The sequence below is a fragment of the Corynebacterium sp. CCUG 51687 genome, from assembly GCF_024453995.1.
Classification (GTDB): domain Bacteria; phylum Actinomycetota; class Actinomycetes; order Mycobacteriales; family Mycobacteriaceae; genus Corynebacterium; species Corynebacterium pseudogenitalium.
This window is the reverse complement of sequence record NZ_JAGPYT010000002.1, coordinates 57,092-282,829: the sequence shown is the minus strand read 5'-3', so window position 1 is coordinate 282,829 and position 225,738 is coordinate 57,092. Positions and strand designations below refer to the sequence as shown.

General features: G+C 62.7%; 231 protein-coding genes, 4 tRNA genes, 2 pseudogenes and 1 riboswitch (2 of these 238 only partly in view). Of the genes and pseudogenes, 81 read left to right on the top strand and 156 right to left on the bottom strand.

Annotated features, from left to right (window positions below; translation table 11 throughout):
* The 3 genes in view from mtrA to KBX13_RS03505 are tightly spaced (at most 30 nt apart) and all read right to left on the bottom strand, a layout consistent with a single transcriptional unit that may run on beyond the window.
* Positions 1-594, bottom strand: partial view of an MtrAB system response regulator MtrA gene (gene mtrA / locus KBX13_RS03515; protein WP_070477811.1) — the 5' portion only. The gene continues 78 nt to the left of window position 1, outside the view; the window shows 594 of its 672 coding nt (coding positions 1-594); its start codon is at positions 592-594; the stop codon falls past the left edge of the window.
* An 18-nt stretch (positions 595-612) separates the two neighbouring features.
* Positions 613-1,218: a dTMP kinase gene (locus KBX13_RS03510; RefSeq protein ID WP_256020725.1), complete on the bottom strand. Its 606-nt coding sequence runs from the start codon at positions 1,216-1,218 to the stop codon at positions 613-615.
* A 30-nt stretch (positions 1,219-1,248) separates the two neighbouring features.
* Positions 1,249-1,608 (bottom strand): DUF4259 domain-containing protein, encoded by a 360-nt coding sequence (locus KBX13_RS03505; RefSeq protein ID WP_070362950.1) that lies wholly within the window; start codon positions 1,606-1,608, stop codon positions 1,249-1,251.
* Positions 1,609-1,807: 199 nt separating this feature from the next.
* Between KBX13_RS03505 and KBX13_RS03500 the strand changes: the two genes are divergently transcribed.
* The gene (locus tag KBX13_RS03500; protein WP_256020724.1) at positions 1,808-2,599 is read left to right on the top strand and encodes a hypothetical protein; all 792 of its coding nucleotides are present in this window, start codon (positions 1,808-1,810) and stop codon (positions 2,597-2,599) included.
* Here the strand turns inward: KBX13_RS03500 and manA are convergent.
* The 3 genes from manA to KBX13_RS03485 all read right to left on the bottom strand — a co-directional run bounded on the left by manA (position 2,596) and on the right by KBX13_RS03485 (position 5,808).
* Positions 2,596-3,780, bottom strand: coding sequence for a mannose-6-phosphate isomerase, class I (gene manA, locus KBX13_RS03495; RefSeq protein WP_256000585.1), 1,185 nt, complete (start codon positions 3,778-3,780; stop codon positions 2,596-2,598). The two genes, KBX13_RS03500 and manA, sit on opposite strands and share 4 nt — an antisense overlap.
* Before the next feature lie 125 nt (positions 3,781-3,905).
* A complete protein-coding gene (locus KBX13_RS03490) occupies positions 3,906-5,291 on the bottom strand; it encodes a phosphomannomutase/phosphoglucomutase (RefSeq protein WP_256020722.1) in 1,386 nt (461 codons plus the stop codon).
* A 10-nt stretch (positions 5,292-5,301) separates the two neighbouring features.
* On the bottom strand, positions 5,302-5,808 hold the full coding sequence (locus KBX13_RS03485; RefSeq protein WP_240492737.1) for a DUF3499 domain-containing protein: 507 nt from the start codon (positions 5,806-5,808) through the stop codon (positions 5,302-5,304).
* Positions 5,809-5,902: 94 nt separating this feature from the next.
* On the opposite strand from KBX13_RS03485, the gene KBX13_RS03480 reads away from it, so the two are divergent.
* Complete coding sequence (locus KBX13_RS03480; protein ID WP_070362954.1) at positions 5,903-6,373, top strand: metallopeptidase family protein; 471 nt, start codon at positions 5,903-5,905, stop codon at positions 6,371-6,373.
* Between the two features lie 9 nt (positions 6,374-6,382).
* Here KBX13_RS03480 and KBX13_RS03475 read toward each other — a convergent pair whose 3' ends face one another.
* The 3 genes from KBX13_RS03475 to KBX13_RS03465 all read right to left on the bottom strand — a co-directional run bounded on the left by KBX13_RS03475 (position 6,383) and on the right by KBX13_RS03465 (position 8,970).
* Positions 6,383-6,673 (bottom strand): WhiB family transcriptional regulator, encoded by a 291-nt coding sequence (locus KBX13_RS03475; protein ID WP_305083192.1) that lies wholly within the window; start codon positions 6,671-6,673, stop codon positions 6,383-6,385.
* 304 nt (positions 6,674-6,977) lie between these two features.
* Entirely contained in the window at positions 6,978-8,072 is a 1,095-nt protein-coding gene (locus KBX13_RS03470) for a sugar phosphate nucleotidyltransferase (RefSeq protein ID WP_246814900.1), read from the bottom strand.
* Positions 8,073-8,097: 25 nt separating this feature from the next.
* Positions 8,098-8,970 carry a glycosyltransferase family 2 protein gene (locus tag KBX13_RS03465; RefSeq protein ID WP_256020720.1) on the bottom strand — a complete coding sequence of 291 codons (873 nt, stop codon included), beginning with the start codon at positions 8,968-8,970 and terminating at the stop codon, positions 8,098-8,100.
* 147 nt (positions 8,971-9,117) lie between these two features.
* Here KBX13_RS03465 and KBX13_RS03460 point away from each other — a divergent pair, with 147 nt between their 5' ends.
* The 13 genes from KBX13_RS03460 (at position 9,118) to KBX13_RS03400 (ending at position 20,995) form a co-directional block, all read left to right on the top strand.
* Positions 9,118-10,680 (top strand): LCP family protein, encoded by a 1,563-nt coding sequence (locus tag KBX13_RS03460; RefSeq protein WP_256020719.1) that lies wholly within the window; start codon positions 9,118-9,120, stop codon positions 10,678-10,680.
* 24 nt (positions 10,681-10,704) lie between these two features.
* On the top strand, positions 10,705-11,397 hold the full coding sequence (locus KBX13_RS03455) for a TIGR03089 family protein (RefSeq protein ID WP_256020716.1): 693 nt from the start codon (positions 10,705-10,707) through the stop codon (positions 11,395-11,397).
* Between the two features lie 123 nt (positions 11,398-11,520).
* A complete protein-coding gene (locus KBX13_RS03450) occupies positions 11,521-12,777 on the top strand; it encodes an ABC transporter substrate-binding protein (protein WP_070477704.1) in 1,257 nt (418 codons plus the stop codon).
* A gap of 101 nt (positions 12,778-12,878) precedes the next feature.
* A complete protein-coding gene (locus KBX13_RS03445; RefSeq protein ID WP_070477703.1) occupies positions 12,879-13,883 on the top strand; it encodes a carbohydrate ABC transporter permease in 1,005 nt (334 codons plus the stop codon).
* Positions 13,880-14,701, top strand: coding sequence for a carbohydrate ABC transporter permease (locus KBX13_RS03440; RefSeq protein WP_070477701.1), 822 nt, complete (start codon positions 13,880-13,882; stop codon positions 14,699-14,701). Before KBX13_RS03445 ends, KBX13_RS03440 begins: the two co-directional genes overlap by 4 nt.
* A gap of 70 nt (positions 14,702-14,771) precedes the next feature.
* Positions 14,772-15,086, top strand: coding sequence for a hypothetical protein (locus tag KBX13_RS03435; RefSeq protein WP_070362961.1), 315 nt, complete (start codon positions 14,772-14,774; stop codon positions 15,084-15,086).
* Positions 15,087-15,089: 3 nt separating this feature from the next.
* Positions 15,090-15,299, top strand: a complete 210-nt coding sequence (locus KBX13_RS03430; protein ID WP_070477699.1) for a PEP-CTERM sorting domain-containing protein — start codon at positions 15,090-15,092, stop codon at positions 15,297-15,299.
* Between the two features lie 276 nt (positions 15,300-15,575).
* Positions 15,576-15,672: riboswitch (TPP riboswitch) on the top strand.
* Positions 15,655-17,172, top strand: coding sequence for a bifunctional hydroxymethylpyrimidine kinase/phosphomethylpyrimidine kinase (locus KBX13_RS03425; protein ID WP_256020714.1), 1,518 nt, complete (start codon positions 15,655-15,657; stop codon positions 17,170-17,172). It overlaps the preceding riboswitch by 18 nt.
* Positions 17,165-17,815, top strand: coding sequence for a thiamine phosphate synthase (locus KBX13_RS03420; RefSeq protein WP_070362964.1), 651 nt, complete (start codon positions 17,165-17,167; stop codon positions 17,813-17,815). The genes KBX13_RS03425 and KBX13_RS03420 overlap by 8 nt, the downstream gene beginning before the upstream one ends.
* Positions 17,812-18,909 carry a glycine oxidase ThiO gene (gene thiO, locus KBX13_RS03415; protein WP_070362965.1) on the top strand — a complete coding sequence of 366 codons (1,098 nt, stop codon included), beginning with the start codon at positions 17,812-17,814 and terminating at the stop codon, positions 18,907-18,909. The genes KBX13_RS03420 and thiO overlap by 4 nt, the downstream gene beginning before the upstream one ends.
* A 9-nt stretch (positions 18,910-18,918) precedes the next feature.
* Positions 18,919-19,116, top strand: coding sequence for a sulfur carrier protein ThiS (gene thiS, locus KBX13_RS03410; RefSeq protein ID WP_070362966.1), 198 nt, complete (start codon positions 18,919-18,921; stop codon positions 19,114-19,116).
* 2 nt (positions 19,117-19,118) lie between these two features.
* Entirely contained in the window at positions 19,119-19,910 is a 792-nt protein-coding gene (locus tag KBX13_RS03405) for a thiazole synthase (RefSeq protein ID WP_256020713.1), read from the top strand.
* On the top strand, positions 19,907-20,995 hold the full coding sequence (locus KBX13_RS03400) for a ThiF family adenylyltransferase (RefSeq protein WP_070477696.1): 1,089 nt from the start codon (positions 19,907-19,909) through the stop codon (positions 20,993-20,995). The genes KBX13_RS03405 and KBX13_RS03400 overlap by 4 nt, the downstream gene beginning before the upstream one ends.
* A 6-nt stretch (positions 20,996-21,001) precedes the next feature.
* Here KBX13_RS03400 and KBX13_RS03395 read toward each other — a convergent pair whose 3' ends face one another.
* The 5 genes from KBX13_RS03395 to KBX13_RS03375 all read right to left on the bottom strand — a co-directional run bounded on the left by KBX13_RS03395 (position 21,002) and on the right by KBX13_RS03375 (position 24,287).
* Positions 21,002-21,187 carry a DUF4282 domain-containing protein gene (locus tag KBX13_RS03395; RefSeq protein WP_240492828.1) on the bottom strand — a complete coding sequence of 62 codons (186 nt, stop codon included), beginning with the start codon at positions 21,185-21,187 and terminating at the stop codon, positions 21,002-21,004.
* 250 nt (positions 21,188-21,437) lie between these two features.
* A complete protein-coding gene (locus KBX13_RS03390) occupies positions 21,438-22,073 on the bottom strand; it encodes a DUF305 domain-containing protein (RefSeq protein WP_256020711.1) in 636 nt (211 codons plus the stop codon).
* A gap of 60 nt (positions 22,074-22,133) precedes the next feature.
* Positions 22,134-22,613: a YdcF family protein gene (locus KBX13_RS03385; RefSeq protein ID WP_256020709.1), complete on the bottom strand. Its 480-nt coding sequence runs from the start codon at positions 22,611-22,613 to the stop codon at positions 22,134-22,136.
* Positions 22,606-23,106, bottom strand: a complete 501-nt coding sequence (gene purE, locus KBX13_RS03380) for a 5-(carboxyamino)imidazole ribonucleotide mutase (RefSeq protein WP_256000575.1) — start codon at positions 23,104-23,106, stop codon at positions 22,606-22,608. Before purE ends, KBX13_RS03385 begins: the two co-directional genes overlap by 8 nt.
* A 17-nt stretch (positions 23,107-23,123) precedes the next feature.
* Positions 23,124-24,287 carry a 5-(carboxyamino)imidazole ribonucleotide synthase gene (locus KBX13_RS03375; RefSeq protein ID WP_256020734.1) on the bottom strand — a complete coding sequence of 388 codons (1,164 nt, stop codon included), beginning with the start codon at positions 24,285-24,287 and terminating at the stop codon, positions 23,124-23,126.
* A gap of 57 nt (positions 24,288-24,344) precedes the next feature.
* On the opposite strand from KBX13_RS03375, the gene budA reads away from it, so the two are divergent.
* Complete coding sequence (gene budA, locus KBX13_RS03370) at positions 24,345-25,082, top strand: acetolactate decarboxylase (protein ID WP_070477688.1); 738 nt, start codon at positions 24,345-24,347, stop codon at positions 25,080-25,082.
* Here the strand turns inward: budA and KBX13_RS03365 are convergent, their stop codons facing one another.
* Positions 25,083-25,544 carry a hypothetical protein gene (locus tag KBX13_RS03365; RefSeq protein WP_246814899.1) on the bottom strand — a complete coding sequence of 154 codons (462 nt, stop codon included), beginning with the start codon at positions 25,542-25,544 and terminating at the stop codon, positions 25,083-25,085.
* 10 nt (positions 25,545-25,554) lie between these two features.
* Positions 25,555-26,277 (bottom strand): biotin--[acetyl-CoA-carboxylase] ligase, encoded by a 723-nt coding sequence (locus tag KBX13_RS03360; RefSeq protein ID WP_256020707.1) that lies wholly within the window; start codon positions 26,275-26,277, stop codon positions 25,555-25,557.
* A gap of 31 nt (positions 26,278-26,308) precedes the next feature.
* Here KBX13_RS03360 and KBX13_RS03355 point away from each other — a divergent pair, with 31 nt between their 5' ends.
* The 5 genes from KBX13_RS03355 to KBX13_RS03335 all read left to right on the top strand — a co-directional run bounded on the left by KBX13_RS03355 (position 26,309) and on the right by KBX13_RS03335 (position 29,580).
* Positions 26,309-26,731: a hypothetical protein gene (locus KBX13_RS03355; RefSeq protein ID WP_256020706.1), complete on the top strand. Its 423-nt coding sequence runs from the start codon at positions 26,309-26,311 to the stop codon at positions 26,729-26,731.
* Positions 26,732-26,836: 105 nt separating this feature from the next.
* Complete coding sequence (locus KBX13_RS03350) at positions 26,837-28,363, top strand: acyl-CoA carboxylase subunit beta (protein ID WP_256020704.1); 1,527 nt, start codon at positions 26,837-26,839, stop codon at positions 28,361-28,363.
* Positions 28,364-28,378: 15 nt separating this feature from the next.
* Positions 28,379-28,582: an acyl-CoA carboxylase subunit epsilon gene (locus KBX13_RS03345; RefSeq protein WP_070362979.1), complete on the top strand. Its 204-nt coding sequence runs from the start codon at positions 28,379-28,381 to the stop codon at positions 28,580-28,582.
* A gap of 3 nt (positions 28,583-28,585) precedes the next feature.
* Positions 28,586-29,179, top strand: a complete 594-nt coding sequence (locus KBX13_RS03340; protein WP_256000567.1) for a nucleoside triphosphate pyrophosphatase — start codon at positions 28,586-28,588, stop codon at positions 29,177-29,179.
* Between the two features lie 5 nt (positions 29,180-29,184).
* Complete coding sequence (locus tag KBX13_RS03335; protein WP_256020703.1) at positions 29,185-29,580, top strand: DUF3151 domain-containing protein; 396 nt, start codon at positions 29,185-29,187, stop codon at positions 29,578-29,580.
* A 38-nt stretch (positions 29,581-29,618) separates the two neighbouring features.
* On the opposite strand, the gene KBX13_RS03330 is transcribed toward KBX13_RS03335, so the two are convergent.
* Positions 29,619-30,677: a Cj0069 family protein gene (locus tag KBX13_RS03330; protein WP_070362982.1), complete on the bottom strand. Its 1,059-nt coding sequence runs from the start codon at positions 30,675-30,677 to the stop codon at positions 29,619-29,621.
* Positions 30,678-30,972: 295 nt separating this feature from the next.
* Here KBX13_RS03330 and KBX13_RS03325 point away from each other — a divergent pair, with 295 nt between their 5' ends.
* From KBX13_RS03325 to KBX13_RS03305, 5 genes are all read left to right on the top strand, one after another.
* Positions 30,973-31,839, top strand: a complete 867-nt coding sequence (locus KBX13_RS03325) for a sulfurtransferase (RefSeq protein ID WP_070362983.1) — start codon at positions 30,973-30,975, stop codon at positions 31,837-31,839.
* A gap of 346 nt (positions 31,840-32,185) precedes the next feature.
* On the top strand, positions 32,186-32,356 hold the full coding sequence (locus tag KBX13_RS03320; RefSeq protein WP_168156198.1) for a hypothetical protein: 171 nt from the start codon (positions 32,186-32,188) through the stop codon (positions 32,354-32,356).
* 545 nt (positions 32,357-32,901) lie between these two features.
* Positions 32,902-33,585, top strand: coding sequence for a hypothetical protein (locus KBX13_RS03315; protein WP_256020701.1), 684 nt, complete (start codon positions 32,902-32,904; stop codon positions 33,583-33,585).
* Between the two features lie 136 nt (positions 33,586-33,721).
* Positions 33,722-35,494 carry a biotin carboxylase N-terminal domain-containing protein gene (locus KBX13_RS03310; protein WP_070477672.1) on the top strand — a complete coding sequence of 591 codons (1,773 nt, stop codon included), beginning with the start codon at positions 33,722-33,724 and terminating at the stop codon, positions 35,492-35,494.
* 3 nt (positions 35,495-35,497) lie between these two features.
* Complete coding sequence (locus KBX13_RS03305; protein ID WP_070362986.1) at positions 35,498-35,983, top strand: GNAT family N-acetyltransferase; 486 nt, start codon at positions 35,498-35,500, stop codon at positions 35,981-35,983.
* On the opposite strand, the gene KBX13_RS03300 is transcribed toward KBX13_RS03305, so the two are convergent.
* On the bottom strand, positions 35,970-36,872 hold the full coding sequence (locus tag KBX13_RS03300; protein ID WP_256020699.1) for a S1 family peptidase: 903 nt from the start codon (positions 36,870-36,872) through the stop codon (positions 35,970-35,972). The two genes, KBX13_RS03305 and KBX13_RS03300, sit on opposite strands and share 14 nt — an antisense overlap.
* A 64-nt stretch (positions 36,873-36,936) precedes the next feature.
* Between KBX13_RS03300 and KBX13_RS03295 the strand changes: the two genes are divergently transcribed.
* Entirely contained in the window at positions 36,937-37,434 is a 498-nt protein-coding gene (locus tag KBX13_RS03295; RefSeq protein WP_070975880.1) for a GNAT family N-acetyltransferase, read from the top strand.
* Between the two features lie 17 nt (positions 37,435-37,451).
* Here KBX13_RS03295 and KBX13_RS03290 read toward each other — a convergent pair whose 3' ends face one another.
* The 4 genes from KBX13_RS03290 to prpD form a co-directional block, all read right to left on the bottom strand.
* A complete protein-coding gene (locus KBX13_RS03290) occupies positions 37,452-40,901 on the bottom strand; it encodes a pyruvate carboxylase (protein ID WP_256020697.1) in 3,450 nt (1,149 codons plus the stop codon).
* 195 nt (positions 40,902-41,096) lie between these two features.
* Positions 41,097-42,257: a bifunctional 2-methylcitrate synthase/citrate synthase gene (locus KBX13_RS03285; RefSeq protein WP_070362990.1), complete on the bottom strand. Its 1,161-nt coding sequence runs from the start codon at positions 42,255-42,257 to the stop codon at positions 41,097-41,099.
* A 51-nt stretch (positions 42,258-42,308) separates the two neighbouring features.
* A complete protein-coding gene (gene prpB, locus KBX13_RS03280) occupies positions 42,309-43,229 on the bottom strand; it encodes a methylisocitrate lyase (RefSeq protein WP_070362991.1) in 921 nt (306 codons plus the stop codon).
* Between the two features lies 1 nt (position 43,230).
* Positions 43,231-44,742, bottom strand: a complete 1,512-nt coding sequence (prpD, locus tag KBX13_RS03275) for a 2-methylcitrate dehydratase PrpD (RefSeq protein ID WP_256020696.1) — start codon at positions 44,740-44,742, stop codon at positions 43,231-43,233.
* A gap of 187 nt (positions 44,743-44,929) precedes the next feature.
* Between prpD and KBX13_RS03270 the strand changes: the two genes are divergently transcribed.
* Positions 44,930-46,240 (top strand): short-chain fatty acyl-CoA regulator family protein, encoded by a 1,311-nt coding sequence (locus KBX13_RS03270; RefSeq protein ID WP_252930949.1) that lies wholly within the window; start codon positions 44,930-44,932, stop codon positions 46,238-46,240.
* On the opposite strand, the gene KBX13_RS03265 is transcribed toward KBX13_RS03270, so the two are convergent.
* The 4 genes from KBX13_RS03265 to upp all read right to left on the bottom strand — a co-directional run bounded on the left by KBX13_RS03265 (position 46,221) and on the right by upp (position 50,003).
* Positions 46,221-47,627 carry an NAD(P)H-quinone dehydrogenase gene (locus tag KBX13_RS03265; RefSeq protein WP_070362994.1) on the bottom strand — a complete coding sequence of 469 codons (1,407 nt, stop codon included), beginning with the start codon at positions 47,625-47,627 and terminating at the stop codon, positions 46,221-46,223. The genes KBX13_RS03270 and KBX13_RS03265 overlap by 20 nt on opposite strands.
* A 91-nt stretch (positions 47,628-47,718) precedes the next feature.
* A complete protein-coding gene (locus tag KBX13_RS03260) occupies positions 47,719-48,897 on the bottom strand; it encodes an amidohydrolase (RefSeq protein WP_070477658.1) in 1,179 nt (392 codons plus the stop codon).
* Between the two features lie 52 nt (positions 48,898-48,949).
* A complete protein-coding gene (locus tag KBX13_RS03255; RefSeq protein WP_256007745.1) occupies positions 48,950-49,267 on the bottom strand; it encodes a helix-turn-helix transcriptional regulator in 318 nt (105 codons plus the stop codon).
* 100 nt (positions 49,268-49,367) lie between these two features.
* Positions 49,368-50,003, bottom strand: coding sequence for a uracil phosphoribosyltransferase (gene upp / locus KBX13_RS03250; RefSeq protein WP_070477655.1), 636 nt, complete (start codon positions 50,001-50,003; stop codon positions 49,368-49,370).
* A 62-nt stretch (positions 50,004-50,065) separates the two neighbouring features.
* Here upp and KBX13_RS03245 point away from each other — a divergent pair, with 62 nt between their 5' ends.
* The 4 genes from KBX13_RS03245 to KBX13_RS03230 all read left to right on the top strand — a co-directional run bounded on the left by KBX13_RS03245 (position 50,066) and on the right by KBX13_RS03230 (position 53,710).
* Positions 50,066-50,347, top strand: coding sequence for a hypothetical protein (locus tag KBX13_RS03245; protein ID WP_070362998.1), 282 nt, complete (start codon positions 50,066-50,068; stop codon positions 50,345-50,347).
* Positions 50,347-51,309: a C40 family peptidase gene (locus KBX13_RS03240; RefSeq protein ID WP_256020694.1), complete on the top strand. Its 963-nt coding sequence runs from the start codon at positions 50,347-50,349 to the stop codon at positions 51,307-51,309. Before KBX13_RS03245 ends, KBX13_RS03240 begins: the two co-directional genes overlap by 1 nt.
* A 12-nt stretch (positions 51,310-51,321) precedes the next feature.
* Complete coding sequence (locus tag KBX13_RS03235; RefSeq protein WP_070477653.1) at positions 51,322-52,560, top strand: hypothetical protein; 1,239 nt, start codon at positions 51,322-51,324, stop codon at positions 52,558-52,560.
* A gap of 64 nt (positions 52,561-52,624) precedes the next feature.
* Positions 52,625-53,710, top strand: a complete 1,086-nt coding sequence (locus tag KBX13_RS03230) for a trimeric intracellular cation channel family protein (protein ID WP_256007742.1) — start codon at positions 52,625-52,627, stop codon at positions 53,708-53,710.
* On the opposite strand, the gene KBX13_RS03225 is transcribed toward KBX13_RS03230, so the two are convergent.
* Positions 53,707-54,396, bottom strand: a complete 690-nt coding sequence (locus KBX13_RS03225) for a VIT family protein (protein WP_256020693.1) — start codon at positions 54,394-54,396, stop codon at positions 53,707-53,709. The two genes, KBX13_RS03230 and KBX13_RS03225, sit on opposite strands and share 4 nt — an antisense overlap.
* Positions 54,397-54,484: 88 nt before the next feature.
* Here KBX13_RS03225 and KBX13_RS03220 point away from each other — a divergent pair, with 88 nt between their 5' ends.
* Positions 54,485-55,756: a D-alanyl-D-alanine carboxypeptidase family protein gene (locus tag KBX13_RS03220; RefSeq protein ID WP_256020691.1), complete on the top strand. Its 1,272-nt coding sequence runs from the start codon at positions 54,485-54,487 to the stop codon at positions 55,754-55,756.
* On the opposite strand, the gene KBX13_RS03215 is transcribed toward KBX13_RS03220, so the two are convergent.
* From KBX13_RS03215 to KBX13_RS03200, 4 genes are all read right to left on the bottom strand, one after another.
* Positions 55,716-56,813, bottom strand: coding sequence for a YhjD/YihY/BrkB family envelope integrity protein (locus tag KBX13_RS03215; RefSeq protein ID WP_256020690.1), 1,098 nt, complete (start codon positions 56,811-56,813; stop codon positions 55,716-55,718). The genes KBX13_RS03220 and KBX13_RS03215 overlap by 41 nt on opposite strands.
* Positions 56,814-56,894: 81 nt before the next feature.
* Positions 56,895-57,902 carry a tryptophan--tRNA ligase gene (gene trpS, locus KBX13_RS03210; protein ID WP_070363004.1) on the bottom strand — a complete coding sequence of 336 codons (1,008 nt, stop codon included), beginning with the start codon at positions 57,900-57,902 and terminating at the stop codon, positions 56,895-56,897.
* 43 nt (positions 57,903-57,945) lie between these two features.
* Positions 57,946-58,734, bottom strand: coding sequence for a trimeric intracellular cation channel family protein (locus KBX13_RS03205; protein ID WP_070363005.1), 789 nt, complete (start codon positions 58,732-58,734; stop codon positions 57,946-57,948).
* 1 nt (position 58,735) lies between these two features.
* A complete protein-coding gene (locus KBX13_RS03200) occupies positions 58,736-59,653 on the bottom strand; it encodes an exodeoxyribonuclease III (protein WP_256020688.1) in 918 nt (305 codons plus the stop codon).
* A 103-nt stretch (positions 59,654-59,756) separates the two neighbouring features.
* Here KBX13_RS03200 and KBX13_RS03195 point away from each other — a divergent pair, with 103 nt between their 5' ends.
* On the top strand, positions 59,757-61,970 hold the full coding sequence (locus tag KBX13_RS03195) for an NADP-dependent isocitrate dehydrogenase (protein ID WP_256020687.1): 2,214 nt from the start codon (positions 59,757-59,759) through the stop codon (positions 61,968-61,970).
* Positions 61,971-62,187: 217 nt separating this feature from the next.
* Here KBX13_RS03195 and KBX13_RS03190 read toward each other — a convergent pair whose 3' ends face one another.
* Positions 62,188-63,048: a hypothetical protein gene (locus tag KBX13_RS03190; RefSeq protein WP_256020685.1), complete on the bottom strand. Its 861-nt coding sequence runs from the start codon at positions 63,046-63,048 to the stop codon at positions 62,188-62,190.
* A 54-nt stretch (positions 63,049-63,102) separates the two neighbouring features.
* On the opposite strand from KBX13_RS03190, the gene KBX13_RS03185 reads away from it, so the two are divergent.
* The 3 genes from KBX13_RS03185 to KBX13_RS03175 all read left to right on the top strand — a co-directional run bounded on the left by KBX13_RS03185 (position 63,103) and on the right by KBX13_RS03175 (position 65,811).
* Positions 63,103-63,276, top strand: coding sequence for a hypothetical protein (locus KBX13_RS03185; RefSeq protein ID WP_256020684.1), 174 nt, complete (start codon positions 63,103-63,105; stop codon positions 63,274-63,276).
* 116 nt (positions 63,277-63,392) lie between these two features.
* Positions 63,393-64,715 carry an O-acetylhomoserine/O-acetylserine sulfhydrylase gene (locus tag KBX13_RS03180; protein WP_256020683.1) on the top strand — a complete coding sequence of 441 codons (1,323 nt, stop codon included), beginning with the start codon at positions 63,393-63,395 and terminating at the stop codon, positions 64,713-64,715.
* A 1-nt stretch (position 64,716) separates the two neighbouring features.
* On the top strand, positions 64,717-65,811 hold the full coding sequence (locus KBX13_RS03175) for a homoserine O-acetyltransferase (RefSeq protein WP_256020680.1): 1,095 nt from the start codon (positions 64,717-64,719) through the stop codon (positions 65,809-65,811).
* A gap of 6 nt (positions 65,812-65,817) precedes the next feature.
* Here the strand turns inward: KBX13_RS03175 and KBX13_RS03170 are convergent, their stop codons facing one another.
* Positions 65,818-66,153, bottom strand: a complete 336-nt coding sequence (locus KBX13_RS03170; RefSeq protein ID WP_256000549.1) for a DUF3017 domain-containing protein — start codon at positions 66,151-66,153, stop codon at positions 65,818-65,820.
* Entirely contained in the window at positions 66,146-66,994 is an 849-nt protein-coding gene (locus KBX13_RS03165; RefSeq protein WP_205634833.1) for a bifunctional methylenetetrahydrofolate dehydrogenase/methenyltetrahydrofolate cyclohydrolase, read from the bottom strand. Before KBX13_RS03165 ends, KBX13_RS03170 begins: the two co-directional genes overlap by 8 nt.
* Positions 66,995-67,017: 23 nt before the next feature.
* On the opposite strand from KBX13_RS03165, the gene KBX13_RS03160 reads away from it, so the two are divergent.
* Together KBX13_RS03160 and KBX13_RS03155 are read left to right on the top strand one after the other, a co-directional pair.
* Complete coding sequence (locus KBX13_RS03160; RefSeq protein WP_070363012.1) at positions 67,018-67,488, top strand: tRNA (cytidine(34)-2'-O)-methyltransferase; 471 nt, start codon at positions 67,018-67,020, stop codon at positions 67,486-67,488.
* Positions 67,489-67,557: 69 nt separating this feature from the next.
* Complete coding sequence (locus tag KBX13_RS03155; RefSeq protein WP_070363013.1) at positions 67,558-68,526, top strand: S1 family peptidase; 969 nt, start codon at positions 67,558-67,560, stop codon at positions 68,524-68,526.
* Here the strand turns inward: KBX13_RS03155 and KBX13_RS03150 are convergent.
* From KBX13_RS03150 to KBX13_RS03140, 3 genes are read right to left on the bottom strand one after another with little or no spacing between them, the layout of a single operon-like run.
* Positions 68,523-69,896, bottom strand: a complete 1,374-nt coding sequence (locus KBX13_RS03150; protein WP_256020678.1) for a PH domain-containing protein — start codon at positions 69,894-69,896, stop codon at positions 68,523-68,525. The two genes, KBX13_RS03155 and KBX13_RS03150, sit on opposite strands and share 4 nt — an antisense overlap.
* The gene (locus KBX13_RS03145) at positions 69,893-70,399 is read right to left on the bottom strand and encodes a PH domain-containing protein (RefSeq protein WP_256000546.1); all 507 of its coding nucleotides are present in this window, start codon (positions 70,397-70,399) and stop codon (positions 69,893-69,895) included. The genes KBX13_RS03150 and KBX13_RS03145 overlap by 4 nt, the downstream gene beginning before the upstream one ends.
* Before the next feature lie 19 nt (positions 70,400-70,418).
* Entirely contained in the window at positions 70,419-73,556 is a 3,138-nt protein-coding gene (locus KBX13_RS03140) for an error-prone DNA polymerase (RefSeq protein WP_370687310.1), read from the bottom strand.
* 144 nt (positions 73,557-73,700) lie between these two features.
* On the opposite strand from KBX13_RS03140, the gene KBX13_RS03135 reads away from it, so the two are divergent.
* Genes KBX13_RS03135 through KBX13_RS03120 form a run of 4 tightly spaced genes read left to right on the top strand, consistent with a single transcriptional unit; the run spans position 73,701 to position 77,133 of the window.
* Entirely contained in the window at positions 73,701-74,591 is an 891-nt protein-coding gene (locus KBX13_RS03135) for a MetQ/NlpA family ABC transporter substrate-binding protein (RefSeq protein WP_070363016.1), read from the top strand.
* Between the two features lie 3 nt (positions 74,592-74,594).
* Positions 74,595-75,626, top strand: coding sequence for a methionine ABC transporter ATP-binding protein (locus KBX13_RS03130; RefSeq protein WP_070363017.1), 1,032 nt, complete (start codon positions 74,595-74,597; stop codon positions 75,624-75,626).
* The gene (locus KBX13_RS03125) at positions 75,623-76,315 is read left to right on the top strand and encodes a methionine ABC transporter permease (protein ID WP_070477634.1); all 693 of its coding nucleotides are present in this window, start codon (positions 75,623-75,625) and stop codon (positions 76,313-76,315) included. Before KBX13_RS03130 ends, KBX13_RS03125 begins: the two co-directional genes overlap by 4 nt.
* Positions 76,316-76,344: 29 nt before the next feature.
* Complete coding sequence (locus KBX13_RS03120; protein WP_256020675.1) at positions 76,345-77,133, top strand: HAD family hydrolase; 789 nt, start codon at positions 76,345-76,347, stop codon at positions 77,131-77,133.
* Here KBX13_RS03120 and KBX13_RS03115 read toward each other — a convergent pair.
* Positions 77,130-78,035, bottom strand: a complete 906-nt coding sequence (locus tag KBX13_RS03115; protein WP_256020673.1) for a sucrase ferredoxin — start codon at positions 78,033-78,035, stop codon at positions 77,130-77,132. The genes KBX13_RS03120 and KBX13_RS03115 overlap by 4 nt on opposite strands.
* A gap of 143 nt (positions 78,036-78,178) precedes the next feature.
* Here KBX13_RS03115 and KBX13_RS03110 point away from each other — a divergent pair, with 143 nt between their 5' ends.
* Positions 78,179-78,772 carry a hypothetical protein gene (locus tag KBX13_RS03110; RefSeq protein ID WP_256020672.1) on the top strand — a complete coding sequence of 198 codons (594 nt, stop codon included), beginning with the start codon at positions 78,179-78,181 and terminating at the stop codon, positions 78,770-78,772.
* 3 nt (positions 78,773-78,775) lie between these two features.
* On the opposite strand, the gene KBX13_RS03105 is transcribed toward KBX13_RS03110, so the two are convergent.
* Both KBX13_RS03105 and KBX13_RS03100 read right to left on the bottom strand, forming a co-directional pair.
* The gene (locus tag KBX13_RS03105) at positions 78,776-80,320 is read right to left on the bottom strand and encodes a DNA polymerase Y family protein (RefSeq protein WP_256020671.1); all 1,545 of its coding nucleotides are present in this window, start codon (positions 80,318-80,320) and stop codon (positions 78,776-78,778) included.
* Positions 80,317-81,030, bottom strand: coding sequence for a hypothetical protein (locus KBX13_RS03100; RefSeq protein WP_256020669.1), 714 nt, complete (start codon positions 81,028-81,030; stop codon positions 80,317-80,319). Before KBX13_RS03100 ends, KBX13_RS03105 begins: the two co-directional genes overlap by 4 nt.
* 105 nt (positions 81,031-81,135) lie before the next feature.
* On the opposite strand from KBX13_RS03100, the gene KBX13_RS03095 reads away from it, so the two are divergent.
* The gene (locus KBX13_RS03095; RefSeq protein ID WP_256020668.1) at positions 81,136-81,570 is read left to right on the top strand and encodes a hypothetical protein; all 435 of its coding nucleotides are present in this window, start codon (positions 81,136-81,138) and stop codon (positions 81,568-81,570) included.
* Here KBX13_RS03095 and KBX13_RS03090 read toward each other — a convergent pair.
* The 5 genes from KBX13_RS03090 to KBX13_RS03070 are packed head-to-tail and all read right to left on the bottom strand — an operon-like array spanning position 81,567 to position 87,856.
* On the bottom strand, positions 81,567-82,790 hold the full coding sequence (locus KBX13_RS03090; protein ID WP_256020666.1) for an alkylhydroperoxidase domain protein: 1,224 nt from the start codon (positions 82,788-82,790) through the stop codon (positions 81,567-81,569). The two genes, KBX13_RS03095 and KBX13_RS03090, sit on opposite strands and share 4 nt — an antisense overlap.
* A complete protein-coding gene (locus tag KBX13_RS03085) occupies positions 82,783-84,393 on the bottom strand; it encodes an ABC transporter ATP-binding protein (protein WP_256020664.1) in 1,611 nt (536 codons plus the stop codon). Before KBX13_RS03085 ends, KBX13_RS03090 begins: the two co-directional genes overlap by 8 nt.
* Before the next feature lie 3 nt (positions 84,394-84,396).
* Positions 84,397-85,197, bottom strand: a complete 801-nt coding sequence (locus KBX13_RS03080; RefSeq protein ID WP_256020661.1) for an ABC transporter permease — start codon at positions 85,195-85,197, stop codon at positions 84,397-84,399.
* Positions 85,198-85,202: 5 nt separating this feature from the next.
* The gene (locus tag KBX13_RS03075; protein ID WP_256020659.1) at positions 85,203-86,216 is read right to left on the bottom strand and encodes an ABC transporter permease; all 1,014 of its coding nucleotides are present in this window, start codon (positions 86,214-86,216) and stop codon (positions 85,203-85,205) included.
* Complete coding sequence (locus tag KBX13_RS03070; protein WP_256020658.1) at positions 86,201-87,856, bottom strand: TIGR04028 family ABC transporter substrate-binding protein; 1,656 nt, start codon at positions 87,854-87,856, stop codon at positions 86,201-86,203. The genes KBX13_RS03075 and KBX13_RS03070 overlap by 16 nt, the downstream gene beginning before the upstream one ends.
* Positions 87,857-87,965: 109 nt before the next feature.
* Here KBX13_RS03070 and KBX13_RS03065 point away from each other — a divergent pair, with 109 nt between their 5' ends.
* Positions 87,966-89,861 (top strand): FAD/NAD(P)-binding protein, encoded by a 1,896-nt coding sequence (locus tag KBX13_RS03065; RefSeq protein ID WP_256020656.1) that lies wholly within the window; start codon positions 87,966-87,968, stop codon positions 89,859-89,861.
* Here KBX13_RS03065 and KBX13_RS03060 read toward each other — a convergent pair.
* Both KBX13_RS03060 and KBX13_RS03055 read right to left on the bottom strand, forming a co-directional pair.
* On the bottom strand, positions 89,858-90,481 hold the full coding sequence (locus KBX13_RS03060; RefSeq protein WP_256020654.1) for a response regulator transcription factor: 624 nt from the start codon (positions 90,479-90,481) through the stop codon (positions 89,858-89,860). The two genes, KBX13_RS03065 and KBX13_RS03060, sit on opposite strands and share 4 nt — an antisense overlap.
* Entirely contained in the window at positions 90,478-91,605 is a 1,128-nt protein-coding gene (locus tag KBX13_RS03055) for an ATP-binding protein (RefSeq protein WP_256020652.1), read from the bottom strand. The genes KBX13_RS03060 and KBX13_RS03055 overlap by 4 nt, the downstream gene beginning before the upstream one ends.
* A 113-nt stretch (positions 91,606-91,718) precedes the next feature.
* Between KBX13_RS03055 and KBX13_RS03050 the strand changes: the two genes are divergently transcribed.
* A complete protein-coding gene (locus KBX13_RS03050) occupies positions 91,719-92,783 on the top strand; it encodes a PspC domain-containing protein (RefSeq protein WP_256020651.1) in 1,065 nt (354 codons plus the stop codon).
* Between the two features lies 1 nt (position 92,784).
* On the opposite strand, the gene guaA is transcribed toward KBX13_RS03050, so the two are convergent.
* From guaA to guaB, 4 genes are all read right to left on the bottom strand, one after another.
* Positions 92,785-94,338, bottom strand: coding sequence for a glutamine-hydrolyzing GMP synthase (gene guaA / locus KBX13_RS03045; protein WP_256000530.1), 1,554 nt, complete (start codon positions 94,336-94,338; stop codon positions 92,785-92,787).
* Between the two features lie 212 nt (positions 94,339-94,550).
* Entirely contained in the window at positions 94,551-95,843 is a 1,293-nt protein-coding gene (locus KBX13_RS03040; protein WP_070477610.1) for a PAS domain-containing protein, read from the bottom strand.
* 24 nt (positions 95,844-95,867) lie between these two features.
* Positions 95,868-97,022 (bottom strand): GuaB3 family IMP dehydrogenase-related protein, encoded by a 1,155-nt coding sequence (locus KBX13_RS03035; protein WP_070363034.1) that lies wholly within the window; start codon positions 97,020-97,022, stop codon positions 95,868-95,870.
* A gap of 36 nt (positions 97,023-97,058) precedes the next feature.
* Positions 97,059-98,582, bottom strand: a complete 1,524-nt coding sequence (guaB, locus tag KBX13_RS03030; RefSeq protein ID WP_070363035.1) for an IMP dehydrogenase — start codon at positions 98,580-98,582, stop codon at positions 97,059-97,061.
* 104 nt (positions 98,583-98,686) lie between these two features.
* On the opposite strand from guaB, the gene KBX13_RS03025 reads away from it, so the two are divergent.
* Positions 98,687-99,109, top strand: coding sequence for a DUF5319 domain-containing protein (locus KBX13_RS03025; RefSeq protein WP_070363036.1), 423 nt, complete (start codon positions 98,687-98,689; stop codon positions 99,107-99,109).
* On the opposite strand, the gene KBX13_RS03020 is transcribed toward KBX13_RS03025, so the two are convergent.
* The 10 genes from KBX13_RS03020 to KBX13_RS02975 form a co-directional block, all read right to left on the bottom strand.
* Entirely contained in the window at positions 99,106-99,864 is a 759-nt protein-coding gene (locus tag KBX13_RS03020) for a hypothetical protein (protein WP_256020650.1), read from the bottom strand. The two genes, KBX13_RS03025 and KBX13_RS03020, sit on opposite strands and share 4 nt — an antisense overlap.
* Complete coding sequence (locus KBX13_RS03015; protein WP_070363038.1) at positions 99,861-100,445, bottom strand: sigma-70 family RNA polymerase sigma factor; 585 nt, start codon at positions 100,443-100,445, stop codon at positions 99,861-99,863. The genes KBX13_RS03020 and KBX13_RS03015 overlap by 4 nt, the downstream gene beginning before the upstream one ends.
* Positions 100,446-100,581: 136 nt before the next feature.
* Positions 100,582-102,192, bottom strand: coding sequence for a chaperonin GroEL (gene groL / locus KBX13_RS03010; RefSeq protein WP_070363039.1), 1,611 nt, complete (start codon positions 102,190-102,192; stop codon positions 100,582-100,584).
* Between the two features lie 21 nt (positions 102,193-102,213).
* On the bottom strand, positions 102,214-102,513 hold the full coding sequence (gene groES, locus KBX13_RS03005; protein ID WP_070363040.1) for a co-chaperone GroES: 300 nt from the start codon (positions 102,511-102,513) through the stop codon (positions 102,214-102,216).
* A gap of 166 nt (positions 102,514-102,679) precedes the next feature.
* Entirely contained in the window at positions 102,680-103,732 is a 1,053-nt protein-coding gene (gene tsaD / locus KBX13_RS03000; protein ID WP_256020648.1) for a tRNA (adenosine(37)-N6)-threonylcarbamoyltransferase complex transferase subunit TsaD, read from the bottom strand.
* On the bottom strand, positions 103,729-104,202 hold the full coding sequence (gene rimI / locus KBX13_RS02995; RefSeq protein ID WP_256020646.1) for a ribosomal protein S18-alanine N-acetyltransferase: 474 nt from the start codon (positions 104,200-104,202) through the stop codon (positions 103,729-103,731). The genes tsaD and rimI overlap by 4 nt, the downstream gene beginning before the upstream one ends.
* On the bottom strand, positions 104,199-104,867 hold the full coding sequence (gene tsaB, locus KBX13_RS02990; protein ID WP_256020644.1) for a tRNA (adenosine(37)-N6)-threonylcarbamoyltransferase complex dimerization subunit type 1 TsaB: 669 nt from the start codon (positions 104,865-104,867) through the stop codon (positions 104,199-104,201). Before tsaB ends, rimI begins: the two co-directional genes overlap by 4 nt.
* On the bottom strand, positions 104,867-105,367 hold the full coding sequence (locus KBX13_RS02985) for a hypothetical protein (protein WP_070363044.1): 501 nt from the start codon (positions 105,365-105,367) through the stop codon (positions 104,867-104,869). Before KBX13_RS02985 ends, tsaB begins: the two co-directional genes overlap by 1 nt.
* Before the next feature lie 20 nt (positions 105,368-105,387).
* Positions 105,388-106,935, bottom strand: a complete 1,548-nt coding sequence (gene alr / locus KBX13_RS02980; protein WP_083290813.1) for an alanine racemase — start codon at positions 106,933-106,935, stop codon at positions 105,388-105,390.
* 20 nt (positions 106,936-106,955) lie between these two features.
* Positions 106,956-107,615, bottom strand: a complete 660-nt coding sequence (locus KBX13_RS02975; protein ID WP_256020642.1) for a GAP family protein — start codon at positions 107,613-107,615, stop codon at positions 106,956-106,958.
* Positions 107,616-107,743: 128 nt separating this feature from the next.
* On the opposite strand from KBX13_RS02975, the gene KBX13_RS02970 reads away from it, so the two are divergent.
* Positions 107,744-108,598, top strand: coding sequence for a dienelactone hydrolase family protein (locus KBX13_RS02970; RefSeq protein WP_070363047.1), 855 nt, complete (start codon positions 107,744-107,746; stop codon positions 108,596-108,598).
* Here KBX13_RS02970 and KBX13_RS02965 read toward each other — a convergent pair.
* The 10 genes from KBX13_RS02965 to eccCa form a co-directional block, all read right to left on the bottom strand.
* Entirely contained in the window at positions 108,587-108,892 is a 306-nt protein-coding gene (locus KBX13_RS02965; RefSeq protein WP_256020640.1) for a hypothetical protein, read from the bottom strand. The genes KBX13_RS02970 and KBX13_RS02965 overlap by 12 nt on opposite strands.
* Positions 108,893-110,251: a hypothetical protein gene (locus KBX13_RS02960; RefSeq protein WP_256020638.1), complete on the bottom strand. Its 1,359-nt coding sequence runs from the start codon at positions 110,249-110,251 to the stop codon at positions 108,893-108,895.
* Positions 110,245-110,580, bottom strand: a complete 336-nt coding sequence (locus KBX13_RS02955; RefSeq protein WP_070477591.1) for a hypothetical protein — start codon at positions 110,578-110,580, stop codon at positions 110,245-110,247. Before KBX13_RS02955 ends, KBX13_RS02960 begins: the two co-directional genes overlap by 7 nt.
* Positions 110,581-110,702: 122 nt before the next feature.
* Positions 110,703-112,046: a phosphoglucosamine mutase gene (gene glmM, locus KBX13_RS02950; RefSeq protein ID WP_070363051.1), complete on the bottom strand. Its 1,344-nt coding sequence runs from the start codon at positions 112,044-112,046 to the stop codon at positions 110,703-110,705.
* Positions 112,047-112,141: 95 nt separating this feature from the next.
* The gene (gene rpsI / locus KBX13_RS02945; RefSeq protein ID WP_256020637.1) at positions 112,142-112,672 is read right to left on the bottom strand and encodes a 30S ribosomal protein S9; all 531 of its coding nucleotides are present in this window, start codon (positions 112,670-112,672) and stop codon (positions 112,142-112,144) included.
* Positions 112,672-113,115: a 50S ribosomal protein L13 gene (rplM, locus tag KBX13_RS02940; RefSeq protein WP_070363053.1), complete on the bottom strand. Its 444-nt coding sequence runs from the start codon at positions 113,113-113,115 to the stop codon at positions 112,672-112,674. Before rplM ends, rpsI begins: the two co-directional genes overlap by 1 nt.
* A gap of 195 nt (positions 113,116-113,310) precedes the next feature.
* Positions 113,311-113,595 (bottom strand): WXG100 family type VII secretion target, encoded by a 285-nt coding sequence (locus tag KBX13_RS02935; protein WP_070477587.1) that lies wholly within the window; start codon positions 113,593-113,595, stop codon positions 113,311-113,313.
* Between the two features lie 65 nt (positions 113,596-113,660).
* Complete coding sequence (locus KBX13_RS02930) at positions 113,661-113,978, bottom strand: WXG100 family type VII secretion target (protein ID WP_071567367.1); 318 nt, start codon at positions 113,976-113,978, stop codon at positions 113,661-113,663.
* Between the two features lie 154 nt (positions 113,979-114,132).
* Positions 114,133-115,050: a type VII secretion-associated protein gene (locus KBX13_RS02925; RefSeq protein ID WP_256020635.1), complete on the bottom strand. Its 918-nt coding sequence runs from the start codon at positions 115,048-115,050 to the stop codon at positions 114,133-114,135.
* Positions 115,047-118,703: a type VII secretion protein EccCa gene (eccCa, locus tag KBX13_RS02920; RefSeq protein ID WP_256020633.1), complete on the bottom strand. Its 3,657-nt coding sequence runs from the start codon at positions 118,701-118,703 to the stop codon at positions 115,047-115,049. Before eccCa ends, KBX13_RS02925 begins: the two co-directional genes overlap by 4 nt.
* Before the next feature lie 137 nt (positions 118,704-118,840).
* Here eccCa and eccD point away from each other — a divergent pair, with 137 nt between their 5' ends.
* Together eccD and KBX13_RS02910 are read left to right on the top strand one after the other, a co-directional pair.
* Positions 118,841-120,166, top strand: a complete 1,326-nt coding sequence (gene eccD, locus KBX13_RS02915) for a type VII secretion integral membrane protein EccD (RefSeq protein WP_256020631.1) — start codon at positions 118,841-118,843, stop codon at positions 120,164-120,166.
* Between the two features lie 4 nt (positions 120,167-120,170).
* Entirely contained in the window at positions 120,171-121,364 is a 1,194-nt protein-coding gene (locus KBX13_RS02910) for a S8 family serine peptidase (protein WP_256020629.1), read from the top strand.
* Here the strand turns inward: KBX13_RS02910 and eccB are convergent.
* From eccB to secY, 13 genes and pseudogenes are all read right to left on the bottom strand, one after another.
* The gene (eccB, locus tag KBX13_RS02905; RefSeq protein WP_256020628.1) at positions 121,361-122,614 is read right to left on the bottom strand and encodes a type VII secretion protein EccB; all 1,254 of its coding nucleotides are present in this window, start codon (positions 122,612-122,614) and stop codon (positions 121,361-121,363) included. The two genes, KBX13_RS02910 and eccB, sit on opposite strands and share 4 nt — an antisense overlap.
* Positions 122,615-122,663: 49 nt before the next feature.
* The gene (locus tag KBX13_RS02900; protein ID WP_256020626.1) at positions 122,664-124,802 is read right to left on the bottom strand and encodes a DUF6541 family protein; all 2,139 of its coding nucleotides are present in this window, start codon (positions 124,800-124,802) and stop codon (positions 122,664-122,666) included.
* A gap of 58 nt (positions 124,803-124,860) precedes the next feature.
* Positions 124,861-125,700: a tRNA pseudouridine(38-40) synthase TruA gene (gene truA, locus KBX13_RS02895; protein WP_070363061.1), complete on the bottom strand. Its 840-nt coding sequence runs from the start codon at positions 125,698-125,700 to the stop codon at positions 124,861-124,863.
* 122 nt (positions 125,701-125,822) lie between these two features.
* A pseudogene (gene rplQ, locus KBX13_RS02890) lies at positions 125,823-126,203 on the bottom strand (50S ribosomal protein L17); the annotation flags it as partial.
* 42 nt (positions 126,204-126,245) lie between these two features.
* A complete protein-coding gene (locus KBX13_RS02885; RefSeq protein ID WP_070363062.1) occupies positions 126,246-127,259 on the bottom strand; it encodes a DNA-directed RNA polymerase subunit alpha in 1,014 nt (337 codons plus the stop codon).
* Positions 127,260-127,376: 117 nt separating this feature from the next.
* Entirely contained in the window at positions 127,377-127,982 is a 606-nt protein-coding gene (rpsD, locus tag KBX13_RS02880; RefSeq protein ID WP_070363063.1) for a 30S ribosomal protein S4, read from the bottom strand.
* A 27-nt stretch (positions 127,983-128,009) separates the two neighbouring features.
* Positions 128,010-128,414, bottom strand: coding sequence for a 30S ribosomal protein S11 (gene rpsK, locus KBX13_RS02875; RefSeq protein WP_070363064.1), 405 nt, complete (start codon positions 128,412-128,414; stop codon positions 128,010-128,012).
* Positions 128,415-128,417: 3 nt separating this feature from the next.
* Complete coding sequence (rpsM, locus tag KBX13_RS02870) at positions 128,418-128,786, bottom strand: 30S ribosomal protein S13 (protein WP_070477572.1); 369 nt, start codon at positions 128,784-128,786, stop codon at positions 128,418-128,420.
* Positions 128,787-128,965: 179 nt separating this feature from the next.
* On the bottom strand, positions 128,966-129,184 hold the full coding sequence (gene infA, locus KBX13_RS02865; protein ID WP_018017508.1) for a translation initiation factor IF-1: 219 nt from the start codon (positions 129,182-129,184) through the stop codon (positions 128,966-128,968).
* Positions 129,185-129,380: 196 nt separating this feature from the next.
* Positions 129,381-130,154, bottom strand: a complete 774-nt coding sequence (locus KBX13_RS02860; protein WP_256020624.1) for a L,D-transpeptidase — start codon at positions 130,152-130,154, stop codon at positions 129,381-129,383.
* Between the two features lie 14 nt (positions 130,155-130,168).
* On the bottom strand, positions 130,169-130,966 hold the full coding sequence (map, locus tag KBX13_RS02855; protein ID WP_070477786.1) for a type I methionyl aminopeptidase: 798 nt from the start codon (positions 130,964-130,966) through the stop codon (positions 130,169-130,171).
* 92 nt (positions 130,967-131,058) lie between these two features.
* Positions 131,059-131,604 (bottom strand): adenylate kinase, encoded by a 546-nt coding sequence (locus tag KBX13_RS02850; protein WP_070363068.1) that lies wholly within the window; start codon positions 131,602-131,604, stop codon positions 131,059-131,061.
* Complete coding sequence (secY, locus tag KBX13_RS02845; protein ID WP_070477568.1) at positions 131,604-132,932, bottom strand: preprotein translocase subunit SecY; 1,329 nt, start codon at positions 132,930-132,932, stop codon at positions 131,604-131,606. The genes KBX13_RS02850 and secY overlap by 1 nt, the downstream gene beginning before the upstream one ends.
* A 277-nt stretch (positions 132,933-133,209) precedes the next feature.
* Between secY and KBX13_RS02840 the strand changes: the two genes are divergently transcribed.
* From KBX13_RS02840 to KBX13_RS02825, 4 genes are read left to right on the top strand one after another with little or no spacing between them, the layout of a single operon-like run.
* Positions 133,210-135,681 carry a DMSO/selenate family reductase complex A subunit gene (locus KBX13_RS02840; protein WP_256020623.1) on the top strand — a complete coding sequence of 824 codons (2,472 nt, stop codon included), beginning with the start codon at positions 133,210-133,212 and terminating at the stop codon, positions 135,679-135,681.
* A 25-nt stretch (positions 135,682-135,706) separates the two neighbouring features.
* Positions 135,707-136,351, top strand: coding sequence for a DMSO/selenate family reductase complex B subunit (locus tag KBX13_RS02835; protein WP_070363070.1), 645 nt, complete (start codon positions 135,707-135,709; stop codon positions 136,349-136,351).
* Between the two features lie 3 nt (positions 136,352-136,354).
* Positions 136,355-137,296 (top strand): DmsC/YnfH family molybdoenzyme membrane anchor subunit, encoded by a 942-nt coding sequence (locus KBX13_RS02830; protein ID WP_256020621.1) that lies wholly within the window; start codon positions 136,355-136,357, stop codon positions 137,294-137,296.
* Entirely contained in the window at positions 137,296-137,898 is a 603-nt protein-coding gene (locus KBX13_RS02825) for a molecular chaperone (RefSeq protein ID WP_256020619.1), read from the top strand. Before KBX13_RS02830 ends, KBX13_RS02825 begins: the two co-directional genes overlap by 1 nt.
* A 71-nt stretch (positions 137,899-137,969) precedes the next feature.
* Here the strand turns inward: KBX13_RS02825 and rplO are convergent, their stop codons facing one another.
* From rplO to rpsH, 6 genes are read right to left on the bottom strand one after another with little or no spacing between them, the layout of a single operon-like run.
* Entirely contained in the window at positions 137,970-138,419 is a 450-nt protein-coding gene (gene rplO, locus KBX13_RS02820) for a 50S ribosomal protein L15 (RefSeq protein WP_070363073.1), read from the bottom strand.
* A 6-nt stretch (positions 138,420-138,425) separates the two neighbouring features.
* On the bottom strand, positions 138,426-138,611 hold the full coding sequence (gene rpmD / locus KBX13_RS02815) for a 50S ribosomal protein L30 (RefSeq protein WP_070363074.1): 186 nt from the start codon (positions 138,609-138,611) through the stop codon (positions 138,426-138,428).
* A 5-nt stretch (positions 138,612-138,616) separates the two neighbouring features.
* Positions 138,617-139,252 (bottom strand): 30S ribosomal protein S5, encoded by a 636-nt coding sequence (gene rpsE / locus KBX13_RS02810; RefSeq protein ID WP_070363075.1) that lies wholly within the window; start codon positions 139,250-139,252, stop codon positions 138,617-138,619.
* 40 nt (positions 139,253-139,292) lie between these two features.
* Positions 139,293-139,697: a 50S ribosomal protein L18 gene (gene rplR, locus KBX13_RS02805; RefSeq protein ID WP_070363076.1), complete on the bottom strand. Its 405-nt coding sequence runs from the start codon at positions 139,695-139,697 to the stop codon at positions 139,293-139,295.
* 2 nt (positions 139,698-139,699) lie between these two features.
* Positions 139,700-140,236, bottom strand: a complete 537-nt coding sequence (rplF, locus tag KBX13_RS02800) for a 50S ribosomal protein L6 (protein ID WP_070477559.1) — start codon at positions 140,234-140,236, stop codon at positions 139,700-139,702.
* Positions 140,237-140,254: 18 nt separating this feature from the next.
* Positions 140,255-140,653: a 30S ribosomal protein S8 gene (rpsH, locus tag KBX13_RS02795; RefSeq protein WP_070363078.1), complete on the bottom strand. Its 399-nt coding sequence runs from the start codon at positions 140,651-140,653 to the stop codon at positions 140,255-140,257.
* Positions 140,654-140,976: 323 nt separating this feature from the next.
* On the opposite strand from rpsH, the gene KBX13_RS02790 reads away from it, so the two are divergent.
* The 3 genes from KBX13_RS02790 to fdhD are packed head-to-tail and all read left to right on the top strand — an operon-like array spanning position 140,977 to position 143,321.
* On the top strand, positions 140,977-142,209 hold the full coding sequence (locus KBX13_RS02790; protein ID WP_256020618.1) for an amidohydrolase: 1,233 nt from the start codon (positions 140,977-140,979) through the stop codon (positions 142,207-142,209).
* 10 nt (positions 142,210-142,219) lie between these two features.
* Positions 142,220-142,507 (top strand): DUF6457 domain-containing protein, encoded by a 288-nt coding sequence (locus tag KBX13_RS02785; protein WP_070976034.1) that lies wholly within the window; start codon positions 142,220-142,222, stop codon positions 142,505-142,507.
* On the top strand, positions 142,494-143,321 hold the full coding sequence (fdhD, locus tag KBX13_RS02780; protein ID WP_070975799.1) for a formate dehydrogenase accessory sulfurtransferase FdhD: 828 nt from the start codon (positions 142,494-142,496) through the stop codon (positions 143,319-143,321). The genes KBX13_RS02785 and fdhD overlap by 14 nt, the downstream gene beginning before the upstream one ends.
* On the opposite strand, the gene KBX13_RS02775 is transcribed toward fdhD, so the two are convergent.
* The 4 genes from KBX13_RS02775 to rplN all read right to left on the bottom strand — a co-directional run bounded on the left by KBX13_RS02775 (position 143,318) and on the right by rplN (position 145,543).
* Positions 143,318-144,100, bottom strand: a complete 783-nt coding sequence (locus KBX13_RS02775; RefSeq protein WP_070363080.1) for a formate/nitrite transporter family protein — start codon at positions 144,098-144,100, stop codon at positions 143,318-143,320. The two genes, fdhD and KBX13_RS02775, sit on opposite strands and share 4 nt — an antisense overlap.
* Before the next feature lie 176 nt (positions 144,101-144,276).
* The gene (gene rplE, locus KBX13_RS02770) at positions 144,277-144,855 is read right to left on the bottom strand and encodes a 50S ribosomal protein L5 (protein WP_070363081.1); all 579 of its coding nucleotides are present in this window, start codon (positions 144,853-144,855) and stop codon (positions 144,277-144,279) included.
* Between the two features lie 2 nt (positions 144,856-144,857).
* Positions 144,858-145,172, bottom strand: coding sequence for a 50S ribosomal protein L24 (gene rplX / locus KBX13_RS02765; protein WP_070363082.1), 315 nt, complete (start codon positions 145,170-145,172; stop codon positions 144,858-144,860).
* Between the two features lie 2 nt (positions 145,173-145,174).
* Positions 145,175-145,543, bottom strand: coding sequence for a 50S ribosomal protein L14 (rplN, locus tag KBX13_RS02760; protein ID WP_070363083.1), 369 nt, complete (start codon positions 145,541-145,543; stop codon positions 145,175-145,177).
* Positions 145,544-145,799: 256 nt separating this feature from the next.
* Between rplN and KBX13_RS02755 the strand changes: the two genes are divergently transcribed.
* Positions 145,800-146,606, top strand: a complete 807-nt coding sequence (locus KBX13_RS02755) for a formate/nitrite transporter family protein (protein ID WP_256020616.1) — start codon at positions 145,800-145,802, stop codon at positions 146,604-146,606.
* A 70-nt stretch (positions 146,607-146,676) separates the two neighbouring features.
* Here KBX13_RS02755 and KBX13_RS02750 read toward each other — a convergent pair whose 3' ends face one another.
* The 4 genes from KBX13_RS02750 to KBX13_RS02735 form a co-directional block, all read right to left on the bottom strand.
* A complete protein-coding gene (locus KBX13_RS02750) occupies positions 146,677-146,940 on the bottom strand; it encodes a hypothetical protein (protein ID WP_070363084.1) in 264 nt (87 codons plus the stop codon).
* A gap of 42 nt (positions 146,941-146,982) precedes the next feature.
* On the bottom strand, positions 146,983-147,207 hold the full coding sequence (locus tag KBX13_RS02745) for a hypothetical protein (protein WP_070363085.1): 225 nt from the start codon (positions 147,205-147,207) through the stop codon (positions 146,983-146,985).
* Between the two features lie 109 nt (positions 147,208-147,316).
* Entirely contained in the window at positions 147,317-149,299 is a 1,983-nt protein-coding gene (locus KBX13_RS02740; protein ID WP_070477552.1) for a sucrose-specific PTS transporter subunit IIBC, read from the bottom strand.
* Between the two features lie 69 nt (positions 149,300-149,368).
* Complete coding sequence (locus tag KBX13_RS02735) at positions 149,369-150,673, bottom strand: glycoside hydrolase family 32 protein (protein WP_256020614.1); 1,305 nt, start codon at positions 150,671-150,673, stop codon at positions 149,369-149,371.
* Positions 150,674-150,696: 23 nt separating this feature from the next.
* On the opposite strand from KBX13_RS02735, the gene KBX13_RS02730 reads away from it, so the two are divergent.
* Positions 150,697-151,563, top strand: coding sequence for a carbohydrate kinase (locus KBX13_RS02730; RefSeq protein WP_256020612.1), 867 nt, complete (start codon positions 150,697-150,699; stop codon positions 151,561-151,563).
* Here the strand turns inward: KBX13_RS02730 and KBX13_RS02725 are convergent.
* The 19 genes from KBX13_RS02725 to rpsJ form a co-directional block, all read right to left on the bottom strand.
* A complete protein-coding gene (locus KBX13_RS02725; RefSeq protein ID WP_256020610.1) occupies positions 151,560-152,603 on the bottom strand; it encodes an LLM class flavin-dependent oxidoreductase in 1,044 nt (347 codons plus the stop codon). The genes KBX13_RS02730 and KBX13_RS02725 overlap by 4 nt on opposite strands.
* Positions 152,604-152,620: 17 nt before the next feature.
* Positions 152,621-154,489 (bottom strand): glutamine--fructose-6-phosphate transaminase (isomerizing), encoded by a 1,869-nt coding sequence (gene glmS, locus KBX13_RS02720; protein WP_256000504.1) that lies wholly within the window; start codon positions 154,487-154,489, stop codon positions 152,621-152,623.
* 52 nt (positions 154,490-154,541) lie between these two features.
* Positions 154,542-156,044: a SulP family inorganic anion transporter gene (locus KBX13_RS02715; protein ID WP_256020733.1), complete on the bottom strand. Its 1,503-nt coding sequence runs from the start codon at positions 156,042-156,044 to the stop codon at positions 154,542-154,544.
* A 23-nt stretch (positions 156,045-156,067) separates the two neighbouring features.
* The gene (locus tag KBX13_RS02710) at positions 156,068-157,330 is read right to left on the bottom strand and encodes an ABC transporter permease (RefSeq protein WP_256020609.1); all 1,263 of its coding nucleotides are present in this window, start codon (positions 157,328-157,330) and stop codon (positions 156,068-156,070) included.
* Complete coding sequence (locus KBX13_RS11500) at positions 157,327-158,928, bottom strand: HlyD family efflux transporter periplasmic adaptor subunit (RefSeq protein ID WP_256020607.1); 1,602 nt, start codon at positions 158,926-158,928, stop codon at positions 157,327-157,329. Before KBX13_RS11500 ends, KBX13_RS02710 begins: the two co-directional genes overlap by 4 nt.
* Before the next feature lie 27 nt (positions 158,929-158,955).
* A complete protein-coding gene (locus KBX13_RS02700) occupies positions 158,956-159,180 on the bottom strand; it encodes a hypothetical protein (protein ID WP_256020605.1) in 225 nt (74 codons plus the stop codon).
* Positions 159,173-160,765 carry a sulfurtransferase TusA family protein gene (locus KBX13_RS02695; protein WP_256020603.1) on the bottom strand — a complete coding sequence of 531 codons (1,593 nt, stop codon included), beginning with the start codon at positions 160,763-160,765 and terminating at the stop codon, positions 159,173-159,175. The genes KBX13_RS02700 and KBX13_RS02695 overlap by 8 nt, the downstream gene beginning before the upstream one ends.
* 7 nt (positions 160,766-160,772) lie before the next feature.
* Positions 160,773-161,138: a DsrE family protein gene (locus tag KBX13_RS02690; RefSeq protein ID WP_070477537.1), complete on the bottom strand. Its 366-nt coding sequence runs from the start codon at positions 161,136-161,138 to the stop codon at positions 160,773-160,775.
* Between the two features lie 132 nt (positions 161,139-161,270).
* A complete protein-coding gene (rpsQ, locus tag KBX13_RS02685) occupies positions 161,271-161,555 on the bottom strand; it encodes a 30S ribosomal protein S17 (protein ID WP_070363097.1) in 285 nt (94 codons plus the stop codon).
* A gap of 2 nt (positions 161,556-161,557) precedes the next feature.
* On the bottom strand, positions 161,558-161,788 hold the full coding sequence (rpmC, locus tag KBX13_RS02680) for a 50S ribosomal protein L29 (RefSeq protein ID WP_070363098.1): 231 nt from the start codon (positions 161,786-161,788) through the stop codon (positions 161,558-161,560).
* Positions 161,788-162,204 (bottom strand): 50S ribosomal protein L16, encoded by a 417-nt coding sequence (gene rplP, locus KBX13_RS02675; RefSeq protein WP_070363099.1) that lies wholly within the window; start codon positions 162,202-162,204, stop codon positions 161,788-161,790. The genes rpmC and rplP overlap by 1 nt, the downstream gene beginning before the upstream one ends.
* A gap of 3 nt (positions 162,205-162,207) precedes the next feature.
* The gene (rpsC, locus tag KBX13_RS02670) at positions 162,208-162,951 is read right to left on the bottom strand and encodes a 30S ribosomal protein S3 (RefSeq protein ID WP_070363100.1); all 744 of its coding nucleotides are present in this window, start codon (positions 162,949-162,951) and stop codon (positions 162,208-162,210) included.
* The gene (gene rplV, locus KBX13_RS02665; protein WP_070363101.1) at positions 162,951-163,310 is read right to left on the bottom strand and encodes a 50S ribosomal protein L22; all 360 of its coding nucleotides are present in this window, start codon (positions 163,308-163,310) and stop codon (positions 162,951-162,953) included. Before rplV ends, rpsC begins: the two co-directional genes overlap by 1 nt.
* A gap of 3 nt (positions 163,311-163,313) precedes the next feature.
* Positions 163,314-163,589 (bottom strand): 30S ribosomal protein S19, encoded by a 276-nt coding sequence (gene rpsS / locus KBX13_RS02660; RefSeq protein ID WP_070363102.1) that lies wholly within the window; start codon positions 163,587-163,589, stop codon positions 163,314-163,316.
* A 16-nt stretch (positions 163,590-163,605) separates the two neighbouring features.
* Complete coding sequence (gene rplB, locus KBX13_RS02655) at positions 163,606-164,445, bottom strand: 50S ribosomal protein L2 (protein ID WP_070363103.1); 840 nt, start codon at positions 164,443-164,445, stop codon at positions 163,606-163,608.
* Positions 164,446-164,470: 25 nt separating this feature from the next.
* On the bottom strand, positions 164,471-164,776 hold the full coding sequence (gene rplW / locus KBX13_RS02650; RefSeq protein ID WP_070363104.1) for a 50S ribosomal protein L23: 306 nt from the start codon (positions 164,774-164,776) through the stop codon (positions 164,471-164,473).
* Positions 164,777-165,433: a 50S ribosomal protein L4 gene (gene rplD / locus KBX13_RS02645; protein WP_070363105.1), complete on the bottom strand. Its 657-nt coding sequence runs from the start codon at positions 165,431-165,433 to the stop codon at positions 164,777-164,779.
* A complete protein-coding gene (rplC, locus tag KBX13_RS02640) occupies positions 165,430-166,086 on the bottom strand; it encodes a 50S ribosomal protein L3 (RefSeq protein WP_070363106.1) in 657 nt (218 codons plus the stop codon). Before rplC ends, rplD begins: the two co-directional genes overlap by 4 nt.
* A 43-nt stretch (positions 166,087-166,129) precedes the next feature.
* A complete protein-coding gene (gene rpsJ / locus KBX13_RS02635; RefSeq protein ID WP_003848085.1) occupies positions 166,130-166,435 on the bottom strand; it encodes a 30S ribosomal protein S10 in 306 nt (101 codons plus the stop codon).
* Positions 166,436-167,000: 565 nt separating this feature from the next.
* Between rpsJ and KBX13_RS02630 the strand changes: the two genes are divergently transcribed.
* Genes KBX13_RS02630 through KBX13_RS02605 form a run of 6 tightly spaced genes read left to right on the top strand, consistent with a single transcriptional unit; the run spans position 167,001 to position 169,993 of the window.
* On the top strand, positions 167,001-167,495 hold the full coding sequence (locus tag KBX13_RS02630) for an Asp23/Gls24 family envelope stress response protein (protein WP_070363107.1): 495 nt from the start codon (positions 167,001-167,003) through the stop codon (positions 167,493-167,495).
* Positions 167,496-167,497: 2 nt separating this feature from the next.
* Complete coding sequence (locus KBX13_RS02625) at positions 167,498-167,809, top strand: hypothetical protein (protein WP_070363108.1); 312 nt, start codon at positions 167,498-167,500, stop codon at positions 167,807-167,809.
* Positions 167,810-167,866: 57 nt separating this feature from the next.
* Complete coding sequence (locus KBX13_RS02620; RefSeq protein ID WP_070363109.1) at positions 167,867-168,067, top strand: hypothetical protein; 201 nt, start codon at positions 167,867-167,869, stop codon at positions 168,065-168,067.
* Positions 168,067-168,852 carry an Asp23/Gls24 family envelope stress response protein gene (locus tag KBX13_RS02615; protein WP_256020602.1) on the top strand — a complete coding sequence of 262 codons (786 nt, stop codon included), beginning with the start codon at positions 168,067-168,069 and terminating at the stop codon, positions 168,850-168,852. The genes KBX13_RS02620 and KBX13_RS02615 overlap by 1 nt, the downstream gene beginning before the upstream one ends.
* Positions 168,839-169,432 carry a hypothetical protein gene (locus KBX13_RS02610; RefSeq protein ID WP_070975789.1) on the top strand — a complete coding sequence of 198 codons (594 nt, stop codon included), beginning with the start codon at positions 168,839-168,841 and terminating at the stop codon, positions 169,430-169,432. The genes KBX13_RS02615 and KBX13_RS02610 overlap by 14 nt, the downstream gene beginning before the upstream one ends.
* The gene (locus KBX13_RS02605; RefSeq protein ID WP_256020600.1) at positions 169,433-169,993 is read left to right on the top strand and encodes an alkaline shock response membrane anchor protein AmaP; all 561 of its coding nucleotides are present in this window, start codon (positions 169,433-169,435) and stop codon (positions 169,991-169,993) included.
* Between the two features lie 680 nt (positions 169,994-170,673).
* Here the strand turns inward: KBX13_RS02605 and tuf are convergent.
* The 4 genes from tuf to rpsL all read right to left on the bottom strand — a co-directional run bounded on the left by tuf (position 170,674) and on the right by rpsL (position 175,384).
* A complete protein-coding gene (gene tuf, locus KBX13_RS02600) occupies positions 170,674-171,864 on the bottom strand; it encodes an elongation factor Tu (protein ID WP_070363113.1) in 1,191 nt (396 codons plus the stop codon).
* Positions 171,865-172,177: 313 nt separating this feature from the next.
* Positions 172,178-174,298: an elongation factor G gene (fusA, locus tag KBX13_RS02595; protein ID WP_256020598.1), complete on the bottom strand. Its 2,121-nt coding sequence runs from the start codon at positions 174,296-174,298 to the stop codon at positions 172,178-172,180.
* A 240-nt stretch (positions 174,299-174,538) separates the two neighbouring features.
* Positions 174,539-175,006, bottom strand: a complete 468-nt coding sequence (rpsG, locus tag KBX13_RS02590; RefSeq protein WP_070363115.1) for a 30S ribosomal protein S7 — start codon at positions 175,004-175,006, stop codon at positions 174,539-174,541.
* Positions 175,007-175,012: 6 nt separating this feature from the next.
* Positions 175,013-175,384 (bottom strand): 30S ribosomal protein S12, encoded by a 372-nt coding sequence (gene rpsL, locus KBX13_RS02585; RefSeq protein WP_070363116.1) that lies wholly within the window; start codon positions 175,382-175,384, stop codon positions 175,013-175,015.
* A gap of 406 nt (positions 175,385-175,790) precedes the next feature.
* Here rpsL and KBX13_RS02580 point away from each other — a divergent pair, with 406 nt between their 5' ends.
* Both KBX13_RS02580 and KBX13_RS02575 read left to right on the top strand, forming a co-directional pair.
* On the top strand, positions 175,791-177,575 hold the full coding sequence (locus tag KBX13_RS02580) for a ribonucleoside triphosphate reductase (protein WP_256020596.1): 1,785 nt from the start codon (positions 175,791-175,793) through the stop codon (positions 177,573-177,575).
* On the top strand, positions 177,541-178,203 hold the full coding sequence (locus KBX13_RS02575; protein ID WP_305085986.1) for an anaerobic ribonucleoside-triphosphate reductase activating protein: 663 nt from the start codon (positions 177,541-177,543) through the stop codon (positions 178,201-178,203). The genes KBX13_RS02580 and KBX13_RS02575 overlap by 35 nt, the downstream gene beginning before the upstream one ends.
* Before the next feature lie 80 nt (positions 178,204-178,283).
* Here the strand turns inward: KBX13_RS02575 and KBX13_RS02570 are convergent, their stop codons facing one another.
* From KBX13_RS02570 to KBX13_RS02520, 11 genes are all read right to left on the bottom strand, one after another.
* On the bottom strand, positions 178,284-182,282 hold the full coding sequence (locus KBX13_RS02570; protein ID WP_070477529.1) for a DNA-directed RNA polymerase subunit beta': 3,999 nt from the start codon (positions 182,280-182,282) through the stop codon (positions 178,284-178,286).
* A gap of 71 nt (positions 182,283-182,353) precedes the next feature.
* Entirely contained in the window at positions 182,354-185,851 is a 3,498-nt protein-coding gene (locus KBX13_RS02565) for a DNA-directed RNA polymerase subunit beta (protein ID WP_256020593.1), read from the bottom strand.
* A 294-nt stretch (positions 185,852-186,145) separates the two neighbouring features.
* The gene (locus KBX13_RS02560; protein WP_256020590.1) at positions 186,146-187,072 is read right to left on the bottom strand and encodes a DUF3068 domain-containing protein; all 927 of its coding nucleotides are present in this window, start codon (positions 187,070-187,072) and stop codon (positions 186,146-186,148) included.
* A 92-nt stretch (positions 187,073-187,164) separates the two neighbouring features.
* Positions 187,165-187,554, bottom strand: a complete 390-nt coding sequence (gene rplL, locus KBX13_RS02555; protein ID WP_070363121.1) for a 50S ribosomal protein L7/L12 — start codon at positions 187,552-187,554, stop codon at positions 187,165-187,167.
* Between the two features lie 49 nt (positions 187,555-187,603).
* On the bottom strand, positions 187,604-188,125 hold the full coding sequence (gene rplJ / locus KBX13_RS02550; RefSeq protein WP_070363122.1) for a 50S ribosomal protein L10: 522 nt from the start codon (positions 188,123-188,125) through the stop codon (positions 187,604-187,606).
* 218 nt (positions 188,126-188,343) lie between these two features.
* A complete protein-coding gene (locus KBX13_RS02545; RefSeq protein WP_256020589.1) occupies positions 188,344-190,359 on the bottom strand; it encodes a choice-of-anchor M domain-containing protein in 2,016 nt (671 codons plus the stop codon).
* Positions 190,356-191,198, bottom strand: a complete 843-nt coding sequence (locus KBX13_RS02540) for an anchored repeat-type ABC transporter permease subunit (RefSeq protein WP_256020587.1) — start codon at positions 191,196-191,198, stop codon at positions 190,356-190,358. Before KBX13_RS02540 ends, KBX13_RS02545 begins: the two co-directional genes overlap by 4 nt.
* Positions 191,191-191,964, bottom strand: coding sequence for an anchored repeat-type ABC transporter ATP-binding subunit (locus KBX13_RS02535; protein WP_256020585.1), 774 nt, complete (start codon positions 191,962-191,964; stop codon positions 191,191-191,193). The genes KBX13_RS02540 and KBX13_RS02535 overlap by 8 nt, the downstream gene beginning before the upstream one ends.
* On the bottom strand, positions 191,961-192,854 hold the full coding sequence (locus KBX13_RS02530; RefSeq protein ID WP_256020584.1) for a choice-of-anchor M domain-containing protein: 894 nt from the start codon (positions 192,852-192,854) through the stop codon (positions 191,961-191,963). The genes KBX13_RS02535 and KBX13_RS02530 overlap by 4 nt, the downstream gene beginning before the upstream one ends.
* 7 nt (positions 192,855-192,861) lie before the next feature.
* Complete coding sequence (locus KBX13_RS02525) at positions 192,862-194,403, bottom strand: anchored repeat ABC transporter, substrate-binding protein (protein WP_256020582.1); 1,542 nt, start codon at positions 194,401-194,403, stop codon at positions 192,862-192,864.
* Entirely contained in the window at positions 194,400-195,317 is a 918-nt protein-coding gene (locus tag KBX13_RS02520) for a TIGR03773 family transporter-associated surface protein (protein WP_256000487.1), read from the bottom strand. Before KBX13_RS02520 ends, KBX13_RS02525 begins: the two co-directional genes overlap by 4 nt.
* Before the next feature lie 146 nt (positions 195,318-195,463).
* Between KBX13_RS02520 and KBX13_RS02515 the strand changes: the two genes are divergently transcribed.
* Positions 195,464-196,540 (top strand): HNH endonuclease signature motif containing protein, encoded by a 1,077-nt coding sequence (locus KBX13_RS02515; protein ID WP_256020580.1) that lies wholly within the window; start codon positions 195,464-195,466, stop codon positions 196,538-196,540.
* A gap of 49 nt (positions 196,541-196,589) precedes the next feature.
* Here KBX13_RS02515 and KBX13_RS02510 read toward each other — a convergent pair whose 3' ends face one another.
* On the bottom strand, positions 196,590-197,444 hold the full coding sequence (locus KBX13_RS02510; RefSeq protein WP_256020579.1) for an alpha/beta fold hydrolase: 855 nt from the start codon (positions 197,442-197,444) through the stop codon (positions 196,590-196,592).
* Between the two features lie 87 nt (positions 197,445-197,531).
* On the opposite strand from KBX13_RS02510, the gene KBX13_RS02505 reads away from it, so the two are divergent.
* Positions 197,532-198,296, top strand: coding sequence for an IclR family transcriptional regulator (locus KBX13_RS02505; RefSeq protein WP_256020577.1), 765 nt, complete (start codon positions 197,532-197,534; stop codon positions 198,294-198,296).
* Between the two features lie 23 nt (positions 198,297-198,319).
* On the opposite strand, the gene dmpG is transcribed toward KBX13_RS02505, so the two are convergent.
* The 4 genes from dmpG to KBX13_RS02485 are packed head-to-tail and all read right to left on the bottom strand — an operon-like array spanning position 198,320 to position 202,044.
* The gene (gene dmpG / locus KBX13_RS02500; RefSeq protein WP_070477510.1) at positions 198,320-199,369 is read right to left on the bottom strand and encodes a 4-hydroxy-2-oxovalerate aldolase; all 1,050 of its coding nucleotides are present in this window, start codon (positions 199,367-199,369) and stop codon (positions 198,320-198,322) included.
* A gap of 1 nt (position 199,370) precedes the next feature.
* Positions 199,371-200,300, bottom strand: a complete 930-nt coding sequence (locus KBX13_RS02495) for an acetaldehyde dehydrogenase (acetylating) (protein WP_070363131.1) — start codon at positions 200,298-200,300, stop codon at positions 199,371-199,373.
* 15 nt (positions 200,301-200,315) lie between these two features.
* On the bottom strand, positions 200,316-201,101 hold the full coding sequence (locus tag KBX13_RS02490) for a 2-keto-4-pentenoate hydratase (RefSeq protein WP_070975776.1): 786 nt from the start codon (positions 201,099-201,101) through the stop codon (positions 200,316-200,318).
* Positions 201,102-201,114: 13 nt separating this feature from the next.
* Entirely contained in the window at positions 201,115-202,044 is a 930-nt protein-coding gene (locus KBX13_RS02485; protein WP_070363133.1) for a 3-carboxyethylcatechol 2,3-dioxygenase, read from the bottom strand.
* A gap of 285 nt (positions 202,045-202,329) precedes the next feature.
* On the opposite strand from KBX13_RS02485, the gene KBX13_RS02480 reads away from it, so the two are divergent.
* From KBX13_RS02480 to KBX13_RS02445, 8 genes are read left to right on the top strand one after another with little or no spacing between them, the layout of a single operon-like run.
* Positions 202,330-203,643 carry an aromatic ring-hydroxylating dioxygenase subunit alpha gene (locus tag KBX13_RS02480; protein ID WP_070477508.1) on the top strand — a complete coding sequence of 438 codons (1,314 nt, stop codon included), beginning with the start codon at positions 202,330-202,332 and terminating at the stop codon, positions 203,641-203,643.
* A gap of 33 nt (positions 203,644-203,676) precedes the next feature.
* Positions 203,677-204,027 carry a non-heme iron oxygenase ferredoxin subunit gene (locus KBX13_RS02475; RefSeq protein ID WP_070363135.1) on the top strand — a complete coding sequence of 117 codons (351 nt, stop codon included), beginning with the start codon at positions 203,677-203,679 and terminating at the stop codon, positions 204,025-204,027.
* Positions 204,024-205,232, top strand: coding sequence for an NAD(P)/FAD-dependent oxidoreductase (locus KBX13_RS02470; protein WP_256020575.1), 1,209 nt, complete (start codon positions 204,024-204,026; stop codon positions 205,230-205,232). The genes KBX13_RS02475 and KBX13_RS02470 overlap by 4 nt, the downstream gene beginning before the upstream one ends.
* A 21-nt stretch (positions 205,233-205,253) precedes the next feature.
* Positions 205,254-205,838 (top strand): 3-phenylpropionate/cinnamic acid dioxygenase subunit beta, encoded by a 585-nt coding sequence (locus tag KBX13_RS02465; protein WP_070363137.1) that lies wholly within the window; start codon positions 205,254-205,256, stop codon positions 205,836-205,838.
* An 8-nt stretch (positions 205,839-205,846) separates the two neighbouring features.
* A complete protein-coding gene (locus tag KBX13_RS02460) occupies positions 205,847-206,668 on the top strand; it encodes an SDR family NAD(P)-dependent oxidoreductase (RefSeq protein ID WP_070477503.1) in 822 nt (273 codons plus the stop codon).
* Positions 206,662-208,320: a long-chain fatty acid--CoA ligase gene (locus KBX13_RS02455; RefSeq protein ID WP_070363139.1), complete on the top strand. Its 1,659-nt coding sequence runs from the start codon at positions 206,662-206,664 to the stop codon at positions 208,318-208,320. The genes KBX13_RS02460 and KBX13_RS02455 overlap by 7 nt, the downstream gene beginning before the upstream one ends.
* A 13-nt stretch (positions 208,321-208,333) precedes the next feature.
* Entirely contained in the window at positions 208,334-208,657 is a 324-nt protein-coding gene (locus KBX13_RS02450) for a hypothetical protein (RefSeq protein ID WP_070363140.1), read from the top strand.
* Positions 208,658-209,095, top strand: a complete 438-nt coding sequence (locus KBX13_RS02445) for a PaaI family thioesterase (protein WP_256020574.1) — start codon at positions 208,658-208,660, stop codon at positions 209,093-209,095.
* 73 nt (positions 209,096-209,168) lie between these two features.
* On the opposite strand, the gene rplA is transcribed toward KBX13_RS02445, so the two are convergent.
* The 9 genes from rplA to KBX13_RS02400 all read right to left on the bottom strand — a co-directional run bounded on the left by rplA (position 209,169) and on the right by KBX13_RS02400 (position 213,617).
* Positions 209,169-209,879, bottom strand: a complete 711-nt coding sequence (gene rplA / locus KBX13_RS02440; protein WP_070477499.1) for a 50S ribosomal protein L1 — start codon at positions 209,877-209,879, stop codon at positions 209,169-209,171.
* A 77-nt stretch (positions 209,880-209,956) separates the two neighbouring features.
* On the bottom strand, positions 209,957-210,385 hold the full coding sequence (gene rplK, locus KBX13_RS02435) for a 50S ribosomal protein L11 (RefSeq protein ID WP_070363143.1): 429 nt from the start codon (positions 210,383-210,385) through the stop codon (positions 209,957-209,959).
* A gap of 167 nt (positions 210,386-210,552) precedes the next feature.
* Positions 210,553-211,488 (bottom strand): transcription termination/antitermination protein NusG, encoded by a 936-nt coding sequence (nusG, locus tag KBX13_RS02430; protein ID WP_256020572.1) that lies wholly within the window; start codon positions 211,486-211,488, stop codon positions 210,553-210,555.
* An 81-nt stretch (positions 211,489-211,569) separates the two neighbouring features.
* Complete coding sequence (secE, locus tag KBX13_RS02425) at positions 211,570-211,893, bottom strand: preprotein translocase subunit SecE (RefSeq protein WP_070477497.1); 324 nt, start codon at positions 211,891-211,893, stop codon at positions 211,570-211,572.
* A 24-nt stretch (positions 211,894-211,917) separates the two neighbouring features.
* Positions 211,918-211,993, bottom strand: a tRNA-Trp gene (locus KBX13_RS02420).
* 63 nt (positions 211,994-212,056) lie between these two features.
* A tRNA-Met gene (locus tag KBX13_RS02415) sits at positions 212,057-212,128 on the bottom strand.
* A 36-nt stretch (positions 212,129-212,164) separates the two neighbouring features.
* Positions 212,165-212,237 (bottom strand) — tRNA-Thr (locus tag KBX13_RS02410).
* A 198-nt stretch (positions 212,238-212,435) separates the two neighbouring features.
* Positions 212,436-212,518 (bottom strand) — tRNA-Tyr (locus tag KBX13_RS02405).
* A gap of 82 nt (positions 212,519-212,600) precedes the next feature.
* Positions 212,601-213,617 (bottom strand): polyprenyl synthetase family protein, encoded by a 1,017-nt coding sequence (locus KBX13_RS02400; protein ID WP_070363146.1) that lies wholly within the window; start codon positions 213,615-213,617, stop codon positions 212,601-212,603.
* 145 nt (positions 213,618-213,762) lie between these two features.
* Between KBX13_RS02400 and KBX13_RS02395 the strand changes: the two genes are divergently transcribed.
* Positions 213,763-214,989: a geranylgeranyl reductase family protein gene (locus KBX13_RS02395; protein WP_256020571.1), complete on the top strand. Its 1,227-nt coding sequence runs from the start codon at positions 213,763-213,765 to the stop codon at positions 214,987-214,989.
* Here KBX13_RS02395 and KBX13_RS02390 read toward each other — a convergent pair.
* The 10 genes and pseudogenes from KBX13_RS02390 to KBX13_RS02345 all read right to left on the bottom strand — a co-directional run bounded on the left by KBX13_RS02390 (position 214,979) and on the right by KBX13_RS02345 (position 224,407).
* Positions 214,979-215,671, bottom strand: coding sequence for a demethylmenaquinone methyltransferase (locus KBX13_RS02390; protein WP_071569437.1), 693 nt, complete (start codon positions 215,669-215,671; stop codon positions 214,979-214,981). The genes KBX13_RS02395 and KBX13_RS02390 overlap by 11 nt on opposite strands.
* A 6-nt stretch (positions 215,672-215,677) precedes the next feature.
* Positions 215,678-216,799, bottom strand: a complete 1,122-nt coding sequence (locus KBX13_RS02385) for a glycosyltransferase family 1 protein (RefSeq protein ID WP_256020568.1) — start codon at positions 216,797-216,799, stop codon at positions 215,678-215,680.
* 3 nt (positions 216,800-216,802) lie between these two features.
* On the bottom strand, positions 216,803-217,228 hold the full coding sequence (locus KBX13_RS02380; RefSeq protein WP_370687311.1) for a DUF3592 domain-containing protein: 426 nt from the start codon (positions 217,226-217,228) through the stop codon (positions 216,803-216,805).
* Entirely contained in the window at positions 217,228-218,844 is a 1,617-nt protein-coding gene (menD, locus tag KBX13_RS02375) for a 2-succinyl-5-enolpyruvyl-6-hydroxy-3-cyclohexene-1-carboxylic-acid synthase (protein WP_256020567.1), read from the bottom strand. Before menD ends, KBX13_RS02380 begins: the two co-directional genes overlap by 1 nt.
* Positions 218,845-218,855: 11 nt before the next feature.
* Positions 218,856-219,293 (bottom strand): hypothetical protein, encoded by a 438-nt coding sequence (locus tag KBX13_RS02370; RefSeq protein ID WP_070477489.1) that lies wholly within the window; start codon positions 219,291-219,293, stop codon positions 218,856-218,858.
* 15 nt (positions 219,294-219,308) lie between these two features.
* Positions 219,309-220,888: pseudogene (locus KBX13_RS02365) on the bottom strand (DASS family sodium-coupled anion symporter).
* A 146-nt stretch (positions 220,889-221,034) separates the two neighbouring features.
* Positions 221,035-221,994 (bottom strand): o-succinylbenzoate synthase, encoded by a 960-nt coding sequence (locus tag KBX13_RS02360; protein ID WP_256020565.1) that lies wholly within the window; start codon positions 221,992-221,994, stop codon positions 221,035-221,037.
* Positions 221,995-222,003: 9 nt separating this feature from the next.
* Entirely contained in the window at positions 222,004-222,336 is a 333-nt protein-coding gene (locus KBX13_RS02355) for a FeoC-like transcriptional regulator (protein WP_256020563.1), read from the bottom strand.
* Positions 222,249-224,156, bottom strand: a complete 1,908-nt coding sequence (feoB, locus tag KBX13_RS02350; RefSeq protein WP_256020562.1) for a ferrous iron transport protein B — start codon at positions 224,154-224,156, stop codon at positions 222,249-222,251. Before feoB ends, KBX13_RS02355 begins: the two co-directional genes overlap by 88 nt.
* Positions 224,157-224,158: 2 nt before the next feature.
* The gene (locus KBX13_RS02345) at positions 224,159-224,407 is read right to left on the bottom strand and encodes a FeoA family protein (RefSeq protein ID WP_256020560.1); all 249 of its coding nucleotides are present in this window, start codon (positions 224,405-224,407) and stop codon (positions 224,159-224,161) included.
* Between the two features lie 106 nt (positions 224,408-224,513).
* Between KBX13_RS02345 and KBX13_RS02340 the strand changes: the two genes are divergently transcribed.
* Positions 224,514-225,446 (top strand): 1,4-dihydroxy-2-naphthoyl-CoA synthase, encoded by a 933-nt coding sequence (locus tag KBX13_RS02340; RefSeq protein WP_070976026.1) that lies wholly within the window; start codon positions 224,514-224,516, stop codon positions 225,444-225,446.
* Positions 225,447-225,655: 209 nt separating this feature from the next.
* A protein-coding gene (locus KBX13_RS02335) for a hypothetical protein (protein WP_256020558.1) crosses the window boundary here: on the top strand, positions 225,656-225,738 show its 5' portion. The gene runs 796 nt beyond the window's last position; 83 of the gene's 879 nt are visible here — the first part of the coding sequence; the start codon lies at positions 225,656-225,658; the stop codon falls past the right edge of the window.

Sequence of the window (225,738 nt, the reverse complement as noted above, 5' to 3'; positions counted from 1 at the left end):
GCGCAGGCGCTGCACATGCACGTTGACCAGGCGGGTATCGGAGTTGTTGCGGTAGCCCCACACCGATTCCAGTAGCTCGTCGCGGGAGTGCACTTGGTTTGGTTTCTTCGCCATCTCCAACAGGAGATCGAACTCGAGCGGGGTCAGCGCGATCTCTTCCCCGTTGCGGGTCACCATGTGCTGGGGGACGTCGATTACTAAATCGGCGATCTCGATGACGTCACCCGGCTCCTCATCCGTCCGGCGCAGACGCGCCCGAATGCGGGCGACGAGCTCCTTCGGTTTGAAGGGCTTCGTGATGTAGTCGTCCGCGCCGGACTCGAGGCCGAGCACCACGTCGACGGTGTCCGTCTTCGCGGTGAGCATGACGATCGGTACGGAGGATTCGCGGCGAATCGCCTTACAAATGTCGATGCCGTTCATTCCCGGAAGCATAAGATCCAGCAGGATCAGGTCGGGCTCGTACTCATGGAAGGCCTGGACGGCTTCGGCGCCATCGGTGACGGGGCGGGAGTCAAAGCCTTCGGCCTCCAGCACGATGGTGAGCATCTCGTTGATAGCTGGGTCGTCGTCAACGACCAGGATTTTCGACATGGACATTGGCAGCTCCTCTTAACGCGCGCTTTGTATTGCTTGGATAATAGCCGTGGCATCCGACGTGGAAATCCACCGACTCGCCCAGTCAGTCTCCGCGAGGCGGTTGTACTGGGCAAACGTCGCGTCCTGCAGCCCGCCGTCGCGCTCGTAGTGGTCGCGGGTGCGCGTCGCGTCCTGAGCTTCTCTGCGCTGCGCGCGCTCCCGCGCAACGCTCGGGGAGGTAGCGACGAGCACCTGCAGGTCGGGCTTCGGCAGCCCAAGCTTTCCGAACTCGAGCTCAGCAACCCACTCCGCCGCGGCATCATCCCCGGTGCGCGCCGCAGTGTAGGCGGCGTTGGAGGCAACGTAGCGGTCAAGCAACAAGATCCGATCTTGTGTGTCCTGGTACTGCTCAAGCTGCGCCTTGGCACCAAAACGGTCGAGCGCGAACATCGTCGCCATCCCGTAAGCGGAATCCACCAGGTCACCCATCTTGCCGTACAAGGCGTCCTGTGCCAGCTGCGCGTGCAGCGAGTCCTCGTAGCGTGGGAAGGACAGCGTGTCCGCGCCGTATTCCTCCACAATGCGCTTCACGATGGTGTTCTTCCCCGCCCCATCAATGCCTTCGATGGCGATGATCATGCCACAGACCTCCTAACGGCTACTGGCCTCCTACGCGAGCGCTTCCAAGAACTGTTCGACGTCCTCGTCCTCTTCATCGCCAACAGCCTCAAGAAGCTCGGCCGCGCTCTCGATGAGCTGCTCGTCAAGCTCACCGCTGTTCCCGCGGATGAAGGGGAAACGCTCCGCGATCTCACCGGCGGAAAACGGCGCGCCGGCCCAGATCGCGGTGATGGTCGCCGCAGCGAGCCCGTTGGTGCGTTCTTCATCTGAGGCGCTGTCCTGGTCAGCGGCCAACAAGACGGCGTCACGGACAGCTTCCAGAATGTCTTCTTCGTCCAAATCCGCGATCTCGTCGAGAAAATCAATGTTGTCGTCGTTGGAGAAAATCTTCTGGTCCCAGCTGCTCATCAGTGTTTCCTTTCAGGTGGGGGCTGTATATACCCTGCAATCTACACGGCACGGCACGCATTGCGAACTCCCCTGCTTCCCACCTGAAAACTGCGTGGGCACACTCTTTTCAATGTCCGACTTCCGTGCTATAAACATTTCAAGCAACGAAATTGTTATCGTTTTGTAATTCTGGAAATTCTGCGGCGAAGGGCAACGTATGAATCAGACGCAAAGGAGAGTCGCCACGTTCATGGCGCTCGGCATCTGCGTTGCCATCGCAGTGGGAGTCGTGGTCTGGAACGCGTCCTCGCCGGGGCGCTCGAACGCCACCACACAAGCAGGCTTCATCGAGACAACCTCCACCACGACAACTTCTTCCTTATCGACGACCCCTCCGAGCTCTGCACGCTCTTCTCGGGGCGACTCCGCAGCGCCTCACACCGCCGATGCGTACATTGCCACGACTGCGCCGTCTGCCTACAACCTATCCGCGGACCCGCTGGCCCCTGCGCACGCGTTTTCCGGTGCGCCAGCCGTAACGGAGCCGACGAAGCAGTACCGCCCGTCGAACGTGGCCCCGGCCGCGCCTGCGTCGCGCCCAGCTGGTCCCGCCCCAACAGCAGAGCCGCAGCGCCCGAAGCAGCGCTCCCCTCGCCCCGACACGCCGGACGCACCGAACGTTCCAAGCACCACGTCGCGCACCTCGCGGCCACGGGCGACGGAGCAGGCGCCAACCACCATTTCGACGCCAACCACCATTGGCTCGACGCAGCCGTCATCCCCGACGGTGCTGCCATCTGAGCCGACGCAGGAGCTTCCCACCTCCACGACGTCAGCGCTACACCCCGGCGCCGCAGCTACGACATCACTGCCAGTCAACACGCCAACACCAACGAGCGAAGAGTCGGCTCAAGCCTCACAGGAAGACGCATCAACTACTTCCGAAGAGACAGCCTCCCAAGAAGGCGCAGTACCCCCAGCCGCAACTGACGGGCAGGGGCCTGCCTAGACCCGCGCGTAGAAGCACTGCGCGGAGGTACCCTCCGCAACCTCGAAGGTCACAGCCGGGTCGGCGGCTGGGATCCACGCCGCCTGACCAGGCTTCATTACAAAGTCACCCGCGCGCACCGTTCCCTCGGTACACAGGACGATGGCGGGGCCGTCGGTGTCCACGAGCAGCGGATGCTCGGCGTCGATACGGTGGGCACTCATAATGAAGTCATCCACCGGCAGATGGAAACTCACTTCGTTGTCGCGCTCGGTGGTGTTCGCGAACGGGTCCTCCAACGTGGAGAAGTCCAGCACCTTGACCAGCTCAGGCACGTCCACGTGCTTCGACGTCAGTCCACCTCGAAGCACGTTGTCCGAGTTCGCCATGATCTCCACGCCGAGCCCGGACAGGTACGCGTGCAACTGCCCGGCTTGCAGGAAGAGCGCCTCCCCCGGACGCATCTGTACATAGTTCAGCAGGAGTGCTGCGAGGACACCGACGTCGTTCGGGTACTTATCGTGGACCCGCAGGAACATCGCAGCCAGCGAACCCGCCGTGCCAGCTCCGGCGTCATCCGCGACGCGCTCGGCGGCCGGAACGATAGCGTCAATCAGAGCCTTACGCACGTCCTCGGGCAGGGAGATGAACGTCGTGAATACCGCACGGAGTCCGGCTTCCTCCGAAGTGGCGTCGAGAAGCGAGGCGTAGTGGTCAAGCTCCTCGCAGTTGAGCGCGGCGAAGAACTCACGAGTCTGCGCAAGCGGGCGGAAACCGGCGAGGGCCTCGAACGGGGTGAGCGCCACGATGAGCTCGGGCTTCGGGTTCGGGTCCTTGTAGTTACGCGTCGGATCGTCCAGGCGGATGCCTTCTTCTTCCTCGCGCGCGAACCCCGCCTTCGCCTGCGAGCGCGACGGGTGCGCCTGGATACTCAGCGGCTCATCGGCGGCGAGTAGCTTCAGCAGGAACGGCAAATGCGAGCCATAACGGTCCGCGACGCGCTTGCCCAGCGTGCCTTCGGGGTCCGCGGCAATCACGGCGTCGAGGCCCCGGCCCGCGACTTGGGAAGGTGCGGCACTATGGGCGCCGAACCAGAGCTCAGCCTCCGGCGCCTCGCTGGGCACCTGGGTGCCACGCAGCTGTGCAAGCAACGTGTGTGACCCCCACGGGTAGTTCCGCAGAGCCCCCTGTAGGTGCTCCATAAGTGTCTCCTTCGCAAGTTCCGTCAGTTCCGTCAGTTCCGTCGGCATTGAAACGGTTGAAACAACAGCGTTCCAGGATACCAGCGAGGCGCCGTTTCACGGAACAGCGACGAAGACCACCTGCACTATTGGCGAATCACAGCCAAAACTTCCCGCACAATCTCGTCGACCTTCGCCTTCGTTGGGGCCTCGACGTTGAGTCGCAGCAGTGGCTCCGTGTTCGACGCACGCAGGTTCAGCCAGACCGGCCCGGGGGCACTGTCTTCGTCGCGAAGTGTGACCGTAACCCCGTCAAGACGGTCGATGTCCGCGACGCGGTCACCAAGTGCCTCAAGAACACGCTCGGTGGCAGCCTCTTGGTCATCGACGGTGGAGTTGATTTCCCCGGACGCCTCGTAGCGTTCGTACTGGGCCATCATCTCACTCAACGGCTTGTCCTGCTCCGCCAATGCCGCGAGCACATGCAGCGCAGCGACCAGGCCAGAGTCCGCGTTGAAGAATTCCGTGAAGTAGTAGTGCGCGGAGTGCTCCCCACCGAACATGGCACCTGTCCGCGCCATCTCAGCCTTGATGTACGAATGCCCCACTCGGGTGCGCACGGGGTTTCCGCCCTGCTCACAGATAATTTCCGGCACTGCACGCGAGGTGATCAGGTTGTGGATAATGGTCGCGCCCGGGTGCGTCGCGAGCGTACGAGTAGCCACCAGTGCCGTAATCGCCGATGGAGATACCGCCTCCCCGCGCTCGTCCACGACGAAGCAGCGGTCCGCGTCACCGTCGAATGCCAGGCCAATGTCCGCCTTCTCTTCGACAACGAATCGCTGTAGATCCACAAGGTTCTTCGGGTCGAGCGGGTTAGCCTCGTGGTTCGGGAACGTGCCATCGAGCTCGAAGTAGAGCGGCCGAATATCCAGGTCTCCGAGCACCGCCGGGACAGTCAGCCCGGCCATGCCGTTCGCAGCATCGACCGCGACCTTTAACGCCCTGCCCTGCGGCAGCGGCACAAGCTGCCGGAGGAAACGCGCATAGGAGTCGAGCACATCCCGCTTCTCGACGCTCCCAGCTTCGCCCTCAAACGCCGGAACCCCCTCGATGAGCATGCGGCTGATCTCGGACAGGCCCGTATCAGTACTGACCGGCGTAGCGCCCGCACGGCACAGCTTGATCCCGTTGTACTGGGCAGGGTTATGGGAGGCGGTAAACATCGCGCCGGCACACTCGAAGGTGCCTGCTGCGTAGTAGAGCTCGTCGGTCGAGGTCAGTCCGAGGTCAAGAACGTGCAGCCCCTGCGAGGTCGCACCCTCTGCGAACGCAGCGGAAAGCTCCGGCGAGGATGGCCGCATGTCGTGTCCGACGGCGATAGTTCGCTCGCCCTCGCTGTAAATAATGTGGGCGAATGCTGCGCCTACTGTGCGGACTGTATCTGCATCAATGGTGGAGCCAACAACGCCGCGAATGTCATACGCCTTAATAAGGCCCTTCAAGGACTCATAGGTGTGCTCAATAGCCATACAGGCAATCTTAGTTGCTGTGCTCCTCGCCGGTATCTTCGGCGTCTTCAGTGGCTTCGGCTGGGTCAGGGACCACGTGGAGGTGGGAACGCCGCGCATCTTTCTCCGCGGCGAGGTGCTCCTCGATCCGCTTCGTGCGGTGCACCGGGTGGTTCGAAGTCGACGGGTCGTTAAAGTCCTTGGTGGCCTCGTACTCGATTGGATCTCCGCCGTTGTCCACCAGCCCGGTGGTCACCCGCCCCGCCTCCCGGACGGCCTGCGCCAGCGCCGTGAGCTCCTCGTCCTCGAGGGCGTGGGCTTCGTCGTCAAAGATGTCGACGGCCTCTACTCGCACGAGCTCCCAGCCAACGGGGGCCGTGATGTGCGCCGAGTGGCGCTCACAAAGGTCCCACGCGTGGGGCTCGGGGTTCGGCGAGAGCGGGCTGATTACTGCTGTCGATTCCGAGTAGGCATAAATCAGCGTGGCCACAGCAGGCCTGCCACAACCAGGACGACAACACCGACGGAAAGTACTCACGCCGTCTAAGCCTAAACCCCAACTTGAGATTTTGGTAGTACGGCCCCGGCGCGCCATGCCCGGTGCAGCGGCAACATCTCTAGAATCTGGGTGCATGAACGCGCCAACTCACCACCTTCGGACCGCGCGGGACCGCCACGGTCGTGGGGCCCGCGGCCCGCTGCTGCCCGTTGGTGTTCCGCGTTATCGAACCCGCTCCGCACAGTTCGATCAGCTAGTACTGGACACGTACGCACCGCTGCACAACGCGTACTTTGAGCAGCTGGCAACGGTGGACTTGGCCGTCGATACGATCCCCCGGATGCGCCTAAGCCCCGACGTCGCGCGCTTCAGCGATGAGATTGTTGCCGACGGTCCCGTCCCACTCGGCCGAATCTTGCAGGCGGGCGTGGACCGTTACGGGGTGCCCACCCGGGCGCGCTTTGTACTGTTTCGCCGCCCGATTGAGCAGCGCACTGAGACAGCAGAAGAGCGGTCAGCCCTCATTCATTGGGTACTGACCGCCCTTGTTGCTTCGTATATCAACCTGGACCCGCGGGATATCGATTCAGATTTTCCCTGGTAGTGCAGGCGTTTAGCCGATCTGCTTCTTCAAGCGGCGGCGCTCACGGTCCGAGAGGCCACCCCAGATGCCAAAGCGCTCGTCGTGCTCGAGCGCAAACTCGAGGCACTCATCGCGCACGGCGCACGCTTTGCAAATTCGCTTTGCCTCGCGAGTCGAGCCACCCTTTTCCGGAAAGAACGCCTCGGGATCGGTTTGAGCACACAGCGCTTGATCTTGCCATTCCTGCTCGACGGCACCGAACAGCTCATCGAAGCTCATGCCGACCGCGGCTACGCCACGGATGTCAGCACCATTCGCCATGTCTTCCACGCCGTCCCCTTTCTCCGTCGTTCTTCGTTTCGGCCAGCTGCGTCGTCTACCCGCTTGAGGGGTGCGACGAGTGACCCTTGCACTCATGCGATTACACACCGAACCACTAAATAGGTGCAAGCTATCGGGGTGAAACCTTGACCTTTTCCGCAAGAATTGCACGCCATCAGTCACACGAGTCACAACAGTCACAGGGGGCTAGAAACGGGGGTACAGCACGGGGGTACTACATGTGGTAGGCGAATTGGCTACCCCTTACTAACCAGCCAGAAATTCCACCCATACGGCGTGTCGCTTACGCATCTGGGGAAAAGCGCACTCCCGAATCCGGAATCGTCACACCAGGCCACACTCGCATGCCGCCCTGCAGCTCGCAGCGCGCCCCAATCTGTGCGCCCTCTCCGATCACGCAGCCGTCGATGCGCGAGTTCGCGCCAATCGTGGCGCCCGAGGCGATGATGGAATCGCGGATCACGGCACCGGGCTCAATAGTGACCCCATCGAAGATGACGCTGTCATCCACGCGGCACCCGGCGCCGATCTCCGTGCCGCGGCCAACCGCGGTGCCACCCATCAAAATGACACCACCCGCGACGCCAGCGGATTCGTCGATAAGCGCCTCACCGGTCTGACCCTCCAGCAGCGGCGAGTACGCAATACCGCGCACCACGTCGGAGGAGCCCTGCACGAAATCCGACGGCCTACCCATGTCCCTCCAGTACGAGGTATCCACATAGCCGACCATCTTCGCGCCCGACTCAAGCAAACCAGGGAACGTCTCGCGCTCGACAGAGACCACGCGACCAGCCGGGATCTGCTCGATGACTTCGCGGCGGAACACGTAGCACCCAGCGTTAATCTGATCTGTCGGCGGATCCTCCGTCTTCTCCAAGAACGCAAGCACATTGCCGTCCTCGTCGGTTGGGACGGAGCCGAACGCGCGAGGATCGGGCACGCGGACCAGGTGCAAGGTCGCGTCGGCGTCCTTCTCCGCGTGGTAATCCAAAATCTTGCTCAGGTCAGCACCGGACAGCACGTCCCCATTGAACACCATCGCGTTATCGAAGCGCAGCTTGTCGGCAACGTTTCGGATCGCGCCCCCGGTACCCAGCGCCTCCTCTTCGACAACGTACTCAATCTCAAGACCGAAGTCGGACCCGTCGCCGAAGTACTCCTCGAACACCTCAGCGCGGTACGACGTCCCCAGCACCACGTGGCGCATCCCCGCCTGGCGGATCCGCGCAAGCAGGTGCGAGAGGAACGGGTGCCCTGCGGTCGGCAACATCGGCTTCGGGGTACTCACCGTCAACGGACGCAGGCGCGTGCCGCGACCACCAACCAAAATGACCGCGTCGGTATTCTCCGGGGTCACGGTGCGGGATGCATTCACGTGGAATCCTTTCAAAGCGTTCTTCTTATTTACTGCGCGAAACAAACAGTGCCGCCCGCACTTTCAAACCGACCCACAGCAGCGCGCGCAGCGGGGCCTGCCACCAGTGCGGGTGACGGTCAGACTGGAAACGATATGCGGAAGTGTGGTGCGCCGGCACCGTGACTCGCTGGAACTTGCTAGCAACATGGCCCTGGTCATGCACGATGACCGAGGAAGGGCAGTACACGTTCTCCCATCCGGCGCGGCGCAAGCGGTCTCCGAAGTCAACGTCCTCGAGGTACATGAAGTAGCGCTCGTCGAACCCGCCAATGACGTCGAAGGCGTCCCACCGCACGAGCAGGCACGCCCCGGAGAGCCAGCCCGCACTGCGCTGGTGATCCATGTGTTGCTCCGCCTTGTACGAGGCAGAAAATGGGTTGGACGGCCACACCTCATATAACAAGGCGTGCCCCACGCCGGTAATGATGCCCGGCACCTCTCGCGCACTCGGGTACAGGTTGCCCTCGCAGTCCTCAATGCGCGGCCCTACGGCGCCCGCCTCCGGCAGCGCGTCCATGCAGGCGCGCAGCGTGTCCACGCTCCCCGGCTGGAACACCACGTCCGGGTTGGAGATCAAGAAGTAGTCACCGTTGATCTCTCCCCGCTCGCGACGTGGCCGCAACTCCCGGACCGCGGCGTTGATCGCAGCGCCGTACCCGATGTTGCCGCGGGTGCGCAGCAGTTCGACGTTGTCGTGTTCACGCGCGGCAGCCTCCGGGGCACCGTCGGTAGAGCCGTTATCTGCACAGATAAGCAGTGTTTGACCCTCGGTGGCATCGTCAAGCGAAGCGATGAGCTGCGCCAAGTGCTTGCCTGGCGAGTACGTCACCGCCACCACGGCGAGTGGAGCTGTCATAGCTGCCTGCCCCTCCTATCGGTCCTCTCGGCCAGCCTTCATGTACACAATGCGAATCAGCTTACCCATCCAAAAGTGTGAGAAGCATCTTGAACTCGCCCACGCACGTGTCTTTTGTTGTTTTCGCACCCTGTATAATTGCGCCCTGTGACTGACTCCTTGAGGCCTGCGCGCGACATCCAGCCCGCCCCATCGCAGATGCGTGACATCTCGCAGTTGGGGCACCCGGTTGTGAAGACAACCCTTGCGGTGCTGTCTGCCGTTGCGTTGACAGTGTCGGCCGTCGGCTACTTCACTGTCGGCCGGGTCAGCAATCAGCTCAGCGCCTCTGAGCTGCGGATCAACGCGGGACGTGGGCAGAGCGACAAGGACCAGCTCGACGGAGCGATGGACATCCTGCTGGTCGGCTCGGACTCCCGCACTGACGCCCAAGGCAACCCCTTGAGCGAGTCTGAGTTGGCGCACCTCAACGCAGGTATCGCCGATGGTGAGATCAACACGGACACCATCATGATTATCCGTGTGCCCGACGACGGTTCGCGGGCCACGGCAGTCTCCATCCCGCGCGATACGTACGTACACACCGACGACTACGGAAACATGAAGATCAATGGTGTCTACGGTGCGCACGCCGCCGCCAAACGCGAGGAGCTCATCGCCGCGGGCAAGCCAGAGGGCCCGGCACTCGAGCAAGAGGTTGCACGCGCAGGCCAGCTCGGGCTTATCGACGCCATCAATGACCTCACCGGCGTGGAAGTAGACCACTACGCGCAGGTTGGCCTGCTCGGCTTCGTCCTGCTTACGGACGCGGTTGGCGGGGTGGACGTCTGCCTCAACGCCGCGGTCGACGAGCCACTCTCCGGAGCACACTTCCCTGCCGGGCAACAAACGCTCGACGGCGCTCAGGCGCTGTCCTTCGTGCGGCAGCGCCACGACCTGCCGCGCGGCGACCTCGACCGCATCGTGCGCCAGCAGGCATACATGGCGTCGTTGGTACAGAAGGTGCTCTCCGCAGGCACGCTGACAAGCCCAGCGAAACTGCGCGACTTGGCAACCGCGGCGGAGCGCTCGGTCACTCTTGACCAGAGCCTCGACGTGATGCGTTTTGCCCAGCAGATGTCCGGCCTGGCGGGCGGCAACGTCACCTTCACCACCATCCCTGTGACCTCGGTCAACGGCGTCGGCGACTTCGGCGAATCCATCGTGACCGTGGACATCAACGAGGTCCACAGCTTCATGGAGTCCGCAGCCAAGGAACAGGTCCCCGAGGACAGCCAACCGGAGCAAGCTCCCCAGCAGGCCGAAGACTTTGCAGGTGCGCAGGTCTCCGTCCTCAACGCGGGCTCCGTTCCAGGCCAAGCCCGCGCCACCGGCGAGTGGTTGGCCGACGCAGGCATTACGGTCTCCGATGTATCCAACGCAATGGACGGAATCTACTGGGAATCCCAGGTGGTCGCCGCCGACCCCGAAGACCCACGAGCACGCAAGCTCGCCGAGATGCTTGGCGGCGTACCAGTCACGGCGAACAATGCTCTCGAACCGGGCAGCATCATCGCGGTTGTCGCGGAAGACTACAACGGGCCTGCGAAGGTCGATCCGGAAGATGCCCAACAGCATGTGCCCGTCGGCACACCTGGCGACGATATCAGCGGCATGAGTCTGGGCCCGGAGATCGACGCTGGCGGCCAAGGGCCTCGCTGCGTGAACTAGCTTGGCCACCTATGCTTGGCTGCCATGAGTATGCTGGCACGCTTATTGCAGGAAGACCCCGCCACACCACGCCTGACCGTCTACGACGAGTCACAGGGCAGCCGCATGGAATTTTCTGCGCTGACTCTGGACAACTGGCTGAGCAAAGTGGGCAACTTGCTGGACGAGGAGTTCGACCTCGAGGGCTCTGACCCCATTGTGATCGACCTTCCGGTGTCCTGGCAGGCTGCGGTGATCGCGCTTGGCGCCTACAACATTGGGCGTCGCCCGATCTTCGCGAGCACAGGCGACGATGTCCCGCTCGTGTTTACCGTGGCGGAGCGCGTCGACACCTGGGCTGATGCGGACGAGTGCGTCGTTGTCTCAAGTGACCCCTTCGGACGCGGCGTCGTCGAATCAGGCGGCACGCTGCCGCTTGGAACCGTGGACTTCAGTCCGACGGTGCGCAGCTACGGCGACCAGTACTTTGGACAGACTGCAGACATCGCGCAGTGGACTCAAGCGACTTCTCAGGGGGCTGAGCAGCCCGCCTCCCCCGAACGGGTGCTGATTGCCGGTTGGGACAGCGCCGACGAATTCGAACAGCGCGTGCTTGCCCCGCTGGCTGGGGGCGGTTCGGTCGTCGTGGTGACAGGCGGAACGGAAACACCTGGTAGAGACAGGATCGCCGCCATCGCCCAGGCGGAACACGTAAACCACATACAACCGGGCATTTAGCCCCGTTTTCTCCCCCGTTCGTAGGTAATTCGGTAGATTTCTGCGCGCCCGGGTCCAGTTTTTCACTAGATTGAAGACACCGAATTCACACGAGTCACACATGACCCAACGAAAGGCGGATGAATGAAACTCCGTACGACTGGTGCAACCCTCTGTGCAATTGCGCTCGCTGGCGCAGCCCTGACCGGTTGCTCTTCTGACAACGAGGCAGCGGACACCAACAAGGACTCCGGCACCTCCGCTTCCGAGGGCGGCGCAGAGCGCGGCCCGATCACGTTCGCCATGGGCCGCAATGACACGGACAAGCTCAAGCCGATCATCGAGAAGTGGAACGAGGCCCACCCAGATGAGCAGGTCACCCTCTCTGAGCTCGCCGGCGAGGCCGACGACCAGCGCGATACGCTCGTGCAGTCCCTCCAGGCGGGTAACGCCGACTACGACGTGATGGCCCTCGACGTTGTGTGGACGGCCGACTTCGCAGCGAACCAGTGGCTCGAGCCACTCGAGGGCGATTACGCCATCGACACCTCCGGCTTGCTGCAGTCCACCGTCGACTCCGCAACGTACGGCGGCAAGCTCTACGCCCTGCCGCAGAACACGAACGGCCAGCTGCTGTTCCGAAACGTCGACAAGGTCCCAAGCGCGCCTGACACCTTCGATGACGTCATTGCCGCCTGCAAGGAGGTCGAGGGAGACTGCCTGACCACCCAGCTCAAGCAGTACGAGGGCCTGACCGTCAACACGCTCGGCTTCATCAACGGCTGGGGCGGCAGCGTCCTTGACGACGCCGGCGAGCCAACCGTCGAGTCCGACGCCGCAAAGGCCGGACTGCAGGCACTCGTTGACGCGTACAACGACGGCGTCATCGCCAAGAGCTCTACGGCAGCAACCGAGGAGGAAACCAACCTCGCGTTCACCGAGGGCAACACCGCCCTGGCGATCAACTGGCCGTACATGTACACCAACGCCCAGGAAGCTGGCGTGAACTTTGAGGTCCAGCCGCTGGTTGGCAAGGACGGCGTGGGTGTTTCCACCCTCGGTGGCTACAACAACGGCATCAACGTCAACTCCAAGCACAAGCAGACCGCGAAGGACTTCATCGAGTTCATCATCAACGAAGACAACCAGCTCTCGTTCGCTGAAGCATCCTTCCCACCAGTGCTCGCATCGATCTACGACGACGCCGAGCTGGTTGCAAAGCACCCATACCTGCCAGCACTGAAGGTTTCGCTGGAGAACGCGCAGCCTCGCCCGGTTTCCCCGTTCTACCCTGCGATCTCGAAGGCTATCCAGGACAACGCCTACGCAGCACTGACCGCCGGTAAGAGCGTCGATGACGCCACCGCCGACATGGCAGCTGCTATCAAGCAGGCTTCCTAATACGATACGTCGTATGAGCAGAACGCCCGCCCGGACTGTGTTCGGGCGGGCGTTATAGTTCGTATATCTCCATCTTCCCGTCTACTTTGCAAAGGCCCGCGATGAGCACATCTCCATCCAAGCCTCGCGATACCACGAAGGCAGCAGCGCTCGTCGCGCCCGCCTTGCTGGTGTTGGCGGTGGTGATCGGCTACCCGATCGTCCGCGCAATATGGCTTTCATTCCAGTCCAACCGGCACCTCGACGCCTCTACCGGAGTGTTCGTCGATGGTGGCTTTGCTGGCGTCGATAATTACTTGTACTGGCTGTCGAACCGCTGTATGACGCCGTCGGGCGTGGTGGGTGCCTGCCCTCCTGGCGTGCTTGCGACCGACTTCTGGCCAGCAGTGTCGGTGACACTCTTCTTCACCGTGGTCACCGTCGCCTTGGAGACAGTGCTCGGTATCGGGATGGCCATCATCATGAACCGGCCGTCGCGCGCCCGCGGTCTGATCCGCGCGGCCGTACTCATCCCTTGGGCGATCCCAACCGCGGTGACCGCGAAGTTGTGGCAGTTCATGTTCGCACCGAGCGGTATCGTGAACTCGCTGCTGGGCGCGAGCGTGGCGTGGACAACTGACCCGTGGGCGGCACGCTTCGCGGTGATCATCGCCGACGTGTGGAAGACCACGCCGTTTATGGCGCTGCTCATCCTCGCAGGCCTGCAGATGATTCCGAAGGATGTCTACGAGGCCGCGCGCGTCGACGGCGCCTCCGCATGGCAGACTTTCACCAGCATCACCCTGCCGTTGGTGCGGCCAGCGCTCATGGTGGCGGTGCTCTTCCGTACGCTCGACGCGCTGCGCATGTACGACCTGCCGGTCATCATGATTTCGGGCTCCTCGAACTCCCCTACCGCGACAATTTCGCAGCTGGTGGTTGAGGATATGCGTCAGGGCAACTTCAACTCGGCCTCGGCGCTGTCGACTCTCATCTTCCTGCTGATCTTCGCGGTTGCGTTCGTCATGGTGCGGTTCCTCGGAGCGAACGTTGGTGGCGCGAACGAACAGCGTGAAGCCCGGCGCGCGAAGCGCAAGCAGGAGAAGAAGGAGGCGGCAGCGCGATGAAACGACTCGGCCACTACGCAGGCATCATCTTCATCATGTTCTGGGGGCTCGCCCCGTTTTATTGGATGGTGATCACGGCGCTGCGGGACAAGCGGTTCACGTTCGATACCACGCCGTGGCCCACGCACGTCACCCTCGAGAACTACCGGGACGCGCTGGCCACGGACGCCGGCAATGACTTCCTCGGGGCGATTTTCAACTCGCTGATTATCTCGTTGGCGACGACGGCGTTGGCGGTCGCCGTGGGCGTGTTCACCGCCTACGCGCTTGCTCGCCTGGACTTCCGCGGCAAGGGATTCATCACGGGCATCATTTTGGCGGCCTCGATGTTCCCTGGCATTGCGCTTGTCACTCCCCTGTTCCAGCTGTTCGGTGACCTCGGGTGGATCGGCACATACCGTGCCATGATCATCCCGAACATCTCATTCGCCCTCCCCCTGACTATCTACACGCTGGTGTCGTTCTTCCAGCAACTTCCTTGGGAGCTCGAGGAAGCAGCGCGTGTCGACGGCGCCTCCCGCGGCCAGGCATTTCGCCTCATCTTGCTGCCGTTGGCAGCACCGGCCATCTTCACGACGGCCATCCTGGCGTTTATCACCACCTGGAATGAATTTATGTTGGCGCGCCAGCTGTCGTCCACGGCGACTGAACCTGTCACCGTCGCAATTGCACGATTCTCGGGGCCGAGCGCCTTCGAGTACCCGTACGCTGCGATTATGGCGGCGGGCTCGCTGGTGACGATTCCGCTGATCATCATGGTGCTGGTATTCCAGCGCCGTATTGTGTCTGGTCTCACAGCCGGCGGCGTGAAGGGCTGACTTAACTTTTTCTTATGTCTAGATTAAGCTGTATTCACTTTATTACTTCCCGCCCCTAGAAAGAGCAGCTATGCACCACACCACACTCCGAATCGCGACGGCAACCGCACTCGCATCCTCCCTGGTACTGAGCGGCATGACTGGCACGGCACACGCCGAAACCACCGCAACGGTGCACACCAACGCCGATAACAACGGCACGACAGTGACCACCAACGTCACCACCAACACCACCGCAAACGGTGGTGTGACCAAGGAAGAAGCAAACGCGCTTGAGGTCGCCGGAGTTGTGGTTGGGCTCTTGGCAGTACTCGGGGCCCTGATGGCCGGGTGGCTATACTTCGCTGCCCCGCACATGGGCCTGAACTTCGGCCCCCGCCTCTAACGAGTGCAACGGCCCTCACAGCGCCAGGATCTGCTCTGGCAAACAATCATTGGGTTCGTAGGGTTCTTCACCCTGCTCGCCTTCGTACAGGCCGCCATCAACATCACAAAGCCCGAGCCATCAATCTGGCCGGGCCTCGTTCTTGCCGCCTTCGTCGCAGCACTGTGGTGGCTGATTCGCCGGTGGCGCCAGTGGCGCGCAGGCGAAGACTAAATCACTCCTCGCCGAGCAGACGCTCACGCAGCGCGGCGTCCTTACGCTCAACTTCAGCCGCCATGTCGGACTGGTACTTCGCCGGCGATTAATGCGTCTACGAGTATCATGCCACCCACAATAAACACCCACACGCTGCACAAACAAGCGATTGTGAGAAGCATTCCACTTTCAGCTCAAAAGAGAACCGGCAGCCCAATCCATACGCCTAATATAGGTCTGGTTTTTGCCGCTGCGATCGTGCGCAGGGCAGGATTCGCGCTGTGCTAGTGTCACCAATGTGACACGGGGTGCACCCCGAAGTGGTGCTGAGATCAGACCCGTCGAACCTGCTCTAGCTCAACCTAGCGAAGGGATGTCCCACATGAATGCACCTGCCCTGCCCCGCATCCTCACGATTGCCGGCACCGACCCGACCGGAGGCGCAGGCGTCCAAGCCGATATCAAATCCATCCAGGCCGCCGGCGGCTTTTCCTACAGCGTAGTGACCTCGCTGGTCGCCCAGAACACCACCGGTGTGCAGGAGATTTTCACCCCGCCGATCGACTTTCTGCGCACACAGCTGCGCTCCGTCACCGATGATGTGGCGGTCGACGCGATCAAGATCGGCATGCTCGGCACCACCGAAATCATCGAGGTCGTGCGCGAATTCCTCACCACACACGCACGAGAGGCCGCGGTGGTGTTGGATCCGGTGATGGTGGCGTCGTCAAGCGATAGGCTCCTGACGCCCGAGGCGGAAGTCGCGCTGCGCGAGCTCGCCTCGCTTGCCGACATCATCACGCCCAACCTCCCCGAACTCGCCGTCCTCACCGGCGAAGACCCGGCCACCGACTTCGACACCGCGATCGCGCAGGCGCAGGGGCTGGCGAAAAAGCTGGACACAACCGTGATTGTCAAGGGCGGGCACCTCACCGGCCCGCGCGCAGACAACGCCGTGGTGACCGCCGAGCGCGTGCACCACGTGTCGGTGAGCCGCGTGAACACGAAGAACACGCACGGCACGGGCTGCTCTTTTTCCTCGGCGCTGGCGACGCGCCTGGGCGCCGGCTTCGATACGCCGGCGGCGACCGAGTGGGCGTCGCGCTGGCTGTACGAGGCGATTGCGCACGCCGACGCGCTCGCCGTTGGACACGGCCGCGGCCCCGTCGACCACGGGCACGTCGGCCGCCGCATGCAGCGCGCCGCCGACTGCAACCCCGAGCGCTTCCTGCGCATCGACGCCCCACCAACCGCGCCACTCGCCACGCCTGCTGGCCCGTACACCCAGGCGCTGTGGGACGCCTCGGCGCCGTACCTCACCGCGATTATGGAGCTGCCGTTCATCCGCACGCTTGCCGACGGCACCCTCGACCACGCCGACTTCATGTTCTACCTCGAGCAGGACGCCTACTACCTGACCAAGTACGCGCGCTCGCTGCACGCGCTTGGCGGCGCGTGGGCAAAGGATGCGGACGCCGCGATCACCGACGAGCAAGAGATGCAACGCACCTGGCTCGCCGATCTTGGCCGCGAGACGCTGCCGTCGCCGGTCACACGCGCCTACACCGATTTCCTGCTCGCCTCCGCCCTCGGCGAGTCGGCGGCGATCGGGCAGGCGGCGGTGCTGCCCTGCTACTGGCTCTACTACGAGGTCGGCGCGCGCCTCGCGGAGCACAACCACGCCTCGCATCCCTACCACGACTGGCTGGCCACCTACTCGGGCAACGGTTTCTACGAGGCGGTGCGCGGCGCGATCGACCGCTGCGAGGCCACCCTTGAGGCGAACCCCGACGCCCTGGACGCGGCGGTGCGCGCGTGTGCGGTCGCCTCGCGCTACGAGCGCGATTTCTTCGACCAGGCCGACCGCGCGTGGGTGGTGCGCGATGCCTAAGTCGCTCGACCTACGCTGCTATTTCGTCACGGGCCAGCCTACCGCCGATGTCGCGCGCGTCGCCGCCGAAGCCGCGGCCGGCGGGGCGGGCGTGATCCAGGTGCGCAGCAAGCCGATCGCCAAAGCCGACCTCGAGCGTCTCGCGTGCGAGGTCGCCGATGCGGTCGCCGCGGCGAACCCGCGCACGCGCGTGCTTATCGACGACAACGTTCCCCTCGCCGCCCGCCTCATGCGCACCCACCACATCCACGGCGCGCACATCGGCCAGGACGACATGGACCCGCGCGCCGCGCGCGAACTGCTCGGGCCGGACGCGATCCTCGGACTGACCACCGGCACGCTCGCACTGGTGGAGGCGGCGAACGCGTACGCCGACGTGATCGATTACGTCGGCGCGGGCCCCTTCCGCCCGACCCCGACGAAGGACTCCGGCCGCGCCCCACTTGGCCTCGACGGCTACCCGGCGCTGGTCGAGGCCTCGCAGGTACCGGTCGTGGCGATCGGCGACGTACACGCCACGGATGCCGCCGCGCTTGCCGCCACGGGCGTGGCCGGCGTGGCGATCGTCCGCGGTTTCATGCACGCTGAGGACCCGCGCGCGATGGCGGCGGGTATCGTCAAGGATTTCGAGGAAGCGTCGTGAGTAGTTTCGAGCACGTCATCGTCGGCGCCGGCATCATCGGCCTGACCACCGCGTTCGAGCTCACACGCCGCGGGGTGGATCCCCGCAGGATCGCGCTGGTGGACCCGGCCCCGGCAAGCGGCGCGACCAACGTGGCCGGCGGCATGCTCGCCCCGGCCGCGGAAGTGCAGTACCGCCAGGAGCCGCTCTATCCGCTGATGTTGGAGTCGGCGGCGCTCTATCCTTCGCTGATCGCAGACCTGCCGGGCATCGAGGTTGGGTACCGCACCGAGTCGACCTTCGTGGTCGCCGCCGACCGCGCCGACGCTACCCACCTGCGCGAGCTCACCGAGCACCAGCACGCCCACGGCATGGACGTCGACCGCCTCACGCTGCGCCAGGCGCGGGCGCAGGAGCCGGGCCTAAGCCCCCAGCTGGCCAGCGTGGTGGAGATCCCCGGCGACCACCAGGTCAACCCGCGCATGTTCGCCGCCGCTCTGCTGCGCGAGCTTGCATCGCGCGGCGTGACGCTGGTTCGCGAGCAGGCCACAGCACTGCGCTGGGAGGGCGAAACCTGCGTGGGCGTCGAAACCAGCACCGGCAGCCTGCGCGGCGACACCATCTACGCGTGCAACGGTCTCGGTGCCAGCGCGCTCGGTCTGCCGCTGAACCTGCGACCGGTGCGCGGCGACATGCTGCGTCTTACCGGCCGCATGCCGGTCGGCCGGGTCGTGCGCGCCTTCGTCGAGGACCGCCCCGTCTACATCATCCCGCGCACCGACGGCACCATCGCCGTGGGCGCAACCAGCCGCGAAGACGCGCGCGTGCGGCCCGCCGTCGATGGCGTGTATACGCTGCTTCGCGACGCCATCCGCGTCGTCCCCGCCATCGAGGACTGCGAGCTGGTTGAGGCGCTCGTCGGCAATCGCCCAGGCACGCCCGACGACCTGCCCTACCTGGGGCTGCGCGGCGAGAACCTGGTGGTCTCCACCGGTTATTTCCGCCACGGCATCCTGCTGGCAGCGCTCGGCGCGCGCGTCGGCGCCGACCTCGGGCTGGACCGCGAAACCACCGTCGATATTTCCGACTGCGACCCCGGCCGCCACGAACTGTAAAGGAGCATCATGCGCATCATCATCAACGAGAAGCCCCATACCTTCGACACCGCGCCGACTGTGCGGTCGCTGGTCGAGGAGGTCGTCGGCCACGCAGAAGGCGTCGCCGTCGCTGTCAATGGCAAGGTTGTGCCCGCAAGTCGCTGGGACAGCTCGCTTGCCGACGCCGACACCGTCGACATCCTCACCGCCGTCCAAGGAGGCTAGACGTGCTGAACATCGCCGACAAGAAATTCGACTCCCACCTGATCATGGGCACCGGCGGGGCGACCAGCCAGCAGTTGCTCGAGGACGCGCTGGTGGCCAGCGCCACGCAGCTGACCACCGTGGCGATGCGTCGGCATGCCGCCCGCACCAATGGCGGCGAGAGCGTCTTCGAGATGCTCACCCGGCTCGGCATCGATCCCCTGCCGAATACTGCGGGCTGCCGCACCGCCCGCGACGCGGTGCTCACCGCGCAACTGGCGCGCGAGGCGCTCGGCACGAACTGGGTCAAGGTGGAGGTCATCGCGGACGAGCACACGCTGCTGCCGGACGTCGTCGAGCTTGTCGACGCCTGCGAGCTCCTCGTCACCGAAGGCTTCGTCGTGCTTGCCTACACCTCCGACGACCCGGTCGTCGCCGCCCGCCTGGAGCAGGTTGGGGTGCATGCGGTGATGCCGCTCGGCTCTCCGATCGGCACCGGCCTTGGCATTTTGAACCCGCACAACATCGAGCTGATCTGCGCGCGTGCGCAGGTGCCCGTGCTTCTCGACGCCGGCGTCGGCACCGCTTCCGACGCCACCTTGGCCATGGAACTCGGCTGCGACGGCGTGCTGCTCGCCAGCGCGGTCAACCGTTGCCAGGACCCGGTCGCGATGGCGCGTGCGATGCGACACGCGGTCGAGGCTGGCCGGCTCGCGCGGGATGCGGGTCGGATTCCGCGGCGGACGCATGCGGAAGGGGCGTTGGCGTCGTCAAGCTTTGATGGCCTAGCGAGCTGGGCGGATGAGGTCCTATGAGCCTGCCTCACGCTGAGCTGCGGCGCACCGCGCGCCAAACGCTGCTGCCCGGCTTCGGGCTAGCGGGCCAAGAGGCGCTGAACCGCGCGCGGGTGCTTGTCATCGGCGCGGGCGGGCTCGGCTGCCCGGTGATGCAGGCGCTGGCGGCCACAGGTGTCGGCACGATCACGGTGATTGATGATGACGTGGTGGATGACACCAACATCCACCGCCAGATTCTGTTTAGCGCCTCCGACGTGGGCCGGCCCAAGGTGGAGGTGGCAGCCGAGCAGCTGCGCCGACACCGCGCAGACGCCACGATCGTGCCGCTGCGCAAGCGCCTCGACACCTCCAACGCACCTGGGCTGTTCCGCGAGCACGACCTGGTCATCGACGGCTCCGATACCTTCACCACGAAATTCCTCGCCGGCGACGCCGCAGAACTCACCGGCACGCCCCTGGTGTGGGGCTCGGTGCTGCGCTTCCACGGCGAGCTCGCGCTGTGGTACTCCGGACCGGATGCACGCGGGGTCGGGCTACGCGACCTCTACCCCACCCACCCGGCACCCGAGGACACTCCGGACTGCGCCACCGCCGGCGTGCTCGGGGTGACGACCTCGGTCGTCGGCGGGCTGATGGCCACGGAGGCCGTGAAATACCTCGCGGGCATGGACGCCGAGGTCGGTGTGCTCCATGTCTACGAGGCGCTCGCCGGGACGCTCCGGCGCTTCGAGGTCGCTGCCGACCCGCAGCGCGAGCTGGTCACCGAACTCGTCGCCGAAGCTGCCCCGTGTATGCTGCCGCCAGACGGCGAGAAAACGCGCCTACTCGCGCAGGTCGCGGATGGTCACGCCACAGCGCTGGACGTGCGCGAACTCGGTGAAAAAGCGATCAAGGACCTGCCGCACGCGTCCTTCCACCTGCCGGCCTCGGTGTGGCGCGAAGACCCGGACGCCGCGCTTACGCTCCTCGACGAGCTGCGTGGCGCGGGCGAGGTCGTGGTCTACTGCGCCTCCGGCAAGCGCTCGGCCGATTTCGTTGCGCGCTTCGGCGAGGCTGCCGCCGCGCGCGGCCTCACTCTGCACAGTTTGCCGGGCGGGGTCTAGCGACCCCTAACGACGCTGCGCCGCTGCGATCTCGGAAGTGTTCTGCGCCGTCTTGATCGCCGAGACCATGAATTCGAGGGTGACGCGCGCGCTGATCAATGAGAACAGCGCGAAAAGCGTACCGAAGAGAAGGAAGCCGATCAGCATGAGCAGGCCGGTGCCAAAACCAACACTGAACGTAGCCAGCGACACCAAAAGGCCGAAGACCCCAGCACAGTCCGATGAAGACTGCGGAGATCAGGTAGATCACGCGGGCGAACTTCAGGGTGATGTACTGGGAGAAGGAGAAGTCGAAAAGCGCGGAGAAGAAGCCGTCGGCGGTCTGCTTGCTTTGCGCGGCGTTGAAGTTGGCGGTCATGGGTGTTCCCTTTCAGTCGTATTACAGGTGCACTACGAACTTATACCCGGGTTAACGCGCTCCCGCTTCGTTTATCCAGGTTGGTTACTCAGTCAGCAGGCTTTCGCCTCTGGCTTCCAGGAGTTGTTCCATCTCGTGCATCTCAGTGGTTTGCACGTCGACCATTTGTTGAGCCAGTTCCACGAGAGGCTGGTAGCCGCCGTTGTCGATTTGGTCTTGGGTCATGGCAACGGCACCCGCGTGATGGAAATGCATGAGCTGGAGGAACCGGGTGTCTGCTTCCTCGCCCGAAAGTGATTTCAGCTGGTCCATCTGTTCTGGAGTGATCATGCCATTGGCAATGTGTGGGGCGTGATGTGCCATCAAGTCACCCTGGTCCCATTGTTCAGCCCAGTCGACCATGGTGTCGATTTCTTCTTGTTGCCCGATTTTAATCCGTTCGGCCAAGTCCGCGGTGGCTTCGCTGATGCCATCGGCGGCCAGGATGATCTCGCTCATGTCCACGGCTTGCTGGTGATGCGGTGTCATCATCGCGAGAAAATGCAAATCGACCCCATTGACTTCTGCGGGTTGGTTGGCCCCGGCAGTCACTGCGGCACCGTCCTTGTCGGTCTGGGGCGCGTCTGTGGCGTCTTGGCCATCTCCGGCGCATGAAGCCACGCTGGCCCCCAGTACTGCAACGGTGATCAAGCCGGTGATGCGGCGATGTAAGTGTGTCATGAATGGAGCCTTCCTAGGACTGAAGCACATGGCACCAAAAGTAGCACCATCGGATGTACTCTAGCGCATTTTGTTCATAAGGCGTCGCCACACAACCCGCGCCGCGGAGTGCGGCAACGCAACGAGCTCGCGCGCGTAGTTCTTCGGCCGGGAGCGGCGCGGGGTGCGCGCAGGCACCATCTCCACTGGAATCCCCAGGTGCCAGGCCCACACGCGCGTGCGGCGCACGTGGAAGTTGCTGGTCACCACGATCAGCCGCGGCGCGTGCGGGAACAACGCGCGGGTACGCTCGAGGTTTTCGTTCGTCGACGACGCATGGGGCTCCTGAATGATCAGTTCACGGGGCACGCCGCGCTCGACAAGCCAGCGAGCCATCACGGCCGCCTCCCCGCGGCCGGTGACCACGATGGCGCGCCGCACGCCAGCGTGCGCGTCCGTCCGCCAGCGGAGCAGTGCGCTGCAGAGCCGGGCGTGCAGCATGCGCGACGGGTGGCCGTCGACAATTCGCGCACCCAGCACCACGATGGGACTGCTACTCACCCAGCAACCGGCTGCGCAGCGCGGCGTCCTTGCGCTCAACCTCCGCGGCCATGTCTGCTTGGTACTTCGCCATCTTCTCCACCAACTCCGGGTCACCGACGCCGAGCATCCGCACAGCAAGCAGGCCCGCGTTCTTCGCACCGCCGATGGAAACCGTGGCAACAGGAACACCGCCCGGCATCTGCACGATAGACAGCAGAGAATCCAACCCATCCAGGTCCTTCAGCGCGCGCGGGATACCGATGACGGGCAGCGGCGTTGCAGCCGCGACCATCCCCGGCAAGTGCGCTGCACCACCAGCGCACGCAATGATGACCTGGATGCCGCGCTCGTGCGCCTGCTTTGCGTAGGCAAGCATCTTCTCAGGGGTGCGGTGCGCGGAGACCACCCCAACTTCAAACGGCACCCCGAACTCAGCAAGCACCTCTGCGGCAGGCGCAACCGTGTCCCAGTCCGAATCCGAGCCCATGATGAGCCCAACGCGTGCGTTCATAGGAAAATCTCCTCCTGTTAGTACCAGTTCGCGTGAACGATGAAGTGCGCGGCGTGCTGCGCAATCGCCAAGGTGGACATGGCGTCGTAGCCGGTGACGTTGACGTGCCCCATTTTGCGGCCCGGGCGCCAACTCTTGCCGTAGAGATGTACCTTGGCTTCTGGGTAGCGGCGCATTACCTCGATGACGCGCTGCTCCATCGGCATCTGCGGATCTTCCTCCGCGCCGAGAGTGTTCACCATCACCGTGACCGGCTCGAGCGTGTCCACGGATCCGAGCGGCCAGTTCAGGACCGCGCGCAGGTGCTGCTCAAACTGGGAGGTCACGCAGCCGTCCTGTGTCCAGTGCCCCGTGTTGTGCGGGCGCATCGCAAGCTCGTTGACCAGAATTTTCGACGCCCCGTCCTCCCCGATGCACTCGAAGAGCTCAACGGCAAGCACGCCCGTAACGTCAAGCTTGGTCGCAATATTGGTGGCAAGATCACGGCACTGCTTCGCCACATCAGCCGGCAGTTCTGGCGCTGGAGCAATCGCGATATGGCACACACCGTCCGCCTGCCGTGACTCGACGACGGGCCACGCCTTGACCTCGCCGTCCCGGTTGCGCGCCACCATCGCGGAAAGTTCGCGGGCGAAGTTCACCTTTTCTTCCGCGTACAGCACAACGCCCTTCTCAAGCAGATCGGTGACCAGCTGCTCGCACTCTTGCAGGGTCTCTGGGAACCAGACGCCGTGCCCGTCGTAGCCTCCGCGCGTCGCCTTGACGCACACGCGGCCGTCGACAAGCTTCCAGAACTCGCGGGCGTCCTCCACGGAGTCAAACTTCGCAAACGGCGGCACCGGTGCCCCCAGCTCCTTGAGCTTTGTGCGCTGCTCAAGCTTGTCCTGGGCATAAATCAGCGCCTGGGGACGCGGCTCCACGTTGTAGCCTTCGTCCAGCAGGCGCTGCAGGAATTCGTTCGGGACGTGTTCGTGGTCGAACGTGATCGCCGAGGCACCCTGGATCGTTGCGTGCAGGTCGTCGAAGTTGGTGTAGTCGCCGAGCTGGACGTCGCCAAACACCTGGGCAGCGGAGGCGTCCGGCGCTCCCGCAAGCACCCGGGGCTGCAGTCCGAGCTCGATGGCTTCCGTGTGCATCATTCTGGCAAGCTGACCGTCGCCGATGACGGCGACTCTGGGCATTCCTTGAGCGTCTCTCACAACGAACTACCTTAGCCTTAAGGGCGCTACGATGTGGACATGACTGAAACGAATCCCGCGATTGTTCGCCATACCATCTTCCAGAACTCACTGATGACCGCGCTTCTCGACGGCATCTACGAAGGCGAACTGACCATCGGAGACATCCTCGGCAAAGGAAACTTCGGCCTTGGCACCTTCGACGGGCTCGACGGAGAGATGATTATTCTCGACGGCGTGTGCTACCAGCTCACCAGCGACGGCAAGGCGCGCGTCGCAAGCCTTGACCAGCGCACACCGTTTACCGTGGTCACCAACTTTGTGCCGCGCATCCGCGTCGACGCGCCGAAAGGGATGCGGCGTGCGGAACTTGCCGAGTTCATCGACGCGCTCGAGCCGAGCCACAACTTCTTCTACGCCGTCAGAATCACCGGCACCTTCGACGAGGTGGTCACCCGCACCGTGACCAAGCAGGAGAAACCGTACCGCCCCATGACGGAGGCCATCGGCGACGACGCCGAGCACCACTTCACCGACGTACACGGCATCATCGGCGGCTTCCGCACGCCCGCCTATGCCAAAGGCATCGGGGTGCCCGGCTGCCACGTCCACTTCATTGACGACGCCCGCACAGCCGGCGGCCACGTGCTCGACTACACCATTAACGACGCCATCATCGAGCTGTGCCCCGCCACCGACATGGATCTGCACCTGCCGATCACGGCAGACTTCCAGGCAGGCAGTCTCAGCCCGAGCGACCTGGATAGCCAGCTGCACACAACGGAAATTAAGGAGTAGTTAGCGGCGGCGCAGGCTCTCGTCCAGCGCACGCTCCACCGCACGCGCCTTGCCTACCTGCGGGAAAAATACCGGTTGGTCGAATCCCCACAGGGCGATGGACAGCCCGCCGCGCTGGCGTCGAAAAGAATGAATCTGGCGCAGCGGGATGGAGTCGACCGCACCGCGCGCCGAGCGGGCGAGGATGCGGCGGTCGGTGAGCAGGAAACGCTGGCGGCGGTGGCGAACCACCGGCAACACGAAGCGCCACACCGACAGCAGCGCCCACACCGCAACCACGATGTTGTGCGCCTGGGGGTTCACAAACGGGGTGACGTCCATCCAGCCGATGGCAATCCAGGCGATCCCGGTAATCACGATGAGCTCGAGCAACGGGAAAATGAGGCTCGTTAACGGCGGGTTCGTGTCGGCGAGGACGGTCTCGCCCTCTGCCAGCTGAAACTTCACCCGCGACTGTTGCACGGCACAGATCCTACTGTTTCGGCCGGAGGTGGTGCACATCTCCGACGCTGTACGCCGTGCCGTCGATGATCACTTCGCCCTCGTCGTTGACGCCATCGACGGTGCCAATCACCTCGCCGTCATGCAGCTCAATGCGCACGTGCTGCCCAATCGTGCTGCACACCTTACGGTAGTCGGCGAGCAGCTGCGGGTCGCGCTGCTGCCACTGCGCGAAACGCTCACCCATCGCGCACAGTACCTGCGTGGTGAAGTCCACGAAGTCGACGTCGATCCCCTCAAGGTTCAGCGCAGTCGCGGTGGGGATGGGCAGCTGCTCGCGCTCGAAGTTCACGTTGATGCCGATGCCGACGACCACGCGGCCGTCCGCCAGTCCGGAGAGAATCCCGGCGAGCTTCTTCCCGCCGATCTGCACGTCGTTCGGCCATTTGAGCTGGGCCTGTGGCACGACGTCGGTCACCGCGACGCCTGGCGCGATTGACAGCAGCCCGAACGGTGGCGGGTTGTCGTCGATGCGCAGCACCATGCTCATCGCCAGCTGCGCACCCTTCGGACTGACCCACTTGCGGCCGAGTCGCCCGCGCGACGCCGTCTGCTCCCCCGCGATGAGCACGGTGCCCGGCTCGCCTTTGTTGAGGAGATCGTCGTTCGTCGACCCGGTGGTTTCCACCCAGCGCACCACCGGCCAGTACTTTTCGACGCCCCGCTGGAGCCTGCTCAGTTCTTCAGCATTCATGTTGACCTAATCTAGCGCTACTGTTGGACCCATGACGATTCAACGTTTCCTCCGCAAGGCACTCATCCCGACGTTCGGGGTGGCCGGCATCCTGCACTTCATCAAACCAGAACCTTTCGACTCCATCGTTCCCGAGGCCCTCCCAGGTGAGGCCCGGACGTACACCTACGCGTCCGGCGTCGCGGAGTTGGCAGCTGCTGTGCTGCTGGCCGCGCCCAAGCTTGGCCCGGCGTCACATGCGGGACACCAGAAACGTGCGCCGAAGCTGCGCAAACTCGGTGGTGGCTTCGCAGCAGCGCTCTTGCTGGCCGTGTGGCCTGCGAACTTCGAGATGGCCCGCCAGTGGCGCAACAAGCCGTGGCAAAAGCAGGTGATCAGCATCGGTCGACTTCCGCTGCAGCTGCCGCTGATCTCAGCTGCGTGGAGCATTTTCAAGGACCCGAGCATGCGCTAAGCGCGTTGCCCGTGCCGTGTTAGCGTCCTGGCACCTGAAACATAAGGGCCCCGCCGCGCGATTTATAATGTGGTTTTCTTTCCGTGCTAGTTAGACTGAGGCGATATGGGCGATAAATCTTCTTCCAAACCTGATATGTCGACGACTGCAGGCCGCATCCAAGATCTGCGCAACCGGCTCGATGAGGCCCAGGCGCCGCTTGGCCAGGACGCGATCGACGCGGTCCACGATGCGGGGGACCTGACCGCGCGTGAGCGTGTCGAGCGTTTGCTGGACGCGGGCTCCTTCGTGGAGGTCGACGCGCTGGCACGCCACCGCGTCGAGGCGTACAAGATGGACCGCACCAAGCCGTCGACGGATGGTGTCGTGGCCGGCTATGGCCTCATCGACGGCCGCCGCGTCTGCGTGTTCTCCCAGGATGCCACCATTTTCGACGGCGGTATCGGCGAGGTGTACGCCGAGAAGATCCTCAAAGTCTACGAGCTGGCCGCAAAGACTGGCGTGCCGGTGATCGGGTTCTACGACTCGCTCGGCCCGCGCTGGCAGGAGGGCGTCGTCACGGCGCATATGCAGGCGAAGATCCTGCGTGCCGCGACGCAGGCTTCTGGCCTGGTGCCGCAGATCGCCGTGGTTGCCGGTGAGGTGGCCACGCTTGCTGCCACCACCGTCCCACTGGCCGATATGCGCATCATGGTCGACGGCGCGAGCCTGCACCTAGCTGCGACCGATGTGGCTTCCAAGGTCGCTGGCAGCGAGGTGACCGCGGAGCAGCTCGGCGGCGCCGACGTCCACGCCGCGACCACTGGTGTGGCCAACATCCGCGTCAGCACCGATGAGCAGGCTGTCGACGAGGTGCGCAAGCTCGTGAGCTACCTGCCGCTGAACAACCGCGCGGCTGCTCCCGTGGCTGACGCCGCAGAGGGCGCTGACGCCAGCGTGCTTGACTCCCTGGTTCCCGACGAGGACGCCCAGCCATACGACATCACCACCGTCATCGAGACGATCACCGACGGCGACTTCTACGAGCTCGGCGGCGCCCACGCCGGCAACGTCGTCACCGGGTTTGCGCACATCGATGGTCGGGCGCTCGGCATCGTAGCCACGCAGCCAAGTGTGCTCGCTGGCTGCCTGAGCGCCGACGCTGCCCGAAAGGCCGCGCGCTTCATCCGCACCTGCGACGCGTTCAACCTGCCGCTGCTGCACATCGTGGACTGCCCAGGCTTCGTCCCGACCGTCGAGGAGGAGCAGGCAGGCGCCCTGTCCGCTGCGTCCACGCTGGCGTACGCCTTCGCTGAGGCCCAGGTGGGCACCATTACTGTGATCACGCGCAAGGCGCTCGGCACAGCCTACTCGGTGCTCGGCTCGAAGGGGCTGGGCGCTGACTTGGTCTTCGCGTGGCCGACCGCGCAGATCGCGCTGGCTGACGCACCGACGGCTGCTGAGGCGTTGGGCGTCGATACGCAGGCGTACGAGGAAGAAAACCTCAACCCCTACGTCGCTACCGAGCGCGGCCTTGTCGACGCCGTCATCGCACCTAGCGACACCCGCGCCCAGGTCGTGGAGGGCCTGCGCCTGCTGGAGCGCAAGGTTGTCTATCCGCCGCAGAAGAAGCACGGCAACCTGCCGCTGTAACCACGAAAGGAACGTATGTCTTCCCTCCCCTTCGACGTTGTGAAAGGCAACCCCTCCCCCGAGGAGGTCGAGGCGCTGCGCCTCGTGCTGGAGCAACTGCAGCAGCAGGCGCAGGCGGCGAAGCGCGGGCAGCGCAACCTGTGGGGCGTAGCGCCCTCGCCGGTGCATGCGCCGACGCTGTTTAACCCGCTCGCGTTCTCCCCTTCGACGTACTCCTAAGCCATGCGGATTGTTCTCGCCTCACAGTCGCCGTCGCGCCGAATGCTGCTCGAGCAGGGTGGCGTCGAGCCGGTGCTTCGGCCCGCCAACATCGACGAGGATGCGGTGATCGCCTCGCTTGTCGACGCCCCACCAGCGCACACCGTCGCCGCCCTCGCCCGCGCTAAGGCTGAGACCGTCGCCGGCGAGTTCCCTAACGACGTCGTGGTCGGCTGCGATTCCATGCTGCTTCTGGACGGCCAGCTGCTGGGCAAGCCGCACACCGTTGAGGCCACGATCGAGCGCTGGCGTGCGCAACGCGGCAAGGCCGCAGAGCTGCTCACCGGCCACGCCGTCGCCTACAACGGCGAGTGGGTCACGGACACTGTGCGCACCACCATCCGCTTCGGTGAGGCAAGCGACGCCGACATCGTCGCCTACGCCAATTCCGGCCAGCCGCTGCAGTGCGCGGGCGCGTTTACGCTCGAGGCGCTCGGCTCCTGGTTTATTGACTCCATTGACGGCGACCCAACCAGCGTCATCGGCTTGTCCATGCCGCTGTTGCGGCGCTGCCTCTATCACTTCGGACTGGACGCATCGGAGTTCTGGGTATCCTAGTCGGCATGAAGTTCAACGACATGCTTGCCCCTGACCCGATCCACCTCCCAGAAGACCCAGCCACCGGCTGCGACCTGCTCGCCGACGCCACCGCCGTCGCACACCCTGACTCCCCCGCCGTGTGGGCCGCCCGCGCCGAGCGCGAGCTGGCAGACGGCGACACGATCGTCGCCTACGCGTACGCCCGCACCGGATACCACCGCTCACTCGACCGGTTGCGCGCCAACGGCTGGAAGGGCTGGGGCCCGGTTCCGGCCTCACACGAGGCGAACGTGCCGGTGCTCAAGGCTATCGCGATGCTCGCCCTGGCCTCCAAGGCCATTGGCGACGACGCCGAGTACGACCGCTGCCGCCAAATGCTTTCCGACGCCGACCCGGACAGCGTCGCTACGCTCCTCTAAACCCCGGTCGGCGCCATGGCGCCTATGGCTAAACGCGACTAGGCGAACTTCGCCTCAACGCGCTTGATTGCCTCCTGCGCAACGAGCTCCTGGATGCCCATGTCGAGCTCGGAGGTAAAGCCAACGCAGGAGCAGTTGATCTCGCCGAGCACGTAGGTGTCCTCGCCGTTCTCGCCGTCGGCCAGCATGAAGTCCGCGGTCCAGATGAGCGGGATGTTGTCGCCGCCGAGGTTCTCGGCGATGACCGGGCGGGCCTCAGCGAACATGTCGATGAGCTCCTGCCATGCCTCTGGCTTGTCGTAGGTGTACGTTGCGCCGGAGAACAGGGTTGCAGAGAAGTTGTCGCCGCCCTCTGCCGGCTTCTTGTGCACAACGAACACCGGGTGCGGGCCGACGAGCAGAATGCGGATCTCGCCCTCGACGATGCGTGGCATGAAGCGCATGTCCACCAGCATGCCGTTGTCGCCAACGATGTACTGGTTGCAGAAGGTCATGAACTCGCCGAGCTCGCGCGTCTCGGTGTGGTTGTCGACGGCCTCGGTGCAGCGGATCTTGGTGTCCAGTGGCAGCGCGGTGCCCGGCTCGACGGAGGCCGCGAGGTCCTCGTCAGCGATGCGGACGCGCCAGATGCCCTCGCCGGTTGAGCCACGGTTCTGCTTCAGCACGCGCTCGCCGTAGGACAGGGACGTCGGGAAGGTCTCATGGAAGGTATCGACGTCGTAGTAGGCGGCGGTGTCGGACGGGACGAGGTCGGTGTCCTTCAGCTTCACCAGGGCGTCCTTCGCGCCGTAGGCCATCATCTCGCCCGGCGTGGACATGCCGACCAGGCCCGCAACCGAAAGGCTGGTGAGCAGGTCGAAGTAGCCCTTCTCACCGCCAGGGATGTTGCCTGGGTTTACGCGGGAAATGTAGCCGTCAAAGTTCTCGGAGACGTAGGTGTAGATCGCGTCTTTCCACTCGGGGCGGTAGAAGACAACTTCGGCGTGCCATCCCATAGCCTTGATCGCGTTGACGATCGGCATGGTGTCTTTCCGGTGTCCGTCGAAATACTTATCCGAGCCGCCCTCGACCTCGAATACGACGATAGCTTTATGCATGGGGCACCTTTCTAGTCATTGTCCCACCTTGTGGGTGGAAACGGGTGTCTATATGTTCCAATTAGTAACTTTATTTGGCAGGATGAATTTTTCCGCACTCGCCTGGGAAAACGTGCCCAAATTCACACCGCGTATAACCCCCGTGAATACACCCTGCGCACGCGAGTGACACCGAGCACACTGGACCCGTTTTTGCGGAATTTTGCGTCACCTATTTTCCTTGACATGTAGGGTGAGGGGCAGTAAATAACTTCGCTCTGTGTTATTGGCCATTGCTATTGGAGGTTAACTCACCGTGGGCATCGAACTCGACGATCACTCGCAGTTTGCGAACTACGCACATCCGGAACGATTCGTGTCAGCCGCGTGGCTTTCTGCACGCTTGGGCATGCCGGGTCTGCGGGTGGTCGAAAGCGACGAGGACGCCTTCCTCTACGACATTGGGCACATCCCAGGCGCCGTCCGGATCGATTGGCACAACGACCTCAATGATCCTGTGCAGCGCGACTTTATCGACGGCGAGGCCTTCGCAGAACTCATGAGCGCGCGCGGCATCTCCCGCGACGATACCGTGGTGATCTACGGCGACCGCTCCAACTGGTGGGCCGCCTACACGGCGTGGGTCTTCGAGCTGTTCGGTCACCCGGATGTGCGCATCCTCGACGGCGGCCGCGACGCCTGGATGGGTGAAGAGCGCGATACCTCCTTCGCGGTGCCGGAGTACCCACGCACTGAGTACCCGGTAGTCGAGCGCCAGGATGCCCCGCTTCGCACCTTCGCATCTGAGCTGCTGCAGGAAACCCCCGCCCAGCTTATCGACGCCCGCTCGCCCGAGCATTACGCAGGAGCAGAGGCGGCCGCAAAGGATGGTGGCGTCGATACTCTGCGCCACGGGCACATCCCCGGCGCAGTGAACGTGCCGTGGGGCAACTCCGTGTTCCCGAACGCGCGCCTCAAGGGCAGGGACGACATTGCGCACGTCTATAAAGACTTCGACCCTGCTACACCGACTGTGGTCTATTGCCAGCTCGGCGAAAGCGCGGCCCACACCTGGTTCGTGCTGAAGCACGTGCTCGGCTTCGAGCAGGTTTCGCTCTACGACGGCTCGTGGGCGGAGTGGGGAAACATGGTGCGCGTGCCAGTGGAGCGCGGCGAACGCTAAGCCAGAACAGGTTGGCGGCCAGTCGCACCGGACTTCTAAGCACATATCAGGCAGGTGGCGGTGGCGTAGTCGCCGTCGTGGCTGAGCGAGAGTGATACGACCGGTCACGTCAAGCTTTGCGAGGACAGGGCGGACCACTTCCCAGCCCATCCCGTTTGTGGGGCTCAAATTTGCGTTGGGCGACGGACCTTTGCGTATCAAAAGAGCCAGAAGTCGTCGCCATCGGTGTCGCTGCCATCGATGCGCTTGATGACGCGCCCTTCCTAGGAAATAATGAGAATGACCTCGTCGATTCATTAATCAAGCAAATAACCAGGAGTTGGGACTCCGAGAGCAGGTGACATAAATGGAAAAGCGCCGTACCCCTAATCAAGAGTTTTACGTCCCAAAGACCAACGTTCCTCCGAACGCGGGCCAGATCGCCGCGGCCAAGCTCATCATGAAGCGCCACCGCGAGGGCAAAGGCCGTGTGGAGATCACACCGAAGATCCGTTACCTCGCGAACTACGGAGACTAATTCTGAGTCTCTCCTGCTCTCCAACCCATTGCCAGGTTGGCTGCCAGGAATCACTTTCCCCGTGTCTGCACCCCGCGGCTACGCATAGGATCGCGGCGTTGAGTGCGCACACAAGCTCGGCGGTCACCGGCTGCCGGTCGTGTTTCGCACGCAGCGCAATTCGTGCAGCGTCCTGCAGGTCTTGGAGCAGCTGCAAGTCAGCCCGCGAGGCGATTCCGGCAGTGCTGCCATTTGCCAAGAACTCCTCAGTCGCAAGCCGTCTGGTATGGAGGTTGTCGAAAACCTTGCCCGCCGAATAGATCACTGAGGCAAAGTCGTCCATCCGTAGCATGCCTCGTAGTGTAACGCTGGGGTGCCACGTGGCGTCGGCAAGCAGGCACTTGGACGAGTGCCCTGTGTGTTCCGGCGCCAAGCACGAACCCCCTGGCACGCAGTAAGCGCTGGCTCGTCGACAAGCACAAACTGATAGTCTGTCGCCAAATGCTTTCCGACGCCGACCCAGGCAGCGTCACCACACCCCTCTCATCTAACCCCAGGACGAAACCATGACACGCATGCTTTTCAACCGCGCATCAGCTGCCACTCTCGCGGTATTGGCACCACTGACCTTCACCGCGTGCAGCTCCGAAACAGACACACCACCCGTCATCACCATTACACAGACCACCGTGGTGGAAGAGCCCTCGTCCTCAGACACCCCTGACACCGCCTCATCGCCTGCCAAGCAGCCAGCGCAGCAGAATAATGCGGATGCGTGTGTCCAGCTACCCAATGATCCACGCGAGGCATACCCCTCCAACTCGACGCCCGGGCGCATGCCCGCTGATGATGGCAGCGACTTCAACTACTGGATCGAGGACATCGACAATCACTACGACCCGTGTCAGCGTCTGAGCTGGATCATCTTCCGCGGCTCACTCGGGGACAAGGAGCGCCCAGCTGGCACCGGCGCCTCCATTACCGACGGAGTAGCGTTCTACGTCGACGGCAAACCGATCAAAGAGATGAAGGCTTTCGGTCGCATCGACAACATCGAGCCGCTCGGGGATGGCGCTGCTGTCTTCGAGTGGTCGGAGCGCGGCAGGTCTACCGCAGAAGGCTTCGTCAACCACTACTCTGCAGAACTCCGCGTCACCGGCGGAGAGGTCACAGCGGTCTCGGGAGACACAGAGAAGTTTCACGAACACTGGGACTACCCCGTCAGCTGCCTGCTGGGCACGTATGATTAAGCGCGCCCCCGCGACGCGTTTCATGCACTCCTCGCTATGAGAATCGCTGGGACCTACCGGCAAGTTGTAACATAGGGTGGCAAAATCCGATATATTTCGGCAAAGCTCAGACTCTTTGAGAAAGACGGGATTTTTTGTGCCTATTCACAATCAGCAAGTGACCAAGGTGTTGGTTGCAAACCGCGGCGAGATCGCGGTGCGCATCATTCGTGCTGCCCAGGATGAAGGCATCGCGTCCGTTGCGGTGTACGCAGACAGCGACGCGGCCGCACCATATGTTTCCCTTGCCGATGAAGCGTTCGCCCTCGGTGGGGAAACCGCCGCAGAGACCTATCTGGACATGGCGAAGCTGCTCAAAGTGGCGGCGGATTCGGGCGCGGACGCCGTTCACCCCGGCTACGGTTTCCTCGCCGAAAACGCTGAATTCGCACAGAAAGTTATCGACGCCGGTTTGACCTGGATCGGACCTTCCCCCGAGGCTATCGCCACGCTGGGTGACAAGGTGGCGGCCCGTGCGATCGCCGAAGCTGTCGACGCCCCGATGGCCCCCGGCACGAAACATCCGGTCGCAGACGAACAGGAAGTCCTTGCGTTCGCAGATGAGCACGGCCTCCCGATCGCGATTAAGGCCGCCTACGGCGGTGGCGGACGCGGTATGAAGGTCGCACATACGCGGGAAGAAATCCCGGAGCTGTTCGAGTCCGCGACCCGTGAGGCCGTTGCCGCTTTCGGCCGCGGCGAGTGCTTCGTGGAGCGCTACCTGGATAAGGCTCGCCACGTTGAGGCGCAGGTGCTCGCGGACCAGCACGGCAATGTCGTGGTCGTGGGTACCCGCGACTGCTCGCTGCAGCGCCGCTTCCAGAAGCTTATCGAGGAAGCCCCTGCACCGTTCCTCACCGATGAGCAGCGCGAGCGCATTGAGCGCTCCGCCGAGGCGATCTGTAAGGAAGCCGGCTACTCGGGCGCAGGCACCGTAGAGTACCTGGTTGGCGCTGACGGCCTGGTGTCTTTCTTGGAAGTCAACACGCGCCTCCAGGTAGAGCACCCGGTCACTGAGCTGACCACCGACCTGGACTTGGTACGCGAGCAGTTCCGTATCGCCCGTGGCGAGCAGCTCAGCATCACGGAGACCCCAACGCCGCGCGGGCACGCATTTGAGTTCCGCATCAACGGCGAGGACCCAACCATCAACTTCATGCCTTCTCCTGGCCCGATCAACGTCTATCGCGAGCCAGCCGGGCCCGGCGTGCGCGTGGACTCCGGCGTGCGCGAAGGTTCGGCGATTAACGGTCAGTTTGACTCGATGCTGGCCAAGCTGATCGTGTACGGCGCAACGCGCGAGGAAGCGCTGAATCGTGCCCGCCGCGCGCTTGCGGAATACGTCGTCGAGGGCATCCCGACCGTGATCCCCTTCCACCGCGCAATGGTCGAGCACGACGCCTTTATCGGCGACGGCACCTCGTTCGACGTCTACACTCGCTGGATCGAAGAGGCCTGGGACGGCGAGATGCCAGCCGTCACCGCAGCTGATGATCAAGGTGTGGAGGGCGAAGCAGGCGTCGATAAGCAGGTGTTTGCCGTGGAGGTTGACGGCCGCCGCATCGAGGTAGCCCTGCCTTCCGCACTCGTACCCGGCGCGGGCCCTGCCCGTAAGCCGAAGAAGCGCCGCGCATCGGCCGCGAAGACCGCCGCATCCGGCGACGCCGTGACGGCGCCGATGCAGGGAACTTTAATCAAGGTCAACGTGGCAGAGGGCGACACCGTCGCTGAGGGCGACGTCCTCGTCGTGCTCGAGGCGATGAAGATGGAAAACCCGGTCAAGGCGCACAAGGATGGCGTCGTGACGGGCCTGGCAGCCGAGCAGGGCGCTCAAGCGGCCAAGGGCGCAACGCTCATGGAGTTGAAGTAGCCCATGGACTTTAGTTTCCGTCGGGCCACCGAGTCCGACCGCACGTACCTCGAGCGTATTTACTTCCTCGCCGAGGCGCACGGTGATGAATCGAGCGAACTGTTCAGTGACTACCCCACCTACGCCGCAGGCTACATCGGCGACTGGGATCCGGAGCGCGACGGCGGCGTCATCGTCTACGACGCCCTCGGCGTACCGGCCGGGGCGATCTGGCTGCGGTTCTGGGAGGATACCTCCGCCGTGGGGTGGGCAAACCTTGGGCCGGATATCCCCGAGTTCGCCATCGCGATTGAGGCCCGCGCGCAGGGCAAGGGCCTGTCACGCACGCTGATTGAGCAGGCTTGCGAGCTCGCGCGCGACAAGGGTGCGCGACAGCTCGCTTTATCTGTCGACGCCGACAACCCCAAAGCGCGACACGTCTACGAGAAATTCGGCTTCCGGGATGTTGCCGATGCCCCACACCCGGGCACGATGGTTATTGACCTCTAGCCGCTGCGATTGAGCGCCACGATTCGACGATAGAGACGATGTCGGGTGCCGCGGCGACGAGTACGCCCAACACGATTGCCAGCACGACTGGCAACACACCGCGCACTGCGGAGTCATCCTCGGAGGACAGCGAGTCCAGGCGCTTGCCCAACTGCGCCCCTGCGTTCGCAGCCGTTTCTACTGGGCGCTTGGCGGTGTGCACCACGGGGCCGTCGATATGGAACCAGCGCTTGAGCACCTCGATTTCGTCATCGCTGCCGTAGTCGCGGCCGTCTTCCGGGTGAACCGCGCGGGAAAGCCCGCGCACGCCCGACGATGAGGAGATGTTGCTCACGCCCGAGTACGGCCCGATCATTCCTTTGCCTTCGACCCACACGGGTGCACCGGAGTCGCCTGCCTGGCCATCTGGGAGCGTGCTGAACACCGTGTTGCCGAGGCGCGCAGCGAACGAGCCGCAGCGCTTCGCCTTCGTCACCCCGCCGTATGTACACACCCGATCCTTCGAGGTCAGCGTCGCGTCCGGGGAAATAAGGGTGTCTCCGCTGAGCCAGTTCGGGCCGAGGGCCACGCCGTTGTCCCAGACCACCATGGCCCAGTCGTTCGCGGTGTAATCCTCCTCATCGCGGTACAACGGCGAGGGGATAAACGTTCCGGTGAGGCCTTCGGCCCCCTTGACGGTGACACGATCCCCGTTGCTCCCACAGTGGGCGCTGGTGTAGCTCACGCCCTGGTTTTTGTCATTCATCGCGACGGTGCATTTCACGTTGCTACCAACAACAATCAGACCCCCCTGCTGCACTACCGGCGCAGCGACCGCAGCCCCGTGTGAGATGCCAAGGGACAACGCCACAGTGACGGCCCCGATGCCGCGTGCAGTTCCTCCTCGCATAGGCCACAGGGTACCGCACGGCCCTGGCTGCGCCTATCCGTAGTAGTCGCGTTACAGTGGCACCATGACACAAAACAAGTCGTTTACTCTACGCCAAGCCACCGAATCAGACCGCATGTACCTGCAGCGCCTGAATTTTCTTGCGGACGTATTCGGCGATGAAACCGCGCCCGTCGGGCACGAGGAGCGCCTCGGGGTGACCGACTACGTGGACCATTGGGACCCGGAGCGCGACGGCGGCATTATCGCCTGCGATGAGTTCCGTACCCCCGCCGGTGGCGTGTGGCTGCGCTACTGGGATGACCCGGATGCAGGCCACGCAAACCTCGGCCCCGACGTGCCGGAGCTCGCCATCGCGGTGGAACGCCGCTTCGCAGGCCACCGGCTCGGCTCGAAACTGCTACGCGCAGTCATTGAGCTTGCAGCGCAACAAGGCGCGCCCCGCGTCGCTCTCTGGGTTGACCCAGACAACGAGCGTGCGCGCCACCGTTACGAGCAGTTCGGCTTCACCACGGTTGCCGACGATGCCAATGTCATGGTGTTTGACTGCAACGTCGGCTAACTGCGGCGAGAAACCCTTTAGGAGATCACGACGACCAGGTCGCCGCCCTCCACCTTGGTTGCCTGCGTGAAGGCGACTCGCTCAATTGTGCCGTCCTTCGTCGCCGAGATCGCGGCCTCCATCTTCATCGCTTCGATAGAAGCAACCTGGTCGCCGGCCTTGACTTCGTCGCCAGGCTTGACGGTCACGTTCACCACACCAGCGAACGGTGCTGCAACGTGGCCTTCCTGTGCCGGATCAGCCTTCTCCACCTCGGCGACTGTGGACTCGGCGTTCTCGTCCCTGACCTGCATCGGACGGATCTGGCCGTTGACCGTCAGGATGACCTGGCGCATGCCCTTCTCATCGGGCTCGCCCACGGCGTCAAGGTTCACCACGAGCGGCGGCAGGTGATCCTCGAGCTCACCGTACCAGATCATCGTCTCCTCGCCCTCAACGAGGCCGTAGAAGAAGGTGCGGTCCGACAGGTGGTCCGTGATGCCGTAGGTGCGGCGGTGTTCCAGGAACTCCTTGTACTGCTTCGGGAACAGCAGCTGGTCCAGCGCAGCACGGCGCGTCACGTGGTCCTCGGAGTCAAGGTCACCAGCGAGTTCCTCCGGCACGTCCACCGTGTGGTCGACTTCCTGGCGGTCCTCGAGCGCCTTGTCGCGCAGCAGCGGCCAGCCACCTGGAGGCGTACCCAGCTCTCCCTGCAGGAAGCCGATGACGGACTCAGGGATGTCGTACTTGCGCGGGTTCTCCGCAAAGTCCTTCGGGTCAACTCCGGCTCCCACCAGGTGCAGCGCAAGGTCACCGACAACCTTCGACGACGGCGTGACCTTCGTCGGGCGGCCGAGGATCTCGTTCACCGCGGCATAGTAGTCCTCGATGAGCTCGAAGCGGTTGCCCAGGCCCAGCGCCTTCGCCTGCGTACGCAGGTTGGAAAGCTGACCGCCCGGGATTTCGTGCTTGTACACGCGACCGGTCGGGCCAGGGATACCAGATTCGAACGGAGCGTAGACCTGGCGTACGGCCTCCCAGTACGGCTCGAGGTCGCTGACAGCCTGCAGGTCAATGCCGGTGTCACGCTCGGTGTTGGCGAAGGCAGCAACGAGTGCGGACAGCGACGGCTGCGAGGTGGTACCCGCCAGCGGTGCCGACGCCACATCCACAATGTCCGCGCCCGCATTTGCGGCCGCTAGGTAGGTCGCCAGCTGGCCGCCAGCCGTGTCGTGGGTGTGCACGTGAACAGGCAGGTCGAAGCGCTCGCGCAGCGCCTTGACCAGTTTCGCGGCAGCGCCCGGACGCATCAGGCCGGCCATATCCTTGATCGCCAGGACGTGCGCGCCGGCGTCGACAATCTCTTCGGCCAGACGCAGGTAGTAGTCCAGCGTGTAGATGTCCTCGGCGGGGTCGAGCAGGTTGCCCGAGTACGCCATCGCAACCTCGGCGACGGTGGTGTTGGTCTCCAGAACAGCCTCGATAGCGGGGCGCATCTGGGAAACGTCGTTGAGGGCGTCGAAGATGCGGAAGATATCAATGCCTGACGACGCCGCCTCGTTCACGAACGCCTTAGTCACCGAATCCGGGTATGGGGTGTAGCCCACGGTGTTGCGGCCGCGCAGCAGCATCTGGATATTCACGTTCGGGATGGCTTCACGCAGGGCGTCGAGACGCATCCACGGAGACTCGTGCAGGAAGCGCATGCCCACGTCGTAGGTGGCGCCGCCCCACGCCTCTACAGAGGCGAGCTGTGGCGTCATGTGGCCGACGTGCTTCGCCGCAGCGACCAGCGTGTTCGTACGGATGCGGGTTGCCAGCAGCGACTGGTGCGCATCGCGGAACGTCGTCTCGGTCACCCCGAGAACCGTCTGGTTGCGGATCTTTTCCGCCCACTTCGTCGGGCCGAGCTCCAGCAGGTCGTCGCGGGAGCCACGTGGCAGGTCGCCGTAATCGAACTCCGGCAGTTTCTTCGAAGGACGAATCGAGGTCGGGCGTGGGCCGTTTGGCTTATTGACGGTCACGTTCGCCAGGTAGTCGAGGATCTTGCCGGCATCGTCAGCCGCGGCAGGAGCCTCAAGCAAGAACGGGTGATCGTTGATAAAGCCGGTGTTGATGCGCTTGAAGCGGAAGTCCTCGTCGGACAGCAGCGCGCGCAGGAAGCCAATATTGGTGGAGACACCGGTGACGGTGAACTCGTTAAGCGCGCGCAGTGCGCGGTCGACGGCAACCTGGAAGTTACGGCCACGGCACGTCATCTTCACAAGCAGGGAGTCGAAGTTCGGGGTGATCTCGGTACCGACGTTTGCGGAGCCGTCGAGACGCACACCCGCGCCACCCGGGGAGCTGTAGCCGGTGATCACGCCGGAGTCCGGACGGAACCCGTTGTTCGGGTCCTCCGTGGTGATGCGGCACTGCAGCGCCGCACCGTTCATCTCGATGAGGTCCTGGGTCAGGTGCACGTCCTCGAGCTTCGCGCCCGCAGCGATGTACATCTGGTTCTTCACGATGTCCACGCCGGTGATTTCCTCGGTGACGGTATGCTCCACCTGGACACGCGGGTTCATCTCAATGAAGACGTGGTTGCCCTGCTCGTCAACGAGGAACTCGACGGTACCGGCGCCCTCGTAGTTGATCTCCTTACAGAAGTTCACCGCGTCCTGGCAGATGCGCTCACGCTGTTCCTGCGTGATGTGCTGTGCCGGAGCGATTTCGACGACCTTCTGGTGACGGCGCTGCAGCGAGCAGTCGCGCTCAAACAGGTGCACCACGTTGCCGTAGGAGTCCGCCATGATCTGCACCTCAATGTGCTGCGGGCGGATGACCGCTCGCTCGAGGTACACGTGGCCGTCGCCAAACGCTGCCTCCGCCTCGCGGGATGCCTCTGCCGCGAGGCGCTCGACATCTTCGATCTTCTCGATGAAGCGCATACCGCGCCCACCACCACCGGCGACTGCCTTGACGAAGACCGGGAAGGTGAATTCCTTCGCAATCTCGGCGAGCTCCGCCGGGTCAGTTGACGGCTCGGAGTCCTTCAACGTCGGCAGCCCGGCGCGCTCAGCAGCGTGCACAGCGGCCGCCTTGTCACCAGTCAGCTCAAGCGCCTCTGGGCTTGGGCCGATGAACTTAATGCCGTTGTCGCGGCAAGCGCGCGCAAGGTCTGCGCGCTCCGAGAGGAACCCATAGCCCGGGTAAATTGCATCGGCGCCGGTCTCTTTCGCCGCACGGATAATTTCGTCGATGTCCAGGTACGCCTTGACTGGCTGGCCCTCAACACCAATTCGTACGGCTTCGTCGGCGAACGGTCGGTGGTAGGACTTTCGATCCTCGCGCGGGTACACCGCGACAGTTTTTGCGCCAGTCTCAAATGCTGCGCGGAAGGCACGAACCGCGATTTCGCCACGGTTTGCTACCAAGATCTTTTTGAATGCCGGGAGGTCATTCAGGGGGAGCTGCTCCATCGATGCAATCCTTCCATACTGTGACATACGTGACAGTTTGAATGTTATTTGGTTGGCCTGACAATCCTAACGCAGGTTGGCGCCACACCACGGGAAAATGCACAATTGCATCTGTTCCCATAGCGATTACCCCCCAAGTTGGGGTCAGCGGTCAACGCCTCTCATATAAAAACAAACAAAACGGATGGTCCGCCCCAAAGGCAGACCACCCGTCGTTCTGGCTTACTGCGGCTGGTAGGTGCCGTCCAGGTGACGCTCCTCCGGGCCGTTGTACGCGGACAGTGGGCGGATCAGCGAGTTGTTCTCGTACTGCTCAATGATGTGCGCGGTCCAGCCGGTGATGCGGCTCATCACGAACAGCGGCGTGAAGAACTCGATGTCAAAGCCCAGGATGTAGTAGGACGGGCCGGACGGGAAGTCCAGGTTCGGGCGGATGTTGATGGACGTGTTCTCGTACATCGTCTTCGCCATGATGTCGTAGATTTCCACCCACTTCTCGGCGCCCTGGTCCTTGTGCTCCGCGGCGAGCTTCTTGAACGCGGCTTCCATGGTCGGCACGCGCGAGTCGCCCTTCTTGTACACGCGGTGGCCGAAGCCCATGACGAGCTCCTTGTTCTTCAGCTTGTTCAGGCACCACTGCTCCGCGTTTGCTGGGTCGTCGATTTCCTTCATGTGGTGCATGACGAACTCGTTCGCGCCACCGTGCAGCGGGCCCTTCAGTGCGCCGATCGCCGCGGTGATCGCAGACCAGGCGTCGGACTGCGTCGAGGTCACCGTGCGGGCGGTGAAGGTGGACGCGTTGAAGGAGTGCTCCGCGTAGAGAATCATGGTCTTCTCGAATGCCTCGATATCCGACGGGATGGTTGCCGGGGACCCTTCTTCGTCACCGAAGACCATCCAGAGGAAGTTCTCCGAGAAGCCCTTGTCCTTGCTCGGGGCGATGTAGCCCTTGCCCTGGCGGCGGCGAATGTCGGTGGCCACGATGGTCGGCAGCTTCGCCAGCAGCTCGGTACCGATCTTGCGGATGTGGTCAGCATCCGGGGTGAACTTGTACTCGTCGCGGGTGCCCAGGAAGGACACTGCGGTGCGCAGCACGTCCATCGGGTGGCAGTCCTTCGGCAGGTAGTTAATGACCTGGATGAGTTCCTCATCGATGTCGCGGTTGTTCATGCATCCGAGGCGGAACTCCTCTGCGCCCGACTTGTCTGGCAGCTCGCCGTGCCAAAGCAGGTACGCAACCTCTTCGAAGGTGCAGTGCTCTGCCAGCTCGTGGACCGGGTAACCGTAGTACAGCAGGGAGTTGGTCTCAGGGTTGACCTTGGAGATTGCGGTGTAGTCCGCAACGACGCCAGCGAGGCCCTTCTTGATTTCTTGAGTGGTCATGGGATGAAGTCCTTTCAGGATAGGGATTGGGTTAGGGATGCGGGATAGGGATTACTCGAATGTGGACGAGTAGGTGTCCTTGGAATATGTGAAGACGGACTGGTCGAACTGGTTGAAGTCTTCGTACTTGACCAGCTCGTATAGGCGGGACCTGTGCTGCATGCGGTCCAACCACGGCTCCTGCGTGCCGGTTTCCGCGATGTCGCGGAGCATGGCCTCGGTCTGCCCCATTGCGAGGCGGAACGTGGTCACCGGCCAGATCACCGCGTTATAGCCGAGGTCCTGCAAGGTTCCGGCGGAGAGCAGCTTGGTCTTACCGAACTCCGTCATGTTCGCCAGCAGCAGGATATCGACGGCCTTGCGGAAGGTCTCGAAGTCCTTCTCGGTATAGAGTGCCTCCGTAAAGATAAGGTCCGCGCCGGCATCTGCGTAAGCCTTGGCCCGCTCGATTGCGGAGTCGATGCCCTCGATGCCAGCCGCGTCGGTACGCGCACAGATGACGAATGCATCGTCGTGGCGCTCCTTTACTGCGGCGCTGATGCGTCGCACCATCAGGTCACGCGGCACTACTTCCTTGCCGTCGAGGTGCCCGCAGCGCTTCGGGTTCACCTGGTCCTCCAGGTGCAGCGAGGCAAGCCCCGCGGCCTCGAACTCAGCCACGGTGCGTGCTGCGGACATCGGTTCGCCGAAGCCGGTGTCGGCGTCGATAAGCACTGGAAGGTTCGTAGCGCGAGCGATGTGCCCGCCGCGCTGCGCGACCTCCGTCAGTGTGGTCAGCCCAATATCCGGCAGGCCTAGGTCGTTGGCGAGTACCGCGCCGGAGACGTAGACACCTTCGAAGCCACCGATGTCCTCGATGAGTCGAGCCGTCAGCGGATTGAACGCGCCGGGCAGTTTTGTAATTTCGGTGGACTCGAGTGAGGCCCGCAGCGCCAGTCGGCGCTCATTTGGCGTTGTATCAGGAACAAACATCTTAGAAAATCCCTCCTGGGATCTGAGGAGCATTGGCTTGCGCGTCCGCGTTCACCTTGATGTTGAGCTTGCTCAAGTCGGTGAGCTGCTCGAGGTTCTGCACGTCTTCAAGGAAACGGTCCTGCTCTTCCTTATCGACGATCCCTTCCGCCAGCGTGCGGAACTTCTGGATGTACTGCTCACGGGCAAACGGGCGTGCCCCCAGTGGGTGAGCGTCCGCCACGGCCATCTCATCCTCGATGACGGTGCCGTCGTTGAAGGTGATGACGGCCTTTGCGCCGAACGCCTTCTCGGCCGGGTCCTGCGAGTGGTAGCGGCGCGTCCACTCCGGGTCCTCGACGGTGGAGATCTTGTGCCACAGCGTGACCGTCTCTGGGCGGTTCGCGCGTTCCGGGGCGTAGGAGTCGACGTGGTGCCACGTGCCGTCCTCGAGTGCTACGGCGAAGATGTACATAATCGAGTGGTCGAGGGTCTCGCGGGATGCCTTCGGGTCCATCTTCTGAGGGTCGTTGGCGCCGGTGCCGATGACGTAGTGCGTGTGGTGCGAGGTGTGCAGCACGATGGACTCGATATCGGCGGTGGACTTACCGGCATCCGCGATGGTCTGCTTCATGCGGCGCGCCAGGTCGATTGGGGCCTGCGACTGGTACTCAGCCGAATGCTCCTTGGTGTAGGTATCCAGGATTGCGCGCTTTGCCTCACCGTCTGCAGGCAGTGGCACCACGTAGGTGCATTCTGGGGAATGCAGCATCCAGGCGATGAAGCCGTCCTCGCCCTCCCAAATCGGAGCGGGTGCACCCTCGCCGCGCATCGCGCGGTCGACGGCCTCGATGCCCATCTTGCCGGCGAATGCCGGGGCGGACGCCTTCCAAGAAGAGATGAGGCCCTTGCGGGACTGGCGCGTCGCCGTCGTAGTGTGCAGCGCCTGGCCAACCGCCTGGTAGATGGTGTCAATGTCCAGGTTCAGCATGGTGCCCAGACCCGCCGCAACAGATGGGCCGAGGTGCGCCACGTGGTCAATCTTCCACTCGTGCAGGCAAATACCCTTGACCAGGTTGACCTGGATCTCGTAGCCGGTCGCGATACCACGGATCAGCGCCTTACCGTCGAGGCCCTTGTGCTGTGCTACTGCAAGGATCGGCGGAATGTTGTCGCCCGGGTGGGAGTACTCCGCCGCGAGGAAGGTGTCGTGGAAGTCCAGCTCGCGGACCGCTGTACCGTTGGCGAATGCGGCCCACTCTGCGGAGTAGGAGCCGTCGACACCAAAAATCTGCGCACCGCCTTCGGATACTGGATGTGCCTCCGCCATCACGCGAGCGGTCGCGACTGGGCGGCGACCGTAGGAAGCGACGGCGACCGACGCATTGTCGATAATGCGGTTGATGATCATCTCAGTCGTATCAGCTGGAACCTCTACCGGGTCTGCTGCAACCTTGGCGATCTTGTATGCGAGGTGCTCTTCAATCGGGAAATCTTCTGCCGAACGGTGCGTGCGCACGTTGTGTTCGATCATCTTGGCTCCTTCGTCTTCGTTGTAGTTCCGCTACCGCGAAACCTCGTTGATGTTGCAGCTCATACTAGGGAGCCAAATGTGATGCGGGCCATGATTTTCGCATGTAAACTTCTGCGTACAAATTCTGCTACTTGTGCAAATTCTGTTAACTACGCAGTACACGCATACAAAATGGGAGAAAGGTACGATGGCAAAGCTGTACGCGGGGGCAAAGATACAGACGCTCCGCCATGAACTCGAACTCACACAAGGCGAAATGGCCCGCCGCATAGACATCTCAACGAGCTACCTCAACCAGCTCGAAAACGACCAGCGTCCACTCACCGTCAGCGTGCTCCTCCAACTCACCCACGCGTTTCAGCTCTCCACCACTTTCTTCTCCCCCGATGAAGACCAACGCGTGGTCAACGAGCTTTCCGAGCTACTCCCCGACGTCCCACAGCCGAAACTGCACGAGTTCGCACAGCGCTTCCCCGACATCGCCAACTCTCTCAGGGTGCTGCCTTCACCCGAGGCCACCGACTCCGAACACCCCCACGCACTCGTGCGTGAATTCTTCCAGAACCACAAGAACTACTTCCACGAGCTCGACGTTGCTGCCGAGCAGCTCGCAGCGCACGCCGCGAACCGGCAACTGCGACTGACACGCCTCGCGGCAACCTTCGACAGGGAATACGGCATCCAAGTGCGCTTCAACCAATACGCCCACGGCCCCCGCTCGACCCTGCAGCACGACCAGCGCGAGATCCGCCTACGCACCGGACTCACCGAGTCCCAGCAGTGCTTTGAACTCGCCTACCACTACGGCCGCACCGCCTTCGCAGAGCTCATCGACGAGTACGTCCGCGACACTTTCGACGAATCGACACAGCCCGAGCCCGTCCAGCTCGCGCGCCACGGGCTGGCGCAGTACTTCGCCGCCGCTGTCACCATGCCCTACGCGGAGCTCCTCCAAGCTGCCGAAGAAACCCGCTACGACATCGACGTCATCTCCGCGCGCTTCGGCACTGGTTTCGAGTCAACCTGCCAGCGCCTCGCGACGTTGCAGCGCCCCGGCGCAGAGGCGATTCCGTTCGTCTTCGTGCGCACCGACCGGGCAGGCAACATATCGAAGCGGCAGTCATCGACAGCCTTCCACTTCTCGCGCCACGGTGGGGGCTGCCCGTTGTGGGTCGTGCACCGCGCGTTTGAAACTTCGAATAGAGTGACGCGTCAGGTCGCCGTCATGCCGGACGGCCGGACCTACCTATGGATTGCGCGGATGGTGCAGGGCCCCGTCGTAGGATTCGACTCCCCGCGCCGGGAGCACGCGGTGGTGCTGGGCTGCGATATCGCGTTCGCCCAACGCATGATCTACGCCGACGGACTGAACATCTCCCCCGAATCGGCAACAAAAATCGGCCCCGGCTGCGCTACCTGCCCACGAACATCCTGTCCGCAGCGAGCGTTTCCGGGGCCGCCTAGTTCTAGCCCGAGCGCTAGTCCAGATCGGACTTAGCAATCAGCCTGCGTGCCGCCTCTGTAATCGAACCGGACAGGGACGGGTACACCGCCATCGAGTTCGCCAGCTGACGCACAGTCAGGTCGTTGGCTACCGCGATGGTCAGCGACAGAATCAGTTCGGAGGCAGTCGGTGCGACGATCACGCCGCCGAGTACCTGGCCGGAGCCCTTGCGGGCGAAGATCTTCACAAAACCGTGCTGGAGGGAACGCATCTTTGCGCGAGGGTTCGTGGACAGGTCCAGTTTGTAGATGTCCGCGTCAACCTCGCCGTCGGTGATCTGCTGCTGCGTCACACCAACCGCGGCGATCTCCGGGCGGGTAAAGACCGCGTTGCCCACCGTCTTCAGGCGTACCGGTGACACGCCCTCGCCCAGCGCGTGGTCGACCGCAATGCGTCCCTGCTGCGCCGCGACCGATGCCAGCGGCATCAGGTCGCTGCAGTCACCCGCAGCGTAAATACCTGCAACGTTGGTACGCGACACGCGGTCAACAATGATGTGGCCCGACGGGGCGACTTCCACACCGGCCGCCTCCAGGTTGAGGTCCGCCGTGTTCGGAATCGAACCAATGGACATCATCACGTGCGAACCGGCGATCTCGCGCCCGTCCGTCGTGCGCACAACCACGCCGTCGCCGGTGTTCGTCACCGACTCCACGCGAGCGTGTTTCTCCAAGTGGACGCCACGGCCCGCGAGCACCTCCTCGAGCACGTCAGCGGCATCGGCGTCATCGTGCGGCAGGATGCGGTCACGCGAAGCAACCATGGTCACCTCGACGCCCAACTCAGCGAACGCAGAAACAAACTCAGCACCGGTCACACCGGAACCGACCACGATCAGGTGCGTCGGCATCTCCTGCAGGCTGTACATCTGACGCCAGTTCAGGATGCGCTCGCCGTCCGGCTCAGCGCCCGGCAGCACGCGCGGGTTCGCGCCGGTGCACACCAGCACCATGTCGCAATCAATAATCTCGGTGTCTTTACCCTCGCAGTGCACCTCCACGCGGTGCGTGGTGTGACCGTGCTGTTGGTCCGTAAAACGAGCGCGCCCCTGGATAAGGCGCACGCCGCGCTGCTCCAACTGCTTAGCGATGTCACTGGACTGCTTATCAGCCAGCGCGATCACGCGTGCGTTCAGGGCGGTCAGCGAAAGCTGGGCTTCCCCAAGCCCGTGGTTGAGCCCCATGTCGTCTGCACGGCGAAGGTCCGTCTTAATGTTGGCGCCGGCGATAAAGCTCTTCGAAGGAACAACGTCCTTGCGGATAGCGGAGCCGCCCAAACCATTGTCTTCCACAATGGTGATATCGGCCCCGTACTTTGATGCAACCAGCGCAGCCTCGTAACCAGCTGGCCCTCCGCCAATGATGACGATCTTCTTCGACACCTACATACTCCTCAACGGTCTTCGTCGTTCGCACAAATACCTGGCTAGTCTACACGGCCGCCCACGGCTTCGTTACCAACCAAAAGTTGCACTAGCTGAGGTTTTCGGCGTACTTTTCGACGACCCCTCCGAACAAACGCACCCCAACTTCAAGTGCTCGCTCATCAATATCAAGGTTGCCTTGGTGCAGGTCCTGCATCTCTCCCTCACCGCTCCAGGCACCGAGCCGGAACATCGACCCGGGGACGTGCTCCAGGTACCAAGAGAAGTCCTCCCCGCCCGAGGACTGCGGCGCGGTCACCACCGCGTGTGGGTCGATCCTGCGCCCTGCCTGTACCCCGATCGCCGTCGCGGCGTCGTCGTTGAGCACCGGTGGCACGCCCCGCATGTAGTCGAGGTGGTACGTGCACCCGGTCGGTGCGACGACGAGGTCAATCAGGTCAGTGACCAGATCTTCGAGGATGCGCCACGTCCCGATATCCGCTGTCCGCAGCGTGCCCAGTAGCTCGCCTGTCTTCGGGATCGCGTTCGCCGCGTCGCCCGACTCGACGTGCCCGAACACCAACACCGTGCCCGTACGTGGGTCGACCCGGCGCGACAGCAGCGCCGGCAACTGCGTAATCAGCGCCCCGAGCGCGTAGACCACGTCCGCCGAAAGCTGCGGACGAGAGGTGTGGCCGCCAGGCCCGTTAACCGTAATGCGCAGCACGTCCGACGCCGAGGTAATAGCGCCCGTGCGCACACCGATCTGGCCTACGCGCAGTTTCGGTTCAGCATGGAGGGCGTAAATGCTCGCGACATCCTGCAGCGCGCCCCACTCGATCACGTCGAGCGCACCGCCGTTCATCACTTCTTCCGCCGGCTGGAAGATGATGCGTACGCCGAGCGGCAGCTGGACCGTCGATAAGGCGCACGCCAGCGCGAGCACCACCGTCGTATGCACGTCGTGGCCGCACGAGTGGGAAACGCCCGGGTGCTGGGATGCGAACGGCAGGCCGGTTTGCTCAGGCACTTTCAAGGCGTCGATGTCGCCGCGGAACGCGAGCCGCTTGCCGTCCTTTGGGCCCAGGTCGACGTAGAGTCCCGTGCCGGGAAAGAGGACGGGCTCAAGGCCGTGCTCACGCAGCACCTTCGCGATGAACTCGGTGGTGGCGAACTCTTGGTTGGAAAGCTCCGGGTAGGAGTGGAAGTGACGGCGCCACTCCACCATTGTCGAGTGATGTTCCTTCACCCATTGGTCTACCGCGCGCGCAATTCCTCCGGCCGTCATCGTGTATGTTCACCCTTCACCCAGCATTTGTGCGCGTGGCTCCCACTGCGCCTTATTGTGGCACTGATTCTACGCTCATCTCCGCCGAATCTTGTGACTGGTCGTGTTCGTCCACCTGCTCCTCGTCCGCTGGAAGCAGCTGCAGCGGCGAAACATCGAGCGCGGCAGCGATCCGGTAGATCGTCGAAAGCGTGGGGTCAGCAGCCCTATTCCTGTTGTAGCTATTGCGCTCCAAGTTAGAGAGCAGCGAACGAGAGATCCCCGCCCGCTCCGCCAGGTACGCCTGCGATAGCCCCTGCATTGTTCGCAAGGCGCGGATCTTCTCTCCTAACGCGAACGCATAGCTGGCCCAGTACTGGTCCGAATCCACATCCGAAAAACGTGCGCCAAGACTCCCCTGAAAGAACACGTATACCCCCTCGTGTACGTAACAAACTTCCGGTGATTATATCCGACGCACGTTACTTTGACTAGAGGTCAATATTGCGTGGCCCGTACAACCTATCTCCGGCGTCGCCGAGGCCCGGCACGATGTACGCGTCCTCGTTGAGTCCTGGGTCAATGACGGCGGTGATCAGTCGCACCGATCCGCCGTGCTGCTTCAGCTTGTCGACGCCCGGCTGCGCACTGACCATGCACACACAAGTAATGTCGTCTGCCCCACGGCCTTCCAACAGTTCAATCGCGTGGATGAGGGAACCGCCCGTGGCCAGCATCGGATCAACCAAGAACACCGGCTGTCCCGACAGGTCGTCGGGAAGCGCCTCGAGGTATGGAACCGGCTCGTGCGTCTTCTCGTCGCGCGCCATGCCGATGAAGCCGACCTGCGCGTCCGGGATCATGGACAACGCCGGGTCAATCATTCCGAGGCCGGCACGGATGATCGGAACAATAATTGGGGGCTTTTCCAAGCGAACGCCGGTGGCTGTTGCAACCGGCGTTTTGGTTTCAAAGGTTTCGGTTTTCAGGTCACGCGACGCCTCATAAATCAGCATCGCGCCCAGGTCAGCGAGTGCGGCACGAAACGCGGTGTTGTCGCTTCGCTCATCGCGCATCAGTGTCAGACGGGAGGCTGCTAGGGGGTGGTCAACAACGGTAATTTCCATGATTCACATGGTAATTGAAATTCGGAGGGAACCGTTTACTGACTCCGTGCGTCCAACCTCTTATGACTACTTTCGCTTTTGACCAATCAACGATCCATTCGCACGCTGACTCGCTACGCGACGACGCCGCTGCGCTCCAACCACTGCCAAACGTTCCGGTTCCCAATGTGTGGCCGCTCGCGGAGTTCAGCCAGGCGCTCTCGCAGGCCGTGGAGCAGGAAAACGCGAGAAGCGAGGCTTTGAGTGAGGAAGCAAGCCGCGTCGCTTTCGCGATGCTCCTGGCTGTAAAAGCGGCCATCAGCGTTGATGAGCGATTCAGCAACCTTCTTCAGGCGGTGTTGTGATGGCTGCACTGGCTGCGGGCATTGACCCGATCGCGGCAGCGCAGCTCATTCTGCGACACGTCCCTGCCCCACTTCCCCAACTCCCATTCCTGTCCACTCCAGATTTTTCCGCCATCGAGCCCCTCGCCGCGTTCGTAGGAGCGCACCCTGCGGGCCAGACGCTGCGCAATGCTGCGAACCTGCTGGGGAAAGATCGCGACACCATTGTGAAGATGTTCGGCCAGGCAAGCAGCCTCGTGTTCTTTGCTGCCAAAGACCTGAGCAATATCGTGGTTGACCTCATCCGAGACACCCAGCCGCTCATCCCACTGTTGCTCAACCCTGCAACTGCGATCGGAGCGGGGATCAAGATCGCCGCCCAGGTCGCGTGGGCGGTCACCCAGGCTGGGCTCACTCTCAACGGGCTGGCGAACGACCTCGCACCACTGGCCAAGCAGCTCTCAGAGATCGTGGCATACGCAGCGAGCCAACCCGCTATTGACGCATCCTCGCAAGCAAAAGCCGCCATGTACGAGCTCGAGCGCCTCATCACAGCCCGCGAACTCCCTCACGCTAAGAACGAGGTCACCCAGCTCGCCGCCGTTCAGCAGGCGGGACCTCCTCCCTCCCGGGGTGGCTCGGCAACTGGTGCGGCTGCGGTCGCGGCGGCGAAACAACAGCTCGGCACACGGTACGCGTGGGGTGGATCTGCACCCGGCGGGTTCGACTGCTCCGGGCTGACAAGCTGGGCGTATCGGCAAGCCGGTGTGGAGCTGCCACGCCTAGCCCAAGAGCAAAATATCGGGCAACAGGTCCGCTACGAAGACCTGCAACCGGGCGACCTCGCGGTGTGGGATGGACACGTTGCCATGTACGCCGGTGACGGGATGCTCATCGAAGCTGGCGACCCAGTTCAGATGAACCCGGTGCGAACAGAAAACATGGGAATGGCCTTCAAAGGTTTCTGGCGTCCAACAGCGTGATAGATTTGCTGCATGATTACCCGTGCTATTTTGCCCGTCAAGCTTTCACTGACCGACGGCGATTTCTACACCCTGTGGGCGCCAACCTGGAAGGAGCACGGCTCCGAGTGGCAGGCCTTTTTCGGCGATGAAAACTCGGTGCTCGTCTTCGAATCCCCCGAGGCGCTGCTCGCATATATCAACAACACGCCGAAGCATGACCTGGCGGACCACCCCAAGTGGGAGCAGTTTTCCAACCAGGGCGACGACCGTGTGGTGCCGAATGACAAGCAGTACTTCGACATCATTGGTGCACCGGAGTTGCTGGCTGGCCGCCCAAGCCACGAGAACGTCTCGCACCTGTCCCGCGTGTTGCAGATTTCGCGCTCCCTCGCGGAGGTAGCGGCGGCAGAGCCAGCACTGATCTTCTTCGCCTCTCACTCGATTTTGGGCAACGTCAACCGCGGCTCTGATCACTACCAGGGTGAGAACGGCCTGGACGAGTGGTCTGGTGTCGGCCGCGTCGTGCTGGCGAACTGGGAAGAGGTAGTCAAATCCCTCGATGAGTCGGTCCGCGTGGTGCAGACGGACTCCATCGACGCGGCAGCGGTCAGCGCCGCTGCCGCAGCTATCGAGGCCGCACAAAAGGCCCGCGAAGAGGCGAAGCAGCAAGCCAGCGAGGCCGAGCGTGCTGAGCAGGAGGCACAAGACCCATACGACAACTCCGCGTGGGCACGTGCCGGAATCGACCCAGTGAAGGTTTCCATCCAGGGCAAGAGCGTCTACACGCTGCGCACCTACTTGGGCTCCAACCCGGTATTCCTGGGCAAGTACGGTGAAATCTTCACGTTCCCGTCCACCAAGCACCTTGGACGCTGGATTATCGAGAACGATGACCATGACCTCGCCGCAGTAGCAACCTGGCCTGACCTGGTTACCCTGGCCAACGCTGGTGAGCTCGAGGTCACCGTCCACCCGGACAACTCCTACTCCTTCAACGGCATCGCGCAGGACATCAAGCAGGGCGTCGATAGCGTCGATACCAAGCAGATGGCGAAGGCCTACGAGCTGCTTGCCGACGCCGCCGACTGGGCCAAGGACGACTCGCTCAATTCATTCCTCCTGGCAAACCCACGCATGCAGGACTACCTGGCGTACATGCTGGGCTCCACCGAAGCCGCAGGCTACGTCCCATCCGCGCCGTTTACGGATAAGGCTGAGGCGTGGAACGAGATGGAGCTGCAGCTCATCAAGCGCTTCTCCAAGTTCTAGTCGCAGCCTAAATTCCTGAGGCCGTCGAAGACGCCGGATTCTGGCACACGTAAAATGTGCCACCATGGACCAGGTCGATCCGTTAATCTCCGCTATTTATCGTTGGTTCGATGTATCCGGTGTCTTACTGATGGGCATCATCGGTGGCACAATCGCACGCCACCGTGGCTACGACATCATCGGGTTTTTCTTCATCGCGATGCTCTCCGCACTCGGCGGAGGCATGCTTCGCGACGTCCTCATCAACGAAGGCACCGTGGCGGCAATGAGCCAGCCGGAGTACCTCATCCTGGCTTTTACCGGCGCGGTGATCGCGCGCTTTACATACTTCAAAGGGCGCGCGTGGAGCGTGCTTGAAAGCCACGGCGACGCCTTCGTCTCAGCGCTGTGGGCGGCCACCGGGGCGTCGAAAGCCCTGACGTACGGGCTGCCGGTCCTGCCTGCGATCATGATGGGCGTGTTCACCGCGACGGGCGGCGGCATGATCCGCGACGTCGTCACCGGCCGCGAACCGAGTGTCTTCGGCAACAACCAACCAACGGTCATTCCAGCCGTGGCATGCTCTGTCATCGTCCTGATCGGGCACGCCACGGGCCACATGGCGATCGGGATGGTGATTGGCCCGATGGTGAGCTTCGGACTCTTCCTGCTCGGCTACTACGGAAACTGGCGGATCTCCACGAACTCCGAGTTCGCGCCGGTAAACCAGACCGCGGCACACCTCGCGGAACTGGCTCGGAAAGCGGAGCGTCGCTCACGCAACATCGCACGTGAACTCGAGCCGACCCGCGTGCGCTCCTGGCGCCACCGCCAAATGGAAAAGGCGCTCCAGCGCAGGATCGAATCGGAGGTCAAGCGCGGCAAAGGGCGTAAAGAGGCCGTGCACGAGGCAGACGCGTTCCTGCAGGAATTCACCTCCCAGTTCGAGGCGATTGATGCTGAGGACAAGCAGGATGTGACGGAGGAGGCGTCGACCGGCGAGTCGCTGCTCGACGGCATCGGGGTGGATCTCTCCGGCGATTCCTACGACGAAGACCGCAACCTTGATCAGACCGCCAGCAAGATGCTGGACATGATTCTGCAGGACGACAAACTCACCGACGAACTCATCGAGCGGCTGGTCAAGCAGTACGAAGCGCGAAACTCTTAGAGCGCCGCGGTGCCGAAGGCCCAGCCGGCGCCGAAGGTGATGGCAAGCCCAAGCCCGCCGCCGATGACCAGGCGCAACACGGCGCGCGTCACGCTCGCGCCACCGATGCGGGCAGAGATCGCGCCAGTTGCCGCCAGCGCCACGAGAGTCACAATGAACGTCGACGCCACACGCCACGAGTCTGGCGGAAGTAGCACCGCAGCAAGCGGCAGCAACGCACCGAGGAAGAAGGAAATGAACGACGCAATGGCCGCGGACCATGGGTTCGCAAGGTCGTCCTCGTCGATGCCGTAGTGCATTTCCAAGTGGGCCTTGATGGGGTCCTCGGCGGTGCGCTCCTTCGCCACCTTCAGCGCCGTCTTCGAGCTCAAACCAGACGCGACGTAGCCTGCGACCAGGTGCTCGAACTCCTCGTGCGGGTCCTCCTTGTGCAGCTCGAGCTCGCGCTCAATGAAGGCGTTTTCCATATCCCGCTGGGAGGACACGGACACGTATTCGCCGAGCGCCATCGACACCGCGCCACCGATCAGCGCGGCGATGCCGGCCGTAGCGATCGCGGGAACGTTCGGGGTAGCACCCGCGACGCCGACGACCACCGCGGCCGTCGAAACGATGCCATCATTCGCGCCGAGCACTGCCGCGCGCAGCTTGTTCAGCCGCTCATTCATGCCTTCAACCGCAACCATGCGCTACATCGTGGCTGAAACTACACACCCGCGCAACAAAGCGCAGCCTCACCAATATCGTGGGTGACCTGGCGTACGATAGCCTGCGATGAACACTGCAATACGCATCGCAAGCGCCGTGTGCGCGCCCCTGTGCCTGACTCTCGCCCCTGCCCCGCTTGCGCAGGCGGAGGATACGACGGTCACGACCACGGTCACACCCCGCCCCGGGTTTTACGACGACTACGGCAACTGGGTCCCCCCTGTCCGCCTCCATGCGCCGGACACGAACAATTGCGAGCGCTCCCTGTGGCCACCCGAGCCAGTATCGACGTCCGAGGCCCGCGAAACCGAGACGCTCCAACCACTCCCCGTAACCTACGAGGGCTCCTGCGGCATCGAGGCGCCCGAGGGATTCCATGTCGATGAGGGGGTGCTCGCGTCCGCGTGGCTGGTCGCCAACCTCGATACCGGCGACGTGATTGCGATGAAGGATCCGCACGGCAGGTACAGGCCGGCCTCGATTATTAAGGTGCTGCTCGCACTCGTGGCGATTGACGAGCTGCCCCGCGAGCAGCGCGTTGTGGTCAGCGAGGAATCCGCTGGCCAGGAGGGCTCCGCCGTCGGCATCGGGGCCGGCGGCGAGTACACCGTCAACGACCTGCTACACGGCCTGCTGATGGCCTCGGGCAACGACGCCGCCCATGCGCTCGCGCAGGCGCTCGGCGGTGACGACGCCACCCTGACGAAGATCAACGCGAAAGCCCGCGAGCTCGGCATGCTCGACACCCGCGCAACCTCCTACTCCGGGCTGGATCGGGCTGGGATGTCCACTTCGGCATGGGATATGGCGCTCGCCTACCGGGCCGCGTTTTCCAACCCGACGTTCGCCGAAATCGCAGACACCGCCTCCTACCCCTTCCCCGGCTACGGCGACATCCCGGGCTACGAGCTGTGGAATGACAACAAGCTCTACCTCAACGACCCAGACGGCATCGGCGGCAAGACCGGCTACACGGATGACGCGAACCACACGTTTGTAGGCGCAGTCGACCACGACGGCGTGCGTCTGGTGGCGGTAGTGCTGGACACCACGGTGGATAAAATGCGCGCGTGGCAGCAGGCGCAGGCGCTGCTCCACGAGTCCTACGCCTACGCCTCCGAGCGCTCGACCCACGTGGCGTCGCTGAACCCTGTCGAGGAAACGCCAACGACGACGCAGCAGCCGACTGATACCGATGCTCATAAGCCTGGAACAACAAAAAGCCAGGGAGGCATTCCCTGGCTCTCGATCGCGCTCGTCGGCGGAGTGCTGGTTGTGGCCGCACTCGCCGTCGCGCTTAGTCTCGCGTCAGCAAAGAAACGATCCCGACGCCAATAGCGCCAATCGCCGCACCCACGCCCAGCGCCTTGCCTGACGCCGAGGCGCTGTTCGCCGGATCCTGGTACGCACCCGCGCGCACGTTAATGATCGCGGACTCCGGCACCTCAACCGGCTCGAGCTCCAACGACTCCTCTGTAGTTGCGGTCCAGGCAGAAACGTAGAGCACAACGCGCCAGATGAGATAGAGCACCACCATCAGCACAATCACTGGGCCGAAGATCGCGCCGGCTGGGTTGCCCGTCGCCGAGCTGACGATCACGGTTGCGAACTGCTTCACCAGCTCGAACGCGACCGCGCCGAGCAGCGCGCCCTTCAGGCCGGACTTCATCGGCACCTTCGTGCGCGGCATGTACGTGACCATCCACCACATAACCAGGAAGTTCGCCAGCACACCGACCAACAGGCCGACGGCCCACACCACGAGGCAGGCCCCCGGGAAGTCACCGAGACCGAAGTGCTCCATCGCCTGCGAGGTCCAGGAGGATGCACCTACAGCGGTCACACCGAACGCCACGATGAAGAGCAGAATCAAACCGATCAAGCCCAACAGGTCCGTCAGCTTCTTCACGACGAAGTTTCCACCATCATTCGCGTCAAGGTTCCACATCGCCGAAACGCCGACTCGCAGGTTGTTCATCCATCCCAAGCCGGACCAGAGGGTTGTGAGCAAACCGACACCTGCGACGGCTCCACGCTGGTCGATCGCTGCCTGTAGCAACTCGTTGACGGTCTCGCCGAGTCCCCCTTCGAGGTTCTCAGTGATTTGGTCCTGCACCTGCTGCATGATGTCCGGGCGCCCGTTCAAAAACATACCGAGGGCAGCGAACAGCAACATCGCCAGCGGGAAGAGTGACAGTACCGAGAAGTACGTAATACCTGCTGAAAGCTGGTTTCCGCCCTGCGCGGAGAAACGCTCGTTCATCCGCATCAGGTGCCCGACCGCCGGAGCCTTCTTCGCAATCTCGTCCGCAGCGCCCTCTGTTTGCTGCTTCGTGGCGCGCTCAATGCCCTGCCGATCGGTGTACTCCGTCTGTGGCGACGTCGAAGTGGCCATCACAGTCCCTTCCCTACTTCTGGTTTGTTACGTTAAGCACACCATCGTAGAGGAAAGGTCCACCATCTAGCCACCGAATTGCTAGGCTCCCGCGAGAAAACCAACCTTCTCATACACGTCTTTTACCAACGGCGCCGCGATCTCGCGTGCGCGCTGCGCTCCGTCCGCAAGGATGCGTTCCAGCTGTCCACGGTCGTTCATGAGTTCGTCGTAGCGGGCGCGAAGTGGCGTCGTAAAGGCCTCAAGTGCATCGGCCGTGTCAACCTTCAGTGCGCCGTAGCCCTTGCCCTCGTAGCTGGCCACCAGCGAGTCGATCGGGGTGCCGGTCAGCGCAGACTGGATCACTAAGAGGTTGGAAACACCTGGCTTGTTTTCCTTGTCATAGGCGACGACGCCATCATCATCCGTCACCGCGGAACGGATCCGCTTCGCGGACACCTTCGGATCATCCAGCAGGTTAATCAGACCCTTGGGGTTCTGCCCAGACTTGCTCATCTTCGACGTCGGGTCCTGCAAGTCGTAAATCTTTGCCGAGCCTTCCGGAATCAGCCCCTCCGGCACAACGAACGTGGAGCCGTAGCGGGAGTTGAAACGCTCGGCGAGCGTGCGGGTCAGCTCAAGGTGCTGACGCTGATCTTCACCAACGGGCACAACCTGTGGCGAGTACAGCAAAATATCGGCGGCCATCAACACCGGGTAGGTGAACAGACCGACCGAGGTGCGATCCTGGCCCTGCTTCTGGCTCTTGTCCTTAAACTGCGTCATGCGGCTTGCCTCGCCGAAGCCGGTGAGGCACTGCAGCACCCAGGTCAGCTCCGTGTGCTCAGGCACATGCGACTGCACGAACAGAGTGGACTTCTCTGGGTCGATGCCGAGCGCGATCAGCTGCGCGCAGCCCGCGATGGTGCGCTCGCGCAGCTCCTTCGGATCCTGGTCGACCGTGATGGCGTGCAGGTCCGGGATGAAATAAAACGCGTCGTACCCGTCTTGCAGGTCAATCCACTGCTTCAATGCCCCAAGGTAGTTGCCGAGGTGGTAGGAATCTGCCGTGGGTTGAATGCCGGAAAGTACGCGCTGTTTTTTAGTCATGCCTACCTACTGTAGACCGGAACGTGCGCGTGCGGTACCTGCCCTATTCTTTTTCCTCTTTGTCGGTCTTATTGTTTGGCCGCGGGTCGGTTCGGCGCATGCGCTTGATGCCGCGGTAGACCTGGCGCGCCCCCGGCACCATCCGCGCTCGCCGGTAGAAGTAAGAGGTCAGCGCGTACTTCGGGTCGATCTCGGCGACGCGCTCGTCGTCGTACACATAGACCGGCAGTGACCAGCCACGCTTCAGGGAAACCAGGCGGATACCCAGCACGAGCAGCACGGTAACAATGACGTTGACCCACTCCGGGACCCTCGCCATCATCATGAGCCACCACGCCACGGTGCCAATCACCGCCGCCGACGCATACAGCTCTTTCCGGAACACCAGCGGCACACGATCGGAGAGGACGTCGCGAATGATACCGCCGGACACACCGGTGGTGATGGCGGCCACGCAGGCAATGATGAACCCGTGGCCGTTCTCAATCGCGATTCGAATACCAACAACAACGAACGCGGCGAGCCCGATGGCGTCGGCAACTAAGAAGCCGCGACGCAGCTGGTGCATCAGCCAACTAATGCGGACAGTCAGTACGGAAGCAACTACGACGAGCAGCAGATACTCGGGTTTTTCCACCCACACCATCGGGTAAATCCCCAGCAGCAGGTTGCGCACCGTGCCGCCGCCGAGCGCGGTCAACGCGCCGAGGGTGATGACCCCGAAGAGGTCCATGCGCATGCGGCCCGCGGACACGGCGGCGGTCATGGCCTCTGCGACGATGCCGATGATGAAGAGCGCCGTGATGAGCTGATCGGTGCTGACTGCGTCCATATTAAATGTCGTATTCCACGATGAGTGGGGAGTGATCCGACCAGCGCTGCTCAACCGTAGGCGCCTTTTCCACCCAGCTGCGCTGCGCGCGCTCGAGCATGGACTTCGTTGCGGCCTGGTAGTCGATGCGCCAGCCGGCGTCGTTGTTAAACGCCTGGCCACGGTAGGTCCACCATGTGTACGGCGCGTCCTCGGGCTGCAGGCGGCGCGCGACGTCGAACCACTGCGGGCTCTCATTCGCTTGTCGACGCCCCTCCGACTCATACTCCACCGCCCCAGCCCACCGGCTTGCTTCCTTGTCTTCGAGGTCCTGCGCGGCGTCATCCGGGAACGCACCGAAGACGGAGTCCATGAACGCGCGCTCGTCGGGCAGGAAGCCGGACTTCTTCCGGTTCGTCTTCCAGTTCTTCAAGTCTTCGCGGCGGTGGCAGATGTTCCAGTCGCCTGCGATCACCATGTCGGGGTACTTCGCGGGCAGTTCCTCGAGCACCGGGCCGAACTGGTCGAAGAAGCGGTACTTCTCGTCCTGCTTGGCCGTCTCCGCCGCACCCGACGGCAGGTAGAGCGATGCCACCCGCACACCATTTTCGAGCGTCGCCGCAATGAAGCGCCCCGCGTCCTCGAATCCTGAGATACCAACACTTACCTCAGATAGGGGGGTTCGTGAGAGAATTCCCACACCCGCGCGGCCTTTCGCGCCCGGAGTTTCTGCCGGGGCGACGGCGAGATACCACCCTTGCTCAAGCGCAGGCGCCAGCGCGAGCTCGGTTTGTTGCTGCGTTGCCCGCACCTCTTGCATCAGCACGACGTCGACAGACGAGGCGTCGAGCCATGCGTGCATCCCGTGATTAAGCTCGTTGCGGACCTTCGTGGCCGCGCGGATTCCGTTGACGTTGACCGAAGCAATGCTTAAAACCATGCCCATGACCCTACCTTTCCCCGCTAATACAAGACACGCGGTATGTAAAAGCTGTACGCTGTGGGTTTAGGCAACACATTTGACGCGATACTTAAGGAGAACCATGGCTCAAATCATTTGGACACGCACCGATGAAGCGCCACTGCTGGCAACCTATTCCCTCAAGCCAATCGTTGAGGCATTCGCCGCTCAGGCGGGACTCGATGTCACCACCGCTGACATCTCGCTTGCAGGCCGCATCATTGCGCAGTTCCCGGAGCGTCTCACCGACGAGCAGAAGATGGACGACGCACTTGCGCAGCTCGGCCAGCTTGCTACTACCCCCGAAGCGAACATCATCAAGCTTCCGAACATCTCGGCTTCCCTGGTCCAGCTGAAGAAGGCCATCGCAGAGCTGCAGGCCGCTGGCTTCGACCTGCCGGAGTACCCGGACAATCCTTCCACCGACGAAGAGCGCGAAGTACAGAAGCGTTACGACGCCGTGAAGGGCTCCGCCGTGAACCCCGTCCTGCGCGAGGGCAACTCCGATCGCCGTGCGCCGGAGGCCGTCAAGAACTTCACAAAGAAGCACCCACACTCGATGGGCGCGTGGTCGAAGGACTCCAAGACCAACGTTGCGACCATGGATGCTGGAGACTTCCGCCACAACGAGAAGTCCGTCATCATGCCGGCGGCCGATTCCCTGACCATCAAGCTGGTCGCCAATGATGGCACCGAGACCGTCCTCAAGGACTCCCTGGCTGTCGAAGCTGGCGAAGTCGTGGACGGCACCTTCATGTCCGCCAAGGCGCTCGACGCGTTCCTTCTCGACGCGGTCAAGCGCGCCAAGGAAGAGGGCGTGCTCTTCTCCGCTCACCTGAAGGCAACGATGATGAAGGTCTCCGACCCAATCATCTTCGGCCACGTCGTCCGCGCGTACTTCAAGGACGTCTACGACAAGTACGGCGAGACCCTTTTCGCTGCTGGCCTGAACGGCGAGAACGGCCTGGGCGCGATCCTCGATGGCCTTGCTGGCGTCGATAATGGTGAGGAGATCCGCGCGGCCTTCGAGCAGGCACTGAAGGACGGCCCGGCGTTGGCGATGGTCAACTCCCACAAGGGCATCACCAACCTGCACGTACCATCCGACGTGATTATCGACGCCTCGATGCCTGCGATGATCCGCACTTCGGGCCACATGTGGAACGCTGCCGACCAGGAGCAGGACACCCTGGCGACCATCCCGGATTCCTCCTACGCGGGCGTCTACCAGGCGGTTATCGACGACTGCCGCGCCAACGGCGCCTACGACCCAACCACCATGGGCACCGTGCCAAACGTCGGCCTGATGGCGAAGAAGGCTGAGGAGTACGGCTCCCACGACAAGACCTTCAAGATCCCTGCCGACGGCAAGGTCCAGGTTGTCAACGCCGCCGGCGACGTACTCATTGAGCACGACGTCGAGGCCGGCGACATCTGGCGCGCATGCCAGACCAAGGACGCCCCGATCCAGGACTGGGTCAAACTCGCGGTCAACCGCGCACGCCTGTCCGGCATGAAGGCCATCTTCTGGCTCGACGAGGAGCGCGCACACGACCGCAACCTCATCTCCCTTGTTGAGAAATATCTGCAGGACCACGACACGGACGGCCTGGACATCTCCATCTTGAACCCAGTTGAGGCAACGAAGGTCTCCGTCGAGCGCATCCGCCGCGGCGAGGACACCATCTCCGTGACCGGTAACGTCCTGCGCGACTACAACACCGACCTGTTCCCGATTCTGGAGCTGGGCACCTCCGCGAAGATGCTCTCCGTCGTTCCACTGATGGCTGGCGGCGGCCTCTTCGAAACCGGTGCTGGCGGCTCCGCACCGAAGCACGTGCAGCAGGTCCAGGAGGAGAACCACCTGCGCTGGGACTCCCTCGGCGAGTACCTCGCACTTGCAGAGTCCTTCCGCCACGAGAAGAACACCAAGGGCAACGAGAAGGCAGGCGTCCTCGGTGACGCGCTGGACCGCGCAACGGAGAAGCTGCTCAACGAAGGCAAGTCGCCATCGCGCAAGGTCGGCGAGATCGACGACCGCGGCTCCCACTTCTGGCTGGCACGCTACTGGGCCGAAGAGCTCGCCGCGCAGTCTGAGGACGCGGACCTGGCGGCCACGTTCGCCCCGGTTGCTGCAGCGCTGGCAGAGAACGCCGAGACCATCGACGCAGAGCTGCTCGCGGTGCAGGGCTCCCCTGCCGACTTGGGTGGCTACTACTGGCCTGAGGAGGCCAAGGTCACTGCCGTCATGCGTCCGTCGGCAACGTTTAACAAGGTGATTGACGGTTTGAAGTAAACCCTCGGTTTGATCGGCCCCGGTTGCTGCGTTTTCGCGGCGGCCGGGGTTTCGTTTACGGTTCTTAACCTGGCGCCCAGGATGGCAACCCCAGGATGGTAATCAGCCGAGTAACTGAGTCGACGGCGATCACCTCTACTCGGCTGATTACCATCCTCTGGTTACCATCCTCGGCGAAGAGCGGGCTGCGGGTGTGGTGGCGTCGAGAAGCAGGTACTCACCCGAGGGCAGCCCGGCGGCCAGCGATGGTGTCGCGGACCTCGCGGATGAACTGATCGGGGTACCGACGCAAGAACGACGGCGAGTAGCGGAGGAAGACATACCCCCTGTTGGCGATCATCTTCTGTCGCTCGAACTCTTCCTGCCGCGCGCGTTCGGCGTTGGGTCCCTGGTATTTCACGTTGCCGTCGATCTCGATGAGCAGCCAGCCGTCGACGCACAGGTCCGCGTAGCGTCCAGCCACTTCGTACTGCGTAAACAAAGGGCCGATCCCCGCCCGGATCAGCAGAGCGCGTGCGAAAGATTCGTAGGGCGAACCGGAATCCGCGACACAGTGCCGGATGCACTCCCGGACCACGGCAACGCCCTTTAGCCTGCCAAGTTGGGATGCCTCCCGTTCAAGAAGTTCAAACGTAAACCCACTACACCGAAGGTAGTCGGCAGCGACGAGCCCTTCGACGAAGCCGTAATGGCGGGCGATGTCAGCAAACGTTCGGAAACCGTTAGTAACCCGGTGGCCGTCGCGCAACGAGATTTCGTTGCTACGCAGCACCATGCGCCGAAACATTATCCCCTCCCGGTTTCGGCGAGATGGCGGGCTCCCCCTCGAAAGCAGACACAGTTCGACGGGTTCTTCCGTCGTACTGATCACCCAAATGCCGTGCATGCGCGCGGCCGATCTTCCGACCAACACCGCTTCCCTGCTCATCATCGCAGCAGCTTCGACGCGCAGCCACTGACGTTCGTGGAACCTCAGCTCTTTCCATCCCGTCTCTGCATACACAATGCTCGTGTCGAGCACCCGATACGGACCTCGGAGTTTGTCGAGTTCCTTGTGGGAAAGAACCCGCTTGTCCACAATCCCCCGCCGTAGCTCTTCCTTCCGTTCCTCCCACCGTTGCCGTTGTGCATTATGAGCTCTGTCAATCCCCATGTCTTTTCTGACGGCGAAAACCCGGTACCGGTTCCCTCCCGCCGCGAAGGCCTAGCCCGCGTTGCGCAGCGCGAAGGTTCACGAACGTACATCACCGTCACTATCGTCAACATGGTTGAACCAGCAAGTTGGCATGACTACCGCCCGGGGTGAGCGTGGCGCTGGACGCTCTTCACTATTCTATTTATATTCACATATATCGCCTGGTTAAACAGTATCGCTAGACAGCTTGGTTCACACGAAACCTACCAAGCGTTACATTGTTCCCCATGACTCAATACGACAACAGCAATACGAAAGACTGGTCCTTCAACACCCGCACCATCCACGCCGGACAGGCCGTGGACAGCGACTACGGGGCCCGCAACCAACCCATCTACATGACCACCTCCTACGTGTTCGACAACGCTCAGCACGCAGCAGACCGCTTCAACCTCTCCAACCCAGGCCCGATTTACACCCGCCTGACCAACCCAACCCAGCAGGCACTCGAAGACCGCATCGCGGACCTCGAGGGTGGCGTCGCAGCTACCGCATTCGCCTCTGGCATGGCTGCAGAGACCGCCGCCATCACGAACCTGGCGTCGGCAGGTGACCACATCGTCACCTCGCCTCGCATCTACGGCGGCACCGAGACCCTGTTCCAGGTGACGCTGCCACGCCTCGGCATCGACGTCACGTTCGTCGACAACCCTGACGATCCAGAGAGCTGGCAGGCGGCCGTCCAGCCGAACACGAAGGCGTTCTACGGCGAGACCTTCGGCAACCCGATCGCCGACGTCCTCGACATCCCGACCATCGCAGAGGTCGCGCACCGCAACCAGGTGCCACTGATTATCGATAACACCATGGCCACCGCTGCCCTGGTCCGCCCACTGGAGCTCGGCGCGGACATCGTGGTCGCTTCCACTACGAAGTTCTACACGGGCAACGGCGCAGCTATCGGCGGCGTCCTCGTCGACGGCGGCAAGTTCGACTGGACCGTCGAACGCGACGGCAAACCGGTCTTCCCGTACTTCGTCACCCCGGACCCGGCGTACCACGGCCTGAAGTACGCGGACCTCGGCGCACCGGCCTTCGCCCTGAAGGCTCGCGCCGGCATCCTGCGCGACACCGGCGCTGCAATCTCCCCGTTCAACGCGTGGGTTGCGCTGCAGGGACTGGACACGCTCAGCCTGCGCGTGGAGCGCCACAACGAGAACGCACTGAAGGTGGCAAAGTTCCTCAGCGAGCACGACAAGGTAGCCAAGGTGAACTTCGCCGGCATCGAGTCCTCCCCGTACTACGCGGTCAAGGAGAAGCTCGGCCTGCGCTACACCGGCTCGGTCCTCTCGTTCGAAATCGCAGGCGACAAGGACGACCACACCAACGCTTGGAAGTTTATCGACGCCCTCAAGCTGCACTCGAACCTGGCGAACATCGGCGACGTCCGCTCCCTGGTGGTTCACCCGGCCACAACGACGCACTCCCAGTCGGACGCGGAGGGCCTGGCACGCGCCGGCATCTCCCAGGCAACCATCCGCCTGAGCGTCGGCATCGAAGACGCCGACGACATCATTGCGGACCTCGAGCGCGGATTCGCAGCGATCTAAGATGCCCAACCTGGCGCCTGAAGGCGAGCTGCAGAGAGTCCCAATCGGCGACTACACCACAGAGGCGGGAGCCACCATCCAGGACGTCCACATCGCCTACCAGCGGTGGGGGCAGTTCCGGGGTGACCCGAAGGGCGAGAACAACATCCTCCTTGTTGAGCACGCCTTAACCGGGGACTCCAACGCCGCTGAGTGGTGGGGCGGGGCGATCGGCCCCGGCAAAGCACTCGACACCGACACTTGGTGCGTGATCTGCACCAACGTGATCGGGTCCTGCTACGGCTCGACTGGCCCTGCGAGCACGCATCCCGACGGCGCCGCGTGGGGGTCCCGCTTCCCCGCACTTTCAGTCCGCGACCAGGTCCGCGCCGAACGCACCTTGTTCACCCAGCTCGGTATCCACCGTGTGCATGCCATCATGGGGGGCTCCATGGGCGGGGCGCGCACCCTGGAGTGGACGCTGCTTTACCCCGAATCTGTCGGCTACGCCTGCGTCATGGCGGTCTCCGCGCGCGCAAGCGCCTGGCAGATCGGCATCCAGGAGGCTCAGATTTACGCCATCGTGCGCGACCCCAACTGGCACGGCGGCGACTACTACTCCACCGGCACCTCCCCCGATGAGGGGCTGGCCGCCGCCCGGCGCATCGCGCACCTCACCTACCGCGGTGAGCTCGAAATCGACGAGCGCTTCGGCACCAGCGCCCAAGACGGCGAAAACCCACTCGGCCCCTACCGCGAGCACGACCAGCGCTTCGCTGTGCAAAGCTACCTGGACTACCAGGGGCAGAAGCTCGTCAAGCGTTTCGACGCCGGCGCCTACGTCACACTCACTGAAGCCATGAACCGCCACGACATCGGTCGCGGTCGCGGAGGCCTGAACAAGGCGCTGCACTCGTCGACGGTGCCGACGATGATTGTGGGCGTCGATACGGATATTTTGTACCCCTACCACCAGCAGGAACACATGTCCCGCAACCTCGGGAACCTGCTGGGGATGCACAAGCTTTCATCCCCTGTCGGCCACGACGCGTTTCTCGTCGAGGCCCGCCAGATGGACAACATCTTGCGTAACTTCATCGCGCTGACCAGCGCCTAAGATCCCTTAGGACCCCAGCGCGTCCACCGACCAGGCCAGCCACACCATCGCGGCGCCCAGGCCGGTGGCAAACGCGATATCAAACCGCTTCGAGCGCACCGCCAACAAGCCGATGACCTGCGAGTCACAGGTCAGGCGCAGCAGTGCGCACCACAGCATGGTCGCCCCCAGCGCGAACGTGGCTCGCCGCCAGTGGTCCGTCAGCGACCACACCCCAGCGGCGACAAACCCCAGGATGAACACGCCGACCATCGCCAGCTGCACGCTGCGCGGCAGCGGCGAGGGCGGGTTCCCAATGTCATGGGGGTTGTCCAGCGACAAACCCTCTGCCGGATTAGGCAAGCTGCTCAGCCCGCTCCACGATGTTGCGGACCAGGAACGTGCGGGTCATCGGGCCGACGCCACCTGGGTTCGGGGAGACCCAACCGGCCTTCTCCCACACATCCGGGTGCAGGTCGCCGACTGTTTTGCCGTCGACACGAGAGACGCCCACGTCCAGCAGCGCGGCGCCTTCCTTAATCATGTCCGCAGTAATCATGTGTGGTTTGCCAGCCGCCGCGATGACCACATCCGCCCGGCGCGTCTCCGCGGCCAGATCCTTGGTGCCGGTGTGGCACAGCACCGTCGTGGCGTTGACGTTGCGCGAGGTCAACATCAGCGAGATTGGGCGGCCCACGGTTACTCCGCGGCCGATGACGCACACGATCGCACCGTTCAGATCCACACCGAAGCGCTCAAGCAGCTTGATGGAGCCGTTCGGCGTACACGGCAGCGGCGCGGGCTCGTTGAGCACCAGCTTGCCCAGGTTGACCGGGTGCAGGCCGTCGGCGTCCTTGTCTGGATCGATGAGTTCCAGGATGCGGTTCTCATCCAAGTGCTTCGGCAGTGGCAGCTGCACGATGTAGCCGGTGACGGCGTCGTCGTTGTTGAGCTCCTCGATGACTTCCTCGAGTGCTTCCTGCGTGATGTCCCCTGGCAGCTCCTTCATGATGGAGGCAATGCCCAGCTCTTCACAGTCGCGGTGCTTCATGCGCACGTAGTTCTGGCTCGCCGGATCATCGCCGACCAGCACGGTGGCCAGCCCCGGCGTAATCCCACGCTCGCGCAGGGCGGCAACTCGTGTTTTGAGATCCGCAAAGATCTCCTCGCGGTACAGTTTTCCGTCTAATTTAATCGCAGTCACGGTGACCATCCTAGACTGTAACCATGTGCGCTTTTCACGTTATCTTTGACAATCCCGTCATCCCAGGCAACACCGGCAACGCAATCCGGCTGTGCGCAAACACCGGCGCCGTGCTGCACCTGGTGGAGCCGCTCGGGTTCAACTTCGAAGACAAACACCTCAAGCGCGCAGGGCTGGATTACCACGACTTAGCGGACGTCCAGATCCACCCAACTATCGACGCCTGCTTCGCCGCCATCCCGGATGCTCGCATCTTCGCGTTCACCACCCAGGCGACCGACTACTACCAGGACGTCGAGTACCGCGACGGTGACGCCCTCCTCTTCGGCACCGAGCCGACCGGTCTCCCCGAAGCACACCGCAGCCACCCGCGCGTGACCAAGCAGCTCCGCATCCCGATGCTGCCGAGCCGCAGGTCAATGAACCTTTCCAACTCCGCGTCCGTCGCCGTCTTCGAGGCCTGGCGGCAGTTGGGATTCGTCGGCGGAGTCTAAGCGGAAGGGTTGCTACAGCTGTTAAGATCTGTGCCTGTTACCCTGCCCCTTAATTGAAACGAGTCCGCCATGCTCTCTACGACTGCATCCCGTGCCCGTTTGACCGCTGTACTCGCCGCTTCTGCATTGTTGGCGAGTTGTTCGGGTTCCTCCGATGAAGAGCTCGACGCATGGCGCGCCGAGCAAGACGCCGCAGTCTCGGACATAGCCTCAATGCTTAACGAGAACTCTCCGACACCAGCTACTACTACCTCCGCCCGTCAGTCACCGTACCGGCCAGAACCGGACTACCGCGAACGCCCAAGCGCCCCCAGCCAGCGCGTCGAGCCACCGATTCAACGCAACGTCATCGATCCGAGAAACGACTCATCTGGGCAACGGGGCCGCGACGACAACCGTGGCGTGTACTACCACAACTCCGTCGACTGGAAGTGGCTGGAGCAGCCTGGCGGGATCGTACCTGGCGGCAGGATCATCAACGAGACACAAAGCTCGGGCTGTTCGACGGGCTTCCTTGCATCCAAAGGCGAGCGGATCTTCATCATCACTGCGGGCCACTGTGGCGATCGCGGCGATCAGTTCTACGTGCAGGACGCCCAAGGCAACTGGTCGTATGTCGGAGAGATGGTGGAGTCCTATCTGGAGAAGGACGCATACGGCGGTATCGTCGGCGCGGATATCGGGCTGATCGAAATCACCGGCGATGCGCGGTACTCCTCAACACTCCCGTTGGATCTTCCGCTCCGCGGCTGGATCACCCCGCAGGAGGCACAAGCACGCGGCATGGCTATCTGCCGTCTCGGCGCCACCACCGGTTACTCATGCGGAGAGTTCGAAAGCATTGGAAACAACGGCCTCTTCTACTTCCGCAGCATCACCGATCGTGGAGACTCAGGCGGTGCAGTCTTCGCCGCCGACAACTCTGGAGTGTGGGCCGTAGGCGTCAACTCCAACGTGTCCGATGCGAATAAGACTCGCGTAGGCGCCATGGAGATCGGCAGCGCCATCCAATACTGGGGCCTGACCATCCACAATTAAGGCTCTTCGGCGAGCGCTACCGCATCGTCCATGCCAGGCAGCGTACGGGTGCGCAGGGTGTCGACGAGCCAGCGCCCCTCCCCCGCGCGCACATCCCGCGCCACCATTTTGACAGCGCCCGGGACCAGGTCGAAGCGCACATGCGCCAGGCCAAGCCCGCGCTGCAACGGCCCTTGTTTGAAGGAAAGCTCCTGGATGTGTGTGTTTTCCACCATCTGGTACCGCTTGGACAGGCGACCGAACGTGACCACGGTGACCTCCGGGTACAGCGTGACCGTCTGCCGTCGCCAGTCGATCGGTGAGACCCATCGCGCCGTGCGCGGGGAGCGCAGCTGCGCACACGACATGTCACGCATGGCCTCGCCGGACAGTGGCGCGATCGCGTCGATGACCTGCATGGCCTGCTCCAAGGTACCGACCGGCAGCAGCTTGGACGTGCCAGTTGCCTTGTTGCGCTCGGATCCGTACCCGGCCACAGTCACCGAGACGGTCCACCACCCAAACATGCGCCACAGCAGTGGCTGGCGAAGCTGTACCGCGTGGATGCGGTGCAGCGGGACCGCTTGGTGCCTGCGGTTCGCAAGCCCGTACGTCATGTTGATGACGGCCCCGTTGCTGCCGGAGGTGGCGTCGTCAAGCACTGAATTGAAGCGCCACGAGTGGTCGATGGTGCGCCAGATCTGTGGCACGAACCCGACGAGGATCGGTACTGCCGCGGTGATCGAGAGATCGGTGAAGAGCGGGACGGCGCTCGAGACAACAGTAATGATGGTTGAGAGTTGGAACGCCGCAGCAAGCAGCGAACGACCAATCGGGATTGGTGGCACCAGCGTATTAGCCGGGTCGGCGTCTTGCTCGGTGGGCGTCAACGCGGACGCAGCTGCGCCGGGGCGGGCAGCGATGGCCTGCAGGATCTCGGCGCGTAGTTCGTCTGCTTCCGCGCGGGGCAGGTAGGCGATCTCGATGGCCGAGTTGTTGCCGCCGGCCGCTTCGACGCGCACCGCCGCAAGCCCGAACAGGCGCGGCGCGAACGGCTCGATGACGTCGACTGCCTGGATCCGGTCGTAGCGAGCGGTGCGCACCTTAGTGGTGAGCACCCCTCGCGTCAGCTCGATGTCTTCTTCGCCAACGCGGAATCCGATCTTGGCCCACCACAGCTGCGAAATAATGAACACTACGAGCAGGCCAACGACGAACACGCCGACGGCCACGCCCACATCCATGATGCCGATGCCTTCGTCCTGCAGCCAGTTGACCAGGGGCATCGTGAAGTTGAAGACAGCGATCGTGAGCAGCGCAAGCAGCGTCGCCCACACGCGCAGCAACGGGGTCAGTCGGTGAACCCGCCGGTGCTCAGAGGCCGCCGTCATAGGCCACTCATCTGTTCGCGTGCTTTGACCACAAGCCGGTCACGCAGCGCGTCGGCGTCGTGGGCGGGAAGCCCAGGCAGTGTGGTCACCGAACTGACCGATGCCGTGTTCACCACCAACTTCTTGAGCCCAAGCATCCGCATCACCGGTCCCGTGTTGACGTCCACGAACTGGATGCGCCCGTAAGGGATAACGGTGAGCGTGTGCCACATCTTCCCCTGGCTCAGGATGAGCTCGTTGTTCGTTTCCAGCCACGCCAGGTTGTGTACCTGGAACGGGATAAGGAAGTACTTCCAGATGAAGAACACTCCGCAGACGGCCGCACCCCACATCCACCAGCCGCCGTACTTCCATTGCGCCCACAGCAAGCCGCCGATGACAATCAGCGCCCACACCGTATTGGTCACCAGCATGGGCACCATGTACTTCGGTGATACGCGGTGCATCTGCTCAACCGAGGCCGGTAGCGGTGGTCTCGCGAGTGCGTCAGTCTGCTGTTCCATGGGCCCTACCCTAGCGACTTCACCGAAAATCACGTGAACCACGCGAGAGCCACTGGCCGACATCGATTTGCTCCAGACGGTCCGCCACGACGCTGACCGCACCTGACGCATTTTGGACAATCCCGCGCACCACCAGCGCGTGCGCTGTGCGCGCCACTACACGCTGCCGCTTCCACAGCCCCGGCGACACCATGATGTTCAGCAGCCCGGTTTCGTCCTCCATCCCCAGAAACGTCAGGCCTGATGCCGTCTGCGGCCGCTGCCTGTGCGTGACCACGCCTGCGACGCGGACGCGGGTACCGTCTTCCACGCTACGAAGGTCGACCGCTCGGAGAATCCCCTCCCGTTGCAAGTGTTCGCGCAGCAGCTGCATCGGTTGAGCATCAGGGGTGACGCCGGTCGCGGCAACATCGGCCGCGAGTAGCTCGAACGCGGTCATCCCGGGCAGCACTGGGGCGTCGATACCTGAAAGCCCAGGAAGCATCCCGTCGCGCTCTGTTGCTGCGATACCCGCAGCCCACACTGCTTGTCGACGCTCCCCTCCGAAGCAGTCCAGCGCACCGGCCTTAGCGAGCGCCTCGACGTGCTCCACGGTCAGCTCCGCCCGACGCGCCAGGTCCGCGATGTCCGTAAACGGCGCGGCCTCCTCGATCCTGGCCGCAGCCTTCTCCCCGACCCCCTTCACCAAATTCAGCCCGATCCGAATTGTGTCATTATCTATACAGCGCGCCTGTACGCCGGACCCATTCACGCTCACCGGCAACACCGTGATGCCGTGGCGGCGGGCGTCTTGAATCAGGGACTGGGGCGAGTAGAAGCCCATCGGCTGTGCCCGCAGCAGGCCGACGCAGAACTGCGCCGGGTAGTAGTACTTCATCCACGCGGAGAAGTACACAAGCGACGCAAACGATTGCGAGTGCGACTCCGGAAATCCGTAGGCGGCAAACGCGACGATCTTGTTCCAGAGCTTTTCCGCGACGTCCGCCCCGATCCCGTTCGTGGTGTTGCAGCCCTCGAAGAACCGGGCTTTGAGCGCCGCCATTTTTGCTGGAGAACGCTTCGAACCCATCGCGCGGCGCAGCGCGTCAGCCTCCCGGCCGCTGAATCCTGCGGCGTCGACGGCGATCTGCATGAGCTGCTCCTGGAACAACGGAATACCCAGCGTCTTCCCAAGAGATTTTTCCAGCACCGGGTGATCGTAGATAACGGGCTCGAGGCCATCGCGGCGCCGTAGATATGGGTGAACGGATCCGCCTTGAATTGGGCCTGGGCGAATGAGGGCCACCTCGACCACGAGGTCAAAGAAGCGCTGTGGTTTCAGCCGTGGCAGCGTGGAAAGTTGCGCGCGCGACTCCACCTGAAATACCCCGACGGCGTCAGCGCGGCACAGCATGTCGTAGACGTTGGTGTCGGCGAGGTCGAGCTCCCACAGGTGCACCTCGGTGCCCGTTGTATCGCGTACGAGGTCCACCATGTGGTGCAGGGCCTCCAGCATGCCGAGCCCGAGCAGGTCAAACTTCACCAACCCCGCCGAAGCACAGTCGTCTTTGTCCCACTGCACCACAGAGCGCTGTTCCTTGCGCGCCCACTCGATGGGAACGACGTCCGCGATCGGCCGGTCGCAGATCACCATCCCGCCCGAGTGGATCCCGAGGTGGCGTGGCTGGCCAATGAACTCCTCCGCCAACGTACATACCTGCTCCGGCGGGTCGCTGAGTCCTTTTGACCAGGCATCCGCAGCACCTTGTGGGTACCCGAGCGCCCGGGAAGCGTCACGAACAGCACCCTTCCTCCGGTACGTAATCACGTTCGCCACCTGCGCGGCACGCTCGCGGCCGTAGCGCCGGTAAACGTACTGGATTACTTCTTCGCGCCTGCCGGACTCAATATCAATATCGATATCCGGTGGGCCATCGCGGTCCGGCGACAGGAAACGCTCAAAGAGAAGGCCAGCACTGATCGGCTCGGCGTTCGTGATCCCGAGAGCAAAGCAGACCGCTGAGTTCGCCGCCGACCCACGGCCTTGGCACAGGATATTGCTGCGCCGACAAAAATCGACCAGGTCGTACACGATTAAGAAGTAGCCGGGGAATTGGAGCTCCTCAATCACGCTGAGTTCGTAAGCAATCTGCTTCATCGCCTGCTCACGGATGTTTTCCGGTCGCGTCGCGTACCGCACCTGCGCACTCGCGTAGGTCAACTCCTTCAGATAGCCCATTTCATTGTGGCCAGCAGGAGTGTCGTAGTCCGGTAGGTTTGGCGCGACAAGGTCGAGCGTAAACGCGCACTGTTCGGCAACCTCCACGGTGGTGGCCAGCATCGGCTCACATCCCGGCAGCAGCCGGGCGAGCTGCTGCCCGCTGCGCAGCCAGTGCGCCCCCATGGGGTGCAGGTCAGCAACGTCTTGCCGCAGCGCGCGGCGCTGGCCAAGCGCATGTTTCGCTGCAGCGAGGCGCGCGTGTCGGCGCGTCGCAGCGGCAGGCCGGGTACTCACTATGGCGGGAAGATGAACGAAGCGGTCTAATTGTTGGTGATGATCGGCGTCATCCGGCATGAGTGAGACCACGTACTCCCTCACCACATTTTCCACCCCGAAGCTCTCGCTCAATTTATCGAATAGCGGGGTCCACTCCCACCCGCCAAGCGCTAAGCAGGAGCCATCAAGCCACTCCCCGATTTCCCACATCGGCGGGTACGAGAGCTCGCCTTTTTGCCTACCCTCCATGTGTGCGCGCGACATCAGATGCGATAACCTCCGGTACCCTTCCGCACCACGGGCCAGGACGGGCAGCACCCCCTCTTTCAGCGTCAGCTCTGCACCAAACACCGTGGGCATCCCGGCCGCCGCAGCAGCTTCCGCAAACTTCACCGCACCGTAGAAACCGTCACGATCACACAGGCCAAGCGCCGAAAGTCCGAGCGACCGAGCGCGTGCAACCAGCTGTTCAGGCTCGCTCGCCCCGCCAAGGAAGCTATAGGACGACACCGCGTGCAACTCGGCGAATGGCACCCCACCGCGCCGACCACCGACCCCCTCGCCCTCCGCTTCACCAGCAAAGGTGAGGTGATCTACCGGAACGACAGGACCGACGTCGTTCCCAGACAGTATCCGCTCCAGCTTTGACCATGTCAGCGGGGCACCCCCATTGAATCGCATGTTCGATAGTGTAAACATGTTCGAATGCTCGCGCAAGCGGATTTATATTCAACGTTTGTAGCCAGGGATAGACTAAGCGGTCCAATAGATGCTAAGTTTTCAAACCATCAATGATTCCCCAACGAAAGACATAAAGGAGACATCATGCGCCTCAACCGTGTGATTGCAACCATCGCAGCTTCAGCCCTCGCCGCTACCAGCCTGGTAGCTTGCTCCAACGACTCTGCCGAGAAGACCACCGACGCTGCCGGTGGCGGCGAGGACACCGTCGTCAAGATTGGTACCACCGACGCTGACCAGAAGGCATGGTCCGTCTTCGAGGACCTCGCGGCAGACAACGGCATCACCCTCGACATCGTGCAGTTCTCTGACTACGCACCAGTCAACGAGGCGCTTGCCCAGGGCGAGATTGACCTGAACAAGTTCCAGCACATCCTCTACCTCGCCACCTACAACGAGGCTTCCGGCAATGACCTGAAGGTGCTGTCCACCACGGAGATCTACCCGCTGGCGCTGTTCTGGAAGGATCACGATTCCCTCGACGGCATCGAAGGCACCGAGGTTGCTATCCCGAACGATGACTCGAACCAGGGCCGTGCAATCAACGTCCTCGTCCAGGCTGACTTGATCACGCTGAAGGACGGCGCTGATGAACTGGCACCGTCCCCAGCAGATATCGACGAGGCAGCGTCGAAGGTGAAGGTCGTTCCGGTCGACGCTTCCCAGACGACCTCCGCATACAAGGAAGGCCGCCCGGCCATCATCAACAACTCCTGGCTGGAGCGCGCTGGCATTGAGCCAAAGCAGGCTATCTTCCAGGATGACCCGGCTTCCGAGCAGGGCGAGCCGTACATCAACGTCTTCGCTGCACGCGCTGAGGACCTGGACAACCCGACCTACAACCGCCTCGCAGAGCTGTGGAACTCCCCAGAGGTCGCAGCTGCCGTCCAGGAGGATTCCCGCGGCACCGCGGTCGCTGTTGAGCGCTCCCGTGATGACGCAAACGCTATCCTCGCACGCCTTCAGGAGAAGTAATCCGTGACGAAAACCGGCACCCGGGTTGAGTTCCGGGACGTATCGAAAGTCTTTACAACGGGTGGGCGCGAGGTTGTGGCCGTCGACAATGTGTCGCTGACGGTCGAGCCTGGTGAGATCCTTGGAGTGATCGGCTACTCCGGCGCTGGCAAGTCCACGCTGGTGCGGCTGATCAACGGGCTCGACATGCCTACCAGCGGCGAACTCCTCCTCGACGGCACCAACATCGTCGGCAAGAGCGAGAAGCGCCTGCGGGAAGTGCGCCGAAACGTTGGGATGATTTTCCAGCAGTTCAACCTGTTCTCTTCCCGAACTGCGGCGGGCAACATTGAGTACCCGCTGCAGCTTGCCGGTTTGGGCAAGCAGGAGCGCCGGGCGCGCGTCGAGGAGCTCCTCGAGTTCGTCGGCCTGTCGGATCGCGGCAAGAACTACCCCGAGCAGCTTTCGGGTGGTCAGAAGCAGCGCGTGGGCATCGCTCGTGCGCTCGCCACGAATCCCTCGCTCTTGCTTGCCGACGAAGCCACCTCCGCCCTCGACCCCGAGACCACCCACGAGGTGCTTGAGCTACTGCGCCGCGTCAACGCGGAACTTGGCATCACGATCGTGGTGATTACCCACGAGATGGACGTGATCCGCGCGATTGCGGACAAGGTCGCCGTGATGGAGGCTGGCAAGGTCGTCGAGTATGGCTCCGTCTACGAGGTGTTCTCGGACCCGAAGACGAAGGTCGCGCAGCGCTTCGTATCGACGTCACTTCGCAACACCCCAGACAAGCACGAGGAGCTCGAGTTGCTGAACGCGGCGCCTGGACGCCTCTTCACCGTCGACCTGACCGAACACTCGGGATTCTTCGGCGCGGCGGAGAAGGCGCGCCAACGCGGCGTGTCAATTCAGCCGGTGCACGCGGGTATTACGACCCTGCAGGAGCACTCCTTCGGCAAAATGACGGTCCGCCTCAACGGCGACGATGCAGCGATTAACGAGTTCCTGCACACGCTGCAGGGCACCACGGATATTCAGGAGATACGTCGATGAACAGTGCTGTCAATGAATTCATTCTGGCGCAGCCGAACTGGGACCGCCTCGGTCCCACGTTCGTAGACGCCATCGGCGACACGCTCTGGATGGTGGGCATCACCCTGCTGGTCGGTGGTATCTGCGGCCTGATCCTTGGCGTGTTCCTGTACACCACCCGCCCGGGTGGCATCCTGCAGAACAGCGTCGTGTACTGGGTGATTAACTTCGCCGTGAACTTCTTCCGGCCGATCCCGTTCATCATCATGATCGCGATGCTCTACCCCATCACGTTGTCGGTGGTGGGCACGACGATTGGTCGTGGTGCAGCCACGTTCGTGATGTGCTTCTCCGCGACCTTTACCGTGGCCCGTATTGTCGAGCAGAACCTGGTGTCCATCGACCCCGGCATGATTGAGGCCGCACGTTCGATGGGCGCAGGACCGTGGACGATCATCCGCACCGTCATCCTCCCCGAGGCGCTCGGTCCGCTGATCCTCGGCTACACGTTCATCTTCATCGCGGTGATCGATATGTCCGCGATGGCCGGCTACATCGGCGGTGGCGGCCTCGGTGACTTCGCCATCGTGTACGGCTACCGCCAGTTCGAACCGCAGGTGACGTGGGCGGCTGTGATCGTCATCGTCGTCATCGTGCAGCTGGCGCAGTTCTTGGGCAACTGGCTGTCCAAGAAGGTGATGCGCCGCTAAGGTGTGACCAGTTGGTTAGGATGGGTGCCATGAAAATCGCAGCGTTTGATTTTGATGGCACCCTTCATCATCCCACGGACACTGACACGGGCGAGCACGGCTTCGACCCGGCCGACATGGCCGCGATCCAGGCCTGGCGCGACGCCGGCTACATCGCCATTTCCGCCACCGGACGCTCGCGCACCGCGCTCGAGTTCGGAATGCGCCACTGCCCCATCCGCTTCGACTACCAGGTGCTCTCCAACGGCGGCTCCGCAACCACCGGCGACAACGAGCGCCTGCTCTACTCACATCTTGTAGACCCGGAGATCGTCGAACAAGTGGTCACGCACTTCGCTGACACGGATGGGGTGGCGGTGTTCGGCACCACGATCGGCCACGTCGATGGTGAGTTCAGCAACAACACGCAGGCGCGCAGCAGCTTTACCGTCAACTTCGACGCAATGACGACGGCCGACATTCCCCACCACGAGTTCGCCGTCGTCCCACTCTGGATCCCGAACAACGAGGCGCTTCGCGCGGAAGTCTACGAGTGGACGCGCGCGCTGCCGCATGTATCGGTAGCGCAGAACCAGGACTTCATCGACATCATGGCGCCCGGTCGCACGAAGGGCGCAGGCATCCAGGACCTGTTGCAGCTCCTCGACGTCCCACGCGAAGACATCGAGCTGTACACCTTCGGCGACTCGTGGAATGACCTGTCCATGCACGAGATCGCAGATCACTCACACAGCTTCCACCACTCGCCCGCCGAAGTGCAGCAGCGCACCGACCACGTCATCAACAGGGTGGCAGACGTGCTGCCCAGCTACATCTAGGAGCGCCCGACTGCGACCCAGCTCTTGCCGGGCTTCGGGTCCTTCCCGCATGATGCCATCACGGCATCAACGTCGCGCTGTTCCAACGTCACCTCGTAGGCGGTGTCGGTCGCGGTGTCGGTGACGGTGACGTGGGCGGAGGGGCCGTCGATACGCTCGGCAGTGACTTCGAGCTGGCCGTAGCGCACCTTGTCCCCTCGGGTGGCGAGCTGCGTTGCGACGTCCACTTCCGCCACCTGGCCCACCGGACTAAAGGTGCCGCGGCCGCGGTTGCCCGGCACGAAGTACTCGCCGCGCATCGCGGCTTCAAGCATGGCCTCAGTAGCCTCGAGGTTCATTCGGCCAAAGCTGTACGCCCACGGCATGAGCAGCATCGTGGCGGCAAAACGGTGCCCCTTGATGTGCGAGGTTTCCCACACCACGTCGTTGCCCTGCCCAAACGGGTACTTCTCTACGAGCTCGTTGACGATGGGGCGCCCTTTGATGGCGCAGCACATGTCGCGCTTCGCGTGGGTACAGACCAGGACGAGTGGCTTCGTACGCGACTTGGCGCTGTTTTGCCCTGGGCCTGACAGGTCGAGATCCAGGATCGCCTCAGGCCCATCGACGTGCAGCACCTCGGTTGCTGCCTGGTCGGCGAAGACCAGGTAGACGTGGTGGTCTTCAATCTGGCGGCCTTCCCTCGTTGGGTGGCGGATGAGCAGCAAGGTGGCGTTGTAGCGCTGCATGTGCGCTTTCAACTCTTCGGTCAGTTCGTCCCCGAAGGTGTCGCCGTCGAGTACGTCGTGGCTCCACTTGTGTGGCCACTCAAACAAAACGTAGGTCGAGCCGGGTTTCGCGGTACCCGGCAGCGGCTCACTGTCCGTATCGGAGCAGAGTGTGCGTGCATGGGCTGTAGTCATGTCACCTACTGTAGCGAAAATTTCCCGATTGATTAGGCATACCTAAACCGGACCGAGTCGGGCAGTTAACATTTTGATAACCTTTTTGATTTTTTGCCGTTCTGCTTTGCTCTTCGAGATTCGTTCTGGCTACGGTAATTTGCGTGTTTCCCCTACCGAAGTTCGCCGTTGCGGCGCTGGCGCCCTGCATTGCTGGCGCCGTGCTCGCCGGGTGCGTGTCCTCTCCTGCTCAGGACCAGGCCGCGACCCGCGTCGGCTCGATGCATGCTGCGCCATCAACGACGCAGCTGCGCCCGCTCGGTACCGCGAACGCGAGCCCGAAGACTCAGCGGCCTTCCGCGCCTGCTCAGCTCGCCGTGGCTGGCGTGCGTGTGGGCACCCACGAGGGGTTCGACCGCGTTGTCGTGGACCTCGTCGGCAAGGGCGAGCCGGGCTGGTTCGTGGATTACACCTCCACCCCGATGCAGGAGATCACCGGCAAACCACTGAAGGTGACTGGCAACGCGTTCCTCAATATCAACATCGACGGCACCGTCTACCCCTACGAACTTGGCCTGGACGCGGACCAAATCAAGGTGGATACCCCGGCAGAGACCGGCAACATTATCGACGTCGTCAACGCCGGCACCTACGAGGGTCGCAGCCGCGTGGTCGTAGGGCTGCGCTCTGACCTGCCGTATTCGGTGCAGATTCTGGAGCACCCGCTGCGCCTGGTCGTCGACATCGTGCAGTCCTAACACCTAGTGATAGAGCGCCTCGACGCTCCAGCGCTGCCGGTGCCACACCAACAACCACCCGCGCTGCCCTGTTCCTACCGCCTGGTCGTGACCCAGCACCTGGAGGCGCGCAAGCCGGGTCGGATGCGCACCCCACCAATCTTCGTCAACGGGCCAAGGCCCTGCCCACGCGGTGATGTCATAGCAGCGCTTGCCCCACACTAGCGTTGTCGGCTGGCCGCTGAGCAGGACTTCGGCATTGAGCAGTATCGGCTGGTCGGCACTGTCCAGCAGCTGCACCCGCGATGACGGGTGTTCGATCCCACCGCCGAGCCGGGCTGGAAGTGGTGACGGAACGGCGCCGACGAACGCCCCGCGGCCCTGCGGCAGCACCTCCCCATAGGGCACCAGCTGAATACGCTCGGCCACGCCGCGACCTCCAACCGCGACCGGCTGCAGCACCGCCTCCATTCCGAGCTGGGACTGCACCCGCTCGATCACGCGCCGCGCCCCCTCGTCCGACGCTCCGTCGGACCACAGCTCCCCCACCATGTCGGGTTGCGCAAGCTCAAGTGGTTCCAGCATGAGCGAGGCGATCGGCCCTGCACCCCCGTTGGTGAGCCAGCCGTCGAGCTGCCAGCGCACCCGGTCGGCGGTGCCAGCCTCCGTCAGTGCTTCCCGGGTGCGCCACACGCGCTCGACCCGGGTGGCGTCGACAAGCTCGGCGGAGATTTTCAGCCGGAGGCAGTGCACCCCGGCCCCCTTGAGGCGCTGGTGCAGCGTGGCCGCGAGCGCCCGGGCGGCGAACGCGGCGGCGTCGACGCGCTCGATCGGTTCCTCCGGCGTCATCTCGACGGCGAAGTCCTCCACGGGTAGCTCCGGGGCGACGCGCCGGTCCGGGGCCGCGCTGGAGATCCGGTGGAGGTGGATGCCCGCGACCCCGAAGCGAGTCATCACGGCAGAGGACGGCAGTTGCGCGAGCTGCCCCAGCGTCTGGATGCCCAGCTGGCCCAGGGTACGGACCGTTTCCGGGTCCGCGCCGAGTGCTGTCTCGGCGGTGAGCACCCGAAGCGGCTGTACTGCAAGGAACTGCGCCGACTCCCCCGCTGCAACCACGTGCGAGCTCCGGGTAGCGATCACCGCAGTGGCGATCTCGTCCGCCGCCCCTGCCATGACGTCAATGCCGTGGCGTGCGGCGGCGTCGAGAAGCATCTCAAGCGCCGTATCTTCATCGCCGTGGAACTTCCCCGCCGCGGCGAGGTCCGCAACCACCAGGCCAGGGCGCAGCACCTCCACGGAGGCCGCCACGTCATCCAAGGATCCCGCGAGCGCGCTGAACGTGCGGCCGTCGCGCTCCGGGTTGTCCTCCACCACCGTCAGCTCAGGCGCGACGGCCTGCGCGTTGCGCACCCGCATCCCACGGCGGACCCCGGCGCGCCGCGCCTCCTGCGAACACACCTTGATACGGTGCTGCACCGCGATCGCGATCGGTTCCTCCAGCGTGTCCTCGGCTTCGAGCTTGGCTGCTTGCACGGGCCAATCCGGGAACCAGAGCGCCGCAACCCTCATGAGGGCACCGCCTTCAGGTGCGCACCACCGCCCGCCACAACCCCAAGCGTCAGTAGTGCCGGTGGCCGCTTCCAGCCTTTCGCGTGCGCGGACACCTCCAGGTCAATGCCTGCGATGCGCCCGCGGCCGCGCCCGATGCCGTGGAAGCTAGCAATGTCCGCGCTCATGCGCAATGCAGGCGAAGGCACCGTCGCGTTCACGCACAGCATCGCCGCCTCCCCGGCGCGCACGCGGGCAAGCAGTGGGCGTGCCTGGGCGGGCGTGTACTGGATTTCGCTTCGGGTGTGTAGCACCACCACGTCTAGCCCCTCGGCGAGCACTCCTGCGGCGTGCATGGCATCCAGCCCCGGTTCCGGGACTGCGATTGTTCTGCGCAACGCTTGCGCTGAAAGTTCCGCGTAGGACAGCTCCGGCCACCCCACCACGGCCGCGTATCCGCCGGCCTCCGTGACCTGCCGGAGGATCTCTACGATAAGCGACGGCGTATCGCTCACCTGCGTGACCTGCCGCCGTGGCAAACCTCCGTTCGGAAGCACATTCGCCAACTCACCACCCAGCGGAATAACACCTTCGCCCCCGATCTGCTCCTGCACGGCACCACCGTCGAGCTCGGCTAATTGTGCTCGGAGTTGCGCAATCTGCTCAGCTTTGCTGAGCTGTCCGCCATCGTCCGAGGCGAACTCACGCAAGCGAATAGGTGTTCCATTCATGCCTGTAAGTATGCAACGCGCCCCCGACACGAGCAACAGTAAAGGTCGAACACTATTTCGAATAGTAGCGCCACAAGGCAGGCCCTATGCGGTACGCTCTGCCCTATGTATTACGCAGACTTCCGCAACCGCGTCACCCCAATTCCCACGCCGCCCGTTGTGCGGGCGGTGGCGGCGGGGTGCGTAGCGGCGTCGATAAGCGTGATGGCGGCACCGTTACCCGCAGCCGTGAAAGTTGGCGTTGCTCTCGCGGCGGTGCTTATCGCCCGTGCGACTACCCGGGCGCACCCGTACCGCAAGGCCATGGCCGAATTTGCGCGCAGCCGCAACGTCTCGCAGGTGCCGTCGCTCAGCATGGTGGTGCCGCTCATGCTGTGGTGGCTCGCAATCATGCTGTGCCCACTGATCTCGCCGCTGCCCGGCTGGGGGCTGGCGCTGCTTGCGGGCGGGCTGTTTGTGGTGGCGTGGGTGCTCATGCCGCACGTCGACGGCACGCGGCGCCTCGCATACGCGCCCGCAGCGCCCACCCAGAAGCGCTAGCGGTAGCGCTTCGGCACATCAGCCGCACCGAGACTGAGCATGAGGCGGTTGGCCCAGTTGAAGAACGCCGCCGAGTTGATCAGGTCGAGGATCTCGAGCTCGCCGCAGCCGGCCTCGCGCAGCGCTGCGACGTGCTGTTGCGAGAACGCGATCGGGGTGTGCGTGAGCGCCACGGCCGCATCGCGCAGCGCGTTCCACAGCGGGGTGCCCAGGTCCGCGGTCACGCCTTCGGCAAGGAGCCGGGAGATCGCCTCGGCGTCGCCGCCTTCCTGCTTCGCGCGTCCCTGGTGCACGGAAGCACAGTACTCGCACCCGTTGAGGCGGGAGACCACGGTCGCGGCGAGTTCGCGCTCGGCGCGCCCCAGCCCGCCGTCGGTGTTGTAGAAAATGTCCAGGTCAGTTAGGGTGCGCGCCTTGAGCACCGCAGGATCACGCGCGAGCAGCCGGAAGTACTCCATGTCGATTCGCTCGGGCTTGAGCAGCGCGTCGCGGTGCTCGTCGGTGAACTCGGACTTGTCCAGGCTGGGCACCCACGCGCGCCAGCCCAGGGAGTGCTCGACGAACTTCGTCGGCGCCACAACTTCGGGCAGCAGGGTGCGCGGCCCGGGCTCCCAGCCGGGGTCAGCCACGCCGTGCGCGCGCCCGCTAATCGACGCCCGCTGCGCCCCACCAGCGTCAACCCCGCCGAGCACCCGCACGCCGTGCACGACGCGCAACTGGAACGTCACGAACGCGATGAGCTGCGCCAACGTCACGATGTCGTTGTCGCTCCACCCGGAGGTCTGCAGGTGACCGATCGCTGCGGCGGTGGAATCCTTCGGGTGGACAACCAGCAGGTGCGCGAAGTCCAGGGCAGCGGCGAACTGCTCCGACGCCTCCCCAATGTCGTCACCGAACAGGACGAAGTCGCCGTGCCAGTACGGCCCCTCGGATGCACCGCGCGCGATGGCGGCGTCGACGGCCTCGGCGAGGCCGGGGGCTTGGTCTTCGAGGTCCTCGAGCAGCTCCCGATAGAACGCACTCGCAGTTGGTAGCCCGGTGAGCCCTGCCACGAACGCGGCGACACCATAGCGCCAGGCCAGCGGCACATCCCCCTCGTCAGCAGGCTCGAACAGGGCCGTAAACGTCAGCTCCGCGTTCTCGACTGCTTCCGGGCGGCGCCTGCGAAGGCGCGCGAGTTCCGGAGAGGCGTCGGCAAGCGTATCGATGATGTTAGACACTAAATTCTCCTAACTGCCGGGCGCGGAAGCGCGCGCCCGGGATTGCATGGATCAGGTTCTTTGTTACTTCGTGGCGCGGCCACTGGAAGACGTCGTCGGTCGGGCCGTACTCCACCTGGGTACCACGGCTGAGCACGCTGACCGTATCCGAGACCTGGCGCACCACCGCCAGATCGTGGGAAATAAATATGTAGGTCAGGCCCAGCTCTTGCTGCAGGTCCTCCAGCAGCCGGAGGATCTGCGCCTGCACCGTCACGTCGAGCGCGGAAACCGCCTCATCGAACACGACGAGTTCCGGCTCCACCACGAGCGCACGCGCAATGGCGACACGCTGGCGCTGCCCGCCGGAAAGCTGCGACGGGGTGCGCCGCGCGAGCTGCTGCGGGTCCAGCGCCACGCGCGCCAGCACCTCGTGCGCCTTCGCGCGCGCCTCGCGTTTCGACGCCCCCGTCAGGTTCCGAACCGGCTCGGCCACGATGGCCTCCACCGTCATTTTAGGGTTCAGGGAAGAAAACGGGTTCTGGTGCACCAGCTGCACCGTGGAGCGCAGCTTCCGGCGGGTGGCGTCGTCGACGCCGGTCACGACGTTGCCGCCGATGGTGACGCTGCCGCTCGTCGGATCCCGGAACAGGGAGATCGCCCGCCCAGTCGTGGTCTTCCCGGAGCCGGATTCGCCCACAATCGCGTGCGTGGACCCTCGCTTCACTTCGAAGGAGACGTCATTGACGGCCACGAAGTCCCCATACTCCTGGCGCAGGTGATCCACGCGCACCAGCACGTCGCCGTCCGGCGCTGGCCGGTGGTAGGCGTTCGCGACGGCGAGCGAAGGGGCGTCGGCAAGCAGGCGCTGTGAATACTCCTCTTGCGGGTCGGCGAGCACCTCCGCGGCGGGGCCTTCCTCCACGACGACGCCGCGCTGCATAATCACCACGTCGTCGGCACGGTCACCCGCCACCGCCAAGTCGTGCGTGATCAGCACGATGCCGAGGTTGAGGCGCTCACGCATCTCGTCGAGCACGTCCAGCACCTTTTCCTGCACGGTCACATCCAGGGCGGACGTCGGCTCGTCGGCGATCAGTACCTGCGGCTCGGGCGCGATGGCTGCTGCGATGAGCACGCGCTGCTTCATCCCGCCCGAGAGCTCGTGCGGGTACTGGCCGTGGCGGCGCTGCGGGTCGTCGATGCCGACGGCCTCCATGAGCTCCAGCGCGCGTGCGCGACGGGAGGCGGCTGTGCCAATACCGTGGACCGCCATGGCTTCCTCGATCGAGGCCCCGACGGGCTTGAGCGGGTTGAGCGAATTGTTCGGGTCCTGCGGCACCAAGCCAATCTTTGTGCCACGCAGCTGGCGCCACTGCCGCGGAGACAACTGCGTGATGTCCTTGCCTTGGAAATAGACCGCGCCGTCCAGCACCCGCGCGGACCCGCCGAGGAGTCCCAGCGTCGCCATCACCGAGGTGGTTTTGCCGGAGCCGGACTCCCCTACGATCGCGGTGAGTTTGCCAGGCGCGACGGAAAAGGACACGTCTTGCGCCGATGGCGGCTGATTGCCGTACGCGACGGTCAGGCCACGTACTTCAAGTAAAGGTTGCAGGGGTTGCATGGGTTAGGCCTCCGTACGAATGAGTTGGGACAGGTGGTTCGCGCTCATGACGGTGGCGATGATCGCCACGCCGGGCAGGACGATGATCCACCAGGCGGTGGCCATGAAGTCGCGGCCTTCGGCGATGATGAGGCCCCACTCCGGAATCGGCGGCGGGGCGCCGTAGCCGAGGAACCCGAGGATGGACAGCTGCAGGATCGCCGTGCCGAACTGCAGGGCCGCCAACGCAATGACCGGGGTGAGCGAGTTCGGCAGGATGTGGCGCACCAGCACCTGGGACTTCGTCGCTCCAGAGCCGTAGGCGGCCTCAACGTAGTCGGTGCCTGCAACCTGCATCACCTGTGAACGGGCGAGGCGGGCGAACGTCGCCACCGTGGTCATGCCGACAGCGAAGGCCGCCTGTAGTGAGCCGAAGCCCAGCACGATGATGATGGACAGAGACAGCAGGATGCCTGGGATAGCGAGCAGGACGTCCACGATCCGCATCAGTACGGTGTCGACCCGCCCACGCAGCGCGCCCGCCACCAGGCCAATCAGCGTGCCGAACACCAGCCCGACCGCCACCGCGATCACCGCGCCGAGCAGCGACTGGCGCGCGCCGTAGACCACGCGCGAGTACACGTCGCGCCCCACGGCGTCGGTGCCGAAGAAGTGCTCCGCGCTCGGCGCTGCAAGGGCTACGTCGACGCCCTTGTATGGGTCGTGCGTGGCAAATATGCCCGGCAGCAGGGCCCACGCGCACGCAAGCAGCAGCACGAGCAGTGCGAGAACCGTTCCCGGTTGTTTCCAATTCGTCGTTCGCATGGTTGCTACTCCCGTCCCGTTTCGATTGCCCGCACGTCAATAGCGTCGGCGGACTGGCTGGCGTACTGCTTCGGTGTTGCGGCAAACGGTCCGCCGGCGGTGCGCAGCCGCACGTCAAGCACCGGGTAGAGCAGGTCAATGATGAGGTTGATGGTCATGTACGCCACCGCCGCGATGAGGACTACGCCCAGCAGCACCGGCGTGTCGCGGTTCGACACGGCGGTGACCACCATGGAGCCCAACCCCGTACGCCCGAAGACGGTTTCCGTCACCACAGCACCACCGACGAGCTCGCCGAAGAGCAAACCAGCCATGGTCAGCGCTGGGAGCAGCGCGTTTCGCAGCACGTCGGACCAGAAGATGCGGGTCTCGCTCGCGCCGCGCGCACGCGCCACCTGCACGAATGGGCTGCGCTGCACCTCGTCGATGGAGCGGATCAGCACCTGCGCGAGCGGGGCCGCCATCGGGACGGACAGCGTGAGCGTCGGCAGCACGAGCCCCTCGAGCGGGCCCGGCGCAATCACGTTGATCCAGCCGAGCTCGAAGGACACGAGCTGCAGCAGCACGATCGCGATCCAGAACCCTGGCAGCGACACCATCAGGGAGGGCACCGCGCGAAACAGCGCGCCGATGCGCCCGGCGCCGGGCAGCGTCGCGACGAATGCGGTGATGAGTGCCACGATGATCGCGAGCCCGACCGAGGTCGCGGCCAACGCCAGCGTATGCGGCAGGGCGTCGGCGATGAGCTGGCCCACCGGCGTACCAGTGCGCACGGAGTAGCCGAGACTGCCGGTGAACAGACCCGTCAGCGTCGCCACGTACTGCGTAAGCAACGGCTTATCGACGCCCATCTCCGAACGGATCGCCTCAATCTCAGCCTGGCTGAGTCCCAGTGCCGGGTCAGCGTAGCGGGCCATGACACCGTCGGATGGCAGAGCCGAAAGCAGAAAGAATGCGAGAGTGTAGGTCAGCAGCAGCACGATCAGTGCTTGGCCTACCCGCTTTACGATGTACGGCATGGCGTATCCCCTTCCTGGAGGTAGGCGCTATAGAGCGCAGGGCGTGCAACGGCTTCCACGCCGAACCCGCACAGACGTGGGCTGACGGCGTATACCTGTGGTTCTTCGAACAGCGGCAGCGTGTAGGCCTGCTCAGTGACGTAATCTTGGACGGCTTCCACTGCGCGGGCCCGGCCGGCGTCGTCGGGTGTGGAGACCACGGTCTGCAGCAGGTCTTCGAGGTGCTGGTCGATCACGTTGTCGTTTTCATCCTGGTTAATGAAGGAGTCTCGGCGCCCGACCGCGTAGTGCGACTCGATGGCGTCGTAGTCCGCCCGGCCGACCATCGTGTGGTAGAGCTGCACCTTGTTCGGGTCCTTCGACGCCACGTTTTGCGTCGAACGGTCGCCGGAGAGCACGGAGAGCTCAATGCCGATGTCGCGCAGGTTGGACTGCACCATCGTCATCACTTCGCGGGCGCGCGGCTGGGTCTGCGCGTAGTTGACGGTCAGGTGCAGGCGTTCCCCGTCCTTGACGCGGATGCCGTCGTTGCCCACGACCCACCCGGCCTCATCGAGGAGCTGCCGGGCAAGCTCCGGGTCGTACGTATAGGCGTCGCCCTGGTTTTTGTAGCCCAAGCCCGTGGCGGCCACGCTCGAGGTCGCCAGCGGGTAGGAATCAGAGAACAGGATGCGCAGCAGCTCTTCGCGGTCCACGCTGTGCGTGATCGCGCGGCGCACCCGGATGTCTTGCAGGTACAGGTGCTGCGGGCGCATCGCGATCTGGTTGTTCATCGCGTTCGTGCCGCGGGAGACGATCTGCACGCCGCGGTCTTGGAGGTGGCGCTCAGCCGATGCAGTCACGTCGCGCACGATGTCCGCCTGCCCGGATAGGACCGCTCCGGTGCGCATCGCTTCTTCGGCGGCGAGCCGGTACGTCACGCTGTCCAGCCGGGCGCGGCCCTGGTGCTCGAGGATGGGCGGTGCCCAGTCGTAGTCCTCGCGCGCCCGCAGCTCGATGGAGGTGCCCAGCTCCTCACCGGCGATGACAAACGGGCCGGAGCCGATGATGTTGTGGGCGCTGCCCGGCCCGAAGGACTCGTTGTCGAGCGCCAGGGTGGCGTCGGAAAGCAGCCCGGCGTTGTACACGGAGACCGCTTGCTCGAACCCCGGCGAGGGTGCGGTGAAGTGGAATCGCACCGTGTCTTCGTCGATGACTTCGCCGTAGTCGTAGTTCGAGATCTGCTCGGATGCGTTGAGCAGCCGCTCCTTGTCGCCTTTGCCGTAGAGGTCGAAGTTGGCCACGACGTTCTCCGCGGTGAGCGGCGAGCCGTCGGAGTAGGTGACGTCGGTGCGGATGTCGAACGTGTATACCGTCGCGTCCTCGTTGATCTCCGGCAGCTTCGTGGCGATCCACGGGTGCAGCTCGAGCGTCTCCGGGTCCTGATAGAGCAGTCTGTCTGTTATTTGATTCACGACGCCACCATTCGGGTAGAACCCGGCCGCAGGCGGATAGAGCGAGGTAAACCAGTTCGGCTCCAGGTACGTGATTGCCTGCATGTCCCCGCTTTGCTCTGTTTGTCCTGCACATGCGGTGCATAACCCGAGTAGCGTGGTAGCCGCAAGCAGCGCTCCGGCCTGCGTTCGACGTGTGTGCTTCACTGTTCTCCCTTCGATGAGCGATAACGCTAACACAGATTAGACGGAGCGGTCTCATGCGTCTAGACTAAGCAGTCTAAACGGTCACTGTCGCAACAGGAAGGAACACACAGTGCAGCCAGCAATCGCCATCGTCGGCGCAGGTCCACGCGGCATTTCCATCATCGAACGCGTCGCCGCCACGCTCAACGAATCTAATTCCACCAAGCCGCTGACAATCCACCTCATCGACGACGCCCAGCACGGCGCCGGGCGCGTCTGGGACACCGCACAGACCCACACGCTGTGCATGAACACGCTGGCCGGCGCCGTCACCCTCTTCACCGAGCCCGGCGCGACCGTCACCGCCCCCGTACTCGAGGGCCCCACCATGTACGAGTGGATCCAGCTCCTGCGCGGCGAGCGCGACGCCGTGTCCGCCACCAAGCAATCACTGTTCGACGCCCACCCAACCCCCGACCACGTCACCGCGGACTTCGGCGCGGAGCTGGCTGCCACCCGCCCGGAGTCCAACCCATCCCGCGCGCTGTACGGCGAGTACCTCCACTGGGTCCTCACGGTCGCGCTGGCGCAGCTCCCCGAGCACGTGACCATCACCAACCACCGCTCCCGCGCGCAGCGCATCACCGCCGAGAACGGCCGCGACGCCATCACGTTTGAGGACGGCACCACCGTCCACGCCGACGCCACCGTGCTCGCCACCGGCTGGGTCGTCCCCGAGCACTCGGTGGCCTTCCGCGGGCACTGGATTCAGCCGGGCAACCCGGTGGAACAGGACGTCGATACGCTGGTTGCTGGCGAAACCGCAATCGTGCGCGGCCTTGGCATGGGCTTTTTCGACCTCATGGCGCTGAGCACCATCAACCGCGGCGGCCGCTTCGTGCCCGCCGACACCCGCTCCGGCCTGCGCTACGAGCCCAGCGGTGCCGAGCCTCACCTCGTGGTCACCTCGGGCCGCGGCTACCCCTACCTGCCGAAATCCGAGTACCACTCGCTGCCGCCCAAGGCGGACCTCTCGCGGCTGCGCGCCGCGATCGAGCACCACAGCGGCGCCACCACGGTGAGCTTCGGAGAGCAGCTCTGGCCGGCGCTCATCCGCGACTCCTACGCCGCCTACTACACCACGCTTGCGCGCGTACGCCCCGACGCCCTGCACATCCCGCTTGCGGACATCATCTCGCGCATCGACGCCGCACCACTCGCCGGCGCCGCCACCCGCACCAGCCTCCTGCCCTGCGCCCGCGCACTCAACGAATCCCTTGCCGACGCCACCACCGAACCCTTCGACATCTCCTACTGGATCGACCCCCTCGCCGGGTGCGACGGCCTCGACACCGAAAGCCTGAACTGCGTCATCGCCGACGCCCTGGCCCGCGACATCGCCGAGGCCATCGCCGCTCAGGACTCCCCCATCAAGTCCGCCCTGTGGGTGATCTCCGCAGGCCGCAAACCAACCGCCATCGCCGTCGAGAACGGCCGCGGCACCCCGGAGGACCAGCGCGGCGCGCTCTCCGACTACATGGCATTCGGCCAGATGGTCGGCTCCGGCCCGCCGCTCTTCCGCTCCCGCGAACTCCTTGCTCTTATCGACGCCGGCCTGGTCACCCTGCTCGGCCCAACCCCAACCGTCACGCAATCGGGCACAACCTTCACGGCCACCAGCGCCGAGCGCACCGTCACCGCGGACACCCTCGCAGACGCCTTCCTGCCGTCCCCCAACATCACCCGCGCAGCCGACCCACTGACCGCGTCACTGTTGGAAAGCGAGCGCATCCGCCCCTTCGCGCCCTTCGGCACGCCCACCGGTTCCCCCGAAACCGACGCAGATACCCGCCGCACCATCCACCCCGACGGCACCCTGGACCCGCGCCTGCACATCGTCGGCATCCCCACCGGCAAGCAGTGGGCAGACACCACCATCTCCCCAATGCCCGGCACCGACCCCCGCATGCTGCAGGAAACGGACCTCACCGCCCAGTCGCTGCTGCGACAGGCGGGCGCACGCTAGCCCAGGTCGCGCGCAACCGCCCACCGGGTCAACTGGTTGCGGTTCGAGGTCTGCGTCTTGCGCAAAATATTCGACGCGTGCGTCTCCACCGTCTTCACCGAAATGAACAGGCGCTGCGCGATCTCCTTGTACGTGTAGCCACGCGCCAGCAGCCGCAGCACCTCGAGCTCACGCCTGGTGAGCGAGTCCACCGCCGGGTCGTCCTCCTCGACGACAGGCCCGCTCGCAAACGCGTCAAGCACGAACCCCGCCAACCGCGGAGAGAAGTACGCGTCCCCGCCATGTACCCGCTCGATCGCCTCCGCGAGCTCCCCACCCGCGATGTTCTTGGTCACGTACCCGCGGGCGCCCGCGCGGATCAGGGCGATGACGTCCTCAGCGGCATCGGACACGCTGAGCACGAGGTACGCCGGGCCGGGTGCGCGTTTCAGCACTGTGAGGCCGCCGCCGTCGGGCATGTGGACGTCGAGAAGCACGACGTCGGGCTGTGTCTGCTCGATCCCCCGCACCGCCTCGGCGACCGTGCCAGCCTCACCGACGATCTCCACAGCCTGCTGCAGCTCGGCCTTCACCCCAGCGCGGAACACGGAGTGGTCATCCACCAGAAACACGCGAGTCATAGGTCCAACGCTAGTTCAATCTCGGTGCCACTGCTTTCCGACGACACCACGTGCACCTCTCCCCCAACGCGCTCCACGCGGCCCACGATAGAGTCCCGCAACCCGTGCCGGTCAGCGGGCACCGCCTCGGGGTCGAAGCCGCTGCCGCGATCGCGCACGAACACGGTGAGCCTGCCAGCAAGGTGCTCCGCGTAAACATCAACGGTGTCCACACCGGCGTGCTTTGCCGCGTTGACCATCGCCTCCCTGGCTGCGAGCACGACTGCCTCGGCGCGCTCGCCGAAAGGGATGTCCTCGCCCACCGTGACCGGTTTGATCACGATCCCGTACGCATCCTCCACCTCGCCGGCAGCCTTGCACAGCGCGGCGAAGGTGGTGGTGTGGTTGGACACGGTCTCGTCGAACAGCCAGGCGCGCAGCTCACGCTCCTGCCCGCGAGCAAGTCGAACCACCTCGTCCGGGTCACCGGCCTGCCGCTGGATCAGCGCCAGCGTCTGCAGCACCGAATCGTGCAGGCGCGAGGCGATCTCCGCGCGCTGATCCGCCACCGCTTTCGCCTCACGCTCCGCGACAAGCGAGTTGGCCAACTTGGCAATCAGCGGCACCACAAGCACCCCGACACCAAGCACCGTCACCAGCACGGAGACGACCACACCGGCGACCCCGGCGCTCTCCCCAAGGAGTGCCACAGCCAGCACCCCGCTCATGACCAATAGCGCACCCAAGGACAGCGCTGCGATGTTGCCCCACGAATCCGTGCCACGGTCATACGCCTGCAACGCGATCACTGCACCGACGATGAGCACACCGATGATGAACACCACCATGGAGCCCGCACCGGAGGAAATCTGCAGCGACGTCAACGCACCCGCAAACCCTGCAAGCACTAGGAAGATGTCAAGCGCACTCGGGCGCTGCCGCGGCGCAGCAATTTCAGCAACCGGGGTAAACACCCACAGCCCCGCATACAGCAACACGCCGAAGCCGCCGGCGAAGCTCGCCGCAACCAAAAACAGGCGCACCCATTTCACGTCCACCCCGAGCAGGTCAGCTGCCCCGGACGCCACGCCAGCAATGACGCGGCGGGAACGGTCACGGGTCAGCCGGGGATACAACGCAGACATGTCCCCCATCGTTGCACGGCAACCCCCTCAGGCACATCGGGGTAAACCCTGAGATGAAAAATCAGGGTCGTTCCCGATACCGCGCTTGGCGTTGCCTCGCAACAATAGAAGCCATGGAAACCAACACGCTGAAGCGCATGTGGGAGACCCGCCCGCCCCGCATCCCGCAAGACCAGGGCGGCAAGGCCGTCGTCGGCGGTGTCTGCGAAGGCATCGGTGCCCGCTACCAAATCGACCCAACGCTCATCCGCGTCCTGTTCGTCGTATTGTCAATCGCCTTCGGCGGTGGCCTGTTCCTTTACCTATTGTGCTGGATCAACATGCCCCGCTTCGGGCTGACCCGCACCCCAGCAAGTTCGATCGCCACCCCGAAAGAGCAGCTGACCAAGGTAGAGAAGAAAGAGCGCGACACCGGCTGGCTGCTGCTCCTCGGCCTTGTCATCTTCTTCCCCTCCGTCGCCGTTGCCAGCGACCTGCGCGGGGTTTTGGTCACCTTCGCGCTGTTCGCGCTCGGCTGGTACCTCGCCTACCAGCGCCAGCCAGAGGCACCGGAGGGACTCGTGGTGGGCGTGGAGTCGCAGACAAACAAAGGCCCTGTTGTGGACACCTCCCACCTGACGGTGCCGGAAGGCTACGAACACCCCGGGCAGAAACCACCGGCATGGGACCCACTCGGCGCGGCACCTGAGCTGTGGCACCTGCCGGACCCTGTCGAGCCAGCTCCGGAGCGTGCGCAACCAAAGAAGCGCTACTGGCTGTGGATCCCCGTCACACTGGTGCTGACAACGGCAACATTCTGGACAATGACCGTGGTTAGCCAACTTCGCATCGGCTCAATCGGCAACTACGGCGTTGCAAATGTCTCTGCCTACTCCGCGGAGGCTATACCGGAATTTAAACACAACATCGGCGAGGCTCGGATCGACCTCACCATGCTCGAGCCACTCGACGAGCCGAAGACAATCAACATCAGCAACGGCGTCGGCAAGATCGACCTCAAGCTTCCCAATCACATCCCCGTCGACATCAACTGCAAGGTGAACATCGGCGAGGCCGCATGCCCCGAAGAACGACAAAACGCGAACACAGACAGCGCACTACTCACGATTAACGTGTCGCAGCGCGTCGGATCCGTGTCCGCGTACTACGCCCGCGAGGACGCGGGCGAAAGAAACTGACTTACTCCCACTCGATGGTGGCCGGCGGCTTGGAGGTCACGTCCAGCACCACGCGGTTGACATCCGCCACCTCGTTGGTGATGCGGGTCGAGATGGCCTCCAGCGTCTCGTACGGGATGCGTACCCAGTCCGCGGTCATCGCGTCCTCGGACGCGACAGGACGCAGCACAATCGGGTGGCCGTAGGTGCGGCCATCGCCCTGCACACCCACCGAGCGGACATCGGCCAGCAGCACGACCGGGCACTGCCAAATCTGGTCGTCCAGGCCAGCCTTAGTCAGCTCCTCGCGCGCGATCGCATCCGCGGCGCGCAGGGTCTCCAGGCGCTCCTCGGTCACCTCACCAATGATGCGGATACCCAAGCCCGGACCTGGGAACGGCTGACGGTTCACGATCACCTCGGGCAGGCCCAGCTCGCGGCCGACCGCGCGGACCTCGTCCTTAAACAGCAGTCGCAGTGGCTCGACCAGCTCGAACTCGACGTCATCCGGCAGGCCACCAACGTTGTGGTGGCTCTTAATGTTCGCGGTGCCGGTGCCGCCGCCCGACTCGACGACGTCCGGGTACAGCGTGCCCTGCACCAGGTAATCAACCTTGTGATCCGACAACACATCGGCCACAGCGCGCTCGAAGGAACGGATGAACTCCGCACCGATCGCCTTGCGCTTCGCCTCAGGCTCAGTCACACCGGCCAGCTTGTCCAGGAAGGCCTTGCGCTCGTCGACAGTCACGAGCTTCGCGCCGGTCGCGGCGACGAAGTCCTTCTCCACCTGCTCGCGCTCACCCTGGCGCAGCAAGCCGTGGTCCACGAACACACAGGTCAGGCGGTCCCCGATCGCACGCTGCACCAGCGCCGCAGCAACAGCCGAGTCCACACCACCGGACAGGCCACAGATGGCGTAGCCGTCGCCAACCTGGGTGCGAACCTGCTCAATGAGCTGCTCCGCAATATTGGATGCCGTCCAGTTCTGCTCCAGACCAGCGATCTCGGTGAGGAAGCGCGTCAGCACCTCCTGGCCGTGCGGCGAGTGCATCACCTCCGGGTGGTACTGCACACCGGCGAACTTGCGCTCCACGTTCTCGAACGCGGCGACCGGCGCACCCTTCGAAGACGCGGTGACCTCGAAGCCCTCCGGAGCCTGCGTTACCGAATCACCGTGGCTCATCCACACCTTGTGCTCCTCCGGCAAGCCGGCGTGCAGCACACCACCCATGACGTTCATCGCCGTGCGGCCGTACTCACGGGCGCCGGTCTGCTCAACCTTGCCGCCGAGCGCCTGCGTCATCACCTGGAAGCCGTAGCAGATGCCGAAGATCGGAATCCCCAACTCGAAAATCTCAGGGTCCAACTGCGGGGCGCCATCCTCATACACGGACGACGGGCCGCCGGACAGGACAAGCGCCAGCGGCTGCTTCTCCTTCACCTCCGCAGCGGAGATCGTGGACGGAACGACTTCGGAAAACACGTGCGCCTCACGCACACGACGCGCAATGAGCTGCGCGTACTGCGCACCGAAATCAACAACAAGAACAGGGCGAGTTTGAGCTGTAGTCACGCACCAAATCTTAACCTACGCAGCACCTAATGTGTACGTGAGCCCGATGACAGTGTCCTGCGCACCACATTCCCGCGCGCACAATTCGGGACCTGGGGAAACGCCAATGCACCCGGCCGAAATACTGGAATCTGGTGCGGGAATCCCTTCGAAACAACAAGACACCACCCGCTTGGCGGGTGGTGTCTTCAGCGTTGCGACGTTACAACAGACTACTTCAGCAGCGCGCGCAGGTTCTCCAGCGCATCGTGTACCCCGTCAATCGCCGGGTCGGAGCCCAGCTTCTGCGAGGAAGCGTGCAGGCGCTCGATAGAGTTATCAGCAGCCTGGATAGCGCGGTGCACCTGAGCAACAAGCGGCTCGATGTTCTCGCCGAACGGCTCCTGCGCCGTGGTCTGGGACCAGCGACGAATCATCTCGAGCGGCATCTTGGTCAGCTCGGAAATCGAGTTCACCTTCAGGTCCACGCGGTTCGCCAGGGAGGAGTGCAGGAAGACTGCGTCGTCCATCTGCTTCACGTCCACCTCGAGGGCGTCGAACAGCATAGAGAGCACCTCGCCGCGGTTCGCCTCAAGGGAGAAAATCGCGGTCTGCGCAGTATGCAGACGAGCCAGCGCAATCGCCATACGCGCGGACGCCGCCTTCTTCGCCAACTCGCCAGCCACCTCGTTGAGTGACTGCGCGTTCTCGTCGATGATGCCACGCATCGTTGCCCACACCTGCAGCGGTGCAAGCAACAGCGTACGGGCAGCGCCCTCCGCCATGACGTTTTCCATCTCGCCCTTCACACTGTTGGTCACAGCGTTTTCTTCCACCAAAGTCTGGCTGGCCTTTGCCAGTTCTTCGGCGGCTTCCTTAATGGAGGACTGGATTTCCATGAAGCGGTCCAGCTCGCGGTAGAGGCGCTTAGTGGCCTCGTACACCTCGCCGGTGCCCTCTGGAAGGTCGAAGCCCGCTTCCTCACGCGCCAGCACCTCGGCCGGCAGCGCTTCGGCAACGAAGGCGTCGTAATCAGGCACAAGCTCCTGCAGCTTGTCCAAGCCAAGCTCTGCACGGCGGCGACGGCCAACGCCCTCGTGGCGCGCCTTCCACTCAACGTCGTTCACCGCTTGGTACACGTCGCCGACGACCTTGAACAGTTCGGTCATCGGGCGGGTGCGCACCGAGAGGTAGTCGCCATTTGGCAGAGGCGTCACGGTAGCAAACACGTCGTACGCAGAGCCGCTCTTTGCGCGGTTACGGACATAGCCTGCGAACGGTCGGCCGTCCTCAATGACGTCCCACATCAGCTTGAACGCGCCACCAGGCATCTCAATATGGCGAATGAGATTGTGTGGCTTCCCGATCATCTCGACTTCGGGATACTGCGCGTAGTGAATAAAGACCTCATTGACATGGGTCATAATGCCCTTGCTGTCCGTCACCGAGAAGAAGATGTGGTTGACATCAACCTCGTGGTGTGGGCCGTCAGGGGCATCTCGTTTAATAACTACTTCGTAGGCCATATTCGATATATTAGGTCAATCTGTTTACGGGCGGACGGTCACGTCGACCTTTTGGAACGACTTGAGATCAGTGTACCCACATTTCGCCATAATACGGCGCAAACCGCCCACTAAGTTCGTGGCAGCGCCCGAATCGCTCGATGGACCGAACAAAATCTCAGACAGCGGAAGACGATCGCCGAACTCCCAGTTGGCAACCTCGCCGCGCGGGAAGCGCGGGTGCGCAGCCGCCGGTTCCCAGTACGCGCCGCCAGCAGCGGCCTCGTTCGCCTTCGCGAACAGACTGCCTACCATGACGGCGTCGGCGCCCATGGCGAGTGCCAACGCGATGTCTCCGGCGTTCGACGGTGCCGAATCAGCGATGACGTGGACATAACGGCCACCGGTCTCGTCCAAGTAGTCGCGGCGAGCTGCAGCCACGTCAGCAATCGCAGTTGCAAGGGGAACGTCCAGCGCCAGGCCGGAAGAGGAACGACCCGAACCGACAATCACGCCAGCAGCGCCAGCACGCATCAGGTGCGTGGCCGTCGTGTAGTCGAAGACGCCACCTGCGATGACCGGAACGTCGAGGGAGCCGATGAACTCCTTCAAGTTCAGCGGTTCCCCACCGGGCTGCACGTGCTCGGCGGAAATCAACGTGCCCTGCACGAACAGGATCTCTGCACCGGCCTTGATCACTGCAGGGGCAAGCTCGCGCACGTTTTGCGGGCTCACGCGCACAGCGACGGTCGCGCCCGACGCGCGGACCTGCGCAATGCGCTCGCTCAACACGTCCAAATTAATTGGGGCCTGATGGAGTTTCTGCAGCGTTGCCGTAGCCTTGGCAATCTTGCTAGGAATCTCGTGGTAATTCTCCTGCTCGAGGTCCTTGGGATTTGGCGCCTGCCCGCAGACCTCGTTGATCGCCTCTTCGAAGTTCGCGTGGCGGCCCAGGATGCCCTCGGCGTTGAGCACCGCAAGTCCGCCCTGCTTACCCATCTCGATGGCGAACTCGGGGCTCGCTAGGGCATCGGTCGGGTGGGATACGAGCGGCATGTCAAAGGAGTAGGCGTCGATGTGCCACTCCGTGTTGACGTCCTTCGACGAGCGGGTGCGCCGCGTCGGAACCAGGGTCAGATCGTCAAGGTCGTAGGCCTTGCGGGCTTCGCGTCCGATGCCAATTTCTACATATTCACGCATGTCAGGTTCTCTCCTTCAGGAGCCAGTCAGAAAGGATTAGTTGTGGTAGTTCGGCGCTGCAACCGTTTGCGTGATGTCATGCGGGTGCGATTCGCGCAAGCCAGCCGTGGTGATTTGGACGAACTGCTTCGTCTGCAGTTCTGCGATCGAGGCGGAGCCGGTGTAGCCCATCGCGGCGCGCAGACCACCGACGATCTGGTGGGTGATGGCGTCGATATCTCCGCGGAACGGAACGCGGCCCTCGACGCCCTCCGGCACCAGCTTGTCTTCGCTGGTGACGTCTGCCTGGAAGTAGCGGTCCTTGGAGAAGGAGCGCTTTTCGCCGGTCAGGCCACGGCCCTGCATCGCGCCCATCGAGCCCATGCCGCGGTAGCGCTTGTACTGCTTACCCCCAACAACCACGACGTCACCGGGTGCCTCAGTGGTGCCTGCGAGCATGGAGCCGAGCATGACGGTCGATGCGCCAGCGGCGAGGGCCTTAGCAACGTCGCCGGAGAACTGCATGCCACCGTCTGCGATGATCGGTACTCCGGCCTTGTGGGCAGGCACGGAAGCCTCCAGGATGGACGTGATCTGTGGTGCTCCGACGCCCGCAACAACGCGGGTGGTGCAAATGGAGCCAGGGCCAATGCCGACCTTGATGGCGTCCGCACCGGCATCGATCATGGCCTGCGCGGCTTCGCGTGTCGCCAGGTTGCCACCGACGACGTCAACGCGGTCGCCGAAGTCCTTCTTCACACGGGACACCATCTCCAGCACGCGGTTGTTGTGTGCGTGCGCGGAGTCGACGACGAGGGCGTCGACACCTGCCTCAACGAGCAGCGCGGCGCGCTCGTAGGACTCTTCACCAGTGCCGATACCAGCGGCAACAAGCAGACGGCCGTTCGAGTCCTTCGACGCGTTCGGGTACTGCTCGCTCTTCACGAAGTCCTTCACCGTGATCAGGCCAACCAGCTTGCCTGCCTTGTCCACGATCGGCAGCTTCTCCACCTTGTTCGCCGACAGCAGCGCAAGTGCCTCCTGCTTATCGACGCCCTCATCCGCCACAACCAGCGGCATCGGTGTCATCACCTCTGCGACCTTGCGGTCGTAGTCCGGCTCGAAGCGCATATCGCGGTTGGTGATGATGCCCACCAGGCGCTCGTCGGCGTCGATCACCGGCAGGCCCGAGATGTGGAAACGGCCGCACAGCGCGTCGACGTCACGAATCGTCATGTCCGGTGTGGCGGTCACCGGGTTGGTGACCATGCCGGACTCAGAACGCTTTACGATGTCAACCTGCTCCGCCTGGTCCTGAGCGCTCAAGTTGCGGTGCAGCACGCCAATGCCACCCTGGCGCGCCATCGCGATCGCCATCCGCGACTCCGTGACCGTATCCATCGCAGCCGATGCGATCGGGATACCCAGCTTGATGTTGCGGCTGAACTGCGAGCTCGTGCTCACTTCGGCCGGCACAATGTGAGACTCGGCTGGCAGCAGCAGCACATCATCAAAGGTCAAGCCCCGCAGTGCAACCTTGTGCGGGTCATCCCCACCTGTAAGAACTCGCTCGTTTGCCATTGACAACTTCTCCTTCCGCGCGCGGTGTACCCGACATTGGTTTTCAGCCATGATATAACGTCGCGCGACACGACACACAGCGGCGTCGAAAAATCCCAACGCACATGGCTAATTGGCCTTGCTACTCCCCACACAATAGGCTGATCGGTGTGAATTACGACGACATGATGCCACTCGACCCGTTCGCAAACGACCCGAACGACCCGGCATCGTTCATCGAGGACGACGAACAGCCGGAGCCCTTAAGCAGCGAGGAGCGACAGGCGATCATTCACGACCTCGCCCACGTCCGCGACGCACAACGTATCCTGCGCCCCCGCGGCATCCTCGGGATCTTCTTCATGTGTGAAGACTGCGAGCAGACGCACTACTACGACTGGGACATCATGGAGCAAAACATGATCTCCACGCTCAACAACGCGCTGCCGCCCGTCCACGAACCAAGCGCTAACCCGGACGTCAACGCCTATGTCACGTGGGATTACGCGCTGGGGTACATGGATGGCATCGAGTCCGCCGGGCGCTAGTGCTGCGGCGAGGCTGACGCCGGGGGCTCAACCGGCTTGGGGGAGGTCGTCGCCACTGGCGATTCCGGTGCGGCGTCCTTACCTGTAGTAGCCGACACGTGCGCACCGCTCGGTTCCGCACTCGCTGTCGGCTGCGCGGAGGAATGCTGCTCGACGGCAGGCTGCTCCGTGACCACCTGCGTCACCGTCACTGGTTCGCGCGGCTCAGGTGTCACCGTCACAGTCACGGTGCGCGTCACCGTCACCTCGGGGATTGTCGACGCCACCGTGGGCTCAGACCCTTGCGTCTTCTTCACATCCATGGAGTCAAGCAACGCCTTGGCCTGTAACACCAGGGCACGCACAGCGTCGCCGTTACCCTCATCGCTGGCTACTTCCATCTCGTCGAGCGTGCTCGCAAGCTCCATGACCGACGCCCGCTCCCCAAACACGGTTGAGGCTACTGGCCACAGAGGGGAATCAGGAGTCGCGTTGTACAACACTGCCCCACTTCCAGCAACGATTGCGGTGGCTGCTGCCGCGCCCACAAGCCCACTGAGCCACGGGTTCATCTGTTTGCGCGCAGGCGCCGCCACGGGCGCTATGTATGGCGGCTCCGGCATCGGACGCTCGACGTCCTCGCGCAGCGCACCCATCAGGCCCAAAAGCGGATCGGTGCCGTCGCTAGGGTCCTCTCCACGTGACGCTTTGGTCAACAGGGCGTCATCCGCCAACAGCTCATCAAACTGCGGGATACGGTGAGCATCACGTGTCATTTCGCAGACTCCTCTTCTTCAAGGGCCTCACGCAGGCGAGCCAGGGCACGGTGCTGTGCGACACGAACCGACCCAGCTGTCCCGCCAACAATCTCTGCTGTTTCTTCCGCCGAAAGGCCAACAAATACGCGAAGAATAATGATATTTCGCGCCTTCTCATTGAGTACATCGAGCAGCTCGCGCATTTTGTTACTCGCGTCGACATCCAGCGCATATCCCTCTGGATCCGCCTCTTGCGATACCCCATCGGGGATATCTTCGGTAGGCAGCATTCGGTCTCGCGCATAGCTGCGGTGCGCATCCGTCACCTTATTAAATGCAATCCCGTACACGAATGCCATGAACGGCTTGCCCTGGTCCTTATAGGTACTGAGCGCCTTGACTACCGCAAAGCACACGTCCTGAGTGACGTCTTCCGGGGTCGGGGTGCGCCCACCGCCAATGCGGGCGCGGGCGTAGCGCAGCACAAATGGATAAATGAGCGCAACGACGCGCTGCGTCGCCCGATCATCACCGGACTGTGCAGCAGGCAGCAGTTGCGCAAGCTGCGCATTCACGTCATCAGTATCTATACCGCTCATACGCGACGCCCGACTCCTTTCCAGTATCGCCTAAGGGTACAGCGCCGAGCATGCCATTCCCAAAGCCTGACCCATCAGGCACGCAAAAGCCCGAACGGCATGTATCCGTCCGGGCTCCCCTCGTCACAAACACTAATTAGTGCGCGTGACCGTGTGCGTGTTCCTCAGCTTCTTCCGGCTTGTTCACCACAGAAACCTCCGTGGTCAGCACCATGCGGGCTACCGAGCAAGCGTTGACAACCGCGGAGTGCGTCACCTTCACAGGGTCAATGATGCCCTGCTCAACCAGGTTGCCGTACTCCATCGTTGCGGCGTTGAAGCCTTCGTCGTTCGCCATGTCTGCGATCTTCGACACGACAACTGAGCCGTCCAGCCCAGCGTTGTCCGCAATCCAGAACGCCGGCTTCACCAGCGCGCGGGCAACCGCCAACACGCCGGTCTTCTGCTCGCCCTCGAAGGACTCCGCGTACTCCTCCAGGTCGCGTGCGATCTGGACCAGTGCGGAACCGCCACCGGCGATAATGCCCTCTTCGACTGCCGCGCGGGCAGCGTTGATGGCGTCCTCGACGCGCAGCTTGCGCTCGTTGACCTCGGTCTCAGTCGCGGCACCGACGCGGATGACGGCGACGCCACCCGACAGCTTCGCCAGGCGCTCCTCCATCTTCTCCTTGTCCCAGGTGGAGTCCGTCGCCTCGATGTCGCGGCGGATCTGGTTGCGACGCTCCTCGACGTTCTCAGCGGAACCGGCCCCGTCGACAAGCACGGTGTCGTCCTTGGTCACGGTGACGCGGCGCACCGAGCCGAGGTCATCCAGCGTGGCGTCCTTGAGCGCCATGCCAACCTCAGGGTCGATGACCGTCGCATTGGTCACTACAGCCAAGTCATCCATAAAGGCCTTGCGGCGCTCGCCGAAGTACGGCGACTTCACGGCGACAACCTTCAGGGACTTGCGCAGCGTGTTCACCACGAGCGTCTGCAGCGGCTCACCGTCGACGTCCTCGGCGATGATCAGCAGCGGGACGGATGCCTCCGCAACCTTTTCCAGCAGCGGAAGGAAGTCCGGCAGCGAGGAAATCTTGTTACGGACCAGCAGCACGCGGGCGTTTTCCAGCACCGCCTGGCCGGCGTCAGGGTCCGTCATAAAGTACGGCGAGAGGAAGCCCTTGTCGAAGGAGACACCCTCGGTGACGTCGACGAACGAGTCGATCGTCTGGGACTCCTCGACGGTGACGACGCCGTCCTTGCCGACCTTGTCCATCGCACCGGCAACCATCTCGCCGACCTCAGGGTCGCGGGAGGAAACGGTGGCAACGTTGGCGATCTCGGCGGACGAAGAAACCTCCGTCGCACGCGACTTCAGCTCCTCGATGACCTTCTCGGCCGCAGCCTGGATGCCCTTGTTGAGCTGGATCGGGTTCGCACCAGCAGCGACGTTGCGCAGCCCCTCGGTGACCAGCGCCTGCGCGAGCAGCGTCGCGGTCGTGGTGCCGTCACCGGCGATGTCGTTCGTCTTCACTGCGACGGATTTCACCAGCTGCGCACCGAGGTTCTCAAACGGCTCCTCGAGGTCGATGTCGCGGGCGATCGTCACACCGTCGTTGGTAACGGTCGGGCCACCCCACGACTTCGAAAGCACAACGTTTCGGCCACGCGGGCCAAGAGTGACCTTGACGGTATCCGCCAAAGTGTCAACGCCCTTCTTGATGCCTTCGCGGGCCTCCTGATGAAATGCAATAAGTTTTGCCATTGGTGGCTACGCCCCCTTCAATTACTTTTCGACGACGGCCAGCAGGTCGCGAGCGGAAAGCAGCAAGTACTCTTCACCGTTGTACTTCAGCTCGGTGCCGCCGTACTTGGAGAAGATCACGGTGTCGCCCTCGTTGACGTCGACAGCAATGCGCTTGCCCTGCTCATCCAAGCGGCCAGGGCCGACAGCGATAACAACTGCCTCCTGTGGCTTCTCAGCAGCGGAATCAGGGATAACCAGGCCGGATGCCGTCGTGGTCTCCGCCTCAGCGATCTGTACCAGAACCTTGTCTTCCAGTGGCTTGATGTTGACGTTTGCCATGATCTGAACGCCTTCCTTCAATGTTGTATCTATCAGTTCAGTAGTTTTGCGGTTATTTGAAGGCCCAGCCGTCGTCGCGGGTGTACAACTGCGCTCTCCACAACCTTGTTAGCACTCTACCCCTGCGAGTGCTAACACTCAACATTGTGACGACACTCACCAATCTTTACTGGTGAACGAGCGGGATCTCCACTTCCAACGACGTATCCGTCGCCACGGACAGCTCCGAAGGCTTGGCCCCCTCATGGATGAGCTGGCCCGCCAACGCCGTGATCATCACGCCGTTATCGGTGCACAGCCCGAAGCGCGGTACACGCAGCTCCACGCCAGCCTTCTCGCAACGTTCTTGGGCAAGTCCTCGCAGGCGACTGTTCGCCGCCACCCCGCCGCCGAGCAACAGCGTCTTCGCACCGGTCTCCTCCAGTGCCAGCAGCGCCTTGCGCACGAGCACGTCACACACCGCCTCCTGGAACGACGCGCACACGTCCTCCACGTTGACCACCCAGCCTTCGCGCTCCGCCTTTTCCACGTAGCGCGCCACGGCAGTCTTCAAGCCGGAGAACGAGAAGTCGAAGCGGTGCTCGCCCCGCAGATCGTCGGCCTTACTGAGCGCGCGCGGGAACGGAATCGCATCCGGGTTACCCTTCGCCGCCAAGCGGTCGATGACCGGGCCGCCCGGGTAGCCAAGCCCAAGCAGGCGGGAGACTTTGTCGTAGGCCTCGCCGGCGGCGTCGTCAAGGGTAGAGCCCAGCTCACTCATCGGTTTGCCGACGGCCTCAACCTCCAACAACTGCGTATGCCCACCAGAGACCAGCAGTGCCACCGAGTGCGGAAGCCGCTCCTGGCCCTCCAGGTTCGCCACCGCCACGTGCCCACCCAAGTGGTTCACGGCGTAAAACGGCACACCCCACGCCGCCGCGTAGGCCTTCGCAGCGGACGCGCCGACCAGCAGCGCACCGGCAAGACCAGGCCCGATCGTCGCCGCAACCACGTCCGGGGCATCGATACCGGCCTCTTCCAGTGCCGCGGCCATCACTTGTGGCATCGCCTCAAGGTGGGCACGCGACGCGATCTCGGGCACCACGCCACCAAAGCGTGCGTGCTGCTCCATCGAAGACGCCACCTGGTTCGCAAGGATCTCCATGGTGCCGTCGGAGTGGACGTCGACAATGCCAACGGCCGTCTCGTCGCACGATGACTCAATCCCGGCAACAATCATGCCTGCTCCCTTTCGCTCTTCCGCGGACGCATCATGGAAAACGCGTCCGCGCCAGAAGGTTGATAGTAATTCTTTCGGGTGCCAACGACAGAAAAGCCGTAGCGCTCATACATGCCAAGCGACGCGGAGTTGTCGGTGCGCACCTCGAGGAACATCGGGCCGTCGAGAAGGTCGGCGGTGTGGACGAGCTGGTCCATCAGCTCCCTGCCCACCCCGCGGCGCTGCACCTCGGGCGCGACGCCGATGGTGTGAATTTCGAACTCCGGGTCGTTGCGCGGGCCCAGCATCGCAAGGCCCGCATACCCCAGAATTGCGCCCTCGTCGTCGAAGGCGCCGATATAGAACGTGTACGGCTGTGCGAACTGCGTCAGCAGCACCTCCCGCGACCACGGGGTCTCGCCAGCGAACAGCACCGCCTCCAGCGCCGCGACTGCGTCTGCGTCGCTGGGTGTGAGCTCCCGGATATTCACAGTTTGATGTCCGGCAGCGCAGCAGAGCGCGGGCGCGGCTTCGGCGGCACGGCGTCCGGGCGGCGCAGGTACAGCGGTGTGAGTGGCTCCGGCGTATCTGATGGATCGCACGCGGCGAGCAAGCCGCGAACACCCGGCGCGAGATCGCGTACCTCACCAGCCGCGACAGTCACAGTCTCACGCAGCGCTTCTGGGACGACGAGGAGGTCCACCGCGTCGCCCTCGACGTCGATCGCGCTGGCTGCGCTGACGTGTGGGCCGTCGACGCGCTGTCCGTCACGGTAGAGGCTCCAGTACACCTCGCGGCGGCGCGCATCAGTGACCACTAGCACGCTTTTCCCGGTGGTGTTCCCGGCTTCCGCGGCGATGGCGTCGTGGGTGCAGACCCCGTACACCGGCACACCCAGCGCCTGCCCGAAGGCGGACGCGGTGGCCATGCCTACGCGAAGCCCCGTAAACGGGCCAGGCCCCACGCCAACGACGACGGCTTCGAGCGCACCGTAGGTGCAGCCCGCTTCCGCCAGTAGTTCGTTGACAGTGGGGACCAAAAGTTCGTTATGCGAGCGGGTTCTGATTACCCGCTGTGCATCCACGCGGCGCGACTGTTGATCGCCCACGCCGACAACGAGGTCGTGCGTGGCGGTATCGAGCGCCAGCGTCAGCATTACGCCGCTACTCCCATGACCCAGCCGTTACCGTCCTTGTGGAACGGCAGCGGCGTGTTCATCGGGAACATCTCCGACTGCGGGATGGAGCAGATGTTCACCTTGGAAAGCTCCACCTTGTCCAGGTCGATCTCCGCGTTCTGGTCCTCGTCGAACAGCAGCATGTAACCCCAGTCGCCGGAGAAATCGAAGCGGTCCTGGTCAAGGTTCAGCGCCTGCAGCTTGCTCAGCAGCAGCTGGTCCGGCTCGTTCGGGCACAGCGTGGTGAACCCGATGTAGTCCTTGTCGTAGACGCGAGTCAGGTCGATGAGCTGGCCCGCAACGGCTTCGCCACCAGGCTTGACCTCTTCAAGGGAGCGGGAAAGAGAATTCGTTGGCGTCGCAGCCGCCATTGGGGACGGCTTGGTCAGTGGGATGAAAATTAGAGCAACGAGCACAATCACCCACAGTGCACACGCAATAGCGACCCAACCACGGCTAGTATTGTTCAGCTTCAGCATGGCCTACAGCCTACATCTTCCTATTCTGTGTGCACCCACCGCCATGTGATGATGCGGCCCTCACTGTCTTCGTCTTGCTCCACGAGCGTGGTGCGGTCAATGGTGACCAAAAGGTATTCACTGGCGATGTGAGCTGCGAGATCACCACCCCACTCGGCCACCACGACGCTGCGGTCGAGCTCCGACTCAAGGTCGAGAGCATCGAGCTCACCCAGCGGGTCGCCAGAGCTGCCCTCCCCCAACAGGCGGTAGGCATCGACATGAATTAACGACGCCCCCTCCGCCTCCTTCGCGCGGTGTTCCCTGGCGATGGTGAAGGTTGGGCTCGTCACACGCCCCTTGACCTGCATCCCTTCGGCAATGCCCTGCGTCAGCGTGGTTTTCCCGGCGCCGAGCGGGCCGTCGAGAATCACCACGTCCCCGGCGCGCAAGGTCTCCCCCAGCTCACGCCCCAACGCTTGCGTTTCCTCGCGCGTCTCGCAGACACGCCTGCCGCCGTACTCCCGCACTGTCCGTCCTTTCGGTGCACACAGCACCTCGTAGTGAATGGTGTTCGCCCGCAGCGCGAACTCGTCCGCACTCACGCCGCCGGCGCCAAAAAGTACCGCTTCATCGCCCGGCGCGACACCGGCTTCGTTTGCGCCCAGCCACACCACAATCTGATCCATGCACACCCGACCCACCTGGGGGTAGCGGGCTCCGTCAATGGTGACGTCCATCCGGTCCTGCCAGATGCGCATCACGCCGTCCGCGTAGCCGGCGGGCACCACGGCGGTAAACCCGTCCTCGGGCGCAGTCCATGTCCCTGAGTAGCTCACCGGATCCCCCGCGCGGATCGGTTTGACCGCGGTCACTGTTGCGACCCAGCTCATCGCGGGCCGCAGCCCGTTGTCGGTGCCGTCGATTGCTTCCAACCCGTACAGGCCAATCCCGGGACGGATCTGTTCAAAGCGGGCGTCGTCCCTCGTCCACGTCGCCGGCGAGTTCGCCACGTGGTTCACCAGGTCCTCTAGCCCCGCCTCGTGCGCCTGGTTGAGCGCTTCACGGAACGTCGCCAGCTGCCGGTCCGTGTACGGGTCCGCTGGGTTATCCGCGCACGCAAAATGGCTCATCAGCCCGGCCACACGGATCTGACCGGCCTGTTGCGCCTCGGCGGCCATCGCGAACAGCTCCGGCCACTGTTCCTCATCTACGCCCGAGCGGTTCATCCCCGTGTCGATCATCAGATGCACGGTGGGTACGAAGGGGGCGTCAATAAGCGCGCGCAGGTGCGCAAGACTCGGCACACCCATCTCGATGCCCTCCACCAGCTCCTCCCCCGGAGCCCACAGCCACGCCATCACGGGTTTCGACGTCAGCTTCGCCACACTAGCCGCCTCCGCGATCGTCGCGCAGCCGAACGCATCCGCACCGTTCGCCTCCATGATGGGGACGCACTTCGCCGCGCCGTGGTTATAGGCATCCGCCTTCACCACGCACATCAAACGCGCGCCACCAGCCTGACGGCGCATCTGCCTCGTGTTATGTGCAATCGCCGCCAGGTCAATGCGAAGTTTTAAAGCGTTCATGGGCATCTATTGAACAACGATCACAGCAAATGCGCCACGCCGACTACACCCAGCAGCAGCGATACCGCCCACGTCGCGGTCAAACCAACCGTATCCGGGTGTGAGCGCGCCCACGCGAAACCACGCCCGGCCAACGAGTCCGGCTTCGCCCGTACCCAACCGACCAGCAGGGCGCACAGCGTGGGTAGGGACAGCGCGACCGTCGCGTAGAGCACCAGGAAGCTGTACTTCGTCGCGGTATCGATGCCCGTCGCGGAGAGCACCGCGAGCCCGCCGAAGAACGGAAACGACGTCGCCGACTGCACGATCCCCAGCACGAACCCGGTCAGCACGGTCAACGCATTCGGCGCGCGTAGCGGGCGCATCACCCGTTCAATCAACGCGTGGTTATCTCCCCCACGCAGCGCCAGCACCGCGGTCAGGAGACCAGTAGCGATGAGGAGCCACCCGAAAATGGGCCCCTCGACAAACGTTTGCACCACCGGACCGAGGCCGTCGAACACAAACAGCATCACCGCCGCGAGACTCGCCACCCCAAGCCAGTCGCCAGCAATGAGCAGCGCCGTGATCTTCGCATACTGCCGTTTCGCTTGGGAGGCAACCACCCCGACTGCCACGATAACCCCGATCAACAACACGTTGATGGAATCAATAAACGCAAAGGACAACGCTCCAAGCATGTCTTGCTCCTTCCGCGCGGCTCCATCAGGCTGAATCTCGGCCCTGTCTCGATCTGGCCCCTAACCCTAAACCACAAAAACGCTGAAGCGCTATTTCAGTACTGCAGAATTCAAGTAGGGTAGGTTGCGTGTCTGCGAAATTGAAGAAGTTAGCTGAACTGTCCAAACGAGGCCCACACAAGGTGCTAGAGGGCGATCTCGGGTACACCGGGTTGCCGGGCAAGGTGTACACGCCTGCAGAGGGCAAGAACCTCCCTGCCGTCGCCTTCGGCCACGACTGGCGCCAGAGTGTCGACGACTACCACGGTACACTTCGCCACCTGGCCAGTTGGGGCATTGCGGTCGCTGCGCCAGATACAGAAAAGGGGTGGCGCCCCGACCACGCTGGCTTCGCCGCCGATTTAGAAACCGCCCTGCAAATCCTGACTGGGGTGCGCCTCGGGAACGGCAAGATTAGCATCCACCCACAGCGCCTCGGCGTCGTTGGCCACGGCATGGGCGGCGGCGCTGCCGTACTCACCGCGGTAGAAAACCCGAAGGTGCAGGCAGTCGCCGCAATTTACCCGGCGAATGTGGCGCCCTCCGCAGTAGAGGCGGCTCGCCGCGCGCTTCGCCCAGGGCTCATCATCGGCCCCGGCGAGGACGGCGACTCACTCTTCGATCCAGGCAACCCCGCCAAGCTCGCATACAACTGGGCAGGCGAGGTGGCCTACCGCAGCGTCAAGAAAGGCGAGCAACAGAGCTTCTCGGAGGACACGCTAACCAAGCGTCTGCTCGGCCTGGGCAAGTCGAGCGCCTCCCTGCAGACCACAGTGCGCGGCCTACTCACCGGGTTCCTCCTGCACCAGCTAGCCGGGGAGAAGAAGTACTCCTCCTACTCCGAGCCGGACGCCGAAGGAAAGAACGTCACGTCCTATACCGGTGAGGACCTCGCTGAGCTGGCGGGCCTCACCAAGGACGACAGCCTCTTCTCATTCTTCTAACGTGCCGGGCTGACCAGCACGCTTCATCTCCCACTGTGCCTCCGGGGCGTTGGGGCGTGCCTCGGTACGGATCGACGCGATTCCGCCCTGCGGCGGGCGGCGAAATGGGAACAACCGCTCGCCGCCCTGTGGAATGACAACAGGTTGGCGTTTGTAGCCAAGCGCGGCGGCCCTTCGCTGCTCGGTAAGCATCATCTCCATTTGGCGATGGTGCTCAGCGATCATCTTTTCAAAGTTCTCCATCCGCATCGCCGTGCGCTGACGGTACTCTGCTGCAAACCTTGAAAAATCCATTTACCATTCCCCCAATTTCTTGACGCCCCAAGCATCAGCCGGGTCTGTATCGACTGGCTGCTGCTCAGCGTGTTGTTCTGATGACGTCTCTGCTGCCGCCGGTGCCGTCATCGCTTGCTTTTCGGCCGGCACTGGTGGCTGCTCCACCTCGCCGAGTTGCTCAGGTGGCACGAACACACCGTTTTCGTCGACTGCCGGTGCAGGCTCCGGCGCAGGAGCGGGCTCGGGTGCCGGCGGTGCCGGTGGTGTTGGTTCCGCGACGTCACACGGCACCTCCACAGCCTCCGTCGCGCACTGCCAGGCCGCGTCGATATTTGCTGCAAAGACGTTGATGCTTTCAATGACGACGGCCGCGCCCGTTTGTGCAAACGCGCCCGTGAACGCCTGCGCAGCGTCGCACTGCTCCTGTACCGGTGCGAACAACGCCGCTGCGTCGCGTGTCACGGCCTCGATGGGCGCGTTAACATGCACATCGACGTCGAAGTTAAAGGCCACGTTGATCCCTGCCGCACCTGCCAGTGCCGCTGACGCGGACTGCGTGCCGACGCTCTCCAGAGAAACAAGGCGCTCGCACGGCTGCGGCGGTGCCGGCGGCACAGGAGCAGGGGCAGGCACTGGTGCTGGTGCTGGGGCGGAAGGTGGTGCGGCAACACTCGCGCTGGCAGTCGAGGTGCTTCCGGCTGCGTGCGCAGCCGTCGCTGGCGCCGCAGCAGGCGCACTTCCAGCTGGCTTTCCGCCGGGCGCCTGACTGCAAGGCTGTTGTGCTTCCTCCACGCACACCGCGATCGCATCGAGGCACTCAGCGACAGCCACGTTGCATTCTTTCGCTGTCTGGCTCGCCTGCCGCATCGCATCAATTACGACCTGCACCAATGGGCGAATCAGGGTGGCGATTCCAAGCTTCGCAAGTATCTCAAGGTGCGAGTGCGCAAGGACCACGAACTGTTCCACCGCCAGGTTGGACGTCTTCTTGACGTCATCTATAGCGCTGCAGCACGAGGTAATCGAGCTTCCCAGCTCATTTAGGCGTGTAAAGTGCTGCGTCTCCGAATCTGCCGAGCATCGCTCCCGCGACCCCACGCCGATCTGCTCAAACCACTCTTTACTGCCCGGCGTATCCTGGCAAGGCGCCTTCAACGAAAACCTGTAGCCCACGGCGTCACAATTGAACTGTAACAGCGAGACACCGACCTGGTGGAAGCCGCGTAGGTCCTGGCAGCGGGTGGCCTGCAGCTCCCGAATGACTTCCTTCGCTAGTGCCTGCAATTGGTCGCGCTCAGGCCCCTCCAGGGCTGGGGCCGTCGCAACTGACTGAGAGAAGCGCTGCACCCCTTGTTCGACAACGTCGCTGGTTACCATGCGGAACCCACCCCCGAAATGCCATCGGTGGCGTCCTCGTCAGCGTCGCGGACCTCCTGTGCAAGGCTGCGAATCCCCTCCCACTGCTGCGTTCGCTCCTGCAACAACCGGAGCGAGTCCGCATAGACCGCTTGCATCGCCGCCGTGATGCGCTGGCCCTGCAAGGCAAAACCGGCACCGAAGTCGTCCGCACCCAGGTCTGGTTGCTGGCGGGCAAAGTCCGTGGCGGTGTCTTCGTAGGCGGAGATGGCGTCGGCAAAATATGACCGCACCGCGTCAACGTTGAGGCTGACGCCCTTGTTGTGCACAGTGTTTACCGTGTTCACCATGTTCAAAATTTCCCCCAAAATCCACGTCGGCTCACCACCGACAGTTCTAACTACTTCTCTTAGTTAGACTCCCCCAACGGCCCCGCGGTTCCCCGCGAGGCCAAATTTCTTACCAACGGACTCTACACTGCCGCAACGACTGCTGCGAGGCGACCCGCCACCTTTCGGGCTTGTTCTTCCTCGGCGGCCTCCACCATGACGCGGAACAGCTCCTCAGTACCGGAAGGACGAAGCAGCACGCGACCCGAGTGCCCGAGCTCTTCCTCGGCCTCATCGATCGCAGCCAGCACCTCCTGCGAGCTCATAATCTTGGACTTCTCCGACACCGGCACGTTGATGAGTACCTGTGGCAGCACCTGCATCACCTGTGCGAGTTCCTTGAGGCTCTTGCCGGTTTCCGCCATCTGTTCCATCAGCAGCAGCGCGGACAGCGTGCCGTCGCCAGTCGTGGCGTGCTCCGGGACAACGATGTGGCCGGACTGCTCGCCACCAAGCGAGAAGTCCCCACGGTTGAGCTCCTCGAGAACGTAACGGTCGCCCACCGCGGTCTGCTTCAGTGCAATGCCTTCGCGCTCCATGGCGAGGGTAAGTCCCAGATTGCTCATGACCGTGGCTACGAGCGTGTTGTCGCGCAGGTTGTTCTCGGCCTTCATGCCGCAGGCCAAGATCGCCATAATCTGGTCACCGTCGATGATGTTGCCTTCGGCGTCGACGGCGAGGCAGCGGTCCGCATCACCGTCGTGTGCCACGCCAAGATCAGCACCGTATTCGACGACGGCTGCCTGGATCTTGTCCATATGAGTGGAACCGGAGCCATCGTTAATGTTAAAAGCGTTCGGCTCGTTGTAGATCGCCACAACCTCGGCACCGGCGGCCTCGTACGCCTTCGGGGCAACCTCGGACGCCGCACCGTTCGCACAGTCTACAACGACCTTGATGCCCTTCAGGCTGGTGCTCATCGCCTCTTTGAGGTGCGCCAGGTAACGATCCTGCGCGTCCGGCGCCTCCTCGATCACGCGGCCGATACGGGTGCCGGTTGGCCCGCCTTCTTCAAGCGTGTCGAGAGCCCTCTCAATTTCGTCCTCGACCTCATCAGGCAGTTTGTGGCCACCCGCAGAGAAAAACTTGATGCCGTTATCCGGCATGGGGTTGTGGGACGCGGAGATCATCACACCGATATCCGCACCGTAGTCATCAGTGAGGTACGCCAAGCCGGGAGTAGGAATCACGCCGACACGCAGGACATCCACGCCTTTCGACGCCATGCCCGCAGCCATCGCTGCCGCAAGCATTTCGCCGGACACGCGTGGGTCGCGGCCAATCAGCGCCGTCGGGCGGCGCTTCGAGGACTCACGGTCCTTCGTTAGTACGGTCGCGGCGGCGGCACCGAGCTTCAGTGCCAACGACGCCGTCAGTCGCTCATTGGCGAGACCTCGGACACCATCAGTTCCAAACAATCGAGTCATGCTGTTTATTATGCACTACCGACAGCTATACAAAAACAACAACCGCCCACCCGGCCAGTGCCAGGGGGCGGTTGATGATACAACCAGCGTAGTGATTAACGCTTGGAGTACTGCGGTGCACGACGGGCCTTGTGCAGACCAGCCTTCTTACGCTCGACCGCACGAGCGTCACGGGTAAGCAGACCAGCCTTCTTCAGGGTTGGGCGCTCAGCCGGGTTGTAGATGTTCAGTGCACGGGCAATCGCCAGACGCAGCGCACCGGACTGACCGGTTGGGCCGCCGCCCTTGATGTTTGCCTTGATGTCGAACTGGCCCTCGCGCTCGAGCAGGGTCAGCGGCAGCAGGATGTCCTGCTGGTGCAGCTTGTTCGGGAAGTAGTCCTCGAACTCACGGCCGTTGACCGTGATCTTGCCTTCGCCCTCGACGACGGTCACGCGAGCGATTGCGCGCTTACGACGACCAACGGTCTGGATTGGGCCCTCGTGCAGCGGTGCAACCTCAACGGTGTCCTGGGCCTCCTCGACCTCTGGAGCAATAGCGTCACCGATGGTGTAGTTGAACTCTTCCGTCGCCGCGGTTGCCGCGTCGATGTCGGTCTCAGCTGCAATGTTGTTCTGATCAGCCATTACTGTGCCACCTGCTTAAACTCGTAGGTTTCCGGCTTCTGAGCCTCGTATGGGTGCTCGGAGCCGACGAAGACGTGAAGCTTCTTGATGGACTCGCGGGAAAGCTTGTTGTGCGGCATCATGCCCTTGACAGCTTCCTCGATAACGCGGTCCGGACGCTCATCGAGCGCACGACCAAGCGTCATAGCAGTCAGACCACCCGGGTAGCCGGAGTGGCGGTAGCGCATCTCGCGATCGCGCTTGTTCGAGGAGATGTGGACCTTCTCGGCGTTGATCACGATGATGTGATCGCCGGTGTCAACGTTCGGTGCGAACTGTGGCTTATGCTTGCCGCGCAGGATATCCGCTGCAGTCGACGCAAGCTTGCCCAAGACCACGTCCGTGGCGTCGATGACGTACCACTTACGGGTAATGTCACCGCTCTTTGGGTGGTAAGTAGACATGCATGACTCCTTCAAGTCTGTCTAGTTGGCTGCCGGCCATAACGTATAAAAACTGTGCGCTGTATCCCGCTCAGACGGCGGCCGGTGGAGACCCGACAAGCAGCACGGCACACAAGCTGCAAACTTTACAGCACAAAGCACTGAACAGCAAGACGCTCCCCCTGGCGCCTTGCTGTTCAGCAAGCTTCTGTGTAGTTATCCCCAGCTGTTTGCCGCGGCATTGTTTACCGCGAGCATGGTGGAGTTGCCGTCTTCAACGGTGCTGGCGATCTGGTTCAAAATGGTGTTCAGATCCTCTGCGGCCTGGTCCCACTTCGCCTGGTGCGCCTGGTACGCGGACGCTGCGGTGCCCTCCCAGGTCTGCGCCATCGGCTGGATGATCTGCTTCAGCTCGTTGAGCTGGCTGGTGATGCGGGTCGCCGACGAGCGCATGTCTTCAGCTGCGTTGGCGATCTGAGCGAAGTCGTACTTGATTTGCATGATGAGTATGTCCCTTTACATTCGGAAGATGGTCGTTGTGTCTGCTGAGAACCGCTGGGAGCGTTTTAGAGAGCCAAGCCCGCGGAACCGGACAGCGAACGGAAGTTGTCGGTGTTCGTAGCGTCGGTGCTCTCGTAGTTCTTGGCGTTGTCGCGGATGTTGTTCGCGATGTCACGCAGCGCTTCGGAGAGGCGTCGCTGCGCGTCGTCGTAGCGGACCATCAGGTCATCGAAGCTGCGCTGCGCATTGCCCACCCAGTAGCTGCGCGTGGACTCCGCGACCTGCTGCACGCGGTCGATTTCTCGGTTGACGTTTGCGTTGGTGTCATCTGCCCGGTCGGCAGTTGCGCGCATGACGTCGGCTTCTGTTCTGAACTGTTCCATGTTCAATCCCCCTACTAGGTACTGTGTCTTGGTTGTAACGACAGCCTTCCAAGCTGTTCATATAGTTGGACGCACGTTTTGGCGCTCCGGTTCCCTCAATGTTGAAGAAACTTTTCTCCCCACCCTCCCACCACGGTTATGCTGCGAGTTTGCCTCACCCCTCTCCTGTCGGTGGCGTGAATTCGGCGGTGTCGAAGGCCATCTGACACGTCGCCTGCTGCACCCTGCTGGGCGCCTGCCGCGTCTGGCACGCCACGAAAAGCTGGTAAGAATCCTGCGCCCAAGTTCGCCACAGAGTTTCGGCTCCTCCGGGGGCGGTCTCGCGGTACGTCACGGCGTGGAGGTTGTGATCCACGAGCGTGAGCTCGGGGTCGCGCTCGATACCCCCGAGCAGCTGCGCTACGAACTGCTCGGGCGGCAGCGTGTAGCGGTTCTCTGCGGAGATCAGTACGCGCATGTCGGGGTCGGCGCCTGTTGCCATCCACCCCTGCTCGTGCTGCGCGAGTTGGAACCCGGGAGGCAGCTCAATCGCAAGTCCGTCCTGCGCGATTCGCACGGCGGTAGGCTCGCTCGCAACAGAAGGAGAGGGGCTTGTTGACTCCCGCGAGGCCGTCGGTTGACTGTGCAGCACAGTGGTCGATGTCGCCCCTTCTGAAGCCTGGGCGGACGTGGGCGAAGAGGGCGTCGATAAGAAACGAAAGAGCACGAACCCGCAGATTGCTGCGACCACAACCACTGCGGCGCCAAGCGCGGCGAACGGCCACCACGCGCGGCGTGGCGAAAGGTCTTCGGCGGTGATGGCGGGCTGCTCCTCAGTCGGTGGATCGACTTCCACTTCGAGGGGCTCGCCGGTGATGGTGACGTCGTAGCCGCTCATGGCCTGCTCAAACTGATCGAGGTCCTCGGGGCTCGCGGCGATCTGAATCACGGCGCCGCCCGGATCTGGCCCGAACAGGCCACGCACGTACTGCGCGACTTCCCGTGGGCCGGGGCCGTCAAAACGGTGGACGTTGGCGGCGCCGGTGAACACGGTGTTCGTGGGCGTCATGGTGATGCGGAGATCGGGTTTCATAGGGTGGCTCCTTCGGAGTAGGGTGCAGCGACTTGGACCAGGCCTCGGGCCTCGCCGGATTGGACGAGCAGGCCTCGGCCGGGCGGCTGCGGGGCTGGGCGCACTCCGAAGAGCGCGCCTTCGTCCCTGGTTCCGTCGAGGATGACGACGTCGGGCAACAGGTCCTTCAGCGAGGACAGGAAGCTGCCGAACATGGCGCGCGATACTCCGCCGAACTTGCGGGCGGCCACCACGTGCAGGCCAATGTCGCGGGCGTGCGGGAACAGCGTGGCCAGCTCGCGCAGGGTGTCCTCCGGGACGAGCTCGAGGTCGTCGATGACGAGATAGAGCTCCGGGCCTTCCCACCAGGAACGCTGCGCGAGCTGCTGCGGGGTCACATCCGACCCGGGTAGCCTGCCGCGCAGCGTGGTGATCAGCGCACTGACCGCCTCGTCGACGGCGCTGGTAGAGGCTGCGTAGGCCGCCACCATGTCCGGGTTCGCCCGCCCGAGGTGCGCGCGGCGCACGTCCAGAATCACCATGCGGGCCTGCTCACGGCCCATCGCCTCAATCGCGGTGATGGCCGAGGCAATCGCTGTGGACTTGCCAGCACCGCTCGCACCGATGACCAGCAGGTGGCCAGACTCGCTCCACAGCGGTGCAAGTCGGGGTCCACCGACGCCGAGTGGCAGCCGCTGCCCACCAGCGGTGAGCAGGCCCGCAACCTCCACGTGGTTCGGCAACACTCGCAGGCGTGGCACCGGAGGCTGACCCTGCGTCGCTGCACGGACGTGTGCCACGTCCTGCGCGGAGGTGTGCGCGACCAGCATGAACGCCCCTTCTTCGGTAATGCCGCGGCCCGGCAGCGCGGGAAGTTTCGCCTGCACCTTCCTATCAATCACCGAGTCCATCGGTTCAGTAAGATGCAGCTCAATCCTCGTGCCAATCACGTCGCGGACGTTCGCGCGGATCGCGTTCCAACGCTGCGTAGTCGCAACCAGGTGAATGCCCACAGCCGGGCCTTCCGCAGCAAGACGAGTCAGCGGTTCACGCAAGTCTTCCGTCTTCGCATCCGGTGCGAGCAACGTGTGCCAGCCGTCCACAATCAACACGGTGTGGCGCTTCGTGCGCCGCTGCGGGTCGTCGAGCATCTCGACCAGCTCGTCGACGACGCGGCGCACGCGCTCCTCGTCCGTGCGCTGCGCAACACCCGCCACATGCGGCAGTTCGGCGAGATCGCTGAAGTCGCCGGAGCCGGCGTCGATAATGTAGAAGCACAGCTCATCCGTGGTGTGCCGCAACGCGAGCGACGCCACCATCGTGCGCACCGCCATCGACTTGCCTGTCTGCGGCCCGCCCGCGAGCGCCACGTGACCACCCGCGACCGACAAGTCCAGCACGAGCGGAACCTGACGCTGCTTGATCGGTTCGTCAATCACCCCGATGATCGCCTGCAGCTTCGGCAGCGTCTCGCTGCCACCGTAGACCTGCGAAAGCTCAATCTGTGCAGGCAGCGGCGGCAGCCACACCTGGTGCGCCCGCATGCTCAGTGCATCCGCCACCTCCCTCGACTTCTCGACGACCGCCGCCAGCAACGTCGTGGTCACATCAGTATCGACGCCGGCACTCTCCTTCGCGTCCTCCACCGGCGGAGGCTCCCACCCGTGAAACAGGCGAACCTCCACGGCCGCCTCGCGCCTGGTCACGCCGCGGGCGCGCTCCAGCGGTCCCGACACGTACGCCGCGCGGAAACGCTCCAAGTCGCCTGAGCCCGTGGACAAGAAGCCCGCGCCGGGCTCGCTGGGTAGCTCGTACGCGTCCGGCACGCCAAGCACCTGGCGGGATTCGGCCGCGGAGAACGTCTTGAGGCCGATACGGTAAGAAAGGTGCGAGTCCAGCCCGCGCAGCTTGCCCTCCTCCAAGCGCTGGGAGGCAAGTAGCAGGTGCACGCCCAGCGAGCGGCCAAGTCGGCCGACGGCCACGAACAGGTCAGCGAAGTGCGGGTGTTGGCTGAGCAACTCAGAAAACTCGTCTAGGATGATCACCAGCGCCGGCAGCGGGGCGAGGTCCTCGCCCGCGAGCCTGGCCGCGGTGTAGTCGGTGATATTGGCGTAGTTCCCCGCCTTGCGCAGCAGCTCCTGGCGACGGTTCATCTCACCGGAGATGGCGTCGTACATGCGCTCAACCAGGATGGATTCGTCCTCCAGGTTGGTAATGACCGCCGAGGTGTGAGGCAAGGACTCGCAGCCGAGAAACGTTGCGCCGCCTTTGAAGTCCACGAGCACGAGGTTGAGCTCCTCCGGCGAGTGCGTGGCGGCAAGCGCCACCACGAGCGTCCTGAGAAGTTCCGATTTTCCGGACCCCGTCGCACCGATGCACAACCCGTGTGGGCCCATCCCGCCCTGGGCGGACTCTTTCAGGTCCAGGTAGAGGGCCTGGCCCTGGGCAGTCGAGCCGATCGGGACCATGAGGCGCTGGCGGGTGCCCTCGCGCCCGGTCCACATGGTGTGCTCGTCCAGTTCAGCGATGTCACTGATGCCGAGCATCGGCAGCAGCTTGCCGCCGTGGGAGGCGCTTTCGGCGCTGAGCTGTTCGGGGCGGCGGTAGAACGCCAGCTGACGTGCGATGAGCTCCGCCTCCGCAACACCGATCCTGTCGGGCCTGCCCAGAAACTCCAGGCCCATCCCGGTCAGTGCGTGGAGTTCGTCGTCGCAGACCAGGTGGAACGCATCCTCGTCCACCAGCCAGTCCGGGTCCGAGTGGATGACGAGCACGCACACGTTCTCACTACTAGCGGCGCTGGTGCTGAAGGAGATCACGGAGGGGTGGGTGGTGGCGTCGAGAAGTATGACTTGGAACTCGGCCGCTTCCGGCGTGGCGGAGTGCGGCAGCCACTTCACCCACTCGAATTCGCTCGGTGCCTGGGCGGCGTCGATGCCGACGAGCTCCGGGCCGTGGAAAAACGCCAGCTGGGCAACGATCGAGCGCGCGACCTCCGCCGCACGCGGCCCCACCATCGTGATCACGGGAAACGCATTGAGCGCCACCACGATCGGCATCTCTTGGATCGTGTTCACCGCGGCGACCGTCCTGCGCAGGCTCACCGCGCACACCGGGTCGAGGTCCTCGGGCGAGCCAGGGTCGTCGACCTCGATTGGGGTATGCAGTGCCACCGCGCCAACACCAATGCGCACCTGCAGCGCGTACGGCGAGGCGGCGTACTGTTCCCAGACACGCTCCGCAGGCACCGCCGTGAGCAGAGCGTTCGGCGCCGGGTGAAGGTATTCAGCGTGCTCGCGCTGAACCTCAGCGTTGCTGCGTGCCCGGTGAGCGAGGGCGTCCAAGTGGCGTAGGTAGACCCGGCGCGTCTCGTCGATGTCGCCCTGGCGCTCCTGTGGCGAAAACATGGTGACCATGCCGAAGAGCATCATGACCGGGAAGATGAGCATCATTGGGCTCACGGTGCGCCCCGACATCACCATCAGCGCCATCACCGCGCCGATGGCGACCACCATGACCACCGGGAGCAGCACTTTCAACAGTGGCATCGGCTGGTCCTTGTGCGCCTGCGGTACCGCTTCGGCGCGGAGTTGGCCGGTCGGCAGTGGTGGTGGCGGCGCGAGTGTGTGCGCCGTCGATGGTGTCACGACTGGTTCGTGGTCAAGACCTAGCATGCATTCCCCCTCATGCATTTCCCCGGTTGCGCATTCCCCCTCGCGCAACGTCTGCATGCATTCTAGGCGATGGTGCGCTACATTGTTCAAGTTAAGCGCCAAGTCGCGCATTTGTTTGTTTTCCGGGGGGATTCATCGTGGCAGTTTCTGCAACGCATCACATCGTGCACGTCACCATTCGTATCGACGTCGCTTCGCTTCACCGCGATATCGATCTCAGTTTGCCGACGTCCTCGTCGCTCTACGAGCTGATACCCGAAATCGCGCGCTTCGTGGAACTGCCGCAGCTGCACCGCCCTTGGGAGTTCACCAACGTAGCTGGCATCCCACTGGACGGACACATGCCGTTGTACCAGCTCAAGATGCGAAACGGCGCGACGGTGGTGATGCGCCCACAGGAGCAGGCGACGCCTCCCGTGATCCGCGACGCGGCCCATTCCCTGAGTGCGGCCGCGGCCTCTGCCCGCGACGTGCGTGGCCTACACATCGGCGCGACGATGCTGGGCCTGCTGTGCATTGCAGCGGTGGCTGGCACGGTCGGCGGAGTGGCGTTCGGCGCGGGCCTTGCTGCTGCGGCGGCGCTGGTGTTGTCGCTCGCGGCGCGAAGCAGCGCGGTTTACGTGGCGTTTCTGTGCGCGGCTCCCTTCGCAGTCGGCGCCTGGGTGGCTGGGCCTCCGGCTACATGGGACGGGTCGAGCGATACGGCAATCGGGATGCTAGCCGCCGCGATCACCGCCGTGTCCTGCGTAGTCATCGGCGCGATGCTCAGACTGTGTGGTGCGGCCGTCGCGACCTTCGCGGCGGTGTGCGCGCTGCTCCTTGCCGCGGCCTCGCTCGGTGCGTGGTTGCCACAGCACCACGCGGGGGCGGCGGTGGTCGTGCTGCTCGGGTTGCTGCTGGTCATGCTCACGCCCCATATCGCCACGGCCGCCGCGGGCTTGAAGGCGCCACGCATCCCCACCGCTGGCGAGGAATTTGATCGCTCGGATGTGTACCAGCATGACGTCGATACACGCAGCCTCACCGCGCTGACCGTATCTGCCGCGATTGCATGTGCCGTGACCACCTGCTGCTTACCAGCGCTCTACGGCATTGCCACGATGGACGCCGCACTGGGCTGGCGCGTCGCACTCGCCGGTTGCATGGCTGGCGCGCTACTCATCCACGCGGTGCGCCACCACTACCCCACCCCGCGAATAGCACTGACGGCGCTGGCCCTCGGCGCGCTCGGCGCCGTGGTGCTCGCCACCGTATACGAGCCAAGCCCGCACCCAGCGTTCCTCGTGGCCGCAGGCTGCATCGCCATTGTGTGCGCTACCGCCGTCATCTGGTCACGCCGCGTGCCTGACCTCGAGCCAACCACGGTGGTGTGGTTCGAGCGCGCCGAAGCCGCCGCCATCATCGCAGTCATCCCACTCGCGGTGCACCTCACCGGGCTGTTCGACCTCATCCGGGGGCTCTAAGCCCATGCGCACCACTGCTTCTCGACGCCTCTTCGTCACCCTCTGCGTCCCGCTCGCCGTTGGAACGACGCTGCCAATCTCGATCCCGGCCCCACCGGCGCAGGCCCAGGACTACGCGTGTGCCCGCCCTGCGCACCTGCAACTAGACCGAAACACGCCACCGGAGCTTGACCCATCCGTCGCCGCGTCCCGCAGCCACGCGAGTGGACGCGGGGTGCGCGTCGCCGTCATCGACACCGGCATCGCGCGGCACCCGCAACTGCCGCCGGTCACACCCGGCCGAGACTTCGTCACACCCGACGACCCCGATCCGTTCTTCGACTGCGACAGCCACGGCACCATCGTCGCCGGCATCATCGCCAGCCGCGACCTCGGCATCGCGCCCACAGCGCACCTCATCTCAATCCGGCAAACCTCCGCGCACTACCGCGAAGAGCAGGCCGCGGGATCACTCGCCACCCTCACTGACGCCATCAACAACGCCGTCGACGAACGCGCACGCGTCATCAACATCTCAATCGTCTCCTGCTTGCCGCCTTACCTCGCCGCAAGCCTGAACACCCGCGAGCTGGAGGCCGCGCTCCACCGCGCCGAAACCTCCGGTGCCGTCGTCGTGGCCGCCGCCGGCAACGCCACCAACGAATGCGCCCACGGTTTCGCCGTCTTCCCCGCGCACATGCCCACGGTCCTTGCCGTCGGCGCACGCGAGGACGCCCACACTGTCGCCGACTACTCCATCGCGTCCCCAAAGCCGCCGCTCTCCGCCCGCGGCACCACACCCGTGGTCCTCGCGTCCGACGGCGCAGGGTTCGCCACCGGCATCACCGGCGAGCTCCAACCCGACGGCACACCAACCGTGCAGCCCTACGTGGGCACCAGCTTCGCCGCACCCGTCGTCAGTGGCGCCATCGCCCTCCTCCTCGAGCGCTATCCACACCTCTCACCGCAACAAGTGCGTGAGATCGTCTACGCCGCCGCGGAACCCAACGGCGGGGCGCTGCGCCCAGAAGACATCGTCACGCAGCTCCCACCCACGCCACCGCGCGAGGCAACCGTCACCACCATCGACGCACCGCTGCCCACCACATCCTTTGCGGCCCGGCGCGCCGGGCTGGCGCTCGGTGGGCTCTTGGCATGCATCGCGCTGACGATCGTGGCGCGTTCCCTCCGTGGGGGCCGCGGACGCCGCGGGCTCTAAGACGCCACCGGTTTCAGCGCCACCGACCGCTCGAGCGGAGCTCCACTCGGCAGCAGCGCCACGATCTGCCACGGCGCTTCCTCGGTGTGGCGCACGCCGATCAGCTCCAGCGTGTCCCGCCCGGCGACCTCGTGGCGGGAGCCCTCCGGCGACACCACGAGCAGGCCTTGCCCTGTATCCACGCCGACGGCACCCTCGCGCAGTCCCGCGAAGTGGGTCGCGGTGCCCGTCCCCGCCAGCGCAATCGCTCCTTCGAGCACGCCACCGGCGTCCTTCGGCCAGGTGGCTGCGCCACGTTTGTCGTTCACGCACACCGTATCCTGTGTGGGTTGCACCCAGCGCGGAGCCTCGTGCGGGATGCGCAGGTCCAGTGGCGGCTGCGCGTCCGGGTAATGCGCGATGTCTGCGCGGTTGACGTCGCGGGAGGCGGCGCCGGCGTCGAGAAGCACTTGGGCGGCCGTGTCAGAGACTTGCTGCACACCGCCGTGCTCCGTGAGCACCCAGGTAGTCTCCGGGGTGCGCAGTACCTCTGGGAGGCGCGGCGGCAGCGTGAACGCTGGTCCCTCGCGCAGGGCGCCGAGCATCGCGTTCGGCGGCGACCAGCGCGGCGTCGTGCCGTCGATGCCTAGGGCGCGACGCATGATGCGCCCCTCCGGCGTGGTGGATGGCGGCAGCTGCCTACGGCCGTGCGCGTCGACGACCCACTCACGGTGATCCGCCACCGCCAGCACCGCCGTACCCCTCGGTAGCGGCGCAGGCGCCTGACCCGCGACCACCGTGACCTTGCCCTCGGTGTTGCACGCGGACCAGGCATGCGCCTCCGTGGCCTCAGGGGCAAACATCCCAGGAGCCGCGACGATGCCCACTGGCAGGCCGCGCGGCACCGTGGCCAAGTAGTCCCCACCGGCGCGGGCAGGCTCGGCGGCCTCCCCGGCGATAAGCCGAGCAGAGGTCAGATTCGTCACGGGGTGCAGCGTGCCGTCGACACGCACGAACAGGTCGCCGTCAGTAGCTCGCACGATCGGGGCTTCGCCGGGGTGCGGGTTCGGGCTCATCCAGGCGAATAGCCCCATCACCGCGGCGATCAGCACCACCCCGACCGCCCCGAAGATCCCCGCGCGGCGCCGCGCCGCCAGCGGGTCATGGATCATCCGGATATCGCCGTAGATCAGGCCGTGCTCCACACGACGCTGCATGAACCGGTGCCCCGACACCTGCGGTCGCGTTGTTGGCAACAATCGCTGCGACATGTATACCCCCGATGTTGTATCCCCCAATAACCAATAACGCTGCCTTACACTACCAAAGCTCCAGCGGTTCCGAGCCGTGCTTGACGGCATCGTGCTGCATCTCCGCGAGCTCGGCGCGCGTAAACGCCTCGTTCACCGCGAAGATCACCGTGTCTCCCTTCACGTACACGGGGGTCAGGGCGCTGTTGGCGGTGCCATTATTCAGGTTCACGCGAGGTGGCTGCTGCGCCCAAAACGACGGCGGCGATGCGATGTAGAACTTGATGTTCAGCCGCTCAACGGCCCGGTCTACTGCATTCTTTGCCGTCGCGTCACCGAGCACGCCACGCCCGAGCATCTCTACGTCGAACAGCGCAGTTGCGGTGTCGTCGCCTCGTGTCTTCGCCGGCCACAGGTAGTGCCGTGAGAGCGTCGGCACGCCGTTGTAGGCGTAGATCCACGAATGACCGTCTGCGGGCTCGCCGTAGGTCACGCCTTCCCACGCCGCAGGCTGCGTCGCGAGCCAGTCGAACGCAGCCAGGTCGTCATCGTTGACCATTCGACCGCCAACGCGCGGAGCGGTGTAAATGCCCTCCGCCGATTGAGCTGCATTCGCGTACACGGCGGTCGCAGTACTCGCAGCCACCACGAGGGACACGAGCACCGCCCCAATTGTCGACGCCCCCTTCGCCACCACCGTGCCCTCACGCGCGGCAACCGGCGCCAACGTCAGCATCCGAATCATCACCGAGGCCCCTATGGCCGCCGCGACGATGACGCACATCACCACCGGCAACACCAGGCGGTGCGCCGTGTTGTAGTGCAGCCCCGAAACCAGCGAAGGCACCACGTCCAGCACCGGCGGAAGCGGTGCGGTTGCCTGCACCACCGTCGCAAGTGACAGGACGTAGAACGCCACCGGCCACACCTGGCGACGCCACGCCACAAGCGCCACCGCCCCCACGAGCGCGAGCCACAGCAGCACAGTCGGGTTGTAGTTCGGGAAGTACTCAGTGACGTGGCGCGTATCCATCGTGATCGCGAGCGCCCACGGATTTGGCGCCGTGCCATCCTCCGGAGTAGACCACCCCGCGACCTCCTGCGCCTGCTCGGAACCAGCAAACATCTGTGGCAGGAACAGCACCGCACCGGCAAGCGCCGGGGCCGCTAACCAGACAGTGTCCACGAGGCGTGAACGGACGGGACGAAGAAGCGTCGAAAAGCACCAAGCGAAGGCCACCGCCAGCGCAATCGTGGTCACCGGCGACGGGTGCACCGCCACCACCCCGAAGAACCCGATGGCCGCCGCAAACGCCGAGTTGTGATGCCGTGGCACGTCCAGGAACTGCCAAATCACAATGCCCGTGAGCGCAACTGCCATCATGTACGGCCACATGCCAACAAAATCCGACACCCACATCAGCTGCGGCGCACCGTACACCAGCAGCGGCGCGAACCCCGCCGCGATCTGCGCCGTCAGCCCCCGTGACCGCAGAAACGCAAACACCAGGCACGCCACGGACACGCAAGCCGCCACCGAGGGCACAATCGCCTGCGCCACGTTCAGCGCGGGGATCGGTGCCATCCCAGCGGTCTTGGCAAACAACGCAACCCCCGCGTGGTACCCCGAGGGATACAACAGCGAACTGTGCGTCTCCTGGTACATCAGCTCCCCCATGCGCGTTGGCGACGCAATCCCCTCATCCATGATGAAGCGCACAGTATTGGCGTGCCACTGGGAATCCCAACCCTGCACGATATTGGCCAAACCCAGCGGAGTTCCCTGCAGCCACCGCAGCTTGTCACTGATCAGCATCGCCGACCCCGCAATCACACCAAGCAGCGGCAGCACCCAGACGGGGTCAACCACGCTTCCTTCGCGCCGCTCCTGCGGAGTCCCCGGCAGCAGCGCCCGACGCCACGACAGTTGCCCAGTGCCAGTCCAGCGCTCGCGGGCTCGGCGCGCAAACACGTAGCGCCACCCCGCAGCACACAACATCACAAACACCACGCTCACAGAGAACGTCCACGGCGAAAATCTCGCCGACGTCAGGCCCCAAGACCAGGCGCTGAAGCCAATAATGCCGAAGCTCACGGGTATCGACGCCACCACCGACGCCGGCACACGCATGCCGGAGATGACGTTGACCAGGAATCCTGGCAGCACAAACACAAGTACCGCTGCTATGAACATCCCGGCAGTGACCACGCGTACTCCTTCGAGACCTAAGACGTTGAGACTGGTGAAATCTTATCGCTTTGCGCTCTCAGAGCGAACGCCGATCACGAGTTGTGTTGGCTCGTGCCTCCCACTCCTGCTCTGGTGGGTACACAACATGGTCGAATGTCAGTCCCTTCGCGGGGGCTAACGGTACGTCGGCGCGCCGCTCAGTGGCGTCGAGCAGTCCAGTGGCCCACGCCAGGTCGCGCTTGCCCTGCCCGACCGTGAGGCACGTCGCGGTCAGTGCGCGCACCATGTTCCAACAGAACGCGTCGGCACTGATGTGTGCCTCGTAGAGCTGCGGCTCCGCCTCCGTGGAAGCGTCCACCCAGCGAAAGCTGTGCACGTCGCGGATCGTCGTCGCGTGCGGTCGCGGCTTGCAGAACGCCGCGAAGTCGTGCAGCCCGAGCAGCACGTCGGCGGCCTGCTGCATTAGCTGCACGTCGACCGGGCGAGCCCACACTGCAGTGTCACGCGTCCGTGTCGGCAGCGCCCCCGCTGGGTTGGTAGTAACGCGGTAGATGTAGTGACGCGCCATCGCCGAGAAGCGAGCGTCGAACTCAGGGGCAACCTCCCGGACTTGTTGCACTCGGATGTCGTCCGGTAGCAGTTTGGCAAGGCGACGCACCAGGCGCGCAGGATCACCGTCAAGAGAGCGCTGCTGCAACGCGGCCGGGTCGATGTCTGCGTGCGCAACCTGGCCACGGGCGTGGACCCCCGCATCCGTACGGCCCGCGACCGTCAGGGCGACGGGGTGGCGCAGCACAAGCGCGAGCGCGTCCTCCACGGTTCCTTGGACGGTCCGCAGGTCTCCCTTCTGCCGGGCCCAGCCGTGGAAGTCGGTGCCGTCATAGGCGATGTCGAAACGCAGCCGCATCGTGTTCATTCGTTACAGGCTAGCAAACTGGTCGCGTGCTCTTAGAATGCGAAAACCCCGCGACACCGTGAAGGTGGACGCGGGGTCTCATGTGGTTGAGCTAGAAAAGCTCACTCAGCGGAGGATTAGTCCTCCTTGGAAGCCTTCGCCTCAGCTGGCTCCAGAACCAGGGAAATCTGGGTCATTGGAGCGTTGTCGCCGGAGCGAGGTGCAACCTTGATCAGGCGGGTGTAGCCGCCGTTGCGGTTTTCGAACTTCGGTGCAAGCTCGTTGAACAGGTATGCAACGATCTGCTTGTTCGGAAGCTTCGCAGCAACAGCGCGGCGTTCCTGCAGGGAACCGCCCTTCGCCTTGGTGATCAGCTTCTCAGCGTATGGGCGAAGTGCTTTCGCCTTTGCATCGGTCGTCGTGATGGCGCCGTGCTCGAACAGGGACTGCGCCAGGTTAGACAGAATGTGCTTCTGGTGGGCGGCGGACCCTCCGAGACGGGCACCCTTCTTCGGGGTAGGCATTTTCGTACTCCTCGTATGGGATTGTGAGCGCGTGCTCTTGGTTTACTCGGTTTCTTCCGCGGTGTCGTCGACGTAGTCACCAGTCTCGGCGTCGTAGCCTTCGATCTGGGTCGGGTCGAAATCTTCCGGAGCGTCCTTCAGCGTCAGGCTCATGGAGGCGAGCTTGATCTTGACCTCATTGATGGACTTCTCGCCAAAGTTGCGGATATCCATCAGGTCGGTTTCAGAGCACTCAGCCAGCTGGCCGACGGTGTTGATGCCCTCGCGCTTCAAGCAGTTGTAGGACCGGACAGAGAAGTTGAGATCCTCAATCGGCAGGTTGTAAGCCGCGATGTACTCCGTCTCCTGTGGGGACGGGCCGATCTCGATGCCTTCTGCTGCCGTGTTCAGCTCACGTGCCAGGCCGAACAGCTCCACCAGGGTGGAACCGGCCGAAGCCAACGCGTCGCGAGCGGACATGGAGTTCTTCGTCTCCACGTCGATGATCAGCTTGTCGAAGTCGGTGCGCTGCTCAACACGGGTTGCCTCAACCTTGTAGGCAACACGGGTCACTGGCGAGTAGATCTGGTCGACCGGAATGCGGCCGGCTTCCCCACCAGAGTTCGGCATCGCTGGGACGTAGCCACGGCCACGCTCCACGACAAGCTCCATCTCAAGGCGTGCCTGCTCATTGAGCGAAGCGATGTGCAGATCCGGGTTGTGGATCTGAACATCAGCTGGCGTCTCAATGTCGCCGGCGGTAACGACTCCCGGGCCTTCAACGGACAGGTACATCACGACTGGCTCGTCGGACTCCGACGACAGCACGATGTCCTTGATGTTGAGGATGATCTCGGAAACGTTTTCCTTCACACCGTTGATGGTGGTGAACTCATGGAGCACACCATCAATCTTGATCGAGGTAACCGCTGCGCCCGGAATGGACGACAGCAGCGTACGGCGCAGGGAGTTACCCAGCGTGTAACCAAAACCTGGCTCGAGTGGCTCGATGATGAACTTCGAGCGGTTGGTATCGATGTACTCCTCGGTCAGCTGCGGACGCTGTGAGATGAGCATGAACTTCTCCTTTTCCGGCTACCACTATATGAAGCCGCGAGAATATGGACTTTTGGAAAGATATCGCACCGCTTGTATACGTACGTATCGACGCAGTGCGGGGTGAAGTAAGCGGGCTTACTTCGAGTAGAGCTCGACGATGAGCTGCTCCTGCAGCGGCACCTCGATCTGAGCGCGCTCCGGCAACTGGTGCACGAGAATGCGCAGGGTGTCCGGAACGACCTGGAGCCATGCCGGAACAACGGCGTCCAGCAGGTTGTCCTGGGCCTCTTCGAACCAAAGCATCTTGCGGGACTTGTCACGAACATCGATGATGTCGTACTGCGTGACCTTGTAAGAAGGAACGTCGATACGCTTGCCGTTCACGGTGAAGTGACCGTGGGAAACAAGCTGACGTGCCTGGCGGCGCGTGCGCGCCAGACCTGCACGGTATACAACGTTGTCCAGACGGGACTCAAGCAGGATCAGCAGGTTGTCGCCGGTCTTACCTGGGAGGCGGTTGGCCTCCTCGTAGTAGCGACGGAACTGCTTCTCCATCACTCCGTAGGTGAAGCGAGCCTTCTGCTTCTCCTGGAGCTGGAGCAGGTACTCAGATTCCTTGATGCGAGCGCGGCCAGCCTGCCCTGGAGGGTACGGGCGACGCTCGAAGGACATGTCACCGCCGACGAGATCGACGCGGAGGCGACGGGACTTACGGGTAGCAGGGCCGGTATAACGAGCCATGATGTATTACCTCTTTTCCTTTCTGCCTTAAACGCGACGACGCTTCGCCGGACGGCAGCCGTTGAACGGCTGTGGGGTCACGTCAGAGATCGAGGACACCTCCAGGCCAGCAGCCTGGAGCGAACGGATTGCGGTCTCACGGCCGGAGCCTGGACCCTTGACGAAAACGTCAACCTTCTTCATACCGTGGTCCATCGCCTTACGAGCAGCGTTCTCAGCTGCCATCTGAGCAGCGAACGGCGTGGACTTGCGGGATCCCTTGAAGCCAACGTGGCCGGAGGAAGCCCAGGAGATCACAGCACCGGTCTGATCGGTGATCGAGACGATGGTGTTGTTAAAGGTCGACTTGATGTATGCGTGGCCAGCAGCCACGTTCTTCTTTACGATGCGACGGCCACCACGGCGCGCACCGGAACGAGTCTTAGGAGGCATGGATTACTTCTTCTTTCCTGCGATGGTCTTCTTCGGGCCCTTACGAGTGCGAGCGTTCGTCTTGGTGCGCTGCCCGCGAACAGGCAGGCCACGACGGTGACGAAGGCCCTGGTAGGAGCCGATTTCAATCTTGCGGCGGATGTCTGCCTGCACCTCACGACGCAGGTCGCCCTCTACGGTGTAGGAGGACTCGATTGCGTCACGCAGTGCGGACAGCTGATCGTCGCTCAGGTTGTCCGTACGCAGGTCTGGAGAAATGCCCGTCTTCTCGAGCAGCTCCTTGGCGCGGGTTGCGCCGATGCCATAAATGTAAGTAAGTGCGATCTCCATGCGCTTATTGCGCGGAAGATCAACACCAGCTAGACGTGCCATGTGGAACGTACCTTTCGGGTTGTTACGGCGGTTTTCTCCCTATCCGCCCACGCCAACCGACTCTTTATCCGGACCGTACCGGAGGATGGGCCGTGATACACGTGGCTTTGGCCACCGTAGCCAAAGGTAAGCGACGCGCAGCAACGCCACGCGTCTGGGTAAGGAGGCTTCAAACGAAATTACTTGTAGCGGTACGTAATACGCCCACGGTCCAGGTCGTATGGAGACAGCTCCACGATGACCCGGTCTTCAGGAAGGATGCGGATGTAGTGCTGGCGCATCTTGCCACTGATGTGAGCAAGGACCTCATGCCCGTTGTCGAGCTCGACACGGAACATAGCATTCTTCAAAGGTTCGACGATGCGACCCTCTACCTCAATGGCGCCTTCTTTTGCCATACACTCCACTTCCTATAGCTCACGGAACACAGCGATTCTCATTGATGCACAGTGTTTCCGCTGGTAGCTGACGTAAAACATACTTGTACTACGTGGTGCATAAACACCAGTGGTCAACTATATCCCTTCACCAGGACAAACACAAGCCCACCTGGGAAGCTAAGTCCGCAGGTGGGCGTCGAAAAGAATGGAGCAGCTAGAAGACGAAGACTTTGTCCCCGATAGCCAGATCCTGGAAGTAACGCTGGGCATCCGCGCGGTACATGCGAACGCAGCCGTGCGAGAGAATCGACGGATCCCCCTGGTGAAACGCGATACCGTTGTTGGTGAAGTACGTCGCGTACGGCATCGGCGCATTGCCGAACTCCCACGAGATCTCATCCTTCACCTTGCGGTTGACGTAGAACGTACCCTTCGGCGTATCAAGGCCAGGCCTGCCCGGACCGATCAGGTCAGCCTTGTAGTACATCTGGCCGTTATTCTGCAGCCAGGAACGGCGTCCGCCGGTGTCCACACACACCTTCGCATCCTTCGGACATGGGCCGTAATCGAACGCGGGTTGTGCAGGTGGCGCCGGGCGTGCAGCTGGTTTCGGCGCTGGCTTCGGAGTCTTCTCGGCGATCAGACCTGGGTAGAAGCGTTCGACAGTAGCATCGATGCTTGCCTTCGCCTGGGCTGGCAGGTCCTTGTTGATTGCCGCCAATCCGTCGGCCTGCGCGCGCAGCGAGTTGCGGGTCTGCCATGCTCGCTCACGTGCGTCGGGCGTACTGGAGCCGATGCTGGAGAGCTGAGACTGCGTCTGCTCAAGCAGGGCACCCAGTCCACCATTCGAAGACATCGCTGGCATCTGCTGCGCCTCCGCCATCGCTGGCTGGGCAAGCATGGAGGCGGCGACGCCGATTCCAACACTCAAACCGGCAAGCTTGCGGCTCAGTTGGGATGGCTTCGCATGTCGAGGTTGATAACGCATGTGGGCAGTATAGCTTACTTCGCTTCGCGGACAGTGAGGATGCGCGGCCCGTCAGCCGTGGCGGCGACCGTGTGCTCCCAGTGCGATGCCGGGGCGCCGTCGATGGAAACGACCGTCCAGTCGTCACCGAGCACCTCCGTGTCGATCTCCCCGCCGAGGATCAGCATCGGCTCAATCGCCAACACCGACCCCTCCTGGATCACAGGGCCGCGCCCGGGTTTTCCCTCGTTGGCAAGGTATGGATCCTCGTGCATCGTGCGTCCGATCCCGTGGCCGCCGTACCCGTCCACAATTCCGAGCTCCACTCCGAACTTCTCCTCTGCTGCGTACGTCGCGCGTTCGAGTGCATGCGACACGTCGGTCAACCGGTTGCCCGGCACCATCGCCTTCAGCCCCTCGTGCAGCACCCATTCGGTTGCCTGGTTCAACTTTTCGACGTCCGCTTCGAGCTCACCCACACCGAACGTCCACGCGGAATCCCCTACCCAACCATGCAAGGTCGCGCCACAGTCGATGGAGACCAGGTCTCCCTCGCGGAGCACAGTCTCTTTGTTCGGAATTCCGTGCACGACTACCTCGTTGACTGACGCACAGATCGACCCCGGAAAGCCCTGATACCCCAAAAATGTGGGCGTGGCCCCGTGATCACGGATAACAGTCTCGGCGACCTTGTCTAAGTCGAGCGTCGACTTGCCGGGGGCGGCCGCCGCCCGCACCTCCTGCAGCGCCAAGCCGACGATTCGGCCTGCCTTCTCCATCGCGTCGAGCTGCTCAGGTGTCTTTGCGACAATCTTGCGCTTCCGGAACCCCATCATTCGCTTCCTTCCTAGAGTTACTGCGTAAAAGGGCCGGTAGGCACTCGTCGAGTCCCTACCGGCCCTTGCGCCTATATAGACGCTGTATGTTACTTCTTCAGCTGCGCCATCGCGCGCTCGTTGATTTCATCAACGTCACCAACGGCGTCGATGGAGATGATCTCGTCGCCGTAGTGGTCAATCAGCGGCGCGGTTTCGTCGCGGTAGACCTTGAGGCGGGTGCGGATCGTTTCCTCATTGTCGTCCGCGCGGCCACGCGCGAGCATGCGCTCGACCACCACGTCTTCGTCGACAACAAAGTTGAGCACGCCGTCCAGCTTCAGGCCCTGCTTGCTCAGCAGCTCCTTCAGGATCTCTGCTTGCTCAACGGTGCGCGGGAAACCGTCGAGCAGGAAGCCGTTCGCAGCATCTTCCTGGCTGAGTCGGTCTTCCACCATGCGTGCGGTGACATCGGTCGGCACAAGCTTGCCAGCATCGATGTAGCTTTTCGCTTCGACACCAAGCGGGGTGCCCTGGCCGATGTTCGCACGGAACAGGTCACCGGTGGAGATGTGCGGAACGCCGAGCTTCTCGGAGAGAATGGCTGCCTGAGTGCCTTTGCCAGCGCCGGGAGGGCCAAGTAGTACAAGTCGCATTATCGCAACAGTCCTTCGTAGTTGGATTGGAGAAGTTGGGATTCAATTTGCTTGACCGTAGTCAATGCTACGGACACCATAATCAGGATAGCCGTACCGCCGAACGCACTCATGCCACCGCGGCCAGCGCCGCCAATGCCGGCGTCGAGCGCCAGGTTCGGCAGGATCGCGATGAGTGCAAGGTAGAGCGCGCCAACGAACAAGAGACGGTTCATCACAAACGCGAGGTACTCGGCGGTTGGGCGACCCGGACGAATGCCTGGGATGAAGCCACCGTACTTCTTCATGTTCTCTGCCTGGTCGACCGGGTCGTACTGGATAGAGACGTAGAAGTAGGAGAAGAAGATGATCATGGCGAAGTACGCCAGGATGTACTGCCAGGAGCCTGGGTTCTGCAGCCACGCCATGACGTTGTTCATCCACCAGTTGTCCGGCGGGGTCGTGTTGTTCATGGTCACAATCTGCGTGATCAAGACAGGAACGTACATCAGTGAGGAAGCGAAAATCACAGGAATAACGCCAGCCTGGTTGACCTTGAGCGGCAGGTACGTAGAGGAACCGCCGTACTGACGGCGCCCAACCATGCGCTTCGCGTACTGCACCGGAATGCGGCGCTGGCCCTGCTCGATGAAGATGATGCCAACGACCAACGCAATGATCGCCGCAACGACCATGGCGAAGGTAACCGCGCCGGAGTTCTTCAGGATGTAGGCACCCTCGGACGGAAGCTTCGTCGCAATACCAGCGAAGATCAGCAGGGACATACCATTGCCGACGCCCTTTTCAGTGATGATCTCGCCGAGCCACATAATCAGGACTGCACCCGACGTCATGACGATGATCATCATGATGAGCGTCCAGATGTTGCGGTCCTCAATAAGCACCGGAATCCCTTGACCGAGCAACTGCTCACGGTCGGCCAGCGCCACAATACCTGCGGACTGCAGCAGCGCCAGCGCAACCGTGAGGTAACGCGTGTACTGCGTCATCTTGGTTTGGCCCGACTGCCCTTCCTTCTTCAGCTCTTCGAACTTCGGGATCACCACGGTCAGCAGCTGCACGATAATCGACGCCGTAATGTACGGCATGATGCCAATCGCGAAGATGGACAACTGCAGCAACGCACCACCAGAGAACAGCCCGATGATGGAGAACATCGTGGCGTTGTCACCCTGAGCGACTTCCTCCAGACGGGAGTTAATCAACGCGTAGTCGACACCAGGCGTCGGAATCTGGGCACCAATGCGGTACAGAATCATCAACGCAAGGGTAATCAGAATCTTCTTCCGAAGATCCGGGTCCTTGAACGCTTGCAATATAGCGGACACAAAGCCTCCTGGCTCCTGCAGCACTCACGCAGGAGATAGTGGACAGTACGGTTGCCAAAAGTGCACGTCACAACCACCGTAGCGGGCTGACGAGACACTCCAGACAGGATTGACCCCACTACTCTACCAGTTAGCAGGCCAAACCCCCGATTCGGCCAGCACCCCCGCGAGGGTTTCCAACTTTCGATTGAAAATCACTACACTCAAAAATAGGTAATTGATATTACATTTATTCACGACTTTTCTGTAGAAAATCCTCGCATTCGAAGGGACAGCGATGAGCACAGCACCTACACCAACGCCGACTCCCGTGAGTCGGCGTAAATTTCTCCAATGGTCAGGCCTCGTAGGAGGCGCAGCCGTAGCGACGACGGCCGTCTCTGGCACGCTCCTGCGCGGCACCCCAGGTGTCGGCGTCGCCGAAGCCGCAGAAGGCACAAGCACCGACCCGAAGTTCGTCTGGTCCGCCTGCACCGTCAACTGCGGCTCCCGCTGCCCACTGCGCCTCCAAGTTGAGGACGGGCGCGTCACCCGCGTCCTTCCCGACGATGGCGGCGACAACTCCATCGGCTCGCAGCAGATCCGCGCATGTGTGCGTGGACGCTCGATCCGCCACCGGATCTACAACCCGGACCGCTTGAAGACCCCGCTGAAGCGCAAGCCGGGCACGAAGCGCGGCGACGGCGAGTGGATCGAAATCTCCTGGGAGCAGGCGCTCGACGAAATCGCCGACCAGATGAAGGGCATCCTGGACAAATACGGCAATGAGTCGATCTACCTCGCGTACGGCACGGGGACCATCGGCGGCACCGTCGCGCGCTCCTGGCCGCCTGTCGAGACTCCTTTCGCACGGTTTATGAACCTCATCGGCGGCTACCTGAACCACTACGCCGACTACTCCACCGCGCAGATCACGGCAGCCTACCCGTACCACTACGGTTCCTGGGTCACGTCGAACTCCTTCGACGACGTGAAGAACTCCAAGCTGCAGGTCATGTTCGGCAACAACCCGCTTGAGACCCGCATGTCCGGTGGTGGCGAGACGTTCGTCACCCAGCAGACGAAACGCAAGTACGGCGTGAAGACCATCGTGATCGACCCGCGCTACTCCGAGACCGCAGTCGGCCTTGGCGACGAATGGGTTCCGATCCGCCCGGGCACCGACGCAGCGCTCGTGGCAGGTATCGCGCACGTACTGCTCTCCGAGAACCTGCACGACCAAGCGTTCCTGGACAAGTATTGTGTCGGCTTTGACGAGGACCACATGCCGAAGGGCGCGCCGAAGAACGGCTCGTACCGCTCCTACATTGAGGGCAAGGGGCCAGATGGCGTCGAAAAGACTCCTGAGTGGGCCGCTCGCATCTGTGGGGTGCCTGCGCAGAAGATCCGCCAGCTTGCCCGCGAGATGGGCACCGCAAAACCAACCGCAATTACCCAGGGCTGGGGTCCGCAGCGCCACGCGAACGGCGAGAACCAGTCGCGCGCGGTGTTTACGCTGGCAGCGCTGCTCGGGCAGATCGGTATCCCTGGTGGAGGCACCGGCGCTCGCGAGGGCTCGGCAAGCTTGCCGATGACGTACCCGTTCAACACACAGTACGAGAACCCGGTGGAGACCTCGATCTCGGTTGCAATGTGGCCACAGGCCGTCGACCACGGCCCAGCAATGACCAAGACGAAGGACGGCGTGCGTGGCAAAGACAAACTCGACGTCCCGATCAAGATGATCTGGCAATACGCCGGCAACACCAACACGAACCAGCACGGCGATCTCAATCGCACGGTCGAGCTGCTTCGCGACGACTCCAAGGCCGAACTCATCGTCGTCAGCGACATCCAGATGACGGTGTCCGCGCGCTACGCGGACTACGTTCTGCCGGACTGCTCCACCGCTGAGCAAACCGACATCATCCAGCAGGGCTCGGCGGGCAACCTGGAGTACACCATCCTGGCCTCCAGCGCGATCAAGCCGCTGTACGACTGCCGGCCGATTTACGACGTTGTCGCCGACCTCGCTGAACGCTTCGGTGTGCGCGACAAATTCACCGAAGGCCGCACCCAGGAAGAGTGGTTGCGCTACACCCTCGACGAATCCCGCAAGGAGATTCCGGAGCTGCCATCCTTTGAGGAGCTCAAGAAGATGGGTGTGTGGCGTCGAGAAGGCGAAACCACGGTCGCGCTGAAAGACTTCCGTGAGGACCCAGTGGCCAACCCCCTGGAGACCCCGAGCGGCAAGATCGAGATTTTCTCCTCCGAGCTCTACGAAATGTCGAAGGAGTGGGAGTTTGACCCGAACATCGCAGGCGACAAGCTGACACCGCTGCCGGAGCAGGTCGCAACTTGGGAAGGCGCCGAGGAAGCCGCAGAGAACAAGGAGTACCCGCTGCAGGTCATCGGCCACCACACCAAGGGCCGCACCCACTCCTCCTACGGCAACGTCGATTGGCTGCGCGACGACGCCCACCCGCAGGTCCTCTGGATCAACCCCATCGACGCCAAGGAACGCGGCATCAAGAACGACGACCCCGTCTACGCCTACAACAAGCGTGGCCGGATCCGCTCCATCGCCCGCGTCACCCCGCGAATCGCACCGGGTGTCATCTCGGTGCCGCAGGGTTCCTGGTTCAACCCGAAGGACGGCGGCGTGGACGTAGGGGCATCCGTCAATACGCTGACCAGCTGGCATCCCTCCCCTCTTGCCAAGGGCAACGCGCAGCACACGGCGCTGTGCCAGGTTGAAAAAGCGAAATAACAACACCAAGGAGTGAAACAACAACATGGCTAACAACAACGACAAGCCGAGCAAGCGCCTTGGTTTCTTCTTCGACCAGACCTTGTGCAACGGCTGCAAAGCCTGCCAGATCGCCTGCAAGGACAAGCACAACACACCGATCGGCGTGAACTGGCGCCGCGTGGTCGAGTACTCGGGCGGCGACTGGAACCGCAACGCCGACGGCGAGCTGACCACCAATACGTTCACCTACTACACATCGGTGTCCTGCAACCACTGTGACAACCCGATCTGTACCAAGGTCTGTCCGACCACCGCGATGCACATCGGCGAGGACGGCGTCGTCTCCGTCGACCCGCACAAGTGCGTGGGCTGCCGCTACTGCGAGTGGGCGTGCCCCTACTCCGCGCCACAGTTCAACCCTGAAAAGGGCGTCATGACGAAGTGCGACCTGTGCGCCGACTACCGCGCCGAGGGCAAAGACCCCGCGTGCGTGGCCGCGTGCCCGTCGCGCGCGCTCGACTGGGGCCCTATCGACGAGCTGCGCAAGGAACACGGCGACGTCGCCGGCATCGCGCCGCTGCCGGACCCAACGTTTACCGAACCACGCCTGACCATCAAGCCGCACAAGGACGCAAAGCGCTGGGACGCGTTGGATGCTGGCGAGATCATGAACCCGGAAGAGGTCTAACTCATGAATATGCACGAATGGCCCCTCACGTTTTTCACCACGTTCGGGCAGATGGCGGTCGGCGCGTTCTTCGTCCTCGGCGTCATCACAATGGTGGGACGCACCCGCTACTCCGCGAACGCGATTAACCGCATTTGTGTGCCGGCGCTCTACGCAATCGGCCCAATCATGATCGCAGGCTTCTGCCTCGCGTTCTTCCACCTCGGCAACCCGATCAACGCGCTGAACGTGATGCGCCACATCAGTTCCTCCGGACTCACCCAGGAGCTCGTGGGCGGCTGCATCTTCGCGGCGCTCGGCTTCCTGTTCGCTGCCTGCCAGTTCTTCGACTGGGGCTCCGTGGGCACCCGCACAACCATCGCGGTCATCACCGCGATTGCCGGCATCGGGTTCATCGCCACCATGGCGCGCCTCTACATGCTGCCCACGATCCCATCGTGGAACCACTGGACTACCCCGGCAGCGTTCTACCTCTCCGCCGCGGTCACAGGTCTGCTCGCGATTGCGGTCGCGCTCACGGCGTACAACTGGCTCGAAGAGTCCGAGCTGATCAAGAAGCTCATCCCGTCCGCGCGCAACGAAGACCAGACCGACGCCCAGAAGGAAGAGGTCTGGGACCTCATCCACGCCTCGCTGCGCTGGATCGGCATCGCGCTGACCGTCGTCGTGCCGCTCATTTTCATCGTGATGGTGTTCAACTACGGCCGCCCCGCGGGCCCGAACCCGGCGCAGTTTGAATTCAACATGACCGCATTCGTCATCCGCATTGGGCTCCTGCTGGTCGGTGCGTTCATCGTGGGCCTCATCCTGGCGTTTGGCGGCCGCACCCGCCGCCCCACCTCGAGCGCAATGCTGTGGATCACCGTCGCGTACATCCTGGTGGTCATCGCGGAGCTGCTCGGCCGCTTCATGTTCTACGGCGCAGTCGACCGGATCGGAATCTGATGCACACAGAGTTAGTTGAACGCTGCCACATCGCAGCAGACATCGTGGGGCAGCTCTTCCTCGACGAGCCGCAAGGCCCGCTTCTCGACGCCCTCTCCGACCCCTCCTTCCTGCAATCATGGCCGCTCGAGGACGACGCTTCGCAGCACGCCATCAACGCCCTGCTGGAAGCGGAGCGCGACACCGCCGAAGCGCTGCAGCGCGACCACCTCTACCTGTTCATCGGCGTAAGCTCCCCGCTCGCCCAGCCGTACGAGTCCCCGTACTTTTCCAAGGACGGACTCGTCATGGATGAGGACGCCGCGGCCGTCGCCGCCGTTTACCACCAGGTTGGCTTTGACCCCGGCGCCGATAACCTCCCGCCGGACCACATCGGGTTGGAGTTCCGCTGTATCAGCCACCTGTGCGCCCTGGCGCTCAACGCGTCCTCCGAGGCCGATCAAGCCGCAGCGCTGGCGGTTCTTCGCTCCTTCACTGCCGAGCACCCCGCCCGCTTCGCTGAGCAGGTGCTTGGGGGCGTCGAAAAGCATGCGAACACCGCGATCTACCGGGCGCTGCCTGGACTTACGCGGGGCGTGCTGGCCGCCGTCGAAACCCTCTAATACGAAAGCTCCCCACCTCGTCGTTGACGAGCGGGGAGCTTTTCTCTGCGCTGTGGCGCGAAGATGAAGGCTTATGCCTGGGTGGTGGACCCGCCGGCTGCCTCGATCTTCTCAACCGCAGACTTGGAGAACTTGGTAGCGGTGACGTCCAACTTGACGTTGATGTCGCCGTTGCCCAGCACCTTGACTGGGTGGTTCTTGCGAACCAGGCCAGCTGCGACGATGTCGTCGATGGTGATGGTGCCGCCGTTCGGGAACGCTTCTGCGAGCGCCTGAACGTTGACTACCTGGTACTCCACGCGGTTCGGGTTCTTGAAGCCCTTGAGCTTCGGCAGGCGCATGTGAAGTGGCATCTGGCCACCCTCGAATGCTGCGGAGACCTGCTTGCGAGCCTTGGTGCCCTTGGTACCACGGCCAGCGGTCTTGCCGCCCTTGCCTGCTTCACCGCGACCTACGCGGAACTTTGGTTTGTTAGCGCCCTTTGCTGGGCGCAGATCATGGAGCTTGATAATTTCAGCCATGTTGTTCTACTCCCCTGCAACTTCTTCGACGGTAACGAGGTGGCGAACCTTCAGGATCTGTCCACGGGTTGCGGCGTTGTCCTTCTTAATGACGGACTGGCCGATCTTGCGCAGACCGAGAGCCTCGAGGTTCTTACGGGTCAGTGGCTTCTCGCCAACCTTGCCGTGGTGCAATGTGATCTTCAAAGCCATTGTTCTTACGCCTCCTGTCCTGCGCGTGCGCGCAGCATGCGAGCAGGTGCGACGTCCTCGAGGTCCTTGCCGCGCTTCGCAGCGACTTCCTCAGGGCGTACGAGCTGCTTGAGACCTGCAACCGTTGCCTGAACAACGTTCAGAGCGTTGTCAGAACCGATCGACTTAGCAAGGATGTCCTGGACGCCAGCGCACTCGAGCACTGGGCGAACTGCGCCACCGGCGATAACACCGGTACCTGGTGCAGCCGGGCGCAGCATAACGATGCCTGCTGCCTCTTCTGCCTGGACTGGGTGAGGAATGGTGCCACCGATCATCGGGACACGGAAGAAGTTCTTACGTGCTTCTTCTGCGCCCTTCTGGATAGCGGCAGGAACTTCCTTTGCCTTGCCGTAGCCAACGCCGACCATGCCCTTGCCGTCGCCAACGACGACGAGAGCGGTGAAGGACATGTTGCGTCCGCCCTTCACGGTCTTTGCGACACGGTTGATGGTGATGACGCGCTCGATGTACTTGTCGCGGTCATCATTCTGGTTGCGACGATCATCGCGACGGCCACGGCCACCGCGGTTGTTGCGCTCATTCTTCTTGTTCTGGTTGTCGGCGGAGCGTCCGCCGTCACGCCGTTCACGTTCGGCCATTACGCGATCCTTCCGTTGATGGTGATGATTGCGGTGGTCATTAGAACTTCAGACCACCTTCACGAGCGGCGTCGGCAAGAGCTGCGACGCGACCGTGGTACTTGTAACCTGCGCGGTCGAAGACGATAGCTTCGATGCCTGCAGCCTTGGCACGCTCAGCGATCAGCTGGCCAACCTTGGCTGCCTTTGCCTTCTTGTCACCTTCCATTGCGCGCACGTCAGCCTCGATGGAGGATGCCGCTGCGAGCGTGTGGCCAGCGAGATCGTCGATCAGCTGGACGTGGATGTGACGCGAAGAGCGGTGCACAACGAGACGTGGGGTCTCCGGGGTGCCGCGCAGCGTCTTGCGGATACGGAAGTGGCGACGTGCACGAGCCTCGCGGCGGCGGGAGGAAATATCCTTGCCGACCGGGGTGCGCTTGGTGTTCTCTGCAGAATTGCTCATGATTACTTACCCGTCTTTCCGACCTTGCGGCGAATCTGCTCACCTTCGTAGCGGATGCCCTTACCCTTGTATGGGTCATCCTTACGGAGGCGGCGGATGTTAGCCGCGATCTGGCCAACCTGCTGCTTGTCAATGCCCTCGATGGAGAACTTGGTGTTGCCATCGACTGCGAAGCTGATCCCTTCCGGAGCCTCAATGAGGATCGGGTGGGAGTAGCCGAGCGAGAACTCGAGGTTCTTGCCCTTGGCCTGGACACGGTAGCCGACACCGAAGATCTCCATGTTGATCTTGTAGCCCTCGGTCACGCCAACAACGAGGTTGTTGACCATGGAACGGGACAGACCGTGCAGCGCACGGTGCTTACGGTGATCGTCCGGACGGGAGACGACAATCTCGTTGTCCTCAACCGCAGCGGTGATTGGCTCAGGCAGCTCGAAGTTGAGGGAACCCTTAGGGCCCTTGACCTCTACGACCTGACCGTTAATTTTAACTTCGACACCATTCGGGATGGCGATGGGTGCATTACCTACACGCGACATAGTCTTTTCAACCTCCCTTTACCAGACGTAGGCGAGAACTTCTCCGCCTACACCCTTCTCCTGGGCCTGACGGTCAGTGAGGAGACCCTGGGACGTGGAGATGATCGCCACACCCAGACCACCCAGCACCTGCGGCAGGTCGTTGGACTTTGCGTACACGCGCAGACCAGGCTTGGACACGCGACGCAGGCCAGCGATGGCAGCCTCACGGGTCGGGCCGTACTTGAGGTCCAGGGTCAGCTGCTTGCCAACCTTGGCGTCCTCAACCTTGTAATCAGCAATGTAGCCTTCCTGCTTCAGGATCTCGGCGATGTTTGCCTTGATCTTGGAGGAAGGCATTGTCACGCTCTCGTGCTGTGCGTGCGACGCGTTGCGCACGCGAGACAGCATGTCTGCGATTGGATCAGTCATCGTCATAAGATGTGACCGTTTACCTTTCTCGTTGCGGTTCCCTACCCACCTGACCAGCAAGACTATGTCGTGCTAGGTCGCGTTTTCCGCATGATCTGTCGGGGGCTACTTCACGCTCCCCACGCTCAATAACGCGGGGCGCTCGCCGCCTCCCTTGCACGCGGTCCGCTTCTCGGCGGGGGGCCTGCAACAAAGTTGGATGTACAATGTTCTCTCGGATTTTGCGCGCAGACAACCATCTGTGCACAAGTCCGTTTGGCCACATTACACTCCCTCTATACAAGAAACAAGTCACGTTGGCCCGGTCGCTGCGCCGTATAGTCGGTGCTATGAAGCACCTCGACGAACTTTTCGACGCCCTCTCCGCCACCCGCACGCACCGCGAGGAGCTCTACCGCTGGTTCCACCAACACGCTGAACTCTCGATGCAGGAAACCCAAACCTCACAGCGCATCGTTCAGGAACTCGAGGCAGCCGGGATCCCATATTCGGTACTGGGCGAAACGGGCGTCGTCGCCACCATCGAAAACGGCCTCGGGCCCGTCGTCGCTCTGCGTGGTGATACTGACGGCCTCCCAATCAAGGAGGATTCCGGCAAGGACTACGCCTGCACGCAAACCCAAGTCGATGCTGCGACCGGGCAGGAGGTGCCGGTATCCCACGCGTGTGGGCACGACTTCCATATTTGCTCGGTGCTCGCGGCCCTCGTCGCGTTCAACAGTTGCCGCGACGCCTGGTCCGGCACGCTGGTAGGCGTATTTCAGCCCGGCGAGGAAACTGCCTCCGGCGCACGTTCGATGGTTGAGCACGGTATCGCCGACGCGATCCCCCACCCCGACGTGTACTTGGGCCAACACGTGCTCAGCACGCTGCCATTGGGCCATGTGGGGACCCGGCCGGGCCCGGTGCTCTCCCTGGCGTTCTCGGTGAAGGTCACGGTACACGGAGTGGGTTCGCACGGATCCATGCCTGAGATGGGCGTCGATGCGGTCTTGTTGGCGTCGACAATTGTGACGAGGCTGCACACCGTAGTCTCCCGAGAGATTGCTGCTTCCGAAACCGCGGTGCTGACGGTCGGCGCGATCCATTCGGGAGCAAAATCCAACGTCATCCCGGATAGCGCGGAGCTGCTGATCAATACCCGCGCCTATTCGGAGGCGACGAGCGCGCACCTCAAGGAGGCCATCGAACGCATCGTGCGCGCTGAGTGCGAGGCAGCGCGTAGCCCGCAGCCGCCTGAGTTCGAGTACTACGACGCCTACCCGCTCACCAGCAACGATGCCACAGTAACGCAGCGGGTACGCAACGCCTTCGAGACGCGATTCGGTGACGAAGCACAGACGTTGGCGCAGGTCCCTGCCAGCGAGGACTTCTCGATCATCCCGGACGCGCTCGGCGTGCCGTACACGTTCTGGGGCCTCGGCGGCTTCGCCAGCTACCCGCATGCACCGGGCAATCACAACGCAGCGTTCGCGCCCGACCTCCAGCCGACACTCGACCGCGGCGCCGAAGCGATGGTCACGGCTGCGAGCGCGTGGCTCATCAACAAGAACGACGACTAAGGTGGCACACATGGCTAACAACGAAGGTTTGCAATCAACACACGAGTGGCTCGAAGAGGTCTCCCGTACGCTCGGCGTTTCCCCGGATCTCACGCGCTCGCTGGTCGGCGACATTCTGAAGATGACCGCCGACGTCGCGCACAACGGCCCGTCGCGCCCGGCGGCGCCGACAACGGCGTTCGTCGTAGGCGTCGCAACCGGTGCGGCGCTCCAGGGCGATACTGATGCGGACGCAGCAACGACGCGCGCGGCGCTTGCCAAGGTAGCGAAGCTCCTGGAAACGTATGAGCAGGATTAATCGACGCTTCGCCGTCACGAAAGTCACCCGCACCGACAGCGGTTTCGCGCGCGATACTCGCGCCGATACCGTCACCGTGGAAGAGCCGCTGGCGATCCGCGCCACCGGCGACACGTTGACCACCACGATGCGGACCCCCGGCCACGACGTCGAGCTGGCACACGGCTGGATGTTCGCGGAGGGACTGATCAGCAGCGCAGAGGACGTTCGTTCCGCGCGCTACTGCGCGGGTGCGGTCGGGCCGAACGGCGAAAACACGTACAACACGCTCGACATCGACCTCGGGCCCGCGGCCTCCCCCGCTGCACCGCAGTTCATTCGCCTGACCACTACCACGAGCGCATGCGGCGTGTGCGGCACGCAGTCGATCGACGACATCATGGGCAAGGTGCCCGCGCCAATCACTCCCGTCCGTTTGGACCCGGACCTGGTGATGCGATTACCCGACGCCCTTGCAACCGGCCAAAAGCAGTTCCGTAAGACAGGCGGCATCCACGCGGCCGGCGCGTTTACCTTTGACGGCGAACCTGTAGTAATCCGCGAGGACATCGGCCGCCACAACGCGACCGACAAAGTCATTGGCCACCTACTACTCGAAGGGCTCCTGCCAGCCAGCGACCTGATCCTGGTTGTCAGCTCCCGCGCGTCATTCGAACTTGTGCAGAAAGCAGCAATGGCCGGTTTCCCGGCAATGGTGGCGGTCTCGGCGGCATCCTCGCTCGCCGTCGAGCTGGCCCGCAAAACAAAAATGGCGCTCGCCGGCTTTGTGCGCGGCGAGCGCTTCAATCTGTACTCCGGGGAGCTCAGCGACTAGTCCTTGTACACCGTCTTCGTCTTGTTCAACCAAGCGTAGACACCGCCGATGCACAGGCCACCGCCGATGAAGTTGCCGATCCACACAGCAACCCAGTTGCTCAGGATTGCAGCGGCGGTGAATCCCTCAGGTGGCGTGCTGGACAGGAACGCCAGGGAGAACAGCGAGAAGTTCGCAATAACGTGCTCGAGGCCCAGGCCAACGAAGATAGCGATCAGTGGCAGGATCACGACGAACTTGGAGATGAACTCCTTCGCCAGCAGCGCACCAACAATCGCCATGTTGACAATGAAGTTCGCGAAGATCGCCTCAAGCAGTGCGCCGAAGAACGGCTTCGCCAACTTGCCCTCGACCAGAGTGACAATCAGGTGGCTGTTATCCATCGAGCCGAACTTAGCCGACTGGCTCATCACAGCCGCGAAAATGATCGCACCGATCAGGTTCGCCACCGTCACCACAACGACGAGCCAAATACCCTTGCCCCAGCTGAACACCTTGTCCGTCGCCGCCCAGGACGCAAACATCATGTCGCCCGTTGCAAGCTCCGCGTTCAGGATGACGATCGCGAACAGGCCAAGCCCGAACAGCAAGGCGAACACAACCGAGCCGAGCCCCGGTGCGTATTCATTGACCGCATTTCCCGCCACCGCGGCGAACGCCGTACCAGCGGTCAGGTAAATGCCGGCGAGAATCGCGCGGACGAAAAACCGTGGCATCTCATTATCGAGAAGCTGCTCTTTCTTTTTGGCCCCTGCGTGGACCATTTCCTGCAAAGCCATCGTGGCCTCCTCAAATTCACCTGAGAGATTGTTGCAAGGAGTCAGTCTATCGAACGTTTCCCAAAAACAGTACATGCGTACTATTCGGGTGTGCTCTGCAGGTTCCCCCAAAAGACGTACACCCCCGCAACCCGGTGGTTGGGTCGCAGGGGTGTTCGTCGAAAAGCAGTGACGCGTTATGCGCGCTGCATCTTGCCATCCTTGTCAGCGAACGGGAAGCCGAGGTGGCGCAGGAGTGCGCGGCCCTCGTCGTCGTTCGTTGCGGTGGTGACGACAGTGATGTCCATACCGCGGACGCGATCGATCTTGTCGATGTCGATTTCGTAGAACATCGTCTGTTCGGTCAGGCCGAAGGTGTAGTTGCCTGCACCGTCGAACTGCTTGTCGCTGAGGCCACGGAAGTCACGAATACGTGGCAGAGCAACCGTCAGCAGGCGGTCCAGGAACTCCCACATGCGGTCGCCGCGGAGGGTGACCTTCGCGCCGATCGGCATGCCTTCACGGAGCTTGAAGTTAGCGATGGACTTCTTCGCGCGGCGAAGCTGTGGCTTCTGGCCGGTGATCGCGGCGAGGTCCTCGAGTGCGCCGTTGATGACCTTGGAGTCACGTGCAGCGTCGCCGACACCCATGTTGACAACAATCTTGGTCAGACCTGGGATCTGCATGACGTTGTCGTACTTGAACTCATCGTTGAGCTTGGTACGGATGTCCTCTTTGTACTGGGTCTTCAGACGAGGGGTGTAGTTCTCAGCCATGCTTAGATGTCCTTCCCGTTCGACTTTGCAACGCGGACCTTCTTGCCGTTTTCGTCGAAACGGTAGCCCACGCGCGTCGGCTTGCCGTCGGAATCCAGGACCATCACGTTGGAGACGTGGATCGGAGCTTCCTGGGTGACAATGCCGCCGGACTCTGCGCCGCGCTCGTTGTAGGAGTTCGCGACGTGCTTCTTCATGCGGTTCACGCCTTCAACGAGAACGCGCTGACGCTTCGGGTATGCCTCAATAACCTTGCCCTGCGCGCCCTTATCCTTGCCAGAGATGACCTGGACCATATCGCCCTTTTTGATTTTCATCCCTAGATCACCTCCGGTGCGAGAGAAACGATCTTCATGAACTTCTTGTCGCGCAGCTCGCGAGCAACTGGGCCGAAGATACGGGTGCCGCGTGGCTCGGTGTCGTTCTTGATCAGCACTGCAGCGTTCTCGTCGAACGCAATGTAGGAGCCGTCCGGACGACGGGTCTCCTTCTTCGCGCGAACGATGACAGCCTTAACGACTTCGCCTTCCTTAACGTTGCCGCCTGGGGCAGCTTCCTTCACAGTGGCGACGATCGTATCGCCGATGCCGGCGAAGCGCCGAACGGATCCGCCGAGGACACGGATGCACAGGATTTCACGTGCACCGGTGTTGTCGGCGACCTTCAGGCGCGATTCCTTCTGAATCACTATTGGTCTCCTGACCTGGGTCGATGTGCGTTAGATTTCCGTCCTATACGCACGTGGTCAATGTCTTCGATGTCTTTTCGCTTGTCGACGGCACCTTCGGTACCGCAGGCGTACATGCTCAGCTCGGAAACGCGCAGAGCAAACACGCAGCAAAGGACAACTGGAACATTAAAGCACGGAACATGCGCGCCCGCAAACCATGACTTTTGGTTGTGTGGATTCGTGCCCGGTTCTGACCTTTGGTATGGTCATACCTATGAACTTCGATGGCACACTTGCGGATTCAATCGGCTTCAAGTCGTACCTCTACACCTACGAACTCCCCAAGTTCGCGGTACGCTCCATGCTCGCCGGCATGTTTTTGACGATCATGACGGCCTTCGCCACCGTCGCCTCCACCCAAGTAGAAAGCAGCGCCCCCGGCTACGGCCGCTTCGTGTTCGCAGCTATCTTCTGCCTCTCGCTGTACGTCATCGTTGTCCTGGGTGCGGAACTCGCAACCGGCAACATGATGTTCATGACCTACGGCAGCGCCTCCGGGCGCCTCCCCTGGCTCAAGGGCTTCCTAATGGTCTCCACCTGCACCATCTTCAACCTGCTCGGCGCCCTCATCACCGCGGTATTCCTGGTCCACGCCACGGCGTTCCAGCCGATCGGGATGGACAGCTTCCTCGCCGCGACCGTTGAGACCAAGCTCGCGAAGCCGGACAGCTTGCTGTTCATGGAAGGCATTTTCGCCAACATCGTGGTCAACATCGGCGTGCTGCTCGCCATCCAGGCTGGCAAGGACTTCACCGCGAAGTTCCTCGCCATCATGCTGATCGTTCCCGCATTCGCCGCAATGGGGTACGAGCACTCCATCGCCAGCTTCGTCGTCTTCTCCCTGGCGGGCTACGGCATCGGCGCCGAGCACTTCGCCGGGTTCACACTGACGAATGGCCTGATGAACTGGCTCATCGTGTGGGTCGGCAACTACATCGGTGGTGGCCTCATCATGGGCGGCGTCTATGCTTGGCTAAACAAGGGCGGCACCCCGGCAACCCCGCTGGCGACACGCCGCTAACCCCCAAGCAGAAAGAAAACGCCCCGTTCCCGCGAAGGGAAGGGGGCGTTCGTTATTGCTCGGTGAGCACTTAGCTCGAAGCAGCGATGCCCACGCCGGTTGCCGCAGCAACGATCGACAGGATGACCACAACGGCCATGTTGACGACACCGATGGACGAAAGCACAGCCGGAACCAGCAGCAGGTTCGGACCCTGCGGGCCAGCGAAGTTGCGCAGCTCGTTCATGACGTTGTTCAGCGGCTCTGGGTACTGTGCAGCACTTGCATCGGTAGCAACAACGCCAGACAGGACAACAACAGAAGCGGCAACTGCAATTGCGTTACGAAGTTTCATTCTTACGTTCTCTCTCTATGGTCTCGGGTGAATGGGTGGGATTTAGACGCGCTGCGAAGACGTCGCGATGTTCGTCAGGAAGCCCAAAGAGGACAGCAGTGCAGGCACGAGGATCAGGTTCTGTGCCTGGTAGCCACCGAGGCGCTTCAGCTCGTGCAGGACACCTGCCAGCGGTTCTGGCGCTGGCTGTGCTGCCTGTGCGACCGGTGCGCCCACTGCAAGAGCGGAAGCCACGAGGCCTGCGGCGAGAATGCGACGAAGTTTCATAGTTTTCCTCCTGTGATGTCCGCTAGACCCTTGTGAGCTAGCGCGCTGAACAAGACACCAACAGATTAACAGACCAATTTAAGGTTGTTGCCAGTTTTCTAAAAAACTTTTATTTTGCTTCTTCAGCTATCTTTTTCGGCTCGACGAAGAAGAGGGCATCGCCAAACTTCGTGTCTGCAGGAAGGCTTCTCGACGCCCCAATCTCCCCTACCCGCTTCGTATTCGAGACAACGACCGGAGTCGTCACTTCGTATCCTGCGTCGCGGATGGCATCGATATCGAACGTCGCGAGGAGCTGGCCTGCTTCTACGACGTCACCTTTCTTCACGTGTGCAGTGAAGTGCTCGCCCTTGAGGTTCACGGTGTCGAAGCCGATGTGCATGAGAATGTCCACGTTCTTGCCATCGGTCCCCTTGGCGCGGATTGCGTAGGCGTGGCCGGACGGGAACGTGACCGCAACCGTACCGGCGACGGGTGCGCGCAGCTCCCCAACCGTCGGCACGATTGCCACGCCGTTCCCCAGCTTGCCCTGGGCAAACATCGGGTCACTGACCGTCGCAAGCGGCACGGCGTTGCCCTCGAGAGGCGCCACGACGTGGAGCGCCTCGTCGGACGCCTCGAGCAGCGCTTGCTCGGCAGCGGCATCGGCGGCTGGATCCTCGGTTGCGTCCGGATCGATGCTGCCATGCTTGCCCACCAGGTAGCGCCCGTACCCGTAGGCCGCCACGAAGGCGATCACGAACGTAATGACGCCGAGGATCAGGAAGGTCACCATGTCATTCGCGCGGATGGAGACCACGCCGATAAAGCCCGCCGCACCAAGCGCAACTGCCTTGACATCAAAGATCGCAATCAGCATTGCACCAATACCGGCCGCGCCGAGGCCGATAAAGAAGGGCCAGCGGAGGCGCAGGTTGACGCCGAAGATGGCGGGTTCCGTGATACCAAATACGGCCGAGATGCCCGAGGAACCAGCTAGACCTTTGAGCTTTGCGTTGCGCGCCAGGAAGTACACGGCAAGGGCCACTGCGCCTTGCGCGATGTTCGCCATGGAGGCCGTCGGGAAGATGAAGGAGCCGCCCTGATTAAACAGCTCGAGCTCGATTGGCGGGAAGGACTGGTGCAGGCCAGTGATCACGATCGGCGAGTACACCAGACCGAAGAGCAGGCCACCGATTGGGCCACCGAAGTCGTACAGGCTGGAGAGGCCGACAATCAGCAGGTCACCGAGCCAGCGGACAAACGGGCCGACGGCGATGAAGGTAATGAAGCCCGTAATCAGCAGGGTTGCCAGCGGAGTAATCAGGAAGTCCGCCGTACCCTTCAGACGCTTGTGGAACCACTTCTCGATCGTTGCCAAGATCCACGCGACCGCCAGCACCGGCAGCACCGCACCCTGGTAACCCGCCTGCGCGACTGGCAAGCCGAACAGGTCCCAGAACGGCATCGTTCCGTCGGCAACGGAGTTCGCCACGTCGTAGCCGTTGACCAACGCCGGGTGAACCATCGCCATGCCCATGCCGGCGCCGAGGTATTCGTTGCCACCGAAGCGCTTCGTCGCGGAGTACCCCACCAGCACCGGCAGGAACGCGAACGGTGCGGAGGCCAGCACATTGATGATCTCCGTCAGACCCTGGATCTGCGGGAACATCCCCACCAGGGAGTTCTCCCCGAACAACCCCTCGGCGGTCAGGACGTTGTTGAGCGCCATGAGCAGACCGCCGCCAACCAGGATTGGGATCAGCGGCACGAAGATGTCAGAAAAGACCTTAATGAAGCGCGTAAACCAGTTGCCCTGGTTCGCCGCTACTTCCTTCAGGTCTTCCGTGGAGACAGCAATGCTCTTGCTGGTCATGCCGTTGAGCTGATCAAAGACAATGTCCACGTCACCGGGGCCGACGATGATCTGGAACATGCCGCCGGTTGCGAACGTGCCCTTCAAATCAGGGTCGTTCTCCAGCGTATCCTGCGCAACCTTGTCGACGTCCTTAAGCACGAAACGCAGTCGCGTCGCGCAGTGGGCGACGCCAACGATGTTTTCCTCGCCCCCTACCCCGGCGAGGACCCGCCGGGCTACTTCTTTGTGGTCCATGTGGGAATCCTTTCTCTTCCCACACAGTCAAACATCTATACGGGCATAAATCAGCTTACTTGCGTCCGATTACCCCCGGTTGTGGCCGATTTCACGTACTTCCACAGCCACCCATGGGGCTCCCTCAGTACCGAAGACCGCCGAGGAGAACGCCACCTCCCCGCCCCCAGCGACAACTTCGAGGGCGGCGCCGTCAGCGCACACCACGAGTTCGCCCTGCGCGCATTGGGCGCGGCGCTCGTCACCGCCGACCGTCACGCTCAGCGTTCCACGCCCGGCCTCGCCAGGCCGCCACGCCACGTGAGCACCAACGCCACCGGCATCGTCGACCAGGTCGGCCTCCCACGGCTGTCCCCTGAGAACTTCGCGGTGCACGACCATCCCCGCGGGATCGGTTGGGAGAAGGAGTTCGGTGCGAAGCTGGCCGTCGACAAGTTGGAGCCTGCGAGGCAACGTCAGCTGATGCACCCAGCCCTCTGCCTGAAGCGTTGGGGTGTCATCGCGGGCAGGCAGTCCCATCCAACCGAGCAACAGCGCATCGCCATCGTCCTCGGCGACCATCTGCGGCGCGTAAAACTGATGCCCAAAGTCCAACGCCCGGAACTGCGACTCCACGCGGAACCACAGCCCATCCAGCGTGCCCACGACGTAGCCGCACTCGTCCGAGCCCGGGTACTGTGGGCACAGCACGAGTACCTCGCGCCACTGCCCCGTCGCGTGGTCACGCATCCGCAGCAGGTTCGGGCACTCCCACATGTAGGCGGCCTCAACGCGCGGGTCCAGCCCCTCGAACTGCAGCGCGCCAGCAAACGACCAGTTCAGCAGGTCCGGTGACTCGTAGAGCACCACCGCGCCGCGCTCCTCCTCACGCTGCGCGCCGAGCACCATGCGCCAGGAGCCGTCCTCATTCTGAGTGACGTGCGGGTCCCGGTAGTGGGCGGTAAAGCCGAGGGCTGGGCCGTCAATGAGCGGATTCTCCGGTGCACGGTGGTACACACCGCCCATCGGGCCCTCCAAGTCCTCAACGCGGACCAGGTTCTGCGTGGTCAGGCGGCGCCCATCTTCCTTCACATTGCCGGTGTAAAACAGCATGACCTCACCGTCGTGCACCACGGAGGACCCGGAGTAGCACCCGTGCGTGTCGTACGGGAAGTCCGGGTACAGCGCGTCGGGGAGGTGACGCCACTGGCCCAGGCCCTCCTCACCCCCAATTGTGGTGACGGCGTGGCCCCAACCGGTGCGCTTCGCAGCGTGCGGAAAGCACGGATCATGCTGGTAAAACACGTGGAGTTGGTCGCCGATGAGCGTGACGCCGTTCGGGTCGTTGAGGCGCCCTTGCGGCGGGGACAGGTGAAATGTTGGCCGGTACGTCATGCGACTTAGTCTACGGTGGAACCATGATCACTGTGTACGGCGAAGCCCTCGTTGACCTTGTCCCCCAGGACCGTTCCCCGCTCGCGCCGCTGGTGCCCGCGCTCGGTGGCGGCCCGTTCAATGTGGCCCGTGCGCTGGGCAGACTCGGCGCAGACGTCTCCTTCCAGTCACGGTTGTCTCGTGACAACTTCGGGGAGGCACTCGCCCAATCGCTTCTCGACGCCCACGTGGACCTCACCAACTGCGGCCGCGGCGACGAGCCCACCACCCTTGCTGTCACCGCCCTGGCTGAGAACGGCTCGGCAACGTACACGTTCTACGTCGACGGCACCGCCGACCGCTTCGCACAGCCGGTCCCGGTGCAGGAGGGCTACGCGGTGTTCGGGACCCTGTCCCTGGCGCTGGAACCGGCGTCGCTGCGCTACGCGGAGGCCGCCTCTGAGTCGGCAAAGCACGGCGCAATCGTCTGCCTGGACCCGAATATCCGCCCGGCGTTCGCCTCCGAGAAGCACCGCCTGTTCCTGCGGGGGCTGCTCGATTCCGTAACGGTGCTCAAACTCTCCGACGAGGAAGTCGAGTTCCTCGGTGACACCTCCCACGTGCCAGTCGTGGTGACCACGCTCGGCGCCGACGGCCTGCGGGTACGCGCGCCGTTCGGCACGGTCACGGTCCCGTCACCGAAGGTCACGGTCGCGGACACGATCGGCGCCGGCGACACGGTGATGGCGGCGCTGGTCCACCTGTTCGACGCCCGCGGCCTGGACCGCGACGGCCTGCTCGCCCTGGACGAGGAGGAGTGGCGCGAGATCCTCACGTTCGCCACCCGCGCGGCCGCGATCACGGTGTCGCGCACCGGCGCAGACACCCCCTTCGCCCACGAGCTGGATTAGGAAGCCGCGTACGCTGGCTCCCACCCAAGCGCCGGCGCGACGTGCTCGGCGAACCCGCGCAGGATCTGCATGCACACGTCCACCCCGGCCTGGTTCGGAACGGTGAGCATCAGCGTGTCCGAGGCCTGGATTGCTGGGTCATTACCGAGCTCCTCGATAAGCTGGTCGGCCTCTGCGGCGTACGTCTTGCCAAACGTGGTGTACACACCACGCTCAATCTGTCCGATCTGTTCCTCGGTATCCAGCAGTCCGAAGAGCCGCTCGGTGTCCTCGTCCACGATCGGAAAGATAGAACGAGAAACAGAAACGCGCGGTTCCCAGTCGTGGCCCGCGTCCGCCCACGCCTTCCGGTAGTGCTGGATCTGTTCCGCCTGCAGCTCGCCGAGGCTGCGGCCGTCGGCTTCCGAAATCAGCGTGGAGCTCATCAGGTTCACGCCGTCGCGGGCAGCCTGCTCGGCGCTGGCGAAGGTACCTGCGCCCCACCACACCCGGCGCGCCGCCCCCTCGGAGTGTGGCAACACCGAAAGTGGGCTGGCAGGCGGGTACATCTGCGGGTACTGCTCCTCAAGGGATGCGGCGAGCGCCATCGGGTCCCCGCGCAGCGCGGAAATGAAACGCTGGAAATGTGCACGCGCCAGGTCAGAACCGTTCGCGGCCTCTGACTCGTAGCCGAAAGCGCGCCACCCTCTATCGGCAGGCTCCGGTGACCCGCGGGAGACGCCGAAGGCGAGGCGGCCGTCGCTTAGCAAATCGAGCGCGGCGACGTCCTCCGCGAGCTGCAGCGGGTTGGCGTAGCGCATATCGACGACGCCGGTGCCCACCTCAATGTGCTTCGTCGCCGACGCCATCGCGCCAAGCAAGGCAATCGGAGACGCGAACTGCGGCGCGAAGTGGTGCACTCGCACGTAGGCGCCGTTGACACCAATCGCGTCCGCCTGGCGCGCGAGCTCCACGGTGTCCTGTAGCGCCTCGCGCGCGGTCATCCCCTGGCGCCCGGGTGGTGCGTGGTGGCCGAATGAAAGGAACCCAAACTTCTTCATGCGGCCACTCTAGCGCGCTACTCCACCGTGACGGACTTCGCCAGGTTGCGTGGCTGGTCCACGTTCAAGCCACGTGCTTGCGCAACGGTGCAGGCGAAGATCTGCAGCGGGATCGTCGACAAGAGGGGCTGCATGAGGCCGGCCGACTGCGGGATGCGGATCACGTGGTTGGCGAAGCGGTTCACGTCTTCGTCGCCCTCTTCCGCGATCACGATGGTGACGGCGCCACGCGCGCGGACTTCCTGGATGTTGGAGACAACCTTGGCGTGCAGGTTGTGGCGCGAACGCTTCGACGGCACGATGACGAACACCGGCTGCCCTTCCTCAACCAGCGCGATCGGGCCGTGCTTGAGCTCGCCTGCGGCGAAGCCCTCGGAGTGCAGGTAGGCGACCTCCTTGAGCTTCAGTGCACCCTCGAGCGCGACTGGGAAGCCGACGTGGCGGCCGAGGAAGAGCACCGACTTCGCGTCGGCGAGCTCGCGGCCAAGTTCCTGGATTTCTGCCTCGTTGTCCAGGATCCACTGGATCTTCTCCGGCATCTCCTCCAGCTCAGCAATGATGGTCTGGATTTCGTCGGTGAACTTGTTGCCGCGAACCTGCGCCAGGTACAGCGCCAACAGGTAGGACGCCACGATCTGGGAGATGAACGCCTTCGTCGACGCCACTGCGATCTCTGGGCCGGCGTAGGTGTACAGGGAGGCGTCGGCCTCACGCGGGATGGAGGAGCCGACCGTGTTGCAGATCGCGATGACCTTCGCGCCCTGCTCGCGCGCGTGGCGTACAGCCATGAGGGTGTCCATGGTCTCGCCGGACTGCGAAATTGCTACGACCAGGGTGTTCGGGGTGACGATCGGGTCGCGGTAGCGGAACTCGTGCGCCAGCTCGACCTCCGTCGGGATGCGGCACCAGTGCTCAATCGCGTACTTCGCCACGTGCCCCGCGTACGCAGCGGTACCGCAGGCCACGATGATGATCTTGTCGACGCTGCGCAGCACGGACTCGTCGATACGTAGTTCGTCGAGCGTGAGCTTGCCCTCGGCGTCGAAGCGGCCGTACAGCGTGTCGCGAACGGCAGCCGGTTGGTCGTGGATCTCCTTCGCCATGAAGGAATCAAACCCACCCTTTTCTGCGGCGGTGACGTCCCACTCGACGCGGAACGGGCTGCCCTCGGCGTGGTTGCCTTCGAAGTCAATGATGTCGTAGCTGTCGGCGGTCAGGGTAACGATCTGCCCGTTGTCCATCTCCACCGCGTCGCGGGTGAACTCGATGAAGCCGGAGACGTCAGAGCTGAGGAAGTTCTCACCCTCGCCCAGGCCGATCACCAGCGGTGAGTTCCAGCGCGCCGCAACGATACGGTCCGGGAATTCCTGCTCGATGGCCAGCAGCGTGAACGCGCCCTCGAGTCGCAGGGCGGTCAGGCGCATTGCCTCGGTGAGGTCCTTGTTCGCCTCAGTATTGAAGATGTCCAGCAGCAGCGTGGCTGCCACCTCGGTGTCAGTTTCGGAGCGGAACGTGTAGCCCATCTCGCTCAGCTCAGCACGAAGTGCCGCGAAGTTCTCGATGATGCCGTTGTGCACCACGGCCAGTGCGCCGTCGCCGACGACGTGGGGGTGGGCGTTGGCGTCGGTAGGCCCGCCGTGGGTTGCCCACCGGGTGTGCCCGATGCCCAGGTTGGAAGGCGCAAGCGGCGCCTCTGCGATGGCCTGCTCTAGGTCCGCGACCTTGCCTGCCTTCTTCCTGCACGCGATGGTGTCGCCCTGCATGACTGCTACCCCGGCCGAGTCATAACCGCGGTATTCGAGCCTGCGAAGCCCATCAATAATGACGGTGAGGGCGTCGTGCTCGCGTGCACGCTCGCCACCTATGTATCCAACGATTCCACACATGGGGCGAATTTTACACGCGGCGTAGTTCCTGAAAAAGTGACGCCGCCGAACCCTATCCCAGCGAGCCCGTGAGCTTGCCGTGAAACTCCGTGGTACTCGGATTCATGCCGACAAAGCTCACATGCTTGCCGCGCTCCTCGTATTTTTGTTCAATGCTGTCGAGCGCCGCGACCGTCGACGCGTCCCACACGTGCGCGCGGTGCAGGTCCACGACCACTTCGTCGGGGTCCTCCGAGTACATGAACAGAGTGGTCAGGTCGTTGGAGGAGGCAAACAGCAGCTGGCCGGACACCACGTAGTGAGCCACGCCGTCGACAACTTCGCGGGTCACTTCCACCAGGTGGGCGACGTTTCGCACAAAGATTACCGACGCCACAAGCACACCCACCACGACGCCGATAGCCAGGTTGTTCGTCGCCAGCACCACTGCAACCGTGATCAGCATCGTGACGGTTTCCGAAGCCGGCAGCTTGCGCAGCGTGCTCGGCATCACCGAGTGCCAGTCGAACGTGCCCACCGACACCATCACCATCACGGCAACCAGCGCAGCCATCGGGATCATGGCGACGTACTCGCCGAACGCGAGCATCAAAATCAGCAGGAACGCGCCCGCCAGGAAGGTGGAAATACGGGTGCGAGCCCCCGAGACCTTCACGTTGATCATGGACTGGCCGATCATGGCGCAGCCGCCCATCCCGCCGAACAGGCTGGTAGCGATGTTCGCGACGCCCTGCCCCCAGCTCTCGCGGGTCTTATTGGAGTGCGTGTCCGTGACTTCGTCGATCAGCTTCGCGGTCATCAGCGACTCCATCAGCCCGACAAGCGCCACGCCGAGCGAGTACGGTGCGATGATCCGAAGCGTCTCCCAGGTCAGCGGCACGTGCGGGATGAAGAATTCGGGCAGGCTGCTCGGCAGCTCGCCGCGGTCCCCGACCGTCGGGACCGGCGCATTCGTTGCGACCGCGATGAGCGTCACCACGAGGATCGCCACAAGCGGCGCCGGGATCGCCTGCGTGAACTTCGGCATCACCACCATGATCACGATGGCCAGCGCCAGCAGCGGGTACACCGCCCAGTGAATGCCGATGATTTCGGGCAGCTGCGCCACAAAGATGAGAATCGCCAGCGCGTTGACGAAGCCAACCATCACGCTTCGCGGCAAGAACCGCATCAGCGTTGCGACGCCAGCAACCGCCAACAGAATCTGAAACACCCCGGCGAGCATGATGGCCGCCACCATGTAGTCGTAGCCGTAGTCCCGCACCAGCGGCGCGATGACCAGAGCGACCGCACCCGTGGCGGCCGCAATCATGGCGGGTCGCCCGCCCGTAATCGCGATCACCATCGCCATGATGAAGGAGGAGTACAGCCCGATCTTCGGGTCCACCCCGGCGATGATGGAGAAGCTGATCGCCTCCGGGATCAGCGCCAGCGCCACAACTAGCCCGGCGAGGACCTCTTTCGTCAGGATGCGCGGTGTCTTCAGCGCTGTCGCCACTGACGGCTCGGGCTTGTACCGGCGCGTGTTTTCCGTGGTCAGCACGGTGGCTGCCATATGTGTCACTCCAAACGTTGTTGCTATTCGTAGCGCAGGGCTTCGATCGGGTTCATTCTCGATGCGCGGTTTGCCGGGTAGTAGCCGAAGAACAGGCCAATCAGCAGCGCGAATACCAGTGAGAGTAGCACTGCCGTGATCGGTGGCAGCACGAAGGCGTTGAGCAGGAGCGCACCGAGCATGCCGAAGCCCGCGCCCACGACCACGCCGAACACGCCGCCGATCAGGCAGACGATCATCGCCTCAGTGACGAACTGCATGCGGATCATCCGCCTCGTCGCCCCGAGCGCCATACGCACGCCGATCTCGCGGGTGCGTTCCGTCACGGTGATTAGCATGATGTTCATCACGCCGATGCCGCCCACCAGCAGCGAGATCCCGCCGATTGCGGAGACCACCACGCTCATCATGGTCAACGTCTGGTTGAGCTGATCGATGTCACGCTTCATGTCGGCCACTTTCCCCTTGTAATCGGGGTCGTCCTCATAGGCACGGTCCGCCCACGCCTGGACGTCCTTGGCCACTTGATCGGTGTCGGCGCCATCGGCGACGCGCACACTCACGTTGTCTACGCCAGGCACCGGTGTGCGCATCATGTCCGGCTGCACCGTGTACGGCACCGCCATCATCGACTGCGAAAAGTCCCCGACCAGCACGCCTTGCTTCTCAAAGTGCCCGTACGCGCCGACCACCTGCACCGAAGCGTACTGCCCGCCGATGTCCAGCTCGACTTCCTGCCCGATCGCCGAATCAGGGTCGTTATTGAACAGCTGCTCCACAACCTCCGGCGAGACCACCGCCACGGCGCGGTTCGCCTCAATGTCGTCTTGGGTCAGAAATCGCCCGGCGGTCAGCGGCAGGTTCTGCATCTCCAGCTGGTCAGCGTTGACAAAACTCACCATCGTGGTGCCGTGCGCCAGCCCGCGTGTCGCCTGAGCTGTCGAGCTATCCAACTCAAACGCGATACCCTTCGCCCGCGCCCCGAGGTCGGCGCGCAGGTCCTCGATCATGTCGGGGGTGAGCTTCGAGGCGTCGTCAATTTCTTGGAACATGTAGCGGGCGGCCTCGCTGTCATCCTCCTGGCGGGGCTTGACTTCGAGGTGGACGTCGTGAATGCCGAACTGCTCCAGGCTGTCCAGCGTCTGCTTCTGCATCGCCTTACCCAGCGTCATAATCGCAATCACCGAGGCGATGCCAATGATCACCCCGAGCAGCGTCAGCGCCGAGCGCATCTTGTTCGCCCGCAGGCTCACCGTAGCGAGTCTGACAGATTCGCGCGGGTTCACTCCTGCTCCTCAACCAAGGTCACAGTGGCACCGACGCGTTCGCGATACTCGGCAGGCTTGTTCAGCACCCGCGTCCCCTTCTCGACGCCCTCTACGACCACATCCGAATCCGACACCAGCCCAACCTTGACCGGCGTCTTCACTACCTCGAACTTGTCCCCGTCATCCTTCGGGCGCAGCGTGTACACCGAGTAGCTACCATTCTCGTCGACGACGGCCTCCCGCGGCACAGCGAGCGCGTCCTTCGCGGACTCCGTGGTGATCTGCGCCTTGGCCGTTCCGCCGATCTTCAGACCCTCGGTATCACCCAGAACCTCGATCTCCACGGGGAACTCCGGGCGCGCCGCCTGCGCCGACGCCCCATCCGCCGCGGGCTGCGTTTCCGCAACCGATGAAACATCCAGCACACGGCCCTTAAACTTCTTCGCGCCGGTGCCAGGCGTGGTGAACGAGACGGCGTCGCCCGGCTGCATCTTCGCCGAGTCCAACTCCTTCACGTTCGCACGCAGCACCAGCCGGTTCGGGTCCGCCACAGAGAGCAGATAACCCGTCGGCGTCTGCCCCTGCTTCACCGCAACCTCCGCGACCACACCCGCGATCGGGGCACGCACCTGACCCGACGCCACATCGACCTCAAGCTGCGCGATTGACTGGCCCGCCGCGGCCTGCGCCGCCTGCACACCACGCTGCGCCTGCTGCACCGCTGCCGCCTGGGAGTCGAGCTGCTGCTGGGCCGCAAGCTTTGCTACCTCGAGCCCGACCGCTGCCTCCGCCTTCGCATCAAATGCCTGGGCAACTGCGCGCTGCTTCGCCGCAAGATCCGCGTCGGTGTCGTTGAGGGCAGCGTCGTACGCTTTTTGCGCCGCAGAAAGGTTGTGCTTCGCGCCGCGGAAACGCTCGTCGGCCTCCAGTTTGCTCAGCAACGGCTGCACAGCATCGTCTTGCGCCATCCCAGATTGGAAGATGCCGTGGTTGCCACGTACAGACTCCAGGGCCGCCGTCAGCGCGTCACGACGCGCCGAGTCCACGCCCTGCGCCTGCGTAAGCAACGTGCTGTCCAGGCCCGCCGCGACTGCCTTCTTGCGTTGCTCAAAGACCGCGGTGGCCTCCTGCAGCTGGCCATCAGCCTGGCGAAGCGCCGCCTCCGCCTGCGTCACCTGTGGGTTCAGGCCACGCTGCATCGCGTCGCTCGACTGCTGGTAAGCCTGCTGGGCCTGCTCAAGCTGATTCTGCGCCGCGACATCCGCCGAAATCTGCTGCGCGCGCTGCGCATCAATCTCACGCTGAACCCCCGACGTATCCAGGACCGCAACGACCTGGCCGGCCTCAACACGCTGTCCCACCTTCACGTTCAGGGCTGTGACCGGGCCGGTCAGGTGCGTCGTCAACGCGGTCACCGTGGCAGCCTCCACCGTCGCGGTGACCGGCACTTTGGCAGCAACATCACGAGGAGCGAGCTCTGTCGTATCAGCTGCCATGACCGGCTGACCGCCCCCAAACCCGCAGGCGGCGGTAGAGGCAAGAATACAAAGCCCGAGCCCAACGGTTGCGAGGGCTCGGGAAACGACACGGTTCGTTCGGCGCAGTCCTTTATTCACAGCGCTAAGGATAGCCGAAGTTTCACATCAATCAGAAGTTTTACGGATATAAAACTCCGGGTGATCCGCGCGCAGCAACGTGTTGCCGGTCAGGCCACACCAGGCGCGGATATCAATGTCAATCGCCTCATTCGTGGACCGCAAATGCAGCACTTCCCCGTTCTTGATCTGGTCGCGAAACAAGAGGAAGAGGCGCACCAGGACATCACCGCACGCGATGTCCTGGGCATCCCAGTAGTGATCCTCATGCATTGCGGCGCGCCATCACGTTGTCGCGGGCCTGCACAATGAGCGCGAGTTGCTGCTCAGCCAAGTTCGCGGCCACGATCGGGTTATCCGCGAACGTTGCAAAGCCGCAGTCCGTGGAGAAGACCACCCGGTCAGCCCCGAAGGTATCCAGGGCGCGCTCAATGCGCTCCTCCACTGCCTCGACCGGCTCCAGCTCCTGGAGCTTTTGGTTCAGCACGCCAACGCAGATGCGCTGGTCGTCGCGGATTCCCTCGAGGGCTCGGATATCGCCGGCGCGTGGCGTCGCCAACTCCATGGACAACATACCCACGTTCAGCGAGGCGAACAGCTCAACAAACGGGGCGTAATCGCCCGTCAGCGCCGCCGACTCGTCCGTGGTCCAGTTGCCGCGGCACACGTGCAGCGCCAACCTGTCCTTCGGCAGCCCCTCAGTGAGCTCATCGAGCAACGACTTCGCGAACTCCAGCTCCTCATCCACCGTGCCCTCCAGGCCGTCGAGCGCGCCACACATAAACGTGCGGCCACCCCCGCCCGCCTGCCCGTACACGACTTCAGTAAGCACCGGCTCATCGATCTGCACCAGCGACGTTCCCTTCGCCAGCAATTCGTGGAGCTCCTCGCGTAGCACGCGGACGATATCCTTCGACATCTCCTCGCGGTTCTCGTACGCGCGGTCGGAGACACACTCCATCCACATCGTGCGCGTGAGCAGGTACGGCCCTGGCAGGCACACCTTCACCGGGCGGTCGGTGAGCTGCTGCACAAACTCAACCTCGTGCGCAACCAGCGGCTTATCGCGGCCAAGCGGGCCAAAGACCGCCGGGTGGCGCACCTCGCCCGCCGGGACGTCCAACGCGCGAAGCTCGCGCTCGAACTCCTCCGGGTCATCCACGTACGGCAGCAGGTCCGTAATCGGGATGAGCTGGCAGTTCTGCAGACGCCCCGCGACGAAGCTCGAGTAGTTGTCGCGTCGCATTTCACCATCCGTGACGACGTCCATTCCGGCCCGCTCCTGCGCCGCAAGCACAAGGCGCACTGCGTCGTCGGCTGTGGCCTGGAACGTGCCCTCATCCATCCGCTCTTCGAGGTGGCGGTGCAGCGCATCCAACAACCACGGAGACCGTGGCCAAGAGCCCATCGTCAGCACAGATCCCGCCGGAATCTCCGGCGCGGGAGCTGGCTCAGGCAGTTCCTTGGCGATCGTCGGCTCCACGACCTCCTGCGTCACCGGCATCTGCGGGCGCTTGCGCGGCCCCTTCTTCTTTTTCGGGCGCACAGCCTCGGGAGCGGCCGGGATGTCAGCAACCTCCACGGGCTTCGTGAACGCCCCCTTCGACACAAGGAAGCGCCACCGCTTGTGCTCTGGCTCCTCAACCACGTTGACCAGGTCGTTGCCAGTCAAGTTACACCAGGAAGGCAGGTCCACCTTGACTGTGGGGTCGTAGGAGATAATCTCCAGCAGCTGGCCAGACTCGAGCGGATCGATGTTCTTTCGGATCAATAACAGCAACCCGTTACCGCAGTCCAGATCGCCACCGTCGAAGCTGGCGTCTGGGGCGTACGGGTGCAGATTCTCGGACTGAGACATCGTTGCCTTAGTAGGAAACGCTTGGGGTGCCGTCTGCCAGGAACTCAACCAGCTTTGCGCCGCCGACGATGGTGGCGCCGTCGATAAGATCCTCTTCCCCGAAGCCGCGCTTCTTGGCACAAGGCGCGCACACGTACAGCTTGCCCTCTGCGGCAACGAAGTTCTCAATCAACTCCTTGATTGGAGCGAAGCCCTCCTCATGGATGTCGTCCGCGTAGCCCTTCGCAGCGAGGCGAGCGCCCTCGGAAGACAGGAAGACCATCGTGTCCTGCGCGGAACCTACAGCAGCGTTGGCGACGACGAAACCGAGCGTCGCAAGGTCCTCATTGTCCTTCGCGTGTGCAACAGTGACGCAAAACTTGCCAGTACCCATAGTGAACTCCTTTTCATTGAACGTTACGAGCACCAGAAAGTCTACCGAAATAGAAAAAGCACCACCCCGTCGTAACGAAACTTGGGGGTGGTGCTCTCTTGTCCTTGAGTCGGACGCCTCTACCGGATGGGTTTAGCGTGCCTTCTCAATGATCTCCACGAGACGGAAGTGCTTGTCCTTGGACAGCGGACGCGTCTCCTGGATGCGGACGAGGTCGCCAACACCGGCGGTGTTCTCCTCGTCGTGTGCCTTCACGCGCTTGGTGGTACGGACGATCTTGCCGTACAGGGCGTGGGACTTGCGGTCCTCGACCTCGACAACGATGGTCTTGTCCATCTTGTCGGAGACGACGTAGCCGCGGCGGTTCTTCTGAACACGCTTCTCGTTGGTCTGTTCGTTCACGTTTGCCTCACTCATGATTAAGCCTCAGCTCCCGGAACAACGGACAGGCCGAGCTCGCGCTCGCGCAGCACGGTGTAGATACGTGCGATGTCGCGCTTCACGGTGGAGATGCGGCGGTTGTTGGTCAGCTGGCCGGTAGCAAGCTGGAAGCGCAGGTTAAACAGCTCTTCCTTTGCCTCGGACAGACGAGCGCGCAGCTCTTCGTCGTTGAGCTCGCGGAACTCGGATGCGGGGGTACCGTTTGCCATTAGAACTGGTCCTCCTTCTTGATGATGCGAACCTTGCAAGGCAGCTTCGCGCCTGCGCGGCGCAGTGCCTCGATAGCGGTTGCGTCGTTCGGGTAGGACATCTCAAAGAGAATACGTCCCGGCTTTACGTTAGCGACCCACTTCTCGACAGGGCCCTTACCGGAGCCCATACGAACACCGAGCGGCTTCTGCGTCAACGGACGGTCCGGGAAGATGTTGATCCAGACCTTGCCACCACGCTTGACGTGGCGGTTGATCGCAATACGAGCCGCCTCAATCTGACGGTTGGTGATGTACGCCGGCTCGAGAGCCTGCAGAGCGTAGTCACCGAAGTTGATCGTGTTGCCACCCTTGGACACGCCAGAACGAGTCGGGCGGTGCTGGCGGCGGTACTTCACACGCTTAGGAATAAGCATTGATTAGCCCTCCTGCTTCTGCTCTGCACGCTGGCGGCGCTGGCCACCACGGCGTGGGCGGCGATCGCCACGGCCACGACGCTCGTTCGACGGAGCGTTGAGCTCGGACTCGCGCACGCCACCGACGACGTCGCCCTTGTAGATCCAAACCTTGACGCCGATGACGCCGAAGGTCGTGTGTGCTTCTGCGATGCCGTAGTCGATCTCAGCACGAAGGGTGTGCAGTGGCACACGGCCTTCGTGGTAGCGCTCAACGCGGGACATTTCAGCGCCGCCGAGACGACCCGAGGTCATGACCTTGATGCCCTTGACCTGTGGGTTACGCATAGCGGACTGGATTGCCTTGCGCATCGCACGACGGAACGCAACGCGGTTGACCAGCTGTTCAGCGATGGACTGAGCAACGAGCGTCGCGTCGGCGTCGACGTTCTTGACCTCGAGGATGTTCAGCGCAACCATCTTGCCGGTGAGCTTCTCGAGCTCACGGCGGATGCGGTCAGCCTCAGCGCCACGACGGCCAATCACGATGCCCGGGCGGGCAGTGTGAATGTCGACGCGGACGCGGTCACGGGTGCGCTCGATGACAACGTCGGAGATACCGGCGCGCTCGAGGCCCTTGGACAGGAACTCGCGGATCTTGATGTCTTCTGCGACGTAATCAGCGTAGTTCTTGTCGGCGTACCAGTGGGACTTCCAGTCGGACGTGATACCCAGGCGCAGGCCGTGTGGGTGAATCTTCTGGCCCATTACTTCGCCCCTTCCTTGGACTCGACAACTACGGTGATGTGCGAGGTGCGCTTCCGGATCTGGAATGCGCGACCCTGAGCGCGTGGCTGGAAGCGACGCATGGTCGGACCTTCGTTTGCCCAGCACTCGGAGACGACCAGCGTACGCGGGTCCAAACCGAAGTTGTTTTCAGCGTTGGCGGCTGCAGATGCAACAACCTTGGCGACGTCCTTCGCAGCACCCTGTGGTGCGTACTTCAGGACTGCGAGAGCCTCGGAGACGGACTTCCCACGGACGAGGGCGAGCACGCGGCGCGCCTTCATCGGGGAAACACGAACGAACTTGGCCGTCGCGGATGCAGTGGTGATGGTGTCAGCCATTGCTTATCGACGTCCCTTCTGTTCCTTGACGTGACCCTTAAAGGTCTTGGTTGGTGCAAACTCGCCGAGCTTGTGGCCGACCATGGACTCGTCGACAAACACCGGGACGTGCTTGCGGCCGTCGTGGACGGCGAAAGTGTGTCCGATGAAATCTGGGAGAATGGTCGAACGGCGAGACCAGGTCTTGATTACCTGCTTGGTGCCTGCATCGTTCTGAGCGTCCACCTTGTTGAGGAGGTGCTCATCGACGAACGGGCCTTTCTTTAGGCTACGTGGCATGTCTTACTACCTCCTCTTAACGCTTCTTGTTCTTCGAGCGACGGCGTCGCACGATCATGTTGTTTGAGTAACGGTTTGGGTTGCGGGTGCGAACTTCCTTCTTGCCCCATGGGGACACTGGGTGACGACCACCGGAAGTCTTACCTTCACCACCACCGTGTGGGTGATCCACAGGGTTCATGACAACACCGCGGACCGTTGGGCGCCAGCCCTTCCAGCGCATACGGCCAGCCTTGCCCCAACGGATGTTGATCTGGTCAGCGTTGCCGACCTCACCAACGGTTGCGCGGCAGCGGATGTCCACGCGGCGAATTTCGGAGGACGGCATACGCAGCACTGCGTAGGAACCTTCCTTACCGAGCAGCTGGATAGAAGCGCCTGCGGAACGAGCAAGCTTGGCACCTGCACCAGGCTTGAGCTCAACAGCGTGGATCGTCGTACCGGTCGGGATGTTACGCAGTGGGAGGTTGTTACCAACCTTGATGTCGGCGTTAGGACCAGCCTCAACGACGGCACCCTGCTTCAGGCCCTTCGGAGCGATGATGTAGCGCTTCTCACCGTCGTAGTAGTGGAGCAAAGCAATGTTAGCGGTGCGGTTCGGGTCGTACTCGATGTGAGCAACCTTTGCCAGCACGCCGTCTTTGTCCGAACGGCGGAAGTCAATCACGCGGTAACGACGCTTGTGGCCGCCACCACGGTGACGAGTGGTGATGTGGCCGTGCGTGTTGCGGCCACCCTTCTTCGGGAGCGGGCGCAGCAGCGACTTTTCCGGAGTGGAGCGGGTAAGCTCCTCGAACTCCGAAACAGAGCTGGCACGGCGACCCGGGGTTGTCGGCTTGTACTTACGAATAGCCATATTTTGTCCTTTTCTATCGAGTCACTTAGACGGCTGCGCCGCCGAAGATGTCGATGGGATCGCTGCCCTCGCGGAGAGTAACGTAGGCGCGCTTGGTGTCCTTGCGCTTACCGAAACCAGTGCGGGAACGCTTGCGCTTGCCCTCACGGTTCACGGTGTTCACCGAAGCGACGTCGACGCCGAAAATCTCTTCCACGGCAATCTTGATCTGGGTCTTGTTAGCAGACTTCGCTACAAAAAACGTGTAGGTGTTCTGCTCCATCAGCGCGTAGGTCTTCTCAGAGAGGACCGGCGCGATGATGATGTCGCGGGAATTCACGATCTTAGCCATTTACTTCTCCTCCTCCGCAGCTTCAGCCTTGCCACGGTTGATGAAGGTGTGCAGCGCCTCAACCGAGAACACAACGTCATCGGCGTTCAGCACGTCGTAGGTGTTCAGCTGCGCCGGCTCAAGAATGGTGACGCCCGGCAGGTTCCTTGCGGACAGACGGGAGTTAACATCCTCACGGCCGATCACGAGCAGCACCGACTTACGGTCAGTCAGACGCTCAATGAACGCACGAGCAGACTTGGTCGAAGGCTTCTGGCCCGGAACAAGCTCCTCAATGAGGTGGATGCGCTCGTTGCGAACACGATCAGTGAGTGCACCAGCAAGTGCAGCCTTGATCATCTTCTTTGGGGTGCGCTGCGCGTAAGAACGCGGCTGCGGACCGTGGACAATGCCACCGCCGGTGAAGTGTGGCGCGCGGATCGAGCCCTGACGAGCGCGACCGGTGCCCTTCTGGCGGAATGGCTTCTTACCACCACCGCGGACCATGCCGCGGGTCTTGGTGGCGTGAGTGCCCTGACGAGCGGCTGCCAGCTGAGCTGTCACAACCTGGTGCATCAGGGGAATGGAAGCTTCACGGTCAAAAAGTTCTGCCGGAAGCTCAACGGAACCGTTGGTCTTTCCGTCTGCGGTGTGGACGTTCAACGTCAGGTTCGTCATGCGTGAGCACCGCCCTTCACTGCGGTCTTGACGGTAACAACAGAACCCTTCGCACCAGGGATAGCACCCTTGATGAGGAGGAGGTTGTTGTCGCCGTCGATGCGTTGAATCTTCAGGTTCTGGGTAGTAACGCGGTTACCGCCCATACGGCCAGCCATGCGCTTGCCCTTGAACACGCGACCCGGCGTAGACGCGCCACCAATGCCACCAACGCGACGGTGAGCAGCCTGGTTACCGTGTGCTGCACCCTGGCCCGCGAAGCCGTGACGCTTCATTGCGCCAGCGAAGCCGTGGCCCTTGGTGGTGCCAGCAACGTCGACGAAGACGTCGCCGTCAAACAGATTGACGGTGATCTCTTGGCCGAGTTCGTACGCAGAGGTGTCATCCATGCGGATTTCAGCTACGTAGCGACGTGGGGTGACGCCAGCCTTCTTGAAGTGGCCAGCCTCTGGCTTGTTCGTCTTACGGGGATCGATGTCGCCGTAAGCAATCTGGATGGCGGAGTAGCCATCAGTCTCTGGTGTACGGATCTGGGTGACCACGCACGGCCCAGCCTCAACGACGGTAACCGGGATAACACGGTTCTCGTCGTCGAAGATCTGGGTCATGCCGAGCTTGGTGCCCAGAATGCCCTTGATCTGGTTATCAGACATGTATTAGTTCTCCACTACTTACAGGTTGTCGGATCTCTAGTGATTACTGGATGTTCACGTCAACGCTTGCAGGAAGGTCGATACGCATGAGCGCGTCAACCGTCTTCGGCGTCGGATCGAGAATGTCGATGAGACGCTTGTGCGTGCGCATCTCAAAGTGCTCGCGAGAGTCCTTGTACTTGTGGGGAGAACGAATAACGGCGTACACGTTCTTCTCTGTGGGCAACGGCACCGGTCCAACGACGCGGGCACCCGTGCGGGTGACCGTCTCAACGATCTTCTTCGCAGATGCGTCGATCGCTTCGTGGTCGTAGGCCTTCAGCCTGATGCGGATCTTCTGTCCCGCCACGCTTACCTCTTCCTCGCATCCCCACATTCTGAACGAAGCGGTGGGGTTGTAGCTTCTAGTTTCTCTATAACGTTGTCCGGGCTGGGCCCATGGCTCAACGCCAGTGTCGTTTTCATTGACTGTTTGACACTTCCGGAAGGTGAGTAACGCGACAATAAACTGCGCGCTTACTTCAGTGCTTCCGCCTCGGTGCACACGTGCATCGGGGTGTCAGACTCGGAAGGGTGCGTGACCCTTGCGTACTGCCGCTGTTTATTTGCCATGTCCCTTCTCCGGTTTCTCACCTAGTTAACCTAGATAAAAACCTTCTTTGGAAGGTGTCATGTTTACCCCACCATCACAACCTTGCGGCCGCCATGTCGAGGCAACCCGAGTATTAAAACACGTTCTTGCAAGAAGCGCAACCCCTCCTCTGAACATTTCAGTTTGATTGCAGAGTGATATCCATTCGGAACTTTTTGCATCGATTCAGGCAAGCTAGTTGGTTGCTGTGTACCCTGGGTGTTTACACGGGCGTCTGTCCGTCGTACTTTTCTTTACCCATATATATACGAAGGGATTTTCCATGGCCGACCACAATGCAACCGAGAACACCCCTGCCACCACTGAGGCAAAGGAGACGGAGCAGGTTCGCACTCGCAACTCCAACCTTGAGACTGAGCACGGCACCACAATGATCGACGACAACGTCGTCGGCAAGATCGCCGGCATCGCCGCCCGCGAAGTTTCCGGTGTTTACAACCTGGGCGGTGGCGCTGCACGCATGTGGGGTGCTGTTCGCGAGTCGCTGACCTCCTCCACCAATGTTCAGCAGGGCGTCGATGTCGTTGTCGAGGACGGCCACGCTTCCGTCGCTGTTGCAATTATTGCGGAGTACGGCGTCGCCATCCACGAGCTCGCAAACGCCATCCGCGAGAACATCACTGTTGCTGTTACCCGCATGACCGGCCTTATCGTTGACCGCGTCGACGTCACTGTTCACGATGTCCACCTGCCGGAGCAGGACAACGAGGAGTCCAACGAGGCCGCCTACAACGCTAACCAGGCGCTGGCTCAGTAGTTATGGCGTACACCTCCGTTAGCCGCGAGGTGGCCGAAGCCGCCCGGGACGCCATTTTGGCTGTCCCCGGCGTTGCGGGTATGCATGGCGGGTTCTTCGGTGAAGTTGCCCTCCTGCTACCCGGCGAGCGGATCGAAGGGCTCAAACCCGCGACGCGATCCTCAGACCCCAACCTCCGCGGCCTTGAAGTCAACTTTATTTACGACGTTTCGAGCGAACGGGACATTCACTCCGTCGCCGACGACGTACGCACCGCTACCCTGCGCGCCACCGATGTCGATTTCGTCGACGTTGTTGTCGCCGACGCCGAATAGGAACGCCCGTTAGGGCGTCCGCGTTGCGTACCCACAACTACAAGTAAGTGGTGAACAATGAATCTTTTATCTAACAAAGCGTTAACCGGTGTCATTATCGGCATTATCGTTGCTTTCTTCGTCACCTTTGGCGGCGGACTCGGGCTACTGTGGCTCGTTCTCTTCTCCGTCATTGGTGGTGTCGTCGGCGCCCAGCTTGATGGCAAGCTGGACCTCGCAGAAATCCTGAGCACCAGCTCGGGCAAGGGTCGTAGCTAATGGCGTCGAACCAATTCCATCTCAGTGAGCGCGTCATCGCGCAGATTGCTGAGGTGGCGGCTTCGTCAGTGCCCGGCACGATCGAAATGGACGCAAAGCTTGCAGGTTTGGCAGGCCGCAGCTTTCCCCAAATCGATGTCCGCCTGGACCGAGTTTCAGGCACCGCGGCCGTCGAAGCCGAGATCGCTACTACTTACCCTGCCCCCATTGCTGCCATCACGGACGCCGTGCGTTCAACGATCATCTCGCACATCCGGACATTGACTGGGCTGGACGTCTCCAGCGTCAATATCGAGGTGGCAAACGTCACCGCGAACGCCGGTGAACCCGTCTCGTGGGACGACGTTGCAAACCACCAGTCGTTCATCATCCCAACTCCGCTGAAGGTCAAGCCTTTGGACGTAGAGTCCCCGACGACGAAGGAGCCGGAACCGTTGCACGATATCGTCGCTCGCTCGCTTGTCGACGACCTGACGGACACCCACGTTCCAGAGCCAGTCTCTGTGAAATCCATTGCCGCTCCGACTCCGTACCCCGTGCGTACCAAGGGCTTCGAAGCACAGCCCACGCGGGTTTTCCGTCCACAAACGCCGGAGCCTGCCCGGCTGCTTGGCGTGCAAACACACCAACAGCGCGTATATAGCCCGAGCGTTCCGCAACCTGCGCCGCTCAAGCCCATTCGCGTGAAGCGCACAGCGGCACCGACGACAGTATCGGCACCGCAACCTCAGCCGCTTCGTGAAATTACGATCAAACCGGCGGTGAAGTACTATGACCGAACCTAATACACCCGTCGCCCCAGTAGGCCCGCACCCGGCTGCCGCACCGAAAGCTAGCCCAGTTGCACGCTGGATCACCGTGCTCGCCGGCCTGGCGTTCCTCGGGGGCGCCGTTGTTACCGGGCACGACGCTTGGGTGCGACTCCAGGAAACTAGCAACCAACCGGAGTGGCTCCCCGAGCTCTACGACCAGTTGACGTTGAATCTCATTGACATCACGTGGGTGGGCGTCGCAGTTGGCATCATTGTGATGCTCGTAGGGCTCGCGCTTGTGGTTGCATCGCTCAAACCTCGCCAGAAGACGCACCTTCGCGTGCAGTCCCCAGTTTCGATCTGGACACGACCAGTGGACATCGCACGGAAGTCAACATTCCTTGCAACATCCCAGTTCGGAGCTAATCATGCACGCACCAAGGCTGACCGGAAGAAGGTCACACTCACAATGCAGACCGACACGCAACGCCCCGAGGTAGAGCAGCAAGCGCACGAAACTCTCGTTGGTGAGTTCCAGCGTCTGGAGCAGGTACCCGCCATCACCATCAAGACCGAAGCGCCAGCACCAGTTGCTGAACAGGAGGCGAAGTAAATGACCAAGACACTTGCGTTCTTTGACCGCATACTCGTCTTCATCCTCGGCATTTTGTTGCTCTGCATCGGGTTCGTTCCACTCGCATACTTCTGGGACATCCCCTACGCCAGCCAATGGATCCAGCAGGTGGATCCAGTGGTGATCGGCAACCTGCCCTACCGTTCCTGGTACAACACCGCGTTGATCGTCGGTGCGGTTGTGCTGGTAATTATCGGGCTGTGGGCCATTATCGCGAACACACGCAGCCGCGGATTCTCGACCCGAGCAATCACCGCGGCCGACGCCGAGCATGGCACAACCGAAATCAACGTCAAACGCGTCGCCGAAGCCGCATGCCACCACTTGGCTATGGACCCCATGATCAACTCCGCCGACGCCAAAGTTGCGATGGTCGAGACCAGGCCGACCGTTGAATTCGTTGCGATTGCCAACCCAGCATTCTCGCTTGACGAAGTCGTTGACGTTCTCGAACGCGCCGATCAGGACTTCCGAATGGCAAACCACACAATGAACGTGGATACCCTGTGGAAGCTGCACTTCGACCAGGTTAGCGCCTAAAAGTACTCACGCGAATGCTCCCCACCAACAGGTGGGGAGCTTTTCGTGTCCAGACGGTGCGGCTTAAGGGACATTTTGTGTGTATAAATCTATTCGGTTTCCCGGACTCCCGATATGGTTTTCAAAACAGTTCCATTCGCCGGTCTTGAGAATTGAACGCCGGATGACGTCTGACGTGTGGGATGTATCGAGTCTGCGGGTAGCGCAGCGAGATTGGTGGCTCTAGAGAACAAGAACCGGTCTCTCTACGCGTTGGGCGATCGCATACTGCCAGGGAGACGAGCAAAGCCCTGGGCGTGCACGATACTGGCCAGGGCACGAACAGGACCGGGAAGCAAGGCATTGGGGTATGCCGTTAAGCGAGCTGCCATACAGCCTGCGGGGCGAGAGACGATCTTGCACACAGCGGTGCACTGAATGGGCGGCTGAAAGAATTCAATACTGGCAATGATCGTCAGTGCAACCCCAGTCTAGCCGTGAGAAAGGGGTGGGCTGGACGCGGCTAGTTACACACAAAATGTCCCTTAAGTCGGCGGTGCCCAATGCACTGAAGTAACAGCACGGTGACCAGCTGCAGGACATAGTGGTCCTAGAACCGTTGCCTTCCCAACGCACTGTAGGCATGAAAAAAGGTCACTCCCCGATGGGGAGTGACCTTTACGTCACGTTATCGGACTGAATTAGCCGAGGATCTTGGTGACGCGGCCAGCGCCGACGGTACGGGAGCCCTCGCGGATAGCGAAGCGCAGGCCCTCGTCCATAGCGACTGGGTGGATCAGCTCGACGGACATGTCGACGTTGTCGCCAGGCATGACCATCTCGGTGCCCTCAGGCAGGTGCACAACACCGGTAACGTCGGTGGTGCGGAAGTAGAACTGAGGACGGTAGTTGTCGAAGAATGGCGTGTGACGGCCACCCTCGTCCTTGGACAGGACGTAGACGGAGCCCTCGAACTTGGAGTGAGGGGTGTAAGCGCCCGGCTTGATGACAACCTGACCACGCTCAACGTCCTCACGCTTCAGGCCACGGAGCAGCAGAGCTGCGTTGTCGCCAGCCTCAGCGGTGTCGAGAAGCTTGTTGAACATCTCGATGGAGGTGACGGTGGTCTTCGTGGACTTCTCGCGGATACCGATGATCTCAACTTCGTCGTTGAGGTTCAGGACGCCACGCTCAACACGGCCGGTAACAACGGTACCGCGGCCGGAAATGGTGAAGATGTCCTCGATCGGCATCAGGAAGTCACGGTCGGTCTCGCGAACTGGGTCCGGAATGGAGTTGTCGCAAGCTTCCATGAGCTCAACGATGGAGTCAACCCACTTCTCCTCGCCCTCAAGAGCCTTCAGAGCGGAGATGTGAACGATTGGAGCCTCTTCGTCGTAATCCTGCTCTGCGAGAAGCTCACGAACTTCCATCTCGACGAGCTCGATGATTTCCTCATCGTCGACCATGTCGCACTTGTTCAGGGCAACGAGGATGTAAGGAACGCCAACCTGGCGAGCAAGCAGAACGTGCTCGCGGGTCTGAGGCATCGGGCCGTCGGTAGCAGCAACCACGAGGATTGCGCCGTCCATCTGAGCAGCACCGGTGATCATGTTCTTGATGTAGTCAGCGTGGCCTGGAGCATCCACGTGTGCGTAGTGACGCTTAGGAGTGTTGTACTCGACGTGGGAAATGTTAATGGTAATGCCGCGCTCGCGCTCTTCCGGCGCCTTGTCAATCGCGTCGTACGCGAAGGACTTGTTCTCCTCCGGGTACTTGTCAGCGAGCACCTTGGTGATAGCAGCCGTGGTGGTCGTCTTACCGTGGTCGACGTGACCAATGGTACCGATGTTGACGTGCGGCTTTGTACGTTCGAACTTTGCCTTTGCCACTGTATGTCCTCCTAGGACTTCATGGTGGCTACGACCTTCGCAGCCACGTGGTTTACATTTGCCTTTGCCTTCGAAAAGGCGTCGGCTCATTCACAATGTGCCAGTTACCTGATCCTAGAGATTCCCAGTCTGATTTTCAAACCGTCAGACCGAAAGTTCCGGGATCATTCGTCGCGAGTAACGGCCGGCTCAAACCACCACTTCAATCTTGTGGCGATTCCAGCGCGACCGCTACTAGCGGCCATCCCTGCTCCCTTCTACCGGTCACGCTCACTGGCACGTGAGCAGGCCGTCGAGAAGCAGGGAGCAGCGATTAGTTGCCGTTGCGGGCGTCGATGATTTCCTGAGCGACGTTGGACGGAACTTCACCGTAGGAGTCAAACACCATGGTGTAGTTCGCGCGACCCTGCGTCTTGGAGCGCAGGTCACCAACGTAGCCGAACATCTGCGACAGCGGAACAACAGCCTTGACAACCTTGGCGCCAGAGCGGTCGTCCATCGAGTTGACCTGGCCACGACGGGAGTTCAGGTCACCGATGACGTCACCCATGTACTCCTCAGGCGTGACAACCTCAACAGCCATCAGCGGCTCGAGCAGCACTGGCTTCGCCTTAGCGACGGCCTCCTTGAGCACCTGCGAACCGGCCATCTTGAAGGCCATTTCGGAGGAGTCAACCTCGTGGTAAGCGCCGTCTTCGAGGGTTGCCTTGATGTTGACCAGCGGGTAGCCAGCGAGGTAGCCGTACTGCATCGCGTCCTGGATACCGGCATCCACGGAAGGGATGTACTCCTTCGGCACGCGACCACCGGTGACCTCGTTGACGAACAGGTAGGTTGCGCTCTCGCCCTCTTCCAGGGTCTCTGGATCCGGGTTGTAAGGCTCGATGGAAACGATAACCTTTGCGAACTGACCGGAACCACCAGTCTGCTTCTTGTGGGTGTAGTCCAGGGACTGCACCTTCTTGCGGATGGTCTCGCGGTACGCAACCTGTGGAGAACCAATGTTCGCCTCGACCTTGAACTCGCGCTTCATGCGGTCAACGAAGACGTCGAGGTGGAGCTCGCCCATGCCGCCGATAACGGTCTGGCCGGTCTCCTCATCCAGGTGAACGGTGAAGGTTGGGTCCTCTTCAGCAAGCTTCTGAATAGCGGTGCCCAGCTTCTCCTGGTCAGCCTTGGTCTTCGGCTCAATAGCAACCTGAATAACCGGATCCGGGAAGTCCATGGACTCGAGGATGATCGGGTGATCAGGGTTGCACAGGGTGTCACCAGTAGTGGTGTGCTTCAAGCCAATGAACGCGTAGATGTTGCCGGCGTCAGCGTGCTCAACCGGGTTCTCCTTGTTCGCGTGCATCTGGAAGAGCTTGCCCACGCGCTCACGCTGCTGCTTGGTAGAGTTCATCATGTTCTCGCCCGGGATAGCCTGGCCCGAGTACACGCGCACGTAAGTCAGCTTGCCGAAGAACGGGTGCACAGCAATCTTGAACGCCAGTGCAGAGAACGGCTCATCAACGGAAGGCTTACGCGTGAGGTCTTCCTCACCGTCGACGGAGGTGCCGTGAACCTCGCCGATATCCAGCGGAGAAGGCAGGTAATCGACGATGGCGTCCAGCACAGGCTCGACACCCTTGTTGCGGTACGCAGTACCACAGAACACTGGGTAAACTTCCGAATTAACGGTCAGCTTACGGATGCCAGCCTTGAGCTCCTCGATCGTGAGCTCTTCGCCGCCGAAGTACTTCTCCATGAGCTCTTCGTCGGACTCAGCAACGGTCTCGACGAGCTTCTCACGGTACTCCTCAGCCTTTTCCTTCAGATCGTCCGGGATCTCGGTGATCTGCGCAGGGGTGCCGGTCTCGACCTTGCCCGGCCACAGCATTGCCTTCATCTCAAGAAGGTCAACGACGCCGTCAAAGTCATCCTCAGCACCGATCGGAAGCTGCATTACCAACGGCTTCGCGCCGAGACGATCGACGATCGTGCCAACGGTGTAGTAGAAGTCAGCGCCCAGCTTGTCCATCTTGTTGACGAAGCAGATACGCGGAACGTCGTACTTTGCAGCCTGACGCCAGACCTGCTCGGACTGCGGCTCAACGCCTTCCTTGCCGTCGAACACAGCAACTGCGCCATCGAGCACGCGCAGGGAACGCTCAACCTCAATGGTGAAGTCCACGTGACCCGGCGTATCGATGATGTTGATCTGGTTGTTATTCCAGAAGCAGGTCACTGCTGCGGACGTAATGGTGATGCCGCGCTCTTTCTCCTGCTCCATCCAGTCGGTGGTTGCGCCACCGTCGTGGGTCTCGCCGACCTTGCGGTTAATACCGGTGTAGAACAGAATGCGCTCTGTCGTGGTGGTCTTACCAGCATCGATGTGCGCCATGATGCCGATGTTGCGGACCTTGTGCAGATCCTTAAGCACTTCTTGTGCCACGTTATTTACCCCAACTTAAAAGTCGTCGACGTGCTGCACACGTCTTGGCGAATATTTACCTAGTTCATTGTGCCACTGTTTGCCCAAGATGGGCAGAGTCGGCCTGCAAGTCACCTCAAAACAAAAACCCGGACGCCGCACGTGCACCCACATTGGTGGGTAACCACGTATGCAATTGTGCACACGTTGTCCGTGTCAGCATGGTCCGGGCGTTTTGTCTCATATATGACCTACCGGCGACTACCAGCGGTAGTGAGCAAACGCGCGGTTTGCCTCGGCCATCTTGTGGACGTCCTCGCGACGCTTCACGGATGCACCCAAGCCGTTGGATGCGTCCAAGATCTCGTTAGCGAGACGCTCGATCATCGAGTTCTCACGACGCTGGCGCGTGAAGGTGACCATCCAGCGCAGAGCCAGAGTGGTTGCACGAACTGGCTTCACCTCGACTGGAACCTGGTAGGTAGCGCCACCGACACGACGGGAGCGAACCTCAAGGTCAGGACGGATGTTGCCGAGTGCCTTTTCCAAGGTGCCAACCGGATCGGTGCCGGTCTTTTCACGGCAGATCTCGAGCGCACCGTAGACGATGCGCTCAGCGGTGGACTTCTTGCCGTCGAGAAGCACCTTGTTGACCAGCTGGGTCACGAGTTCAGAGTTGTATACCGGGTCCTTAACGATGGGACGCTTCGGAGCTTGCTGCTTACGCATTTCTGATTACTGTCCCTTCTTTGCGCCGTAGCGGGAACGAGCCTGCTTACGATCCTTGACACCCTGGGTATCCAAGGAACCACGAATAATCTTGTAGCGAACACCCGGGAGGTCCTTCACACGACCACCACGGACAAGCACCATGGAGTGCTCCTGGAGGTTGTGGCCCTCACCTGGGATGTATGCGGAGACCTCAATACCGGAGGTCAGACGAACACGAGCAACCTTACGAAGCGCCGAGTTCGGCTTCTTCGGCGTGGTGGTGTACACGCGGGTGCACACGCCACGACGCTGCGGGGAACCCTTCAGCGCTGCAGTTGCTACCTTGCCACGCTTGTCGTGGCGGCCCTTGCGGACCAGCTGCTGGATAGTTGGCATAGATTTTCCTTCTAATTTTTACGCTGAGGCGGACAATCGCCTGAACATGCAAAAATGAGGGCTCTTTCCCGGGGCCCTGCCGCACGTCCAGAACGCTCCGCCACGTTTATGCGAAAACGATCAGACACTTCACCTTGAGGTGGTGAACCGTCCGACAGAGTATCACGAACCACCCCAGCTTTGCAAGACCGAAACTTCCTCCACAGCACATACCCCTATTCGAGGGTGTACTGAAGATGCATAGCAACGCTACTACACCTACCCCTATCGTCCGACGTCCACCAAGGGCACACACCCCCATGGCTACCACATGTTGTACCTCAGTGACTCTTTGTGTCCATATCTACTAAATACGACCAATGGAATTACAGCTACGTTAGTTACGAACCGAGAGAAAGGAAGCAGCATGGCCGCCAACAACGTCGACCCCCAAGCCACCATCAACGAATACCTCCACCGCGCTGACTGGCGCATCAACGCAAACGCCAACCAGGACTACTCGCTCGGCGGAATGATTCTCAACTCCGCCGGCAAAATCACCGCCAACTACTGGCTGGACGAAGTGTTTTCCGACGTCGCCGGCAATGCCCACCGCAACGGCGACCTCCACATCCACGATCTCGACATGCTCTCCGGGTACTGCGCAGGGTGGTCATTGAGGCAGCTCCTTGAAGAAGGGTTCGGAGGGGTACCTGGCACGATATCTTCTCTGCCACCAAAACATTTCTCCTCCGCGTGCGGACAAGTAGTGAACTTCCTCGGCACACTGCAGAACGAATGGGCTGGCGCGCAGGCATTCTCCAGCTTCGATACCTACATGGCACCATTCGTGCGGCTGGACTCGCTCACATACGAGGACGTCTTGCAACACATGCAGGAGTTCGTCTTCAACCTCAACGTTCCCTCGCGTTGGGGGACGCAGACTCCGTTCACAAACCTTACATTTGACTGGACGTGCCCTCAGGACCTCGCTGAGCAGACTCCGTTCATCGGTGGAGACCCTGTCGACTTCACTTACGGCGAGCTCCAAGAAGAGATGGACATGATCAACCGCGCGTTCATTGAGGTTATGTCCCAAGGCGACGCCGACGGCCGCCCATTTACCTTCCCCATCCCGACGTACAACATCACCAAGGACTTCGACTGGGGCTCGCCAAACACGAAAGCCCTGTTCGACATGACTGGCAAGTACGGCCTCCCCTATTTCCAAAATTTCCTCAACTCGGATTTGGACCCAGGCATGATCCGCTCGATGTGCTGCCGCCTCCAACTCGACCTGCGTGAGCTACTCAAGCGCGGAAACGGTCTGTTCGGTTCCGCGGAGCTCACTGGCTCCATTGGCGTAGTCACCCTGAACTGCGCACGCCTCGGGTACCTCTTCCCCAACGATGAGGCTGCGCTACTGCGCAGGGTTGACGAGTTGATCGAGGTGGCTGTCGATACGCTGGAGCGGCGTCGCGCGTTTGTGCAAGATTGCTTCGATAAGGGGCTATACCCGTACACGAAACGGTGGTTACCGGGGTTTGACAACCACTTCACCACCATCGGGGTCAATGGTTGCAACGAAATGGTACGTAACTTCACGCACGACGCCTACGACATCACCGACCCCCAAGGCCATGCACTTGTGGCGCGCCTGCTCGACCACATCAATGCCCGCATCACGGAAGCTCAGGAACGTACAGGGCACCTCTACAACCTAGAAGCGTCCCCCGCGGAAGGCGCAACGTACCGCTTCGCACGCGAGGACCGTGCCCGCTATCCCGGCATCATCCAGGCAGGTACCGAGGAGCAGCCGTACTACACCAACTCCTCCCAGCTGCCTGTTGCGCACACTCCAGATCCGTTCGCGGCGCTCGCCGCCCAGGAGGACCTGCAAACGAAGTACACCGGCGGCACGGTGCTTCACCTGTACATGGGCGCAGCAATGTCCAGTGGCGAAGCAACCGCCAAGCTCGTACGACGCAGCCTAGAAACCTTCCGCCTACCGTACATCACTATCACGCCGACGTTCTCCATCTGCGCAAACCACGGCTACATCTCCGGCGAGCACCCCGAATGCCCGCACTGCGGAAGCGCCACCGAAATGTGGACGCGCGTAATGGGCTACTTCCGGCCCGTGCAAAGCTTCAACACTGGGAAGAAGGGTGAGTTCGCTGAGCGTCACTACTTCGCAGAAGCCTTCGCCTAACCTGCCGGTGGCGGGGATCATTCCGTTCTCCGCCACCGACTGGCCCGGCCGTCTCACGGTCACGGCATTCACACAAGGCTGCCCACTGCGCTGCAGCTACTGCCACAACCCTAACTTGCAGGAATTTACTCCTGCTCCCCACGATTTCTCGGAAGTGCTCGACTTACTGCGGGCTCGACACGGACTTATTGACGCCCTCGTCATTTCCGGCGGCGAACCACTCGCATGCGCAGGTCTCGGCGAAGCGATTGCCGCGGCCCATGAGATCGGGTTTCCCGTCGGGCTACACACGAGTGGTTACCTTCCCGCGAGGCTGGGTTCCATTCTCGCTGAGTCGACTACCCGCCCCGACTGGATCGGGTTCGACGTCAAGGCGCTTCCCGAGCACTTACCCTCGGTCGCTGGTGTCACCAGCGTGGTGGCCGCACGGATGTGGGAAAGCCTCGACATCGTGTGCACCGCGGCCCGCGAACATGGCATGGGACTGCAGCTGCGTACTACGTTGTGGCCGGGGTCCGTCATCGAGCAAAACATCGACCAGCTGCAGGACGCCGCCGCACAGCGGGGCCACGCGCTGGTATTGCAGTGGGCTCGCGGAGTTGACGCCCACGGCGTGTACAGCGCCTAAGGCAAAGCGCCCCGCCTCCCTGGGTTCAGGGGGCGGGGCGCCGGTGCTGGGGTAGCAGACCTAGCTATAAGCCAGAGTCACTAGATCTGGTCGTACCCGTATTCCTCCAGTGGGACGGAGGCGCCGGTGTAGTCGCCGTATGCCTCGTCGCCGTAGATGCCGTCGCCGAAGGACGGGATCGAGTAGGCGGCGGAGCGGGCGGCTTCCGTCGGCTTGACCGTGATGTTGCGGTAGCGCGAGATACCGGTACCAGCCGGGATCAGCTTACCGATGATCACGTTCTCCTTCAGACCGATCAGCTGGTCAGAACGCTTGTTAATAGCAGCGTCCGTGAGCACACGCGTGGTCTCCTGGAACGAAGCGGCGGACAGCCAGGACTCGGTTGCCAGGGATGCCTTGGTAATACCCATGATCTCGGAGCGCATCTCTGCTGGCTCGCCACCATCTGCAACAGCTGCAGCGTTGACCTGGCGTGCCTCCGACAGATCCACAAGCGTACCCGGCAGGAACTCGGTGGTACCCGAGTCGATGACGGTGCCGCGTCGCAGCATCTGGCGGATGATGATCTCGATGTGCTTGTCGTGGATGGACACACCCTGGGTGCGGTACACGGCCTGCACTTCGTCGATGAGGTGCTTCTCCACACCACGGCGGCCGAGAACCTCGAGCACGTCGTGCGGGTCAGCAGCGCCACGCAGGAGGCGGTCGCCCACGTTAACGTGGTCGCCTTCACGCAGGGAGCGCTCGATCATCGCGTTCGGGTTGGACTCCATCGGGCGGCGGACCTGTGCGAGGCCCTGGCGCTTCGACAGCTTCTCGTAGACCACAACGTCGGAGCCGTCATCCGGGTGGATGGTGAGCGTCCAGAAGTTGCCTTCGTCCTCGAGGGTGACGGTGCCGGCCACGGATGCGATCGGGGCGCAGTTCTTCGGCACGCGGGCCTCGAACAGCTCCTGAACACGTGGCAGACCACCGGTAATGTCGCCACCGACACCACCCTGGTGGAAGGTACGCATGGTCAGCTGGGTACCAGGCTCACCAATCGACTGTGCAGCCACGATACCGACGGCTTCACCGATGTCGACAAGCTTGCCGGATGCCATGGACTTGCCGTAGCACTTCGCGCAGACGCCGGTTGGGGTCTGGCAGGTCAGGACGGAGCGGACCTTGACTTCTTCGACACCGGCGGCGACGAGGGCGTCGATACGCTCTTCCGAAAGCTCAGCGTCGGCTTCGAGCACAACGTTGCCCTCGGCGTCCTTCGCGTCGGATGCCAGTACTCGGCCAGCGACGGAGGTCTCGACGAACTCGTCGCGGACGAACTTCTCACCGGCAAGCTGCGCAACTGGAACCTTGACTCCCTGGCGGGTGCCGCAGTCGTGCTCGCGGACGATGACGTCCTGGGCGACGTCGACAAGACGGCGGGTCAGGTAGCCGGAGTCTGCGGTACGCAGTGCCGTATCCGCCAGGCCCTTTCGGGAACCGTGGGAGTTGTTGAAGTACTCCATCACTGTCAGGCCTTCGCGGAAGGAGGTCTTGATCGGGCGGGTGATGTACTCACCGCGCGAGTTCACGACCATGCCCTTCATGCCGGCCAGGGTCCAGATCTGACGCATGTTACCGGCAGCGCCAGACTTCACGATCATCGGAATCGGGTTGTCATCCGGGTACAGCGCCTCAACTGCTTCACCGACCTGGTTCGTGGCGTCCTGCCACAGCTCCACGAGACGGTCGTAGCGGTTCTCCTCGGTCAGGGCACCCTTCTCCCAGTACTTGCGCTCGATCTCTTCGGCGCGCTGCTCGTACTGCTCGAGGATTTCCGTCTTGTTCGGAAGCACCAACACGTCGGACATGGAGATGGTCACGCCGGAACGGGTCGCCCAGTAGAAACCGGCGTCCTTCAGCTTGTCCAGCGTCTGGGCAACGGTAATCATTGGGTACTTCTCCACCATCGACTGGATGATGTCGCCCAACAGCACCTTGCCGGCGCCGCCGCCCTTACGGACCATCGCGCCTTCCTGGTACGGGAAGTTGAACGGAAGCAGCTCGTTGAACATGATGCGACCAAGGGTGGTCTCCATCATCCAAGCCTGGCCCTTCGACCAGCCGTCTGGGAACTGCTCAGCTTCAATCTCAATCGTCGGACGCAGGTGGTCGATGCGCACCTTGATCGGTGCCTGCAGGCCAAGTACGCCCAGGTCGTAGGCCATGATGGCCTCACGGTAGGAGGAGTACACGCCCTTGGCTGGGCCGTTCTCGTCGGCTGGGGTGAAACGACCCTCGCCGCCGATCTCGTCCTCGCCCTTTTCCATGGTCAGGAAGTACAGGCCGGTCACCATGTCCAGGCGAGGCATCGCCAGTGGCTTGCCGGATGCCGGGGACAGGATGTTGTTCGAGGACAGCATCAGGATGCGGGCCTCTGCCTGCGCCTCCGCGGACAGTGGCAGGTGGACTGCCATCTGGTCACCGTCGAAGTCAGCGTTGAACGCCTCACAGGCCAGCGGGTGCAGCTGGATTGCTTTACCCTCGACCAGCTTCGGCTCGAACGCCTGAATGCCAAGACGGTGCAGGGTTGGCGCACGGTTCAGCAGCACCGGGTGCTCGGAAATCGCCTCTTCGAGGACGTCCCACACCTCAGGGCGCTGGCGCTCCACCATGCGCTTCGCCGACTTAATGTTCTGCGCGTACTCATTGTCCACGAGGCGCTTCATCACGAACGGCTTGAACAGCTCGAGCGCCATCAGCTTCGGCAGACCACACTCGTGCATCTTCAGCTGCGGACCAACAATAATGACCGAACGGCCAGAGTAGTCCACACGCTTACCCAGCAGGTTCTGGCGGAAGCGACCCTGCTTACCCTTCAGCAGGTCAGACAGGGACTTCAGCGGACGGTTGCCTGGGCCCGTGACAGGGCGACCACGACGGCCGTTGTCGAAGAGGGCGTCGACAGACTCTTGCAGCATGCGCTTCTCGTTGTTCACGATGATCTCTGGGGCTCCCAGGTCAATCATGCGCTTCAAACGGTTGTTGCGGTTAATTACGCGACGGTACAGGTCATTCAGGTCCGAGGTGGCGAAACGGCCGCCGTCCAGCTGCACCATTGGACGCAGCTCTGGTGGGATCACCGGGATCGCGTCCAGGATCATGCCGGCAGGATCATTGCCGGAACGCTGGAACGCAGCCACGACCTTCAGACGCTTCAGTGCGCGGACCTTCTTCTGGCCCTTGCCCTCAGCGATGATGGTGCGCAGTTCCTCCGCTTCAGCTTCGAGGTCGAAGTTGCGGATCAGCGTCTGGATCGCCTCAGCGCCCATGCCGCCGGTGAAGTAGTCCTCGTAGCGGTCCACGAGCTCTTCGTAGAGGAACTCGTCGATAATCATCTGCTTCGGAGCAAGCTTCTGGAAGGTGGACCAAATTTCGTCGAGGCGCTCGACCTCGCGCTCGCCGGCCTCGCGGATGTGCTGCATCTCCTTGTCAGCAGCGTTCTGCACCTTCTTGCGGGCGGCAGCAGTCGCACCGGCAGCCTCGAGCTCAGCGAGGTCCTCCTCCAGCTTCTGCGCGCGCTCCGCAATCTCGGCATTCGCGTCCTGCTCGACTTCCTTCTTCTCGAGCAGCATCTCCGCCTCGAGCGTCGACATGTCGTTGTGACGCGCCTCCTCATCAACACTGGTGATGATGTTCGCGGCGAAGTAAATGATGCGCTCCAGATCCTTCGGAGCAAGATCCAGCAGGTAGCCCAGGCGCGATGGGACGCCCTTGAAGTACCAAATGTGGGTCACCGGCGCGGCCAGCTCAATGTGACCCATGCGCTCACGGCGAACCTTCGACTTAGTGACCTCGACGCCACAACGCTCACAAATGATGCCCTTGTAGCGGACACGCTTGTACTTGCCACACGCACACTCCCAGTCACGGGTAGGACCGAAGATGCGCTCGCAGAACAGGCCGTCCTTTTCCGGCTTCAACGTGCGGTAGTTAATCGTTTCGGGCTTCTTGACCTCACCATGCGACCAACGACGGATGTCGTCAGCAGTAGCCAGGCCGATGCGAAGCTCGTCGAAGAGGTTTACGTCAAACACGTAAATTCCCTTTCACCTCCCCAACGACGGGGAGGATTGCAGTTGGATAGATTCTTTCGTTCGTTCCTGGCTTAGGCGGTGTCCGCCGCGGAGCCCTCGTCACGTGACAGGTTGATGCCAAGGGAGGAACCGGCCTGATCAAAGTCGTCATCATCGCCGTCGAGCTCCATCGGGGTGCCGTCCGTCGAAAGGACTTCAACGTTCAGGCACAGCGACTGCAGCTCCTTGAGCAACACCTTGAACGACTCCGGAATACCCGGGTCAGGGATGTTCTCGCCCTTCACAATGGCCTCGTACACCTTCACGCGGCCAACCACGTCATCCGACTTAATCGTCAACAGTTCCTGCAGCGTGTAGGCGGCACCGTATGCCTGCATCGCCCACACCTCCATCTCACCGAAGCGCTGGCCACCGAACTGGGCCTTACCGCCGAGCGGCTGCTGGGTAATCATGGAGTACGGACCAGTGGAGCGAGCGTGAATCTTCTCGTCAACCAGGTGGTGCAGCTTGAGCATGTACATGTAGCCGACGGAAATCGGGTACTTGAATGGCTCGCCGGAGCGGCCGTCGAACAGCGTGGTCTTGCCGTTCTCATCGACCATGACGTCACCGTCGCGGTTCGGCTTGGAATTCGCCAGCAGACCAGCGATCTCCTCGTTCGTCGCGCCGTCAAACACTGGGGTCGCGGTGAGCGACTCCGGCGGGACGTCGTACAGATGCTCAGGCAGCGTCTCGAGCAGCTTAGCGTTCGCAGGATCGTCCGGGTTGACCGTCCAACCAGCCTTCGCCAACCAGCCGAGGTGTACCTCAAGCACCTGGCCAATGTTCATACGACGCGGCACACCGTGGGTGTTCAGAATGATGTCCACCGGGGTGCCATCCTCCATGAACGGCATGTCTTCCTGCGGCAGAATCTTGCCCACGACACCCTTGTTGCCGTGGCGGCCAGCCATCTTGTCGCCGTCCTGGATCTTGCGCTTCTGCGCAACATAGACGCGAATCATCTCGTTGACGCCTGGGGACAGATCGTCGTCGTCCTCGCGGGAGAAGCGACGAACCGCGATGACCTTACCGGTCTCACCGTGCGGCACCTTCAGAGAGGTGTCGCGGACCTCGCGGGCCTTCTCGCCGAAGATGGCGCGCAGCAGACGCTCCTCCGGAGTCAGCTCGGTCTCACCCTTCGGGGTGACCTTACCGACCAGGATGTCGCCGTCACGCACGTCCGCACCGATGCGGATAATGCCACGCTCGTCGAGGTCCTTCAGCACGTCCTCGGACACGTTCGGGATCTCGCGAGTAATTTCCTCTGCACCCAGCTTGGTGTCGCGGGCGTCGATCTCGTGCTCTTCGATGTGCACGGAGGTCAGAATGTCGTCCTCAACCACGCGCTGGTTCAGGATGATCGCGTCCTCGTAGTTGTGGCCTTCCCACGGCATGAACGCAACCAGGAGGTTGCGGCCGAGCGCCATCTCACCGTTCTTGGTACCAGGACCGTCAGCCAGCACCTGGCCAGCCTCAACACGCTGACCGTGGTCAACGATCGGAACCTGGTTGTAGCAGGTGCCCTGGTTCGTGCGCTCGAACGTGCGCAGCATGTACGTGTCCTGGATGCCTTCGTCGTCCATGACGGTGATGAAGTCACCTGTCACATTCGTGACGACGCCAGCCTTCGCCGAAATAATCGTGTCACCAGCATCGTACGCAGCGCGCTGCTCCATGCCGGTGGCCACGTACGCGGCCTCAGAACGCAGCAGCGGCACAGCCTGCTTCTGCATGTTCGCACCCATGAGGGCACGGTTCGCGTCATCGTGCTCGAGGAACGGAATCATTGCCGTTGCCACGGACACCATCTGGCGTGGGGAAATGTCGAGGTAATCCACGCCCTTCGGGCCAACGACGCCGATGTCGCCGTCCTTCAGGCGGACCTCAATACGCTCACCAGTTAGGTTGCCGTCCTTATCCATCGGGGTGGCCGCCTGCGCAATTGCGTAGCGGTCCTCTTCGTCCGCGGTCAGGTAGTGGACCGTATCAGTCAGCTTGCCGTCTTCGACCTTCTGGTACGGCGTCTCAATGAAGCCGAACGCGTTGACGCGTGCGTAGGAAGCCAACGCACCGATCAGACCAATGTTCGGGCCTTCCGGCGTCTCAATCGGGCACATGCGGCCGTAGTGCGACGGGTGCACGTCTCGGACTTCAATGCCGGCGCGCTCACGCGACAGACCACCAGGGCCCAGCGCCGACAGACGACGCTTGTGCGTCAGACCAGACAGAGAGTTGTTCTGGTCCATGAACTGCGACAGCTGCGAGGTGCCGAAGAACTCGCGGATCGCCGCGGAAACCGGGCGGACGTTAATCAGCGAGGTCGGGGTGATGGACTCCGCGTCCTGCGTCGTCATGCGCTCGCGCACAACGCGCTCCATGCGGGACAGACCAACGCGAACCTGGTTCTGGATGAGCTCGCCCACCGTGCGTAGACGACGGTTACCAAAGTGGTCAATGTCGTCCGTGTTGATCGAGATAACCTCGCCCTCCGGGGAAGTCATCTCGTGCTCACCCGCGTGCAGACGCACCAGGTACTCGAGGGTCGTCGCGATGTCTTCCTCGGTCAGCGTCATCAGGCCGTCGTGGTCGCCGCCAAGACCGAGCTTGCGGTTGATCTTGTAACGGCCAACTCGTGCCAGGTCGTAGCGCTTCGCCTTGAAGAACGAGTTCTCCAGCAGGGACTGCGCGAGGTCGCGCGTCGGCTGCTCGCCCGGGCGCTGCTTGCGGTAAATCTCCAGCAGCGCCTCGTCGGTGTTCGCCACGCCGTCGTTCTCGAGGGTGGACATCATGATCTCGGAGAAGCCGAAGCGCTCCGTGATCTGCTCCGTCGTCCAACCAAGCGCCTTCAGCAGCACCGTCACTGGCTGACGACGCTTACGGTCAATACGCACACCAACCGTGTCACGCTTATCGACGTCAAACTCCAACCACGCACCGCGCGAAGGGATCACCTTCACCGCGTGCAGCGACCGCTCCGTCGACTTATCAATCGTCTCGTCGAAGTACACGCCCGGCGAACGCACCAACTGCGAAACAACAACACGCTCAGTGCCGTTGACGATGAAGGTGCCCTTGTCCGTCATCAGCGGGAAATCACCAATGAACACCGTCTGAGACTTAATCTCCTGGGTTTCATTGTTGATGAACTCCGCCGTCACATACAACGGCGCGGAGTAGTTAATATCTTTTTCTTTACACTCGTCGATCGTGTCCTTGACATCTTCGAAGCGCGGCTCGGACAGCGTCAGGCTCATGTTGCCCGAGTAGTCCTGGATTGGAGAAATCTCTTCGAGAATGTCCTCCAAGCCACTCGTGATACGCGCGTCGGCGCCGCGAGCTTCCTGCTCACGCTCACGCCACTCCTGCGTACCAACAAGCCACGCGAAAGATTCAAGCTGTACATCAAGAAGACCCGGGACAGCGATCGGCTCTGCGATCTTCGCGAACGAATAACGTTCGGGAGCCCCGGGAATTTCAGCCATTGACATGGTCTGGTTTGAGACTGCCAAGTTGGGTCCTTCCAGCACCTAAGGCGGACGCCGATCTCTACTCTGGCTCTGTAAAAATCGGCGTTTCCGCTGGGTAGATTAGCATTCGGTCTGCTTCGGAATACCCGCCCCCAGAGACAGCAAAATCACCTTGTCAAGTCAGCGCTTCGAAAATTCTCGACGCCAACAAAGCAAGGTTGACATAGCGGACTGGAGACGGCTTCCAGTGCACCGAATGAGTTTACACAATGCACCCAATGTTGTAAAGGGCAGCAACAATCCCCCGATTCAATGCCGTCGCGGGGAAGCTTAGCACTAAACGCAGGCGCGACGCTAACGCCGACGCGGCCACAACACGCCAACCAGACCAATCAAGGTCAGCGCACCACCCAAACCGAGCACGCTCCACGTGAAGGCTTGCTGCGTGGAAGGTCCGTAGGCGCCGTCGAGAAGCGAGATGAGCTCGGCCGTCTGCTGCTCGTCCATCGCGGCGTCGTAGGAAACAATGCCCTGGACCTCATTGCCGTCCACGTCAGCATAATAGTCGTTGACGCGCTCCTGCATCCCCACGACCACGCCGGTGATCTGATCAACCAACAACTCGCGCTGCGCGCTATGCGTATAGAACGTGCGGACCGGCTCACCTTCTTCCCCTTCGACGGTCAACGTGTTTCGCATATCCGCGTACCGCTGCGCCACGTTCGTTGGCGCAATGACCTGCCGGAACCGCAGCACCGTGCGCCCAGCAACCGATTCCTCTGCGACGAACTCCGCGGGAGCAGCCCCACGCAACACCGGGTCGAACACCTGGTACGTCTCCTGCTTCACCGGCGATGGCAACTTCAGCCACGACCCCTCCACCGGGACATCGACGGCCGGCATCGCCATCACAAGCTGGACCTTTGCCGGTCCCTGCGCCTCACCGGTGTCACGGTTCAAGGTATACGTCCACGTGCTCGCGCCGACAAGGTTTTCAAAGTCCGTACCCGCGTCCCCCGCACGCAACGTGTCCCCCACGCGCACGCTGGCAGAGTCCTTGCCCGCCGGATTCTGCAACTCCATGTGCAGCTGGTGCACCACCGGGGACGGCTCGCCCTCGCGGGTGCCGTCAGGATCGGCCATTGTCAGCGTTACCGCCCCAAGGTCCAGCGGTAGCTTCGCGCCCGAGTTCAGCACACGCGGGGCCAGCAGACCGCCAACCAACAACGCAATACCGAGGCCCGCCAACAACGAAGCAATGATCCTGGATTTGGGCAGCATGGTGCGAAATCTTAGCACACAACGCGAAACACCCCGCCAGCCACAGTACGTGGCGACGGGGTGATCGTCGAAAAGCTATGCAGCCTGCGAGATTACTTGAGGGTAACCTTTGCGCCAGCCTCTTCCAGCTTGGCCTTTGCAGCCTCTGCATCGTCCTTGTTTGCGCCCTCGAGGATAGCCTTTGGAGCACCCTCGACCATTTCCTTGGCGTCCTTCAGGCCCAGGCCCGGAACGAGCTCGCGGACAACCTTGATGACACCGATCTTCTTGGCGCCAGCGTCCTCGAGAACAACGTCGAACTCGTCCTTCTCCTCTGCAGCAGCAGCGTCGCCGCCAGCAGCGCCCGGAGCAGCAGCAACAGCAACTGGTGCAGCAGCGGTAACGTCGAAGACCTCCTCGAATTCCTTCAGGAACTCGGAAAGCTCGATGAGGGTCATTTCCTTGAACTGCTCAATGAGCTCGTCCTTAGACAGCTTAGCCATGGTGGCTTCCTTTCTATTGGTGGGCGGTTAGCCCAAGTTTGTAAGTGTGTTATGCGGCGTCGTTCTGCTTGTCCTGCAGCGCAGCGACAAGGCGAGCCGTCTTGGATGCCGGAGCCTCGAACAGCCCAGCAGCCTTTGCCAAAGAACCCTGGAATGCGCCAGCGAGCTTTGCAAGCGTGGTCTCGCGGTTGTCCATCTCAGCGATGGCATCAACCTGAGCGGCGTCGATGGCAGCGCCATCCATGTAGCCACCCTTGATCACGAACGCGTCGTGATCCTTGGAGAACTTCTTCATAACCTTAGCAGCGTCGACAGCCTCGCCCTTAATGAAAGCGATAGCGGTCGGGCCGGTCAGAAGCTCGTCGAGACCCTCGATGCCGTGCTCGTTCGCAGCGATCTTGATGAGGGTGTTCTTGGCGACGTGGTATTCGACATCGAAGCCGAGATCGCCACGAAGAGTCTGCAGCTGACCAACGGTCAGGCCACGGTACTCCGTCAGCACGATGGAGCTAGCAGCGTCAAACTTCTCCTTCAACACAGCAAGCTCGCGCTCATTCTTCGGATTTGCCATTACACACGCCTCCTTCCAATAACTTCATGTCCTTCAATCCGCCCGGAACACAAAAAGTGCCCCGTGCAGAAGCACGAGGCACCATTAGAAAGGTAGGCCACGTTCCTCCTGCGTGGGTCGACCCCTGGAGAGGGGTACCTTCGGCCCCGAAGGGCGACCGACGGTCTTCGGTGAAACTTGAGCTCGGGTATTACCCGTTCAAACTTCGTTGTGGAACCCTACACGTCTTCTTGCGTGCGCGCAACTCCGCGCAACATCCGCGCCGCCACCACGAACAACGCAATGCCTCCCAGCAGCGCCATCAAGCCAACACCGAGGATGAGCCCGCCCCAGAAACCGCTGGCAGTCACGCCCGTCGCGGGTTCCTTCTGCACTGCTCCCTGGTCGAAAGATGAGACGATGCCACCGCCACCAGCCTGTATCGGAGCGTCCGGGATCGCTCTTCTTGTCGACGTCGGCTTCGCCCCCGTCGGCTTTACCGCCTGCCGCTTTGGTGCCGACGTTGTTGTGGACTTCTGCGCCGGTTTCTGCGCCGTCGTCTGCTTTGGTGATGCCTGCTTGGTCGTGGCCTTCGCTTCCGTCGCGCGCACAGTACTTATGACAGTGCGCGGTGGCGCTGGCTTTGACGGCGCAGTCGTTGCTGCTGGCCGTAGCTTCTGGCCAAACTTGCTCAACTCCTCGTCGATTGAGCGGATCCCCTTCGCCAATGCGCCCATCCACGTATCGCTGGTCGCTGCATTGGAGCCGCACGAGTCCAGCTCACGATACCCGCTCGCGTGCTGTTCGCGGGCCGTCGCGATGGCGGCGTCGCCGACCGCGAAGACCGCAACGAGCTCCGCAGAGTCAAACGCGAAAGTCACGGCGTAAAGTCCAGGCTCGGTGAAACCGAATGCCTGGTGGTCATGGGCGTTCGCCGGGTAGCTCAGCGTGCGAGACTTGTCGCCGGAGTCCAGCTCGAGCTTCGCGCCCTGCAGACCCTCGTGCCAGGTGTACATGCGGCCGGGTCCGGCGACAGCAGTAATGCGGACGGTGGCGGGGGCTGGGTGGTGGGTTGTCGAGAACCCGAGCCACGGCAGGTCCGCCTTCTGCGACTGCGGCAACACCCACATGCGCTCGGGGCGGGTGGGGAACGTGTCGCGCAGCGTCGCAGGGATGTCCTGGCGCGCGCGGTCGGGAACCTCGAAGAGGAAGGTGCCGCTGGAGTGTCGCGCGGGGTTGTTGGGGTCGCGGTCGTCGATGAGCGCGGCCTCCCCCGTATCGACGGGCCCCATGTCCATATGCCCGTTCGCGATGAACGCCTCCGGGCGGGTGCGCAGCGCGTCGCAGTGCTTCGCAGTGGGTGCGGGTGCCGGTGCCGGTGCCGCGGTTGTCACTGGTGCTGTTGGTGTTGGTGTTGGCGGTTGCGTCGGTGACGGAGTGGGCGTCGATAGTGCGGGGGTGCGAAGTCCCGTCGTGGTGCCCTCCGGCAAACCGACGTCCGCGTCGGCGCCAACCAGCCAGTACTGGTCGGTCCAGCCGGTGTACTCGGTCTCACCGTTGGTCAGCTCGGCGCGACCCTGCCAACGCAGCTTATAAACGCCGGGCTTCGTAAACGTCCAGTTGAAATGGCCGTGCGCGCCAACCTCATACTCGACGGTGCGCATCTGTTCGTCAGCGCTATTGAAGAGGCGCTCGGCCGGCGAGGCGGCGTTCTTAAAGAAGATCTGCACATCACCCGGACCATCGATGCCCAGCAGGTCGAAGTACATCATGTCGTCTTTGAAGTTGCTTGGCACAGCACCCGGCAGCTCGTGCGCCGGGTCAAATGCACCGATGCCGGACCAGATGGGGCGCCAATCATCGGTGAAATCCGCGTGCTGGGGCGCGAGCCACACCTGACTGCCCGGAGCGCCCAAAAAATCGAGGGAACCATCATCCGGGATGGTGAGGCGGGAGACGTCATTGCCGTCGGCGTCAGCGTCGAGAGGCAGACGGAAGCAGACGTCGCGCTGGTCGGTGACCTGCTGACCGTCAACCGCACCAATGGACAGCTGGCCGTCGAACCGGGTGCCGTACAGCGCGTCATTGTGGGAGTGGTAGAGCAACTTACGCCCGGCACAGGGGTGGTCAAGGTCCTCCGGGAGGACGACGCCATGCCCCGGGTCACCGGGTTGATGCCCGGCAGGCGTGGTCGCGTGCGCCGGGGTGACAGTAAACGCGATCAGCGCAACCACAAGGATGAGTCTGCGGATCATGCCCGCACCCCTTTCCTAGCGAAGAGCCAACTCGCACCGAAGATGGCAGTCACACACAGTACAATCGTTGCGCCGGTCGGCGAGTCAAACGACCACGCCAGCCATACACCAACCACGCTGCCTACCACGCCAATCAGCGCGGCGAGGATCATCATGGTCTCCAGGTTGTCTGTAAACAGTCGCGCGGCGGACGCCGGGGTAACCAACAGTGCCAACACCAGAATGTTGCCGATCGTCTGCACCGAAACCACCACCGCGGCCGTCACACACAGGTACAACACCAAGTCCAGGAGCGCGACGCGCACGTTCATCGCGCGCGCCGTCTCTCGGTCGAGCGCCACCGCGGTCAGCCACGGCCGTAACACCACCACCAGCGACACAATGACAGCGCACGTCGCAGCACTGACTATAAGGTCGCGCTCACTCACACCTGTCAGCGAACCAAACAAGAACGAACTCAGCGACGCTGTGTAGCCCTCAACGCGCGAAATAATCACCAAGCCAAGCGCGAACGCGGCCGCAAACACAATGCCAATCACCGCGTCCTCTTTCAGCGCACGCCGTTGCGACAGCACTGCAATCAACACCGCCACGATCAACCCGGCAACGGCCCCACCGAGCAGCACCGACACCTGCAGCGCGAACGCCAACGCAACACCCGGAAACACGGCGTGTGCCACCGCATCCCCGATAAACGCCATACCGCGCAGCACCACAAAACACCCAACGACCGCGCACAACACGGACGCCAACACTGCCGCCATCAACGCGCGCGGCAAGAACGCCAGGTGCGGGTTGGCCACGTCAGCCAAGAATTGCAGAAACCCGATCTCAAGCACGGGATACCTCTTTCACATGTGTTTGCAGCGCCGCCAGCCATGGCGAATCCGGGCCGACGCCGAACGTGTCCATCCAGGGGCGGGCGTCGTCAAGATCAGCGGGAGCCCCGTCCGCGACGATGCCACCGCGGAACAGCAGGAGGCGATCACAGGAGTCAACAGCCTCCACGATGTTGTGCGTGGACATCACGATCGCGATTCCGCGGGAAGCCAGCTGACGAAACAGCGCTAGCAGCTGCTCAGTAGACGGGATATCGAGGCCGGTGAACGGCTCGTCGAGGAACAGCGCGCCTGGACGACGCACCAGGGCGCGCGCCACCAATACGCGTTGGCGCTGCCCTCCGGAAAGCGCCGCGATCGGCCGGTGTGCCAGGTCTTGGAGGTTCACAGCTTCGAGTGCTTCCGCCACAGCTTCGTGGTGCTCCGCCTTAGGCCGCGCGTACCACGGGCGCAGGTCAAGCGTGGCGTTCATGACAGCGGACGCGACATCGATCGGGAAATCCCAGGCGACGTCGTGACGCTGCGGGACGTACCCCACCACTTTGCGCACCGCGTGGCCCGTACACTCCCCTACCCGCACCGTTCCGGCTGCGCCGGGAATCAGGCCGAGCGTTGCACGCATCAGCGTGGTCTTCCCCGCCCCGTTCGGACCGAGCAGCGCGACGAACTGCCCGGCAGGCACAAAAAGATCAACTCCCTCAAACACCGGGCGACCCGGGTACCCGGCGCGCAAGCCTCGCACTTCTATAAGCGGTTGCGTGCTCACGCGCGACGCTCCTTCCGAGAACGCGCCACTAGAAGCGCCACCAGCGCGAGCACCAACACGCCGATCACCCCACCAGCGATCAGCCCCGCATTCAGCGTGCTCTGGCTATCTGCCTGTTCTTCCGTCGCAGCACCCTCGCGCCACGGCCCGTTGAACTGCGCGGACTGCGCCGCCGCTACGTCCGTCCCGTCGCCTACAGCCACGCGCACCAACTGCTCGTCCGTGTGAACGGTGCCAGCGTCATCCTTCACCACTGCTCGCACCCCGACCAGGTGCACTCCCGGCTCGGTGAAGACCCAATTGGCGTGGGTATGCGTGTTCGGCTCCACCCACATTGGCTGCACACCCGGCTCAGTAGTCGTCCACAGCAACTGTGGTGCGTGGAACCCGCCCGGTTGCAGGAACAGGGAGAACTCGCCTGGCCCTTCGTGTCCGCCGAACTCCAGGCTCACGCCGTTTCCGGAGTGTTCGAGCAGGCTCGCGGCCTGCGTGTTCCACCCCAGCCACGGCACCCCGGCAACCTCAGTCTGTGGGATCACCCAGACGTCCGCACCTGGCTTTGCGCCGGTGAAGGCGAAGTCGTCGCCGTCGGGGAGGGTTTGCTTCGCGGCATCGGTCACGCGGAACACCACGTCGTCGAGGTGACGCCATACGGGCGGTTGCTGTGTGTCGTCGCGAGCGAGAAATTCAAGGGTATCCCCGTTGAATGTCGCGCCTAGATCGACGTGACCGGCGTCAATAACTGTGTGCTCACCGGCTGGCGCAATCGCCTCATCTGCGCTGACCACCTGTTGTAACGCAGGATCGTTGTTGGCGGCCTGCGCATTCGCGATCGCAGGAGTTGCCACGATCATCGCAGCAACCATCAGTGGGGTAATTCGAAGTTTCATTGTTCGCTCATTTCTCATTTCGTCCGAGGCACCTGCGTATCGACGCAGCATTCGCCTCCACAAGGTGTATATAGGTATCGGCTGGCCCAGACCCCGGAGGATCCAATGTGTCGCCCCAGATTGGGCATACCTCTATGCCAAGCTGGGCGGCGGTTTCTGTCAGCACTGTGCTGCGCCCCGCCAACTGTGGTTCCAGGAAGACCGCGGGCACGTGCAGATTCTCCAGTGTGCGGGTGAACGCGATGACATCACGCGGGCTCGGCTCCACGCTGGGGTTTGGCGTGACAAAACCTGCAACTCGCATTCCATATGCCCGCGCGAGGTAGGCGTATCCATGGTGTGTAGTCACCAGGTTGCGTTGTTCCTCCGGAACCGCGGAGACAGACTCGTGCATCATTTCATCCGCTGCGTCCAGTTTTTGCAGGTAGTCGCGGGCGTTTGCCTGGTAGATTTCCGCGTGGTGCGGATCCACCGCAGCCAACTCGTCACGGATTACCTGAACGATCGCTTTCATCGCCCGAACGTCGTGCCACACATGCGGGTCCAGCTCACCATGCACATGATTGCCCAGTACCGCCTGCGGGAGCAGGTAGGTTTCCTCCCCCGGCGTACCGAGGAATCGGAAGGGGCGCTCCGGAGGGATCGGCTGCAGGGTTGTATTCGGCACTGTGACGGCTACGTTCACTGGATCCATGCGGCCATCGTCATCCGAGTTGAGCACGAGGTGAGCCGCACCTTGCCCATCAAGCTCTGTTGTAATGTCGACGTGCCCCTTCTCCACCGCGTGCAACCCCGGCGTTACCCGCGCGGGATCCTGCCCCACAACGACCGTCACCGTCGACTCCACACTTGCGCGCTCAGGTGCACCGACGGCATCGCGAATATGCGATTCAAACGTCAGCTTGTACACGCCTGGCTTGGAAAATGCCCAGCTCAAGTGAGTATGCGCGTCAACCGGCAGGGTCTTTACGTCACGGCTATCCAGCCCGTCGTGAGAGTTGAACACCACCTCCGGGGTGCCGAAGGTTCCCAGGATGAACGCGAAAGTGGCACCGGGACCGTCAACATCTACAAGGTGTAAGTCCGCGACTCCCGTCGTCGGGAGCTGTTGGCCCGTATCCACCCGCAACCCGAGCCACACCGCATCTAGGCTCGCGTCCTCCACAAGCGGAATCGGCGCAAACCCGTACCGTTGCGCCTCCTGCGCAAGTGCCACGACCGGAGTCGTGTCACGCACGGTCGCCGCAATCGTATTCGTTAAAGACTGTGGCTCCAACAACAGTCCGTTGGTAAAAATGGCATCCGCATACGCGATGTCGCGTGTGGCATGCAAGCTCGGTTCGTAGCTGTGCGGATCAACCCCACGCGCCATCAGCGTGTGCACATCAGCCACATCACCTGCAACGTTTTGAACCGCATCCGCCAAAATAGGTGTCGACGCCACCACCGACGCCTTCCCCTCTCCCACCGACTGCCCTTCCGGTGCGCTACACGCCCCGAGCAGCGCCACGCACATCAGCACAGCGGCTCGTTGAAAAAACTGGATCACCGGTGGCCACCGAAACCCCACGCTGCGGCGACACGACGGCGCAACGACGCATCCAAACACAACCAACCCGCACCAAAGACAAACACGCCCAAGCCGAGCACAGCCACCGGCAGCGTCATCACTGTCGTACCCGTTTCTGCAAGGGCCCCACCGCGTTGCGCGGGAGCAACATCCTGCTGCTGGTGATCTTGTGATTGCAACTGAGTCTCTCCCTGATCAGGCGCTGGATTCGCGTTGCTCGCCGCCACTGGCTGCGCGCACTCGCCCTCCTCGTCAAAGACGGAGCCAAAGTCGAAGTGACCATCGTTCGCGTTACCGGCGCCGCCAATGTCAAAGGTGAGCGTCGCCTCCCCGCTCACCGGCTCGCCATTACTCGTCGTCGCGCTTTGACGAACTGTCACCGTGTAAGTCCCCGGAGCACTGAACATCCAGTTTGGATGCACATGTGAATTCGCAGGAATGGTATGGCTGCCCTGCGCCTGCCCATCCACGCCACGGAACCACTCCTCGCCCACGACCTGACCGAGCCCACCCTGTGTGAACACAAACATGGCACCGGGTCCATCAAAATTTGTAATCTCCCAGGCCACATCCCCAGAAGTGTGCTCAAGCAGCGACGGATGCTGCGTATTCGCTCCAAGCCATGGCACACCGGCTTGCTGAGTTGCACCGATCATCCACGCGGTACCGGCCGGAATTGGCCCAACTGGATTGGAGAGCTGCTGCTTTGCTGCATCACCCAGCCCAAAAACGAGTTCTGCGGGATCGCGCCACTCGGCCGGAACAGTGCGGTCGTCTTTCACCATCGGGTGCAGTGTCGGGTGGCATTCCGCCGCGAAAGCAGGCGTCGACATGGAAAGGAGCAGTAATGTCGCGGCGAGCGCTCGCAGAATCTTGATGACAGAAAATTTCACCTAATGAACATTATTTTCATTAGCGTTCGCATGCAAGTCATACGTTATCCACAGGGCACTTCAGAAAACGCCACACAAGAAGAAGTTATCCACAGGTAGCGTGAAAAGCCTTTCCCAGGCGTTCTGCAACCACATATGTTCAGGTTATGAACTTCAAGACATTCCTAGAATCCATGTCCACGCAGGCACTCGACGTACTGGACGGCTTCGATTACGAAGCCGCCATCGAAGCAGGCGTCGATCCAACACGAGCCCGCGCCTGGCGCCAGCTCCACGACATCTACTTCGGGCCCACAAAATCCCGACAAAAACAGCGACTCGCTACCGAAAAGGCTCGACGCTACGGCTTCTCACTCGACCAACTCGCTATGATCGAACGGCGCTTACGCCCCATCAAGTCCGCGCGAACACGCACCAAACTGCGCCTCGTACTCCTCGATACCAAGGGCACATACAAAAAGCTCAGCGAACGAGCAAAAGCACTTCTTCCGAACAACACCAAGCACCAAAACGACCGCCTCACATTTTCGCCTTCCCGCAATGGGCGCCGCACCATGACGCTCACCACCAACGAGCGCGACCTCGCCGACCTTGAACACGCCCTCACCCAAGACATGGACCCCAAGACGCCACCCACGAAACTCATGCTGCGCAGATTCCTCGACATCATACGTGGCGACGGCCGTTCCGTCCCCCACGCAGTCCCCCGACCTCTCTTGCTCATTCCACTCCCCCAGTGGATCCAAATACAGCGCGGCCACGGCGACGAGACCACCCTCACCCTGACCGATGGCACCACCATGACAGGCGCCGAATACCTAAACAGCCACGTCGCCACCACCGAGAACGAGCTCGAAGCCGCCGTCTTCCACCCACAGCACGGGGCAGTCAACCTCTACCGGACACAACGCCTCGCAAATGACAAGCAGCGCGCTCTGGCCCGCGCCGTTACCCCCGGCTGCCCAGTGCCTGGATGCCGCCATGCAGCCGACGCCTGCGAAATCCACCACATCACTGCATGGCAACACGGCGGGGAAACGAACATCAACAACCTGTCGCCATTGTGCCGCTACCACAATCGCGTCAACGACGACGACCCCCAACGAGCACGCCGAGGTCGCATCGAAATTGTGGACGCGCAACCGCTCTGGCACTCACCACGCGGCTACTCCGCCCCAAACCCAGTCCACCGACCTGGTGCGATGAAAATGTTGTACACATAGCAAAACGCCCACCACGACGGGGCCGAAGTGGGCGTCGAAAAGCTGCTGACTAGAACTGACGCTTCATCCAGTTCACGATGACCTCATTGAACTCATCAGCCTTCTCAACCTGCGACCAGTGGCCACACTGTGCGAAAAGGTGAGCGTCAGCGGACGGAATTGTGTTCACCAGGTCCCACGTGCGCTGCGGCGTAATCACGACGTCTTGCATGCCGTGCACTAGCAGAACCGGGATCTCGACCTTCGACAGCACGTCGAAGTCGAGTGGAAGCTCGGTACGGTCACGGTCACGCGCCTGCACAACCTCCTGTAGGCGATCAGACGCCGTATCGTTCAGCGCGGACTGGTAGCGCAGCGACACGAGCTCATCGGTGATCAGCGACTTATCCACCACGAACTGCTCGAGCGTGTTGCGGATACCTTCTTCGGTCAGCTTCGGGTTCGAATGACCCTTCAGCGCGCCGGTCAACTTCGCCCCACCGGTGCCCATGGAGATGATGCCCTTCACACGCTCCGGGTGGTCGATGATCATCTGGAAGCCAACCCAGCCACCGAGCGAGTTACCAACAATCCAGGTCTTTTCAATTCCCAGGGCATCCAGCACACGGATGGCGTGCTCAACCCACTCGCGGATACCGTACTTGGTGCCCTCAGCTACGGCGGTCTGGCCGTAACCAATGGAGTCGATCGCGATGCATCGTGCGTTCTCGGAGATGGTCGGAAGGTTCAGCCACCAGTTCGCGGCTGCAGTCACGCCCGTGCCGGAGCCGTGGAGGAACAGTACTGGTTCACCCTCGCCGAGATCGTGGTAGTGAGTGAGCTCGCCGGGTGCCGTCTCCAGCCACTTGTCCTCGAGCCCGAAGAATTCGTCAGTCTTGTAATCAGGAATGGAAATTTCAGTCATACAGCCAACATAGCGACGAACCCACACACACGCCGGAGTGTTCCAGTCCGTGGCACACGATAGACACTATCCGGTTACACTGATCCTATGGTTCAAGACGCAAAACCAAACTCCATCGACAAGGCGTTCGGCATTCTGAAAGCGTTCAAGAGCGAGGACGTCAACGGGGTTGGCGTTTCAGAGTTAGCCCGGCGCGTCGATCTTCCAAAGTCGACGACGCACCGCCTTCTTAACAAGCTGGTGGAAAATGATGCCGTCCTCAAAGCGAACGAGCTCTATCGGCTCAACCCGGCGCTCGGAATGGCGTCAACACCGGAGGTGTATTCCGAGCAAACCGCGCAGGTATCAGAGTTGCTCACACCATTTTTGGCAGCGCTTTTTGAGCGCACTCGACACACCGCCCACCTTGGACATATTGAAGGGACGAACGTTCGTTACGCGAACAAGCTCTTTTCCGTCCGTGGTGTGACAGCGCCGTCGCGCATTGGCGGCCTCATTCCCGCTTACGCGACTGGCATTGGCAAAGCAATTATGGCGTACGACGAAACGCTTACCGAGCGCATCATCCGTGAGGGGCTCGCACCATGGACTCCGCACACGATCTCAGACCCGGATGAGCTGCGTGAAACGTTGAAAAAGATCCGCGATGAAGGTATCGCCTACGACCTTGAGGAAATTTCGGAAGGTCTATGCTGCGTCGCCTGCCCGATTTTCGGCACCGAGGGCGTACCGATTGCCGCGATGAGCGTTTCCTTTCCCGCAGAAGACTTTCAGCCCAAAACAGTAATCCCGGTCCTCAAAAAGATTTGTGGATCCGGGACTCGTGCGTGGAGAGCGAAGCACGCGGGATAAACCCGCATACGCGCTCTACTTCGCTACTTCTGCTTTGCCAGGTCGATTGCGACGTCGATAATCATGTCTTCCTGACCACCGACGTAACCACGGCGACCGACTTCTTCCAGGATGGTCGCTGCAGGCACACCATAGCGTTCCGCGGCGCGCTGCGCGTGGAGCAAGAAGGAGTTGTAAACGCCAAACTCACCCTGGACGATGGAGCCGCGGTCCATCATTGGGAGACGCTCGACCATTGGCTTCAGGATGTCTTCAGCGGCGTCACGAAGCTTGGCTTGATCAACATTGCCGATGTCAATGCCGGTGCGGTTGAACACCGTGGCTAACACCTCGATCGGTGCGTTACCGGCGCCAGCACCAAGCCCATACAGGGTGCCGTCAATTTGGCGAGCACCATTGACTACAGCGAGCAACGAGTTTGCAACCCCGAAACCGAGGTTCTGGTGTCCGTGGAAGCCGACCTGTGCGTCGTCGCCAATCTCTTCAACGACTGCCTTGACGCGGTCCGCGGCCTGGTTCATCACTAGGTAGCCGGCGGAGTCGACCACGAAGACGCACTGACAGCCGGCATCGACCATGATGCGGGCCTGCTTCGCAAGCTCTGCTGGTGGGATGCGGTGTGAAAGCATCAGGAAGCCACCGGTCTCAAAACCAAGCTCCCGTGCTGCCTGGAAGTGCTGGATCGAAATATCTGCCTCGGTGCAGTGAGTGGCAACGCGCACGATGGATGCGCCCGCACTCTTTGCTTCTTTGAGGTCCTTTACGGTACCCAGGCCTGGAAGCATCAGTGCGGCAATCTTCGCATTCTTGACTTCTTCGACTGCGGCTTCGATGAGTTCGATGTCGCGGGTGTGGGAGAAGCCGTAGTTGAAGGAAGACCCGCCAAGCCCGTCGCCGTGAGTGACCTCGATCATTTCGACGCCGGCGTCGTCAAGCGCGCGGGCGATCTTTTTCACCTGGTCTTTGGTGTACTGGTGGCGTACGGCGTGGGATCCGTCACGCAGGGTCGTGTCGTTGAGGCGGATTTTGTGTGTCGGGATGCCATCGATGACATCGCTCGCAACCGTGTTCATACTATGCTCCTTGCTTCTGCGCCGACACGAGCTCGGCGTACTTGTTTGCGGTGGCAATTGCTGCCGATGTGATGATGTCGAGGTTGCCGGCGTAGTCCGGCAAGAAGTCGCCTGCCCCTTCTACTTCGATGAGGACGGAAACACGACCGAGTCCGTTCCAGTCGTCGCGGGCTTCTTCGAACTGTGGATCCGCGGTGAGGCGGTAGCCCGGTACGTACTGCTGCACCTTCGCTGCCATTTCTTTGATGGACGCGGCGATCTGGTCTTGCAGTTCGCCAGGAGCCGCGGCTTCTGGAGGAAGGGCACAGTAGACAGTGTTGCGCATCATCATTGGTGGCTCGACGGGGTTGAGGATGATGATGGCTTTTGCGTGTTTCGCGCCAGCGAGTTGTTCGAGGGCGGCGGCAGTGGTTTCGAGGAACTCGTCGACGTTAGCGCGGGTGCCAGGACCCGCGGACTTCGAGGAGATCGACGCAACGATCTCCGCGTATTCGACGTCTACGATGCGGGATACTGCCGCGACAATCGGGGTGGTGGCCTGACCGCCACAGGTAATCATGTTCACATTGTCGACGGTTTCGAGCTCATCCAGGTTGACCGATGGGCAGAAGAATGGGCCGACGGCTGCCGGGGTGAGGTCGATGGCGCGGATGCCTGCTTCGCGGTAGCGCGGTGCGTTTGCCGCGTGTGCGCCCGCCGAGGTTGCTTCAAAGACGAGGTCTGGAAGCGGATCCTGTTGCAGGAGCCAGTCGACGCCTTCGTGGGAGGCCGCGATGCCGTTTTCGCGCGCACGCTTGAGGCCTTCCGATTCTGGATCGACGCCGACCATGTAGCGCAGATCAATGTTGGATTCGTTGTTCAAAAGCTTCATCATCAGGTCGGAGCCGATGTTGCCCGATCCGACGATGGCTGCTGTCATTTTCTTTTGCATTGTGGTGCTCCAAACCTATTTAAACCGGACGTCGATGGCCCCGTATGGGCCGTAGGATACTGCGAGGTGTTGGCCTGCTTTGAAAGCGACTGCGCCGCAGAAGCTACCGGTAAGCACGATGTCACCGGCGCGCAGGGCGGTGCCTTGCTCGTCGAGAATGCCTGCGAGCCACGGCAGCGGGAGCAGCGGGTCGCCCATCACATCCTTGCCGACGCCCTCTCCGACAACTTCGCCGTCGAGCGTCATCGTCGCGTGGACTGTTGCAGCTTCCTCCAGGTCGAGATCGAGCGGGGTCGGGTCCCACACGATGGCGCCGAACGAAGCGTTGTCGGCGATGGTGTCGACAAGGCGGATGTCCCAGTCACGGACTCGTGAGTCGATGATTTCGACGGCAAGGTGCGCGGACTTGACAGCCTTGCGGGCCTCTTCGAGTGTCGCGCCCGGTTCAAGGTCCTTCCCGAGCACGAACGCGAGTTCCGGTTCGACCTTCGGGGAGATGAAGCGGTCGACTGCAATGTCGGTGCCGGCTTCGTAGAGGTCGGCGTCGGTAAAAAACCCGAAGTCTGGGCTATCGACCCCCAGCTGCTGCTGCATTGCGAGTGAGGTCAGACCAACCTTGCGCCCGATAACTTTGTGTCCGCGGGCAACGAAGTCTTTTTCCTGGATCTGTTGGATTGCGTAGGCGTCGGCGATATCAAGGTCGGCGACGACGGTGCGCGGTGGCGCGATCGGCTCGCAGGACGGGTACGCGGCGAGCAGGTCGTTTGCGATGGTACGCAGGGAGTCCTCACGGCTACTCATCTATCTGTCTCTCCTATGATGCGATGACCAGGCCGAAGCCTGCGACGAACTCTGGGATTGGGCGGTAGAACGTGAACTCGGCGTTGACTCCACCGTTGGCGGCGGTCAGCGCGGAAAACGCCGCAACCCAGGTACGCACCTCGTGCGAGGAGTGACCGGCTTCGTCGTCCATGGTGTCGGCGTCGTAGGCGTCGAATCGCGTCGATTCGCCGGAGATGCAGTCCGCCATGAACTTTTCGTCCCACTCTGGGTTGATGTCGATGATTCCTGCGTTTGCGGCACCTTCTTTGCCGGCGGCGATGACGCGAGCTTCACGAGCGTCGCGGTCGGCCTGGTCCGGGTGGCCGTGGAGCATGAAGTGCTTCTGTGCGTCGGTTGCGGATGCCCAGCGTGGAAGCGGCGGGTCGTGGGACAGGCCACCGGAGGCAACCATCAGCACCTTCTTGTCCTGGGCCTTCGCCCACTTGCCGACGGCCTCCCCCATCACACGGATGCGCTGCATCGCGGTGAACGGTCGGGCGACTCCGTTGACGAAGATCGGGATGACTGGCTTGGCGGTCAGGGAGCCGAAGAGCAGCTCGACAGGCTGTGCGCCGCCGTGGTCGAGAACCATCTGGCGGGAGATTGCCATGTCGACGTCCTGGTCGATAACGAATTGCGCGAGCTCTTCTGCGGCTGACTCGGGCACGTCGAATGGGCCAGGCGTAGTGAGGTAGTCACCCATCGATTCTGCTTGTAGGCCTACACAGAACGGGGGCATCAGGGTGTAGAAGAACCCGTTGAAGTGGTCCGGCGTGAAGACGATGACCAGATCTGGGTCATATTCTTCCGCGGCTTTGCGGGCTTTTGCGAATGCGTCTTGCAGCGCCTCGTTCACCTCTGGTTTTGGCTCGTTGATGCCGAGCAGCGGGCTGTGGGACAGCGCAATAAGTTTTACGCTCATGGTGGCCTCCTCCGGGGCTGGGTTTATCAGCTGTCACATCTGACTGTAGAAGTAGCGCATCACACTCCGCACCCTCGTTCCGGGTTTTGGAACACTAAACCACATACTCAAAAGCAAGAATGTCTGGACTACCCTCGTTCCCTACCCCCGTTCCACAGATTCTGTTCTATTCACTGGAACACATACGCGAACATAACTGCCCCCATGTAGCTTAAGAATTGTGTGAAGCAAAGAACGCTTCAGAAGTAATTGTGCTTTCTATCACTAGGTGCGAAGGAGTTACCTATGGCAACGCCACCAAAGTCCGGCTTACAGCGGCCGGCAGAATTGGATCAGTGCATCGACGTCAGTGGCATGGTCGACCCTGAAGGTGGCCTGGTAGATCGTCGAGTCTTTACGGACGAGGCCGTCTACAAGCAGGAAATGTCGCGTATTTTTGCCCGTTCCTGGCTGTTTATCGCCCACGAGTCGCAGTTCCAGAAGCCGGGCGATTTCTTCCAGACGTACATGGGCGAGGACCCGGTCATCGCGACGATGAACAAGAAGCGCGAAATCCGCGTGCTGCTCAACAGCTGCCGTCACCGCGGTGCCCGCGTGTGCCGCGCCGACCAGGGCCGCACGAAGATGTTTACCTGTACGTACCACGGCTGGGCGTACGACCTCGACGGTAACCTCGTCAACCTTCCTGGCAAGGAGCAGTACGACGAGAACTTCTCCCAGGACGACTGGCCGCTGGTCACGGTGCCACGCGTGGAGTCCTACAAGGGCCTCATCTTCGCGAACTGGGACGAGAACGCCGAGCCGCTCGAGGATGCGCTTGGTGATATGCGCTGGTACATCGACGCATTCATGGACCGAGACCCTGAAGGCACCTACGTCGTTGGTGGCGTCACTAAGTGGGTGCTCGACGGCAACTGGAAGTTGGCAGCGGAGCAGTTCGCTACTGACTGGTACCACGTCAACATGTCGCATGCCTCTGCGCTGATGGTGATGTCCCCGTCGGGCAAGGGCCCGAAGAAGGAGATCGCGGAGCGCACCGGTGTGCAGTACCACGACGACCACGGCAACGGCGCGGGCTTCCCAGTCCACCCGAAGAACCGTTTCGACGCCCAGCCGGTCCACGAGTACTACGACTACGACTTCTTGCGCGAGCGGCTCTCCCCTGAGCAGGTGATGGGCCCGATGACGAACGGCCACGCAACCGTGTTCCCGAACTTCTCCTACCTTCCGGTGAATGGCTCGATCCGCGTCTGGCACCCGAAGGGCCCGAACAAGATGGAAGTTTGGGCATGGACTGTCCTGGACCGTTCGATGCCGGAGGATGTGGCTCGCGCGCAGCGCCTGTACAACCTGCGCACTTTTGGCCCGTCGGGCATCTTCGAGCAGGACGACGGCGAGAACTGGTCTGAGTGCCAGTCCATCGCGCATGGCTTCATGGTTGGCAACACCCCGCTGAACTACCAGATGGGTATGGCCACGGTCGGCGAACGTGAAGGATTCCCCGGCACTACATCCGAACTGTATTCAGACGCTGCTGGTCGTGCGCTGTACCGCCGTTGGCGCGAACTGATGTCGACCCCAGCTTGGCACGAGAAGTAAACCAAACACACCCTCGAAAGGAACCGAATTACCATGGCTGAACCAGTAAAAGTTGCTGACCTGGACGATCTCGAGCAGGAGGAAGGCTTCCTGGTCACGGAGGAAATGTCGGGATACGACAAGCCGATTGCACTCTTCCGCACCGAAGACGATGAGGTGTACGCCCTCGACGATATTTGCACCCACGAAATCGCTCACCTGTCTGACGGCTGGGTCGACGGCACAATGGTTGAGTGTCCGGTGCACTCCAGCCAGTTCTGCATGAAGACTGGCGCGGTGCAGTGCATGCCAGCGACCGAGGACACCAACACGCACAAGGTTGAGCTGCGTGGCGAAGAAGTCTGGCTCTACCCAGGCGTGCCTGCTGAAGGAGCCGACAAGTGAGCAGCACGACGATCGTAGGCGGCGGAATCGGCGGCTTTACCGTCGCTGATGAGCTGCGCAGGAACGGTTACACCGGTGAGATCACGATCATTGATCCGCTTGGTGTTCCGTACGACCGCCCACCGCTGTCCAAGGACTACCTGACCAACGAGAAGACGCGCGCTGAGATTGAGTTTCGCCCGGCGGAGTGGCTCGAGGAAAACAGCATTGTGCTGAAGCAAGCCACCGTTGAGCGCGTTGAGGCGCAATCGAAGAAGCTGGTGCTGGAGGGCGGTGAGGAGGTTGCGTACGACAACCTCGTGATCGCCACTGGTGGTACTGCTCGTCGCGGCAGTGCGCCGGGCTTCGACAGCGACAACGTCGTGGTGCTGCGCACTACTGAGGACGCTGACAAGCTGCGCTCGCTGATCGGTCCGGGCAAGAAGCTTGGCATCATTGGCGCTGGCCTTGTTGGTGCAGAGGTCGCGTCCTCTGCACGCAAGCTGGGCGCGGACGTGGTACTCATCGACCCTGCACCGGTATCCCTGGTCCCTGCTGTCGGCCCTGAGCTGGCGCAGCGCCTCCACGACATGCACGCGGAAAACGGTGTGGAGTTCATCAACGCGATGACCTCCAGCATCGAGGAGTCTGACGGCAGGTTCCACATCGGCCTCGACGGCCACGACGCCGTCACGGTTGACGCTGTGTTGCTGTGTATCGGCATCATCCCGGAGACGGTCCTCGCCGAATCCGCTGGTCTGGAGACCGATAACGGCATCCTGGTGGATGAGCAGCAGCGCACGTCGAACTCCTCCATCTGGGCTGTGGGCGACTGCGCCCGCACCCGCCTCGAGGATGGCACGCTACTTCGCCGCCACGAGCACTGGGACTCCGCAATCCAGGAAGCAAAGACAGCCGCCGCCTCAATTATCGACGGCCCGTCTCCGAAACTTTCCGCGTCCTGGTTCTGGTCCGACCGCTACGGCGTCCACGTTGAGGGTACCGGCGATATGACTATCCCTGGCGAAACCATCATCCGCAATGACGCGGAGGGTCGCCCGGCCGTCGCGTTGCGCCTCGACGAGAACGGCGCCCTGGTTGGCGCGGCAGCAATCGAAGATTCGATGGCTGTTCGTGCGGCACGTCGCATCATCGACCGCGGTATTGCCGTCGATAAGGACAAGCTGGCTGACGCATCGATTCCTCTGAAGAAACTTGCTCGATAGCTACAAGAAAGGAATGGACTCGTGACTGACTTTCTACGTCGCGACGACGTGACCCCCGGGGAGCGAGTGGACCAAACCACCTACTTCGATCTCCAAAACATGTACTACGACGAAGCCGCCCTCCTCGACGAGGGACGCTACGTCGACTGGCTGACCCACTTCGACGAAGACCTCTTCTACTGGGCACCAACCCGCACGAACCGCCTCCGCCGCGAGCAGGCCCTCTCCATTTCGGACGAGGACGGCCCGGCCTTCTACGACGAAACCTACGACTCGCTAGCGTGGCGCATCCGCCGCTTCGACTCCGGCATGGCGTGGGCTGAAGACCCGCCGTCGCGTACGCGCCACCTGATCACGAACCTGATCGCACGGCACGTCACCGTCGGTGAAGGCGCCGACGCCGTCGAGGCGCTCGAGGTCCGCACCAACTTCTACGTCTGGCGCACTCGCCTCGAGCGCGAGCAGGACCAGTTTGTGGGCACCCGCACCGACCTGCTTCGCCCCGCGAAGGACGGTGAGGACGGCCCGAAGTGGAAGGTCTTTGACCGCCGCATCCTGCTCGACATCAACGTTCTGAACTCCAAGAACATCTCTACCTTCTTCTAAGGGCCGACATGCTACAAGGACAACACGTACTTATTACTGGTGGTGGCTCCGGACTTGGGGCAGCGCTGGCGAAGCGCTTCGTTGAAGAAGGTGCGCGCGTAGCAGTTGTGGACATCTCGCTCGAGCGATGCGAAAGCGTCGCCGACGAGATCGGCCGCGAGCACGTCCTGCCGCTCGAGGCGGACGTGACCGACACACACTCGCTACACAAAGCCGTCGACGCTGCCGTGGCGGAGTTCGGATCCCTGGACACCGTCATCGCAAACGCTGGCATCTGGGACTACAACCGTTCCATCACCCGTCTCAACGGCGAAGAGATGAGCGCCATTTTTGACGACGTCATGAACGTCAACCTCAAGGGCTACCTGCTCACCGCGGAAGCTACGTGGCGTCACTTGCTAGCGTCGAACGGTTCGCTGATCTTCACGCTGTCCAACGCATCGACCTACGCGGCCGGCGGCGGGCCGGTCTACACCGCAAGCAAGCACGGTGCCGAAGGCATGATGCTTGAGCTGGCGTACGAGCTCGCCCCGAAGATCCGTGTCAACGGTGTCGGCGTTGGCGGCATGCGCACGAACCTATCCGGCCCCGCGTCCGCTGGCCTGGATGACCGGAAGTTCTCCGACATCATGGACAAGCGCGGCGACGGCGGCAACCCATACCTACCACTCCACGACATTTCTACTGACCCCTATGCATTCACCGGGCCGTACGTGCTGTTGGCGTCCAGGAAAGACGGCGCGAACATCACCGGCGAAGTGATCAAGATTGATGGCGGAATCGCGGCTCGCGGTTTCGCTAAGACTGCCGGAGGCGACAACCTATGTTAATTCGCGGTGTTGAGCACGACGCAAACACTCTCGACGTCAGCCCTTGCTTCCAAGTACAGCGCCATGCTGACTGGCAGCCAGAACGCTTGGCGATGGCCTACGAAGGCCAAGAAATCAATTACGGTGAGTTCCGTGACACCGTAGTCCGCTGGGCGGCCCAGCTGAAGGAAGCTGGCGTGAATCCGGGCGATCGCGTCGCTTACTTCGGTATGAACTCCAGCTCCTTCATGTATGGCATGTTCGCGTCCTGGTGGATCGGCGCAGTGTTCATGCCTGTGAACTTCCGCCTGGCTGCGGGCGAAGTCTCGCAGCTGCTGGCGATGGGCAGCCCGAACAGCATCATCGTGGAGGGCACGTTCCTCGACGAGGCAAAGCGCATCTACGGCGTGGAGCGCCACCATGTCCTCGTCGTCGATGACGACGAGGCCGCCCCACCAGAGAGCGATATCCCGCTGTACTGGTCGCGGACCTCGCAAAGCTCCGAGTACGAAACCGTGGCGGTGGAAAAGCCGACGCCACGCACCATGTCTGACTTGGCGCTGCTGCTGTTCACATCCGGCACGACTGGCCTGCCGAAGGGCGCCCAGATCACGTTCGGCAACCTGTGGTGGAACCAGATCAACGTGGACACAGCGATCGACAGCCGCATCGGCGACGCGACGCTCGCGTCCGCCCCGCTGTTCCACGTCGGCGCGCTGAACTCCTTCGCGGTGCGCGCCTTCGGCCGCGGCAACTCGGTTGTGGTGCACCGTACCTTCGACCCAGCCCGCATCTTCAAGGACGTCGCCCAGTACAAGATCGGTTCGGCGTTCCTCGTGCCGGCACAGCTCGAGGCAATGGCACAGCACGACGAGTTCGCTGACTCCGACCTTTCTAGCCTCCGCGTCATCATCTGCGCAGGCGCCCCGGTGCCACCGCGGCTGATCCGCACGTACTGGGAACAGAAGGACTCCGTCGTGCAGCAGGCGTGGGGCCTCACCGAGACCTCCCCATTTGCCACCTACCTCCCACCGGCCAGGACCATGGAGAAGCTCGGCTCCTGTGGCATCCCCATGGCGCACACCGAAGTCAAACTGATGGACACCGAAACCGGGCAGCACATCAAGGAACCAGGCGTTCCCGGCGAGATGTGGGTGAAGGGCCCAAACGTTGCCGTCGGCTACTGGAACAACCCTGAAGCAACCCAGAAGGCGTACACCGGTGGCTGGTTCCACTCCGGTGACATTGGCTACTTCGACGAGGACGGATACTTCTTCATCGTCGACCGCCTCAAGGACCTGATCATTTCCGGCGGAGAGAACGTCTACCCCGCCGAGGTGGAGCGCGTCCTCGCCGAACACGACGACATCCTGGCTAACTCCGTCATCGGTATCCCCGACGAGCGCTGGGGTGAAGCTGTCGTCGCCGTTTTGCAGGTCAAGGACGGCAAGGAACTCACCTTGGAAGAAGTCCGCGACCACTGTGCGAACTACCTGGCACGTTACAAGCTGCCAACCCGCGTTGTGCACGTGGATGAAATCCCACGCAACCCGGCAGGCAAGATCAACAAGATCCAGCTACGCCAGGAAGTGCGCGCGATGTTCGGCGAGAATCCCGAGACTGCCAGCCAGTCCGTCGTATCATCGCAAAATCAGCCCGACGCGCAGAAGTAAGGAGGCGGAAACGATGCTCGACTACCGCAACATCACCAAATCGCCGCTGAAGCACACGTACCCGTACGGCACCACGGACACCGTGGTGGACCTTGGGACTACCGCGGAAATCAAGGAGACCGTGGCTGAGGTGTTCAAACAGCAGCCCGAATGTCGGCGCGTCATTGTGCCTGTGCCTGTCGGCGACACCGACGGCGTCATCGCTGCGGAGGAGGCCGGGCTGCGGTACGTCTTGGACGTCACCCAGCGTGATGGCCAAGAGTTCTCTCTCCTGGTTGCTGAACCCGACTGGGTCACCAACCAATCCATGGATATCGACGGACTGGAGTTGAAATAAATGGCCGAACTTAACGAGTTCCAGAAGCGCTGGGCGCACTTCTACCGCGAGGACGGCGGCGTCCAAGACGTGGCACAAACCTTGCGCGTTTACGCCATCGACGGCAACAAGGACCAGGTCAAGCTCGGTATGCCGCTGCACAAGGCAATCGCCCAGCCGGCCGGCATGTTCTCGGCCCCGGCGCTGTTCGGCCAAGCCGACTTGTGCGGCACCTGGCTGGCGATGCAGCAGGTACCAGAAGGCGTATTCCCGCTCGCTGTCTCGGTAGCTGGCAACGTGGTGTCCAACATCAAGGAGGGTGACGCCATCGCTACCGCCTCCATCGTGAGGGCGGGTCGCACCATCATCGTTGCGGACGTGGAGACACACTCTGAGGTCACAGGCGCCATTCTGTCGAAGTTCACCTTCACCTACTCGGTGCCGCGCCCCAAACAGTAACCAAGACGCAAGAGTAGAAAACACCCCAGTCGACGAATCGACTGGGGTGTTTTGCGTAGTAAAACGCCGAAGCTTACGCCTTCTTAGCGAAGTTCTTCACAACGTTGGTGTCCACTGGGACGCCAGGGCCCTGCGTTGCGGAGACGGTGACCTTCTTCAAGTACACGCCCTTCGCAGATGCCGGCTTGAGGCGCAGCACCTCGTCGAGCAGAGCGCCGTAGTTCTCGGCGAGCTGCTCAGCGGTGAAGGAAGCCTTACCGATCAGCGCGTGCAGGTTCGAAGCCTTGTCCACGCGGAACGCGATCTTGCCGCCCTTGGTCTCCTCGATCGCCTTCGCGACGTCGGTGGTGACGGTGCCGGTCTTCGGGTTCGGCATGAGGCCACGTGGGCCCAGGACGCGAGCAACGCGGCCAACCTTCGCCATCTGGTCCGGGGTCGCGATTGCGACGTCGAAGTCGATGTTGCCGGCGTTGATCTGCTCGATCAGTGCGTCGGTTCCGACGATGTCAGCGCCTGCAGCCTCAGCCTTGGTTGCGTTCTCGCCCTCTGCGAACACAGCGACGCGGACGGTCTTACCGGTGCCGTGTGGCAGGTTGACAGTGCCGCGGACCAGCTGGTCAGCCTTGCGAGGGTCGACGGACAGACGCATTGCGACGTCGATGGTGGCGTCGTAGTTCTTGGAGGAGGTCTCCTGTGCCAGCTTGACGGCGTCGAGCGGGTGGTAGAACGCGTCGCGGTCGACCTTTGCCAGCGTCTCGTTGTAGCGCTTGGACTTCTTAGCCATGTTGATTTCCTTTCAGAAAATGGTGTTGTCAGGAAATGTGGTACGCGCCTGGCCGGCGCTCCCACAGACGGTGAGAATTACTTCTCGACCGTGATGCCCATCGAGCGGGCGGTACCAGCGATGATCGCGGCGCCAGCCTCGATGTCGCGGGCGTTGAGATCCTTCTTCTTGGTCTCGGCGATTTCCTTGCACTGATCCCAGGTGACAGAGCCAACCTTCTGGGTGTGCGGGACGCCGGAGCCCTTCTTCAGACCAGCTGCCTTCAACAGCAGGGATGCAGCCGGTGGGGACTTCAGGATGAAGTCAAAGGAGCGGTCTTCATACACGGTGATTTCAACCGGGATGATGTTGCCGCGCATGGACTCGGTTGCAGCGTTGTATGCCTTGGTGAACTCAACGATGTTCACGCCGTGTGCACCCAGCGCAGGACCAACCGGCGGAGCCGGGTTTGCCATGCCAGCCTCGATCTGCAGTTTGATCAGGCCAGTGACCTTCTTCTTAGCCATCGAATTACCTCAATTCCTTGGTACAGTGCCACCTGCCACGATGACGGCAGGAACACTTCCGGATGCCCCGCTTGACGGAGCCACCGGGGAGAACGAAAAAACGTCGCGGGCCTTACGGCACACGCGACGTTCAACCTTACGCCCCTACTAGGCTCAAACGCAAACGGTTACATGATGCGTTCGATCTGGTCAGCGGTGAGCTCGACTGGTGTTTCGCGGCCGAAGATGGACACGAGCGCCTGGATCTTGCCGGTCTCCTCGTCGATCTCGGAAATGGTGGCGGACACGGACGCCAGGGCACCGGACAGGATGGTGACGGCTTCGCCGACCTTGTAGTCGTGGTCGATCTTCTTCGGCGCTGCTTCTTCCGGCATCGCGACGACGGTCTCGCCCTCTGCGTTCGGCTTGGTGTCCTCGCCGGTGGCTGGCTCAGCCTTCGGCATCAGGAACTTCGCCACGTCGCGGTGCTTGACCGGGGTAGCGTTGCCCTCGTTGCCCACGAAGCTGGTTACGCCCGGGGTCTCGCGCACGACGGACCACGCAGCGTCGTTCATGTCCATACGGACCAGGACGTAGCCCGGCAACAGCTTGCGCTTGACGAGCTTCTTCTTGCCGTCCTTGTTCTCGATAGCCTGCTCGATCGGCACGACCACGTCGTAAATGGAGTCCTCCACCTCGAGCGTCTGGATACGCATGTCGAGGTTGGTCTTCACCTTGTTTTCGTAGCCGGAGTAGGACTGGATGATGTACCACTCGCCCGGCAGCTTCTTCAGCTCGCGGACGTACTTGCGCAGGCGCGCGCGGTACTCGGAGTCATCGTCAGCCTCCGAAGCACCCGAAGCCTGCGAAACCTCGGCGCCCTCAGCGCCCTCAGCGAGCGGCGACTCGGCCGCGGTGAGGTCGCCCTCCTGCACCGGCTCCTCGACGGCCTCAACGGCCTCTTCTGCCTCTGCAGTGGCCTCTTCTAACTCCGGATCGGTGGCCTCGGTGACGGCGCCGCCTTCGGCGACCATTTCCTCTTCGGCTTGCAGTTCGGTTTCCTGCTCAGTTGCTTCGATGTCGGCGTTTTCCAGGTTTTCCAGGTTTTCCGGCTCGGTGGTCATGGTGTTTCTCCTTGGTGTGGCAAAAACTAATCCCGCCGTACCTCGGTGTTGAGGTGGCGGGACAATCACTTGTTGTTCATGTTAGCGGATGAATACCCATTGCATCAACATGGTGCCGAGGCGGTCGGTCCCCCACACGAGTGCGGTGAGCACGATGAGGAACGCGAATACCACGAGGGTGTAGTTGAGCATCTGGTTTCCGGTTGGCCAGATGACTTTGCGCATTTCCTGGACGACTTCGCCCGGGAACGCGCCTGGGCCGCCGCCGAGGGACTCTTCGCGGTCCTCTTCAGGCTTTGCAGGGGTGTGCTTCGCTTCGTAGGAAGCGGATGAAACAGAGGAGACCCCGCGCAGCTGGCGCTTGCCAGTGGGCTGTGCTGGGTTGTGTTCTTGCGGATTAGTCAAAAGAACTCCTCTAACTACAAGTTTTGGCAGGGGCGACAGGACTCGAACCTGCAACCTACGGTTTTGGAGACCGTTGCGCTACCAATTGCGCCACGCCCCTAGGACACTGTGAACAGTGCTCCTAACCCTACCACGGGAAACGCGTTTCCCGTTTTGAGGTGAGTAGCGATGGCGAGAATTGAACTCGCGACACAGCGATTATGAGTCGCTTGCTCTACCACTGAGCTACACCGCCATGTGCTTGCCGCCACAAGGACTGTACAAACAACAGAGCCCCCTGTCAGAATCGAACTGACGACCTTTTCCTTACCATGGAAACGCTCTGCCGACTGAGCTAAGGGGGCACAGCCTCTATGTTGTGAACTCACCGTTTTGGTGTGTCCGCTCCGTTGAAGCCTTTGAAAGACTAACCCGGTTCTATCATTGAACGCAAATCGCCAGGTAGCAATAGCTTTTCGACGCCTTCTTCGTGCACGCTATAACGCGTCACTACAACATGAAAAATGCCCGCCCCTCACGTTCTGTGAGAGACGGGCTTGCGGTGCCAGGTAGAAGATTCGAACTTCTGAAGGCGTACGCCGGCGGATTTACAGTCCGCTTCCTTTGGCCACTCGGACAACCTGGCATGCACCGTAAGTGCGTGGACTACTTTACATCAACGCACCCGCGATAAGGCAAATCGCGTGCACAGAGGGCATATCCCACCGCTATCCGACGCGTTCGATAGCGTACACGGAGACCTGCCGCAGTGCTTGGTTTGCGGGGCCGTCGGGAAGGAAGTCGAGTTCGCGCTCGACGATGTCGAGGTACTCGCGCACGGTGGCGAGGGAGCGTTGGCGCCCTTGCGTCTGGCCGAGCAGAGTGATGGCCCGTTCGACGTCGGCGTCGTTTTCGAGTGGGCCGGTGAGGAGGCTACGAAGCTCCTCTGCCGCGGGAGAGTCCTCTTCGAGCGCGTACAGCACGGGCAGGGTAAACACGCCTTCGCGAAGGTCGGTGCCTGGGGTTTTCCCGGATTGGGCGCTGTCGGAGTAGATGTCGATGATGTCGTCGACGATCTGGAAGATCATGCCGATGGCGCTGCCCATTCGGGAGCAGCTCTCGACGATGTCGCGCGACGCCCCGGAGTGCAGCGAGCCGAGGTAGGCCGCGGACGCGATGAGGACGGCGGTTTTGCCGTCGATAACTTTGAGGTAGTGCTCGACTGGGTCCTCCCCCTGGGCGCCGACTGTCTCGCGCATTTGGCCGGTGACCAGGCCCTGGAAGGTGTCGGCGAAGTGGGCGACGGTGTCGGTATCGATTTCGCTCATGAGGCGGGAGGCGTGTGCGAACAGGATGTCGCCGGCAAGGATGGCGACGGTGTTGTTCCACCGCATGTTGGCGGAGTCGACGCCGCGGCGCTTCTCGGCTTCGTCCATGACGTCGTCGTGGTAGAGGGTGGCCAGGTGCACCATCTCGGTGGTGGTGGCGCCTTTGATGACGTTGGTGGCGCCCGGGTTGGGGCCGAACTCGCTGCAGAGCAGCGCCACGAGTGGACGGAAGCGTTTGCCGCCAGCGACTGCTAGGTGCATCACTTTGTCGGTAATGAACGCTTCACCTTGTTGGAGACGTTCCCTGAGCAGCGTTTCAACGTCGCCCATGCCCTTCGTAACACGCTCGGTGAGGGCGTCGTCGCCTAGGTCCATGCGAAATCCATGGCGTGGTGACGGTGTTATGCCGTTGGTCATCGATGATGTCCTTGCAGGTTAAAGTACTCATTGCGCCATGCCCGGGGCATGTGCTGCGCGCGGTTAACATCACTAACCGTAGTCCACACCCTCCATTTTTTGCAGTAATGGGGTGTGTCTGCGCTATCTGGCACAATGTGGACTCGTGACTGAGTTTGTTGATTGCGTAGTTGTGGGCGCGGGCCCGTCGGGGGCCACGGCGGCCATTGCCGCCCAGAGAGCTGGGTTTTCTACTCTGCTTCTCGACGCCGCTTCGCCTGGCCGCGACAAAACCTGCGGCGACGGCCTGACCCCACGCGCGGTACATACGCTGCGCCGCCTGGGCCTGGACCACGTGCTGCCCGCCTACCGCAACAAGGGCCTTCGACTGCACGGGTACGGGGGTGACGTGACGGCTCCGTGGCCGGACGGCGTCTACGGCACGGAGGGCTCCGCGAGCCCGCGCGCAACCTTCGATGCCGCGCTGGTCGCGGAGGCCGAGGCCGCGGGTGCCACTGTGTGGCAGGACTGCCCAGCAACGGACGTGGCGTTCGGAGCGGACGGCCTGATCGAGTCCGTGCACACCGCGCGCGGCGAGGTGCGCACCCGCTGGGTGATCGTGGCGGATGGGGTTCGTTCGACGTTCGGCAAGCTGTTGGGCCGTACGTGGCACAAGGGCGAGGTCTTCGGTATCGCGGCGCGTTCCTACTGCACCTCCCCCCTGTCCGGGGAGCCGTGGATGCACTCGCACGTGGAGCTTCGCGACGACACCGGCACCATCCAGCCCGGCTACGGTTGGATCTTTCCGCTCGGCGACGGCACGGTGAACCTCGGCTGCGGCGCCCTGTCCACGGATGCCCGCCCGGCGCGCGTGAACACGAAGAAGCTGCTCCACCAGTACGCGGACCAGCAGCGTGACACCTGGGCCTTGGGCGAGCCGCAGCAGGTCACCAGCGCCCTGCTCCCGATGGGCGGGGCAGTCTCGAACGTGGCGGGGCCGAACTGGGTACTCATCGGGGATGCGGCGGCGTGCGTGAACCCGCTGAACGGCGAGGGCATCGACTACGGCATGGAGACCGCCGTCATGGCGGTGGAGCTGTTGCAGGATGGCAGGGACTGCACGTTGGCGTGGCCGCTGCTCCTGCGGGAGGCATACGGCCGGGCGTTCGCGCTGGCTCGCACCGCGGCCCGCCTGCTGACCTACCCGCAGTTCTTACCGGTGGCGGGCCCGCTGGCGCTGCGCGGGGTGGCAGGACGCCACCTGATGCCGGCGGCGGCACGCCTGATGGGCAACCTGGTCACCGAAGAAGACACGGACCTGATTTCGCGTGCGTGGCGCGCGGCCGGACGCGCGGTGCCGGTGAACGCGCCGCTGTGGGACGCTACGCTGTAGGTTTCACGGCGCTGTGCAGCGCCACAATGCCGAGCGAGAGGTCCTGCCAGCCAGCACCCGCCCACCCGTTGTGGTTGATGGCGGCAGCCAGCTCTTCTTGGTGCGGCCACGCGCGGATGGATTCGGCAAGGTACTCGTAGGCTTCCGCGTTGGAGGAGAACACCTTCGCCAACAGCGGCAGCGCCACCGGCAGGTACTGCTTGTACAGGGTGCGGAATCCGGGGACGATGGGCGTCGAAAATTCGTTGACCAGAAGGCGCCCGCCGGGCTTGGTCACGCGCGCCATTTCGCGCAGGCCCGCCTCGAAGTCGTAGACGTTGCGCAGGCCGTAGGAGATGGTCACGGCGTCGAAGGTGTTGTCGGCGAACGGCAGGTGCATCGCGTCGCCGACGACCTTGGGCACGTCGCGGTCGCGGCCGGCGGCCAGCATTCCCTGGGAGAAGTCGCAGGCGACGACCCACGCGCCGGACTTCGCCAACTCCACGGTGGACACGGCGGTGCCTGCGGCGAGGTCGAGCACCTTCTCCCCCGGCTTCAGGTTGAGGCGCTCGCGGGCGCGCCTGCGCCAGTACTTGTCCAGCCCGAAGGACAACACGGTGTTGGTGATGTCGTACTTCTCGCCGACGCCGTCAAACATGCCCGCTACGTCGAAGGGCTTCTTCTCCAGATCTGCCTTGGCCATAACGCTCTACTGTAGCGCGCGCTGTGCCTGTTCGTAATACTCGACGAGTTGTCGGCACAGTGCCTCCCACGTTTTGCCGGAAGTGGACTCGCGGGCCGCGACCCGAAGGTCCTGCCACCTGGTCTCGTCGAGGCACCACGCGACGGCGTGGGGCAGTTCGGTGGTGAACGTGGGGACGTCGAGAAGGAGGCCGTTGGTGCCCTCGGCGATGAGATCGATAGGCCCGCCGGCGCGCGGCGCGATGGTGGGCACCCCGCTGGCCTGGGCTTCTTGGATGGTTTGGCAGAAGGTTTCAAACTCGCCGGGGTGCACGAAGACGTCGAAGCTGGCGTAGGCGCGGGCGAGCTCCTCGCCGGTGAGCGGGCCGCAGAACACCGTGCCCGGCAATACGGCGCGCAGCTCGTCGGCCTCGGGGCCGCCGCCGACGATCACCACTTGCAGGTCCTCGCGGCCACAGAGTGGTGCGAGGCGGTGCACGCTCTTCTCGGCGGCGAGGCGGCCGACGAACCCGACGATGCGTTTGCGCCCGCTCGGGTCCCAAGTGCGGCGCAGCTCCTCGCTGCGGCGGCGGGGGTGGTAGAGGGTGGCGTCGACACCTCGGCCCCACGTGTGGACGCGCTCGATGCCGTGCCTGCGCAGCTGCTCCACCGCTGCCGACGACGGCGCGAGCGTGAGCTGGCAGGCGTTGTGGAGGCGCCGTGTCCAGTCCCACGAAAGCTTCGCCAGCGCCGGAAGGTGGTACTTCGTGGCGAACCCGGCCACATCGGTTTGGTAGAGCGCTACCGCGGGTACCTTCAGCTGGCGCGCGGCGAACGCGCCGGCCGCACCGAGCACGAACGGGCTGGCCAGGTGCACAACATCCGGCTGAAAGGAAGTGAGCGCGGCACGCACGGCACTGGTGGGAACCCCGATGGGCAGCGAGTTGACCATCGGCACGCGCACGGTAGGCACGCGCACCACGCGGAAGCCCCGGTAGTCGGGGATTTCCTCCTGGTGTTCGCGCGCCCCGGGGGCGATCACGAGGGCGTCGTGGCCGTACTCGCGAAGGTGGTCGAGCACGCGCAGCACAGAATTGGTCACCCCGTTGACGTTCGGCAGGAAGGACTCTGCAACGATGGCCACGCGCATCCGCTACGCCTCCCCCTCGCTGTCCTCGCACACGAAGCGCCCCACGCCCTTCCACGCGGCCGCGGCCACCAGCGTCGCCACTACGGCAACGGACAGCGCAGGGATCAGCGACAGCGTCCAACCGCGGCCCTCAACTTTGACCAGGTCGGGGTCGGTGCGCGAGTACGTCACCCACACCTGTTGGCCTTCGCTGAGCCCAGTCGGGTACAGCAGACCGGTCGCCGGCGAATGTGTGCGCCCGCGGTCATCCTGATACTCCACGGCGGTGCGGATCTTGCTCACACCAGTCACGGTGGCGAGGCCTCGTCCGGGATCGCGGGCGATGCGCCAGTCGTTGATGGCTGGCCCTGCGACCATCGCGAGGCTGCCGAGCATCGCACACGTATACAGCGCCAGCACGAGCTGCTGGGCTCGACGCTTCCAGCGGATCACTTTTGCAGCCGCTGCGCGAGCGCTCGCCGGGTGGCCCGTGTGGTGCGCGCTTCCACGACGGTGATCGGGTTGGGTTGTGACTCCAGCTCAAGCAGCACCTCGTGCAGCTCGGCAAGGGTTTCGGCACGGCGGTAGTCGGCTCCGTAGGCCTCCGCCAGCTTTTCGACGTCCACCCCGTGCCTCGTACCAAACGCCTTCTCAAAGTCGTCCCGGACGGACTCCGCCCCGACCTCGAGCGTTTCGAAGATGCCACCGCCGTCGTCGTTGGCGACCACGATGGTGAGGTTGCCGGGGCGTGGCTCGTCGGGCCCGATAAGGAGCCCTCCGGCGTCGTGGAGGAAGGTGAGGTCCCCCATGAGCGCGACGGTGCGCGGGGCGCGGATCTCGTCCGGGTGCAGACGCTGCGTGGCAAGGGCAATGCCGATTGCCTGGGAGACCGTGCCGTCGATGCCCGCGGCGCCGCGCGGGGAGAAGGTCGGCACGCCGTCAAAAGACATACCGACGAAGGAGGCGTCGCGAACCGGGTTGGAGGCCCCCAACACCAGCGTGTCCCCTACCCCGAGGGTGTCGCACACGGCGGCGGCGACGTGCATGCCGGTAAACCCGTAGTCGGCGTCGGCGAGGGCGTCGCGCACCGTGTTCGCGCCGACGCCGCCCGCGGCCTCGCAGATGGTGATCCACTGCTGGCGCGGCTGGCCGGTCGCGTTGACTCGCGAACCGCGCAGCTGCGGGTTGCCCGTGAACGTTTCCGTGCGCGAAATGCCGATCACGGTGATGTCCGGGTCGGCGAGCAACGCCATCACGTCGCGGTGCAGGGTCGGGTGTCCCACCACGATGACCTGCTCCGGCTTCGTCGACGCCGCAAAATCTCCGCCGTCGTGGCTAATCGAGACCTCGCTCTGCGCGAAGAATCGCGCGGCCAGCGGGTGCACCTGGTGGAACGGCGTCGGCGCGGTGGGCTCGGCGATGGTGGGCACGTGCTCCAGTCCGGGAACGTCCCAGGCCTCGTCGCCTGCGATGACCAGCGTGTCCTTCGTCAAGTCGACGTCGACGGCGCCGTGGTCACTCCACGCGGGCTTCGTGGCCAGGCGGCCCGGCCCAACCCGGCGCGACTTCCCCACCGGCTCCGGCAGGGCGTCGGGCACCAGCGGGGTGTCCAGGGCCACGTTGACGTGCACCTGGGCTGCGCCGAAGTCCAGCGCGCGGGCCTCCTCCACACTGGTGACCTGCTGCGTCTTGGCGTAGTGGCCGAAGATGCCCTGCTGCCAAATCGTCTGGGAGGCCCCAGTGCCGACCATCCACTCGGGCCGGTCGGCGCTGATCACGGCCAACGGCACGTGCGCCATGTGCGCCTCCACCATGGCGGGAAGCGTGTTGGCAACCGCGGTGCCGGACGTCATCACTACGCCGACGTGGCGGCGCTGCACGCGCGCCAGGCCGAGGGCGGTGAAGGAGGCGGAACGTTCGTCGATACGCATGTGGACGGTGATGTCCCTGCGGGCGAGCAGCGCGTACGCCAACGGCGAGTTGCGCGAACCTGGGCACATCACCACGTCCGTGACGTGCTGTGAGAGCGACTCGGCGACCTGGTGGGCAATATCCATCGAGTTCATGGCCACCTACCTTACTGGCCTTGCAGGGCGCTCTCTGCACCGGAGACGATGTCGTCGAAAAGGCCGCGAAGCTCGGTCGGCACCTCGACGGCTGGCTCGGTCGGTGCCACGGTCTCCCCGCTCTCCCCGCGCCCCCGGTCCGGCAGCAACTTCGGCCGCTTCGTCGTGGTCTCCGTGACCGTCTCCGTAGACACGGCAGTCTCGGTCACCGTGGAGGTCACCGGCGGCTTGTCCGCCTCGGCTGCGGCGCTGCGCCACAGGAAGAACAGCACCGTGCCGGCGCACAGTGCGATAGCAAGGGCAATCCCCAGCCCGATTGCGAGCCCGTTGGAGCGCTGCGGCTCCGGCTCGTAATAGGACTGGGGTTCGTAATAGGCTTCCGGCTCGTAGTACTGCGTTTGGTGCTCCGGGTCCGGGAAGTATTGCTTTGGACGTTGCTGGTTATCCATGCTGCTAGCGTACCGCTAGAGCACCAAACCAAACACCGGCACCGCCAGGAAGTAGGTCACCACGGTGATCAGGCCGAGGGAGATGATGTTCAGCCACAGGCCACCCTTGAGCATCTCGCCCATGGTGACGTAGCCCGAGGAGTACGCGATCGCGTTCGGCGGCGTTGCCACCGGGAGCATGAACGCACAGGTTGCGGACAGCGCCACCGGGATGGCCAGCAGCAGGATATTCATCTCGGTCGCCTCGGTCAGGCCGATACCAACCGCGACACCACCCATGATCGGGAGGAAGGTTGCGGCGGTTGCCGTGTTCGAGGTCAGCTCGGTCAGGCCCAGCACCAGTGCGGCGACAGCCATGATGAGCAGGATCGTCGGCAGCACAGCGAGGCCCTTTGCAGCTTCACCGATCCAGAGGGACAGGCGGTGGAGGTGAACATCGCGGACAGGGACAGGCCACCACCGAACAGCAGCAGGACGTCCCACGGCATCTCGTTCGCGGTCTCCCAGTCCATCAGGCGCTTGCCCTGCTTCGTGCCCGGCACGATGAACATCAGCAGGCCGGCAATGATGCCGACGATGGCGTCGTTATACGGGAACTCCCAACCGAACTGCTTGATGCCAAGCGGAATGAAGATCCAGGCGAGTGCTGCGACCAGGAAGATGATGCCGACGGCCACCTGCGGGAAGGTCCATGCGCCCAGCTTGCGGTACTCGGCGTCGATTAGCTCCTTGCCACCAGGGATCCGGTCGATCTCAGGCTTGAACACGTTAATCAGGACAAACCAGGCGATCACGGTCAGCAGGATCGCCATCGGCATACCGACGAGCATCCACTGGCCGAAGCCGATCGTGATGTCGTGTGCTTCCTTCATGTAGCCGGCCAGCAGCGCGTTCGGCGGGGTACCGATCAGGGTGCCGAGCGAGCCGGTCGACGCGGAGTACGCAATAGCCAGCATGAGCGAGGTAGCGAACTTCTTCTGGTTCTGCATGCCACCCACGGAGTCAGCGGTCAGGGTCAGCACAGAAACACCAATCGGGAGCATGACCACCGCGGTTGCGGTGTTGGACACCCACATGGACATGAAGCCAGTGGCCAGCATGAAGCCCAAGATGATGCGCTTCGGGCTGGTACCCACAATGCGCACGACCACCAGCGCGAGCCTGCGGTGCAGGTTCCAGCGCTGCAACCCGAGGGCCATCAGGAAGCCGCCCATGAAGAGGAAAATCGTGGACGACGCGTACGGCCCGGAGACCGCGCTGAACTTTGCCACGCCCATCACCGGGAAGATCGCTATCGGTAGCAAGGCGGTTGCCGCCAGCGGGATCGCCTCCGTCATCCACCACGCCGCCATGAGCACCGTGGTCGCGGCGACGACGCGCATTACGTCGGCATCGTAGGTCGTTTCAGGGTCGGCGCCCGAGGACTGTTGCACTGTTTCGGCAGCGCTGCCCGGGAAGATGTAGTACACCAGCAGCGCAAGCAGCACACCTGCGATCAGGCCGATGAGTTGGCGGCGCCACTCACCCGGTTCGGGCGACTTGGCAAGCTCGCCGTCGGAGAGCGCGGACGATTCGTGCATCACGGGAGTCGACATTTTCGATCCTTTCGAACAGGATTCACACAACAGCTAAAAAGGTGATCTTTCACACCCTCGCGTGGGAGACGTTACGCCCTCACACATCAAATGTCGCAAGAATGCACAGATTAATCAAACATTTCCACCCCCGCCCGGGCACGTTTTTACCCCCGCATGGTGTCCATGCAGTCCCGAACGCGCTGAAACCACCAGTCGCGACGTTCCGCGGGAGCCCGCAACTCGTGCAGACGCGCCGGATCGGGGGTAACAGGGGTGGCTTCGAGGCAGCCATCGATAAGTGGGCGGGGCTTCGCGACGTCCTCTACGAACAGCCGCTGCGTAGCCAATCCCGCCGCGCGCGAGTCCGCGCACCGCGCCGCCACCAGCCCCGCGTACATCCCCACCGCGGTGTCCAGGGCGCTGGCCACCGTCACATCCATCCCCAGGTCCCGCTTCAGCGCCAGCAGGCGGCGCACTCCCCCGAGCGGCGCAACCTTCAACACGGCAACATCCGCCGCACCCAGCTCGGCGACACGCAGCGGGTCAGCGGCCCGGCGTATCGATTCGTCCGCCGCGATCGGCGTACGCACCCTCGCCCGCACCTCCGCGAGCTCCTCCGCGCTCCCGCAGGGCTGCTCGATGTACTCCAGCTCCCCCAACACGTCGGCGGCGCGCACCGCCTCCTCGACGCTCCACCCCCGGTTCGCGTCCACGCGCAGGGTCGCGTCGGGGCGCAGCTCGCGCACCCGCTCGACGCGCGCAACATCGTCGGCGAGCGTCTGGCCAGCCTCGGCCACCTTAATCTTGAACGTCCCGATCCCCGGGAAACGCTCCAACACCTCCTCCACCTGGGCGGCGTCCACCGCGGGCACCGTGCCGTTCACCGGCACCGGGCCGGAAGCGTCCGGCAGCCCCTCGAACGCAGCCTCCAAACCGGAGCGCAGCCACCGCGCGGACTCCTCAGGGCCATACTCCACAAAGGGAGAAAACTCGCCCCAGCCGGAGGGGCCGTCGATAAGCAGGGCCTCACGGGTGGTGATCCCGCGGAACTTCACTACCATGGGCAGGGCTACAACGTGGGAGCGCTCAAGGATCTCGTCAACGGAAGGCAATAAAGAAGGCATAGGGCCAGGCTAGCGCCGGCCGAGCACCAACGCGACAGGGCCCGACGTGCACGCCCCGCGCGAGGGGCAGCCACCGCAGCCGCCCGCGCAGGAGTCGTTGAGGGCGCGGCGCTGCACTTCGCCGGTGGCCTCGAGGTGGGTCATGACGGCGTCGATAGTCATGGGTGACAGGTTGGTGCGGCGCGCGATTTCCTCGCGGCTCACGCAGCCCTCGCGCAGTGCGCCGAGCACCGCCGACATCGGTCCGCTACTCATCAGAAGAACACCTTCAGCAGCTGGAACGCGCCGACGGCCAGGCCCCACGCCATCACCATCTGCAGCGCGACGCCGAACAACGTCCACTTCAGGCCGATCTCCCGGCGCTGCGCAGCAAGCGTGGCCACGCACGGGGTGTACGCCAGCAGGAAGAGCATGTACGCCCACACTGCAGGTATCGCGTGCCCGCCGGAGGCCTGGTTGAAGTCTTCGCGGATCGCCTGGCTCAGCGGCGAGTTGCCGTCGCCCTCCTCGGGCTCCTCCAGCGCGTAGGTCTGCGCCCAGCTGGAAATGACGGCCTCCTTGGCCACAAAGCCGGTGATCAGTGGGCCGGCCAGGGACCAGGAGTCGAAGCCTGCAGGCGCGAAGACAGGGGCGATCGCGTCAGAGACAGTGCCGTACACCGACTCCTGCGGGGCAACCTCGCCGAACTCTGCCTCGGAGGTCACCGGGGTGGACTGCAGCGCCCACACCACGACGACGGTCGCCACGATGATCTTGCCCGCGGTCTCAAGGAAGCCACGCAAGCGCGCCCACATCACCGACAGCGCCAGGCGCGCGCCCGGCAGCTGGTACACCGGCAGGTCAATGACCAATGGCTCGGTGCCCATCGTGGACCACAACACCTTGCGCAACGCGAAGCCCGTCAGCACGACAAGCAGGATAGAAATGACGTACATCGCGAAGACGACGGTGCCCGCGTGATCCGGGAAGAACGTCGCAGCCAGCATGACGTACACCGTCAGGCGCGCACTGCAGGACGCGAACGGCACCAAGAGGGCCGTCATCAGGCGGTGGCGCGGATCCCCCATCACGCGCGTCGCCGAAATCGCCGGCACGTTACAGCCGAAGCCAACAATGAGCGGGATGAACGCTTTACCAGGCAAGCCCATCGCACGCATCACACGATCCGCGACGACGGCCGCGCGCGCCATATAACCAGAATCCTCCAGCACAGCGAGACACAGGAACATCAGCGCCATCAGCGGCGCGAACGTGAGCACCATGCCCACGCCGTTAATCAGACCATCGACGACCAGGCCGCGTAGCCAGCCAATATCCGGCAGCACCGCGAGCGCCGCGTCAGAAACTGGGCCGCCAAAAAAGCCCTCCAGGCCATCCTGCAACGGCTTCGCCACAGTCGTGGTGATCTCGAAAACCATCCACATCGCCACCAGGAACATCAGCGGGCCGATCACCGGGTGCAACGCGAAGCGATCCAGGCGCTCGGTGAAAGTCTGCTGGTGACCGGTGTCGGTCGCAGCAACTTCGACGGCGGCGTCGACCCAGGCGAAGCGGGCGTCGGCAAGCTCGAAGTCGTCAGTGGTAGCCACTGGGCGCAGGGTGACCGCTGGTTCGGCGAGCTGGGCGTCGATAACTTCGCGCAGACCGCGCACATCCCTCTTACGCGGATCGACCGCGACCACGGGCAACCCAAGCGCGTTCTGCAGCGCCGCCGCATCCACCGCAATGCCCTCCGCGCGGGCCACATCCATCTTGGTCAACGCAACCACGATGCGGTACGGCGTCTCCGCGAGCTGCGCCACCATATACAAACCACGCGCAAGGTTCGCCGCATCAACGACGACCACCACCGCATCCGGACGCTCCGCCGGGCAACGCTCCAGCAGCAGCTCGCGAGTGAGCTCCTCGTCAGGGCTCTGCGGATCCAGCGAGTAGGCGCCAGGAAAATCAATCACGTTATAGGAACCCGCCCACACGCCGCGAGAAATCTCCACGGAGGTGCCAGGCCAGTTGCCCATCTTCACGTTCGCGCCAGTCAGCGCATTAAACAAGGTGGACTTGCCGGCGTTCGGAGCTCCGATCAGCGCGATGGTGGGCTCGCCCTTGACGGCGGTATCTGCGTGCGGCCCGCAACACGACGGAACCTGGGTGAAATCGGCCATGGCTATGCCACGCTCACCTTGATGCCACGCAGCGCGTCAGCGCTGAGGGCGTAGCGGGAGGTTGCCACCTTGATCACGCGGCCACCACCAGCCGTGGACTGCATGATGCTGACGCGCTGACCAGGACGAAGGCCGAGCTCCTGCAGGCGGCGCGCGGCCGTAGGGGTGGTGTCAAGCGCCGCGATAACGGCGCTGTCGCCGACGGGGATGCGGGCAAGGGTGCCCTCGGCAGTTTTCGTTATCAGACTCATACGTTTGATTTAACTCCGAGCCCATTAGGTAAGCAATGCCTTATACAGCGGTTGCCTCCCTGTGGGGGTGCCCCGAGCTGCCGTCGGCACCGTAGACTACAAAGCCATGAGCTATTCCACTGCGCAACCATTCGACCCAACCCAATGGCGCGAGGTCGAAGGTTTTGACTTCACCGACATCACCTATCACCGACACGTAGGGACCACGCGCGCCGACGGCATCGTCCGCATCGCCTTCGACCGCCCCGAAGTACGCAACGCGTTCCGCCCCCACACCGTCGACGAACTCTACCGGGCACTCGACCACGCTCGGCGCGACCCTTCTGTCGGCGTGGTGCTGCTAACCGGCAACGGGCCTTCTGAGAAGGACGGCGGCTGGGCGTTCTGCTCCGGCGGCGACCAGCGCATCCGTGGCCGCTCCGGCTACCAGTACGCGGGCGGCGACACCGCCGACACCGTCGATACCGCACGTGTGAAAGCCGAGGGCGGACGCCTGCACATCCTTGAGGTCCAGCGCCTCATCCGCACCATGCCCAAGGTGGTCATCGCGGTGGTGAGCGGCTGGGCAGCCGGCGGCGGCCACTCACTCCACGTCGTGTGCGACCTGACCATCGCCTCCCGCGAGGAGGCCAGGTTCAAACAAACCGACGCCGACGTCGGCTCCTTCGACGCCGGCTACGGCTCCGCCTACCTGGCCAAGATGGTGGGTCAAAAGTTCGCCCGCGAGATCTTCTTCCTCGGCCGCACCTACTCTGCCGAGGAGATGCAGCGCATGGGCGCCGTCAACATCGTCGCCCCGCACGCTTCCTTGGAAGAGGAGGCCATCCAGGTCGCCCGCGAAATCAACGGCAAGTCCCCCACCGCACAGCGCATGCTCAAATTCGCCTTCAACCTTGTCGACGACGGCCTCATGGGCCAACAAGTCTTCGCCGGTGAAGCCACCCGCCTCGCCTACATGACGGACGAGGCCGTGGAAGGCCGCGACTCCTTCCTGGAAAAACGCGAGCCCCGTTGGGACGACTTCCCGTTCTACTACTAGGTAGGTATGTGACCTAGCGGTTTTCTCCCCTTCGTGCCCCTTTGAAATAGTTCCCGCCGCCGGGGAACTATTTTGCGTTTGGGGCCGGTTCCGGTCGACCAACGGTTACATTTCCCTAGGTCACAACGGCTGTCCACGTAAATGGTTCCGGCGATCACGAATAGGTTGGGAACTTTCTTCGGGTTTCTAGTTTTCTGTAGCGTGGTGCCATGAAGCGCTATCTGCCTCTCATCACCGCCACTCTCCTGCTGGCTTCCTGCGGCACGGCGCCTGTGCCGGAAGCGCCCGTGCC

Coding starts and splice junctions, on each gene's coding strand:
- KBX13_RS03235 (WP_070477653.1), top strand. CDS start 51,322: ATGATTACCCGTGCTATTTTGCCCGTCAAGCTTTCACTGACCGACGGC.
- rpsM (WP_070477572.1), bottom strand. CDS start 128,786: ATGGCACGTCTAGCTGGTGTTGATCTTCCGCGCAATAAGCGCATGGAG.
- KBX13_RS03105 (WP_256020671.1), bottom strand. CDS start 80,320: ATGAGGGTTGCGGCGCTCTGGTTCCCGGATTGGCCCGTGCAAGCAGCC.
- KBX13_RS03185 (WP_256020684.1), top strand. CDS start 63,103: ATGAGCTCTGTCAATCCCCATGTCTTTTCTGACGGCGAAAACCCGGTA.
- KBX13_RS03080 (WP_256020661.1), bottom strand. CDS start 85,197: ATGCGAACGACGAATTGGAAACAACCGGGAACGGTTCTCGCACTGCTC.
- prpD (WP_256020696.1), bottom strand. CDS start 44,742: ATGATCGAACACAACGTGCGCACGCACCGTTCGGCAGAAGATTTCCCG.
- KBX13_RS02850 (WP_070363068.1), bottom strand. CDS start 131,604: ATGCGACTTGTACTACTTGGCCCTCCCGGCGCTGGCAAAGGCACTCAG.
- KBX13_RS03155 (WP_070363013.1), top strand. CDS start 67,558: ATGCTCTCTACGACTGCATCCCGTGCCCGTTTGACCGCTGTACTCGCC.
- rplR (WP_070363076.1), bottom strand. CDS start 139,697: ATGAGCAATTCTGCAGAGAACACCAAGCGCACCCCGGTCGGCAAGGAT.
- KBX13_RS02505 (WP_256020577.1), top strand. CDS start 197,532: ATGGTTCAAGACGCAAAACCAAACTCCATCGACAAGGCGTTCGGCATT.
- KBX13_RS03500 (WP_256020724.1), top strand. CDS start 1,808: ATGAATCAGACGCAAAGGAGAGTCGCCACGTTCATGGCGCTCGGCATC.
- tsaB (WP_256020644.1), bottom strand. CDS start 104,867: ATGCTGACGCTGGCGCTCGATACCGCCACGCACGACCTCGTTGTCGGC.
- KBX13_RS03020 (WP_256020650.1), bottom strand. CDS start 99,864: ATGACACGTGATGCTCACCGTATCCCGCAGTTTGATGAGCTGTTGGCG.
- KBX13_RS02745 (WP_070363085.1), bottom strand. CDS start 147,207: ATGAAACTTCGTCGCATTCTCGCCGCAGGCCTCGTGGCTTCCGCTCTT.
- KBX13_RS02715 (WP_256020733.1), bottom strand. CDS start 156,044: ATGGCAGCCACCGTGCTGACCACGGAAAACACGCGCCGGTACAAGCCC.
- KBX13_RS03360 (WP_256020707.1), bottom strand. CDS start 26,277: ATGAATGCTGAAGAACTGAGCAGGCTCCAGCGGGGCGTCGAAAAGTAC.
- KBX13_RS02345 (WP_256020560.1), bottom strand. CDS start 224,407: ATGAGTCTGATAACGAAAACTGCCGAGGGCACCCTTGCCCGCATCCCC.
- feoB (WP_256020562.1), bottom strand. CDS start 224,156: ATGGCCGATTTCACCCAGGTTCCGTCGTGTTGCGGGCCGCACGCAGAT.
- KBX13_RS03015 (WP_070363038.1), bottom strand. CDS start 100,445: ATGAGCGGTATAGATACTGATGACGTGAATGCGCAGCTTGCGCAACTG.
- KBX13_RS03135 (WP_070363016.1), top strand. CDS start 73,701: ATGCGCCTCAACCGTGTGATTGCAACCATCGCAGCTTCAGCCCTCGCC.
- groES (WP_070363040.1), bottom strand. CDS start 102,513: ATGGCAAACGTCAACATCAAGCCACTGGAAGACAAGGTTCTGGTACAG.
- KBX13_RS03335 (WP_256020703.1), top strand. CDS start 29,185: ATGAAGTTCAACGACATGCTTGCCCCTGACCCGATCCACCTCCCAGAA.
- KBX13_RS02785 (WP_070976034.1), top strand. CDS start 142,220: ATGGCTAACAACGAAGGTTTGCAATCAACACACGAGTGGCTCGAAGAG.
- KBX13_RS02755 (WP_256020616.1), top strand. CDS start 145,800: ATGAACTTCGATGGCACACTTGCGGATTCAATCGGCTTCAAGTCGTAC.
- KBX13_RS02735 (WP_256020614.1), bottom strand. CDS start 150,673: ATGACGTACCGGCCAACATTTCACCTGTCCCCGCCGCAAGGGCGCCTC.
- KBX13_RS03300 (WP_256020699.1), bottom strand. CDS start 36,872: ATGCGAGGAGGAACTGCACGCGGCATCGGGGCCGTCACTGTGGCGTTG.
- KBX13_RS02700 (WP_256020605.1), bottom strand. CDS start 159,180: ATGCATGAGGATCACTACTGGGATGCCCAGGACATCGCGTGCGGTGAT.
- KBX13_RS03200 (WP_256020688.1), bottom strand. CDS start 59,653: ATGGTTTTAAGCATTGCTTCGGTCAACGTCAACGGAATCCGCGCGGCC.
- KBX13_RS03270 (WP_252930949.1), top strand. CDS start 44,930: ATGGCAAAGCTGTACGCGGGGGCAAAGATACAGACGCTCCGCCATGAA.
- tsaD (WP_256020648.1), bottom strand. CDS start 103,732: ATGATTGTTGCCGGGATTGAGTCATCGTGCGACGAGACGGCCGTTGGC.
- KBX13_RS02825 (WP_256020619.1), top strand. CDS start 137,296: ATGCACACAGAGTTAGTTGAACGCTGCCACATCGCAGCAGACATCGTG.
- KBX13_RS03480 (WP_070362954.1), top strand. CDS start 5,903: ATGAACGCGCCAACTCACCACCTTCGGACCGCGCGGGACCGCCACGGT.
- rpsG (WP_070363115.1), bottom strand. CDS start 175,006: ATGCGTAAGCAGCAAGCTCCGAAGCGTCCCATCGTTAAGGACCCGGTA.
- KBX13_RS03115 (WP_256020673.1), bottom strand. CDS start 78,035: ATGACTACAGCCCATGCACGCACACTCTGCTCCGATACGGACAGTGAG.
- KBX13_RS02400 (WP_070363146.1), bottom strand. CDS start 213,617: ATGACCAACGGCATAACACCGTCACCACGCCATGGATTTCGCATGGAC.
- rpmD (WP_070363074.1), bottom strand. CDS start 138,611: ATGGCTTTGAAGATCACATTGCACCACGGCAAGGTTGGCGAGAAGCCA.
- menD (WP_256020567.1), bottom strand. CDS start 218,844: ATGAACTCGATGGATATTGCCCACCAGGTCGCCGAGTCGCTCTCACAG.
- groL (WP_070363039.1), bottom strand. CDS start 102,192: ATGGCAAAACTTATTGCATTTCATCAGGAGGCCCGCGAAGGCATCAAG.
- KBX13_RS02695 (WP_256020603.1), bottom strand. CDS start 160,765: ATGTCTCAGTCCGAGAATCTGCACCCGTACGCCCCAGACGCCAGCTTC.
- KBX13_RS02630 (WP_070363107.1), top strand. CDS start 167,001: ATGGCCGACCACAATGCAACCGAGAACACCCCTGCCACCACTGAGGCA.
- guaB (WP_070363035.1), bottom strand. CDS start 98,582: ATGGCAAACGAGCGAGTTCTTACAGGTGGGGATGACCCGCACAAGGTT.
- rplL (WP_070363121.1), bottom strand. CDS start 187,554: ATGGCTAAGCTGTCTAAGGACGAGCTCATTGAGCAGTTCAAGGAAATG.
- KBX13_RS03315 (WP_256020701.1), top strand. CDS start 32,902: ATGACACGCATGCTTTTCAACCGCGCATCAGCTGCCACTCTCGCGGTA.
- KBX13_RS03100 (WP_256020669.1), bottom strand. CDS start 81,030: ATGAATGGAACACCTATTCGCTTGCGTGAGTTCGCCTCGGACGATGGC.
- eccCa (WP_256020633.1), bottom strand. CDS start 118,703: ATGCTAGGTCTTGACCACGAACCAGTCGTGACACCATCGACGGCGCAC.
- KBX13_RS03340 (WP_256000567.1), top strand. CDS start 28,586: ATGCGGATTGTTCTCGCCTCACAGTCGCCGTCGCGCCGAATGCTGCTC.
- glmS (WP_256000504.1), bottom strand. CDS start 154,489: ATGTGTGGAATCGTTGGATACATAGGTGGCGAGCGTGCACGCGAGCAC.
- KBX13_RS03350 (WP_256020704.1), top strand. CDS start 26,837: ATGGGCGATAAATCTTCTTCCAAACCTGATATGTCGACGACTGCAGGC.
- KBX13_RS03355 (WP_256020706.1), top strand. CDS start 26,309: ATGACGATTCAACGTTTCCTCCGCAAGGCACTCATCCCGACGTTCGGG.
- KBX13_RS03225 (WP_256020693.1), bottom strand. CDS start 54,396: ATGGTTGCGGTTGAAGGCATGAATGAGCGGCTGAACAAGCTGCGCGCG.
- manA (WP_256000585.1), bottom strand. CDS start 3,780: ATGGAGCACCTACAGGGGGCTCTGCGGAACTACCCGTGGGGGTCACAC.
- KBX13_RS03420 (WP_070362964.1), top strand. CDS start 17,165: ATGCCTAAGTCGCTCGACCTACGCTGCTATTTCGTCACGGGCCAGCCT.
- KBX13_RS02830 (WP_256020621.1), top strand. CDS start 136,355: ATGAATATGCACGAATGGCCCCTCACGTTTTTCACCACGTTCGGGCAG.
- KBX13_RS02545 (WP_256020589.1), bottom strand. CDS start 190,359: ATGATCCGCAGACTCATCCTTGTGGTTGCGCTGATCGCGTTTACTGTC.
- KBX13_RS03160 (WP_070363012.1), top strand. CDS start 67,018: ATGTGCGCTTTTCACGTTATCTTTGACAATCCCGTCATCCCAGGCAAC.
- KBX13_RS02930 (WP_071567367.1), bottom strand. CDS start 113,978: ATGGAACAGTTCAGAACAGAAGCCGACGTCATGCGCGCAACTGCCGAC.
- rplP (WP_070363099.1), bottom strand. CDS start 162,204: ATGCTTATTCCTAAGCGTGTGAAGTACCGCCGCCAGCACCGCCCGACT.
- KBX13_RS03435 (WP_070362961.1), top strand. CDS start 14,772: ATGCACCACACCACACTCCGAATCGCGACGGCAACCGCACTCGCATCC.
- KBX13_RS03475 (WP_305083192.1), bottom strand. CDS start 6,673: ATGGCGAATGGTGCTGACATCCGTGGCGTAGCCGCGGTCGGCATGAGC.
- KBX13_RS03465 (WP_256020720.1), bottom strand. CDS start 8,970: ATGACAGCTCCACTCGCCGTGGTGGCGGTGACGTACTCGCCAGGCAAG.
- KBX13_RS03445 (WP_070477703.1), top strand. CDS start 12,879: ATGAGCACATCTCCATCCAAGCCTCGCGATACCACGAAGGCAGCAGCG.
- KBX13_RS02690 (WP_070477537.1), bottom strand. CDS start 161,138: ATGGGTACTGGCAAGTTTTGCGTCACTGTTGCACACGCGAAGGACAAT.
- KBX13_RS03035 (WP_070363034.1), bottom strand. CDS start 97,022: ATGCGTGAATATGTAGAAATTGGCATCGGACGCGAAGCCCGCAAGGCC.
- KBX13_RS02615 (WP_256020602.1), top strand. CDS start 168,067: ATGGCGTCGAACCAATTCCATCTCAGTGAGCGCGTCATCGCGCAGATT.
- KBX13_RS03290 (WP_256020697.1), bottom strand. CDS start 40,901: ATGTCACAGTATGGAAGGATTGCATCGATGGAGCAGCTCCCCCTGAAT.
- KBX13_RS02725 (WP_256020610.1), bottom strand. CDS start 152,603: ATGAAGAAGTTTGGGTTCCTTTCATTCGGCCACCACGCACCACCCGGG.
- KBX13_RS03240 (WP_256020694.1), top strand. CDS start 50,347: ATGGCTGCACTGGCTGCGGGCATTGACCCGATCGCGGCAGCGCAGCTC.
- KBX13_RS03285 (WP_070362990.1), bottom strand. CDS start 42,257: ATGACCACTCAAGAAATCAAGAAGGGCCTCGCTGGCGTCGTTGCGGAC.
- rpsK (WP_070363064.1), bottom strand. CDS start 128,414: ATGCCTCCTAAGACTCGTTCCGGTGCGCGCCGTGGTGGCCGTCGCATC.
- KBX13_RS03075 (WP_256020659.1), bottom strand. CDS start 86,216: ATGCCGTACATCGTAAAGCGGGTAGGCCAAGCACTGATCGTGCTGCTG.
- eccB (WP_256020628.1), bottom strand. CDS start 122,614: ATGTCGCAGCGATTGTTGCCAACAACGCGACCGCAGGTGTCGGGGCAC.
- KBX13_RS02560 (WP_256020590.1), bottom strand. CDS start 187,072: ATGCTGCCCAAATCCAGGATCATTGCTTCGTTGTTGGCGGGCCTCGGT.
- KBX13_RS03260 (WP_070477658.1), bottom strand. CDS start 48,897: ATGACGGCCGGAGGAATTGCGCGCGCGGTAGACCAATGGGTGAAGGAA.
- rpsL (WP_070363116.1), bottom strand. CDS start 175,384: ATGCCAACTATCCAGCAGCTGGTCCGCAAGGGCCGCCACGACAAGCGT.
- KBX13_RS02485 (WP_070363133.1), bottom strand. CDS start 202,044: ATGAGCGTAAAACTTATTGCGCTGTCCCACAGCCCGCTGCTCGGCATC.
- rplW (WP_070363104.1), bottom strand. CDS start 164,776: ATGGCTAAGATCGTGAATTCCCGCGACATCATCATCGCGCCGGTCCTC.
- infA (WP_018017508.1), bottom strand. CDS start 129,184: ATGGCAAAAGAAGGCGCCATTGAGGTAGAGGGTCGCATCGTCGAACCT.
- rplJ (WP_070363122.1), bottom strand. CDS start 188,125: ATGGCAAATCCGAAGAATGAGCGCGAGCTTGCTGTGTTGAAGGAGAAG.
- KBX13_RS03490 (WP_256020722.1), bottom strand. CDS start 5,291: ATGGCTATTGAGCACACCTATGAGTCCTTGAAGGGCCTTATTAAGGCG.
- KBX13_RS02860 (WP_256020624.1), bottom strand. CDS start 130,154: ATGCGTTATCAACCTCGACATGCGAAGCCATCCCAACTGAGCCGCAAG.
- KBX13_RS03510 (WP_256020725.1), bottom strand. CDS start 1,218: ATGATCATCGCCATCGAAGGCATTGATGGGGCGGGGAAGAACACCATC.
- KBX13_RS02480 (WP_070477508.1), top strand. CDS start 202,330: ATGGCAACGCCACCAAAGTCCGGCTTACAGCGGCCGGCAGAATTGGAT.
- KBX13_RS02340 (WP_070976026.1), top strand. CDS start 224,514: ATGAGCTATTCCACTGCGCAACCATTCGACCCAACCCAATGGCGCGAG.
- rpsI (WP_256020637.1), bottom strand. CDS start 112,672: ATGGCTGATCAGAACAACATTGCAGCTGAGACCGACATCGACGCGGCA.
- KBX13_RS03145 (WP_256000546.1), bottom strand. CDS start 70,399: ATGGAACAGCAGACTGACGCACTCGCGAGACCACCGCTACCGGCCTCG.
- KBX13_RS03320 (WP_168156198.1), top strand. CDS start 32,186: ATGGAAAAGCGCCGTACCCCTAATCAAGAGTTTTACGTCCCAAAGACC.
- thiS (WP_070362966.1), top strand. CDS start 18,919: ATGCGCATCATCATCAACGAGAAGCCCCATACCTTCGACACCGCGCCG.
- KBX13_RS02530 (WP_256020584.1), bottom strand. CDS start 192,854: ATGAAACTTCGAATTACCCCACTGATGGTTGCTGCGATGATCGTGGCA.
- KBX13_RS02960 (WP_256020638.1), bottom strand. CDS start 110,251: ATGGTAACCAGCGACGTTGTCGAACAAGGGGTGCAGCGCTTCTCTCAG.
- fdhD (WP_070975799.1), top strand. CDS start 142,494: ATGAGCAGGATTAATCGACGCTTCGCCGTCACGAAAGTCACCCGCACC.
- KBX13_RS03085 (WP_256020664.1), bottom strand. CDS start 84,393: ATGCAACCCCTGCAACCTTTACTTGAAGTACGTGGCCTGACCGTCGCG.
- KBX13_RS03175 (WP_256020680.1), top strand. CDS start 64,717: ATGCCCAACCTGGCGCCTGAAGGCGAGCTGCAGAGAGTCCCAATCGGC.
- prpB (WP_070362991.1), bottom strand. CDS start 43,229: ATGTTTGTTCCTGATACAACGCCAAATGAGCGCCGACTGGCGCTGCGG.
- KBX13_RS02580 (WP_256020596.1), top strand. CDS start 175,791: ATGGCCGCCAACAACGTCGACCCCCAAGCCACCATCAACGAATACCTC.
- KBX13_RS02510 (WP_256020579.1), bottom strand. CDS start 197,444: ATGACTGAAATTTCCATTCCTGATTACAAGACTGACGAATTCTTCGGG.
- KBX13_RS02370 (WP_070477489.1), bottom strand. CDS start 219,293: ATGGATAACCAGCAACGTCCAAAGCAATACTTCCCGGACCCGGAGCAC.
- rpmC (WP_070363098.1), bottom strand. CDS start 161,788: ATGGCAAACGGTACCCCCGCATCCGAGTTCCGCGAGCTCAACGACGAA.
- rplB (WP_070363103.1), bottom strand. CDS start 164,445: ATGGCTATTCGTAAGTACAAGCCGACAACCCCGGGTCGCCGTGCCAGC.
- KBX13_RS02460 (WP_070477503.1), top strand. CDS start 205,847: ATGCTACAAGGACAACACGTACTTATTACTGGTGGTGGCTCCGGACTT.
- KBX13_RS03215 (WP_256020690.1), bottom strand. CDS start 56,813: ATGGCCACTTCGACGTCGCCACAGACGGAGTACACCGATCGGCAGGGC.
- KBX13_RS02955 (WP_070477591.1), bottom strand. CDS start 110,580: ATGGTGAACACGGTAAACACTGTGCACAACAAGGGCGTCAGCCTCAAC.
- KBX13_RS03390 (WP_256020711.1), bottom strand. CDS start 22,073: ATGACACACTTACATCGCCGCATCACCGGCTTGATCACCGTTGCAGTA.
- glmM (WP_070363051.1), bottom strand. CDS start 112,046: ATGACTCGATTGTTTGGAACTGATGGTGTCCGAGGTCTCGCCAATGAG.
- KBX13_RS03450 (WP_070477704.1), top strand. CDS start 11,521: ATGAAACTCCGTACGACTGGTGCAACCCTCTGTGCAATTGCGCTCGCT.
- rplM (WP_070363053.1), bottom strand. CDS start 113,115: ATGTCTACTTACCACCCAAAGAGCGGTGACATTACCCGTAAGTGGTAC.
- KBX13_RS03150 (WP_256020678.1), bottom strand. CDS start 69,896: ATGACGGCGGCCTCTGAGCACCGGCGGGTTCACCGACTGACCCCGTTG.
- rpsQ (WP_070363097.1), bottom strand. CDS start 161,555: ATGAGTGAGGCAAACGTGAACGAACAGACCAACGAGAAGCGTGTTCAG.
- alr (WP_083290813.1), bottom strand. CDS start 106,935: ATGAACGCTTTAAAACTTCGCATTGACCTGGCGGCGATTGCACATAAC.
- KBX13_RS02390 (WP_071569437.1), bottom strand. CDS start 215,671: ATGGCCAAGGCAGATCTGGAGAAGAAGCCCTTCGACGTAGCGGGCATG.
- KBX13_RS02975 (WP_256020642.1), bottom strand. CDS start 107,615: ATGCTTGGAGCGTTGTCCTTTGCGTTTATTGATTCCATCAACGTGTTG.
- rplE (WP_070363081.1), bottom strand. CDS start 144,855: ATGGCTGAGAACTACACCCCTCGTCTGAAGACCCAGTACAAAGAGGAC.
- KBX13_RS02730 (WP_256020612.1), top strand. CDS start 150,697: ATGATCACTGTGTACGGCGAAGCCCTCGTTGACCTTGTCCCCCAGGAC.
- rpsC (WP_070363100.1), bottom strand. CDS start 162,951: ATGGGCCAGAAGATTCACCCACACGGCCTGCGCCTGGGTATCACGTCC.
- KBX13_RS03195 (WP_256020687.1), top strand. CDS start 59,757: ATGGCTCAAATCATTTGGACACGCACCGATGAAGCGCCACTGCTGGCA.
- KBX13_RS02495 (WP_070363131.1), bottom strand. CDS start 200,300: ATGCAAAAGAAAATGACAGCAGCCATCGTCGGATCGGGCAACATCGGC.
- KBX13_RS02360 (WP_256020565.1), bottom strand. CDS start 221,994: ATGCCTTCTTTATTGCCTTCCGTTGACGAGATCCTTGAGCGCTCCCAC.
- rpsH (WP_070363078.1), bottom strand. CDS start 140,653: ATGACGATGACTGATCCAATCGCAGACATGCTGTCTCGCGTGCGCAAC.
- KBX13_RS02965 (WP_256020640.1), bottom strand. CDS start 108,892: ATGGATTTTTCAAGGTTTGCAGCAGAGTACCGTCAGCGCACGGCGATG.
- KBX13_RS03220 (WP_256020691.1), top strand. CDS start 54,485: ATGAACACTGCAATACGCATCGCAAGCGCCGTGTGCGCGCCCCTGTGC.
- rplA (WP_070477499.1), bottom strand. CDS start 209,879: ATGGCTAAGAAGTCCAAGCGCTACAACGAGACGCTGGCAAAGGTCGAC.
- KBX13_RS03205 (WP_070363005.1), bottom strand. CDS start 58,734: ATGGACGCAGTCAGCACCGATCAGCTCATCACGGCGCTCTTCATCATC.
- KBX13_RS03455 (WP_256020716.1), top strand. CDS start 10,705: ATGAGTATGCTGGCACGCTTATTGCAGGAAGACCCCGCCACACCACGC.
- KBX13_RS02445 (WP_256020574.1), top strand. CDS start 208,658: ATGGCCGAACTTAACGAGTTCCAGAAGCGCTGGGCGCACTTCTACCGC.
- KBX13_RS03095 (WP_256020668.1), top strand. CDS start 81,136: ATGTATTACGCAGACTTCCGCAACCGCGTCACCCCAATTCCCACGCCG.
- KBX13_RS02475 (WP_070363135.1), top strand. CDS start 203,677: ATGGCTGAACCAGTAAAAGTTGCTGACCTGGACGATCTCGAGCAGGAG.
- KBX13_RS02790 (WP_256020618.1), top strand. CDS start 140,977: ATGAAGCACCTCGACGAACTTTTCGACGCCCTCTCCGCCACCCGCACG.
- KBX13_RS02925 (WP_256020635.1), bottom strand. CDS start 115,050: ATGAAACCCGATCTCCGCATCACCATGACGCCCACGAACACCGTGTTC.
- KBX13_RS03025 (WP_070363036.1), top strand. CDS start 98,687: ATGGCTAATTGGCCTTGCTACTCCCCACACAATAGGCTGATCGGTGTG.
- trpS (WP_070363004.1), bottom strand. CDS start 57,902: ATGACTAAAAAACAGCGCGTACTTTCCGGCATTCAACCCACGGCAGAT.
- KBX13_RS02455 (WP_070363139.1), top strand. CDS start 206,662: ATGTTAATTCGCGGTGTTGAGCACGACGCAAACACTCTCGACGTCAGC.
- KBX13_RS02910 (WP_256020629.1), top strand. CDS start 120,171: ATGCGCACCACTGCTTCTCGACGCCTCTTCGTCACCCTCTGCGTCCCG.
- KBX13_RS03305 (WP_070362986.1), top strand. CDS start 35,498: ATGGACTTTAGTTTCCGTCGGGCCACCGAGTCCGACCGCACGTACCTC.
- KBX13_RS03330 (WP_070362982.1), bottom strand. CDS start 30,677: ATGCATAAAGCTATCGTCGTATTCGAGGTCGAGGGCGGCTCGGATAAG.
- KBX13_RS03060 (WP_256020654.1), bottom strand. CDS start 90,481: ATGACTCGCGTGTTTCTGGTGGATGACCACTCCGTGTTCCGCGCTGGG.
- KBX13_RS03425 (WP_256020714.1), top strand. CDS start 15,655: ATGTCCCACATGAATGCACCTGCCCTGCCCCGCATCCTCACGATTGCC.
- KBX13_RS03375 (WP_256020734.1), bottom strand. CDS start 24,287: ATGCCCAGAGTCGCCGTCATCGGCGACGGTCAGCTTGCCAGAATGATG.
- KBX13_RS03055 (WP_256020652.1), bottom strand. CDS start 91,605: ATGTCTGCGTTGTATCCCCGGCTGACCCGTGACCGTTCCCGCCGCGTC.
- KBX13_RS02515 (WP_256020580.1), top strand. CDS start 195,464: ATGAACTTCAAGACATTCCTAGAATCCATGTCCACGCAGGCACTCGAC.
- KBX13_RS03400 (WP_070477696.1), top strand. CDS start 19,907: ATGAGCCTGCCTCACGCTGAGCTGCGGCGCACCGCGCGCCAAACGCTG.
- KBX13_RS03140 (WP_370687310.1), bottom strand. CDS start 73,556: ATGCGATTCAATGGGGGTGCCCCGCTGACATGGTCAAAGCTGGAGCGG.
- budA (WP_070477688.1), top strand. CDS start 24,345: ATGACTGAAACGAATCCCGCGATTGTTCGCCATACCATCTTCCAGAAC.
- KBX13_RS02985 (WP_070363044.1), bottom strand. CDS start 105,367: ATGCTGAAGCTGAACAATACTAGCCGTGGTTGGGTCGCTATTGCGTGT.
- KBX13_RS03230 (WP_256007742.1), top strand. CDS start 52,625: ATGGACCAGGTCGATCCGTTAATCTCCGCTATTTATCGTTGGTTCGAT.
- nusG (WP_256020572.1), bottom strand. CDS start 211,488: ATGACCACCGAGCCGGAAAACCTGGAAAACCTGGAAAACGCCGACATC.
- KBX13_RS03245 (WP_070362998.1), top strand. CDS start 50,066: ATGACTACTTTCGCTTTTGACCAATCAACGATCCATTCGCACGCTGAC.
- KBX13_RS03345 (WP_070362979.1), top strand. CDS start 28,379: ATGTCTTCCCTCCCCTTCGACGTTGTGAAAGGCAACCCCTCCCCCGAG.
- KBX13_RS03295 (WP_070975880.1), top strand. CDS start 36,937: ATGACACAAAACAAGTCGTTTACTCTACGCCAAGCCACCGAATCAGAC.
- KBX13_RS02750 (WP_070363084.1), bottom strand. CDS start 146,940: ATGAAACTTCGTAACGCAATTGCAGTTGCCGCTTCTGTTGTTGTCCTG.
- rplO (WP_070363073.1), bottom strand. CDS start 138,419: ATGGCTGAAATTATCAAGCTCCATGATCTGCGCCCAGCAAAGGGCGCT.
- KBX13_RS03040 (WP_070477610.1), bottom strand. CDS start 95,843: ATGGCCTACGAAGTAGTTATTAAACGAGATGCCCCTGACGGCCCACAC.
- rplD (WP_070363105.1), bottom strand. CDS start 165,433: ATGACGAACCTGACGTTGAACGTCCACACCGCAGACGGAAAGACCAAC.
- KBX13_RS02610 (WP_070975789.1), top strand. CDS start 168,839: ATGACCGAACCTAATACACCCGTCGCCCCAGTAGGCCCGCACCCGGCT.
- KBX13_RS02605 (WP_256020600.1), top strand. CDS start 169,433: ATGACCAAGACACTTGCGTTCTTTGACCGCATACTCGTCTTCATCCTC.
- KBX13_RS02740 (WP_070477552.1), bottom strand. CDS start 149,299: ATGGACCACAAAGAAGTAGCCCGGCGGGTCCTCGCCGGGGTAGGGGGC.
- KBX13_RS02835 (WP_070363070.1), top strand. CDS start 135,707: ATGGCTAACAACAACGACAAGCCGAGCAAGCGCCTTGGTTTCTTCTTC.
- KBX13_RS02450 (WP_070363140.1), top strand. CDS start 208,334: ATGCTCGACTACCGCAACATCACCAAATCGCCGCTGAAGCACACGTAC.
- rplX (WP_070363082.1), bottom strand. CDS start 145,172: ATGAAAATCAAAAAGGGCGATATGGTCCAGGTCATCTCTGGCAAGGAT.
- rplV (WP_070363101.1), bottom strand. CDS start 163,310: ATGGCTGACACCATCACCACTGCATCCGCGACGGCCAAGTTCGTTCGT.
- KBX13_RS02935 (WP_070477587.1), bottom strand. CDS start 113,595: ATGCAAATCAAGTACGACTTCGCTCAGATCGCCAACGCAGCTGAAGAC.
- rpsS (WP_070363102.1), bottom strand. CDS start 163,589: ATGCCACGTAGCCTAAAGAAAGGCCCGTTCGTCGATGAGCACCTCCTC.
- KBX13_RS02620 (WP_070363109.1), top strand. CDS start 167,867: ATGAATCTTTTATCTAACAAAGCGTTAACCGGTGTCATTATCGGCATT.
- map (WP_070477786.1), bottom strand. CDS start 130,966: ATGGGGTTCCGGAAGCGCAAGATTGTCGCAAAGACACCTGAGCAGCTC.
- KBX13_RS02840 (WP_256020623.1), top strand. CDS start 133,210: ATGAGCACAGCACCTACACCAACGCCGACTCCCGTGAGTCGGCGTAAA.
- KBX13_RS02385 (WP_256020568.1), bottom strand. CDS start 216,799: ATGCGCGTGGCCATCGTTGCAGAGTCCTTCCTGCCGAACGTCAACGGG.
- KBX13_RS03050 (WP_256020651.1), top strand. CDS start 91,719: ATGGAAACCAACACGCTGAAGCGCATGTGGGAGACCCGCCCGCCCCGC.
- rplK (WP_070363143.1), bottom strand. CDS start 210,385: ATGGCTAAGAAGAAGGTCACTGGCCTGATCAAACTGCAGATCGAGGCT.
- KBX13_RS02885 (WP_070363062.1), bottom strand. CDS start 127,259: ATGCTCATCTCACAGCGTCCGCAGCTGACCGAGGAGTACATCGATACC.
- KBX13_RS03125 (WP_070477634.1), top strand. CDS start 75,623: ATGAACAGTGCTGTCAATGAATTCATTCTGGCGCAGCCGAACTGGGAC.
- rplC (WP_070363106.1), bottom strand. CDS start 166,086: ATGTCTGATAACCAGATCAAGGGCATTCTGGGCACCAAGCTCGGCATG.
- KBX13_RS03505 (WP_070362950.1), bottom strand. CDS start 1,608: ATGAGCAGCTGGGACCAGAAGATTTTCTCCAACGACGACAACATTGAT.
- KBX13_RS02775 (WP_070363080.1), bottom strand. CDS start 144,100: ATGGCTTTGCAGGAAATGGTCCACGCAGGGGCCAAAAAGAAAGAGCAG.
- KBX13_RS03180 (WP_256020683.1), top strand. CDS start 63,393: ATGACTCAATACGACAACAGCAATACGAAAGACTGGTCCTTCAACACC.
- rplF (WP_070477559.1), bottom strand. CDS start 140,236: ATGTCGCGTGTAGGTAATGCACCCATCGCCATCCCGAATGGTGTCGAA.
- rpsD (WP_070363063.1), bottom strand. CDS start 127,982: ATGGCTCGTTATACCGGCCCTGCTACCCGTAAGTCCCGTCGCCTCCGC.
- upp (WP_070477655.1), bottom strand. CDS start 50,003: ATGGAAATTACCGTTGTTGACCACCCCCTAGCAGCCTCCCGTCTGACA.
- purE (WP_256000575.1), bottom strand. CDS start 23,106: ATGAACGCACGCGTTGGGCTCATCATGGGCTCGGATTCGGACTGGGAC.
- KBX13_RS02490 (WP_070975776.1), bottom strand. CDS start 201,101: ATGAGTAGCCGTGAGGACTCCCTGCGTACCATCGCAAACGACCTGCTC.
- truA (WP_070363061.1), bottom strand. CDS start 125,700: ATGAACACGATGCGGCTGCGTTTCGACATCGCCTATGACGGCACCGAC.
- KBX13_RS03440 (WP_070477701.1), top strand. CDS start 13,880: ATGAAACGACTCGGCCACTACGCAGGCATCATCTTCATCATGTTCTGG.
- KBX13_RS03120 (WP_256020675.1), top strand. CDS start 76,345: ATGAAAATCGCAGCGTTTGATTTTGATGGCACCCTTCATCATCCCACG.
- KBX13_RS02625 (WP_070363108.1), top strand. CDS start 167,498: ATGGCGTACACCTCCGTTAGCCGCGAGGTGGCCGAAGCCGCCCGGGAC.
- rpsE (WP_070363075.1), bottom strand. CDS start 139,252: ATGGCCGAACGTGAACGGCGTGACGGCGGACGCTCCGCCGACAACCAG.
- dmpG (WP_070477510.1), bottom strand. CDS start 199,369: ATGAACACGGTTGCGAGCGATGTCATCGATGGCATCCCGACACACAAA.